Below are 227,969 nucleotides of genomic sequence, written 5' to 3' on the forward strand. Positions count from 1 at the left end.
TCCTTGCGGATCGCCATCAGGCCCGGCATCTCGTGCTCGGCGAGCGTGATCTCCTTGCGGCCGAACTCGGCCAGGGAGAGGTCGGCGACCTTGAAGTCCTGTCGGTTCTCGACAGTCGTCATGCGAGCTGCTCCTCGGGGTTTGGGACGAGGTCTGGATACGGCTGACTGCGCGGCGGCGGACAGGGGTGCTCGAAGGGGACCCGTGCGTGCCCGCGTACGCGCAGCGCAGTCCGTCGGAGGCCCTCTCTCCCTCGGTCGGTCCGTCGGTGGACCGCCCGACCGCCATCAGCAGCGACGTCTGGCTCCGCTCCAAGCTACACCGCTGGCGCGGGGCGGCCCCAGTCCGGCTCAGAACGGATCAGGACCATCACTTTGGGTGAGGCTTTGGGGAAGGGAGAGTCAGTGGTCGGCCGGGGGGTGGGCGGGACCGCCGGGGGTGGCTTCGCGGTCGGGGCCCTTGGCGGCTTCGGCCTCGCTGTAGATGTCCGGCTCGAGGTAGATGACGCGGGCGATGGGGACGGCCTGGCGGATGCGGGCCTCGGCGGCGTTGATGGCGTTCGCGATCTCGGTGGCGGTGTCGTCGTGCCGCACGGCGATCTTGGCGGCGACGAGGAGTTCCTCGGGGCCGAGGTGGAGGGTGCGCATGTGGATGACGCGGGTGACGGTGTCGCCGTCGACGAGGGCGGCCTCGATCTTGCGGGTCTCCTCCGGGCCGGCGGCCTCGCCGAGGAGGAGGGACTTGGTCTCGGCGGCCAGGACGAGGGCGATCAGGACGAGCAGGACGCCGATGCAGATGGTGCCGATGCCGTCCCAGACGCCGTCGCCGGTGACGATGGCGAGGCCGACGCCGGCGAGGGCGAGGACGAGGCCGACGAGAGCGCCGAAGTCCTCCAGGAGGACGACGGGGAGCTCGGGGGCCTTGGCGCGGCGCACGAACTCCTTCCAGGAGTGCTCGCCCCGCAGGGGGTCGGACTCCTTGATGGCCGTCCGGAAGGAGAACGACTCGGCGATGATCGCGAAGACCAGGACGCCGACGGGCCAGTACCAGTGCTCGATCTCGTGCGGGTGCTGGAGCTTCTCGTAGCCCTCGTAGATGGCGAACATGCCGCCGACGGAGAAGAGGACGATGGAGACGAGGAAGGCGTAGATGTAGCGTTCGCGACCGTAGCCGAAGGGGTGCTCCGGGGTGGCCTGGCGCTGGGCCTTCTTGCCGCCGACCAGGAGGAGTGCCTGGTTGCCGGAGTCGGCGAGCGAGTGGACGCCCTCCGCGAGCATCGACGAGGAGCCGCTGAAGGCGAACGCGACGAACTTCGATGCCGCGATCGCGAGGTTGGCGCCCAGTGCCGCCACGATCGCCCTGGTGCCGCCTGACGCGCTCATGTGTTCGCGTGGTCCCTTCGTCCTCGGGTCGTCCTCGGGGCGCTCGTGCCGTCGTCGGCTTTGCCCACCCTTTACGGTGGGCCATTGTTGCAGCACGGGCCGAGGTGCGTGTGCCCGGCGGGCGGTGGGCGATGCGTCAGACGACGACGGTGGCGCGGAAGAGTGTGCCCACTCCGGACACTTCGACCTTTTCGTCCGCGGGGACGAAGACGGAGTGACCGGGTGTCAGCCGGTGCTCGCCGACGTCGACGGCGCCGGCGGTGCAGAGCAGGATCTGCGGGGTGGGGAGGGTGAGGGCGCGGGCGGCGGCGCCCTCCGGCAGGACGTGGCGGGAGAGGCGGAACTCGTCGACGGGGGTGTCGTAGAACTCTTCGCCGTCGGGGGCGGCCTCGGGGCGCAGGACGCCGGGGTCGCCGGGCTCGAAGCGGACGATGCGCAGGAGTTCGGGTACGTCGACGTGCTTGGGGGTGAGGCCGCAGCGCAGGACGTTGTCGGAGTTGGCCATGATCTCGACGCCGAGGCCGCTGAGGTAGGCGTGCGGGACGCCGGCGCCGAGGAAGAGGGCCTCGCCGGGCTGGAGCCGGACGTGGTTGAGGAGCATGGCGGCGATGACGCCTGGGTCGCCGGGGTGGTGGTGGGCGATGCCGGCGTAGGGGGCCCAGTCGCCGCCGAGGCGGTCGCAGGCGGCCGCCGCCTCGGCGACGGTGTGGGCCATGTCGTCGCGGTCGGCGGTGAGGAGCGCGGTGAGGACCTCGCGCAGGGCGGCGTCCTCGGGCCGGGCGTGCAGGAGGTCGACGTAGGGCGTGAGCGTGTCGACGCCCAGGCCGTCGAGGAGGGCGGCGGCGCGGGCCGGTTCGCGGAAGCCGCACAGGCCTTCGAACTCGGTGAGGGCACAGATGAGTTCGGGCTTGTGGTTGGCGTCCTTGTAGTTGCGGTGGGGTGCGTCGACGGGGATGCCGCGGCGCTCCTCGTCCTCGTGGCCTGCCCGTGCTTGCCGCAGGTCGGGGTGGACCTGGAGGGAGAGGGGGGCGCCGGCGGCGAGGAGTTTGAGGAGGAAGGGCAGGCGGGGGCCGAACTTGGCTGTCGTCGCGGCGCCCAGTTCGCGTTCCGGGTCGGCTTCGATGACCTCGTCGAGGGCGCCCCGGGCGGTGCGGGAGGGGGCGCCGGGGTGGGCGCCCATCCACATCTCCGCCTGCGGTTCGCCGGTGGGTTCGACGCCGAGGAGGGCGGGGATGGCGGTGGTCGAACCCCAGGCGTAGGGGCGGACGGTGTTGTCGAGGCGGTCCATGAGGTGTCTCTGCCTGTCTGTCTGACGGTCCGTGTGTCTGTGCGGCTGTTCGTGGGTCAACCGTGGAGGGCCCGGTCGGCTGTCGCCAGTGCCGGGGCACCAGGTCAGGCTCCCGAGGCGAGCGCCAGGTAGACGGCGGCGAAGTCGGTGACGGCGATCAGTTCGGCGAGGGTGACGAGTTCGTCGCCGGGCTCCGGTTCGAGTTCGCTGATCGGGGTGTCGTGGCTGAGGGCGAGGTCGCGGGCGGCGGGGGCGGCCGTGAGTCCGCCGATGGGGCGGTCACGCAGCAGCACCACGCGCGCGTGGAGGGCGGGGGGCTCCTCGACGCGGTCGCGGAAGAAGTCGTCCGGGTCGGCACTGGCGGCGAGCGGGCCGGCGAGCAGCGCGCTGTGGGAGGCGAGGGCCTCGGGGAGTTCGGCGACGAGGGCGGGGCGGCCGGAGAGTTCGGCGAGCGCGGCGGCGAAGCGGCGGCCGGCCGGCCCGGCGGAGACGCCTTCGGTCCAGACGACGGGGAGGGCGTCGGCGAGTTCGGCGGCCAGGGTCTTGGCGGGGTTGCTGTACGTCGCGATGGCGGGACCGCAGCGTTCGGCGATGTGGTCGAGGCGGTCGGCGACCTGTTCGAGCGCCTCCGGCGGGGCGGAGATCAGGGCGATGCGGTCCAGGAGCGCGAGGAGCGGGGTGAGCAGGGCCCACAGCACTCCGGGGGCGGACGCGGCGACGGGCGGCTGTTCGTCGTGCTCGTAGGGGGCGGTGGCGAGCGGGATGAACACGCCGTGCGCGGCGCTGACGGCCTCGGTGAGCGGGGAGCCGGCGGGGGCTACGGCGGCGACGGTGCAGCCGCGGCGGTACGCCTGCTCGGCGAGGAGGGAGAGGCCGGGTTCGGAGCCGTCGGGGGTGGTGATGAGGAGGAGGTCGATGGAGCCGACCCAGCCGGGGAGTTCCCAGCGCAGGGCGCCCGCGGCGGGGGCGACGCCGGCGGGGGCGAGGCGGGTGACGGGGCAGGCGGCGCCGGCGAGGGTGCCGAGGAGGTCGGCGACGCAGATGGCGGCCGCGCCGGGGCCGGCGATGAGGATGGCGCGGGGGCGGCCGTCCGGTTGGAGTCGGTGGACGCCGGCCTCGGTGGCGTGCCGGGCGGCGGTGCGGACGCGGGCGCCTGCCTCGGCCGCTCCGCGCAGGAGGGCGCGGTGGTCTGCCTCGGCCAGGGCCTCCGGCGTGTCGAGCAGCGATTCGTCGAGCATGGCGTCAGGTCTCCGATCGCCGGGTCGTCGCGGGTCGTCGGGGCGCCGTCACCCGCGCCGATGGCGCCTGGGGCGGCGGGCGGGGGTGTTCGCGTGGGGGTGCGGCCGGTCGGGCGTCACGCGGGACGGCGGGCCTCGTCGACGAGGAGGACGGGGATGCCGTCGCGTACGGGGTAGGCGAGGGCGCAGTCCTGGCCGGTGCAGATCAGCTCGGTGTCCTGCTCCTGGAGGGAGGCGTGGCAGGCGGGGCAGGCGAGGATCTCCAGGAGGCCGGCTTCGAGCGGCATGGGGTGTCCCTTCGGGTGGGCGTCGGGTCGCGCGGCCGGGTGGTGCGGGGCGCGTGGATGTGCCTGGTCAGGGTACCGCCGGTGCGGCGGGGGCGTGGGGTGTCCGACGCACCGGGGGCGCCCGCCGTCCGTGGTGCGGTCCGCCCGGGTCAGGCGCGGATCAGTGCCAGGACCTCGTCGCGGAGTTTGCGCATGGTCGGCTCGTCCCTGGCTTCGGCGTTGAGGCGGAGGAGGGGTTCGGTGTTGGAGGGGCGGACGTTGAACCACCAGTCGGCGGCGGAGACGGTGAGGCCGTCGAGGTCGTCGAGGGTGGTGTCGGGGCGGTCGGCGTAGGCGGCGCGGACGGCCGCGATGCGGGCTGCCTGGTCGTCGACGGTGGAGTTGATCTCTCCGGAGCCGCTGTAGCGGTCGTACCGGTCGACGAGGGAGGAGAGCGGGGCCGGTTGTCCGCCGAGGGCGGCCAGGACGTGGAGAGCGGCCAGCATTCCGGTGTCGGCGTTCCAGAAGTCCTTGAAGTAGTAGTGGGCGGAGTGTTCGCCGCCGAAGATGGCGCCGGTGCGGGCCATTTCGGCCTTGATGAAGGAGTGTCCGACGCGCGTGCGGACGGGGGTGCCGCCGTTCTCCCGGACGGCCTCGGGGACCGTCCAGGAGGTGATCAGGTTGTGGATGACGGTGCCGCGGCCGCCGTGGCGGGCGAGTTCGCGGACGGCGACGAGGGCGGTGATGGCCGACGGGGAGACCGGCTCGCCCTGTTCGTCGACGACGAAGCAGCGGTCGGCGTCGCCGTCGAAGGCGAGGCCGAGGTCGGCGCCCTCCGCGCGGACGCGCTGTTGGAGGTCGACGAGGTTGGCCGGGTCGAGGGGGTTGGCCTCGTGGTTGGGGAAGGTGCCGTCGAGTTCGAAGTACATCGGGACGACGGTGAGGGGCAGGCCGGCGAGGACGGTGGGGACGGTGTGGCCGCCCATGCCGTTGCCCGCGTCGACGACGACCTTCAGGGGGCGGATGGAGGTCAGGTCGACGAGTGAGCGCAGGTGCGCGGCGTAGTCGTCCAACGTGTCGGTGCGGCTGAGGGTTCCCCGTTCGGCGGCCGGTTCGGGGGCGGCCGACGCGGTCCATTTCTCGACGAGTTCGCGGATCTCGGTCAGGCCGCTGTCCTGGCCCACCGGCGCGGCGCCCGCGCGGCACAGTTTGATCCCGTTGTAGCGGGCCGGGTTGTGCGAGGCGGTGAACATCGCGCCGGGCAGGTTCAGGGCGCCGGAGGCGTAGTACAGCTGGTCGGTGGAGCACAGGCCGATCTGGGTGACGTGTGCGCCGCGGGCCGCCGCGCCGCGCGCGAAGGCGGCGGACAGGCCGGGCGAGGAGGGGCGCATGTCGTGGCCGACGACGACGGCCTCGGCGTCGGTCACCTGGACGAAGGCCGCGCCGATCAGTTCGGCGAGGGACTCGTCCCACTGGTCCGGGACCACCCCGCGCACGTCGTACGCCTTCACGATCTGCGACAGATCAGCAGCCACGGCCAACCCTTCCTGGAAGTTCTGCGAGTCACCACAAACTACCCGGGGCGACCGGCGGCCCTCTGCGGCGGCGTGCGCGTGCCGCACGGCTCACCTGGGCGGCAGCGGCTGGGACGACGCTGCTTTCGCGACACGCCCTAGTTGTCGGGTGAGCGCAGCACGCGCAGGTGGCCGCGGCGTGCGACCTCCATCGGGTCCGCCCCGCGGCCGGTGCCGGCACCGGCACCGGCGGAGCGTTCCTGCGGGCGGGCGGCCTCGCGGACGGCGTTGGCAAGCGCTTCCAGGTCGTCGCCGCTGGGGCGCGCGGGAGCGGAGCCGTCGAGGAGCCGGACGACCTCCCAGCCGCGGGGGGCGGTGAGGCGTTCGGAGTGCTCGGCGCACAGGTCGTAGCAGTGGGGTTCGGCGTAGGTGGCGAGCGGGCCGAGGACCGCGGTCGAGTCGGCGTAGACGTACGTCAGCGTCGCGACGGCGGGTCGGCCGCAGGCGGTGCGCGAACAGCGACGTACAGGGCTCACGACGTTGGACGGTACCGCACTCTTGAGCGGGCCGCGACGACTCTCCACCAGGTCACTCCACCGTGTCGGGTTGTGAAACGCCCCACAGACGACTCCAGTCATACCCCGCTGACCTGCGGGAACGCCAGTCCTCCGGGCAAGGTGAGGCGTCGGATGCGGTCGTCGGTGGGGACAAACACCATCAATTGCCGTGAGATCCACGGTCTCGGAGAGATACGGAATCGAGCCCAACCTTGGCTGGAATGGTCATTCGCCGACGTGCGGTGCGCGGCGGCCGGTGCGGGGCGGGGCGCCGCGTGGGGTCCGGCGGCGGGTCCCGTCGGGGAATACGCTTCAGTGGTGATGGACAACCCCGTACCGCCCCGTAGCGCAGCCCCCGGGCCCCGTCGTCGTGATCGTCACGGACGGGGCATGCGGGGGCCGATCGCGCCCCCTCAGGTGCCGTTGGCGGCGAGCCGTGCCGAGGTGTTCGCGGATCTGGTGCAGGACTCGGTGGAGCGGCTGGAGCGGCGCTGGCCGCAGCTCGCCGACATCGACTTCATGGTGCTGGAGGTGCCGCGGCTGGACGGCGCGGGCGGGCCGTGGAACGACGAGGCGGTGCCGTTGGGCGGGACGATCCCCGCGCGGGAGGGCCGGCGGGCGCGGGTGGTCGTCTACCGGCGGCCGGTGGAGATCCGCACCAAGGGGCGCGAGGAACGGGCCGCGTTGGTGCACGAGGTGGTGGTGGAGCAGGTGGCGGAGCTGCTGGGGCTCACCCCGGAGACGGTGGATCCGCGTTACGGGGAGGACTGAGCGGGGGTTGGCCCGTCCCCTGCGGGTGCCCTGTCGCGGCAGGTCACTTCTGCAGCACCGTCATGTCCTGTTCCGTCCGGGGGACCGCGACTGTTCCGCGGTCGGTCGGGAGGGTCTGGATGGTGAAGCCGGGGAGGCCGTCGATCGAGGCCGCCAGGGTGCGGGAGGCGTAGACGGGCGTGGCGGTGAGGGGTTCCACGGTGAGGGCGTAGGTGCCCTTCAGGCCTGCGGGGGCGGGGAGTTGTACGTCCTGGGTGGTGCCCGCCTTGATCGTGTACGTCTGGGACGCGGCCGTTCCGCCCTCGGTGCCGGCGGAGGCGGTGACCTTGACCTTGGCCGTGCCGGTGGGGGCGGTCATGGAGAGGGTGGTGCCCTTGGCGGTGTTGGCGACGGCGGACGCGCGGGTGCCGACCGGGCTGGTGGCGGGGAGGTACGCGGACTCCTGTTTGTCGCCCTTGCCGCGCACCACCCGGACCGCGGCGACGACCGGCACGGACTGGTCGGTGGGGGTCAGGACGAGGGAGCCGGCTTCCCCGCGGGTGACGTCGCCGAGGTCGAGGGCGGTCGTCGTGCCCGCCTTGACGTGCAGTGTCTCCTTGCCGGCCGGGGTGATCAGGCCGGACGGGGAGGCCAGTTGGACCTTCAGGTCGGCGTCGGAGTCGGCCGGGGTGAAGGCGACGAGGCGTACGGCGGTGGCGTCCTTGGGGATGCCGGGGACGACGAGGCTGCCCGCCGGGTCGGTGGACGCGGCCAGCCAGTCGCCGCCGAGTTTGTCGTCCAGGGCCTGGACGGCGGCGCCGACGCGGCCGCTGCGCACGTTGACGTGGACGGTGAGATCGTCCTGCTTCTCGCCGGTGAGCGTGGACAGCAGGATCGGCTCGCTGGACCCGGCGGGGACGGTGAAGTCGTCGCCTGCGGTGGTCGCGACGGGGCCGTCCTTGTCGTAGAGCTCGATGTCGGCGACGGCGGCGGAGTCGTCCGGGTTGGTGAGGTGGAGGTAGTCGGTGCGGTCGGCGGCGGTGCTGACGCCCGGGAACCAGAAGTCGGTGTCCGGGGCGGTGCAGTTGACGCCGAGGAGGCCGCGGCCGGTGCCGGCTGCGACCTCGGTGGTCTCCTGGAGGGTCCAGCCGGGCGCGAACTTGCCCTCGGCGGTGCCGATCAGCGCGGGCGACGCGCCGCCGGAGGTGTCGCCGGCGGCGGGCGTGCCGGGCGCCTTGGGCGTGAGGACGGGCTTGGCCGGGGTCTTCTTCTTGCCGTCGCCCGCGGCGGTCTTCCCGGCGGCGGGCAGCAGTTCGGTCGTGCCGCCGCTCTTGGTGCCCTTGGTGACGGGCGTGAAGGACGTGTACGTCGTCTCGGCGAGGTCGGAGGTGCTGGGCGCCGGGCAGAGCAGGCCGGCGCGTTCCACGGGCAGGACGGCGGCCGCCTTCGCGGCGGTGCCGGCACCGGAGTCGGTCGGCTGGGTGAGCGCGGCGAAGCCGGTGACGGCGGCGAGCGCGGTCGTGCCGGCGATCAGGGACAGGGTGGTGCGCTTCACTGCTGGCTCCCGTCGGGGCGCTCGCTGCCGGTGCCGTGGGGGTCGCGGTTCTGGTCGTAGCGGGGGTCGTGGACGGCCCTGTCGTACGCCGAGGGGTCGTAACCCTGCTGCTCGTAGGGGCCCGTCTGCGGGGTCTGTCCCTCGTAGGCGTACGGGTCGTAGGGGGCGGCCTGGTAGGGGGCGTAGGACTGCTGGTCGTAGCCGCCCGGCGGGTACTGCTGGGGGGCGGCCTGGTACTGCTCGCCGCCGTGGGCGGGGTGGGAGGCGCCCGCGTAGCCGGGCGTGTCCCAGTCGGCGTAGGAGGTCTGCTGGGGGACGGCGGCCGGGGTCTCCTGCGGTGGGGGCGGCGGGAAGTCCTCGGCTTCGGCCCGGGTGGTGGCTTCCTCGCCCTCGGCCCGGGCGGCTTCCTCCGCTTCGGCCTGGGCGCGCAGGCGGCGGGCGCGGCGGCCTTCGCCGTCGGCGGCCGCCTCGGGCCGGGGTTCCTCTTCGGGGAGGTCGTCGTCGACGTCGCGGCGGCGGCCGGGGAGGGCGAGGACGACGAGGACGAGGGCGAGGGCGCCCTGGGCCCACAGCCAGGCGGTGTGGGTGAACGGGTCGTCGTAGGTGACGTCCAGCTCGCCGCCGCCGGCGGGGAGTTCGAAGCCCTGGGCCCAGCCGTCGACGGTGGTGCGGGTGAGCGGCTTGCCGTCGAGGGTGGCGGTCCAGCCGTCGGCGGCGGCGTCGGCCAGGCGCAGGATCCGGCCGTCGTCGCCGTCGGGGATCTCGGTGTGGATGTCCACGGGGCCGGCGGCGACGGGGACCGGGGTGCCCTTGCCGGACGCGGTGACGACGGCCGCGCGGGAGACCTCCTGGTCGACGCGCCACAGGTCACCGCCGGCCTGCTGGCTGAGCCGGGACATCCCGGGCGTGGCGTCCAGGACGCGGGTGATCTCGCGGGGCGCGCCCTTGTGGACGAGGACGTAGCGCACGGCGAACTTGCCGAGCTGGTCGCTCTGGTCGGCGCCGGAGCCGGCGACGAGGTTGGCGACGACCTTGTTCAGGGCCTCGTTCTCGCCGTCGGCGGCGGCGAGTTCGGCGTCGCCGAGGCGGGTGCCGGAGCCGCGGACCAGCATGTAGCCGACGCGGGCGGTGGAGTCCCCGGCGAGGACGAGGGTGCGGGCCTGGTCGCGCGTGTTGCTGTCCTCGGCGACGAACGCCGGGACCTGGACGGGGTCGCGGCGCTCCAGCGGGCCGTCGGCGCCGCCGAGCATCCAGCCGGCGGCGACGAGCAGCGGGCCGGCGGCCGAGGCGAAGGCGATGAGGGCGGCGACCGGCTGGCGCCAGCCGAAGCTCTGTTCGGCGACGCGCCCGCGTGCGCCGTCGGCGCCGAGGAGGGCGGCGGCGAGCAGGGCGATGCCGTAGACGAGGGTGGCGGGACCGGCCCAGGCGGACTGGTTGGACAGGACGGCGAAGACGAGGCCGACCAGGGCGACGGTCCACGCCGTGCGGATGCCCGCCTGGCGCTCGGAGCGCAGAAGGGCGGCGAGGGCGGCCAGGACGACGCCGATGAGCATCAGGCCGTCGACGGTGCCGGGGCCGCCGGGGCTGGCGCCGAGCAGGTCGGCGGCGGTGGCCGTGGAGGGGCCGTAGGGAAGGCCGGCCTCGGTGAGGAAGCCGGACGGCATCAGGGTCAGCGACCAGGGCGCGAGGATCAGCAGGGGGGTGCCGAGCTGCGCCAGGAAACGCGGCCCGTAGGCGAGGAGTTCGGTGCGGCGCACCGCCAGCACGGCGAGGCCGAGGACCAGGGCGACGGGCCAGACGATCGGGGTGAACGCGGTGGTGATCGTCAGCAGCAGCGCGTATGCCCAGGTCGCCCGCCAGCTGCCGCGCGCCCCGGAGGAGTTGGCGAGGCCGGCGGCGGTGATGCCGGCGCGTGCGATGAGCGGCAGCAGGACGGCCAGGACGGCGGTGCCGATGCGGCCGCCGGCGAGCGCGCCGGTGGCGGCGGGCAGGAAGGCGTAGACGACGGCGGCCCACGCGCGCAGCAGGCGGGAGGTGACGAGGGGGCGGGAGGCGAAGTAGGCGGTGAGGCCGGCCAGTGGCACGGAGCAGACCAGCAGGACGGTGACGGCGAGACCGGTCGATCCGAACAGCAGGGAGGCCAGCAGGGCGACGATCGCGAGGTAGGGGGGTGCGGCCGGGGTGCCGCCCGCGCCCACGGGGTGCCAGGCGTCCAGATAGCGCGACCAGAGGTCGGAGGCGTCGGCCGGGGCGGGCAGCAGGGCGCCGCCGGCGAGCGCGCCGCCGCCCAGGAGGCTGCGGCAGGCGACCAAGGAGACGAGGAGCAGTACGAGGAAGAGCACCGGTCCTGGTTTGCGGGCGATGCGCTTGACGCGGGCGAACTGCTCGATCTCCAGGAAGTCGGCGTCGTCGCCGCCGGGTCCGGATTCGATGGCGCCGCCGTGCCGTCCGGCGCCGCCGGGGGTCTCGGGGTCGGAGGCGCCGAAGAGGTTGCCGGCGATCTGCTCGACGGCGGCCCGGACGGTCGCTCCTGGTGGCGGGAACAGCGCCCGCAGTTCGCCCTTGTCGATCTGCGGCTTTGCGCGGTCACGCCGCGCGGCGATGATCCGCTCGGGCCGCAGCAGGGTGCCCAGCAGGCCGCGGATCTCGTCGACGGCCTGTCCGGGGACCTTGCCGACGAGGTAGACGACGGTCCGCAGCAGGGTGCCGAGGACGAGGCGTACCAGGATCCAGGGGAGTTGGGCGGTGCGGCTGTTGACGAGGAGGGTGTAGGCGGCGCCGGCCTTGTCCACCTTGTGGGGGGAGGCCGCGGTGCGGCCCGCGCAGTCGACCGCGCGTCGCTCCCGGGAGGCGGCCTCGGCGTGCCGTACGACGGCGTCGGGGGCGACGAGGACGCGGTGGCCGGCGGCGGTGGCGCGCCAGCACAGGTCGACGTCGTCGCGCATGAGGGGCAGGCGGCGGTCGAAGCCGCCGAGTTCCTCGAAGACGTCGCGGCGGACGAGCATGCCGGCGGTGGACACCGACAGCACGGGGCGGACGTGGTCGTGCTGGCCCTGGTCCTGTTCGCGGCGGTCCAGGCCGGTCCAGCGGCGGCCGGAGCGGGCGATGGTGACGCCGACTTCGAGGAGCTGGCGGCGGTCGTACCAGCCGCGCAGTTTGGGGCCGACGACGGCCACGTCGTCGCGGCCGAGTTCGAGTTCGTTGTCGACGACGCGCAGGAGTTCGGCGAGGGCGCCGGGTTCGGGGGCGCAGTCGTCGTGCAGCAGCCACAGCCACTGGACGGGTTCTCCGTGCGGGAGCTCGGGGAGGTCGTAGGCGTCGTCGCGCCATGTGCGCGTGACGGGGTCCCAGCCGCTGGGGCGCTTGAGGTAGGGCAGTTCCTCGGGGGTGAGGACCGGGGCGGCTCGGCCGGCCTCCTCGACGGCCTGGCCGAAGCCGGTGCGCCGGGCGAGGTGCAGTACGCGGTCGGGGCCGAGCGCGTCGGTGACCAGTTGGGCTGAGTCGTCGGCGCTGCCGGTGTCGGCGGCCATGACGGCCTGGACGGGGCGCTCCTGGCCGAGCAGCCCGGCGAGCGCGTCGGGGAGCCAGCGGGCGCCGTCGTGGGAGACGAGGACCGCGGTCACCACATGGCGCGGGAACTGCGGTGTGGCAGCGTCGTGTTGGGCTGCCGTGTGGCTGTGCACGGACATCGAGGTACGGGCCCCGGTTCGATGGACTGCGGTGGACGCCCGTGCCGTGTGGGGGGCGGCGGGCGTTCGGACGAGCGACCACACTATCGGCAGAACCAAAAGGGGCGACGCGAAGCGTCTCGCTGAGGGGCGGTGGGCGGGCGTGAACGGCCCGCCGCCTGTGGACAAGCCACCGGCGACGGGCCGTTCACGATCTTCCCGCTGGGGGAGGCGGGCCGTCCGCTCAGACGGCCGCCTTCTTCAGTCTGCGGCGTTCCCGCTCGGACAGGCCGCCCCAGATGCCGAAGCGTTCGTCGTTGGCGAGGGCGTACTCGAGGCATTCGGAGCGGACCTCGCACGCGAGGCAGACCTTCTTCGCCTCCCGGGTGGATCCGCCCTTCTCAGGGAAGAAGGACTCGGGGTCGGTCTGGGCGCACAGTGCGCGCTCCTGCCAGCCGAGTTCCTCGCCCGCGTCGTCGACCAGCAGTTGCTGCACCAGCTCGGTCATGTGCGCCCCTCGCTCTGTCTTTCGCGTCCCCGTGACGTGGCCGTTACCGATGGCGGCTGAACGACACGAGTGAAATTACAAGTGTGCCGCTCCGGGAGAGTCAAGCCGAGATCTGCTATTGAGCCCCTTATTCACTCTGCGGAACCAAGGCCGTGCGGTAAGTGTTCAAATCGCCATAAACCTTGACACGCAGTCGAGAGCCCGGCGGACACCTCGCCCGCACAACGCCTGCACGAAGGAGGACGCCCATTCGATCGGTCCCGTTCCGACACGCGCGCGAAGGCGAACCTGATCACACTCGGATCACGAGGTCACCGCGAGGCTTGCGTGCCCGGCATGTGCGCCATGTGTCCCGGCAGCGGCATGCACAAACCTTTCACCTCGCAGATGGACCTGATGAGGTGAAAGGGCCCCGCGCGGGGGTGGTCGAGTTGACAGCGGGAGTGTGAACCGGTGTCCTAGTGGGCATGCTCGCGAACTCGGCACTCACCAAGACCCGCACCGCCGGGTCCCACGGTGCTGCCCGCGCTCGCTGTAGCTGTTGTCGTTCCTGCGGCTGTTGAGCCTCACGCGCTCCGGCTCCCCTCCCGGTCCACCGCGACCGAACCGCTCGGTTTCACGCCCGCACCCGGGCTTCCCTGCCGCCCGTGACCCGGGCGCACGGCACGTGCACCCAGCCCCCACTTCTTCCGCCGAGGAACCCCCGCATCCCATGAACAGCGACAGCGACCTGCAGATCGCCGGCGACATCCTCGAAGTCCCGCACCTCCTCCAGGCTCCCCGCGAACACCCTTCCACCGTCGCGGAGTTCGTCGGCCTGGCCCGCTCCATCGCCGCCGACCGCTCCCAGTGGGAGCACCTCGTCCGCTACGACGCCACGACCCGCTGGTACCACCGGCTGCGCACCGGGCCCGGCTACGAGGTGTGGCTGCTGTCCTGGGTGCCCGGACAGGGCAGCGGGGCGCACGACCACGGCCGCTCCTCGGGTGTGCTGACCGTCCTGGACGGCGCGCTGACCGAGCACACGGCGCGCGGCACGCGCGTGCTGGACTCGGGAGCGCAGCGCGTCTTCGCGCCCGGGTACGCGCACGAGGTCGTCAACGACGCGCTGGAACCGGCGGTCAGCCTGCACGTCTACTTCCCCGGCCTGACCGAGATGCCCATGCACACGGCACCTCACTGCGAGGGGCGCGGCGGGGACCGCAGCGAGGCCGACGCCCTGTCCGCCTGAGACAGGCCGGCCGCGCCGGACCGGCCGCGCACCGCGTTGTCGTACCCGCCTGCGAGACTTGCGCCATGCGCATTGTGGTTCTGGCAGGCGGCATCGGCGGTGCCCGGTTCCTGCGCGGTCTGAAGCGGGCCGTGCCGGACGCGGACATCACGGTCATCGGCAACACCGGGGACGACATCCACCTCTTCGGGCTGAAGGTCTGCCCGGACCTGGACACGGTGATGTACACGCTCGGCGGCGGCATCAACGAGGAGCAGGGCTGGGGGCGAGCCGAGGAGACCTTCCATCTGAAGGAGGAGCTCGCGGCGTACGGCGTGGGCCCCGAGTGGTTCGGGCTGGGCGACCGGGACTTCGCCACGCACATCGTGCGGACGCAGATGCTCGGCGCCGGCTACCCGCTGAGCGCGGTGACCGAGGCACTGTGCGACCGGTGGAAGCCGGGCGTGCGGCTGATCCCGATGACCGACGACCGGGTCGAGACCCATGTCGCCGTCGAGGTCGACGGGGAGCGCAAGGCGGTCCACTTCCAGGAGTACTGGGTGCGGCTGCGGGCGTCCGTGCCGGCCGAGGCGATCGTGCCGGTGGGCGCCGAGCAGGCGAAGCCCGCCCCGGGGGTCCTTGAGGCGATCGCGGAGGCGGACGTCGTCCTCTTCCCGCCGTCGAACCCGGTCGTCTCCGTCGGCACGATCCTCGCCGTGCCCGGCGTGCGCGAGGCGATCGCGGATGCGGGGGTCCCGGTGGTCGGCCTCTCCCCCATCGTCGGGGACGTGCCCGTGCGCGGCATGGCCGACAAGGTGCTCGCGGCGGTCGGCGTGGAGTCGACGGCCGCGGCGGTCGCCGAGCACTACGGCTCGGGCCTCCTCGACGGCTGGCTCGTGGACACCGTCGACGCGGGCGTCGTCGACCGGGTCGAGGCCGCCGGGATCCGCTGCCGGGCCGTGCCGCTGATGATGACCGACGTCGAGGCGACCGCGACGATGGCCCGCGAGGCGCTGGCCCTGGCGGAGGAGGTGCGGGGAGCGTGACCGTCGAGAGCACGAGAGCGGACACGGAGAGCGGCTACCGGGTCTGGGCGGTGCCCGGGCTGCCCGAGGTGCGCCCCGGGGACGACCTCGCCAAGCTGATCGCCGCCGCCGAGCCCGCGCTCGTCGACGGGGACGTGCTGCTGGTGACGTCGAAGATCGTGTCCAAGGCGGAGGGGCGGATCGTCCGGGCCGAGGACCGCGAGGCCGCCGTCGACGCCGAGACCGTCCGGGTCGTGGCCCGGCGCGGTCCGCTGCGGATCGTGGAGAACCGGCAGGGCCTGGTGATGGCCGCGGCCGGCGTCGACGCCTCCAACACCCCCGCCGGCACGGTGCTGCTGCTGCCCGAGGACCCGGACGCCTCCGCGCGCGCGATCCGCGACGGGCTGCGCGACGCCCTCGGCGTGAACGTCGGCGTCGTCGTCACCGACACCTTCGGGCGGCCCTGGCGCGCGGGTCTCACCGATGTCGCCATCGGCGCCGCCGGTGTGCGCGTGCTCGACGACCTGCGCGGGGGCACGGACGCGCACGGCAACCCGCTGAGCGCGACCGTCGTCGCGACGGCCGACGAACTGGCCTCCGCGGGCGACTTGGTGAAGGGCAAGGCCGCCGGACTGCCGGTGGCGGTCGTGCGCGGTCTGGGTCATGTGGTCGCCGACGGCGACGCGGAGGGCGCGCGGGCCATGGTGCGCGACGCGCGCGACGACATGTTCCGGCTCGGCACCTCAGAGGCGGTGCGGCTGGCGGTCACCCAGCGGCGGACCGTGCGCGCCTTCACCGACGAGCCCGTCGACCCCGGGGCGGTACGGCGGGCCGTGGCGGCGGCGGTCACGGCGCCCGCGCCGCACCACACGACGCCGTGGCGGTTCGTGCTGCTGGAGTCGCCGGCGTCCCGCCTGCGGCTGCTGGACGCGATGCGGGACGCGTGGATCGCGGACCTGCGGCGGGACGGCAAGTCCGAGGAGTCGATCGCCAAGCGGGTGCGACGGGGGGACGTGCTGCGCAACGCGCCCTACCTGGTCGTTCCGTGTCTGGTCATGGACGGGTCGCACACGTACGGCGATCCGCGGCGGGACGGGGCCGAGCGGGAGATGTTCGTCGTGGCGACCGGGGCGGGCGTGCAGAACCTCCTGGTCGCGCTGGCCGGGGAGCGACTGGGGTCCGCGTGGGTGTCGTCGACGATGTTCTGCCGGGACGTCGTGCGGGAGGCGCTGGAGCTGCCGCCGGAGTGGGACCCTATGGGCGCGGTGGCGGTCGGGCATCCGGCCGAGGAGCCGAAAGCGCGGGCGGAGCGGGACGCGGGGTCCTTCATCGAGGTCCGGTGAGTTCCGCAGGGGTGCCTGTGCCGTCGGCGCTGCCTTTACCCTCGTAGAACCCCTTCCCCGCAGGACCCCTCCCCAGAACCTCTTCCGTCTTCCCCCGGGAACCTCTCCGTGTCCGGACGATTCGATCCCCGGCCCACGCGCACGACGGTGCGCGGCGGGCATGTCGGTGTGCCCGGCGGGGTGCCCCGGCAGGCCGGGGGCGAGGCTGACGGCGGGGCCGGGGCGACGCGGGTGCGGACGTGGGTGCCGGAGGGAACGCTGGACCTGGGGCTGGTGCTGGGGCCGCTGCGCCGCGGGCCCGGCGATCCGACGTTCCGGGCCATGCCTGACGGGTCGGTGTGGCGGACCGCTCTGACGCCCGCCGGGCCGGGGACCCTACGGGTCTGCGCGGCGCCCGGCGGCGGCGCGGTGCGCGGGCAGGCGTGGGGGCCCGGGGCGCGGTGGCTGCTGGAGCGGATGCCGGACCTGCTCGGCGCGTCGGACGACCCGGACGCGTTCACGCCCCGGCACCGGGTGGTGGCGACGGCGCGGCACCGGCGGCCGGGGCTGCGGCTGACGCGGACCGGGCTGGTGCTGGAGTCGCTGATCCCGTCGGTCCTGGAGCAGAAGGTCACGGCCGACGAGGCGTACCGGGCGTGGCGCAGGCTGGTGTGCAAGTTCGGGGAGCCCGCGCCGGGGCCGGGACCGGCGGGCGGTCCGATGTTCGTGATGCCGTCGCCGCGGACGTGGGCGCTGATCCCGTCGTGGGAGTGGCACCGGGCCGGGGTGGACGACAAGAGGGCGTCGACGATCCTGCGGGCGGTGCGGGTCGCCGCCCGGCTGGAGGAGGCGGTGCGGATGGAGCCTTCGGCCGCGCGGGAGCGGCTGGAGGTCGTGCCGGGGATCGGGCCGTGGACGTCGACGGAGACGGTGCAGCGCAGTCACGGGGCGGCGGACGAGGTGACCGTGGGGGATCTGCATCTGCCGGGGATCGTCGGCTTCGCGCTGGCGGGGGACCGTGAGGCGGACGACGCGATGATGCTGGAGCTGCTGGAGCCGTACGCGGGGCAGCGGCATCGGGCGGCGCGGCTGATTCTGCTGAGCGGGCGGGTGCCGGCGCGGCGGGCGCCGAAGATGCGGAAGACGGACATCGGGTCGTGGTGAAGCCGGCGGGGTGTTCTCCGCCCCCGCCGCCCCTGCCCTTCCCGTGCCTGAGGGCCGCCGCCCCCGGAGCTCATTGATCCGAGGAGAAGCGGACCGCTCCTGCCGGGATCTCGGCGTTGCACCAGATCCTCGCGCCGTCGCGGAGTTCGTTGTCCGCGCCGACGACCGCGTCGTCGCCGATGACCGTGCCGGTCAGGACGGAGCGTTCGCCGACGCGGGCCCGGGTGCCGATCAGGGAGTCGGTGATGACCGCGCCGGGCTCGATGACGGCGCCGGGAAGGATCGTCGAGCCGAAGACGCGCGCGCCCTCCGCGACGAAGGCTCCCTCGCCGACCACCGTGCCGCCGGTCAGCTTGGCGTCGGGGGCGACCGTCGCCGTCGGCAGGATGAGACGGTCGCCGCAGCGGCCGGGCAGCGCCGGGGACGGGGCCCGGCCGAGGACGAGGTCGGCGGAGCCGCGGACGAAGGCCGCGGGCGTGCCGAGGTCCAGCCAGTACGTCGAGTCGACCATGCCCTGGAGGTGGGCGCCGGCTTCGAGGAGGTCGGGGAACGTCTCGCGCTCCACCGACACCGGCCGGCCGTGCGGGATGGTGTCGATGACCGAGCGGCGGAAGACGTAGGCGCCCGCGTTGATCTGGTCGGTGACGATCTCCTCGGGCGTCTGGGGCTTCTCCAGGAAGGCCAGCACCCTGCCCGAGTCGTCGGTGGGCACCAGTCCGTAGGCGCGCGGGTCGCTCACCTTGGTGAGGTGCAGGGAGACGTCCGCCCCGGTCGTCTCGTGGGTGGAGACGAGCCTGCGGATGTCGAGGCCGGTGAGGATGTCGCCGTTGAAGACGAGCACCGGGTCGTCGGGGCCCGAGTGCAGCCGGGAGGCGACGTTGCGGATCGCGCCGCCCGTGCCGAGCGGCTCCTCCTCGGTGACGTACTCGATGTGCAGGCCCATCGACGCGCCGTCGCCGAAGTACGGCTCGAAGACCTCCGCCAGGTAGCTCGTCGCGAGGACGATGTGCTCCACGCCCGCCGCTCTCGCCCGCGCCAGTTGGTGCGTCAGGAACGGCACCCCCGCTGCCCTGACCATCGGTTTGGGCGTGTGCACCGTGAGCGGGCGCAGCCGGGTGCCCTTGCCGCCGACCAGGAGGATCGCTTCTGTCACCTTCGTCTCTGCTTCCTGCCGGGACCGGCCGAACTTTCTTTCGGCCGGCCAGTGTATGCAGACCTCGTGCGGCAACTTCGACGGATGCGGGTCCGCATGGGTCCGCCCGGGCCGGGGCCCGGTGGAGGGCCCCGGCCCGGGCGTGCCGGGCCGACCTCAGCGCCCCTGGTAGCGCGCCGCCGTCGTGCGGGCCGAGGCGAGCTTGCCGTAGAGCTGCCGTCCTGGGCATTCCGTGGCGAAGCCGTCCCGGTGACCGGAGATCACGTTCAGTCGTACGTTCTTACCTTTTGCGTAGAGATTGCCACCGCCTGACTTCAGGTATGTCTTTCCGTTCGGATTGCCCCCGAACAGACCCAGCTTCCACGCCGTCAGACTGGCGATGGCTTTCACGGTCGCGGCGGACGGTTTGGTACTGGTGTAGGTGCCGATGGCGGCGATGCCCATGCTGTTGCTGTTGAAGCCGAGGGTGTGGGCGCCCATGACCGCCTTCGTCACTCCCCCGGCGCGGCCCTCGTACAGGGTTCCGCACTTGTCGACGAGGAAGTTGTAGCCGATGTCCCGCCAGCCCAGGCTCTTGACGTGGTAGCGGTAGATGCCGCGGATGACGGACGGGGCCTGCGCGCACGTGTAGTTGTTGCCGGAGGCGGTGTGGTGCACGAAGGCCGCCTTGACCGTCGTCGTGTAGCGGAAGCCGCTCTCCCGCAGCGACTCGTCGGCGCCCCAGCCGCGGCGGGTGACGATGTTCGGGCGCGGGCCGATGTACGGCTTCGCCGCCCGCTGACCCGGCGACAGCGGGGCGCCGGGCTGGGCGAGGAGCTCGCGCTCGGTGGCCTCGCGGTTCAGGGCGGGGATCTCGGTGGCTGCGGACGTCCCGAAGGCGGCGGCCCGGGTCGTCAGCATCCGGGTGACGGGGGCGGGTGCCGGGGCGGCGGCGCCCGGGTCGACGAGTTCGAGGCTCAGGCCCGCCGGGAGCGGGGCGGTCGACGCCGCGGTGCGGACGCCGCGCGCGGTGTCCTCCGTACGGTGGCCCGTGGCGGGCCTGACACGGAGTTCGACGCCGTCGGAGTCGCCCACCCACAGGGGGGCGGTGGCGCCGCGGACACGGCCCGAGGTGCGTTCGGCGGCGTCGGGGTCGGCGCCGTGGTCGGCGTTGTGGGTCTCCACGTCCTGCCAGCCGGACCAGGCACGGGTCTTGGCGTCCCGGGTGCGGACCTGGACGCGGCCGTCGAGTTCGGCGTCCGGGTCGTCCCAGACGATGCCGAGGAGGGAGAAGGGGCGTACGTCCCGGCGGGTGACGCCCTGTTCGGCGCCGGTGCCGGCGCGGGTGCGGTCGCGGGTGAGGGGGGTCAGGGGCAGCGACTGGGTGCTGCCCGGGAGCGGGGCGGCGGGGCTCGTGGCCTGGGCCGCGGCGGTCGCCGTCTCCGCGGTCGGCGCCGGTCGCGCCGTCACCGCGGTGGCGGACGGCGTCAACGGGAGGGCGAGGGACGCCGCACAGGTGACACCGATCGAGGTAGCAAGCAATCCACGCATGGCACTGATGCTGTGCACAGCGGTACCCGTCCGCCACTTCGGGCGGGTTGACGGAGTGTCGGCGGCGTTCGGCCGAACCGGTGGTGTCCGGGCCGGTGTTCGGCGTGTGCGGCGCGTACGCTTGCGCGGGTGAACGCCACCGATCGAACCCCTGCCGACCTGCTGCGTTCCGCGCTCGCCGCGGATCCCGCGCGCCCGCTGGTGACCTTCTACGACGATGCCACCGGCGAACGGGTCGAATTGTCCGTGGCCACCTTCGCCAATTGGGTGGCCAAGACCTCGAACCTCCTCCAGGACGGCCTGTCCGTCGAACCCGGCGACCGGGTCGCGCTGCTGCTGCCCGCGCACTGGCAGACGGCGGTGTGGCTGCTGGCGTGTTCGTCGGTCGGCGTGATCGCGGACGTGGCGGGGGATGCGGCGCGGGCGGACGTCGTGGTGGCCGGGCCCGGGCGCTTCGAGGAGGGGCTCGCGTGCCGGGGGGAGCGGTATGCGCTGTCGCTGGCGCCGCTGGGGCGGCGGTTCGTGCCGGGGCCTCCGCAGGGGTACGCCGACTACGCCGTGGACGTGCCCGGTCACGGTGATCGGTTCACCCCGTACGCGCCGGTCGACCCGGAGGAGCCGGCGCTGATCGTCGCCGGGGCTGAGTACACGGGCGCGGAGCTGGTGGAGCACGCGCGGGGGGACGCGGGCGGGCTCGGTCTGACGGGGCCGGGGTCCCGGTTGCTGTCGGGGCTGCCGTACGACACCTGGGAGGGGCTGAGCGCGGGGCTGTACGCGCCGCTGGCCAGCGGGGGGTCGGTGGTGCTGTGCCCGAACCTGTCGCGGGCGGGGGAGGAAGCCGTGGCAGCGCGGATCGAGAGTGAGCGGGTGACGGTGGTGCGCGCGGGGTCCTGAGCCGGGATTCCCACGGGGGCCGCCGTGTGTCCCTGGTGAGGGGCCCTGGAACCCCGCTTGCCCCGGCCTGTGCCCACCCCAGGTGACCGCCCCACCCTCACCCGTTCGGCCCAGTCCCGCCCCCCACCCAGCGGCGGCGGGGGCCATCGTCGAGGGGTCGGGGTGTTCGGGCGTCGGCCGGGAGGAGGGGTGGGTCGTGGTGGGTGAGACGGCTGGGGCCTCCGCGTCCGGGGCGGGGCTTCGGCGGCGGCGTCGGCGGTGGTGGGGGCGGGTCGGGGCGGGGGCCGTGGGGGTGGTGGTCGTGGGGGCGGGAGTGACCGGGTGGGTGGTGTACGCGCTGCTCGACGGGAACATCACGCCCGACGAGGCGGCCGCGGCGGAGCTCGCCCGGTACGAGAGCGAACGGCCGACCGCACTGGTGAAGGACGCCCGGAACATCCTGCTGATCGGGTCGGACTCGCGCTCGGGCGACGGCAACGCCGCCTACGGGCGGGACTCGGGCACGGAGCGCTCGGACACGACGATCCTGCTGCACCTGGCCGCCGGGCGGCGCAGCGCGACGGCGGTGTCGATCCCCCGGGACCTGATGGTGGACGTGCCCGGCTGCCTGCGACCGGACGGATCCCGGACCCGGCCGGTGTTCGCGATGTTCAACTACGCGTTCCAGACGGGCGGCTCCGCCTGCACCATCCGGACGGTGGAGAAACTGACGAGGATCCGCGTCGACCACCACGTCGTCGTCGACTTCAGCGGGTTCAAGGAGATGGTGGAGGCGCTGGACGGGGTGCAGGTGTGCCTGAAGGAGCCGATCCACGACAAGGCGGCCAAGCTGTGGCTGCCGGCGGGGCGGGTGACGCTCGACGGGGAGCAGGCCCTCGGGTTCGTGCGCGCCCGCAAGTCCCTCGGCAACGGCAGCGACACCGACCGGATAATGCGGCAGCAGCTTTTCCTCGGCGCGCTCGTCAACAAGGTGCGCGGCAACGACGTGCTGCTGAACCCGGCGAAGCTGTATCCGGTGCTCGACGCGGCCACGTCCGCCCTGACGACCGACCCCGGGCTGGCGAGTCTGCGCGGACTCTACGAACTCGTGCGCGGTCTGCGGGAGATCCCCACGGAACGGGTGCAGTTCCTGACCGTTCCCCGGGAGTCGTACGCGGGCAACGCCAATCGCGACCAACTCGTGGAGCCCGAGGCGGAAGAGTTGTTCGAGCGGCTGCGCAGGGACGCTCCTGTGTCCGTCGCACGGAAAGTCGGACGCGAGGTGACCCAGGGGCCGCGGGGAAGCGGCCGGAATCACACCCCTGCGCAGTTGCCCGGACACGGTGCGTACCGAACGCCGTCCCCGCCCGCGCCCACGTTCAGCGGCAACACCGCCGCCCAGGATCTCTGCGCGTGAGCGCCCCTCGGCGGTCGCGCGGTAAAGCGCTTGCCAAGTGAAGGGGCTCCGCGAACAACAGTTCACGGAAATAGAACGAATTGCCCGGTTGTGTGGACGTGGAATTTGTCACCGCCGTCGCCCGACGCTGAACTGGGCGGATAGTGTGAGCGATCCGGTGCACCGGGCCAGAGGACCGTCCTGGGGTCGTGCACTGTGTGACCGAGACCCGAGCGCCTCTGAGGGGGGAAGGCGCCGCGTGGCCCCGACGGAGGATTCGGACAACCGTGGACGCGCAAGGCCGTGGGCGGGCGGACAACATCGATCCCGCAGACCAGTGGGTGCTCAATCCGGACACCGGTGAATACGAACTGCGACTGGGTCATTCCGCACCGCAGTCGGCGGTGCCCGGACCTCGTGGATCCGCCTCCCGCGCGGCGGGAGCCGCGGGCGCGGTCCGCGCCCGTACGCAGGCGCCGGAGCGGAAGGCCCCGCAGAGCTCGGAGCAGCTCGCGGAGCAGCTTCCCGGGCCGCGCCGGCGCCGCGGTGCGCCGGAGGAGCCGCCGAACCGGCGCGGGCGCCGGCCGGTGCGGAAGTCGAAGGCGAAGAAGGTCCTGCTGTGGACCGGCGGGACGATGGCGTTCGTCCTGGTGGGCACCGCGGGCGCGGCCTATCTGTATCTGGAGCACCTCAACGGCAACATCACGTCCCTCTCCGACGACGGCGCGAGCACCGGCGGCTTCAGCAAGGACAAGGCGATCAACCTCCTGCTGATCGGCACCGACAAGCGCACCGGCTCGGGCAACGAGGGCTACGGCGACTCGGGCAGCGTCGGCCACGCCGACACCACGATCCTGCTGCACGTCTCCAAGGACCGCACGAACGCGACGGCGTTGAGCATCCCGCGCGACCTGGTGGTGGACATCCCGGACTGCCAGACCGAGCAGGAGGACGGCTCCACCAAGGTCATCCCGGGCACGCGGAACGCCCGTTTCAACACCAGCCTCGGCCAGGACGGCCGTACGCCCAGCTGCACCATGCGCACCGTGACCGAGCTGACCGGGGTCACCCCGGACAACTTCATGGTGGCCGACTTCAACGCGGTCAAGACGCTGACCACGGCCGTCGGCGGGGTCGAGGTGTGCCTGGCCAAGGACATCGACGACCCGGACTCGCATCTGAAGCTGCCCAAGGGCACGCACGTCATCGAGGGCGAGCAGGCGCTGGCGTACGTGCGCACCCGGCACTCGGTGGGCTTCGGCGGCGACCTGAGCCGGATCGACATCCAGCAGCAGTTCCTCAGCTCGCTGATGCGCAAGCTGAAGTCGAACGACACCCTCACCAGCCCCAGCAAGATGATCGGGCTGGCGGAGGCGGGCACCAAGGCGCTCACCGTCGACAGGCAGCTCAAGAGCATCGACAAGCTGAAGGACCTGGGGCTGGAGCTGGGCAAGCTCAACACCGAGAACCTGACCTTCGCCACGGTCCCGGTGGTCGACAACCCGGCGGAGAAGGTGAAGGCGACCGTCGTGCTCAACGAGTCGACCGCCCCCACCGTCTTCCAGATGATCCGCGACGACGTGTCGTTCACCGAGGTGAAACAGCAGGCGCAGGCCTCCAAGGACGCGGCGGCGGCGGCCGCGGCGGCCCGGCTCAAGGGCACCCAGTCCGCGGCCTCCGAGGTGCGGGTGCAGGTCATGAACGGCGGGGCCCCCGCCGGCAGCGCGCAGGAGACGCTGACCTGGCTGCAGAACACCAAGGGCATCACGAAGTCGGAGAACGCGGGCAACGCCCCCGCGCCGCTCGGCACGACGACGCTCGAGTACGCGCCCGACCAGGCCCCCCAGGCGCGCAAGCTCGCCGCCGTGATGGGGCTGTCGGGGGCCGCGCTCAAGCCGGGCAGGAGCGTCCAGAACGCCCAGGGTCTGCCGACGATGACGCTGACGCTCGGCAAGGACTTCAAGGGGGCGGGCGTCTCGCTCACGACGCCGACCAAGGTGCCGGACTCGGTCCAGAAGTCCACCGCGGACAAGGTCAAGTGCGCCAAGTAGGTAACCCTGCGGCCCCGTCGTGCGTCTGACTTGACGCGGGAGGGGCCCGTGTCAGGCGCAGGGCGGGGAGGGCAGGGGAAGTGGCGCGGAGCAGTGTGCGGCCGGACACGGCCGAGGCCGAGCAGGCGACGGCCGAGGCGGGGGTGACGGACCACGTCGCGGCGGGGGACGGCCGGGGGCAGGCGACGGGCGGCCGCGAGACGGCGGCCGGGGACGCTCCCGCCGAAGCGGACGGGGACGACGACGGCGGCGGCCGGGGGGACGACGGCGACGGTGACGGCGGCGGACCCAGAGCCGCCGGCGGCCCCGACCGCAGACGGCGCAGACGCCGCGTGCTGCGCTGGTCGGCGACGCTCCTCGCGGTCGTCATACTCGGCGGCGCGGGGGCCGGATACCTCTACTACGAGCATCTCAACGCCAACATCAAGAGCGACGACCTCAACCTGGGCGACGCCAAGGACCGCGCGGCCGAGCCGACAGCCAACGCCGCCGGGCAGAAACCGCTGAACATCCTGCTCATAGGCTCCGACGCCCGCAACACCGCCGAGAACCGGAAGCTCGGCGGCGCCAAGGACACCTTCGACGGCCCCCCGCTCGCCGACGTGCAGATGCTGCTGCACGTCTCCGCGGACCGCAGCAACATGTCGGTGATCAGCATGCCGCGCGACACGCTGCTCGACATCCCCAAGTGCACGGACCCCGACGACGGGCGCGAGTACGCGGCGCTGAACAACGAGATGACCAACGTCTCGCTGGGGCGCGGCGGGCCGGGCTGCACCGTGGCCACCTGGGAGAAGCTCACCGACATCCACATCGACCACTTCATGATGATCGACTTCTCCGGGGTGGTGTCGATGGCCGACGCCATCGGCGGCGTCCCGGTGTGCGTCGACGCCAGCGTCTACTCGCACACCCGCGACGGCAAGGGCTCCGGCCTGCGGCTGCCGGAGGGCACGCACTCCGTCAAGGGCCGCCAGGCCCTGCAGTGGCTGCGCACCCGCTACGGCTTCGAGGACGACACCGACCTCGCCCGCGCCAAGGCGCAGCACATGTACATGAACTCGATGGTCCGTCAGCTGCGCTCCGAGGCGAAGCTGACCAATCCGAACGCGCTGCGCAAGCTCGCCGAGGCCGCCACCGAGGCGATCACCGTGGACGACGGCCTGGACACCATCACCAGGATGTACGACCTGGCCACCGAGCTGCAGAAGGTCCCCACCGAGCGCATCACCATGACGACGATGCCCAACCGCTATTCAGGCGCCCGGGTCGTGCCCACCGAGGACGCAGCGAAGCTGTTCCGGCTGGTGCGCGAGGACATCGCCCTCGACGGCAAGGACGTCAAGAAGCCCCCCGCCGCCACCACCGCGAGCCCCTCGCCCACGGTCGCCGACACGGCCGCCCCGGACGGCGACATCGCGGTGCAGGTCCACAACAGCACCCGAGGCGACGGCCGGGCAGCGGCCCGCGGACGGGCGGCCACGGTCACCCAGCTGCTGGCCGGCAAGGGCTTCACCGGCGCGGTCGCGGACACCTCCACGGCCACCTCCGAGAAGCAGACCGTGATCCGCTACCCGAGCGCCGACCTCCAGGGCGACGCCGAACGGGTCGCCAAGGCGCTCGGCATCCCCACGAGCCAGGTGAAGAGGTCCACCGACGTCACCGGCGTCACCCTCTTCGTCGGGGCGGACTGGCGCTCCGGCTCCGCCTACACCCCGCCCGCGGCGGAGGAGAAGGCCGAGGAGGACGACGACACGCCGACGTCGGCGGAAGCGATGAACGCCGCCGACACCAGCCAGTGCATGCACGTGGACCCGGCCTACAGCTGGTAGCCCGGGCCCGTCACGGCACCTGGGTGGTGCTGAGGACCGCCGGGCGGCGGGAGGCGATGACCTTCCTCGCCAGCGCCCTCGGGCTGGTCAGGAAGCCGTACCCCCACGACATGTGCATGGTGGCGAGGGCCACGGGGATCCGCAACCGCGCCTTCAGCGGCAGGCCCTTCCCGGCCGGCGCCGATCCCGCGACGATCGCCGCGAGGTAGCCGGCCGGGATCACGAAACCGGCCGGCGTCACCAGAGCGCCGACGAGCACACCGGCGGCGATCGCGCACACCGCCGTCGGCGGGGCGAGGTAGCGCAGGTTGATGGAGCCCGCGTGGTAGCGGGCGACGACGTGCCGCCAGCGCCCGTAGTCCTTGTACTGCTTGGCAAGAGCCCGCACGGTGGGCCGCGGCCGGTAGGACACCCTCAGCTCGGGCGAGAACCAGATCAGCCCGCCGGCCTCCCGGATACGGAAGTTCAGCTCCCAGTCCTGGGCGCGGATGAACTCCTCGTTGTAGCCGCCCTGCCGCTCCAGCGCCTCACGCCGGAACACCCCGAGGTACACCGTCTCGGCGGGACCCGCCTGGCCGCCGGTGTGGAACGCGGCGTTCCCGACGCCGATCTTCGAGGTCATCGCGGCGGCGACGGCCCGCTCCCAGTCGGTCTCGCCCTCGGCGTGCATGATCCCGCCCACGTTCTGCGCGCCGGTCTCCTCCAGCAGGCGCACCGCGGTGGCGATGTAGTCCGGGGAGAGCATCCCGTGCCCGTCGACCCGGACGACGACCGGATGCCGGGAGGCCTTGATCGCGGCGTTGAGCGCGGCGGGCGTACGGCCCGTCGGGTTGGGCACGGTGTGCACCCGCTTGCTGCTCAGGGACGCGGTCTCGGCCACGAGCTCGGCGGCGATCTCGTCCGTGCGGTCCGTGGACGGACCGAGGGCGATCACGACCTCCATCTCGCCGGCGTACTCCTGCGCGAGGATCGCTTGGACGGCTCCGCGCAGATGCCGCTCCTCGTTGAGGACGGGCATGATGACGGACACGGCGGGGAGCTGCACGTCGGACTTGGCGTTCATAGGGCCCTCACGTTACCGCGAACGGGGGACACCGGTGCGCCCCGCCGGTGGCGGTGCACCGGGCTACAGATCGTATGGGCCTACGGTGCTCACGGTTCCCCCTCGTACGGCCGCAGCCCGGAGGTGTCCCGCATGCCCCCCACCCCGCCCCGGTCCCCCGCCTCCCGGCCCGCACGCCGCCCGCAGCCCCCGCGGCGCGCGGCCCGTTCGCCCGTCCGGCGCAGACGCCCGCGCTGGGCCATGCGGGCGGCGACGACCCTCTCGGTCGTGATCCTCGCCTCGGCCGGCATCGGCCACTCGGTGGTCAGCAGCCTCGACGCGAACATCGTCCGCGTCGACGCCTTCAAGGACATGAAGAACCGCCCGCAGGCCGGTCACGGCATGAACGTGCTGCTCGTCGGCACCGACGGCCGCGACCGCGTCTCGGAGGCGCAGCGCCGGCGCTACCGGCTGGGCGGAACGCCCTGCCACTGCACCGACACGATCATGATCCTGCACATCTCGGAGGACCGGGAGCGGGCGAGCGTGGTCAGCCTGCCGCGCGACTCGTACGCCGAGACGCCCGCCCACGTCGACCAGCTCAGCGGCCGCCCGCACCACGGGCACCCTCTCAAGATCAACGCGGCGTACGCGGAGGGCGGCCCACAGCTCACCGTGCGGACGGTCGAGCACATGACCCGGGTGAAGATCGATCACTACCTGGAGATCGACTTCACCAGCTTCATGCGGACGGTCGACGCCCTCGGCGGGGTCAAGGTGTGCACCACCCGCCCCCTGAAGGACACCTACACCGGCCTGGACCTCCCGCCCGGCACGCACACCCTGACGGGCGGCGCCGCCCTGCAGTACGTGCGCTCCCGGCACCTCGACGCCGCCTCCGACCTCGGGCGGATGAAACGCCAGCAGCGCTTCCTGGCCGCCCTCGTCGACCGCGCCACCTCCTCCGGCCTGCTGCTCAACCCGCTGAAGTTCCGGGACGTGGCCCGCGCCGCCCTCGGCTCCGTGCGGGCCGACCGCGACTTCGGCGCGGACGAGCTGCTCGGCCTCGGGCGGGCGATGCGCACGTTCTCCCCGGCCTCCTCGGAGTTCACGACCGTCCCGGTCGGTGAGATGGGACACGTCGTGAAGGGCATCGGCTCGACCCTGAAGTGGGACACCGCCAAAGCGGAGCGCCTCTTCCGGCTGCTGCGCGAGGACAAGCCGCTCGCCACGGCCGCGCCGGCGCCCCCCTCCCCGGTCGCCTCCGTCGAGGTACCCCCGCAGGAGATCAGCGTCCAGGTGGAGAACGGCACGCCCACGCCGGGCCTGGCCAAACGGGTCGACCGGGAGCTCGCGGCCACCGGCTTCCGCGCCACCGGCCGTCCGACCCCCGCCCCCGACCGGGCCGTCACACGGACGGTCATCAGCTACGACCCCCGCTGGGACCGCTCCGCCCGCTCCCTGTCCGCCGCCCTCCCGGGCAGCGCCCTGCGGCCCGTCCCCGGACTGGGCCCCACCCTGAAGGTGACGGTGGGCACGGACTTCCGCGAGGTCCGCAAGGTGCGCGGCACGACCCCCGGGCCGGGCGAGTCGAGAGTGATGCGGGGCGACGAGGTGGACTGCTCCTGAGCGGGCCCGCCCCTGGGGGCCTGCTCACCGGCCGTCCACCGGTGTGTCAGTCCTCGAAGCCCTCTGCGGCCCGGCGGGCGCGCAGATCCAGGATCGCGCGGCGGCGGGCCAGCCGGTGGGTGCGGCGGATCTGGGCCTCCTGGCAGCGCCGCCGGTCGCGGTCGGTCTCCGGGAGGACCGGCGGCACCCGGCGCGGCTTGCCGTCGGCGTCCACGGCGGCGAAGACGAGGTAGGCCGAGCCGACCTGGGTGGCCGGGGCGGACTCGTTCCACCGTTCGGCCATCACCCGCACGCCCACCTCCATGGAGGTCCGGCCGGTCCAGTTCACCTGCGCCTTCACATGGACGAGGTCGCCGACACGGACCGGCTCCAGGAACGCCATCTCGTCCATGGACGCCGTGACGGCGGGCCCGCCCGAGTGCCGGCCGGCCACGGCCCCCGCGGCGTCGTCGACGAGCTTCATGATCACCCCGCCGTGCACCGTCCCCAGCAGGTTGGTGTCGTTGTGCGTCATGATGTGGCTGAGCGTGGTGCGGGACGCGGACGTGGGCTTACCCGGGATGTCCGAGCTGCCCGAGTCCACTGCGGTGACCTGGTCTGTCATGTCCTCCACCCTATGCCGAGGCGGACGAGCCGGGATTTTGTGTCAGCTTGGCAACAGCGGGGCCCTGATTCTCCGACGCCCCTTGTAAGGCACACCGCTGTGCCCTGCACACTGGTCCGCATGAACGAGTGGCCCGAGGGATGGTCGGACGACGACCGCGGCAACCGGTACGGAAGCGGCAGCGCGAACGCACAGCCGGAGAGCGCGCGCGTCATGCGGCAGGTCCGCCGGGGCCCCGCGGCCCCGCCGAACAGCCCCGGCGTCCCGCAGCAGCCGTCGTACGTCGACGGACAGGGATACGGCGACTACACCAACGCGAGGAACACCGGGTACGACAGCGGCTACAACACGGGCCAGGTCTACGGAGGCGGCGGCTCCGACGGCGGCGCCCCCGGGAGATACAGCGACCCGCGTCCCGCGCCGAACTGGCGGCGCCGCATCAAGCTGACGGCGATCAGCCTCGTCACCGTGCTGGTGGTGACGACCGTCGGCACGTACTTCTGGGCCGACTCCAAGCTGCAGCGCGAGGTCGACCTGTCGAAGGTCATCGACCGGCCCGAGGCGGGCGAGGGCACCAACTACCTGATCGTCGGCTCCGACAGCCGCGCGGGCATGAGCGCCGAGGACAAGAAGAAGCTGCACACCGGTTCCGCCGAGGGCAAGCGGACCGACTCGATGATGATCCTGCACACCGGTTCCAACGGCGACACCCTGGTCTCGCTGCCCCGCGACTCCGACGTGGAGATACCGTCCTTCGTCGGCTCCGACTCCGGCAAGACCTACAAGGGCACCGGCCGGCACGTGAAGCTGAACGCGGCGTACGCGGAGGACGGCCCCGAGCTGCTGGTGCGCACCGTGGAGTTCAACACCGGCCTGCGCATCGACCACTACGTCGAGATCGGCTTCGCCGGCTTCGCGAACATCGTGGACGCGGTCGGCGGCGTGGAGATGGACATCCCGCAGGACATCAAGGACACCAAGTCCGGCGCCGACTTCAAGAAGGGCAAGCAGACCCTGGACGGGCAGCAGGCCCTCGCCTTCGTCCGCACCCGCTACGCGCTCGCCGGCTCCGACCTGGACCGCACGAAGAACCAGCAGAAGTTCCTCTCCGCCCTCGCCAACCAGGTCGCCACCCCGGGCACGGTCCTCAACCCGTTCAAGCTCTACCCGACCATGGGCGCGGGCCTGGACTCCCTGATCGTCGACAAGGACATGGGGCTGTACGACCTGGGGTCGATGTTCTGGGCGATGAAGGGCGTCAGCGGCGGCGACGGCAAGTCGATGAACATGCCGATCTCCGGCTCCGCCGGCGGCAACCTCGTCTGGGACAAGGCGAAGGTGCAGCAGCTGGTCAAGGAGCTGAAGAACGACGAGAAGGTGACCGTCTCCGGCAACTGAGCCTCCACGTCATCGAGGGCGCCCCGGATTCCCCGGGGCGCCCTCGGTCGCGTACGGGCGGCTCACATCGTCGCGCCCGCCATCGCACGGCACATGTCGGCGCAGCGGCGACAGGCCTCGGCGCAGCGCATCATCTGCTGATCGCCGGGCACGGACATACACGCCTCGGCGCACAGGTCGCACGCCCTGGCGCACAGCCCGCACATCTCGGCCGCCATGGGGTGACCCACACGCGCGGACCCCGCGCCTGCCCTTCCGTCGTACGCCTTGTCAGCCCACCCCGCCATCGGGCCCTCGCGCTTCCCCGGTCCGAGCGCGCCCGGTGCTGCCCTCTTTCTTGCGCTCAGGGCTCGTTGTGGGGCGGCCCGCTCTCGCGGAAAGATCGCCAGCGTTGCCGATCCAGGGCCCGCGGCCAGGCGCAACGCCCGTGAGAAGCGCTGCTTCACGCGCCTGCCGGTGTCCGCCCTCAAGGAATTCGAAGGGAGCGCCGACGTGCGCACTTCAGGAGTGTTACGGAAGAGACGCGGGGCGCGACGCTCCGTGAGTGACGGATTACTGGTTCTGCTGGTCTCACTGGCGCTGATGTTCACCACGTCCGCCGAACCCGCCGCAGCCCAGGGCCCCGAGGCCGCGCCGGCCGAGGCGTGTGCCACACATGCCACTTCCTTCACCGCCGATTCAGGCGACGGCGGGCCCGTGACCCTGCGCATGGGCTGCGCGCAGGACGCCGGGACCCTTCGCCCGCTCGCGAAGAGCGACGACGACCTCGTCATGGCCTTCGATTTCCACGTGCCGGAACGCCGCCAGCAGACCCGCGACCTGATCAGGACGCTGGTCGAGGAGACGCGGGCCGACCAGCGCGCGGGAATGAGCCTGGCGGAGTCGTTCACCAAGCGCGCCCAGCGCGACAGCGTCGGGGTTTACCCGCCCCAGGGAGGAGGCCTCGACTTCGACGGGCAGGTGCACGCCGTCGACGACAGCATCGTGCTGATCGCCCCGGCGGGCGACATCGGCACCGCGGCGAACTGGTGGCAGAAGTGGATCGCCGCCGGCGTCTCTCTGGGCATCACCATCGCGTCCTCGGCGGTGTGCCTGCTCGCCTTCAACGTGGGGGCGCCCGCGGCCGCCCCGGTGTGCGGAGCCGTGGGCGGCGCGCTCGGCGCGCTCGTCGGCGAGCTGATGAACGCCTACTTCGACGGAAGGTCGCTCGGCGACGCCGAGGTCTGGAAGGAGGCGTTGGCCGTCGCGATGTGGGGCGCGGTCGGCGGGGCCTTCGCCGGACAGCTGATGAACTGGGCCGCTGCCGGCACCACCTCCCTGATCACGCGGATCCAGGTCTCCCTGCGGAACTTCGCCACCAGGATCAAGGCCTTCGGCAACGTGCTCACGTTCATGGCCGGCAGCATGGAGGGGATGGGGCCGAAGCTTCTGGAGGCCCTCGAACGGCTACGGGGGATCGGCGGCACCGCCACGCCCCTGCGGGTGATGGTCGTGGGCGACTCCATGTCCCAGGGCGACGAGGGCGACTGGACCTGGCGCTACCGGTTGTGGCAGTGGTTCAAAAGCCAGCACGTCGAGGTCGACTTCGTCGGCCCGTACAAGGGGACCAAGAACCACCCCGACCCCGTCGGTCCCCCCGTGCCGCCGCTCCAGGGCGAGCCCGCCCACCCCTCCGACGAGAACCCGCCCGTCTCGGGCCGGTACGCCGCCGGGGTGGACCAGGACTTCGACAGCGACCACTTCGCGGTCTGGGGGCGCCAGGCGGCCCAGGACAAGAAGCTGATCGGCTCGATGGTCACGCAGTACAAGCCCGATCTGCTGCTCGTCGGCCTCGGGTTCAACGACATGGGGTGGTTCGTCAGCGGCGCCCAGGGCACGCTCGACAGCGTGAAGACCCTGGTCGACAACGCGCGGGCCGCCAAACCCGACCTGCGGTTCGCCGTGGCCGACGTCCCCCAGCGGTCCGCCATCGGGGGCCGTGAGGACCTGCCCGTCACGACCGCCGCGTACAACGACATGCTCGCCAGGGCGATCCCGTCCTGGAGCACCCCCGCCTCCCGGGTGGAGCCGGTCGACTGGGCGGGCTCGTACGACTGCGCCCCCGATGCGTGTCCGGCGGCGTACGACGGTCTGCACCCCAACGCCCTGGGCGAGTTCCAGATCGCGCGAGCCTTCGAGCAGACCCTGCACCGGCGCTTCGGGATCGGAAGGTTCGTGCCCGACGTTCCCCGCACGGTCCCGGCCCGGCCGACGCCCGCCGTGTCCGGTCTCGTCGCCGAGGCCGTCCCGAGCGGGATCAGGGTGACCTGGCAGCCGGTCTTCGGCGCCCACGGCTACACCGTCCGCAGCCGGATCGCGGGCAGCGCCGTGTGGAGCGAGCTGCCGGTCGCGACGAACCGGTTCGACACGACCTGGACCATGGACGGCTGGAAGTGGGAGTACCAGGTCCGCACCGACAACGGTGACGACGGCACGTCCGCGTGGTCCCCGACGGTCAGCGCGGTCGCGGACCCCAGGACCGCGGCCCCGCCCGAGAAGATCGTCACCCGTGCCACCGCCACGGGCGTCGACGTGTCCTGGGACGCCCCGAAGGGCCCGTACACGGACACGATCGACCGCTACGAGATCGTCCTCTGGGACAAGGACACCCCCGGCGCGTTCTTCCGGAGCACGGCGGTCAAGGGGAGGTCCGCGCACGTCGACGGTCTGGAACCCGGCCACCACTACCTCGTCGCGGTGGCCACCTGGAACCGGGCGGGCGGCGGCATGCCCGGCGTGGCCCGCTCGGTCACCGTCGGTGCGGGCACGCCGCCCAGGCCGACGGACCTGAAGGTCAGGGCCGTCGATCCGACGACCGTCCAACTGGACTGGAAGGGTTCGAAGGAGGCCGCCGGATACCGGGTCTGGGTACGGAACGTCACCGAGGGCGGCGCCTTCACGTCCGACGAGTACGTCACCGAGGACACCGGCCGGGGCATCGCCTTCCTGTTCCCGGGCTACTGGAACTTCGAGTTCTGCGTGACCGCGATCAACGGCGCGGCCGAGTCCGGCAGGTCGAACTGCGTCTCCCTTCCGGGCCCGCCCCCGTCGGATCCGAACACGGGTGGCGGCCCGCCCCCGTCGGATCCGAACACGGGCGGCGGCCCGCCCCCGTCGGATCCGAACACGGGCGGCGGCCCGCCCCCGTCGGATCCGAACACGGGCGGCGGCCCGCCCCCGTCGGGTACGGGCACAGTCGGCAGCGAACCGCCTTCGTCGGGCGGAGGCGTGTCGCCGTCGACCACGCTGCCGGCGTCGACCGCGTCGATCCTGGAGAAGGGCGCGGCGGAGCTGGGCGCTGCCCTGCGGGACGGCCGGCGCGCCCGCTCGACGGCGGGTGACCTCGCCGCCGTACCGGCGGGCTGACCACGACGACAGCCCCCGGCAGCGCGCCGGGGGCTGTGTTGTCTGCGCAGGTCAGTGGCCGCTCTCAGGCCGGCGTTCTGCCCAGGATCGGGCTAGGGCAGGTTCCTCGCCATGACGATCCGCTGGACCTGGTTCGTGCCCTCGTAGATCTGCGTGATCTTCGCGTCGCGCATCATGCGCTCGACCGGGTAGTCGCGGGTGTAGCCGTAGCCGCCGAGGAGCTGGACGGCGTCGGTGGTGACCTCCATCGCGACGTCCGAGGCGAAGCACTTGGCGGCCGCGCCCTGGAAGGTGAGGTCGCTGTCGCCCCGCTCGGACTTGGCGGCGGCCGCGTAGGTCAGCTGGCGGGCGGCCTCGATCTTCATGGCCATGTCGGCCAGCATGAACTGGATGCCCTGGAAGTCGGCGATGGGCTTGCCGAACTGCTTGCGCTCCTGGACGTAGCCCTTGGCGTAGTCGAACGCGCCCTGGGCGACGCCGAGGGCCTGGGCGGCGATGGTGATGCGGGTGTGGTCCAGGGTCGCCATGGCGGTGGCGAAGCCGGTGCCCTCCTCGCCGATCATGCGGTCCGCGGGGATGCGAACGTTGTCGAAGTAGACCTCGCGGGTCGGGGAGCCCTTGATGCCGAGCTTCTTCTCCGGGGCGCCGAAGGAGACGCCCGGGTCGGACTTCTCGACGACGAAGGCGGAGATGCCCTTGGAGCGCTTGGTCGGGTCGGTGACCGCCATGACCGTGTAGTACTCGGAGACGCCCGCGTTGGTGATCCAGCGCTTCACGCCGTTGAGGATCCAGTGGTCGCCGTCACGGACCGCCTTGGTCTTCATGCCGGCCGCGTCCGAGCCCGCCTCCGGCTCGGAGAGGCAGTACGAGAACATCGCGTCGCCCTTGGCCAGCGGCGAGAGGTACTTCTTCTTCAGGTCCTCGGAGCCGGAGAGGATCACCGGCAGGGAGCCCAGCTTGTTCACCGCCGGGATGAGGGAGGAGGACACGCACGCGCGGGCCACCTCCTCGATGACGATGACCGTGGCGAGGGCGTCGGCGCCCGCGCCCCCGTACTCCTCGGGCACGTGCACCGCGTGCAGGTCGTTCGCGACCAGCGCGTCGAGGGCCTCCTGCGGGAAGCGGGCCTCCTCGTCCACCGCGGCGGCGAACGGGGCGATCTTCGCCTCGGCCAGTGAGCGGACGACGTCGCGGAGCATGGCGTGCTCCTCCGACGGGCGGTACAGGTCGAAGTCAGCCGATCCGGCCAAGGTCTCTCACGCTCCACGAAGCTGGGGTGATCTCGCTAATTACCGTTAAGTAACTCGAATTTTAGTGGCCCGCCCGTGCTGCTGGACACGTGAGCTTGGCGACAAGGCGGCCCCGGCTGCGTTCTGCCCGGTCCGAGGGCCTGGTACGCCCCGACTATGCTCGTTGCGCGTCCGGTCCCCCTCGCTTCAGGAGCACGTACATGGCCCTCAAGATCACCGTGATCGGCACCGGTTATCTCGGCGCCACGCACGCCGCGGCCATGGCGGAACTGGGCTTCGAGGTGCTCGCCCTCGACATCGTGCGCGAGAAGATCGAGATGCTGGAGCGGGGCGAGACCCCGATGTACGAGCCGGGGCTCCAGGAGCTGCTGCGCCGGCACGTCGCCGGGTTCGAGGGGTCCACCGGGCGGCTGCGCTTCACCCAGGACTTCGCCGAGGCCGGCGCCTTCGGCGATGTGCACTTCGTCTGCGTGAACACCCCGCAGAAGCACGGCGAGTACGCCTGTGACATGTCCTACGTCGAGTCGGCGATCGCCTCCCTCGCGCCGCACCTGCACGGGCCCGCCCTGGTCGTCGGCAAGTCGACCGTGCCGGTGGGCTCCGCCGACCGGCTGGCCGCGACCGTCGCCCGGCTGGCGCCCGCCGGCGAGGACGCCGAACTGGCGTGGAACCCGGAGTTCCTGCGGGAGGGCTTCGCCGTCCAGGACACGCTGCACCCGGACCGGATCGTCGTCGGGGTGCGCAGCGAGCGGGCCGAGAAGCTGCTGCGCGAGGTGTACGCGGGGCCGGTCGCGGAAGGCACGCCGTTCCTGGTGACCGACTTCCCGACCGCCGAGCTGGTGAAGACGTCGGCGAACTCCTTCCTCGCCACCAAGATCTCCTTCATCAACGCGATGGCGGAGGTGTGCGAGGCGGCGGGCGGCGACGTGGCCAAGCTGGCGGAGGCGATCGGTCACGACGACCGGATCGGGAAGAAGTTCCTGCGGGCCGGCATCGGCTTCGGCGGGGGCTGTCTGCCCAAGGACATCCGCGCGTTCATGGCCCGCGCCGGTGAGCTGGGGGCCGACCAGGCGCTGACCTTCCTGCGCGAGATCGACTCGATCAACATGCGCCAGCGCGGTCAGATGGTCGAGCTGGCGCGGGAGGCGCTCGGCGGGGGGCCCTTCCTCGGCCGGCGGGTCGCCGTGCTGGGCGCGACGTTCAAGCCCGACTCGGACGACGTGCGGGACTCGCCGGCGCTGAACGTCGCCGGGCAGATCCACCTCCAGGGCGGCCAGGTGACGGTGTACGACCCGAAGGGCATGGAGAACGCCCGCCGGGTCTTCCCGACGCTGGGCTACGCCGAGACGGCGCTGGCGGCGGTGCGGGGGGCCGACATCGTGCTGCATCTCACCGAGTGGCGGGAGTTCCGCGAGCTGGACCCGGCGGCGCTGGGCGAGGCGGTGGCGGCCCGGCTGATCCTCGACGGGCGTAACGCGCTCGACCCGGAGCTGTGGCGCAAGGCCGGCTGGACGTACCGGGCGATGGGCCGCCCGACCGCCTGACGGCACACCGCCTGACGGCACACCGCCTGACGGCCGACACGGCCCGGGCGGGCGGGCCAGCGTACTGCGCGGGCGACGCCGGTTCGGCCGAGGCTCAGTCGGCCGAACCGGCGTCTGGCTGCATTCTGCCGTATGCGGGCGGCGCGTGCGGGGTGAAGCCCGGTGCGGGGGGCCGGAAAAGAAAGGGCTTCCCGGCCCGTCTCAGCCGTCCAGTCGGTCGATGGTGGCGTGGGAGGGCGCCCGTGTGGCGCGCAGATCGCGGGCCACGTCCTCCGCCGCGCCGAGGACTCGGACGGCGTTCTGCCAGGTCAGCTTGGCCAGGTCGGGCTTGGACCAGCCGCGCTCCAGCAGCTCCGCGATCAGGTTCGGGTAGCCGGAGACGTCGCCGAGGCCCTCGGGGGTGAAGGCGGTGCCGTCGTAGTCGCCGCCGATGCCGAGGTGGTCGATGCCGGCGACCTCGCGCATGTGGTCCAGGTGGTCGGCGACCGTGGCGACCGTGGCGACGGGGCGCGGGGTGCGCTCCTCGAAGGCGCGGTGCACCTTCATCGCCTCGGCGGTGGTGTCGAGGTGGTGGAAGCCGTGGGCGCGCATGTTGTCGTCGGCGGCGGCCGTCCAGTCGACGGCGGCCTGCAGGACGAACTTCGGCACGAACGTCACCATCGCCACGCCGCCGTTGGCGGGGAGGCGTTCGAGGACGTCGTCGGGGATGTTGCGGGGGTGGTCGCAGACCGCGCGCGAGGAGGAGTGGGAGAAGATCACCGGCGCGGACGAGGCGTCCAGCGCGTCGCGCATGGTCGTCGCCGCCACGTGGGAGAGGTCGACGAGCATGCCGAGCCGGTTCATCTCCCGTACGACCTCGCGGCCGAACGCGGTCAGGCCGCCGGCCTTGGGCACGTCGGTCGCGGAGTCGGCCCAGTCCACGTTGTCGTTGTGGGTGAGGGTCATGTAGCGCACGCCGAGGGCGTACAGACCGCGCAGGGTGCCCAGGGAGTTGGCGATGGAGTGACCGCCCTCCGCGCCCATGAGGGAGGCGATCCGTCCCTCGGCGCGGGCCGCCTCCATGTCGGCGGCGGTCAGCGCGGCCCGGAGGTGCTCGGGGTGGCGGTCGACGAGCCGCCGTACGCAGTCGATCTGCTCCAGCGTGGCCGGGACCGCGTCGGGCAGGTCGGAGCGTACGTACACCGACCAGTACTGCGCGCCGACGCCGCCCTCGCGCAGCCGGGGCAGGTCGGTGTGCAGGTGGGCGCGCTGGTCGCCGGCGATGTCCCGGGCGTCGAGGTCGTAGGCCACCTGCTCGCGCAGGGCCCACGGCAGGTCGTTGTGCCCGTCGACGACCGGGAACTCGCGCAGCAGCTCCCGGGCGATCTCCGCGGTGCTCACGGGCGTCACTTCCCGAACCCGAAGCCGTTGCCGGGGCCCTCGACCTTGTTGCGCAGGCGTTTGCCCTTCTCGGTGGCCTGGTCGTTCAGGTCCTGCTGGAAGTCGCGCATACGGGCGAGGAGGTCCTCGTCGTGCGTGGCGAGGATGCGGGCGGCGAGCAGGCCGGCGTTGCGGGCGCCGGCGACGGAGACGGTGGCGACGGGGACGCCGGCCGGCATCTGCACGATGGACAATAGGGAGTCCATGCCGTCGAGGTACTTCAGCGGCACGGGCACGCCGATGACGGGCAGCGGGGTGACGGAGGCGAGCATGCCGGGCAGGTGTGCGGCGCCGCCGGCGCCCGCGATGATCGCCTTGAGTCCGCGGTCGGCGGCCTGCTCGCCGTACGTGATCATCTCGCGGGGCATGCGGTGCGCGGAGACGACGTCGACCTCGTACGCGATCTCGAACTCGTCGAGGGCCTTCGCGGCGGCTTCCATGACGGGCCAGTCGGAGTCGGACCCCATGACGATGCCTACAACCGGGCTCATTCGGTGATCGTGCCTCTCAGGTAACCGGCAGCGTGACGGGCGCGTTCCAGCACGTCGTCGAGGTCGTCGCCGTAAGTGTTGACGTGGCCGACCTTGCGTCCGGGCTTCACGTCCTTGCCGTACATGTGGATCTTGAGCTGGGGGTCGCGGGCCATGCAGTGCAGGTACGCGGAGTACATGTCGGGGAAGTCGCCGCCGAGGACGTTGACCATGACGGTCCACTCGGCGCGCGGGCGCGGGTCGCCGAGCGGGAGGTCGAGGACGGCGCGGACGTGGTTGGCGAACTGGCTGGTGATCGCGCCGTCCATGGACCAGTGGCCGGAGTTGTGGGGGCGCATGGCGAGTTCGTTGACGAGGACGCGGCCGTCGCGGGTCTGGAACAGCTCCACGGCGAGGTGGCCGACGACGCCGAGTTCCTTGGCGATGGTCAGGGCCATCTCCTCGGCCTTGAGGGCGAGGTCCTCGTCGAGGCCGGGTGCGGGGGCGATGACGGTGTCGCAGACGCCGCCCACCTGCTGGGACTCGACGACGGGGTAGGCGACGGCCTGGCCGTGCGGGGAGCGGACGACGTTGGCGGCGAGTTCGCGGACGTAGTCGACCTTCTCCTCGGCGAGGACGGGGACGCCGGCGCGGAAGGGGTCCTCGGCCTCCTCTGCGGAGTCGACCACCCACACGCCCTTGCCGTCGTAGCCGCCGCGGACGGTCTTGAGGACGACGGGGAAGCCGTCCCCTTCGGCCGCGAAGGCCGCCACGTCCGCCGGGTCGGCGACGATGCGGTGCCGGGGGCAGGGCACGCCGATGGCGCTGAGTCTCGCGCGCATCACCCCCTTGTCCTGGGCGTGCACGAGCGCGTCGGGGCCGGGGCGCACGGGGATGCCGTCCGCCTCCAGTGCCCGCAGATGCTCGGTGGGGACATGTTCGTGATCGAAGGTGATCACATCGCAGCCCCGCGCGAACTCGCGCAGCGTGTCCAGGTCGCGGTAGTCGCCGATGACGACCTCGCTCACCACCTGGGCCGCGGAATCCTGGGGGGTGTCACTGAGAAGCTTGAACCTGATGCCCAACGGGATGCCCGCCTCGTGTGTCATACGAGCGAGCTGGCCTCCGCCGACCATGCCGACTACCGGAAACGTCACGCCCCTAGGGTATCGGCCACGTCCGACGGCCGGATTCCGCGCCTCCCGAACGCGGTCCGACCGCCACTTTCCGGCCTCTTTCCGGCCTCTTACCCGTCGCTTCCCGGCGTCTTTCCGGCTTCTTGCCGCGGTGAGAGGGGCCGGTGAGCGGCACCACAGGAAACCTGGAGGTGGGGTGGTTAGCATGGCGGGGTTGACGACACCGACACCCGGACGGGGGCCTGTACGACCATGGGACATGGTTCCTCGGGGGGAGGACGGCTGCGACGACTCGTCCGCGAGTTCGCCAAGTTCGGCGCGGTGGGCGGAGCGGGACTTCTCGTCGATCTCGGTGTGTTCAACCTCGTCCGGCACGTCACCGATCTCCAGGTGGTGCGGGCCAGCGTCATATCGACCGTGGTCGCCATCGCCTTCAACTACGTCGGCTTCCGCTATTTCACCTACCGCGACCGGGATCTGGACAAGAGCGGGCGTACGCGGGAGATGACCCTGTTCCTGCTGTTCAGCGTGGTGGGGATGGTCATCCAGAACGGTCTGCTGTACGTCGCGACGTACGGTTTCGGGTGGAACAGCCCGCTGCAGAACAACGTGTTCAAGTTCGTCGGGATCGGCATCGCCACGCTGTTCCGGTTCTGGTCGTACCGGACGTGGGTGTTCCGGGCGATGCCCGATCAGGAGGCCGTCGAGGAGGCCCCGTCGCTGCTCGCGGAGGAGCCGGACGACCGGTCGCTGCTCGCGGAGGGCTCGCGCGAGCAGCAGGCGAGGCAGCGGGTCGGCTGAGCGGTCGCCGGTCGCGGCCGCCGGGTCGGTTCGCCGCTGCGCCGTCGGGGCAGGGGCGCGCAGTTCCCCGCGCCGCTGCCCCGCGCTGCCGGGCCCGGCACCCGTCCAGCACCCGTAGCCGCACCCGGTCAGCGCACCGTGGGTTCGTCGTCCGTTGCGGGCCTCTTCGACGGGGCCGTGCGGGACAGGAACAGGCCGAAGACCGGGGGCTGGGCCTGGAGCATCTCCAGCCGGCCACCGTCGGCCTCCGCCAGGTCACGGGCGACGGCGAGGCCGATGCCCGTGGAGTTGCGGCCGCTGATGGCGCGCTCGAAGATCCGCGCCCCCAGGTCGGCGGGGACGCCCGCGCCTTCGTCGGTGACCTCGATGACGGCCTGGTTGCCGGTGACGCGGGTGCGCAGCGCGACCGTGCCGCCGCCGTGCATCAGGGAGTTCTCGATCAGGGCCGCGAGCACCTGGGCGACCGCGCCGGGTGTGCCGACCGCCTGCAGATGGCGTTTGCCGGAGCTGACGATGGCGCGGCCCGCGCTGCGGTAGGCGGGGCGCCACTCGGCGAGCTGCTGCTGGATGACCTCGTCGAGGTCGAAGGTGACGGCGGAGCCGGTGCGGGGGTCGCGTGAGTTGGTCAGCAGGCGCTCGACGACGTCCGTGAGGCGTTCCACCTGGGTGAGCGCGATCGTCGCCTCGTCCTTCACCGTGTCCGGGTCGTCGGTGAGGGTGATCTCCTCCAGGCGCATGGACAGGGCGGTGAGCGGGGTGCGCAGCTGGTGGGAGGCGTCGGCGGCGAGCCGGCGTTCGGCGGTGAGCATCCGGGCGATGCGTTCGGCGGAGGCGTCCAGCACGTCGGCGACGCGGTCCAGCTCGGGGACGCCGTAGCGCTTGTGGCGGGGCCGGGGGTCGCCGGAGCCGAGGCGTTCGGCGGTCTCGGCGAGGTCGGTGAGGGGGGAGGCGAGCCGGTTGGCCTGGCGGATGGCGAGGAGCACGGCGGCGATCACGGCGAGCAGCGCCACCAGCGCGATGATCAGGAAGGTGCGGCCGACCTCGCGCGTCACGGAGGAACGCGGCTCCTCCACGACGACGGTCTCGCCCTCCTCGCCCCGCGCGTCGCCGCGGATGACCTCGCCGTCGGGCCGGGAGCCGACCTCGATGGCGGGTTTGCCGGGGACGCGGATCACCGCGTACCGCTCCTGGGTGAGCTGGCCGCTCAGGACCTCCGCGTCGACGCTCCCTGCCCCCAGGAGCCGGCTGTCGACGATGCTGGCGAGCCGCGCCGCCTCCAGGTCCACGCGTTCCTGCGCGCTGTTGCTGATCGTGCGGGTCTCGACGATGACGAGGGAGACCCCGAACACGGCGATCACGACGAGCACGACGGCGAGGGTGGACTGGATCAGACGGCGACGCACGGGGCCCTCCGGGCGGTGACTTCACGGGACGGGGTGCGGGTGCCCCGCCCCGGCGGGGCGTTCAGCTCTTCTCGAACCGGAAGCCCACGCCCCGCACTGTGGCGATGTACCGGGGGTTCGCCGCGTCGTCGCCGAGCTTCTTGCGCAGCCAGGAGATGTGCATGTCGAGGGTCTTGGTGGACGACCACCAGGTGGTGTCCCACACCTCGCGCATCAGCTGGTCCCGGGTGACCACGCGTCCGGCGTCCCGCACCAGCACCCGCAGCAGGTCGAACTCCTTGGCGGTGAGCTGGAGCTCCTCGTCGCCCATCCAGGCGCGGTGCGACTCGACGTCGATGCGCACACCGTGGGTGGCGGGCGGCTGCTGGGGTTCGGTGGAGCCGCGCCGCAGCAGGGCCCGGACCCGGGCGAGCAGCTCGGCGAGGCGGAAGGGCTTGGTGACGTAGTCGTCGGCGCCCGCGTCCAGGCCCACGACGGTGTCCACCTCGTCGGCGCGGGCGGTGAGAATGAGGATGGGGATGGCGTGCCCCTCGGCCCGCAGCCTGCGCGCCACCTCAAGGCCGTCCATGCCGGGCAGACCGAGGTCCAGCACGACCAGGTCGACGCCGCCCTGTATGCCGGCGTCCAGCGCGGACGGTCCGTCCTCACGCACCTCGACCTCGTACCCTTCCCGGCGCAGGGCGCGGGCCAGCGGCTCCGAGATGGACGCGTCGTCCTCGGCGAGCAGTACTCGGGTCATGTGCAGATGGTAGTCCGCGGACGGCAGGGCCAGAGGTGTGACGGTGGCCCCGGATTCTTACTCAGGGACATCTCAGGGACGACCCCTACAAGCCGGACAGCCGCCGCCGGTCTCCCCTCCCCCGGTCGGCCGCAGTTGGTACGGACCTGGGGTCGAGGGATGCCATCCTGGAATGGACCTTGGAATACCGCTCACGGTTCCTTTCTCACCTGTGATCCGTGTCTCAAGTCCTTCCATATCCGGCAGTGTGCTGCCGTATGGTGAAAGAACGCCTGTAGCACCGCGGGGACCTTTGGCACACATCAGACGCTGAAGGTCTCTTTTGTGTGCGGGCCGGCCGATGCCGGCTCTCCAAGGAATGACCTGTGGCGGACCGACACCGGCGCCGGCCGCCCCAACCGGGCGCGTGACGCACCACGCATGCGTCCCGACCAGCAAGGAACGACCATGGCGTCCAGCCTGACGAAGGACTCGGCCCGCCCGGGCACCCCCGGCTCCGAGAAGACCTTCTTCGGCCACCCCCGCGGACTGGCCACTCTCTTCATGACCGAGATGTGGGAGCGTTTCTCCTACTACGGCATGAAGGCCCTGCTCCCGCTGTACCTGGTGGCCCCGGGCGGCCTTCATCTGAGCGCGGCGACAGCCACCGCCATCTACTCGGTGTACCTGTCGCTCGTGTACCTGCTCGCCCTTCCCGGCGGCTGGTTCGCGGACCGCGTCCTCGGCCCCCGCAAGACCGTCGCCGTCGCCGGCGTCGTCATCATGCTGGGCCACCTCACCCTGGCCCTGCCCAGCGCCGGCACCTTCTACGCCGGCCTCGGCCTGGTCGCGATCGGCTCCGGTCTGCTGAAGGCCAACATCTCCACGATGGTCGGCCACCTCTACGACGGTCCGGACGACCCGCGTCGCGACGGCGGCTTCACGGTCTTCTACATCGGCATCAACCTCGGCGCGTTCGCCGCGCCGCTGGTCATCGGCACCGTCGGTGAGAACGTCAACTGGCACCTGGGCTTCGCGCTCGCCGCGCTCGGCATGGCGCTGGGCCTCGTCCAGTTCCTCCTCGGCAGCCGTCACCTGGACGCCCGCTCCGACGTCGTCCCGACGCCGATGTCCGCCGAGGAGAAGGCGGCCACGCTGCGCAAGTCCGCGCTGTGGGCGGCCGTCGCGCTCGTGTTCTACGCGGTCGTCGGCTTCTCCGGCCACTACACGCTGAACTGGCTGCTGGTCCCGATCACGCTGGCCGGTCTGATCATCCCGGTGGCGGTCATCGCCCGTATCAAGCGGGACAAGGAACTCGACCGCGCCGAGCAGTCGAAGATGTCGGCGTACATCTGGTTCTTCGTGGCCGCGGCCGTCTTCTGGATGATCTACGACCAGGGCGGTTCCACGGTCTCGCTGTTCGCCGACTCCTCGGCCGACAACAGCGTCCTCGGCTGGGAGTTCCCGGTCTCCTGGTACCAGTCGGTCAACCCCGTCATGATCATGGCTCTGGCCCCGGTGTTCGCCTGGGCGTGGCTGGCCCTCGCCCGGCGCGGCAAGGAGCCGAGCACCGCGGTGAAGTTCTCCATGGGCCTGGTCCTGATCGGCGCGTCGTTCTTCCTCTTCCTCGTCCCGCTGGGGATCGCCGACGGCGGTCACAAGGCGGCCGCGATGTGGCTGGTCGGCATCTACTTCCTGCAGACCGTCGGCGAGCTGACGCTCTCCCCGGTCGGCCTGTCGGTCACCACGAAGATGGCGCCCGCCAAGTACGCCTCCCAGATGATGGGCGTCTGGTTCCTGGCCGTCACCGCCGGCGACGCCACGACCGGTCTGCTGTCCATCGCCGGCGTCGACCTCAACAAGACGGGCATCGTGGCCCTGGAGGCCTTGCTCGCCGTCGTGGCCGGCGTGGCGGTGTGGATGTACCGCAAGCGCGTGAAGGAGCTCATGGGCGACGTCAACTGACGTCCCGTCGCTCCGTAAGGGCCGCTCCCGCACTCGGCGGGGGCGGCCCTTGCCGCGTCTCAGCGAGTGCGCCGGCGGCCCGGCAGGTACGTGAAGACCGCGGCGCCCAGCAGAACCGCCGTCCCCGCGACGAGGCCGAGGGCCTTCAGGGTCGCGTGGTCGCCGGCGCCCGTCTCGGCGAGGCCACCGCTGGTGGAGGCGCCGCCCGCCGTGGACGACGAGGAGCCGCTGCCGCCGGTCGCCCCGCTCGCGCCGCCCGCCTGCTCCGTGGTGTCGAGGGTGAGCGAGACGGTCGAGCTGTCCGGCGTGCACGTGGTCCTGGTGCCGAGGGCGTCGATGGTCAGGACGCCCGGCGAGAGGGTGGCCTCACCGGTGGCGCCGGGTTTGTAGACGCCGGTCAGGTCGGGGATCTCGATCGGGGCGCCCTGTTTGATCGGCGCGGCGTTCTTCGGCCCCTCCACGGCGACCGAGCCCTTGTCGGCCCCGCCGAGCACCACCTGCATGGCGGGCTTCACCGAGTTCGCCGGGATGTCGATCGGGCTGTCCATCACCGACTTCTTGAACTGCACGGTGAGGTCGTAACTCCCGCCGTTCTTCCTCGCGTTGATCTGCACGGGCGAGGTCGCCCTCTTCTGCCCGATGGGTGACTGGCAGGTGTAGGGGACGTTCACCACCTTGCCGGTGAAGTCGGTCTGCCCGCCGCTTCCCCCGGAGGGCGACGGCGAGGTCGACGTGGACGCGGGCGGGGACGGCGAGGTCGTCTTGGTCGGGGTGTGGCTCGGCGTCCCGGTGTGCGACGGCTCGCCCGTGCCGCCGGACGAACTCCCGCTCCCGGCGGTCACGGTGATGGTCGCCGCGGGCTGCACCTGCTGGGTGGGCGCGCAACTGGTGTCCGTCGAAAGGGCGTTGACGACGTACGCATCCGGCGTGAGCATGACCTGTCCCGCCGTCGTCAGTTTGAGGGAGCCCTTCATGGCGGACAGGACCATGGCGCCGCCCTTGGGGACGGGCGGGTTCTGGCGCGGCCCCCGCATCGCGATGTCCGCGCTCTGCGCGCCGGCCGCCTTGAGGGTGCCGGACGGCTGGACCGAGTCGGCCGGCAGGTCGATGATGTCGGGATTCCTGGACGCGGCCTGCGTGAACGTCCAGACGACGTCGACGGTGTCGCCGACCTTCGCCGCGGCGGGCGCGGTGATCTCGACCTTGGTGGTGCCGTCGACCGGGGGCAGGCCGATGCCCGAGGGCGGGATGCAGCGGGTGGCGTAGGAGACCTCGGCGGCCTGCGCCTGCGGGACGGCCACGCCCAGCAGCACGGCGACCCCGCCGGTCAGGACGGCGGCCGCCGCGACGACGGCCCGGCGCCGCACGGACGGCCCGGCTCCCGGCCCTGAGGGTCCCGCCGGTCCCGGTACGGCTCTCTCACGCTCTCTCACGGGGGTCCCTTCCTGCCGGGCGTCGTCGGACTCGTCGGGTGGTCGTCGTCGTGCGCTGCGCGGAGCCCGCCCGCCCCGCCCGGACCGCCGTCCGGGCCGAACCACGGCAGGGCCGGGGCCCGCACGGGCGGCTGTTCGGCGGTGGCGGCCCGGTCACGCCACAGCGGGCGGGGGAAGCCTGCGCCGAGCCTTCCCGGAGGCCGCGCGGGCGGGGCCGCAAGGGAGCGCGGCCCGCCGTCGCCCGTCCCGGCCGTCCCACGGCGGCGCCGGGGGGCCGTGGACGCGCTGCGGCGCACGCTCCCCGGGCGGGGCCGCACCCGGTTCACCACCGCCATGCCCGCGCGGAACACGGCGGCCGGCACGACGAGGCAGAGCAGGACCCAGAACACGGTCACACCCCAGGGCCGGCCCACGCTCCAGGACTGCTCGTCGAGGACCTTTCCGCCGTATCTCAGTGAGACGGTGTAGTCGCCGTGGGCGCCGGCGGCGAGTTCGACGGGGATCTCGACGCGGGCCTTGCCGCCGGGGGCGACGGTGCCGCGCCACTGGCGTTCGTCCCACTGCGGCGCGAACACCCCGTGGGCGGTGCCGATCTCGAAGACGGGGTCCTTCACGGTCCCGACGCCGGCGTTGCCGACGGTGAACGTCAGGGTGCGTTCGGGGGGCGCGCCGAACCAGGTGAGCAGCCCGTCGGAGCCCTTCAGCAGGGGGTCGGTGAGGACCGTCAGGCGTCCCTTGCCCGTTTCGGCGGGCAGCGGCCGCACGGGGTGCCCGGCCACCTGGAGGGCGGCGTCGGCCTGGGCCTTCGCCCCGGTGGTCGTGGCCACGTGCACCACGCAGGGGCACGGCGCGGGCGGCGCGGACACCGGCAGCGCGCGGCTGAACCGGCCGTCGGCGTCGGTGGTGACGGCCCGGCCGTCGGCGTTGGCGCAGGAGTTCGTGCCGCCGAGGACGCCCCTGGCCGGGGTGGCCTGTCCGCAGATCAGCAGCGTCAGCAGTGCGTGCGGCCGCCAGCCGCCGCCGGTCACGATGAGGGAGCCGCCCGCGCCCGCCTGGGGCACGGACAGCCGTACGGTGGGCTGTCCGGCCGCTGTGGCCGCTTCGGCCCAGGCGGGCGGAAGCAAGGAGGTCAGCAGCAGGGCCAGCGCCAGGGCGGCCAGCGCCGACACCATGCGCTGCGGCGTCCGGCGCGATGTCCGGCGCGGTGTGCGCGGCTCGCCGTTCACGCCGGCTCGCCCTCCGTCTTCGTACGGCATCGGCGGCTCCAACGGTCGTACGGGGCACGTGCGCGTGGGAATCAGGGGGTGCGGGTCCGCCGGGTCAGCCAGAGGGCGCCCGCCGCGCCCGTGAGGAGGACGGTGCCGCCGAGGGTGGCGAGGGCGATCGCGGAGTCCTCGGGGCCGGTCTGCGGGAGGGAGCCGCCGCCCGTCGATCCGCCGCCGGTGCTGCCTCCCCCCGTGCTTCCGCCGCCTGTGCTTCCGCCGCCTGTGCTGCCTCCGCCTGTGCTGCCTCCGCCTGTCGATCCGCCGCCGTCCTCACCCGTCACGTCGAGGGTGAGCGCCGGCGGGGGGCTGTTGGTGGGGGTGCAGGTGGTGGTCGTGCCGAGGGCCTTGATGGTGAGCACCCCGGGGGTGAAGGTGACCTTGCCGGTCTTCTTCGGGGTGTACGTGCCGCTCAGGTCGTTGATCTTGATGGGGGTCTCGGCGGGGATCGCCGCCTGGTTGGCGGGCCCGGTGACGGTCATCGTGCCGCTGTCCGCGCCGCCCAGTCTGATCGTGGCGCTCGGGTTCATCGCGCCCTTGCCGAGCTCGACGGGGCTGGAGGAGACGCCCTTCTGCCAGGACATGGTGATCTTGTAGGCGCCGCCGCTCGCCACGCCCTTGATGTCGATGGGTGAGAGGGCGCTCTTGTCGCCGATGGGCGTCTTGCAGGCGTAGTTGACGTCCACGACCTGGGCACTGGCCGCGGGGGCGGCCGCCCACACCGCCGGGCCGGCCAGAGCCGCGACAGTCGCGAGCGCGGCGGTTCGCTTCCGGTACGACACGGTCCCCTCATTCCCGACAGGCGCTCGTCGTTCGTCTCCCGCCATTTACTGACGGTGCATCAGACAGGGCCGTCAAGGTACGCCGGGCACCGTGAGGAAGGAAGGGGAGGAACACACCGGAGTCACGCCCGCCCGGCGCGAGGGCACGAGGGGCGTGACGTGACGGAACCACGGGCGGGGGCGGCCCTCGTGACGGCCCGGGACCGCAGACCGGGGCGGCTTCACATAACGGCCCGGGACCGCAGGCCGGGGCGACTTCCCGCAACGCCCCGGGCCGCGGCGGGGGTCGCCTCCCGCGCCGCCCCGAGACCACGGGGGGGGCGGCTTCCCGCAACGCCCCGGGACCGCGGGCGGGGGCCTCCCCCACCGACCCGGGGCTCGTGCCGGCGCTCGTCCGGAGGGCCGGGCGCCGGGCGGGGTGAGTCAGGCCGGGGCGCCCAGTTCCGCCCAGACCGTCTTGCCGGCGACGCCGGGCGCGCGTACGACTCCCCAGTCCAGGCACAGGCGCTGGACGATGAACATGCCGTGGCCGCCGGGACGGCCCGCGCGGTGCGGGGTGCGGGGGGCCGGCTGGCCCGTGCCGCGGTCGGAGACCTCGACGCGGATCACCTTGTTGTCGCAGCCGATCAGCAGCTCCTCGGGTCCTTCGGCATGAAGGCAGGCGTTGGTGACCAGTTCGGAGACGACGAGCAGCACATCCTCGGCGGCCGCCCGCTGGTCGGCGGTGGCGGCGGGCAGCCAGCCCCACGCGTACAGCGCCTGGCGGGCGAAGTCCCGCGCCATCGGGACGACCCCGCTCGCGCCGTCGAAGCTCAGCCTGCGGACCTCGCGGCCCGTCGACGCCCCGGAAGCGCCGCTGGGCTCAGGGCCGCGGTCGCCCGGCGAGCAAGGCCGGGTGGTGCTCATCAGCGCTTCACCTCACCGATTCACCAATTACATGGTTCACACGATTCACTTCACTCACGTGGTTCACACGACTCACAATGCCCCCATGAATCACACGGCCGGCAGGGCCCGTATGACTCACGCGGTCTCCGACTTCGAGCGTGCAGGAACCAGTACACACGCTCAGCGGCCGCCGCACGGTCGGTCTGCGCATCCCGCCCCCGTCCCCTTCTCGTACCGTTGCCGCCTACATGCACGTTCAGGATGTCTCCTGCCCGACGGAACCGGCGGAACACCCCCTGTTCACCCGGAGGTGACCCGACCCGTCCCTCACAAGGCGCCGAGACACACGCAACGGCGCCCGATCGGCCGGTCGTGCGAACCCCCGGGAGGCGGCCGGAACCGGGCCCGAGCCGCCGTCGACGACCTCGGAGCGTCCCGCCGCGGGCGGGTCAGCCGTCCCCGTCGGCGAGGGCCGCCTCGACCGTGTCGTGCACGATGAAGACGGCGTCCGCGCCGGTGATCTCGAAGACTCTGGCCACCACGGGAAGCATTCCCGCGAGGTGCACCCCGCCGCCGGCGGCCTCCGCCTTCAGGCGGGCGCCGAGCAGGACGTTGAGCCCCGTGGAGTCGCAGAACTCCAGCCTCGAGCAGTCCACCACCAGCCGGCTGACACCCTTGGCGAGGCAGTCGTCGAGTGGCTCACGCAACAATTCGGCCGTGTGGTGATCCAACTCACCGGCCGGGGTCACGACGGCGCTGGAGCCCTCTTCCCGCACCTCCACCAGAAGTCGGCCAGACTGTGCGCTGCCGACCGTCCCGTGGTCCATGCCGTGTCTCTCCCGAGGTCGTGACTGCTACCTGACGCCCTCGAACACTACGCCTTCGATACGCACTCCAACAGCCGAACAATCACCCACAAACGGACATAACCGACCAGATCGCACTTGCGATCGGTCGAGTAAAGCCGATAGGGCTAGAGGAGCACGTATCCGACACGGCCGGCTTTGGAGGCGCCGCACACCGCAGTGCACGCACAGGCTTCGGCAGCCGTATGCCGAGAACGATGGAGGACATCATGTCACCCCGGCTCGACGCACCGCATACCCCCAACGCGACGTCGACACTCTCTCTGGATGGCCCGAATTCGCTCGCGCCGGGTCTGGAGCCCGCCGACGCGCTCGCCGGACTCCCGGAGATCCCCCCGTACGACGAGGTGGGCGCCGTCGACGCACGCGCCCTGTCCAAGACTCTCTTCGAGCGCCTCGAGTCGCTGGAGGAAGGGACGCACGAGTACGCGTACGTCCGCAACACCCTCGTCGAACTGAACCTCGCGCTGGTCAAATTCGCCGCCTCCCGCTTCCGCTCCCGCAGCGAGCCCATGGAGGACATCATCCAGGTCGGCACGATCGGCCTGATCAAGGCGATCGACCGCTTCGAGCTCAGCCGGGGTGTGGAGTTCCCCACCTTCGCGATGCCAACCATCGTCGGCGAGATCAAGCGCTTCTTCCGCGACACCTCGTGGTCCGTGCGCGTGCCGCGCCGGCTTCAGGAGCTGCGGCTCGACCTGGCCAAGGCCGGCGACGAACTGTCCCAGAAGCTCGACCGCGCCCCCACAGTGGCCGAGCTGGCGGAGCGCCTCGGCATCTCCAACGACCAGGTCGTCGAGGGCATGGCCGCCTCCAACGCCTACACCGCCGCCTCGCTGGACGCCCAGCCCGAGGAGGACGACACCGAGGGCGCCCTCGCGGACCGCATCGGCTACGAGGACCACGGCATCGAGGGCATCGAGTACGTCGAGTCCCTGAAGCCGCTGATCGCCGAGCTGGCGCCCCGAGACCGCCAGATTCTCTCCCTGCGCTTCGTGGCCGGCCTGACCCAGTCGGAGATCGGCGAGGAGCTCGGCATCTCGCAGATGCACGTCTCCCGGCTGCTCTCGCGCACCCTGGTCAAGCTCCGCAAGGGCCTGACCGTGGAGGAGTGAGCTCCCTCCCCAGCGCTGGAAAACCTCCCCGCACGCACTCGTGCCCGGGGCGCCCGTCGACGGGGCGCCCCGGGCACGGTCGCGTCCGCACCGGCGCGCACCCGCGCCCGCGCGAAAGCGCCCCGGAAAGACCCGCCGAAGCCTGCCCATCGGGCCCCTTCCGCCACTAGGGTCACCCTCACCACAGACTGACCAGTACGTCAGCAACCGGGGCGCCGACCACGACGCGTCCGGCGAGGAGGCGACCACCATGGTCCGTGCCGAGGGGAACGGCCGGGGGACGGACGACGACACCGGGACCGGGGCCGACGAGCGGCTGGTCGGGCTGTTGCGCGCGGATCCCGCAACCGCCTACCCGGCGCTGCGCGCGCTCCGCGCCCGTCACCAGCCCGCCGTCCTCGCCTACGCCCGACTGTGCACCACCGGCGAGCCCGGCGCCCGCCAGCTCGCGGCCCAGGCCTTCACGCTCGCCGCCCGCGAGACCGCCCGCGGCAACGACCCCGGCGGCCCCTGGCGCCACCAGCTCCTCCTGCTGACCGCGCGGGTCGCGGGCGGCTGGGCCGCGGACGACCGGGCCGGCGGCCTGGACGCGGGACTGCTCCTCGTCCTGAACACGGCCGGGCCCCACGGCCCCGTACCGCCGCTGCTCAGCGCCTTCCGCTCGCTGCCCTCCAGCGCGCAGGGCCTGCTCTGGTACGGCGTCGTCGAGCGGGAGCCCGCCGACCGGACGGCCGTGCTGCTCGGCCTGACCCCGGAGGACGTCGCCCACGGCACCGCACCGGCCCTCCAGTCCCTGGCCCGAGCCTCCCTGCGGCTGCGCCTCGCCGCCTCCGAGGACCCGCGCTGCGGCGACTTCCACCGGCTGATCGAGGAGTCCGTACGGCCGGACGCCCCGCGTCACAGCGCCGACCTGGAGACGCACCGGGCGCGCTGTCCGCACTGCGCGACCGCCTACGAGGAGCAGTGCGCCCTGCGGGACGACCCCCGCGGCACCCTCGCGGAAGGCCTGCTCCCCTGGGCGGGAACGGCGTACGCACGGCACACCCACGCACTCCGGCCCTCCGCACGGAACGCACAGCGCGCACGGAACGCCCGGAACAGGTCCTGGCCGCCGTCCCGCCGCTTCATACTGGCCTCGGCGGCGCTGGGAGCGGCACTGGCGCCGCTGCTGACACTGCTCCTGTCCCCCGGAGACCCGCCCGCCCCGTCCAGCCAGGACGCGGCGGTCATCGGCCCGCCGGCCGTCCCACAGGTCACCGTGACGACCACAGCGACCGCGACGACGACCGCGACGGCGACCGCCCCGGCCCCCACCCCGAGCGCCGGCTCCCCCACGCCCAGCCCGTCCCCGCCCCGCACCACCACACCCCCGCTGCCCCGCCCCACGCCCTCCCCCGCACGGCCGCCCGGCGCGGCCTACGCCCAGATCGTGAACGTCGCCACGGGCCGTTGCCTGGAGGTGGCCGGCGACTTCGGCAAAGGCACGGAGGTGGTCACCGTCCCCTGCTCCGCCTCCCCCAGTCAGCGCTGGCGCGTCGACTCCGCCCGCGGGGTGGTCCAGTCGTACGCGGCCCCCGACTTCTGCCTGGACAGCCGCGGAGCGACCGACAAGGGCGTCGGCGTCTGGCCGTGCTCCTCCGTCGACGGACGCAACGGCCGCAACCTGATGTTCACCGTCGACGACGCCGGCGCCATCCACCCGGCGATCGCCGTCGAGACGGCCCTGACAGCGACGGCCGACGGCGCCCTCTCCCTGGACGCACAGAGCGGGGCCACGACCCAACGCTGGCGCGCCGGCTCGGCCTGACCGCGCCGGTCGCCCGGAGGACGAGGCGGGCGGCCGGCGAGTCGGGTCAGGACACGCGGGCGCCTCGGCGCCAGACCTGGGAGGCCAGCGGCACCCCCGGGCGGTAGGCCAGGTGGACGTGGCTGGGGGCGTCGAGGAGGACGAGGTCGGCGTAGGCGCCGGGCGTGAGGCGGCCCACGTCCGTGCGGCGCAGCGCCGCCGCACCGCCGGCCGTGGCCGACCAGAGGGCCTCGTCCGGGGTCATCCGCATGTCCCGCACGGCGAGCGCGATGCAGAAGGGTACGGACGACGTGAACGACGAGCCCGGGTTGCAGTCCGTGGAGAGGGCCACGGTGACGCCGGCGTCCAGGAGGCGGCGGGCGTCCGGCCAGGCGGCGCGGGTGGAGAACTCGGCGCCGGGCAGGAGTGTGGCGACGGTGTCGCCGGCGGCGAGCGCGTCCACGTCGGCGTCGGTCAGATGGGTGCAGTGGTCGGCGCTGGCCGCGTCGACCTCCACGGCGAGCTGCACGCCGGGGCCGTGGGTGAGCTGGTTGGCGTGGACGCGGGGGTGCAGTCCCCTGGCCTTGCCGGCGGTGAGGATCGCGCGGGCCTGGTCGCCGTCGAAGGCCCCCTTCTCGCAGAACACGTCGATCCAGCGGGCGTGCGGGGCGCACGCGTCGAGCATCTCGCCGGTGACGAGGGCGACGTAGGCGGCCGGGTCGTCGGCGTGCTCCGGGGAGACGACGTGGGCGCCGAGGTAGGTGACCTCGTCGGTGTGGCGGGCGGCGAGGCGCAGGGCGCGGGCCTCGTCCTCGACGGTCAGGCCGTAGCCCGACTTCGTCTCGAAGGTCGTCGTGCCCTGGCGGAGCGCCTCGGCGAGATGGCGGGTGAGGTTCGCCTCCAGTTCCGCGTCGGTCGCGGCGCGGGTGGCGGCGACGGTGGTGCGGATGCCGCCGGCCGTGTAGGGACGGCCGGACATGCGGGCGTTGAACTCCTCGGTGCGGTCGCCCGCGAAGACGAGGTGGGAGTGGGAGTCCACGAAGCCGGGGATCACCGCCCGCCCGCCGGCGTCGACCCGATTGTCAGTGGCGGGTGCTTTGCTTGATTCACCGGTCCACACGACACGGTCGCCTTCGATGACGACGGCCGCGTCCTGGATCAGTCCGAGGGGAGAACTGTCACTCAGGGAGGGGTCGTTGGTGACCAGGGCGGCGATGTTGGTGATGAGCGTGCTCGCGGTGCTCGCGGAGTGGGCGGGGCTGACGGTCGTCGCGTTGCTCATGGCGTCCTTGCTGGCCTGGTCGGCGGTGGGATGGGGGTCGGGGGCGGAAGCGGAGCGCGGGAGCGGTCGGCGGGGCGTCATCCGCGCAGGGCTGCGACGGCGTCCGCGAGGGCCCGCGGCACATCCGGCACAAGACGGTGCACCCCGTCGCGCACGATGTGCCGCCCCGCCACGACCGTGTGCGTCACATCCGCTGCCGACGCGGCGAATACGGCCGTCTCGGCCCCGAGTCGCGGAAGCGGCCCTGCCGTCCTGACCGAGTCGAGGGCGATCGTCGTGAAGTCGGCCGCCGCGCCCGCCTCCAGCGTGCCCGCGTCGTCGCGGCCCAGGGCCGCGTGACCGTCGGCTGAGGCGGCGCGCAGCAGGGCGGCGGCGGTCCAGTGGCCCCGGGTGCGGGTGCGGAGGCGCTCGTTCAGCTCCATCGCGCGGGCCTCTTCGAGCAGGTCGATCACGGCGTGGCTGTCGGAGCCGAGGGAGAGCGGCGAGCCCGCCTTCTGCAGGGCGGCGGCCGGGCCGATGCCGTCGGCGAGGTCCCGTTCGGTGGTCGGGCACATGCAGGTGCCGGTGCCGGTGCGGCCGAGGAGGGCGATGTCCTCGTCGGTGAGGTGGGTGTTGTGGACACCGGTGGTGCGCGGGCCGAGGACGCCGTGCTCGGCGAGGAGCTGGGTCGGTGTGCACCCGTGGGCCTCACGGCAGGCGTCGTTCTCGGCGGTCTGCTCGGACAGGTGCACGTGCAGCGGAGCCTCTCGCTCCTCGGCCCACCGGGCCACGGTCGCCAGCTGGTCGGCGGGCACGGCCCGTACGGAGTGGACGGCCGCACCGATCCGTGCGTGATCCCGTTCCTTGAGAAGTGAACAGCGTTCGGCCCAGGCGTCCGCGCTGCCGTCGCGGAAGCGGAGCTGGTGGGCGTTGGGAGGCTGTCCGAAGCCGGAGGAGAGGTAGACGGTGTCGAGGAGGGTGATGCGGATGCCGGCGTCGGCGGCGGCCTCGATGAGGGCCTCGCCCATCGCGTTCGGGTCGGCGTAGGGGGTGCCGCCGGGGGCGTGGTGGACGTAGTGGAACTCGCCGACGGCGGTGATGCCGGCGAGGGCCATCTCGGCGTACACCGCGCGGGCCAGGCGGTGATAGGTCTCCGGGGTGAGCCGGTCGGCCACGGTGTACATGACCTCGCGCCAGGTCCAGAAGGTGCCGGAGCCGACCTGGACGGTGCCGCGCAGGGCGCGGTGGAAGGCGTGGCTGTGGGCGTTGGCCAGGCCGGGCAGGGTGAGGCCGCGCAGGATCTCCGCGCCGGGCGGCGGGGCGGGGGTGTCGGTGCGGACGGCGGTGATCCGTCCGTCCCGCGTCTGGAGGGCGACGCCTGGCTCGACGCGCGCGTCGAGCCAGGCGTGCTCGAGCCAGTACGTCTTTGCCGGCTGTCCGGGGGTCGGCTGTGCGGGGGTCACGTGTGGGCCAGCCCTTCCAGTACGTCGGCGAGTGCGCGCACCCCGGCCACGCAGTCGTCCTCGGCGGCGAACTCGGCCGGGGAATGCGAGACGCCCGTGGGGTTGCGCACGAACAGCATGGCGGTCGGGACGCTCCCCGAGAGGATCCCGGCGTCGTGTCCCGCGCCGGTGCCGAGGACGGGCACCTTGAGGTCGGGCTCCGCCTTCTCGCCGAGGATGCGGGCGAGTTCGTCGCGCAGGGCGTGGTCGAACTCGACGACGGGCGTGAACGACTCCCGGACGACGTCGAGGTCGACGCCGTGGGCGGCGGCGTGCTCCCGGGCCGCCTTCTCGACGCCGGCGAGCACCTGGTCCAGGCTCGTCCGGTCGGCGGCGCGGGAGTCGAGCCAGCCGCGCACCAGAGAGGGGATGGCGTTGACGCCGTTGGGCTCCACGGCGATCTTGCCGAAGGTGGCGACGGCTCCGGCGAGCCGCGCCTCGCGCCGGGCGGCGAGCACGGTCTCGGCGTACGGAAGCATCGGGTCGCGCCGGTCCGTCAGCCGGGTGGTGCCGGCGTGGTTGGCCTCGCCGCGGAAGTCGAAGCGCCAGCGTCCGTGCGGCCAGATGGCGCCGGCGATGCCGACCGGGTCGCCGCTGAGGTCGAGGGCGCGGCCCTGCTCGACGTGGAGTTCGACGAACGCGCCGATGCGGGCGAGCCGCTCCGGGTCCGGTCCGATGGCGTCGGGGTCGTAACCGGCCGCCTCCATGGCGCGCGGGAGCGTGACGCCGTCGCCGTCGGTCAGCCGGTGGGCCTGCTCGACGCTGAGGTGCCCCGCGGCGAGCCGGGAGCCGACGCAGGCCAGGCCGAAGCGGGCGCCCTCCTCGTCGACGAAGTTGACGATGGCGAGGGGCTTGTCCAACCGGGCGTTCCGGCCGCGCAGTTCGTCGAGCGCGGCGAAGGAGGACACGACGCCCAGGGGGCCGTCGAAGGCGCCGCCGTCGGGCACGGAGTCGAGGTGCGACCCGGTGACGACGGCGTCGCCGGCGGCGGGGTCACCGAGCCAGGCCCACTGGTTGCCGTTGCGGTCGAGCTCGTACGTCAGCCCGCGCGCCTCGGCCTGCGCCCGGAACCAGGCCCGGCATTCCGCGTCGGCACCGGTCCAGGCGTAACGCCGGTAGCCGCCGGACGCGGGGTGTCGCCCGACGGCGGCCAGCTCCCGCCACATGTCCTGGAAGGAGGCGCCGGTGCCCGCGTCCGGAGACGGGAGCCGTGCTTCTGACGGGGAGTCGCCGCGCTCCGTCACGAGGGATCACCTTCACGCATCGGAACCCGCACGCCCCGCTCGTCGGCGACCGACTCCGCGATGTCGTACCCGGCGTCGACATGCCGGATGACGCCCACCCCGGGGTCGTTGGTCAGCACGCGCCGGATCTTCTCGCCGGCGAGCTTCGTGCCGTCGGCCACGGAGACCTGCCCCGCGTGGACGGACCGGCCCATGCCGACGCCGCCGCCGTGGTGGAGGGAGACCCAGGAGGCGCCGGAGGCGACGTTCACCATGGCGTTCAGCAGCGGCCAGTCGGCGATCGCGTCGGAGCCGTCGAGCATGGCCTCGGTCTCGCGGTAGGGGGAGGCGACGGACCCGCAGTCGAGGTGGTCGCGGCCGATCGCCAGCGGCGCCGCCAGCTCACCGCTCGCGACCATGTCGTTGAACCGCTCGCCGGCCTTGTCGCGCTCGCCGTAGCCGAGCCAGCAGATACGGGCGGGCAGCCCCTGGAAGTGCACGCGCTCACCGGCGAGCTTGATCCAGCGGGCCAGGGACTCGTTCTCCGGGAAGAGGTCGAGGATCGCCTTGTCGGTCTTGGCGATGTCGGAGGCCTCGCCGGACAGGGCCGCCCAGCGGAAGGGGCCCTTGCCCTCGCAGAACAGGGGGCGGATGTAGGCGGGGACGAAACCGGGGAAGGCGAACGCCCGCTCGTACCCGGCGAGTTGTGCCTCGCCGCGGATGGAGTTGCCGTAGTCGAAGACCTCGGCGCCGGCGTCCTGGAAGCCGACCATCGCCTCGACGTGCCGTGCCATCGACTCCCGCGCGCGGGCGGTGAAGCCGGCCGCGTCCTTGGCGGCGGCGTCGGCCATGTCCTCGAAGGCGATCCCGGTGGGCAGGTAGGCCAGCGGGTCGTGGGCGGAGGTCTGGTCGGTGACGATGTCGATCGGGGCGCCCATGGCGAGGAGCTGCGGGACCAGTTCGGCGGCGTTGCCGAGGACGCCGATGGACAGCGGGCGGCGGGCGTCGCGCGCCTCGGTCGCCAGCTTGAGAGCGTGGTCGAGGGAGTCGGCCTTCACGTCGAGGTAGCGGTGCTCGATGCGGCGCTCGATGGCGCGCGGGTCGCAATCGATGCAGATCGCCACACCGTCGTTCATCGTGACGGCGAGCGGCTGGGCGCCGCCCATGCCGCCGAGACCGGCGGTCAGGGTGATGGTGCCGGCCAGGGTCCCGCCGAACTTCTTGGCGGCGACGGCGGCGAAGGTCTCGTAGGTGCCCTGGAGGATGCCCTGGGTGCCGATGTAGATCCAGGAACCGGCGGTCATCTGGCCGTACATGGTCAGCCCGAGCTGCTCCAGGCGGCGGAACTCCTCCCAGTTGGCCCAGTCGCCGACGAGGTTGGAGTTGGCGATGAGGACGCGCGGGGCCCACTCGTGGGTCTGCATGACGCCGACGGGGCGGCCGGACTGGACGAGCATGGTCTCGTCCTGCTTGAGCGTCCTGAGCGTGCGGACCATCGCGTCGAAGGAGCGCCAGTCGCGGGCCGCCTTGCCGGTGCCGCCGTAGACGACGAGCTTGTCGGGGTGCTCGGCGACCTCGGGGTCGAGGTTGTTCTGGAGCATCCGCAGGGCGGCTTCCTGCTGCCATCCCAGGGCGCTCAGTTCCGTACCGCGGGGCGCTCGTACGGGGCGGGGTCCTGACATGGTCTGCCTCCTTGCTGATGGGATGGTCCCGGCGGAGTGTTGCTGTGTCTATTCACATCCTGGACGTCTGAATAGGGCTAGTCAACACACCGGTGGCATGACGGAGTCCCCGGACCGGGCAGGAAGGAGCCGGGGAGCACGGAGCCGGGAGACGGGAAACGGGTAGCGCCGAGACCGGGGCGCACGGAAACAGGGGGCACGCGGCGCCACCACTCACCACCCACCGCACCCCCGCACCCCCCTTGGCGCACGCCCCGGGCGCGGTGTTGAACGGGCGGGGAGAAATCGGGGCCAGTCGACCCACACTAGTCACCGGGGCGCATGTTCCGCTGGAAAATGCCAGAACACTCCCCTCACGCGGACACGTTGCGTAGCTTCTTCCTCACTCAGCCGAACCGCAGGCGGGAGGGGAGCCAACGGTGCCCGGAATCGACGAGTGTCTCCTGGAGGCCATGCGCCTGCCCGGAGCCCGGGGGGCCGCACTGGTCGACTGGACCAGCGGGCTGGCCCTGGGCGCGGTCGGGGAGTTCCCGGGCGGCGACCACGAGGCGGCGGCCGCCGAGGCCGCGGAGGTCGCACGGCTCACGGCCGAACAACGGGCGTTCAGCCCGGAGACGGACGCGGACGCCGACCCCCCGGTGGAGGACCTGATCATCAGCAACCGGGACAGCTATCACGTCCTGCGGTTCGTGCCGACGTCCTTCGACAGCAGTGTGTTCCTGCACGTGTGGCTGGCCCGGCCGGACGGCAATCTCGCCCTGGCCCGGATCCGGCTGGGCGAGATGGCCGGACGGCTGGTGCTGGGATGACGGTCGTGGACACCACCCCGCCGCCCCGGCTGCCGGTGCGGGACAGAGCGGCGGCCCGCGACCACACCGGCGGTGTCTCCCCGATGCTCAGCCGGCTCGCGGCCGAGCGCGCCACCGGCGTCCTGGAGCGCGAGCGCGGTGCGATCTACCTCGCCGACGGCTGGGTGGTGCACGCCGAGAGCTCCCACTCCCCCGGTCTGGAGGTGCTGCTGCTGACCCACGGCACGCTCGATCCCGGCGTCTGGCGGGATGCGGTGGAACACGCCGACGAGGAGCGGGGCGCCGCCGGGCTGCTGCTGGAGGCCGGCCTGATCGGCCGGGGCGCGCTGGAACTGTGCCATCTGGGAGCGCTGTTCGACGCGGCGTACTTCGCCCTCGCCCCGAGCAGCACACCGGGCCGCTTCCGCTACGGCCCCGGGAACTGGTTCGGCGTCCTGCGGCCGGTGCCGGTGGCCGCGGTGGAGCGGGAGACGCTGCGCCGCCGCGAGCTGCTGGACCGGCTGTGGCCCGACCCGCTGCCGGACAGCGCGCCGCTGCTGCCGGCCGAGCCCGTCGCCGCACCGGGGCTCACCGCCCGGCAGCGCGCGGTGCTGGCACTGGTGGACGGGGCGCGCACCGCGTCGGACATCGCCCGCGAGTTGGGCCGGCAGGCCTTCGCGACGCTGGTGGACGTCCGCCGGCTGGCGGCGGCGGGGCTGCTCACCGCCCAGTTCCCGCCGCCCGTCCCGCTCCCCGCGCCGGGCCTGGCCCTGCCGCGCGTCAACGACCCCGACATCACGTTGCTGAAGAGGCTCAGGGATGCGCTGGAGGCCCTTTGAACGGCAGCGACCGCGCGCCGAGAGGAGCGAGCTGATGGCGGCGGAGCCCGACATCCGCGCCGAGCTGCGGCGGCTGCGGGCCCGGGTGCCCCAGCTGACCGGGGCGCTCGCGGCGGGCGTGGACGGGCTCGTCCTGGCCCAGGACACACCGGGCGTGGAGGCCGAGAGCGTGGCCGCACTCACCGCCACGGCCCTCGGGGTGGCGGTGCGGATGGCCGACGCGACCGGGCAGGGCGACTTCCGCGAGCTGCTCGTACGCGGGGTGTACGGCTACGTCGCCACCTACGCGGCGGGCAAGAGCGCCGTGCTGACGGTGCTCGCGCAGGACCGCGTCAACGTCGGCCGGCTGCACCTGGAGGCCCGCCGGGCCGGCGTCCGCATCGGGGAGCTGGTCGACGCCGGACCCCCCGCTCCGACGGGGACGGCGGCGCCCCCTCGGAGCCGTAACCCGCGCCGCCAGACCACCGGCCGGCCGGGCCGACCGCCCGGTGACCCCGGCCCGCACAGCCAGCACAGGCAGAACCCACAGATCACGGACAACGAGGAGATCCAGCCATGGCCAACACCGAAACCGCGCTGAAGGAAGCCCTGGCCACCATCGAGGGCGCCAACGGCGTCGCACTCGTCGACTACACCAGCGGCATGGCGCTGGGCACCATGGGCGGCGGGAAGACCTTCGACCTCAATGTGGCCGCCGCGGGCAACACCGACGTGGTGCGCGCCAAGATGCGCACCATGGAGCACCTCGGTCTGAAGGCGCAGATCGAGGACATCCTGATCACGCTGTCCGACCAGTACCACCTGATCCGGCTGATCAGCGGTCGCGGCGGCAACGGTCTCTTCCTCTACCTGGTGCTGGACGCCAAGCGGGCCAACCTGGCGATGGCCCGCCACCAACTCCGCAAGATCGAGGAGGAGCTGGAGGTCTGAGCAGCGCACAGCGCCTACACGAGTGCCGTGGTGCGGCGGCGGGCTCCACCGGGGGCCGCGTCGCCCGCCGCGATGCCCGTGCTGCGGTAGACCTCGACCGCCTTGCCGGCGGGACGGCCGCCGTTCGCGGAGAGCCGGTCGACCCGCACCCACAGCAGCACGTCCCCGGCCCGCTCCCGTCGCCCGAGCCAGGCGGCCTTCAGCCGGAGCCCCGCACCGCACCCGGCGAGCAGCAGACCGCCGGCGGCGGGCACGGCGAACGCGCTGCCCAGCGCGGCGGCGAAGGCGAGCAGCAGCCACCAGCGGTGCCCGCGGCGCCACACCCGTGCGGTCACCGCGCGGTCCTGGAGGACGTCGTGCCGGCCCGCGCGGACCGCGCCGCGCGCGAGTTCCGCGTACCGCCCGCGCCGCGTCAGCGCCGCCACCGCCGCGGCGACGAAGAACAGCGCCGCCCCGGCCAGCATCCCGATCCGCCGGCCTGTGACGCCGGGCGGCAGGACGCCGACCCCGGCCGCGATCACACCGGCCCACCACAGCGGGCCGGCCCCCGCCCGTACGACGACGGCCACCCGAGCCAGACCCTGAGCTCTGTGATCCCCGCGTGTCACGTCCCGCCTCCTCGTCGCCTCGACAACTCCCGTACGCATGACGCTGGTCGAGCACGGTAGCGAGGGAACGTGAGACGGGGATGAGAACGGCGGCACCGGTTCGTCATTCCAGGACGGCCCGGCGATGCCGTCAGTCCACGAACAGCCCTCGCGCCGCCGCCCTGGCGTCGAACTCCTCCAGCCGGGCCTGGGCCTCCGGCAGGCCGTCGCACATCGCCTCCAGCAGCACCCGCCCGAGCAGCATCGGCGCGCACGCCGTGTCGAAGGCGAGGCCGGTGCCGACGGCGGCCGGCAGCAGCAGGTCGGAGACCTTGGCGACGGGCGCGAAGGCGGAGTCGGCGACCGTCACCACGGTCAGCCCCGCCTCCTTGGCGTAGGCGAGGGCGTCGACGACCTCGCGGGGGTGGCGTGGCAGCGCGAAGCAGAGCAGAGCGGTGGCGCCCGCGTGTACGGCCGCGTCGACCCGGTCGTGCAGCATGGTGCCGCCCTCGTGCAGCAGCCGTACGTCCGGATGGACCTTGGCGGCGAAATAGGCGAAGCCGTGGGCCTGGGCGGCGGCGGCGCGCAGGCCGAGCACCGGCAGCGGCCGTGAGGCGGCGAGGAGCCGCCCTGCCCGCTCCACCGGCCTCGGGTCGGCGAGCACCTGCGCGAGGTGCCGCAGGTTCTCGATCTCGGCCTCGACCGCCTGCTGGTACTCGTTGTACGGGACGCCGCCCGCGGGCTGTTCGGCGGGCGCGACCTCGCGCAGGTGCCTGCGCAGGGCGGGGTAGCCGTCGAAGCCGAGGGCGACCGCGAAGCGGGTGACGGAGGGCTGGCTGACCCCGGCCAGCTCGGCCAGCTCGACGCTGGACAGGAACGGCACGTCGGCGGCGCGCCGCACCATGCTGTGCGCGATGCGCCGCTGCGTCGGGGTCAGCCGGTGCCCCTCGAACAGCGCCTGGAGCCGCCCGGCGGGACTCTCCACCGCACCGCCTCCCGTCCCCCGGTCCGCGCCGCCGCCCTCGCCCATCCCGCTCCCCCTCCGCACCCGGTCGTCTATTCACTCACCCAGAACTCTGCATGACGCTATACAGCCAGGCAAGGCGACGGGACGCCGGTGCTCCCGCCCGCTTCGGGCGAAGACGGGGGACAGCCCCAGTGCCACCGGCCCGGCCCGTTCCTAGCGTTGAAGCATGACGGGACGGGAGACCAGCATGGACGCACAGGACACCGAGCTGAAGAAGGAGCTCGACGCCGCCCTCAAGGCGCGCAGGGAGCTGGGCGAGGAGTACGAGTCGGCGCTGGACTCGTTCCTGGAGAAGGTGGACCTGCGGATCGACGGCGCGGTCGAGCGCCGGGTGCGCCGTCAGTTCGCGGAGCAGCAGGTGGCGACGGCCCGGGGCGGTCGGGCGGCCGAGGAGCGGGACTCCTGGGGTGAGCGTTTCGGCTTCGGCATCGTCTCGCTGGTGCTGGCGATCCCGCTGTCGGCGATCGGCACGGCCCACGCCGACCTGCCGGGCCTGATCGTCACCTGGGCGGGCATCGTGGGCGTCAACGTGGTCCAGGCCGCCCGCGCCGATCCGAACCTGTTCGGGGGGCGCCTGCGCGGCAGGTCGCGCGAGGGCGGCTGGGAGGACTGAGCGAGCCGCAGGCTCGTGAGAGGTGTGCGCGGGGACCGCCGCACCCCCGTACCGGGGGGCGGGACGACGGCGGTCCCCGCGAGGGACGCGGGCCGGGTCGGGCCGGGCCCCCGCGTCCGCGGCGTCCATGGAGGTCCGGGAGCCGCTCCGGAGGTCCTTGACGCCGTTCGGGTGCCGGCCGGGGCCGGGAGCCTTCCCGGGGCTCTACGCCTGGGAAGTACCTCCGCCGCCCTGCCGACACCCACCAATGTGCCGGACGCGTGTTAAGCGGGTGCTGCGCGGACGTGACACGCTCGTACCACTTCCGCGAAGTCCGCCGGTTCGGCGAATGAACGCGAACGTCCGCCGCGGCAGCGGCGGTTCACCGGACGATCGCCGTCACTTGCCGCCCTTGGCCAGGAAGGCCAGCAGGTCCTGACGGCTGACGACGCCGGTGGGCTTGCCCTCCACGAGGACGATCGCCGCGTCCGCCGAGCCCAGCACGGACATCAGGTCGCCGACCGGCTCACCGGAGCCGACCTGCGGCAGCGGGGCCGACATGTGCTTCTCCAGCGGGTCCTCGAGCGAGGCCTTCTTGCTGAACAGGGCGTCCAACAGCTCGCGTTCGACGACCGAGCCGACGACCTCGGCGGCCATGACGTCCGGGTGGCCGGCGCCGGGCTTGACGACGGGCATCTGCGAGACGCCGTACTCGCGCAGCACCTCGATGGCCTGGCCGACCGTCTCGTCGGGGTGCATGTGCACGAGGGAGGGCATGGCGCCGTGCACCTTGTCGTTGAGGACGTCGGCGACGCGGGCGCTGGGGCCCTCGTCCTCGAGGAAGCCGTAGTCCGCCATCCACTCGTCGTTGAAGATCTTGCTCAGGTAGCCGCGGCCGCTGTCGGGCAGCAGGACGACGACCACGTCGTCGGGACCGAGCCGTTCGGCGACCCGGAGCGCGGCGACGACGGCCATGCCGCAGGAACCGCCGACGAGCAGCCCCTCCTCCTTGGCCAGACGGCGCGTCATCTGGAAGGAGTCCTTGTCGGACACGGGCACGATCTCGTCGGCGACGGTCCGGTCGTAGGCGGTCGGCCAGAAGTCCTCGCCGACGCCCTCGACGAGGTACGGCCGCCCGGAGCCGCCCGAGTAGACGGAGCCCTCGGGGTCAGCGCCGACGACCTTGACCTTGCCGTCGCTGGCTTCCTTCAGGTAGCGGCCGGTACCGGAGATGGTGCCGCCCGTGCCGACGCCGGCCACGAAGTGGGTGATCCGCCCCTCGGTCTGCTCCCACAGCTCCGGGCCGGTGGAGTGGTAGTGGGAGAGCGGGTTGTTGGCGTTGGAGTACTGGTCGGGCTTCCACGCGCCCGGCGTCTCGCGCACCAGCCGGTCGGAGACGTTGTAGTACGAGTCCGGGTGCTCGGGGTCGACGGCGGTGGGGCAGACGACGACGTCGGCGCCGTACGCGCGCAGTACGTTGATCTTGTCGGTGCTCACCTTGTCGGGGCACACGAAGATGCACTTGTACCCCTTCTGCTGGGCCACGATGGCCAGCCCCACGCCGGTGTTGCCGCTGGTCGGCTCGACGATGGTCCCCCCGGGCTTGAGCTCTCCGCTCTGCTCGGCCGCCTCGATCATGCGCAGCGCGATGCGGTCCTTCACGGAGCCGCCGGGGTTGAAGTACTCCACCTTGGCCAGGACGGTGGCCTGGATGCCCTTGGTGACGTTGTTGAGCCTGACCAGCGGGGTGTTGCCGACGAGGCTGATCATCGAGTCGTGGAAATGCACCGTTGTCTCCGGTTGCTTGCAAAGACTGTGTCGAAGTGGTCCCGCCAGCCTAAGGCGTGCCCCGCACGTTCACTCACCGTCGAGATTGGCCGACGGTCCGTACGGGGCAAGGAGTGGGTGTACGGACACGAGGAGGTGGCGTCGAGGCATGACGAGCATGTCCAGGGCAAGGGTGGCCCGGCGCATCGCGGCCGGCGCGGCCTACGGCGGAGGCGGGATCGGTCTGGCCGGCGCGGCGGTGGTCGGGCTGCTGCTGGCGGAGGCGCAGTTGGCGCGACGCCACGTGAACGGAAACGGGGCGCATCCGCGTGTTCCGCACGCGGACGGTCTGTACGGCAGGGCGTACGCGGTCCCCGGCGAGGAGGCGCTGCGGCTGACGCTGCTCGGCGACTCCACGGCGGCGGGCCAGGGCGTCCACCGGGCGGGGCAGACTCCGGGGGCGCTGCTGGCGTCGGGGCTGGCGGCGGTGGCGGAGCGGCCGGTGAAGCTGCGGAACGTGGCGCTGCCCGGCGCCCAGTCCGACGATCTCGACCGGCAGGTCGCGGCGGTCCTCGGCAACGCGGGCCGGGTGCCCGACGTGTGCGTGATCATGATCGGCGCGAACGACGTCACCCAGCGCATGCCGCCCACCCGTTCGGTACGGCACCTGTCCGCGGCGGTACGGCGGCTGCGCACCGCCGGTGCGGAGGTGGTCGTCGGCACCTGTCCTGACCTGGGCACGATCGAGCCGGTCGGGCAGCCCCTGCGCTGGCTGGCCCGGCGCGCCTCCCGTCAGCTGGCGGCGGCCCAGACGATCGGCGTGATCGAGCAGGGCGGGCGCACGGTGTCGCTGGGCGACCTGCTGGGGCCGGAGTTCGAGGCGAACCCGCGGGAGTTGTTCGGGCCGGACCACTACCACCCCTCGGCGGAGGGGTACGCCACGGCGGCGATGGCGGTGCTGCCGACGGTCTGTGCGGCGCTGGGGCTGTGGCCGGCGGAGGAGGAGCGGCCGGACGCCTTCCGCCGCGAGGGTTTCCTGCCGGTGGCCCGGGCCGCGGCGGAGGCTGCGGCGGAGGCCGGCACCGAGGTGACGGCGGCGATGCCGACGGGTCCGCGGGGGCCGTGGGCCCTGTTGAAGCGACGCCGTCGCCGCAGGGTCCCCGAACCGGAACCCACCCCAGCCACCCCGTCCCCGTGACGGCACCCCTGAGGGCCCGGCCCTGCCACCCCCTGGGGGCTCCGCCCCCAGCCCCCCGGCCTATGCCCACCCACCACCCGACTCGCTCGGGAGAAAGGCGGGGCCGACCCGGCCGGCGGGCCCGCGCCTCCAGCCCGTCCGGCGTTTGAGGACGAGGCCCGTTCAGGGCTGATGCGGGGGCCGGGGCACAGCCCCCGGGGACGATGGGGGTCCCCCCGCTCGAGCGAAGCCGAGAGTGGGGGAGGGCAGAGGCGGCAGGGGCGTGAAAAGCAAGCGCTTAGTAAATTGCGGTCAGGGTCACACCGGCATCCCCGTGACCCAGGCCATACGTACCGGTAACTTCCCAACCAGCCAACCGGTACGAAGAATCCCCGCATGCCAATGGAGCCGTGATGCCCGAAGCCGTCATCGTCTCGACCGCCCGCTCCCCCATCGGCCGCGCCGTCAAGGGCTCCCTCAAGGACCTGCGCCCGGACGACCTCACCGCCACGATCATCCAGGCGGCGCTCGCCAAGATCCCGGAGCTGGACCCGAGGGACATCGACGACCTGATGCTCGGCTGCGGCCTCCCCGGCGGCCAGCAGGGCCACAACCTGGGCCGGATCGTCGCCGTGCAGATGGGCATGGACCACCTGCCCGGCTGCACGATCACCCGCTACTGTTCCTCCTCGCTGCAGACCAGCCGCATGGCCCTGCACGCCATCAAGGCCGGCGAGGGCGACGTCTTCATCTCGGCCGGCGTCGAGATGGTCTCCAGCTACGCCAACGGCACCTCCGACATGCCGGGCACCCACAACCCCCTCTTCGCCGAGGCCGAGGCCCGCACGGAGGCGACCGCGCAGCAGGAGGGCACCTCCTGGCACGACCCGCGCGAGGACGGCCTGCTGCCCGACCCGTACATCGCGATGGGCCAGACCGCGGAGAACCTCGCCCGAGTCAAGGGCGTCACCCGCCAGGACATGGACGAGTTCGGCGTCCGCTCCCAGAACCTCGCCGAGCAAGGCATCAAGAACGGCTTCTGGGCGCGCGAGATCACCCCGGTGACGCTGCCCGACGGCACGGTCGTCAGCCAGGACGACGGTCCGCGCGCCGGCGTCACCCTCGAAGGCGTCCAGGGCCTGAAGCCGGTGTTCCGCCCCGACGGCCTGGTCACCGCCGGCAACTGCTGCCCCCTCAACGACGGCGCCGCCGCGGTCGTCGTCATGAGCGACACCAAGGCCCGCGAGCTGGGCCTCACCCCGCTCGCCCGCATCGTGTCGACCGGTGTCTCCGGCCTCTCCCCCGAGATCATGGGCCTCGGCCCGGTCGAGGCGTCCCAGCAGGCCCTGCGCCGCGCCGGTCTCACCATCGACGACATCGACCTGGTCGAGATCAACGAGGCGTTCGCCGCCCAGGTGATCCCCTCCTACCGGGAGCTCGGCATCGACCTGGACAAGCTGAACGTCAACGGCGGCGCCATCGCCGTCGGCCACCCCTTCGGCATGACGGGCGCCCGCATCACCGGCACGCTCATCAACTCCCTGCAGTTCCACGACAAGCAGTTCGGCCTGGAGACGATGTGCGTCGGCGGCGGCCAGGGCATGGCGATGGTCATCGAGCGCCTCAGCTGAGGACCGTGACGACCTCTGGGTAGCCGCAAAAGCACCCACCGTGAGCCGATGGCCCGGAGTCCGGGAAACCCCTGGATTCCGGGCCGTTCTGTGATCCAATCTCCCCCAGGATGTGACCTATCTCCCTCGCCGTAGGGATTTACGCAGCTCAGAGCAGATTCACCCACGAGCGCCGGGCCAAAGTCCTGTCCGTTTCGTGACGTTACGCACTGACAGCTGGATAGTCCGCCCTTCAAGCTGATGTAGGAAGTCGGGGGTCGACTTGAAACCGGGAGTACGTCAGTGAGCGCCTTGCCGATCGCCTTGCTGGTCACCACGGCCGCCACGGGCGCCGTGGGTGTCGCCGTCCTGCGCACCCTCTTGCAACTGCGCCGGGAGGTCGCGGCCCTGCACGTCCAGCTCGCCGGGAACGGCCGGAGCACCGCCGGGACGCAGGGTCTCGTACCGGCCGCCCGGACCACGGCGGACACGGACGGGATACGTGCCGCGGTCGCCGAGGCGCTCGCGGAGGAGCGGGAGCGGGAGCTGGCCGAGGCGCGCGCGTTCTGGGCCGCGCAGGAGGCCCGTGACGCCTCCGACGCGCCCTCCCTGCTGGGCCTGCCCGACAGCGAGCTGTTCCTGCCCCGGCAGGCGGACCTGGTGGGTCTGGAGCACCTGGAGCCGGTGAGCGAGCCGAACGGGGAGAACGACGAGTTCGCCGGGGAGTCGGCCGAGCTGGCCGCGGCCCGCCGCCGTCACCCCTCCCACCCGGATTTCGTCCCGGTGCAGTCGCCGGTCGTCGACGACCACGAGCGCACGGTCGCGGCACTGGAGGACCTGGCCGCCTCCCGCACCGAGCTGACCGACGTCCGCCCGGGCCCGCTGGGCACCCTCGACGTGTACGTCTTCGCCGACGGCACCACGCTGTGCATGACCCCGGGCCACCGTGAGACGGCGGACCGACTCTCCACGGCCCTCGCGGCCGGCGAGACCCCGTACCTCCTGGGCGGCTCCGGCATCTCCGGCGCGTACACGCTGACCTTCGCCTGCGGCGGGGAGAGCATCTACATCCTGGCGGACCGGGTCATAGCGAGCCTCTGACCGACCCCTCCTCAGACGCCGGCCCGCTTCTGGGCCTCCTCCACCAGCCGGACCGCCTCCGCGATGTCGTCGGCGTCCGTCAGCGCGACGGCCAGGTCGTGGCCCGCGACGGTGATCTGGTCGGCAGCGGCGAACATGCCGGCGTCGGGCATCTCACGGGGCGGTGTGCCGGGTTCCTCCACGCGTTGCGTCCAGCGGGCCAACTCCCTGGCCAGCGCCAGCGCCTCCGCGGCGGCGCCCCGCTGGAGCCGGGACTGCGGCGCCGCCCGCAAACGATCGGCAAAGTGATCCACCGCACGGATCAAAGGCGTCGTATCAACCACGCGGTGAGCGTACAGCGCTGTGCCCGGACTGTTGCCAACCGGCGAACGCTCAGGCACGGTGACCTGTAGGACCGGCTTACACCCATGCGTACCGGAGGCGCCGATGTCCCAAGTCTTCTCCGAGGAGACCCATCGCAACCTGCTAGCCCGCATCCCCCACTGCACCGGTCGTGAAGTCGCCGACTGGTTGCGCACCGTCGACGAAGGCCCCGCTCTCCGCTTCGAGGAGAAGGTCAGCTGGCTGCGCTACGAGCACAACCTCTCGTACGGCCACGCCAAGGCGATCATCCATGAGTACGACCTGAGGAGGGCGGCGCGCAAGCTGCTCTGAGAGCGGCCTCTCACCTGACGCGAGGCGCCCGGCCGGAGAATCTCCGGCCGGGCGCCTCATGCGTTCTCGGGGTGAGTGCGTCAGTCGCTGTTCAGGATGGACAGCAGCCGCAGGAACTCCATGTAGATCCACACCAGCGTCAGCGTGAGACCGAAGGCCGCGAGCCAGGCCTCCTCGCGCGGGGCGCCGTAGGCGACGCCGTCCTCGACCTGCTTGAAGTCGAGGGCGAGGAAGCAGGCGCCGAGGATGATGCCGATGACGCCGAAGACGATGCCGAGGGCGCCGCTGCGGAAGCCGAGACCGTCACCGCCGCCGAAGACGGCGAACAGCATGTTCACGGCCATCAGCAGCACGAAGCCGAGCGCGGCCGCCATCACGAAGCCGTAGAAGCGGCGGTTGACGCGGATCCAGCCCGCCTTGTAGGCCACCAGCACGCCGGCGAAGACCGCCATGGTGCCGAGGACCGCCTGGGCGACGACGCCGTCCGCGATGTACGTGGACACCGCGCTGGAGATCACGCCGAGGAAGACGCCCTCGAAGGCGGCGTACGACAGGATCAGCGCGGGCGTGGGACGGCGCTTGAAGGACTGGACCAGCGCCAGCACCATCGCCACCAGGCCGGCGCCGACGCCGATGGCGTACGACTTGCCGAGGTTGGCCTCGTCGACCGGCAGCAGCAGCCACGACAGGACGGCGGTGACGACCACCGTGCCGAGGGTCATGGCGGTGCGCGCGACCACGTCGTCCATGGTCATCACGCCGCGGGCGGTGACCGGGGTCTGCGGGGCGCCGTACTGCGCGTCCTGCTGGGCGTAAGGGTTCTGCGCGTACGGGTTGCCGGCCGGCTGGGCGTAAGGATTGCCCTGCTGCGTACCGCCAGCGGGACCCCCGGCCTGCGGCGCGGCGTTGAAGCCCGCGTAGCCGTTGTCGCGGCTGAACCCCCGTCGCGAGAAGACCGGGTTGTTGCTCCTCATTTCACTCCTCCATGGCCACACAGCGTGGCCTTGGCTCAAGAGTAATAGGTAGGCAAAGGATTGACCCTACTGCTTGGGGAGGATCTTTCCCTCGTCGTGCTGCGCAACACGCTATGTCCCCGCCTGATTCCCGGCATCGCCCGGCGTCATTCATGACCGTTCCGGTACACGTCCGGAACCGGTCGGAGATCACGCACGCACACGCGTGGCCCGCGTCCGGCTGCCGGCGTCACTCGAACGGGAAGCCGGTGTACGCCTCGGCGAGGTCGGTCTCGGCGGCGCGCGAGGAGGCGAGGCGTTCCAGGCGGGCGAGCTGGAGGCGGTCGTCGAAGGGGTCGCCGCCGGGGGCGCGGTGGAGGAGGGTCGTCATGTCGTGGGAGAAACGCTCGGCCTGCCAGACGCGGCGCAGACAGGTGGCGGAGTACGCGTCGAGCAGTTCCGCCGAACCGGTGAGCCGGCGGTGGGCCAGGGCGCGCGCGAAGGTGACGACGTCGCCGACGGCCAGGTTCAGGCCCTTGGCGCCGGTCGGCGGCACGATGTGGGCGGCGTCGCCGGCGAGGAAGAGACGGCCGTGCCGCATGGGCTCGTGGACGAAGGAGCGCATGGGGGTGACCGACTTCTGGGTGATGGGCCCGCGCTCCAGCCGCCAGTCGTCGTCGGTGGCGAAGCGGCGCTCCAGCTCCGCCCAGATCGCGTCGTCGCTCCAGGGCCGGGCGTCGGTGTCCCGCGGCACCTGGAGGTAGAGGCGTGAGACGACGGGGGAGCGCATGGACAGCAGGGCGAAGCCGCGGTCGTGGCGGGCGTACACCAGCTCGTCATGGAAGGGCGGCACGTCGGCGAGGACGCCGAGCCAGCCGAAGGGGTACGTGCGTTCGAAGACGCGGCCCGTTCCGGCGGGGACGGCCCGGCGGGAGACGCCCCGGAAGCCGTCGCAGCCGACGACGTAGTCGCAGACGAGGACGTCCTCGCGACCCTCGTGCCGGAAGGGGACGCGGGGGCGGTCGGTGCCGGCGTCCTCGACGGCGAGCGCCTCCGCCTCGAAGAGCAGCGGGCCGCCCTCCTTCGACTGGAGGGCGATGAGGTCCTTGCACACCTCGGTCTGCGCGTAGACGGTCACCGACCGGCCGCCGGTGAGGGCGGGGAACTCCACCCGGTGGCGCCGCCGGGCGAACCGCAGCTCGATGCCGTCGTGGCGCAGCCCCTCCCGGTCCATGCGCTCGCCGGCGCCGGCCGCGCGCAGCACCTCCGTCGTGCCCTGCTCCAGGATCCCGGCGCGCTGGCGCTGCTCGACGTAGGCGCGGTCGCGGCTCTCCAGGACGACGGAGTCGATGCCGGCGACGTGCAGGAGGCGGGCGAGAAGCAGACCGGCGGGGCCGGCGCCGATGATGCCGACGGTGGTGCGCATCGGGCGTTCCCTTCGACGGGGCGTCGCCGCCACGGCGGTCGGTGTTCACGCGCTTCATGGTTCACGCGCGGTTCGCACAGTGAAGTTTTCTTCACTTATGCTGAACGCGAGTCTGGGCGCGTGGTCAGCCGGTGTCAACGGTTGTGCGCGCGGACGGCCCGTCGGCGGGTGAGGCGGTCAAGGCCTCCATGGAGGATGCAACGACACGGACGTGTCGGCAGGCGTCGGAGATGCCCGGAACCGGACTTGAACCGGTACGCCCGCGAGGGGCAGCGAGGTTTAAGCTCGCCGTGTCTGCATTCCACCATCCGGGCAGGCCATGGGCTCCGCGCTGAAGCTCCGACCCTATCGGGACGCGCCCCTCGAACACCGGCCCAGCGAACCGATGTTGTCTTATTTTATTGACGTCTGAGGGTGCATCAGTCCCGTGAACTGTCCATCCGCACTTGCCAGTAGCGTCCCCTGCAAGCATCGGCCCTGCATGCGGAATGACGGAATTTCACCGTACGAACGAGGGTGCTCCACCGGTTCTTGACGTTTGCCCCTGTCGGGGTCGCGTGTCATCCCCAGGTATGACGTGGCGTGCTCCGGTCCGACCGGAGTCGGCCTTCGGAACCGGAACAACGGGTGACTACACGGCGGCAAGCGGCCGGGACGATGGTTCACGTAACCCGGCACCACCCTCGTCCCGACAGGAGCCCCACCCGTGACCACTGCCCCCCTCGCCGACCGGACCACCGACGTGGCCGCACGCGCCACGGACCTGTCGAAGACGTACGGGGAGGGCGAGACCCGGGTGGTCGCCCTGGACCGGGTCTCCGTCGACTTCCGGCGTGCCGAGTTCACCGCGATCATGGGGCCCTCCGGCTCGGGCAAGTCGACGCTCATGCACTGCGTCGCCGGCCTCGACACCTTCTCCTCCGGCTCCGTGCGCATCGGCGACACCGAGCTGGGCTCCCTGAAGGACAAGCACCTCACCAAGCTGCGCCGGGACAAGATCGGCTTCATCTTCCAGGCGTTCAACCTGCTGCCCACGCTCACCGCCCTGGAGAACATCACCCTCCCGATGGACATCGCGGGCCGCAAGCCGGACAAGCAGTGGCTCGACACGGTGATCGAGATGGTGGGCCTGTCCGGCCGGCTCGGCCACCGGCCCTCGCAACTCTCCGGCGGCCAGCAGCAGCGCGTCGCCGTGGCCCGCGCCCTGGCCTCCCGGCCGGAGATCATCTTCGGTGACGAGCCGACCGGAAACCTCGACTCGCGCTCCGGCGCCGAGGTGCTGGGCTTCCTGCGCAACTCGGTGCGCGAACTGAAGCAGACGGTGGTCATGGTGACCCACGACCCGGTGGCCGCCGCCTACGCGGACCGGGTGGTCTTCCTCGCGGACGGCCGGATCGTCGACGAGGTCCACGGGCCGACCGCGGAGTCGGTGCTGGACCGCATGAAGCGGTTCGACACCAAGGGCCGCACGAGCTGACGAAACGTCAGCTCCCCTTGCTCCAGGGCGACTTGATCGCCTCCCGACCTCCGGACCACCTGGACTGAAGAAACCCATGTTCCGTACCGCCTTGCGCAATGTCTCCGCGCACAAGGCCCGGCTCCTGATGACCGTGCTCGCCGTGATGCTCGGCGTGGCCTTCGTGTCGGGGACCCTGGTCTTCACCAACACCATCTCCGAGGCGCTCCAGAAGAGCTCCGCCAAGGGCTTCGACCACGTCGACGTCGCCGTCACGCCCAGGGTCCCGGAGGACGAGGGCAACCGGATCAGCAAACTCCCCGACCTCACCGACGCGGTGCTCGACCGCAGCGCGCACGTGCCGGGCGCCGCCTCCGCCGTCGGCGTCGTACGCGGCTTCACCGCGCTCGCCGGCAAGGACGGCAAGCTCGCCGGCGGCGGCTTCCAGTCGGAAGGCGGGAACTACTGGGGCGCGAAGGACGCGCGCTACCCGCTCGCGGAGGGGCGCGCACCGAAGGGCGAGGACGAAGTCCTCATCGACTCCGCGACCGCGAAGCGCACCGGGTACGAGGTCGGCGACACCGTACGGATCTCGGTGAACGGCCCCGTCCTCACCCCGAGGATCACCGGCGTGTTCACCACCGACGACGGCAACGTCGCGGCCGGCGGCAGCCTCGCCCTCTTCGACACCGCCACCGCGCAGAAGCTGTTCGGCAAGCCCGGCGCCTACCACGAGATCGACGTGACGGCGAAGCCCGGAGTCAGCCAGGCCGCGCTGCGGGCCGAGCTGGACAAGGCGCTGCCGAAGGGTCTTTCGGAGACCGCCACCGGCGAGCGACTCGCCGCCGAACAGGCGGAGATGATCTCCCGGCAGATGTCCGGCCTCAAGCAGACCCTGCTGGTCTTCGCCGGCATCGCGCTCTTCGTCGGCACCTTCATCATCGCCAACACCTTCACCATGCTGGTCGCCCAGCGCACCAAGGAGCTCGCGCTGATGCGCGCGGTCGGCGCCTCCCGGCGGCAGATCACCCGCTCGGTGCTGATCGAGGCGTTCGTGGTGGGAACGGCCGCCGCCGTGACCGGACTGGTCGCGGGCATCGGCATCGGGGCGGGGCTGCGCTCGCTCATCAGCTCGCTCGGCGCCGTCGTCCCGGCCGGACCTCTGGTGGTCTCCCCCTCCACCGTCGGCACGGCCTTCGCAGTGGGCGTCCTCGTCACCATGCTCGCCGCCTGGCTGCCGGGCCGCCGGGCCGCGAAGATCCCGCCGGTCGCGGCGATGAGCAGCGTGCACACCCCGGCCACCGCAAGGTCGCTGGTGCTGCGCAACACGCTGGGCGCGCTGTTCTCCGCCGCGGGCGCCGCCGCCGTCCTGGCCGCGACCACGATGAAGGGCACCGACGGGCAGGCGCCCATGAGCATCGGCGCGATGCTCCTGGTCATCGGCGTCTTCATCCTGACTCCGCTGCTGTCGCGCCCGCTCGTCGCGGCCGCGGCCCCGGTCCTGCGCGTGTTCGGCGTCTCGGGCAAGCTGGCCCGGCAGAACGCGGTGCGCAACCCGCGCCGCACGGCGGCCACCGCCTCCGCGCTGATGATCGGCCTCACCCTCATCACCGGTATGACGGTCATGGCGGGCAGCCTCCAGAAGTCGATCGACAAGATGGCGTCGGCGGCGATCCGCGCCGACTACGTGGTGTCCATGGCGAACGGCAACGAGCTCTCGCCGGACGTCGAGAAGAAGCTGAAGGACGTCGACGGCGTCACCGCCACCAGCCCGATGCGCAACGGCTACGCCCGGATCGACGAGGGAACCGAGTACCTGACCGGCGTCGACGGGCGCACGTTCGGCGAGCTGACCGACCTGAAGGTCGAGGGCGGCGCCTTCACGGTCCGCGGCGCGCAGGTCGTCGTCGACAGCGTCACCGCCAAGGCGCACGGCTGGAAGGCGGGCTCGGGGTTCACCGCCCACTACGAGGACGGCAAGTCGCAGCGGCTGACCGTCGCCGGCGTCTACGAGGGCAACGAGATGATCCAGGGCATCATCCTCGACAGCTCCGTGCTCTCCCCGCACCTGAGCGACCCGGCCGACATGCAGGTCTTCGTGAAGACCTCGGGCGGCGCGACGGACGCGGCGAAGGACCGGCTGGAGAAGGCCCTCGGCTCCAACCCGGCCGTGAAGGTCCGGGACAAGAAGGACCTCTCCGACGAGATCGCGAAGATGTTCACGCTGATGCTGAACATGGTCTACGGCCTGTTGGCCATGGCCGTGATCGTCGCGGTCATCGGCGTCGTCAACACCCTGGCCATGTCGGTGTTCGAGCGTTCCCAGGAGATCGGCATGCTGCGGGCGATCGGCCTGGACCGCACCGGCATCAAGCGGATGGTCCGGCTGGAGTCCCTGGTGATCTCCCTGTTCGGCGCGGTGCTCGGCATCGGGCTCGGCGTGTTCTTCGGCTGGGCGGCCGGTGAGCTGCTCGGGACGAGGATGGCGACGTACGAACTCGTCCTGCCGTGGGGCCGGATCGCCCTGTTCCTGGTGCTGGCCGCCGCGGTGGGCGTGCTGGCGGCGCTGTGGCCGGCGCGGCGGGCGGCGCGGCTGAACATGCTGGCGGCGATCAAGTCGGAGTGAGCGGCCCCTGAGGGACCCCGTCGCGGTGTGCGGCGGGGTCCCTCGTCGTTTCCCCGCGCGTCAGTTCCAGGTGCGGGCGCGCAGGGGCATGCCGGAGGCGCCGGAGTCCGGGGTGCGGACGGCCAGGACCTGGTTGACGGAGATGCGGTTGCGTTCGAACGCGAGGGCGGACGCCGCCATGTAGAGGAGCCAGACGCGGGCCCGGCCTGGGCTGGTCAGGGCGGTGGCCCGCGACCATCCCGCCTCCAGGTTGGCGACCCAGCGGCGCAGGGTGAGGGCGTAGTGCTCGCGGATCGACTCCACGTCACGGACCTCGAAGCCGGCGCGTTCCAGGTGGGTGACCGTGGTACCGACGGGGGAGAGCTCGCCGTCGGGGAAGACGTAGGCGTCGATGAACGCGTCGAGGCGGTATTCGCTCTCGTCCTGCTGGGGGCGGCGGGCGATCTGGTGGTTGAGCAGCCGCCCGCCGGGGCGCAGGAGCGTGTGCAGGGCGGCCGCGTACTCCAGGTACTTCTCCGCTCCGACGTGCTCGGCCATGCCGATGGACGAGATCGCGTCGTACGGGCCGTCGGTGACGTCGCGGTAGTCCTGGACGCGGATCTCGACCACGTCGGTGAGGCCGGCGTCCGCGACGCGCTTGCGGGCGTAGGTCGCCTGCTCCCGGGAGAGCGTGACGCCGACGACGCGCACGCCGTGCTCGCGCGCCGCGTGGATCGCCATCGAGCCCCAGCCGCAGCCGACGTCCAGCAGGCGCTGACCGGGTGTCAGGGCGAGCTTGCGGCAGACGAGTTCCAGCTTGTCGTGCTGGGCCCGCTCGAGCGTGGCCTCGGGGGATCGTTCGGGGGACTCCCAGTAGGCGCAGGAGTACACCATGGACGGGCCGAGGACGAGTTCGTAGAAGTCGTTGCCCACGTCGTAGTGGTGGCTGATGGCGCGGCGGTCGGAGCGGCGGGTGTGGAGGTGGCCGGGGCGGCGGACCTCCTCCGGCGGCGGGGCGGGCGGCAGCGGCGGGCCGGCGAGTGCGAACAGGCCGCGGACGGCCTCGCGGAAGCGGGGGTCGCGCAGGGCCTCGGTGAGGGGTCTCGCGTCCTCGTCCCGCTGCCAGACGGGGCCGGAGATGCGTTCGAGGGCGGTGTAGAGGTCGCCCTCGATCTCCAGGTCGCCGGCCACCCAGGCGCGGGCCAGGCCCAGTTCGCCCGGCTTGAACAGGAAACGGCGCAGGGCTCTGCGGTTGTGTACGACGAGGGTCGGCGCGTCGGGCGGGCCGGCCTGCGAACCGTCCCAGGCGCGGATGCGGAGCCGGAAGGGGGCGGCCAGCAACTGTTCGACGAGGGCGTGGAGCCGCGGAGCGGCGTCAGCCATGATGCACACCTCCGTGAGGGGTGATCCCGGAATGTCCTGACACCACGAAAGCACTTGGGGGGCTGTGTGCCAGCGGTTGGCTCCGCCGGTTGCGAAGATTTTTGCCCACCCGCCCACCCGACTCGCTCGGACGTGGACCGTACCCCTCCGTGGGGCTACGCCCCACACCCCGGCGGGCGCTCCGCCGGTGGCGCAGAATCCACCCGCCCGACTCGCCCGGACGCAGAACGTGCCCCCTCCATGGGGGCTGCACCCTCACAGCCCGGCGGGGGGCCTAACCCCCCAGGGCTGCCGGGCTCGGTGGGGGCTGCGGCACCCGGGGCACGTCCGCGGAGGGGGTATGCGGAAGGGCCGCCCGCACCACGGATGGCGGGCGGCCCTTTCGGGGTTCTGCTGGGCGAGGTCAGGAAGCCTTGACCTCGGTCTTCTCCTGCTTGGGGGCCGCTGCGACCGGAGCCGGCTTCGCGGCCTCGTAGAACTCCTCGCGCGGGGACTCCAGCGCGCCGAGGGCGACGACCTCACGCTTGAGGAACATGCCGAGGGTCCAGTCCGCGAAGACACGGATCTTCCGGTTCCACGTCGGCATCGCCAGGCCGTGGTAGCCGCGGTGCATGTACCACGCCAGCCGGCCCTTGAGCTTGATCTTCATCTTGCCCATGACGATCATCGCGACGCCCTTGTGCAGGCCGAGACCCGCAACCGCGCCCTTGTTGGAGTGCGAGTACTCCTTCTGCGGGAAGCCCCGCATGCCGGAGACCACGTTGTCGCCGAGCACCTTGGCCTGGCGCAGCGCGTGCTGCGCGTTCGGCGGGCACCAGGCGTTCTCCACGCCGGCCTTGCGGGCGGCGACGTCCGGGACCTGGGCGTTGTCGCCGGCGGCCCAGATGTAGTCGGTGCCCTGCACCTGGAGCGTCGGCGCGCAGTCGACGTGACCGCGCGGGCCGAGCGGCAGGCCGTAACGGCCGAGGACCGGGTTGGGCTTGACGCCCGCCGTCCACACGATCGTGCTGGAGTCGACCTCCAGTCCGTTCTTCAGGACGACGTGGCCGTCGACGCAGGAGTCCATCGAGGTGGAGAGGTAGACCTCCACGCCGCGGCCCTCCAGGTGCTCCTTGCCGTACTGGCCGAGCTTGGGGCCGACCTCGGGGAGGATCTTGTCAGCGGCGTCCACGAGGATGAAGCGCATGTCCTCACGGGACACGTTCTTGTAGTACTTGGCCGCGTCGCGGGCCATGTCCTCGACCTCGCCGATCGTCTCCGCGCCGGCGAAGCCGCCGCCGATGAAGACGAAGGTGAGCGCCTTGCGGCGGATCTCCTCGTCGTTGGTCGAGTCGGCCTTGTCGAGCTGCTCCAGGACGTGGTTGCGCAGGCCGATGGCCTCCTCGATGCCCTTCATGCCGATGCCCTGCTCGGCGAGGCCGGGGATCGGGAAGGTGCGGGAGACCGCGCCGAGCGCGACGACCAGGTAGTCGAAGGGCAGCTCGTACGCCTCGCCGACGAGGGGGGCGATCGTGGCGACCTTGCGGTCCTGGTCGATGGTGGTGACGCGGCCGGTGAGGACCTCCGCCTTGGGCAGCACGCGTCGCAGCGGGACGACGACGTGCCGCGGGGAGATGTTGCCGGCGGCGGTTTCGGGGAGGAAGGGCTGGTAGGTCATGTACGACCGGGGGTCGACGACCGTGACGGTCGCCTCGCCGTAGCGCATCTTCTTGAGGATGCGCCGAGCTGCGTACAGGCCTACGTACCCACCGCCTACTACGAGGATCCTGGGACGCTCCGTGGTGCTCATGCCATCGAGTATCCACCCGCCTCAGGGGGGTAGCTCGTGCGCCCCTTCACAAGCTCGCTCAGGGTGTGTGCTATCCTCCGCGGCCCACGTGATCCAGATCATGACGGCGAAGGGGAACCAGCAGGCACCCCGCACCGTTGTCAATGCCGCGTGAGCTGCCTCTCCGGTGATGAACGGCCTGCGTGAGCCCTCCGGAACACCTCTCCTCCAGCCCTTCGCAAAACGTCCCCCCGCGCGCCTTTTGAACATGTTCACAGGTCCGTTGGGCCCCCGGAAGGGCCAACCGGGGTCGATCCGCGCTCCCACCGGACCCATTTCCTTGTGAAGAACTTCACGAAGTTTTTCGGGGCGGCTTCCCGGGGTGCGGAAAAGGGGCCCCGAAGAGCCCCCCTGACCCGCTCAAACGTTGTCCGCACTGCTCAGCAGAGTGCCACGACGCGACGCCGAGACCCCCTCGCGAGCACCGGTTCAGCTCAGGCCTTCGACCACGCGATGCCGTCGAGGATGTCGTGCTCGCTCACCACGACCTCCTCCGCTCCGATCCGGTCCATGATCGAGATCAGTACCAGGGCGCCAGCGGCGATGACGTCCACCCGGCCCGGGTGCATCGACGGGACGGCCGCGCGCTCGGCGTGGGTGGAGCGCAGCAGCCACTCGGCGATCTCGCGGACCCGCTCACGCGGGACACGGGAGTGGTGGATGGCCGCCGAGTCGTACTCCGGCAGCTCCTGCGCGATCGCCGACACCGTGGTCACCGAGCCCGCCAGACCCACCAGCGTGCGCGCCTCGCGCAGCGGAACCGTCTCCTCGGCGAGGTCGAGCGCGGCCTCGATGTCGGCGCGTATCGCCGCGATCTGCTCCGCAGTGGGCGGGTCGCTGACCGCGCCGTCCACCACGAGGTGCCGCTCGGTCATCCGCACACAGCCGACGTCCACGGAACGCGCCGCCCGCACCCGGTCGTCGCCGACCACGAACTCCGTCGAGCCGCCGCCGATGTCCACCACCAGGTACGGCCTGGCCAGGTCGTCAAGGCCCGTCAGTTCCCGCGTGGCCCCGGTGAAGGAGAACTCCGCCTCCTGGTCGCCGGAGATGACCTCCGGCTCCACGCCGAGGATGTCCAGCACCCCGCGCACGAACTCGTCCCGGTTCTCGGCGTCACGGGAGGCGGAGGTGGCGACGAAGCGCAGCCGCTCGGCGCCGTGCTCCTTTATCACCGCCGCGTACTCCCGGCACGCGGCGAAGGTCCGCTCCAGCGCCTCGGGCGCCAGCCGGCCGGTGCGGTCGACGCCCTGCCCGAGGCGGACGATCGTCATACGCCGGTCCAGCTCGACGAGTTCACCGGTCGCGGGGTCCACGTCGGCGACGAGCAGCCGGATCGAGTTCGTACCGCAGTCGACGGCGGCGACGCGGGTCACTGGGTCTCTCCCTCGCCGGACGGCGGCTCCGGCAGCGTCACGCAGGCGCCCTTGGCCCACCACTGGGGCAGCATCGCCAGCGCCTCGTCCCCGAGCGGGTTCACGCCGGGGCCCGCGGCCAGCGAGTGCGCCACGAGGACGTGCAGGCACTTCACCCGGTCCGGCATGCCGCCCGCGCTCGGGAAGCCCTTCAGCTCCTCGATCTCGTCGCGCCGCCGGACGTAGTCCTCGTGCGCGGCCCGGTAGGCGGCGGCGAGCTCCGGGTCCGTCCCCAGCCGCTCCGTCATCTCCTTCATCACGCCGTTCGCCTCCAGCGTGCCGATCGCGGAGTTCGCCTTGGGGCACGTCAGGTAGTACAGCGTCGGGAAGGGCGTGCCGTCGGGCAGACGGGGGGCCGTCTCGACGACGTCCGGCTGCCCGCAGGGGCAGCGGTGGGCGATGGCGCGCAGACCGCGCGGCGGGCGTCCGAGCTGCTGCCGGAAGGCCTCGACGTCCGCGTCGGTGGGCTCGGTGCGCTCGGTGGTCGGCGGGGGCGTTTCCATGACTGTCTTTCTATCGGTCATTCACTGGTCGGCGGCGTCGGACTTGTCGACCCCGTCCCAGACGTTCGAGTACCAGGGGCGGTCGGCGGCGCCGAGGTCGGTACGGGACTTCCTGGCGGCGCCCGGGTCGATGACGACGAAGCCCGTCTCCCCCGGCATCACGTAGTGCAGCCGCTCCCGGATCCGCTGCTCGGCATAGGCGTCGTCCTGCCACCGCGCCTTGAGGTCGCGCAGTTCCTCCACCCGCTGCCGGGCCTGCTCCCGCTCGCGCTGGAGGTCGGCGATCTCGGCGCGCTGGGAGACGTACTGGCGCATCGGGTAGGCGAGGGCCACCACGAGCGAGCACAGGACGAGCGCGAGCAGGGCGGCGCGGCCGGTGAGGCGGGAGCGGCGGGCCTGCCGTTTGGTCTGCGAGCGGTAGACGCGGGCCGCCGTCTGCTCGCCGAGCAGCCTGATCCTGGTCGTGGTGGAGAACCGGTCCCGGTCCCTCACGGACATGTCCCCGCCTCCCGTCTCGTCCCGCGTCGCACGCGTTCCGTCCCGCGTCACACACGCGTACGTCCCCGCACACGGTACGGGACCGGGTACGGGGACGTACGTACGACGCTGCCTGAGGGCGTCAGGCCGTGGCCGCGTCTCAGTTCGTGAAGCGGAACCGGGGGAAGGCGCTGCGGCCGGCGTACACCGCGGCGTCGTCGAGAATCTCCTCGATGCGCAGCAGCTGGTTGTACTTGGCGACGCGGTCCGAGCGGGCCGGGGCGCCGGTCTTGATCTGACCGCAGTTCACGGCGACGGCGAGGTCGGCGATGGTGACGTCCTCGGTCTCGCCGGAGCGGTGGGACATCATGCACTTGAAGCCGTTGCGCTGGGCGAGCTCGACGGCGTCGAGAGTCTCGGTCAGCGAGCCGATCTGGTTCACCTTGACCAGCAGTGCGTTGGCGGCGCCCTCCTCGATGCCGCGGGCGAGGCGCTCGGGGTTGGTGACGAACAGGTCGTCGCCGACGAGCTGGACCTTGTCGCCGAGGCGCTCGGTGATGGTCTTCCAGCCGTCCCAGTCGTCCTCGAACAGCGGGTCCTCGATGGAGACCAGCGGGTACGCCTCGACGAGCTCGGCGTAGTAGTCGGTCATCTCGGCGGCGGAGCGCTCCTTGCCCTCGAAGACGTAGACGCCGTCCTTGTAGAACTCGGAGGCGGCGACGTCGAGCGCCAGGGCGATCTGCTCGCCGGGGGTGTAGCCGGCCTCCTTGACGGCCTCGAGGATCAGGTCGAGGGCGGCACGGTTGGAGTCCAGGTTCGGGGCGAAGCCGCCCTCGTCGCCGAGACCGGTGCTCAGGCCCTTGCGCTTCAGCACCTTCTTGAGGGTGTGGTAGACCTCGGCCCCCCAGCGCAGGGCCTCGGAGAAGGACTCCGCGCCGATCGGGGCGATCATGAACTCCTGGATGTCCACGTTGGTGTCGGCGTGCGAGCCGCCGTTCAGGATGTTCATCATCGGCACCGGCAGCAGGTGCGCGTTGGGGCCGCCCAGGTAGCGGAACAGCGGCAGGTCGCTGGCCTCGGAGGCGGCGTGGGCGACGGCGAGGGAGACGCCGAGGATGGCGTTGGCGCCGAGGGAGCCCTTGTTGTCGGTGGCGTCCAGGTCGAACATGGCCTGGTCGATCAGGCGCTGCTCGGTGGCGTCGTAGCCGACGAGCTCGGGGCCGATCTGCTCGATGACAGCGAGGACGGCCTTCTCGACACCCTTGCCGAGGTAGCGGTCGGGGTCACCGTCGCGGAGTTCGACGGCCTCGAAGGCGCCGGTGGAAGCGCCGGAGGGGACGGCGGCACGACCCGTGCTGCCGTCGTCGAGGCCGACCTCGACCTCGACCGTGGGGTTGCCTCGGGAGTCCAGGATTTCCCGGGCTACGACGACGTCGATGGACGGCACGAGCATCTCCTTCATGGGATGTGACGCTGGTTCGACTAGAGCCTAACCGCCCCGGGGCCGTCGGCAGCCGACCGACCGTCCCGTGGACAGACAGACGGTACACATTGTTCCCGGTCGGAACAAAGAGGGGTGGCGAGGAGAGCGGGCGAACGCCCGGCCGCGGAAGAACGAACCCCGCCCCGGTGCGTACGGGGGAGAACGCACCGGGGCGGGGAGCCCGTGGGGACGGGGGCGGCCCTCACGAGGCCCCGAGCGTGCGGGCCTCGCTCGTGAGGACGCTGTGGCTTCGGCCGGAGCCGGGCGTCACTTCAGGTGAAGCTGCTGACCCGGGTAGATGAGGTTGGCGTCCTCGACGATGTCCTTGTTCAGCTCGAAGAGCTTGGCCCAGCCGCCGGCGACCTTCTGCTCGGTGGCGATGGAGCTCAGGGTGTCGCCCTCGACGACCTTGTACTCGCCGTCGCCCTTCTTGACCTTCTCGCCGGTCGGCGTGGTGACCGTCTTCTGGCTCTTGACGGCCGGACGCTCGGTCGAGCGGGAGGCGCTCTGCTTCTCGGTGGACCGGCTGCCCGAGTCCGAGGAGCCGGAACCGCTGCCGGAGGAGCCGGAACCGGAGCCGCTGTCGGAGGAGCCGCCGGTGTACGCGGCGCCGGACAGGCCCTTGCCGCAGACCGGCCAGGCGCCCTTGCCCTGGCTCGACAGGACCTTCTCGGCGACCTGGATCTGCTGCGACTTGCTCGCCTTGTCGGCGGTGGAGGCGTACTGCGTGCCGCCGTACGCGGACCAGGTGGAGGCGGAGAACTGCAGCCCGCCGTAGTACCCGTTGCCGGTGTTGATGGACCAGTTGCCGCCCGACTCGCACTGGGCGACGGCGTCCCACTCGGAGGAGGTGGCGGCGGAGGCGTTGCCCGCGGCCATCAGCGGGGCGGCGATGGCGACGCCGGTGACACCGGCCAGCGCGGCGGCACGGGTGGCCTTGGCCGGACGACGGTGCTTGCCCTTGGCGGAAAACAGCATGGTGGATCCCCTCACCGACGCCTACGAGGTGAGCTGTCGGGTTCGGGCCGGTTGGGTTGCCCGGCCACTCCTCCGTCGGAGGCGTGGCTTCACCCCTAGCCGGATCCAGCTGAACCGCTGGGCCCGGCGCTTACCTTGGGTCCCCCGCTCCTGCCCGCGGCGCATGACGCGACGACTGTTCCCGGGCGGCCGTCGGCAGGATTCGGCGTAGCGGCAGCCGGGGCTCGGGTTGCCGAGCGGTCACGACCGTAGGCACGGAACCGACGGAATATCAAAGACGGGAGGGGCCCATGAGACTCATCCCACACTTTCACCGAACCGGACATTCAGGAACGAAATGGGACGTGAACTCCCCCCGTTTCGGGGGCTTTTCAGCCCTCTTGATCCTTTCCCTCGCCCGGTCAGCCGACCACGGTGACCAGGGTCTGACCCGGTGCGATGTCGGCCGGGTCGGCACCGATGGCGTCCCGGTTGGCGTCGTAGAGGGCACGCCATCCGCCGTCGACACCCAGGGAGTCGGCGATGGAGGCGAGAGAGTCGCCGTCGCGGACGGTGTAGGTGTCCGCGACGCCGAGGGCGTTGGCGGCGTGGCGGCCGGAGGAGGGGGCGGCGTTGCCGGCGCTCTCGTCCGCGGTGGGGCCGCGGTGGCGTCCGGAGCCGAGGGCGTCGGCGTCGAGCGTCTCCGCGCCGACGGAGCCCGCGGTGAGGGAGCCGGTGTCGACGAGGCTCCACGAACCGGCGTCCTGACCGGACTTGTCCGACTCGTCCAGTTTCGGGGACTCGGTGGGCGAGCTGTCGCCTGCCTGCGCCTCATCGGAGCCTGCCGCGCCGTCCGACTTCGCCGAGCCGTCACCCGCAGGGGATGACGATTCGGATGAACCGGATGAAGGGGAGGAAGGAGACGAAGGTGACGCGGAGGGCGAAGACTGCGAATCGCCCGCATCCTTCTCCGATCCGACGGAGCCGCCGCCGGACTCCTGGGAGGAGCCCGAGGAACCGGCGCCTCTGGAGAGGTCGGCCAGGCCGGAGGTGATCGAGGAGTCGGACGAGTCGTCCGCGAGGCCGGTGTCCACGTCACCCGTGGCCGCGTCGGCGGTGAGCCCGGAGGTCAGGCCGCAGGTGCCCCACGCGCCCACGCCCTCGCCGGCGAGGACCTTCTGGGCGACGGCGATCTGCTGGTTGCGACTGGCAAGGTCGGGACGCGAGGCGTAGTCGCTCCCGCCGTACTTGTCCCAGTCCTCCTGACTGAGCGACAGACCGCCGTACTCGCCGCCGCCCTGGTTCGCGCTCCAGGAGCCGCCGCTCTCGCACTCCGCCACCCGGTCCCACACGGTGCCGTCGGCCGCGCTCGCCGCCGAGGCGCCGAGCAGGGGGATGGCGATGGCGGAGCCGGTCACACCGGCCGCGACGATGAGGGCCGGGGCCTGGCGGGGGCGACGGTGACGACCGTTCCCGGTGAGCATGCGAACGCCTTTCTCGAGACAGCAGTGCCCTCGCGACGAGCGGAAGAGGGTCGCCGCGTTGACGAGTGAACGTATCGGCAGACGATCGCTTGTCACAAGTTAATGCCGCGTAGATCACGTGAAGATCACAGAGTTGAGAATCGGTCACCTTCGTTTCGCAATCCGGTCACACGGCATCAGGTTTGGGAGCCGGCGCGAGGTGTTGACCGGGTCACCGTTCGACCGGGGTGAACTCCACGGGGAGGGTGCGCAGTCCGCGCATGATGAGGCCGCCGCGCCACCTCAACTCCTCGGCTTCCACGGCGAGTCGGAGGTCGGGCAGACGGGTGAGGAGGGTCGCCAGCGCGGTCTGGCCCTCCAGCCTGGCGAGGGGCGCGCCGAGGCAGTAGTGGATGCCGTGGCCGTAGCCGAGGTGCTGGTTGTCACGGCGGCTCAGGTCGAGGGTGTCGGGTTCGGTGAAGCGTTCCGGATCGCGGTCGGCCGCGGCAAGAACGACGAGGACGGGATCGCCGGCGGCGATGTCCTGGCCGCCGATGCTGAGCGGGCGGGTGGCGAACCGCCAGGTGGCGAGCTCCACCGGGCCGTCGTAGCGCAGGAGTTCCTCCACGCCGGTCTCCAGCAGGGCGCGGTCGCCCGCGGCGAGGGAGTCCTGCAGGCGATGGCGCTGACCGGGGTGGGTGAGCAGGGCGTAGGTGCCGTTCCCGATCAGGTTCACGGTGGTCTCGAACCCGGCGAACAGGAGGATGAACGCCATGGCGGCGGCCTCGTTCTCGGTGAGGTGCTCGCCGTGGTCGGAGGCGCGGATGAGACCGGAGATGAGGTCCTCGCCGGGAACGGGTGCCGGTGTGAGGGCCTCGCGTTTGCGGTGGATGAGCTCGGCGAGATAGCCGCGCATCTTCTTCACCGACCGTGCGACTCCGCCGCGCGGGCCCCCGCCGTGCCGGATCATCATCCCCGCCCAGTCCCGGAAGTCGTCCTGGTCCTCGCGGGGGACGCCCAGCAGGTCGCAGATGGCGTAGATGGGGAGCGGGAAGGCGAAGTCGTGGATGAGGTCGGCGCTTCCCCGCGCCGCGAACCGGTCGATGAGGTCGTCGGTGAGCTCCTGCACGCGGGGCGCGAACTCGGCGACCCGGCGGGGGGTGAACGCCTTGCTGACGAGACGCCGCAGACGGGTGTGGTCCGGCGGGTCGATGTTCAGCAGGTGCGTCATCAACTCGGCCTTGCGCTCACCGGGGATGCCGGTCTTGCCCTTGGCGTGGGCGGGCTCTCCCGACGTGCGTGTCATGTGATGGTCCGGATTCTTCGACAGCCGGCTGTCCGCCAACGCCTGGCGTGCGAGGTCGTAGCGCGTCACAAGCCATGCGTCCACGCCGCTGGGGAGCCTCGTCCATCGCACAGGCTCTGTTTCCCGCATCTGTGCATACGTGAGGTACGGGTTCGATGCGAACTCCCATGAGAAGAGTTCAGGGACGCGAGGCTCGTCGTGGCGCATGCCTCGACCCTACGCACCGACCTACGCAGCACCTCGGTGATGGTCTTGCTGCAATGGCGGCGGTCCAGCGACGCTGGGCCGATGCCAGGGCAGCGCATCCGGCTCCGCCAGGGCTCCGCGTGGGGGCCACCCGCCCGGCTTCGACAAGCGGGCACACGGGCCGAACCGTCGTCGAGCGTTGCTTCAACCGGCTCGAACAGTTCCGCGCTGTCGCCACCCGATTCGACAAGCTCGCCACCCGCCACCGGGCGGGACTGCACCTCACCTTCGGAGGCCTTCGCCATGATCAAGCCCAGCGAGCGTTGACAACGCTTGTGATCAATACACCAGCCGGTAGCACCGTTCCTAGGCGGGTAGGGTCGCTGGCGAACTGGGCCCAGTCAACGGCCCCCGCCCCACCACCGCGCCAGCGGGGCGGGGCTGGACGCGAACGCGGCATCCCCGCCAGTGGTGCCCGTTGCGCAAGCCCGGTGCTATAGCGCCCGGTAGCCCGCCGCTCCGCGACCGTGCACCCAGGAGCGATACCGCGGCGCTTCGCGCCGCAACCACAAGATCCCGCCCCCCTGCGGTCAGTCCCGCAAGCCCTCTGTCGTGCGGATGGCCTCCCGGTACGTGCGGGCGGCCGCTCGTAGGGATGCTTCCGGGTCGGCGCCCTCTGCCTCGGCCCGGGCGGCCAGGGCCAGGAGTTCGTAGCCGATGCCCCCCGTGGCGGGCAGGGGGACGTCCAGGCCGGCCGAGCGCACCCTGGACGCCAGTTTGGCCGCGAGGGCCAGGGCCGGCTGGTGGAGGGGAACGCCGTCCGTCACCGACTCGCGCCGCTTCTCGACGGCCTTCGTGCGCATCCAGTGCGCCTTGACCTCCTCCGGGGTCGCCGCCGTGGCGTCGCCGAAGACATGGGGGTGGCGGTGGATGAGCTTGGCGACGATCGTGGCCGCCACGTCGTCCACGGAGAAGGGCTCCTCCTCGTCCTCCTCGGCTATCCGCGCGTGGAAGACGACCTGGAGGAGGACGTCGCCCAGTTCCTCGCGCAGCTCGTCCCGGTCGCCGTCCTCGATGGCCTCGACGAGTTCGTACGCCTCCTCGATGCCGTACTTGGCCAGGCCCTTGTGCGTCTGGCGGGAGGACCACGGGCACTCGGCGCGGATGCGGTCCATGACCTGGACGAGGTCCAGGAGGCGCGCGCCGGGCAGGTCGTAGGAGGCGGGCAGCAGCTCCAGCTCCGGCATCGCGAGGCGGCCGGAGCCCGCCAGCCGGGCCAGTCCGTCGGTGAGCGCGGGCTCGCCCTCGCCGGTGGCGACGACCACGACCGTGTGCCCGCCGGCGCAGGCGGCGACGAGCTCCTCCGCGGTGGGGGACGCCTCCTCGACCACCACGCCCGCCTCACGCAGGTACGGCAGCTGGGGGTGGGCGCCGTCCACGCACAGCACGCGGTCGGCCGTGCGCAGGGCCTCCCAGGCCGGCCAGGACAGCAGGCCGGGGGCCACGCGGTGGCTGGTGGTGAGCAGGACGACCCGGCCCGGGGACGAGTCGGGACCGCCCTGGGAGGCCGCTGCGGAGCTGCTGATCGCGTTCACACCCCCGAACGTAACCCACGCCGTCGACATCTCCCCGAGTCGTCCACAGGCGGCCGTACGACGATCCGACAAACCGCCCGCTGAGCGACGGGCGCGCTCATGCCCTCGGCCCTGCCCCGTCCGGGGGTCAGGTCGTCTGCCGTGCCCCGGCCGCCGTGACGTCCCGCACCCACGGCGTCTTGGCGTCGACGCGGCTCACCTTCTGCACGTCCCAGTCGCCGTACCGCGGGTTGAGGTCGACGCCGAGGTCCTGGGAGGCCTTCGACAGCGTCTTCCAGAAGGCGGGCTGACTGGTGTCCGCGCCGAGCCGGGCGGCGAGCTTCTGCGCCTCCAGCTGCAGCCGCAGGTTGTCGTCGAGGCGCTGCGGGGGGATGCCGTACTGCTGGAGCCACGTCGTCTCCAGCCCCTTCGCGCCGCCGGCCTGCTGCTCAAGACCGGCCCGCATCGCCTGGACCTCCTTGCGGGAGACGGTGACGCCCGCGTCCGCGGCGGCGCGGTGCAGCACCTGGTCGAGGATCATGCCGTGCAGGGTGTCCCGGGCCAGGGTGCCGGTCCGGGCGACGACCTGGGCGTACCGGGCGTCGTCGGGGACGGCGGCGCGCTGGGCGGCGCGGACCTCGTCGACCCGTTCCTCCAGCTGGGAGACGGTGATCCGCTGCCCGCCGACGACGGCCGCCGCACCAGGGTGCGCCTCGTTGCCGCAGGCGGTGAGGAGGGGGCCCGCCGCGACGATCGCGGCGGACAGCAGGAGCGCGGTGCGACGACGGCGGCTGTGCAAGGGAGCCTCCCGAGGAGATTGTGCGACGGTGCACAAAGTCTTGCGGTGATCGATGGTAGGCAGTGGCGGGCCTGTGGCCAACCCATTCGACCAACGATTCACCGGGACTTACGGCACCGCCGCGCGGCACGGTCCCTCAGGGGTGCTCAGCCGACGATCGCCACCGGGGCGTCCCAGGAGTTGCGGTCCACGGTGATCGTGTAACCGGCGCGGGTCTCCTTGCTGTTGACCATGTACTGGTGGGCGCGGCTGTGGTTGGTGAACTGGGTGGCGGCCCAGGGCCAGTCGGCGGTGGTCGTCTCCTTGTTGTCCCACAGCGCGTACCAGAGGTTGCCCGGCAGGTCCGTCTTGTCGGCGGCCGTGGCGACCGCCTTGGCGCTGGAGCTGGTGAAGCCGTAGTAGCCGGCGCGGTAGGTCTTCGCGCGCAGCGTCTTGCTGAAGGAGCGGACGTACGTCAGCACGGCGTCGTTGCACGCCTTGTTGGTGATGTCGTACGGCTCCATGTCGAGGTAGATCGCGCTGCCCGCCTTCATGCCGAGCGCGCCGGCCTTGGCCACGGCGTCCGTGGCGTCCTGGGCGCCGAGGGAGGCGGCGGTGGCGGCGGTGAGCTTCTCGGGGCTGGAGCCGGTCTGGCAGTACGGCTGGGCGCCGACGTAGATCGGGATGAGCTTCCAGCCGGCGGCGTTGACCGACTTCACCCAGGACGCGGTGAGGTTGGGCTGGGCGCAGCCGCGGTTCTTGCCGCCGACGTAGACGGCGGCGGCGCCGTAGTAGTTCGTGGTCTTCCAGGCCTTCATCGCGGCGAGGGAGGGGGCCGTGCAGGTGTCGAAGGCGCGGCCGGTGTAGGTCTTCTGGGCGGGCCAGACGGTGGCCGCCATGGAGGTCTGGGCGGCGATGCCCGCCCCGGCGACGACGGCGGCGCCGGCGACTCCCCACGTGATGTATCTGCGCTTCCTGGACTGCCGGTGCTCTGCCATCCCCACCCCAAAGTCGATCTGCTTCTGTCTCAGGTCACAGTAGAGAACAGGAGACCCGATCATGCCCCGGGTGTGCTCTAACCTTGCCCTCTGGCTACCTGGGGGGCGATGTGAGCACGGCGACGACGAGACCGGAGAAGCGGCTGGAGGGCGGCTGGTTCCAGCGGCTGGCCTGGAGTGCCCTGGTGTGGCTCTCGATGGGCCTGCTGGCGTGGGTGCCGTTCCTGTACGTGGCGATCCGCCGGGGCCGCCCCTCGGACTGGGGCGCCCTCGCCGCCTTCGTGCTGTACGAGGCGGTGACGATTCCGTGGCTCTCGAGCACGAACGACCGGCCCACCGGTGATCCGTTCCTGGGGATCGCGCTCTTCGTGACCTGGGTGACGGCCACGTGCATGCTGCTGTTCGCGGTGTTCGACCCGAAGGCGCCGGCCCATGCCGCCGCCGGCCCCGGCTACCCGTACCAGCCGGGCACTCCGTACGGACGGTAGTGCCCGGCGGGCGCTCACAGCGGGTGCCGCATCCACACGTTGGGCTCGACGTACACCGCGTGGTCGCGTGCCGGCTCGCAGCGTACGGGCACCAGCGCGCCGGGCACCTCGACGTCTCCCTCGGCGTCGAAGGGCAGGCCGGTCCAGCGGCGCCACTCCGCCAGCGAGGCGGCCACCGTCATCGACGCCGGCGCGATCCGCTCGATGCGCGCGCCGGCCCGGGCGTGCACGCGCAGCCACGGGTCGTACGGCAGTCCGTCCTCCCGCACACGGTGCGCGTACTCCTCGATGGGGGTGTGCGGTTCGCGGTGCTTGGCGTTGGGGCGGACCGGGGCGACCACCTCGGTGAAGCCCTTGGCGCGGGCGCTCTCCCGCATCGCCTTGAGCATGATCCGGGAGAGGCCCTTTCCCTGGGCGTGCGGGGCGATCACGATGGAGATCGCGCTGACCGTGTCCGGCGTCACCCCGCGCCGCCGGTCGGAGAAGGCCCACAGCAGCACCTGGTCCCAGCCCCGGGCGGGCAGCTCGCCGCGTCCCTCGGCGCCGAGGGCGAACGGCACGCTGAAGGCGTGCGCGACGACCTCGCCCCGCTCGTCCTGCGCGAACAGCACGTACTCCGGGAACGCCTCGGGGATCCGCCCGTAGTGGGCGTTGCCGACGAGGTCCTGGGTGGTGAACTCCGGCCAGGTGTCGGGCATGTCGAACACCGAGTCCAGCATCTCGGGGTGCTCGGCGATAGAGGAGATCTTCAGTTCCACGGCGCAACCGTAGGGGCGGCCCCGCCTCCGGGAAAGGGGATTTCCGCCAGGTCGGGAACGCCGCCCGGTTCCGCCGGTTCACCCTCGGCTCAGGCTCCGCACTGGGCGAGCATCGCGCTCTTGTCCGCAGTGGTCACCGGCAGTCGGTACTTCAGCGCCACCTGCGCGAACCGCACCGCGTACGCGCAGCGGATCGCCTTGCTCGGCGGCAGCCAGGTGGCCGGCCCCGCGTCCCGCTTGGCGGAGTTCGTGGGGCCGGACACCGGCAGCAGGTTGAGCACGTCGTTGGCCAGCCGCTGCCGCTTCTTCTCGTCCCAGCGGGCGGCGCCCATCTGCCAGGCGTAGGACAGCGGCACGACATGGTCGATCTGCACCTCGGCGGCCTTCGCCTTCTTCCAGGCGATGTCCTTGCCGGTGTACGGGTCGTACAGGTTCATCGAGACGACGACGCAGTCGGAGCCCTTGCGGAACGCGACGTCCTGACCGTCGCGCTTGAGCAGGTCGTTCCGCGTGTCACACCCGTTCCTCGCCAGCGGCACACCGTCGGCCGTGTCCATCCAGGCGTGGCCGAACTCGTCCCGGTCGTAGCCGGTCTTCGGGCCGCGTCCCTTGGTGGGCACCTTGGCTATCAGGGCGCGCGCCGTCGCCTTGTCCCGGGCGGAGGTGAGCGCCCCCAGACCCGGTTTCGTGCCGTCGGGGTCGGTGAGAGGGCTGGTCCCGTGGGCCGCGGAGCCACCGCCCACGCCGCCGGCGGTGTCCGACGCGGTCGCGCCCGGCGCACCGCTGCTGTCAGCGAGTTGCGAGCAGCCCGTCAGCAGTGCCGCGAGCGCCAGCGCCGCCCCGCCCGCCGCCCGTCCGCGGACGCCTCCGGTCACAGCCTGATTCGCCGTCCCGCCCCTCAGACGCCTCACGCGCGCCCCTCCCCATCGCACTGGCCCGTCACCGCCCCGCACAGGGGCGGATTCCCCCGACGCTCGCGCGTACACCGTAGGCGAGCGCCTGACAGCGCCGCCGGGACAGGTTCAGACCATGCGTCTCACAAGTGGGCATTCCGGGTCGGGGGTGCCTATCGTCGAGGGTGAGTCACCTCCGGAAGGAGTTCCTCCATGGGCATCTTCGACAGGTTCAAGGGCCATGGGCGGGACAAGGCGAAGCAGATGTCCGACACCGCCGAACAGAAGGCCAACGAGAGGACGGGCAGCAAGTACGAGTCGCAGGTCGACTCGGCGCAGCAGCAGGCGCACCGGCGGCTCGGCATGGACGAGGAGCGCCCGCCCGAGCAGCAGCCCTAGCGTCACGCCCCGCACCACGGGCCGGAGAGCCGACGGCTCCCCGGCCCGACGCCGCCGGCTACGACCCGAGGACGGTGGCCAGGAACTCCCCGACCCAGCCCAGCAGTTCGCGTCCGACCAGCGGCTTGCCGCCGACCTTCGCCGTCTTCGGGCGGGGCACGAGGAGCTGGTGGGCGGCCGGCTTGATGACCGAGCCCGGGTACAGCCGCTTGAGTCGCAGCTCCTGCGACTCCCTCAACTCCACCGGCGCGAAGCGGATGTTGGCGCCCTGGAGCACGATCTCGCCGACGCCGCACGCCCGGGCCAGCATCCGCAGCCCCGCCACCAGCAACAGGTTCTCCACCGGCTCCGGCAACTTGCCGTAGCGGTCGACGAGTTCCTCGCGGACAGCCTTGATGTCGTCCTCGGAGTTCGCGGAGGCGATCGCCCGGTACGCCTGCAGGCGCAGCCGCTCGCCGGGCGCGTAGTCGTGCGGGACGTGCGCGTCGACGGGCAGCTCGACCTTGACCTCCAGCGGCGGCTCCTCCTCGATTCCGCCGGTCTCCAGCTGACGCCGGTAGTCGGCGACCGCCTCGCCGACCATGCGGACGTACAGGTCGAAGCCGACGCCCGCGATGTGGCCGGACTGCTCGCCGCCCAGGAGGTTGCCCGCGCCGCGGATCTCGAGGTCCTTCATCGCCACGTACATGCCCGCGCCCATCTCGGTGTGCTGGGCGATGGTGGCGAGCCGTTCGTGGGCGGTCTCCGTCAGCGGCTTCTCCGGCGGATAGAGGAAGTAGGCGTAACCGCGCTCCCGGCCGCGGCCGACCCGGCCGCGCAGCTGGTGCAGCTGGGACAGGCCGAAGGTGTCGCCGCGCTCCACGATCAGCGTGTTGGCGTTGGAGATGTCGATGCCGGACTCGACGATCGTCGTCGAGACGAGCACGTCGAACCGCTTCTCCCAGAAGTCGACGACGACCTGCTCCAGCGCCGCCTCCGACATCTGTCCGTGCGCGGTGGCGATCCGCGCCTCGGGGACGAACTCCCGCAGCCGGGCGGCCGCGCGGTCGATCGACTCGACCCGGTTGTGGATGTAGAAGACCTGGCCCTCGCGCAGCAGTTCACGCCGGATGGCCGCGCCGATCTGCTTCTCCTCGTAGGGGCCGACGAAGGTGAGCACCGGGTGGCGCTCCTCCGGGGGCGTGGTGATCGTCGACATCTCGCGGATGCCGGTGACCGCCATCTCCAGGGTGCGTGGGATGGGCGTGGCGGACATGGTCAGGACGTCGACGTTGGCGCGGAGCTTCTTCAGCTGCTCCTTGTGCTCGACGCCGAAGCGCTGCTCCTCGTCGACGATGACCAGGCCCAGGTCCTTGAACTTCGTCTCGGACGAGAACAGGCGGTGGGTGCCGATGACGACGTCCACAGAGCCCTCGCGCAGGCCCTCGAGGACGGCCTTCGCCTCGGTGTCGGTCTGGAACCGGGACAGCGCCCGCACGTTCACCGGGAACTGGGAGTAGCGCTCGCTGAAGGTGCCGAAGTGCTGCTGGACGAGGAGTGTGGTCGGGACGAGGACGGCGACCTGTTTGCCGTCCTGGACGGCCTTGAACGCGGCGCGGACCGCGATCTCCGTCTTGCCGTAGCCGACGTCGCCGCAGATCAGGCGGTCCATGGGGACCGTCTTCTCCATGTCGTCCTTGACCTCGGCGATGGTGGTGAGCTGGTCGGGCGTCTCCGCGTAGGGGAAGGCGTCCTCCAGTTCGCGCTGCCAGGGGGTGTCCGCGCCGAAGGCGTGGCCGGGGGCGGCCATCCGGGCGCTGTAGAGCTTGATGAGGTCGGCGGCGATCTCCTTGACGGCCTTCTTCGCGCGCGCCTTCGTCTTCGTCCAGTCCGCGCCGCCCAAGCGGTGCAGGGTGGGGGCCTCGCCGCCGACGTACTTGGTGATCTGCTCCAGCTGGTCGGTGGGGATGTACAGGCGGTCGCCGGGCTGGCCGCGCTTGGCGGGGGCGTACTCCACGACGAGGTACTCGCGGGTGGCGCCCTGCACCGTGCGCTGCACCATCTCGATGTAGCGGCCCACGCCGTGCTGCTCGTGGACGATGTAGTCGCCCGTCTCCAGGGTGAGCGGGTCGATGGTCTTCCTGCGGCGGGCGGGCATGCGCGCGCCGTCCTTGCCGGCCGCCTTCTGGCCCGACAGGTCGGTCTCGGTGAGGACGGCGAGCCGCAGTGCCGCGTCGACGAAGCCGTGGTCGAGCGAGCCGCAGGAGACGTGGACGACAGAGGGGGTCAGCTCGGCCAGGTCGCCGTCGAGGCGGGCGGCGACCCCCTCGCCGCCGAGCACCTCCACCGTGCGGGACGCCGTGCCGTGGCCCTCTGTGACGAAGACGACCCGCCAGCCGTCGGCGAGCCAGCCCTTGGTGTCGGCGAGCGCCTTCGCGGTGTCGCCGCGGTAGGTCTCGGGGGCGTGCATGCCGAACTGGAGGGTGTCGTCCTCCAGTTCCAGGTCGGCGGCGAACGGCGACACCGACCACCACATCATGTCCAGCTCGCGCGCGCGGTCGCGGACGTCGGCGATCGACCACAGGGAGGCCGCGCCGACGTCGATCGGCGCCTCGCCTCCCGCCCGTCGCCCACCACCGCCCTTGCCGGAGCGGACGTCGTCCGCGCTCGACATCGCGGTGGCCGCCCAGGACGCCTGGAGGAACTCCTGCGAGGTCGCCACCAGGTCGGCGGCGCGTGTGCGGACCCGCTCCGGGTCGCAGACGACGGCCATCGCGCCCTTGGGCAGGACGTCGAGGAGCAGCTCCATGTCGTCGACGAGGACCGGGGCGAGGGACTCCATGCCCTCGACGGCGATGCCCTCGGCGATCTTGCCGAGCAGTTCGCCGAGTTCGGGGTGCTGTTCGGCGAGGGCACGCGCGCGTGCGCGGACGTCGTCGGTGAGGAGGAGCTCACGGCAGGGCGGGGCCCACAGTCCGTGTTCGGCGACCTCGAGGGAGCGCTGGTCGGCGACCTTGAAGTAGCGGATCTCCTCGACGTCGTCGCCCCAGAACTCGACGCGCAGGGGGTGTTCCTCGGTGGGCGGGAACACGTCGAGGATGCCGCCGCGCACGGCGAACTCGCCGCGCTTCTCGACGAGCTCCACGCGCGTGTACGCGGCTGCGGCGAGGGCTTCGACCGTCTCGTTCAGGTCGGCGGTCCGCCCCGACCTCAGGGCGACCGGTTCCAGGTCGCCGAGGCCCTTGACCTGTGGTTGCAGCACCGAGCGGACGGGGGCGACGACGACGGACACCGGGCCGGTCTCGGGGTCGTCGGGGCTGGGGTGGGCCAGCCGGCGCAGGACGGCGAGGCGGCGGCCGACGGTGTCGCTGCGGGGGCTGAGGCGTTCGTGCGGGAGCGTCTCCCAGGAGGGGTACTCCACGACGCCGTCCGGGGGCAGCAGGGAGCGCAGGGCGGCGGCCAGGTCCTCGGCCTCGCGGCCGGTCGCGGTGACGGCGAGGACCGTGCGGGTCGTCTCGCGCGCGAGGGCGGCGATGGCGAAGGGGCGGGCCGCCGGGGGGCCGACCAGGTCGACGTGCATGCGGTTGCCGTCTGCGGCCGCGGGGATCGCTTCCGCGAGGGCGGGGTCCTTGAGTACGGCGTCGAGCAGACCGTGCAGGCTCATGGAGGGGATTTTCCGTCCGGGGGTCCGAGGCGAGTTGATGATCAACGCGAAGGGCCCGACTCGTGTCACGGGCCGGGGGTGTTCCAGGGTACGTCGGGGCGGGGTGGTGTGCGGGGGCTGTGGACGACGGGTGGGGTGCGGGGAGGGGGATCCGCCCCGTGCGGGCACCGGAAACCCCGGCGCCGAGGAGCCCCCCGTGGCTCCTCGGTGCCGGGGTCGGGAGTGGTTCGTCGGTCAGTCGGTCGCGATGGCGTTCAGGACGTTCATGCGGCCTGCCCTGAAGGCCGGGATCAGGGCCGCGAACAGACCCACGAAGGCCGAGGCGAGGAAGACCCCGATGATCGTCGGCCAGGGGATGTCCAGGACCTTCAGCCCCTCCAGGGCGAGGAGCTGCTGGGCGGTGGCGCCCCAGCCCATGCCCAGGCCGAGGCCGAGCAGCGCGCCGAAGAGAGCGATGACGACCGACTCCAGGCGGATCATGCGGCGCAGCTGGCGGCGGGAGAGGCCGATGGCCCGCATGAGGCCGATCTCCCGGGTGCGCTCCACCACCGACAGGGCCAGGGTGTTCACAACGCCCAGGACCGCGACGATGATCGCGAGCGCCAGCAGGCCGTAGATCAGGTTGAGCAGCTGGCCGATCTGGTCCTTCAGAGCCTGCTTGTAGTCGGTCTGGTCGCGCACCTTGTACTGCGGGTACGCGTGCAGGGACGACTTCAGCGCCTTGTAGGCGGCGTCCTGCTGCCCCTCCTTGGCGGTGGCGAAGACCAGCGTGTCCAGCGGCATCCGGTCGGCGGGCACGTGCTTGGCGACCGTCGCGATCGACACGTACATCGCGCCCTTGTCGACCACCATCTCGTCGCTGGTGATCGCGCGGACCGTGAGCGCCGCCCTGCCGCCGTCCTTGAAGGCCACGTCGACCTTCGAGCCGAGCTTGAGCCCGTGGTCCTCGGCGAATCCCTCGAACACGGACATCGAGTCGGGCCGGTAGGCGTCGGCGAGGTCGCCGGCGACGGTCTCGACGCTCAGGTCCTTCGCGTAGGACGGGTCGGCGGCGTTGAGCGTCTCCTTCTTGGACGTCCTGCCGTCGGGGGTCTTGAGGTCGACGTCGAGGATCTTGTACTCGGTGACGCGCTCCAGTCCCGGCGCCGCCTTGACGGCCTGGACCGCCTGCGGGGTGATGAGCTGGCCCCGGTCGTTCTGGATGATGAAGTCCGTGCCGACGGTCTTGTCGAGCTGGTCGGTCGCGGAGGCGACCATGGAGGAGCCGACCACCGACAGACAGGCGACCAGGGCGAGGCCGATCATCAGGGCGGCGCCGGTGGCGCCGGTGCGGCGCGGGTTGCGCAGGGCGTTGCGCTCGGCCATCCGGCCGACCGGGCCGAAGACCCGCAGAAGCAGCGCGCCGAGGACCCGCACCACGCCGCCGGCGAGCAGCGGGCCGATGACGACGAAGCCGATCAGGGTGAGGACCACGCCGAGGCCGAGCCACAGCGAGCCCTCGCCGGCCTTGGCGGCGGCGGTGGCCAGGTAGAGGCAGAGACCTCCGCCGGCGGTGAGGACGGCGCCGACGACGGCGCGGATCCGGCCGGACTTGGCGTCGGCGGGTGCGCCCACGTCCCGCAGGGCGGCCATCGGGGAGACCTTGCCGGCGCGGCGGGCGGGCAGATAGGCGGCGAGGACGGTGACGATCACGCCGAGGGCCATGCCGACGACCGGGGTCGTCCAGGCCACCGTCAGATCGTCCGTGGACAGGTTCATGCCGGTCATGCCCATGAGCTTCATCAGACCGACGGCGATGCCGACGCCCGCGCCCACGCCGAGGATCGAGCCGACGACGCCGAGCAGCAGCGCCTCGGCGAGGACCGAGCGGTTGACCTGCTTGCGGGAGGAGCCGATGGCGCGCATCAGACCGATCTCGCGGGTGCGCTGGGCGACCAGCATGGAGAACGTGTTGATGATCAGGAAGATGCCGACGAGGAAGGCGATCCCGGCGAAGCCGAGCATCGCGTACTTCATGACGTTGAGGAACTCCCCGACGTCCTTGCGGTTGGCGTCGGCGGTCTCCTTGGCGGTCTGCACCTTGTACCGGCCGCCGATCGCGGCCGCGACGTTCTTCTTCAGCTGGTCGTCGCTCACGCCGGCCGCGGCCGTGACGCTGACGTTGGTGAAGACGCCCGGCTTGCCGACCAGCGTCTGCTGGGCGGTCCTGGTGTCGTAGTAGAACACCGCGGCACCGGGGTTGGTGACCTCGAAGGCGGCGATGCCGGAGATCTTCGAGGTGTGCGTGCCGACCGCGGTGATCACGCCGAGCTCGTCGCCGAGCTTCAGGCCGTGCTGGTCGGCGGTGTCCGCGTCGACCATGATCTGGCCGGGTCCCTGCGGCGCAGCACCCTCGGTGATCTCCATGGTGCGGGCCTCGTTGGCGCTCCAGCTGCCGACGATGGTGGGGGCGCCGCTGGAGGGCGACAGGTCGTCCTTGTCGGCGTCGACGACGGTGACGGAGGTCGAGAAGACCGAGCCCTCCGCCGACTTCACGCCGGCCGCCGCGCGGACCTTGGTGAGGACGCTGTCCGGCATGACCGGCGGTCTGCCGTTGGCGGAGGTGGTCTCACCGGTGTCGGAGGCGTTCTGCGCGCTCACCGTCACATCGGAGGAGGTGGCCGCGAACAGCTTGTCGAAGGTGGTGTTCATCGTGTCGGTGAACACCAGCGTCCCGCAGACGAAGGCCACCGACAGCAGGACCGCCACGGCCGACAGGGCCATGCGTCCCTTGTGCGCGAAGAAGTTGCGCATCGAGGTCTTCAGGACGGTCATGACGTGCGCCCCCGGGCGTCGAAGTCCTTCATCCGGTCCAGGACCTGGTCGGCGGTCGGCTGGTGCATCTCGTCGACGATCCTGCCGTCGGCGAGGTAGAGGACGCGGTCGGCGTAGGAGGCGGCCACCGGGTCGTGGGTGACCATCACGATGGTCTGGCCGAGCTCGTCCACGGAGCGGCGCAGGAAACCGAGGACTTCGGCGCCGGCGCGCGAGTCGAGGTTTCCGGTCGGCTCGTCACCGAAGATGATCTCCGGTCGAGCCGCCAACGCCCTGGCCACGGCGACGCGTTGCTGCTGGCCGCCGGAGAGCTGGGTGGGGCGGTGCTTGAGCCGGCCGGCGAGGCCGACGGTCTCGACGACGCGGTCCAGCCACTCCTTGTCGGGCTTGCGCCCGGCGATGTCCATGGGCAGCGTTATGTTCTCCAGCGCGTTGAGCGTCGGCAGCAGGTTGAACGCCTGGAAGATGAACCCGATGCGGTCCCGGCGCAGCTTGGTGAGCTTCTTGTCCTTCAGGCCGGTGATCTCGGTCTCGTCCAGGTAGATCTGCCCGGACGTGACGGTGTCGAGACCGGCGAGGCAGTGCATCAGGGTGGACTTGCCGGACCCCGAGGGGCCCATGATCGCGGTGTAGTGGCCGCGGGCGATGTCCACGTCGACGTGGTCGAGAGCGACGACACGGGTCTCCCCCGACCCGTACGCCTTCACGACCTGCCGCGCCCGCGCGGCTACGGCCGTACGCCCTCCAGTGCCCCCGTCCCTGGGAATGGTCACAGCCGAAGTCACGGTATGTCTCCTATGTCGATCAATGAACGGAACGCTTGGGCGCCCCGGGTGCGGGGTGCGTCCCGCGGTTCACGGTCGTGCTGGTGAGCTGGTGAGCTGTGGCTCGTGGGCCTGCGCCGCCAAGTCTGTCGGCGTGGACCGGTCCGGCGCGCTGGTGCCCGGACCCGTCCTGGCGGGGGGTTAACCCCACCTTCCCCCCGTGGGGTTGGCCCTCCCCCGTGGCGTGAAGCCAGGTTAAGGAGCAGAGAGGGTCCGTCTCGTCCTCCGTCGGTACGACCCCTCCCCGACCCGTAAGGGGGAGACACCCCTAGGGGGAGTCACCCGCCAGACGGAGCGACTCTCGGGGTCACCTCCTCCTCCCGGCCACACACAGGGTCCACCCTGCCGCCACGTCAGGGTCAACCGGCAAGGGGGGCCGCAGCCTGACCGACCGACACAGCAGGCCCTGCGCCCAGGGCAACTCGACTTTGCTGCTGACGAGTTGACGACTTACGCCGCTCAGCGCCGGGCCCCAGCGCCGGCGGATGCGCACACGACGGGTTTCCCACTGCGGGGAGCGCGGCCGAGCCGAAAGCAATCTCGGACTGACGTACGACTCTGGGCCGAGGAAGGGGCGGTGGCCCCTCGCGCCATGCACGCATGCGGCGGAGCCGCCATGGCAGCGGGCCATGCACGCATGCGGCGGAGCCGCCATGGCAGCGGGCCATCCGCCGTCGCGTGCGCGGCGGAAGCCAGGGCGGACCCCGGAGCAGCGGGCGTGCCGGCATAGGGGGCGTGCGGCGGCGCCTGAGGGAGCAGGGCCACGCCGACGTGCGCCAAGCTGCACAGACGCCGAGGGGCCACCCGCCGTGGGACGGGTGGCGGTAGCCGAAGGGCCGTCGAGCGCGGAGCGGAAGCCAGGGCAGAGGCCGGGGGTGCGGGCGTCCCGCCCCGTGGGGCGGGAGCCGGGGCCAAGTGCGGGCCTCCCGCACCGTCTGGCGCGGGGCGGGAGCCGAGGGTGTGGGCCTCCCACCGTCTGGCGCGGGGCGGGAGCCGGGGGTGCGGGCCTCCCACCGTCTGGCGCGGGGCGGGAGCCGGGGGTGCGGGCCTCCCACCGTCTGGCGCGGGGCGGGAGCCGGGGGCCGGCGTGTGCGGGCCTCCCGCCGTCAGGTGCGGGGCGGGAGCCGGGGGCCGGCGTGTGCGGGCCTCCCGCCGTCAGGCGCGGGGCGGGAGCCGGGGGCCGGCGTGTGCGGGCCTCCCGCCGTCAGGCGCGGGGCGGGAGCCGGGGGCCGGCGTGTGCGGGCCTCCCACCGTCAGGTGCGGGCCCCCGTCGTTGGGCGTGGGTTACTCGACTGGTTGGCCTGTGAGGACCTTCAGGGTGTCTCGCATTTGGTCCATGTGGGTCTGGATCTCGTCGCGGCGTTCACCGTGCTGGCGGAGGACTCGTTCCGTCTCCCGGGCGATGCGGTCCTCTCGGAGGTGGGCCTCGGCCACGATCTGGGCGGCACGCGCGCGTGCCTCGTCCTGGCGACGCCGGGAGGACTCCTCGGCCTCGGCCAGCTCCCGCTGCGCCTCGGCGAGGGCTTCCTCCGCGCGGGCCATCGCCCGGGCGTGGTTGGCGTCGAAGGCGGTGACCCGCTCGGCGTCCTCCCGCTCCGCCGCCGCCAGCCGCTCCGCGTACTCCCGCTTCGGCTCGACGAGCAGCCCCGCGGTGCGCTGACGCACGTCCCGCAGCGCCGTCACCGCCTCGCCGCGGAACTCCTTCACCTTGCGCCGCGCGCCGGCCCGGATCCCGTGCGCCTCCGCGCGGGCGGCCAGCAGCCGACGGCGGACATACTCCTGGGCCTCCGCGCGGACCGCCTCCGCCTGCTCCTGCGCACTCCGGCGCACGGCGAGGGCGCGGGCCTCGGCCTCCTCGACCTCCTCCTGCGCCTCCTGCCGCGCCTGCTCGCGCACCTGAGCCGCCTCCTCCTGCACGAGCTGGAAGACGCGCCGCGCACGCTCCCCGAGCGCGTCGTACGCCTGCGGCGCGAGCCCCTTCACGGCCTCACGCAACCGCTCGGACTCCGCCAGCATCTCCTGCGCGAGTCCGGTGAGCCGCGTCACCCGCTCCCAGGCGGCGTCGCGTTCGGCGGAGAGCGCGGCGGTGAACGCGTCGACCTCTTTGGGCCGGTAGCCGCGCCCGCGAACGGTCACGAACCCCGGCGGCGACACCTGTGCGCTGTGCGCGCTGCTCATTTGTAGCCCCTCTCCACCAGACGGACTTCGAAAAAATGATTTCGCGCATATCTTGATGTATCGGACTTAAGTGTTCATAACGCGACACTCCGGGCACAGGTGGCGGTCGGCACCGAACGATCCAGGACACGAACACAGAAGGGCCGGACCGGTCATACGACCGGTCCGGCCCCCGACACCCACCGCGTCAGCGGCGCGCACGCCTCACAGCAGCCCGTCCCACATCTGCTCCAGCAGCACCGACCACCAGCTGTCCGCAGACCCGAGCGCCGCCGGGTCCAGCGAGGCCAGCTGGGCCTGGAAGTCGACGGTCCAGCGGCCCGCCTGCTCCTGGTTCAGCCCGAACCGCAGCCGCCACATCCGCCCGAGCAGCGCGAGACAGCGCACGAACTCCGGCAGCCCGGTGTTCACGAACTGCGGCGGCACAGGCCCACCGCCCGGCCCCGCCTCCACCGGCACGGCGACGATGTTCGCCGTCCCGTACTGCACACAGACCGCCTTGCCGAAGTCGCTGCCCATCACGAGGTACGACCCCGCGTCCGACGACGACTGCACCCCCCGTTCGGCCGCCAGCTCCGCCAGCGTCGGCACCGGCCGCCCCGGCTGGGGCTGCGCCCAGAAGAACGGACCCATGTCCACCGGCAGACCCGCCGTCACCAGCGTGTGCGCCACGACCGGCGGCACCCCCTGACGTGCCACCGCCGCCTGCTCGAACCGGAACACCCCCGGACCGAACGCCGCCGCCAGCTCCTGAGCGACCGCCTCCGGCGGGACCGGCGACGCCGGCTGCACCGGCGGCAACGGCGCACGCACCGGCGCGGGACGCGCGGGACCGTCGGCGACCTGATGCAACTCACCCTGGTGAGCCAGCAGTTGCCGCATCCCCTGCTGACGGCTCGCATGATCCGTGCCGTACGGCGCGATGCTCGTGATCCGCGCCTGCGGCCACTGCTCCCGGATCATCCGCGCACAGTACGCACCCGGCAGCTCACACGACTCCAGCTCCGTGTGCAGCTCCAGCACCTGGTCCGGCGGCACGTTCATCGCGCGCAGCTCGTGGAAGATCTGCCACTCCGGGTGCGGGGTGCCCGGCGCGGAACGCCGGATCAGCTGCTGCTCCGAACCGTCCTGCGCGCGATAGCGCAGCACGGCCTGGTAGCCGGGGCCGACCGTCGGCTGCCCCTGCGGATACCCGTACGCCGACGGCTGCCCCGGCACGGGCGCGCCCGGCGGCGGCATCGCGCCGGGAGGCATCCCGCCCGGCGGCATCGGCTGCGGGCCGCCCGGGGCGAACGGCGGCGTGCCGGGAGGACCGGGCGGGGGGCCCGCCGGAGGGCCGGGGGGAGGACCCGCCGGGGGACCCGAAAGCACCGTCGCCGCATGGTGGACGGCACCCTGCGCACCGCCCGCCGAGCCGTGCGCACCGGGCGGGTTCGCCGGGGGCAGCGGGGCTCCCGGAGCACCGGGAGCACCCGGGGGCTGCGGAGGCTGCGGCACACCGCCGCCCGGACCCTGCCGACCGGGGTCGGCGAGCATCGTGGCCGCGTGATGGACCCCGCCCGGAGGCGTACCGCCGGGCGCGTTCCCCCCGCCAGGCCCACCGGGGCCACCAGGGTTACCGGACCCGCCAGGCGTGCCGGGAGCAGCGGGAGCGCCGGGCGGCTGCGGCGCGCCCGGCCCCTCGGGCCCCAGCGCGGACACGAGCTGCGTGGGCACATACCCGCCCGCCGGCCCACCGGGCGCACCAGGACCGGGCGGAGGCGGCGGAGCAGCGCCCGGCCGCGCACCGGGAACGCCCGGGGCCCCCGGCGGGGGCGGCGGCGTCGACCCGCCGCGCGGACGACGCGGAGGCGGAGCCGCCTTGCTGGTCGCGGCGTCGGCGATGTCCCCGGCGTGCGGCGCGAGCGGCCGCCCGGGAGCCACCGGCCCACCCGGAACACCCGGCGGCTGCGGCACGCCCGAGCCCTGCGACGCGGCAGGCGGCTGCGGCGCACCCGGCCCCTGCGGATCGCCGAGCGCCGGCGAGACCGCCGTCGGCGGCAGCTGACTGCCCCCGGCGATCAGCGCCGTCTTGGCGTCCGGCCGGGAGGAAGGCGGCGTCGGCGCCTCGTCGTCCGAACCGCTCAGCGGCGGCGCGAACACCGTCGCCGGCAGCGGGACGGAACGGTCGTCGCCGGCGTCGGCGTTGGTGTCCGTGCCCGCCCAGGGCGTCGCCCCCACCGGAGCGGACGGCGCACCCGGCCCCGCACTCCCGCCCGCGGGCACCCCGGCCTGCGTCTGCGGAAGCGAGGCATCGGGCGTCACGGCCCCGCCACCGGCGGAACCCGCACCGGCAGACCCGGAAGCACCCGAACCCGTGCTCGATCCCGAGCTCGTCCCGGACCCAGAACCGGAACCGGAATCGGCCCCCGCCTCACCCCCCTCTCCCCGCCGCCCCGGAATCCCCATCCGGTCCGCCGCCTCCTGCAACCACTCCGGCGGCGACAACAAGAACGACGTCTGGTTCAGGTCCACCCGCGCCGCGACCGCCGGCTCCGGCTCCGGCTCGCCCTGCGGACGCCCGTACTCCTCCTCGTACCGCCGGATCACCTCGCCCACCGGCAGCGACGGCCACAACGTGACCTCCCCACCGTCCCGCGCCAGCACCAACCGCTGGCCGCCACCGTCCGAACGCGGCCCCTCCGCACGGTCCTCCGCCCACACCACGAACCCGAGGCCAAACTCCCGCACCCGCACCTCACGATGCTGGTACGCAGGGACGTCCCCGTTGATCCACTCCTCGCCGCGCTCCTGCGCCTGAGCGAACGTCACCATCACCGGATCACTCCCCCACACCGACGGACGACACGGACGAACCCGCGGCCGCCGGAACAGCCCGCGCGAAACCGCCGTCCACCATCAGATTCGCCACCGTCTCCAACTCCGGCGGCCTGCCCGCCAGTCGGGACAGGAACACATCGAAGTCCTCACCGCACGGCAGCAACAACTGCTCCACCCGCTCCGCCGGCGACCACGCCGGATCCACGTCCCGCGCGTCGTCGTACGCGCAGAACCACACCGAACCGATCCGCGCGCCCTTCACCTTCACCGCCAGCAGACCGCCCTGCACGAACCCGACGCCCAGGAAGTCCTTCGTCAGATGGTCCCGCAGACACTTGTTGACGTACACGAGATCGTTGACCGCCGCCTCGTCCCGCACCGTGAAGAACGGCTGGTCCACCAGCAGCCCCAACTCCGCGTCCAGCGCAGCCCCCACCGGCGCGCAACCGCCCGCCGCCTTCAAGAACGACCGGTACGCGCCCGGCAACCGGTAGCCGAGATCCTCCTCGACCCCCTGCACCTGCGACTCCGTCACCGCCACACCCGACTTCGGCAGACCGAAGTGCGCCGGACGCGTCTCCTGCAACGGCCGCGTCCCCCGCTTCGCATGGTCCACCGCCGCCGTCGCGACCCCGCCGTGATGCCGCAGCAACGCCTTCACCTCGACCGGCACCAACTCCAGCCGCCGCGAGCCCGCCACGTGATGCCACGTCCAGCCGTGCGGCGTCGCCACACTCTCGACCGTGTCCCACAACTCATGACCCGACGCCGCCAACGCGGCGTTCGCCGACACGTAGTCCGTCAGCCGCAGCTCGTCGACCCCGAAACCCTCCGGCGGATCCGCGATCTCCGCCGCCGCACGCGCATAGGGCGAAAAGTCCGGGTAACCGCGCTCGTCCACCCGCACCCCCCTCGGATGGCGCGCCGCCCGGACCGGATCCGGGAAGTGCACGACCTGCCCGGCGTAGGCCGCGTTCGGCGGCGCGGCTTGCTGCCCGAGCCGACCTGTCGTCATGGCGGTTGCCCCCTGCGGCACTCTGTACGAACCGCAGCGACCGGCCCGCTCACGGCACCGACCACCACGCTCCGTATCCGACTGTCTCCAACGGTCTCCGACGCGCGTCAACCGCACGCCAAGCGGTGCCGACAGCCTATGCGGTACGACGACACCGGTCACCGGGCCTCCGCTTCCGTGACCAGCCGTCACCCCACCGTGACGACGCGCCCCCAACCGGGCGTGTCGCAACGCCCCAGCTTCCCCAGCAGCCTCGCCATTTGGCACCCTGTCACCTCCGGGGGGACGCACGGGAGGGGAAGACCACCATGAACGGCACGCAAACGGGACCGCACGCCGGCCACTCCGGCGACCCCCGCATCGGCTGGAGCCACGCCGACACCCCCCACGTCCCCACCCTCCTGCACCGCCGCGACGGCATACTCCCCACCATCGCCGCCGCCCTCTCCGTCCGCGGCGAAACCTTCACCTGCACCGCCGCCCGCGGCGACCAGCCGCCCACGCTCCACCCCCTCGTGCAGGACTTCCTCGACACCCTCCCCACCGCCCAGCGCAACCGCTTCACCGGCCGCTGCGCCGAAGCCCTCCTCATCTCCCGCCACATCGCCGCCGTCGACGCCACCCGCAGCAGACGCGCCGCCCGCAAACCGATGACCAACGGCGAAGCCCGCAAAGCCCTCAAACAGGCCAAACTCACCGCCCGACGCATCCGCGAGGACGGCGACCCCCTCCACGGCAGCTTCGCCACCCCCTGCCGCGCCTGCACCGCCCTCAGCGACCACTTCGGCGTCTACATCGTCGACCCGGCACGCACCGACGGCTGACCCCCTCCACACCCACCGCGACACCCACGACAGAGCGCGAAGCACCACCGCACAACCGCACGATCTCGACGGACGAAGGGCAGATGCACCCCGATCACCGCACCACCAGCACCCGCTTCCCCGCCCCCGTCGACGCCGCCCTGCGCGCCGCCGGATGGCGCCCCGGACGCTGGGACATCAAACAGGCCGAACTCTGGGCCGACCGCCTGCGCGACCACACCTCACCCGCCGGCCACCGCCACGCGGTCTTCCCCGCCGCCGTCGAAGCCTGGGCCGAGTTCGGCGGCCTGCGCGTCGCCCCCACCGGCCCCGGCCGACAGGTCGCCCCCGCCACCGTCGACCTCAACCCCCTGCACGGCCTCCACATGGCCCGCACCCTCGCCGACCTCAGCCGCGCCCTCGACACCGACGTCAGCCCCCTCGGCGCCGAAACCGACCACAACGGGCTCATCGCCATCGACGCCGAAGGCCGCGTCTACGCCCTCGACCACACCGGCGACTGGTACGTCGGCCCCGACATCGACCAAGCCCTCAACGCCCTCGTCTCCGGCATAGAACCCACCCGCCTCACCACAGGCTGACCAACCCGCCCCACCGCGAACCGGCCGGCGCAGGACAGGTCACCCCGCCGGGATCACCGCCGACACCCGGAAGCCGCCCGCCTCCGTCGGCCCCGACACGAACACCCCGCCCAGCGCCACCACCCGCTCCCGCATCCCCACCAGACCGTTGCCCCCCGACGGCAACCGAGCCGACGCCGCCGAACCCGCCTCCGGCGGCGGCTCGTTCTCCACCTGCATCGCGATCTCCGCCACCCGGTGCGCCAACCGCACCCGCGCCTTGGCGCCCGCCGCATGCTTGTGCACGTTCGTCAACGCCTCCTGCACCACCCGGTACGCCGTCTGCTCGATCTCCGGCGCATACCCCCGCACCTCACCCTCCACCGACAACTCCACCACCATCCCCGCCGCCGCGGACTGCCCCACCAACTCCTCCAGCTCCTCAAGACACGGCCCCTCGCCCTCCTCCACGACCCGCGCCACCGCCACCGCCGCGACCGCCTCCACCGCCGGACGCCGCTCCCCCTCACCACCGCTGCGCAGCACCCCGAGCATCTCCCGCAGCTCCATCAACGCCTGCCGCCCCATGTCCCCCACCAGCGCGGCGTTCTTCACCGCCTTCTCCGGATCCTTGCGCGCCACCGCCTGCAACGCCGCCGCGTGCACCACCATCAGACTCACCCGGTGCGCGACCACGTCATGCATCTCCCGCGCGATCCGCGTCCGCTCCTCGTTGCGGGCCCACTCCGCCCGCTCCTCCGCCCGCTCCGCGAGCAACTGCAGCTCCCGCTCCAGGTCGTCCGCCCGCTCCCGCAGGCTCTCCATCAACCGCCGCCGCGCCCCCACGTACAGGCCGAGCAGCAACGGCGGCGCGGTCAGGCCGAGCGAGATCGCGATGGAGGCGAACGGCACGAACCAGTCGCCCAACGTCAGAGCGCCCCGCGCGATGTCCTGCCGCACCCGGACGAACGTCACGATCAACGTCCCCACCAACTGCATCCCGGCGAGCGAACCGATGATCCGCCGCGGCAGCTCCGACGCCGCCAGCGTGTAGAGACCGACGGTCCCCATCAGGAAGCCCATCTCGGCCGGCGTGATCGCGATCGCCACCAGCACCACGGCGATCGGGTACCTGCGGCGCACCAGGAGCACCGAACCGGCGAGAAAACCGAACACCACCCCCACGCCCACCGGGATCCCCGCCTCCCGCGCGAACGGAACCCCCTCCGCCGCGCACTCCAGCGCGGACGCCACCGCGAGACACCAGTCGAACACCGCACTGCGGCGCCTGCCCCACCACCAAGGCCCTCCCCGAGCCGTGGCGGTCTCTTCCCCCGTCGTGGTCATGCTTCCACCCTACGGGCGCAACCCCCGCTTTTCCCGCCCCATTTCCGCGCCCGCCCTACAGCACGGCGGGTAACCGAACACCTACGAAACCCGCCGACATCCCTCGAACCGCTGAACCATGCCCGCTCGACTCCGGAACCTGACATTCCGGCCGGACGGTATGCGCATGGCACATTCCCACGGCAAGTACGCGGACTCCTCAACCGGCTCCTCGAAGGCGAGGCCCCTCCCGACCGGACGAAGCGGCGGAACGCGGAGGACGACCTGAGGGACAGGGCGAGGGAGCTGCGGCTGCAGGGCTGGACGTACGACCAGATCCAGGTGGAACTCGGGTGCTCCAAGAGCTCGATCTCACTGTGGGTACGGGACCTGCCCAGGCCGGAGCGCCCCCGCCCCGACACTCAGGCAGCACGGCTCGGCGTGCAGCGTGGGGGCAAGAATCGCGCTGTTGCGCGAGCCGACCTGCAGGCGACGGCATGCACCGAGATCGGGCCGATCACCAGCCGTGAGCTGTTCCTGGTCGGCGTCGGGCTCTACTGGCCGAGGGAGCGAAAGCCAAGCCGGGCTCAAACCGGCGCGTCATCTTCGTGAACAGCGACGCAAACATGATCAGACTCTTCCTGGCATGGCTGGACCTGTTGGGCGTCGAGCCCGAGCGCCGACGGTTCTCGGTGAACATCCACGGATCGGCCGACGTGCCAGCGGCCGAGGCCTACTGGGCCGGCCAGGTCGGCATCGACATCGATGACCTTCTGAAGGCGAGCCTCAAGAAGCACAACCCCAAGACCAACCGGACCAACACCGGGGAGAACCACCACGGTTGCCTCAGGGTCGCCGTGCTTCAGAGCGCCGACCTACACCGTCGCATCGAGGGACGGTGGTCTGGCATGGTGGTGGAGGCGAGGCGCGGAACCGCGTAGGCTGCACCTGGTAATCCCCCGTGGTGTAATCGGCAAGCACTGTGGCTTTTGGTGCCATCTGTCCGGGTTCGAGTCCTGGCGGGGGAGCCATATCGTTCGGGTCCTGACCTAAACAAGGTCAGGACCCGTTCTCATGCCCCCCGGAAACCGCCCCGGTATCCTTCGGATGTCCCACCTCTCCACAGCCGAAGGGCAATTCCGTGAGCGCCATTCGCCCGGCAGCCGTCGTCGTTCTCGCAGCGGGTGAGGGCACCCGTATGAAGTCGGCCACCCCCAAGGTCCTGCACGAGATCTGCGGTCGCAGCCTCGTCGGGCATGTGCTGGCCGCCTCGCGGGAGCTGGACCCCGAGAACCTGGTCGTCGTCGTCGGGCACGCGCGCGAGAAGGTCACGGCCCACCTGGGCGAGATCGACCCGGACGTGCGCACCGCGATCCAGGCGGAGCAGAACGGCACCGGGCACGCCGTGCGGATGGGCCTGGAGCAGCTCGGCGGGACGGTGGACGGCACGGTGGTCGTGGTGTGCGGGGACACCCCGTTGCTGACGGGTGAGACGCTCGCGCGGCTCGCGGCCACGCACGACACGGACGGCAACGCGGTGACCGTGCTGACGGCGGAGGTGCCGGACGCGACGGGGTACGGCCGGATCGTGCGGGACGCATCCACGGGCGCGGTGACGGCGATCGTGGAGCACAAGGACGCGACGGAGGAGCAGCGGGCGGTCCGGGAGATCAACTCGGGGGTGTTCGCGTTCGACGGGGCGCTGCTGGCCCAGGCGTTGAAGCAGGTGCGTACGGACAACAGTCAGGGTGAGGAGTACCTGACGGATGTGCTGGGGATCCTGCGGGAGGCGGGGCACCGGGTGGGTGCGTCGGTGGCGGGGGATCATCGTGAGATCGCGGGGATCAACAACCGGGTGCAGTTGTCGCAGGCGCGTCGGATCCTGAACGACCGGTTGCTGACGGCGGCGATGCTGGCGGGTGTGACGGTGGTGGATCCGGCGACGACGTGGGTGGACGTGTCGGTGACGTTCGGGCAGGACGCGGTGGTGCAGCCGGGGACGCAGTTGCTGGGGTCGACGCATGTGGGTGAGGGCGCCGAGGTGGGGCCGAACTGCCGGCTGAGGAACACGTCGGTGGGGGCCGGGGCGCGGGTGGACAACACGGTGGCGGACGGGGCGCAGATCGGTGCGGGTGCGTCGGTGGGTCCGTTCGCGTATCTGCGGCCGGGTACGCGTCTGGGTGCGAAGGGCAAGATCGGTACGTACGTGGAGACGAAGAACGCGTCGATCGGCGAGGGTACGAAGGTGCCGCATCTGTCGTACGTGGGTGATGCGACGATCGGCGAGTATTCGAACATCGGTGCCGCGAGCGTGTTCGTGAACTACGACGGGCAGGACAAGCATCACACCACCGTCGGGTCGCACTGTCGTACGGGTTCGGACAACATGTTTGTGGCTCCTGTCACTGTCGGGGACGGCGCGTACACCGCCGCCGGTTCGGTGATCACGAAGGATGTGCCGCCCGGTTCGCTGGCCGTGGCCCGTGGTCAGCAGCGCAATATCGAGGGCTGGGTGGCTCGCAAGCGTCCGGGCAGCGCGGCGGCGAAGGCGGCGGAGGCGGCCTCGCGGCAGGGCGAGGGCCAGGACTGACCGGAAACGAGTGCGTCGAACACGGCGTACCGTGATAGGTGCACACCCGCACCCCCACCAGCTGAGACGGCCGCGTCGCGCCCAGCGGCGAGGTCTGTCGGCATCCAGTTGAGACACCTCTTAGGAGACAGTGCTGTGACCGGGATCAAGACGACCGGCGAGAAGAAGTTGATGTTCTTCTCCGGCCGCGCCCACCCCGAGCTTGCCGAGGAGGTCGCCCACCAGCTGGGTGTCGGGGTCGTCCCGACGAAGGCCTTCGACTTCGCCAACGGTGAGATCTATGTCCGTTACCAGGAGTCGGCGCGTGGTGCGGACTGCTTCCTGATCCAGAGCCACACGGCTCCGATCAACAAGTGGATCATGGAGCAGCTGATCATGATCGACGCGTTGAAGCGCGCGTCGGCGCGTTCGATCACCGTGATCGTGCCGTTCTACGGTTATGCGCGGCAGGACAAGAAGCACCGTGGTCGTGAGCCGATCTCGGCGCGTCTGATCGCGGATCTGATGAAGACGGCGGGTGCGGACCGGATCCTCACGGTGGATCTGCACACGGACCAGATCCAGGGTTTCTTCGACGGTCCGGTGGACCACCTGTTCGCGCTGCCGCTGCTGGCGGACTACGTGGGCAGCAAGGTGGACCGCACGAAGCTGACGGTGGTCTCGCCGGACGCGGGCCGGGTGCGGGTCGCGGACCGCTGGTGCGACCGGCTGGGGGCGCCGCTGGCGATCGTGCACAAGCGGCGTGACAAGGACGTGGCGAACCAGGTCACGGTCCACGAGGTCGTGGGTGAGGTCAAGGGCCGGGTGTGCGTCCTGGTCGACGACATGATCGACACGGGTGGCACGATCTGCGCGGCGGCGGACGCGCTGTTCGCGCACGGTGCGGAGGACGTCATAGTGACGGCCACGCACGGTGTGCTGTCGGGTCCGGCGGCGGACCGGCTGAAGAACTCGAAGGTGAGCGAGTTCGTGTTCACGAACACGCTGCCGACGCCGGGTGAGCTGGAGCTGGACAAGATCACGGTGCTGTCGATCGCTCCGACGATCGCGAGCGCGGTGCGTGAGGTGTTCGAGGACGGTTCGGTGACGAGCCTGTTCGACGAGCAGTAGGCGTCGTCGGCCGCGTTCCGCGGTGATCGATTTCTGTGCGGCCTCTTTCGCCGAGTAGACTTCTGAAGTTGCTCGGCGAGGGAGGCCGCACTGCTGTGCGGTTGTCCGTTATCGACGCGCTCTTCGTAGCAGGCCGTTCGTGGCCGGGTGACCCCGTCCGTTCCGCTTACTGCGAGGAGTGATCGTTATGTCCGAGGTGAAGATCTCCGCCGAGTCGCGCACCGAGTTCGGCAAGGGTGCCGCCCGTCGTATCCGTCGTGCCGACAAGGTTCCCGGTGTGCTGTACGGCCACGGCGCCGACCCGCTGCACCTGACGCTGCCGGGCCACGACCTGCTGCTGGCGCTGCGTACGCCGAACGTCCTGATCTCGCTGGACATCGACGGCAAGACCAACGAGCTGGCGATCCCGAAGGCCGTGCAGCGCGACCCGCTGAAGGGCTTCCTGGAGCACGTCGACCTGCTGCTGGTCAAGCGTGGCGAGAAGGTCACGGTCGAGATCCCGGTGCACACCGAGGGTGAGCTGGCGCCGGGCGGCAACCTGCTGGAGCACGTCCTGAACGCGCTTCCGGTCGAGGCCGAGGCCACGCACATCCCCGAGTCCGTCACGGTGTCCGTCGAGGGCCTGGAGGCCGGCGCCTCCGTCCACGCCAAGGACATCAAGCTGCCGAGCGGTACGACGCTGGCCGTCGACGAGGACGCTGTCGTCCTCCAGGTCCTGGCCGCTCAGGCCGAGGAGGCCGCTGAGGGCGAGGAGTCCGAGGTCGGCGAAGAGGCCGCCGAGGTCTGATCAGCCGTCCGGCCGCCGTCGGCGGCTTTGGCTCCAGCCGCCGCTCTCCTCCGAGAGCGGCGGCTGTCGCGTAGGGAGAGAGTGACGTGACGAGCGATCCGAGCGCCCCGTGGCTGATCGTGGGGTTGGGCAATCCGGGCCCGGAGTACGCGATGAACCGGCACAACGTGGGGTTCATGGTGGCCGATCTGCTGGCCGAGCGGATCGGGGGGAGGTTCAAGCGGGCGGGCAAGGCGCAGGCGCAGGTCGTGGAGGGCCGGATCGGGCCGCCGGGGCCGGGGAGCCGGCGGGTGGTGCTGGCGAAGCCGATGTCGTACATGAACCTGTCGGGCGGTCCGGTGAACGCGCTGCGGGACTTCTACAAGGTGCCGTTGGCGAACGTCGTGGCGGTCCATGACGAGCTGGACATCGACTTCGGGGCGCTGCGTTCGAAGCTGGGCGGCGGGGACAACGGGCACAACGGTCTGAAGTCGATGACGAAGGCGATGGGCGCGGACTACCACCGGGTGCGGTTCGGGATCGGGCGGCCGCCGGGGCGGATGCAGGTGGCGGACTTCGTGCTGAAGGACTTCGCCTCGGCGGAGCGCAAGGAGCTGGACTACTTCGTGGACCGTGCGGCGGACGCGGTGGAGTGTCTGGTGATCGACGGTCTTGAGCGGGCGCAGAGTACGTACAACTCGTGACTTGTCGGTCGGTGAAACGCCCGAGGAGTTGACTGTTCGTGGCGGCATGGCCAAGGATCCCGGCCATGCCTGCCACCGCCGTCTCCTCCCGTGGGCGTCCCACCCGCCGAGGCCACCGGGCCTCCTCCCGCCGGGCCGCCGCCTCCCGCAAGGCCTCTGCCGCCGCGCTGCGGTTCGGCGGAGCGGCGGCGATGGCGGTGGTGTCGGCGCTGATCCTCGTGGCGGGGGTGTGGGGTTCCTGGGGCACCGCGCAGCACGTGATGCTGACGAAGGGGCGGGAGCAGGGCACGGTCGAGGTGACGCGGTGCGGTGAGGAGTCGTGCACGGGCCCGTACACGCCGTTGTCGCCGGGGTCGACGCCGCGTCCGCGTGTGGTGATCGAGAAGACGGTGGCGGTGCGGTCGGGGCAGACGTACACGGTGGTGGTCAAGCCGGCCAGCGACGAGGTGGTGCGCTCGGGTCCGGCGGGGGTGCTGTACTCGTGGGTGCCGATGGGCGGCGCGCTGCTGCTGGCGTCGGTGGTGGTCGCGGGCGGTCTGCGGCGGGTCCGGGCCGGCTGGGTGCTGGCGGGCGCGGGGGTGACGCTGCTGACGGCGGCGTTCCTGGCCGTGTAGGACGAGCCGCCGTACGGAACGAAGGGCGCCTCCGGGGCCGTACGACCCCGGAGGCGCCCTTCGTCGTGTGCGTGCGGGTCAGCCGGTGTTGCGCAGGCCGGCTGCCACGCCGTTGACGGTGAGGAGGAGGGCGCGGGCGAGGAGGGGGTCGGGTTCCTCGCCGGCGGCCGCGGCGTCGCGCTGGCGCTTGAGGAGCGTGACCTGGAGGTAGGAGATCGGGTCCAGGTAGGCGTCGCGGATGCCGAAGGTCTGCTTGAGGACGGGGGTGGCGTCCAGCAGCTCACGCTCGCCGGTGATCTTGAGGACTTCGGCGACGGTGAGGGCGTGTTCGGCCTTGATGCGGTCGAAGACGTGCTTGAGCTCGTCGGGGACGAGCGTGTCGACGTAGTGCTGGGCGATCCGCAGGTCGGTCTTGGCGAGGGTCATCTCGACGTTGGAGATGAAGTTGCGGAAGAAGTGCCACTGCTCGTGCATCTCGTCGAGGACGGTGTCGAGGCCGGCCTCGCGCAGGGCCTTCAGGCCGGAGCCGACGCCGAACCAGCCGGGGACGATCTGGCGGGACTGGGTCCAGCCGAAGACCCACGGGATGGCGCGCAGTCCGTCGAGCGAGACGCCCGAGCCGGGGCGGCGGGAGGGCCGCGAGCCCAGGTGCAGGTCGGCGAGCTGGTCGACCGGCGTGGAGGCGAGGAAGTACGTCGGCAGGTCGGGGTCCTCGACGAGTGCCCGGTAGGCGGCGTGGGCCGCGTCGGAGACGACGTCCATGGCGGCGTCCCAGCGGGCGAGGGCCTCGTCGGACTGGCGGGGCGCGGTGTGCAGGGCGGAGGCCTGGAGGGTGGCCGCCATGGTCAGTTCCAGGTTCTCCCTGGCCAGGGAGGGGATGAGGTACTTGTCGGAGATGACCTCGCCCTGTTCGGTGACCTTGATCTCGCCCTCCAGGGTGCCCCAGGGCTGGGCGAGGATGGCGTCGTGGGAGGGGCCGCCGCCGCGGCCGACGGTGCCGCCGCGGCCGTGGAAGAGGCGCAGCCGGACGCCGTAGCGGTGGGCGACGTCGCGCAGCCGGCGCTGGGCGCGGTGGATCTCCCACTGGCTGGTGGTGATGCCGCCGAACTTGGAGGAGTCGGAGTAGCCGAGCATGACCTCCTGGACGTCTCCGCGCAGGGCGACGAGCCTGCGGTAGGAGGGGTCGGAGAGCATGTCCTCCAGGATGGTGTCGGCGGCCTTGAGTTCGTCGGTGGTCTCCAGCAGGGGCACGATGCCGATCTTGGCCCAGCCGGCGTGCAGGTCGATCAGGCCGGCCTCGCGGGCGAGGACGGCGGCGGCGAAGACGTCGTCGGCGCCCTGGCACATGGAGATGATGTACGACTCGACGACCTCGGGGCCGAAGACCTCCAGGGCGCGCTTGACGGTGAGGAAGACGCCGATGGTCTTTTCGCCGGCCGCGTCGACGGGGGCCGGGGTGGGGGCGAGCGGCCGCCTGGACCTGAGTTCCTTGGCGAGGAGCTTGGTGCGGTACTCGCGGGGCATGTCGGCGTAGCGCCAGGACTCCTCGCCGAGGCGGTCGAAGAGCTGGCCGAGGGCGTGGTGGTGGGCGTCGGCGTGTTCGCGGACGTCCATGGTGGCGAGCTGGAGGCCGAAGGCGGCGAGGGTGCGGATGGTGCGGTTCATGCGGCCGTCGGCGAAGAGGGCGCCGCGGTGCTCGCGCAGGGAGGTTTGGATGAGGACGAGGTCCTTCAGGAGCTCGCTGGTGCCGAGGTAGTCGCGGCCGGGCTCGTGCGGGATGTTCCGGGCGAGGCGCTGCTTGGTGTTCTCCAGCTTCTGCCGGATGCAGGTGGCCTTGAGCCGGTAGGGCTCCTCGGCGTTGAGGCGCTTGTAGCGGGGGCTGATCTCGGGGAGGCGTTCGAGGTCGGCGCGCAGGGATTCCAGGAGTTCCTCGGTGGCCCCGGTGTACCTGATCGAGTTCGACAGGAAGCCGCGCAGCTCGTCGATCATCTCCAGGGCGTCGTTGATGCCGTGTTCGTGCTGGAGGATGAGGACGTCCCAGGTGACCTGGGGGGTGACGTTGGGGTTGCCGTCGCGGTCGCCGCCGATCCAGGTGCCGAAGGTCAGCGGGCGGGTGTCGTCCGGGAGGGTGACGCCCACGCGTTCGAGTTCGGCGGTGAGGTCCTCGAGGACGTCCCCGACGGCGTTCGCGTGGAGCTCGTCGAGGTAGTAGATGGCGTTGCGGGCCTCGTCGGCGGGCTCGGGGCGTACGACGCGCAGTTCGTCCGTCTGCCAGACCAGGTCGATGTTCTCGGCGAGACGGGTGTCGTAGCGGCGGCGGTCCGACTCGATGACCGGGGTCTCCAGCAGTGCGGCGATCCGCCGCAGCTTGTTGAGGACGGACCGGCGCGCGGCCTCGGTGGGGTGGGCGGTGAAGACGGGCCGGACGTTGAGGTTGCGGACGGTCTCACGGACGTGGTCGGGGTCGGCGTCCTTGAGGCGGTCGGCGGTGCGGGCGAGGAGGCCGCCCTCGGCGGCGCGCCGGGCGCGCAGTTCGCGGCCGCGGTGCACCTGCTCGGTGACGTTGGCGAGGTGGAAGTACGTGGAGAAGGCGCGGACCAGCTTGGCCGCGGTCTGCAGTTCGGTGCCGCGCAGCAGTTCGGCCGCTGCCTCGCCGTCCTCTCTGGTGAGGCGGCGGACCTTCTCGACGAGGTCGAGGAGCTCGGGGCCCTCCTGCCGCACGAGGGTCTCGCCGAGGAGGTCGCCCAGTCGGCGGATGTCGGCGCGCAGCTCGGTGCTGGTGGTCGTCTGGTCGTCGGCACTGCTCACAGGTGCGGCTCCTTGCAGTGTTGAAGCTCATCCGGGAGGGGGAACCCCGTCATGCCCCGGTCCCACGGCGGCTGGCGCCGCTCACGGGCCGGGCATCGGGGTGGAAAACAGAGCGGACCGCGCTGTCCGACCGCTTCCAAGGATAGGTGTCGGTGCGGACGCGCAGTCTGGCGGGCTCTTGCCGTCGGGCGAGGCACTGCCATACTTACGATGCCGTAGGTTACGGAATCGTAGGGAACACCCCGTGGTTCGCGGCCTGCCGGCTCTGTCGTCAGGCCACCACCCCACAGGGGACGCGCATGAGCACACCATCCGACGTGATCGAAGACCCTTCGAAGGCGCCCGTCGACCCCTCCGCGCTCTCGGCCACCCTGGGTGGCGAACAGAAGCGCTCGATCGAGCAGGTCACCCTGCTGCTCTTCATCACCGTGCCGTTCCTGGCGCTGCTCGCGGCGGTGCCGCTGGCGTGGGGCTGGGGAGTGAGCTGGCTGGACCTGGGCCTGATGGTCTTCTTCTACTTCCTCGGGTGCCATGGCATCACGATCGGCTTCCACCGCTACTTCACGCACGGTTCCTTCAAGGCGAAGCGGCCGCTGCGGATCGCGCTGGCGATCATGGGTTCGATGGCGGTGGAGGGTCCGCTGGTGCGCTGGGTGGCCGACCACCGCAAGCACCACAGGTTTTCCGACGCCGAGGGCGACCCGCATTCGCCGTGGCGGTTCGGGGAGACGGTCCCGGCGCTGATGAAGGGCCTGTGGTGGGCGCACATCGCCTGGATGTTCGACGAGGAGCAGACGCCGCAGGAGAAGTACGCGCCGGATCTGGTGAAGGACCCGGCGATCCGGGCGATCTCACGGCAGTTCGTGCTGTGGGCGGCGCTGTCGCTGGCGCTGCCGGCGCTGATCGGCGGGCTGGTGACGATGTCCTGGTGGGGCGCGTTCACCGGGTTCTTCTGGGGTTCGCTGGTCCGGGTGGCGCTGCTGCACCATGTGACGTGGTCGATCAACTCGATCTGCCACGCGGTGGGCAAGCGGCCGTTCAAGTCGCGGGACCGTTCGGGCAACGTGTGGTGGCTGGCCGTGCTGTCGTGCGGCGAGTCCTGGCACAACCTGCACCACGCCGACCCGACGTCGGCGCGGCACGGGGTGGAGCGCCTGCAGGTGGACTCCTCCGCCCGTTTCATCCGATTCTTCGAGAAACTCGGGTGGGCGTACGACGTGCGCTGGCCGTCACGCTCGCGTATCGATTCACGCCGGAACGCGGGGGAGGACGGCTCCCGACGCCGGAAGGCCACCGCCGAAGCGGCATGATGGACGCCGTGTCGACCGACTCCAGCAGCACCCCGAGCAACGAGGCCAAGCCGAGGCGCACGCGCCGCACGCGGATGACCGGCGCCGAGCGACGCCAGCAGTTGCTGGAGATCGGCCGGACGCTGTTCGCGGCGCGGGGCTTCGAGGGCACGTCGGTGGAGGAGATCGCGGCGAAGGCCGGGGTGTCCAAGCCGGTGGTGTACGAGCACTTCGGCGGCAAGGAGGGGCTGTACGCGGTGGTCGTCGACCGCGAGATGCGCCGGCTCCTCGACATGGTGACGAGTTCCCTGACCGCCGGTCATCCGCGGGAACTGCTCGAGCAGGCGGCGTTCGCGCTCCTCGACTACATCGAGGAGTGCACGGACGGTTTCCGCATCCTGGTCCGGGACTCCCCCATCCCGCAGTCCACGGGTTCCTTCGCCTCCCTCATCTCGGACATCGCCACCCAGGTGGAGGACATCCTCGGCCGCGAGTTCAAGAGCCGCGGCTTCGATCCCAAGCTGGCGCCGCTGTACGCGCAGGCACTGGTGGGGATGGTGGCGCTGACGGGGCAGTGGTGGCTGGACGTGCGCCGGCCGAAGAAGGCGGAGGTGGCGGCGCATCTGGTGAACCTGGCGTGGCACGGCCTGGACGGTCTGGAGGCCAAGCCGCACCTGATAGGGCGCCGCAAGAGCTGACACGGGGAGGGCCCCCGCCTCGTGAGGCGGGGGCCCTCCCTGAAACCTTGCGCTCTCAGCGCTCTCAGCGCTTGAAGACGTCCTTCGCCTTCTCCTTGGACTGCCGGGCGTCACCCTTGGCCTGCTCGGCGCGGCCCTCGGCCTCCATCTGCTCGTTGCCCACGGCACGGCCGACCGTCTCCTTGGCCTTCCCCTTGGCCTGCTCCATCTTCGCCTTGGACTTCTGCTCGCCTGCCACTACTGATCACTCCCAGTCAGGTCTGCGGTCTGTCTTGTGACAACGGGTGACCCGAACGTCCCGCTTCAAACCCCGGCCCGTCGGATCGGTCCTGTGGCAGAGCGCCGCGCATGGCAGAGATCCCGGTCGGCGAGGCCGGCCTCCGGCTCGATGAACTCGTTCGCCGCGTGGCCGACCACCAGCGGCGCAAGGCGGAGGGCGAACTCGCGGCGGGCATTCCCCGTGAGGAGGTCCGACGCGTGCTGGGCCTGGATCACTGACGTCAGATGTCAGCCCGTCCGGCCACCGGGCCGGCCGCCGTCGTCCGCGGTTGCAGGAACTCCAGCCGGTTGCCGACAGGGTCGTGGGTGTGAAAGCGGCGGTGGCCCGGCAGGTCGTCGGACCAGGTGACCTGCGCGCCATGGGCCTCAAGGCGGGCGGCGAGGGCTTCGACGTCCGTGACGCGCAGCCCGGGGTGCGCCTTGGCCGACGGGCGGAAGCCCTGCTCCGTGCCCAGGTGCAACTGCGCGCCGCCCGCCTGGAACCAGCAGCCTCCGCGGCCGACGAGGGCGGGCGGCTCGGGGATCTCGGTCATGCCGAGAGCATCGACGTAGAAGGGGCGCAGGAGGTCCTCGGAGCCGGGCGGGGCGGACAGTTGGACGTGGTCGACGGCGACGATCACCTCACGCCCCCTTTCTCGCCACCGCGAACAGGCGGCGGAAGGGGAGGACCGTGCCGTAGGGGTGGGGCGGGTAGGCCTCGCGGAGCAGGGTTCGGTATTCGGTGAGGAAGGCGTCTCGGGCCTCGGGGTCGTCGGCCAGGGCGGTGAGGACGGGGCGCAGACCGGTGCCCTTGACCCAGTCGAGGACGGGGTCGGAGCCCTTGAGGACGTGGTGGTACGTGGTCGTCCAGACGTCGGTGTCGCAGCCGAGACGGGCTAGGCGGTCGAGGTAGACGCCGGGGGCGTGGACGGAGTCCTCGTGGCGCAGGACGTGGGCGAGGCGGTCCTTCCAGCGGGGCGTGTTCCCGAGTTCGCGCATGAGGGCGTGCAGCGGGGCGTCGATGTTGTGGGGGACCTGGAAGGCGAGGACGCCGCCGGGGGCGAGGCCGTCGAGCCAGGCGGGGAAGGCGTCGAGGTGGCCGGGGACCCAGTGCAGGGCGGCGTTGGAGACGAGCACGTCGTAGGTCTCGGCGGGCGTCCAGATGGCCAGATCGGCGTACGCGAAGTCGAGGTTCGCGCCGGCGTGCGCCCGGGCTTCGGCGAGCATCTGCTCGGAGTTGTCATAGCCGGTGACGTGGGCGTCGGGCCAGCGCTCGGTGAGGAGGGCGGTGACGTTGCCGGGGCCGCAGCCGAGGTCGGCGACGCGCAGCGACCGTGCCGGATCCCCGGGCGGGTCGGGGACCCGGGCCAGGAGGTCGCCGAAGGGGCGGGCGCGGTGGTCGGCGTGGCGCAGGTACTGGGCCGGGTCCCAGGTGGTGTCGGTCATGACGTCCACTCTCCACCCGGCATTATCTTGACGTCAAGAGACTCGACATCAAGAGACTTCATGTCGACACAACCACTACACTGATCGCCATGGAGGACGAGGTCGATCGACTGGTCTCAGCGTGGCGCCGGGAGCGCCCGGACCTCGACGTGGAGCCGCTCGAGGTGCTCAGCCGGGTGAGCAGGCTGGCCCGGCACCTGGACCGGGCGCGCCGTCTGGCGTTCTCCGAGCACCAGCTGGAGCCCTGGGAGTTCGACGTGCTGACCGCGCTCAGGCGCGCGGGCGCCCCGTACCAGCTCTCGCCCGGCCAGCTGCTGACGCAGACGCTGGTCACCTCGGGCACGATGACGAACCGGATCGACCGGCTCGCCAAGAAGGGCCTGGTGGAGCGGCTGCCCGACCCGAGCGACCGGCGCGGTGTCCTGGTCCGGCTCACGGACGACGGCAAGGACCGCGCCGACCAGGCGCTGGCCGGCCTGCTCGCCCAGGAGCGGGCGATCCTCGCCGAGCTGTCCCACGCCCAGCGCGGTGAACTCGCCGGTCTCCTACGCCAGTTGACCGCCCCGTTCGACAACATCCCCGGCTAGGGGCCGGCCGGCGGACCCCAGGTCGGCGGGTCCCACTCCCGCCCGGCGGGCCAGGGCGACGGCGGCCAGGGTGGAGTGGACGCCCAACTTGCCGAGGACGTTCTGCATATGGGTGCGGACCGTGTGCGGGGAGAGGAACAGCCGCTCGGCGACGGCCTTGCGGCCCAGGCCCGCCACCATGCAGCGCAGCACCTCCCGCTCCCTCGGCGTGAGGGACTCCACCAGCCGCTCGCTCTCCGTGCGGTGCCTGCGCGCCGCGGTCAGCTCCCGCAGCACGCCCGTCAGCAGCGCCGGCGGCAGATGCGTCTCCTCGCGCAGCACCCCGCGGATCACGCTGAGCAGCCGCGACAGCGAGCAGTCCTTGGCCACCCACCCCGACGCCCCGGCCTGCAGGGCGAGAGCCGCGCGCCGCGGGTCGTCCTTCTCGGCGAGGACGACGATCCGTACGGCCGGCTGTGCGGAGCGGACACCGGCGACGAGGGAGATCCCGTCGACGAGCCCGTCCTCGTCGCCGTCCTGCACCGGTACCGCCGGCCGCATGCCCGGCAGGTGGCCGCCCAGGTCGGCGTCGACGAGCAGCACGTCGTACCGGCGGCCCTCGGCGGCCGCGCGCTCCATGCAGCGCAGCGCCGCCGGGCCGCTGCCGGCTGCCGAGACGTCGACGTCGGGCTCGGCGGCCAGTGCCGCGGCGAGCGACTCGGCGAAGATACGGTGGTCGTCGACGACCAGGACTCGGATACGAACCACGAAACCCCCTTCCCCACACTCCTCACGGAGCAGGGGATACCCCAGGTCCGGAGAACGACGACCGGCGCGGGCACGGCGCCCGCGAGGTGGTGCGCGTCGGCACGGCCGCCGCCGTGCCGACATCGATACCCCCACCGCGAGCGTCGTACCCGACTGTCTCGCCCCCTGATCGGCACCGGCCCCCACCGGCGCTGTCTCACAGAGTAGGGCCGCGGGCGAACAGTGGAAGACAAATGACAGAACTGATTGGCCCCCGCGTTTATGGTGTGCCGCATGTTCCGCCTTGAGACAGAAGTCGACAGGACGCGCCGTGATCTGCTCCGTTCCCGGCTCCGCGAGACGGACACGGCGGCCTCCCCCGTCCTGCGGGCGCTGCGCGGCACCCCGGGCGAGCGGGAGGCGCCGCTGCACGTCTGGGCGGTGGGCGGCGACGGCGCGCTGGCGGGCGGCGCCGTCGGCCACACCTGGACGACCTGGCTGCACGTCGCGCACCTCTGGGTCGACGCCCGGCACCGCGGCTTCGGGCTCGGCAGCGCCCTGCTGAAGGAGGCGGAGCGCGTCGCCCGCGAGGAGCGCGGCTGCCGCCGGGCTCGGCTGGAGACCTGGGACTTCCAGGCGCCGGGGTTCTACCGGCGGCGCGGGTACGAGGTGGTGTGCGTGATCGAGGACTATCCGCCGGGCGTCACGGAGTACACGCTGACCAAACGGCTGGCCTGAGACCGGGACACGGCGAAGGGCCGGGAGCCCTTGCGGGGTCCTGGCCCTTCGCCGGCACGCGGGGTGGCTCAGGCGAGCCGCGTGGCCCCCGCCGCCGGCACCGCCTCGAACACGCGCGGCGCGGTGAAGTCCGCCGCGGCGAACGCCTCGCCGACCGCCTTGGTGATGGTCTCCACGTCGGCCGCCTCGGCCAGCACGATCGCCGAGCCGCCGAAGCCGCCGCCGGTCATCCGCGCGCCGAGCGCGCCCGAGGCGAGCGCGGTGTCGACGACCAGGTCCAGCTCGGGGCAGGAGATGCGGAAGTCGTCCCGCAGCGAGGCGTGCCCCTCGGTCAGCACCGGGCCGATCGCCCGCGTGTCGCCCGACCGGAGCAGCGAGACGACCCGCTCCACCCGCTGGTCCTCGGTGACGACGTGCCGCACCAGGCGGCGGACCTCCTCCTCGTCGCCCAGCCGGTCCAGCGCCGCGTCGAGCTCGCCGTAGGGGACGTCCCGCAGGGCGTCGACGCCCAGCAGGGCCGCACCCTTCTCGCACCCGGCCCGGCGCTTGCCGTACTCGCCGTCGCTGTGGGCGTGCTTGACCTGCGTGTCCACGACGAGCAGGCGCATGCCCTCGGCGGCGAGGTCGAAGGGGATCTGCCGCTGGGAGAGGTCCCGCGTGTCGAGGAACAGGGCGTGGCCGTCCTCGCAGCAGGCGGACGCGGTCTGGTCCATGATCCCGGTGGGGGCGCCGACGTAGACGTTCTCGGCGCGCTGGCACAGCCGGGCGAGCTGCCAGCGCTGGAGCCCGAGGTCGTACAGGTCGTTCAGCGCGAGGGCGACGACGACCTCCAGGGCCGCCGAGGACGACAGGCCCGCGCCCGAGGGGACGGTCGAGGTCAGGTGGACGTCGGCGCCGGTGACGGCGTGGCCGGCCTCGCGCAGGGCCCACACCACACCGGCCGGGTAGGCCGTCCACCGGGTGTCCGACTGCGGGGCCAGCTCGTCCAGGCTCAGCTCCACGACGCCGCCCTCGACGTCCGCGGAGTGCAGTCTGAGCCGGCCGTCGTCGCGGCGGGAGACCGCGGCGAGCGCGGTGTGCGGCAGCGCGAAGGGCATCACGAAGCCGTCGTTGTAGTCGGTGTGCTCACCGATCAGGTTGACGCGGCCGGGCGCCGCCCAGACGCCGTCGGGCTCGGCGCCGTACAGCTCGGCGAAACCGTCCCGGACCTGCTGTGCCCCCACTACTGCTCCTTCGCGCCGGCCGGCGTGCCGCCGGCCGCGATGTGCTGGGCGAACGTCCACGCGTCCGCGACGATCCCCGCGAGGTCCGCGCGGGACGGGGTCCAGCCGAGCCGCTCGCGGGCGGCGTCCGCGGAGGCGACCAGGACGGCGGGGTCGCCGCCGCGGCGGGGGGTCACGATCTCGGGGATCGGGTGGCCGGTGACCTTGCGGACGGTCTCGACGACCTCGCGCACGGAGAAGCCGTTGCCGTTGCCGAGGTTGCAGACGAGGTGCTCGCCGGGTTCGGCGGCCTTCAGCGCGAGGAGGTGGGCCTCGGCGAGGTCGGCGACGTGGATGTAGTCGCGGACGCAGGTGCCGTCGGGGGTCGGGTAGTCGTCGCCGTAGACGGAGATCGCGTCCCGCTTGCCCTGGGCGACCTGGAGGACCAGGGGGATGAGGTGCGACTCGGGCTGGTGCCGCTCGCCCTGGGCGCCGTACGCGCCGGCCACGTTGAAATAGCGCAGGGACACCGCGCCGAGTCCGTGGGCGGCCGCCTCGCCGCTGATCATGTGGTCGACGGCGAGCTTGGACGCGCCGTAGGGGTTGGTGGGCCTGGTGGGCGCGGTCTCGACGATCGGGACCTGCTCGGGCTCGCCGTAGGTCGCGGCCGTGGAGGAGAAGACCAGCTTGCGCACGCCGGCCTCGCGCATCGCGCCGAGCAGGGCCATGGTCCCGCCGACGTTGTTGTCCCAGTACTTCTCGGGCTTGGCGACCGACTCGCCGACCTGGGAGAACGCGGCGAAGTGCAGGACCGCGTCGAAGGAGGCGTCGAGCCACTTGGCGGCGTCGCGGATGTCGCCCTCGACGAAGTCGGCGCCGGCCGGGACACCCTCGCGGAAACCGGTGGAGAGGTTGTCGAGGACGACGACCTCGTGCCCCGCCTCCAGCAGGTGCTGGGCGACGACGCTGCCCACGTATCCCGCGCCGCCCGTGACCAGATACTTGCCGCTCATGAACTCGCTACCTCTCGCAGTCGCTCGGCCGCGCGCTCCGGGGGCACGTCGTTGATGAACACGCCCATGCCGGACTCGGAGCCCGCGAGGAACTTCAGTTTGCCGGACGTACGGCGGATGGTGAAAAGCTCCAGGTGCAGCGCGAAGTCGTCGCGGCTGACCCCGTCGAACTCCTCCAGCTGGCCGAACGGCGCCTGGTGCCAGGCGGCGATGTACGGCGTCGGAGGCTCACCCGGGCCGAAGATCCGGTCGAAGCGCCTCAAGAGTTCCAGATAGACCTTGGGGAACTCCGTGCGCGCCGCCTCGTCGAGGCCGAGCAGGTCGGGGACGCGTCGGCGGGGGTAGAGGTGCACCTCGTACGGCCAGTGCGCCGCGTAGGGCACGAAGGCGACCCAGTGGTCGGTGGCCAGGACCACCCGCTCTTCGGCGAGTTCCCGCTCCAGGACGGCGTCGAAGAGGTTCTCCCCGCCGGTGGCGTCCTTGTGGGCGGCGGCCTGGCGCAGCATCAGGGCGGTGCGGGGGGTGGTGAAGGGGTAGGCGTAGATCTGCCCGTGCGGGTGGCCGAGGGTGACGCCGATCTCGGCGCCCCGGTTCTCGAAGCAGAACACCTGCTCCACCGACGGCAGGTGCGACAGTTCCGACGTCCGGTCCGTCCAGGCGTCGAGCACCAACCGGGCCTGCTCCTCGGTGAGGTCGGCGAAGGAGGCCTCGTGGTCGGAGGTGAAGCAGACCACCTCGCAGCGCCCGGAGTCACCGGCCAGCGAGGGGAAGCGGTTCTCGAACACGACGACGTCGTATGACGCGTCGGGGATCTCGCTCAGCCGTTCGCCCTGGGACGGGCACAGGGGGCATTCGTCGGCCGGCGGATGGTAGGTGCGCCCCTGCCGGTGGGAGGCGACGGCGACCGCGTCGCCGAGGAGCGGGTCCCGGCGTACCTCCGAAGTGGTGACGGTGCGCTCCAGGGGGCGGCGGTCCACCGCGTCGCGCACCGCATCGTCCCGCAGGTCGTAGTAGATGAGCTCACGACCGTCGGCCAAGCGGGTCGAGGTCTTCTTCACCGCGACTCTCCATCCCTACCGAACAAAGCTTCAAACAGAACCGAACACATCAAACCACAATCCCCCATGCGCGTCACCACCACGACCGCGCAGAGCACCCCGACCGAAGCGAGCAGTGCATGCGTATCCCCATGTATCCGGTGCATCCGGCGGCCGCGCCGCTGGCGGCGGAGCTGCGGCTCCCCACCAACTGGCTCGACTACACGATCCTCGGCATCTACTTCGTCGTCGTCCTGGGCATCGGCTTCGCGGCCCGCCGCTCCGTGAAGACCACCCTCGACTTCTTCCTCTCCGGCCGCTCCCTGCCCGCCTGGATCACGGGTCTCGCCTTCATCTCGGCCAACCTGGCGGCCACGGAGATCCTCGGCATGGCGGCCAACAGCGCGCAGTACGGCGCGTACACCGTCCACTGGTACTGGATCGGCGCCATCCCGGCCATGGTGTTCCTCGGCCTGGTGATGATGCCGTTCTACTACGGCTCCAAGGTCCGCTCGGTCCCCGAGTTCCTGCTGATGCGCTTCGACAAGGGCGCGCACCTGCTGAGCTCGGCGCTGTTCGCCTTCGCCGCGATCCTGATCTCCGGCGTGAACCTGTACGCGCTCGCGATCGTCGTCGAGGCGCTGCTCGGCTGGCCCCAGTGGGTGGCCATCGTGGTCGCGGGCTTCTTCGTGCTGGCGTACATCACGCTCGGCGGCCTGTCCTCGGCGATCTACAACGAGGTGCTCCAATTCTTCGTGATCCTGGCGGCGCTGATCCCGCTGACGCTGCTGGGCCTGAAGAAGGTGGGCGGCTGGGGCGGCCTCACGGACAAGCTGACGGCGACCCACGGCGACAACTTCGTGACCGCCTGGGGCGGCACGGGCATCGGCAGCGACAACCCGCTGGGGGCGAACTGGCTGACGATCGTGCTGGGCCTCGGCTTCGTGCTGTCGTTCGGCTACTGGACGACGAACTTCGCGGAGGTGCAGCGCGCCCTGTCCGCGCGCAACCTCTCCGCCGCGCAGCGCACACCGCTGATCGCCGCGTACCCGAAGATCTTCATCGTCTTCCTGGTGATGATCCCGGGCCTGGTGGCGGCGGTCCTGGTGCCGCGGATCGGCACCGCCGAATCCGACCTCCAGTACAACGACGCCATCCCCTACCTGATGGAGCAGCTGCTGCCCAACGGCGTGCTGGGCATCGCGGTGACGGGTCTGCTGGCCGCGTTCATGGCGGGCATGGCGGCGAACGTCTCGTCCTTCAACACGGTGTTCACCAACGACATCTGGGCGAGGTACGTGGTGCTGGGCAGGGAGGACGCCTACTACGTCCGCTTCGGCCGGCTGATCACCGCGATCGGCGTGGTGGCGTCCATCGGCACGGCGTTCCTGGCCTCCTCCTTCTCGAACATCATGAGCTACCTCCAGACGCTGTTCTCCTTCTTCAACGTCCCGATGTTCGTCGTCTTCATCGTCGGCATGTTCTGGAAGCGGGCGTCGATGAAATCGGGCTTCTGGGGCCTGCTGGCGGGCACCACGGCCGCGATGGTCAACTACTTCGTCTTCTACAAGCAGGGCGTCATCGGCATCCCCACCGACCAGGGCGCCAACTTCGTCTCCGCGATCGCGGGCTTCGCGGCGGGCGCGGTGGTCATGTTCGCCGTGTCGCTGTTCACCGCCCCCAAGCCGGCCGAGGAGCTCCAGGGCCTGGTCTACGGCACTGTCTCCCCCGGCATGGCCGAGCCGGCGGCCGAGGGCGACGACGCCTGGTACCGCAAGCCGGCGCTGCTGGGCTGGGGCGCGATCATCCTGGCCGCCGCCTGCTACATCCCGTTCTCGTTCTGAGCCCGCCGACCCCGATCGCGGGAGGATGGAAAGACCATGTCCGAGCGACCCGAGCACTTTGAACCCGAAGAGCACGCCGCGGCGGCCGAGCGGCTGCGCCGGGCCGGCTACTCCGAAGCCGACCTCCAGCGGGAGGTCATCGAGCTGGAGGAGAAGTCCGCGACCGCGGCGCGCATCTTCGACCTGCGCCGCATCATCGGCGGGCTGTTCGTCCTCTACGGCGTGATCCTCATGATCACGGGCCTGACCGACACGGACGCGGAGATCGCCAAGGCCCAGGGAATCAACATCAACCTCTGGACCGGCCTGGGCATGCTGCTCCTCGGCCTCTTCTTCCTGGCCTGGCTCCGGCTGCGGCCGGCGTCCCATCCGACGCCGACACTGCCGCCGGAGGCACTGGAGGACGAGGGGGGAGGTGCTCCGCGGGGCGAGTAGGCGGGGAGGGGCGTCGGGCACAGCGCAGCGCCGGGTCCGCGGGGCGGATCCCGGCGCTGCGGGGATTTCAGGCGTCAGCCCCCGAGAGTGGGCAGGAGGCCGAGGTAGCCGTTGCCCGCCTGGATCGAGTCCTCCCTCGAGCCGGTGAAGGCCAGGCCGTCGTCGACGCAGGTCTGCTGGAGCGTGTTCTGCTTCGACAGCGCGCCCAGGAGGGGCACCTGGTTGAGGTTGATGAGCCCGATCTGGAAGTTGGGGTCACCCTGCTCGGCGCCCTGGACGCACTGCTTGGCGTCGTCGCCGTGACGTCCGTCGCCGGCGGAGGCGGTGCCCGCACCGACGAAGCCGAGGGTGCCGATCATGGTAGCCACCAGGGCGGCCTTCCGAAGGTTGCGCATTACATCCCTTTTCGTCTGAGAGTGGCGTGCTGGGGGGGGTGACGCAGCGTCACGATTTATGACCGTATGCTACGATCACACCTTTTGCACCCCAACACGCGGAACCCTCACCGGCAACCGAGGCCGCGCCACCCGGGGGATCCAATGCCTCGACCGGACGAACTCACCGCACCTGAAGCCCTCTACGCTCCCGGGGTCGTCTCGGCGCCGGCGCGGGTGTGCGGCAGGGGGCCCGCCCGGTCCAGGAGACCGGTGCGGGCGGCGAGCGCCGCCGCCTCCAGCCGGGAGCCGACGCCCAGCTTCATCAGGACCCGCTGGACGTGGGTGCGGGCCGTGGAGGGCGCTATGCCCATGCCGGCCGCGATGACCCGGGTGTCCTCGCCCTCGGCGACCCGGACCAGGACCTCCACCTCGCGGGGCGTCAGCATCTGCAGCAGGCGCTGCCCCTCGTCGTCGGGCTGGGCCGCCGGGTTGAGGAGTTCACCGAAGGCGCCCTGGAGGAGCTGGGGGGCCACCGCCGCCTCGCCCGCCCGGGCCTTCATGATGGCCCGCTCCACGCCCTCGATGCGCTCGTCGTGCCGTACGTACCCCGAGGCGCCGGCCGCGAAGGCCGCCGCGATGCCGCGCGGGCTCGGCACCGGGCCGAGGACCAGGACGGCCACCTGCGGCCGCTCCCGCTTGATCCGCACCACCGGGTCGAAGACGCCCGGCTCGGCCGGCGCCGCCGTGCCCAGCAGGCACACCTCCGGCGCCCGCGTGATCACCAGTTCCGCCGCGCCCGCGGCCGGCGCCGCCGCGGCGAGCACCCGGTGCCCACGCAGTTTCAACGCCGAGGCCAACGCCTCCGCGAGCAGTCGGTGGTCGTCGACCACCATCAGCCGCACTCCCATTGGGCAACCCCCCAAAGAAGGTGCCCCCCGGCACCTCGTCCCCTCATAACTCCCGGAAGCTACACGCTTGTTCGACGTCGCGCTCCCTCTACTGTGAGAACTGCCCCGGATCGCTGGTTTTCCCCTCCCGCGCCGGTGATCAGCGGTACGCGAACGGCCCCGTCCCCCTTTCGAGTGAAAGAAGGCGGGGCCGTTGACGAACGGGCCGCGGGGTCAGCCGGCGGCGGTCATCCGTCGGCGCCGAACGCCAGCACCAGGTACTCCTCGTCACCGGAGCCGCCGTCGTCGGCGTACACCGCGGACATGTACAGGCGGCCCTGGGAGTAGATGAGTTCGGAGTACTCCGGGGACATGCTGGACTCCGCGTCCCGCACGCTCTCCGTCGCCGGGTTGCGCAGCAGCGTCGTCTGCTTGAACGAGCCGCCGTCGATGCTGACGACCTGCCCGCCCTCGTCGTACGGCGCGCTCTTGTACGCGATCACGTTGCCGCCGTCCGTGCGCAGCGGGGTGAGCTCGTAGCCGTCGCCGGCGTCGGCGCGCTGGCCGGTCTGCTTGCCGGTGTTCAGGTCGAAGGCGACGATCTCGTTGGTGCGGCTGTACTCGCCGGTGCCGTCGTGCTCCTCGGTCGGGAGGTAGAGGCGGTCGGCGCCGACGGCCAGGCCCGAGCAGTGCTCGACCCTGGTGATGCCGTCGCAGCGGGCCGCGAACTGCTCGCCGGGCGCCGAGATCCGCGTCTTCAGCTTGCCCGTCTTGTTGTCGATGGAGAAGAAGTCCGAGATGCCGCTGCCGTCCTGGGCGCTGTCGCCGACGTCGGCGGCGACGACCAGCGGTTCCGTCGACACGATGCTGGCGTACTCGATGCCCTTCGCGAGCTTGTACTCCGAGATCACCTTCCCGGAGGCCGGGTCGATGGTCTGGATCCGGAGCTCACGGGCGTCGTAGGTGCCGCACTTGCGCACGGCGACCAGCTTCGCGCCGCCGCCGTAGCCCGCGTCGTAGCAGGTGTCGGACGTCTTCGGGGCCCACAGGGCCTTTCCGCTGTCGATGTCGAAGGCCGAGCCGCCCTCGGTGGCGCCCAGGGCGACCGTGCGTCCGCTGACGGTCACGTTGTCGAAGGTGACCGGGTAGTCACCGGAGGAGACCGTCTTCGTCCACAGCTGCTTGCCCGCGACGAGGTCGATCGCCGCGACCTGGCTGCAGCCGGCGGAGGAGTCCTTGGGGGGCATCTTCGGCTGGAAGACGACGGCCGTCTTCCCGTCGTCCGTGGCGTGCTCGCTCGCCGTGCACACCGGGCCGGGGAGCTTGATGGTCCACAGCTTGGAGCCCTTGACCGGGTCGTAGCCGACGATCTCGGCGACGCCGGACTTCACGTACGCCTTCTCCGTCAGCCACGAGCCCGAGACGATGACGCTGTCGTCCTTGGCGACCTTGGGCGCGGGGATCTGGAAGAGCAGCTTCGACGCCGGGTCGGAGGGCACCTTCTCGGACCCGCCGGAGGACGTGCCGCCGGTGCCGCCGCCCTTCTCGCCTCCCTTGCCGCCGGTCCCGCCGGTGCTCGCGGTCTCGTTCTTCTTGCCGCCGTCGGCGGAGTTCGCGTACCAGACGCCCCCGCCGACGATCAGCGCGATCGCGACGACGGCGGCGACGATGATCCACAACTGCGCGTTGGACTTACGGCCCCCTCCCGCCGGCTGGGGGTACATGGGCACGGTGGGCTGCCCCGGGTATCCCTGGGCGGGGAAACCGGGCTGCCCGGCCGGCTGCCCCGGATAGCCGTACCCCGGCTGCTGCCCGTACGCGGTCTGCTGGCCGTAGGGGCTCGGCTGCCCCGGTTGCCCGGGATAGCCGTACCCCGGCCCGGTAGGGGGCTGAGGCTGCTGCCCCGGATAGCCGTACCCGGGCCCCGAGGGAGCCTGCGGGTAGCCGTAACCGGGCGGGGGCTGCCGCGGCTGAGGCGCGGGCGCGGCGGCCGCCGCCGGCGGGGAGACGGGCGCGGGGGGCGCCGGGGGCGTCCGGGGGGCGGCCTGGGGCGGCTGAGCGGGGGCCGCTGCCGGGGGGCTCTGGGGCGGCTGACCCGGGGCCGCTGCCGGGGGGCTCTGGGGCGGCTGACCCGGGGCCGCTGCCGACGGGCTCTGGGGCGGCTCACCGGCGGGAGGCGCGGGGTGGTTGTGCCCCGGCTGCGGGCCCTTGCTGAGCTGCGGGCCCCCGGGCTGGGCAGCGGGGGGCGCGGCCGGCGGCGCGGGCGGCTGGGGCGCGCCGAAGGCGCCCTGCGGGGGCGCGGCCGGCGGCGTCCGCGGTGCCTGCGGGGGCTGCGGAGCGCCGAAAGCGCCCTGGAGCGGGGCATCCTGCTGCGGGCTCGGCGACTGCCCGGGTGCGGGCTGCGCAGCCTGGGGCGGCTCGGGCGCACCGAAGACACCCTGCGGCACGGCGTCCTGCGGCGGCTCGGGCGCACCGAACGCACCCTTCGGGGGTGCGTCCTGGGGGGCCGCCGGGTCCTGGGGGGTGTCGCGGGCGTCGCCCTCGGGGCGTGCGTCCTGGGGTTCCGGGGTCGCGCCGGAGGCGTCCTGCGGCGCGACCCCGGAACCGTCCTGCTGTGGCGGCCGGTCCTCGGGGGCGTCGGAAGCTCCCCCATGCGGTGGCTGGTTCGGCGGCTGGGTCATGGCGTGGGCACCTCGGAAAGCACTCGTGAAGACGGGGACAGGGAGGGGAGAGGAGGCCGGGGACACGGCCGGGTCGACGGGCGACGGGCTGGTGGGACCACGGAATCGGCGTGGCCCGGACGGTGGCGGCGGCCGCAGACGGGGCAGCCGCCGCGAGCGGATCGCCCTACCGGCACGGTGGCCGCCCACGGGCGTCGGCTCCTGCGGGCCCGCTCGGGAGCGGGCGTCCTAGCTGGGCGAGGACACCTCCGACGGCCACGGAGCCTGCGTCGCCGACGCGCCGCACGCCCGCGCCGCGCGACGCGGCCTTACGGCTCACTTGCCGTACGCGAGCATCAGCTTCTCCTTCGCGTCGTCCTTGCCCGACAGCCGCGTGGAGGAGATGTAGAAGCGGCCGTCGGTCCAGGCGACGTCCCGGGAGAAGAAGCTGTCCTCCAGGTCGACGGTGCTCTCGGGCAGTTGGAGCAGCGTGGTCGGCGTGTGGGCGGCGCCGGCCGTCGGGATCGACACGACCTTGCCCGCCGCGTCGTAGGACGGCTCGACGTAGGCGACGAGGTTGCCGCCCTCCACCTTCAGCGGCAGCATCGACTCGTCCGTGGGTGACTTGACGCGCCACTTCTCCTTGCCGGTGGCGAGGTCGATGGCGACGATCTCGTTCGGGCCGGTGGTCGCCTCGGTCGGCAGGTAGAGCGTGCCGGCGTCGGCGGCCGTGCCCTCGCAGCCGCTGAGGTTGCGCTGAAGGAGGGCCCAGCCGCACTCGGGCGCGAAGTCCTCGTCGAAGGCGACCTGGGAACGGAAGCCGCCCGCCGGCTTGAACGACGCGATGTTCCAGGCGTTCTTGTCCTTGTTGGTGCTGTAGACGACCAGCGGGTCCACGGAGTACGTCCGCCCGACCGTCCAGCCCTTGTCGAACTTCTGCGTCCACTTGACCCTGCCGGTGGCCGGGTCGAGTTCCTGGAGTTCGTCGTGCTCGTTCGCTCCGGTCGCGTCGCAGGACGCCACGGAGATCAGCTTGCCGCCGCCCGCGAAGGCGGTCGGGAAGCAGGCGTCGCCGTACTTCGTCTTGTCCCACATCTTCTTGCCGGTGCGCACGTCGTACGCCGTGCCCGACTGCGAGCGGCCCACCATCAGCGTGTTGCCCGTGACCGACAGCTCGATGGTGATCGCGCTGTCGAACAGCGCGCCGTCCGCGACCACGCCGGCCCAGCCCTTGGCACCGGTCTTCAGGTCGAGCTGCTGGAGCTGGTTGCACTTGGCGCGGTCGCTGGTGCCGCTCATGTACGCGACGACGATCTTGTCGTCCGCCGTCTTCTGCGGGGCGACGGCGCAGATCTTCTGCGGGAACGCGACAGTCGGCCAGGTCGGCTTGCCGTCGGTGACGTTGTATCCGACGACCTCCTTGTAGGCCGCCTTCACCGCCGTCGAGGACGTGATCCACATGCCGGGGGCCTCGGCGCCGGACGCGGGGGCGTCGGGCGCCTCCTTGTACCAGAGCACCTTCGCCTCGCCGGACTTGCGGTCCGCGTTGAAGTCGGCTTCCTCGCCGCCGTCGCCGCTGCCGTCACCGGGGTTGACGGGTTTGTCGCTCGCGGCCGGCCCGGCGCTCTTGCTCTGCCCTGCGACCGGCGGCTTGTCCTGCTTGCCGTCGTCTCCGTTCGCGACCACGAGCACCGTGCCGCCGATCACCGCGAGCGCCGCCACCGCCGCGCCGACGACCACGGCGGGCTTGCGGAAGGGGCCGCGCGAACCGTTCGGCGGGGTGCCGGGCGCGCCCGGAGCGCCGGGGAACTGCGGCGGGGGCGGGTAGCCGCCGTAGCCGGGCTGCTGACCGTAGGGGCCGGGACCCGGCTGCCCGTAAGGGGCGGCGCCCGGCTGCCCGTACGGCCCGGGCGGGGTCCCGTAGGGGCCGCTGGGCTGACCGTAGGGGCCCGGCTGCGCCGGCTGTTGCTGCTGCGGGTAGCCGTAACCGGGCTGCGGCTGCGGAGGACCGGGCGGGGCCTGCGGCGGCTGGGCCGGCATCTGCGGCGCCCCCGGTCCACCACCCTGCGGGGCCCCGAACCCGCCGCCCTGCGGAGCGCCGAACCCGCCGCCCTGGGCGGGTGGTTGCGCCTCCCCCGCCGGAGCGGGCGGCCCTGCCTGCGGCGGGTGCGGCGGCTCCGGCTGATCCTGCGGTGCTCCGAAAGCGCCCTGCGGCGGCGGTTGGTTGGGCGGCTGAGTCATCAGCGTGCTCCCCCTCGTCACTGATTTTTAGCCACGCCCTGAGGCTCGTGACGGACCCAGAGTCGTACTCAGAAAGTTCTCGAACGGCTCTTTCTATCACCCGCCGCCGACAGTGAACGGGCCCGTATCCACCCCTGTTCCCAAGGGAGGACCGGGCCGTGATGCCGTCGTTACGCGCCTTCACGCCCCCTTCACGCGACGCACGCGCCGTCCTCGCCCGCCGGGCGTGACGGACCCGGCGGGCGAATGTTTCACGCCGGGGCGCGAGCCGCCCGAAGCGAAGCGGCCCCACCCCCGGAGCCCTCTACGCGTCCTCGGCCAACTCAAGCCACTTGAGCTCCAGTTCCTCCCGCTCGCCGCCCAGCTCCCGCAGTTGCGCGTCGAGTTCGGCGACCTTCCCGAAGTCGGTGGCGTTGTCGGCGATCTGGGCGTGCAGCTTGGCCTCCTTCTCGGAGATCTTGTCCAACTGCCGCTCGATCTTCTGGAGTTCCTTCTTCGCGGCGCGCTGGTCGGCGGCGCTCCGCTCGGGGGCGGCCTTCGCGGCGACGGGCGCCGCCGTGGCGGCCACGGCCTCCTCCATGCGCTGCCGGCGCTCCAGGTACTCGTCGATGCCGCGCGGGAGCATCCGCAGGGTGGCGTCGCCGAGGAGGGCGTACACCCGGTCCGTCGTGCGCTCCAGGAAGAAGCGGTCGTGGGAGATGACGATCATCGAGCCGGGCCAGCCGTCGAGGACGTCCTCGAGCTGGGTCAGCGTCTCGATGTCGAGGTCGTTGGTGGGCTCGTCGAGGAAGAGGACGTTGGGCTCGTCCATCAGCAGCCGCAGCAGCTGCAACCGCCGCCGCTCACCTCCGGAGAGGTCGCCCACCGGCGTCCACTGCTTCTCCTTGTTGAAGCCGAACGTCTCGCACAGCTGCCCTGCGGTCATCTCGCGCCCCTTGCCGAGGTCGACGCGCTCACGGACGCGCTGGACGGCCTCCAGCACCCGCAGGTTCGGGTCGAGTTCGCCGACCTCCTGGGAGAGGTAGGCGAGCCTGACGGTCTTGCCGACGGCGACCCGCCCGCCGGCGGGCTGCGTCTCCCCCTCGGTGCGGGCGGCCTCGGCCATGGCCCGCAGCAGGGACGTCTTCCCGGCGCCGTTGACGCCGACCAGGCCGATGCGGTCACCGGGGCCGAGCTGCCAGGTGACGTGCTTGAGCAGCACCTTGGGTCCGGCCTGGACGGTCACGTCCTCCAGGTCGAACACCGTCTTGCCGAGCCGCGAGGAGGCGAACTTCATCAGCTCGCCACTGTCGCGCGGCGGCGGCACGTCCTTGATCAGCTCGTTGGCCGCCTCGACCCGGAAGCGAGGCTTGGAGGTGCGGGCGGGGGCGCCGCGGCGCAGCCAGGCGAGTTCCTTGCGGACCAGGTTCTGCCGCTTGGTCTCCTCCGTCGCCGCGATCCGCTCGCGCTCGGCGCGCGCGAAGACGTAGTCGGAGTAGCCGCCCTCGTACTCGTGGACGTCGCCGCGCTGGACGTCCCACATGCGGGTGCAGACCTGGTCGAGGAACCAGCGGTCGTGGGTGACGCAGACGAGCGCTGAGCGGCGCTCGCGCAGGTGGCGGGCGAGCCAGGCGATGCCCTCGACGTCGAGGTGGTTGGTGGGCTCGTCGAGGACGATCAGGTCCTGCTCCTCGATGAGGAGCTTGGCGAGCGCGATACGGCGGCGCTCGCCGCCGGAGAGCGGGCCGATGACGGTGTCGAGGCCCTGCGGGAAGCCGGGGAGGTCGAGTCCGCCGAAGAGGCCGGTGAGGACGTCCCTGATCTTGGCGTTGCCCGCCCACTCGTGGTCGGCCAGGTCCCGGATGACCTCGTGCCGGACGGTAGCCGCGGGGTCGAGGGAGTCGTGCTGCGTCAGCACCCCGAGCCGCAGGCCGCCCGAGTGGGTGACGCGCCCGGTGTCGGCCTCCTCCAGCTTGGCCAGCATCCGGATCAGGGTGGTCTTGCCGTCGCCGTTGCGGCCCACCACGCCGATGCGGTCCCCTTCGGAGACGCCGAGGGAGACGCCGTCGAGCAGGGCACGGGTGCCGTACACCTTGCTGACGTTCTCGACATTGACGAGATTGACGGCCATTTCACTCCTGCGCGTGTGGGTCGGTCAGCCTTCTAGCCTAGGGCCTGCGAGGTGGGCGACGGAGCGCGAGGCGTTGGTCACTCTTCGTGATGACGTGATCGGGATTCGGCCGCTACCGTGGAGGCGGGGCAGCAGGATCCCGTCCATGGGAGGAACCATGACCGCCGAATCCGTGAAGCACCGCGTCCAGTGGCCGGTGCCGCCACAGGACGGCTACACCGTGGACGACCTGTTCACGCTGCCCGATCTCCCGCCGCACACCGAGCTGCTCGACGGGAGCCTGGTTTTCGTGAGTCCGCAGCGAGCTTTCCACGCTGATGCGATCGACCTGCTGGTGACGGGCTTGCGCCTGGGGCTGCCGGCCGAGTTCAAGGTGAAACGTGAGATGACCATCATCCTTGACGAACGCAACGGTCCCGAACCCGACGTCAGCGTGGTCCGCGCCGACGCGATCAAGGGGCCGGACCAGACGAGCTACAGGGCGGAGGACGTGCTCCTCGCCGTGGAAGTCGTCTCGCCGGACTCGGAGTCCCGGGACCGCACGACCAAGCCGCAGAAGTACGCAGCCGCCGGTATCCCCAGCTTCTGGCGCGTCGAGCGAGACGGGAACGGCAGGCCACTCGTCCATGTGTACGAGCTCGACCCGATGACCCACGCCTACGTTCACATGGGCATGCATCGGGATCAGGTCAAGGTCGACAAGCCCTACGACATCGCCATCGACCTGACCGCCATCGACGAGCTCTGACCCGTCCCGCCGCCGCTCAGCGGTCGTCCTCTTCACCAGGAGTGGACGGACCGGACCCGGCAACCACGACCACGCGGCACTTCGGCGACAGGGCCTCTTGCTGCTCGCTGGACTCGGCAACCGCGAGCTGCCAAGAGGCCCTTCCTTCATGTCCTGAGACCGGTCAACTCACCCGATCCAGGAGAACGGCCGGTCACACCGTGCCGCAGTCCGGCAGGTCGTCGGTGTTCTCACGGATGTCGAGGTCCCAGATGTAGCCGACCGTGTCGGCCCACTGAACCCCGTCGCGTCCCGGCCGGTCGATGCCGAGAACCATGCGGTTGCCACGGTTTTCGTTGATCTTGCAGATGCCTGCCACGTCGTCGCCCGTCCACGCGGTTCCGACGGGCGGTGTGCTCAGGCCGGGGGCGGAATACAGCCTGGTTTCGATCCCCGGGTGGACGCCTCGGCCATAGCCGTCGGCTCGGTGGACGGGATTCGAATCGGGCCGACCGTGCGGCCGGAGAGAGAACAGCCAGTCAGGGATCCTCTGCAAAGACCCTCAGAGCACCGTCGCCCCCGCCGCCGGTGACGTCGCCACGCGCACCGTGCGGCAGGCGCCGGAGGTCCGCAGGGCCTCGGCCACCGCTGCCGCGGACCCAGGGTCACGTGCCAGGAAGGCAGTCGTCGGGCCCGAGCCGGAGACCAGGGCCGCCAGCGCGCCCGCCGCCCGGCCCGCGGCGAGGGTGTCGGCCAGTTCGGGGAAGAGGGAGAGGGCGGCGGGCTGGAGGTCGTTGGTGACGGCGGCCGCGAGCGCGTCGGGGTCGCCCTTGGCGAGGGCGGCCAGGACGTCCGGGGAGGCCTCCGGCTCGGGGATGTCGCGCCCCTCCGCCAGCCGGTCGAACTCGCGGAACACCGCCGGCGTCGACAGCCCCCGCTCGGCCATCGCGAACACCCAGTGGAACGTGCCGCCCACCTCCAGCGGCGTCAGCTTCTCGCCGCGCCCGGTGCCCAGGGCCGCCCCGCCGATCAGACTGAAGGGCACGTCGCTGCCCAACTCGGCGCAGATGTCGAGGAGTTCGTCACGGCTCACGCCGGTGCCCCACAGCGCGTCGCAGGCGAGCAGCGCGCCCGCGCCGTCCGCGCTGCCGCCCGCCATGCCGCCGGCGACGGGGATGTCCTTGGCGATGTGGACGTGCACGTCGGCGACGCGGCCGTACCGCTCGGCGAGGGCGAGGGCCGCGCGCGCGGCCAGGTTGGTGCGGTCCAGGGGGACCTGGGCGGCGTCCGGGCCCGCGCAGGTGACGCGGAGCCCGTCGGCCGGGGTGACGGTGACCTCGTCGTAGAGGCCGACCGCGAGGAAGACGTTCGCCAGTTCGTGGAAGCCGTCCGCGCGGGCGGCGCCCACCGCGAGCTGCACGTTGACCTTGGCGGGCACGCGCACGGTGACGCTCACGCGGCGTCCTCCCGCTTGTTCTCCGCGATCCGGGCGAACTCCTCCACGGTGAGCGACTCGCCGCGGGCCTGCGGCGACACCCCGGCGGCGACCAGCGCCGCCTCCGCGGCCGCGGCCGAACCGGCCCAGCCGGCGAGCGCCGCCCTCAGCGTCTTGCGACGCTGCGCGAAGGCCGCGTCGACGACGGCGAAGACCTCGCGCCTGGACGCCGTGGTCTTCACCGGCTCGGTCCGGCGGACCAGGGAGACCAGCCCGCTGTCGACGTTCGGCGCGGGCCAGAACACGTTGCGGCCGATGGCGCCGGCCCGCTTGACCTCGGCGTACCAGGCGGCCTTCACGGACGGCACCCCGTACACCTTGGAGCCGGGGGCGGCGGCGAGGCGGTCGGCGACCTCCGACTGGACCATGACGAGGGTGCGCTCGATGCTCGGGAAGGTGTCGAGCATGTGCAGCAGAACCGGCACGGCCACGTTGTACGGCAGGTTGGCGACCAGCGCGGTCGGGGCGGGGCCGGGAAGCTCGGCGACGTGCATGGCGTCGGAGTGGACGAGCGCGAAGCGGCCCGCGCGCTCGGGCATGCGCGCGGTGATCGTCGCGGGCAGCGCGCTCGCCAGCACGTCGTCGATCTCGACGGCGGTGACGTGGTCGGCGGCCTCGAGCAGCGCGAGGGTGAGCGAGCCCAGGCCCGGCCCCACCTCCACGACCACGTCGTCCGGGCGGACGCCCGCGGTGCGCACGATACGGCGGACCGTGTTCGCGTCGATGACGAAGTTCTGGCCGCGCTGCTTGGTGGGGCGGACGCCGAGGGCTGCCGCCAGTTCGCGGATGTCGGCGGGGCCCAGGAGGGCGTCGGGGGTGGGGCTGGTCACGGGACAAGGGTACGGGGGCCGCCGGGCGCGGCCGTCCGGGAGCCGCCCCGCGCCCCGACGGCTCACGCCGGTTCAGCCCTCCAGCCTGGTCCCGCAGTGGGGCCAGGGGGCCGCGCCCCGTCTGACGTACAGCTTCTTCGCGCGGAAGGTCTGCTCCGCCGCGGGGGCGTCCTGGGGGCGGCCGGCGCCGCCGAGGCTGTGCCAGGTGCGGGTGTCGAACTGGTAGAGGCCGCCGTACGTGCCGGACGAGTCCACGGCGTCGGCGCGGCCGCCGGACTCGCAGGCCGCGAGGCCCCGCCAGTTCAGGCCGTCGGCGCCGCGCACGGACGCCGGCAGCGGTTTCGTGCCCACCTTCACCAGCCGCGCCCGAGGCTCGCGCACGATCTCGCTCCTGATCCGCCTCGGCTTCTGCCGTACGCCGTTGACGGTCCGCAGGGCGTAGGTGATCCGCCGCAGCCCCGGCTGACCGGGCTGCTCCACGACCTGTGTGCCCCGGAACAGGGAGGGGTCCTCGGCGCGGCGCACGGCGAACGGGATCGCCTCCTCGCGCACCTCCTCCGCGCCGGTGATCCGCAGCACGGTGACGGTCTGCCCGTCCCGGGGGAAGCTGCCGGAGGGCACGGAGGTGGCGTCCTGGCCGCGCAGGGTGATCCCGGCCTGTTCGACCGCCTCGCCGACGGTCGCCGCGTTGGTGCGGACGGTGCGGGCTCGACCGTCCGCGAGGATCGTCACCGCGCGTTCGGTGCGGACGTCCAGCGCGAGCCCTCCGTGCCCGATGCGCCGGGTGCGCTCGACGGAGAGGTACGCGCCCTCCGCGCGCACCCCGATCTCCCGGAGCGCGCCCTCCACCGTGTCCGCCGTCGTCCACACCTCGCGCGGCTCACCGTCCAGGGTGAGCCGCAGGGGGCGCCCGTAGCGCACCTCGATCTCGTCGCCGCTGGTGAGGGGCGTGCCGGGGGCGGGCGTGACGACGTCGTGCACGCCCAGCGGCACGCCCTGGTCGGCCAGCAGCTCGGTGACGTCGTCGGCGAAGGTGTGCAGGGTGCGCGGCTTGCCGTCGACGGTCAGCTCGACCGCCTTGTCCTTGGCGACGAACGCGGCGGTCCCGCCGGCCAGGAACGCGACGACGAGCGCTTGAGGAAGCAGCCGGCGCACCGCCGACTCGGGTCGCTCGGAGCGCTCGCCCCGGTCGGGCCGCTCACGTCGTTCAGGGGTCCGCGTCCTGCGCCGCCGCCCCGCCCGTCGTCCCGCGTCCGGCTCGGTGCGGGGTCGGGTGAGCGTCACGGTGGGCGCCTCGGCCGTGGCGGCCGCCGCCCAGTCGACGAGCGTGGGCGACTCGCCCGCCGTCGCGTAGCCGGGCCGGTAGGTGTCGGTGTACGGGACGTCGAAGGGGACGTCGTACGCCTCGGGCGTCCCGTAGAGGCCGGGCGTCCCGTAGAGGCCGGGCGTGCCCTGCTGGCCGGGGGGCACGTACACGCCGTACGCCAGCGTCTGCGCGCTGTGCAGATCGGCGCCGGGGTGCTCGGGGTACGCGGGGTGCGGTGCGTACCACGGATGGTGCGAGATGCTCACGCCGACACGCTCCAGGGGGCCTGGGGGTCCGAAAGGGGCCCGGATCGGGCCCCCAGAACCTAGCGGAGCGGCCGTCACTCTCCAAAGCGGCTCGGCTGCACAGCGTCATGTTCGAGTGGTTCAGTAGTCGAACGCGCGAGCGGTGTTGGCGGCGAGAGCCGTAGCCATGACGTCCTCGTCGACGCCGCGCACGGCGGCCATCGCACGGACCGTCACCGGGACGAGGTACGGGGCGTTCGGCCTCCCCCGGTACGGGGCCGGGGTGAGGAAGGGCGCGTCGGTCTCCACCAGGACCAGCTCCAGCGGGGCGACGGCGAGGGCGTCGCGCAGGTTCTGGGCGTTCTTGAAGGTGACGTTGCCGGCGAACGACATGAAGTACCCGGCGCGGGCGCAGATCTCCGCCATCTCGGCGTCGCCGGAGTAGCAGTGGAAAACGGTCCGCTCGGGGGCGCCCTCCTCCTTCAGGATCCGCAGGACGTCGGCGTGGGCGTCGCGGTCGTGGATGACGAGGGCCTTGCCGTGCCGCTTGGCCATCTCGATGTGGGCGCGGAAGGAGCGCTCCTGCGCCTCCTTGCCCTCGGGGCCGGTGCGGAAGTGGTCGAGCCCGGTCTCGCCGACGCCCTTGACGTGGGCGAGCCCGGCCAGGCGGTCGATCTCGGCGAGCGCCTCGTCGAGCGCCGCCGCGCCGCCCGGCTGCCGTGCGCCCTGACGCGACCAGCCGTCCGGGTCGCCGTGGACGATGCGCGGCGCCTCGTTGGGGTGGAGGGCGACGGCCGCGTGGACGCACTCGTGCGCGGCCGCCGTCTCGGCCGCCCACCGGGAGCCGCGCACGTCGCAGCCGACCTGGACGACCGTCGTCACCCCGACCGACGCGGCTTTCGCGAGGCCCTCCTCCACCGTGCCGGACTGCATGTCGAGGTGGGTGTGGGAGTCGGCGACGGGCACCGCGAGGGGTGCCGGGAGCGGCGGCGCGGCGTTCTTGTCGGCCTTGTCGGCGTTCGAAGGCATGCCCCGATCCTACGAAAGGGCCGGGGCCGCGCCGTCCGGGTCAGCCGGCCCGGCGGTGGAAGGGGTGGAGGAGGTCGGACAGCTGCCAGTGGTGGCGCTGCTCGCGGGCCACGCCCGCCACCTCGGCCACCGGCTCGGCGCCCTCGTCCGGCGGCTGCCGCCGTGCCGCGCTGAGCACCGAGGAGACCTGCCCCGCCCGCATGATGCGCACGATGTGCGCGTCGCAGTTCTGGCACACGGGGCGGCTCAACGGCGACGGCACGACGCGTCCGTCGGCGACGTATCGGACGAACTCGTGGCCGTCGGCGTCCGTGTGGTGCTCGATCTCGTACGACTGTTCCCAGCCGTGCCCGCAGCGCATGCAGGCGAAGGAATAGGACTCGTGCACGACGGGAACCCCCGCGGTGCTCAGGCCGGACCGCCCTGTGATCTCACCCATCCCGGCTCCTTTGATCCACTGGTCGAGGACGAAGTGCCCTCAGCCCAGTGGACTGCTCGCCCCTTGCGAACGCAGCACACCTGCCGAGTAATTGGCCCCGATTTGGCCATGCCTTGAAACGGACGCAGGCGCAGCCGACCCAGGGGCGCGGGGAACTGCGCGACCAGCCACACACCACCCGCACCCCGGACACGACAGCCCTCGATCGGCGCTACCGCATCCCTCTCATCCAGCGGTGCGCTTCGCTGCCACGAGCGCGTCGAACACCACCCGCTTGGCCAGCCCCGCCTCCACCGCCACCGCGGCGATCGCCTCCTTGCGCCGCTCGCCGGCCTCCTCCCGCACCCGCACCCGCCGCACCAGCTCCTCCGCGTCGAGTTCCTCGGGCCCGGGCTCGGGCGCCCCGGTGACGACGACGGTGATCTCGCCGCGCACGCCCTGTGCCGCCCACTCGGCCAGCTCGGCCAGCGGCCCGCGCTTGATCTCCTCGTACGTCTTGGTCAGCTCGCGGCAGACGGCCGCCCGCCGCTGACCGCCGAACACCTCGCTCATCGCGGCGAGGGTGTCGTCGAGCCGGTGCGGGGCCTCGAAGTAGACGAGCGTGCGCCGCTCCTCGGCGACCTCCCGCAGCCGGGACAGCCGCTCGCCCGCCTTGCGCGGCAGGAACCCCTCGAAGCAGAAGCGGTCGACGGGCAGGCCGGACAGCGCGAGGGCGGTCAGGACGGCGGACGGTCCGGGCACGGCGGTGACCCGCACGTCGTGTTCGACGGCGGCGGCGACGAGCCGATAGCCGGGGTCGGACACCGACGGCATCCCGGCGTCGGTCACCAGCAGCACGCGCGCGCCGCCGAGGAGCGCCTCGACGAGTTCGGGCGTACGGGCGGACTCGTTGCCCTCGAAGTAGGAGACGATCCGGCCCGTGGTCGTCACCCCCAGCGCCTGCGTGAGCCGGCGCAGCCTGCGGGTGTCCTCGGCGGCGACGACGTCGGCGCCGGCCAGTTCCTCGGCGAGTCGGGGCGGTGCGTCGGCGACGTCCCCGATGGGCGTGCCGGCGAGGACCAGGGTTCCGGGTGCGTCTGTCACCTTTCCAGTCTCCCAAGACCGCGAGAACCCCGGTGCACGGGACTCCCACAGACGGGTTCCCTACGATGGCGCGGTGACCAGTACCGCGTCCTCCATGGACTCCACGGACTACCGGCAGGACCAGGCGCCGCAGGATCAGCGGCCGGCGTGGCGGCAGCGGCTGCGCCGTTTCGGATACTCGGCGGAGCCGCAAGGCGACGTCCGTGAGCGGTTGTCGCCGCCGTTCGCCGAGCCCGGTCCGCGGCTGTGGGCGGTGCTGGGGATCGGGCCGGTGTGGGCGGGGCGGATCACGCGCTGGTCGGGCTGGGGCGGGCCGCTCCTGGTGACGCTGATGGCGGGCGTGCTGCGGTTCTGGAACCTGGGCAGCCCGAAGGCGGTGATATTCGACGAGACGTACTACGCGAAGGACGCCTGGGCGCTCGTCCACCGGGGTTTCGAGGTCAACTGGGAGAAGAACGCCAACGATCTGATCCTGTCCTCCGGCGGCCATGTCACGGTCCCGTCGGACGCGGCGTACGTGGTGCATCCGCCGGTCGGCAAGTTCGTCATCGGGCTGGGCGAGCTGCTGTTCGGGTTCGATCCGTTCGGCTGGCGGTTCATGACGGCGCTGCTGGGGACGCTGTCCGTCCTGATGCTGTGCCGGATCGGCCGCCGGCTGCTGCGCTCGACGCTCCTGGGCTGTCTGGCGGGCGCGCTGATGGCACTCGACGGGCTGCACTTCGTGATGAGCCGGGCCGCGCTGCTCGACGGGGTGCTGATGTTCTTCGTGCTGGCGACCTTCGGCTGTCTGCTGATCGACCGGGACAAGGCGCGCGAGCGGCTCGCGGCGGCGCTGCCGGCGTTCGACGACCGGGAGGGCGGCCCGCGCCGTCCGGACGCGCACGTCGCCGAGACGACGCGGCTCGGCCTTCGGCCGTGGCGCTGGGCGGCCGGTCTGATGCTGGGTCTGGCGATCGGCACCAAGTGGAACGCGCTGTACGTGATGGTGGCGTTCTGCCTGATGGCGGTCCTGTGGGATGTCGCCGCGCGCCGGGTGGCCGGTGCGCGCCGCCCGTACCTCGCGGTGCTGCGGCGGGACACGGGGCTTGCGTTCCTGGCGACGGTGCCGGTCGCACTGGTGACGTACGTGGCGTCGTGGGCGGGCTGGATCCTGTCCGCCCGCGACGGCTCGGGCGGCTACTACCGCGACTGGGCCGAGGGCGACGGCAAGGGCGGCAGCTGGACGTGGCTGTTCCCCGACTGGTGGCGCAGCCTGTGGCACTACGAGACGCAGGTGTACGAGTTCCACACCCACCTGACCTCGCCGCACCCGTACCAGTCGAACCCGTGGAGCTGGATCGTCCTGGGCCGCCCGGTGTCGTACTTCTACGAGTCCCCGGCGCCCGGCAAGGACGGCTGCCCGGCGGACGCGGGCGAGAAGTGCGCGCGGGAGGTGCTGGCGCTCGGCACGCCGTTGCTGTGGTGGGCGGCCTGCTTCGCGATCCTGTTCGTGCTGTGGCGCTGGTTCTTCCGCCGTGACTGGCGGGCGGGCGCGATCGCCTGTGGCATCGCCGCCGGGTACCTGCCGTGGTTCCTGTACCAGGAGCGCACGATCTTCCTGTTCTACGCCGTGGTCTTCCTGCCGTTCCTGTGCCTGGCGGTGGCGATGATGGTCGGTGCGCTCGTCGGCCGGCCGGAAGGCGGCAACACCCGGCGGGTGGCGGGCGCGACGGCGGCGGGCGTGTTGGTGCTGCTGATCGCGTGGAACTTCATCTACTTCTATCCGCTGTACACGGGGCAGGCGATCCCCATCGACTCCTGGCGTTCACGTATGTGGCTGGACACCTGGGTGTGAGGCGGTCGTCCGGGGTCGCGTTCAGATGCTTGGCCGGCGTTTCGGTTGCCCGTTTTTTCACCATGCGTCGATCTCCCTTCGGACAACTTCCGTCAACTCCTTTCCCCGTGGCCCCCGGTTGCGCTTACAGTGCGACCGAGACCCGCCTTTCTGAACGCGTTCAATCGCGTACGGAGAGGCTCACGGGACCAACGGGGAAAGAACGGGGAGGGGTGCGGCCATGCACAAGGGGGCCAAGACGGCGATCGTCGGTTCCGTGTTCGCCGTGATGGTGGGAGGGGCCGGATACGGCACCTTCAACATCCTGAACGCGCTGAACTCGGACGGCGGCGGCACCACGGGGGCGAACGGGCCGGTGTCCGTGAAGAAGAGCGGGCCGCCGGACGCGTCGGAGGTCGCGGACACCACGGCCGCGTTCTTCGCCGCCTGGGAGAAGGGGCAGGCCGCGGCCGCCGCGGCGCTCACCAACAACGACCAGAAGGCGGAGCCCCTGCTCACCGCCTACGGCGGGGCCGCGCACATCACCGACGTGCGGATCACACCCGGCAAGGCGAGCGGCGCCAGCGTGCCGTTCAGCGTCGCGGCGACGGTGTCGTACGAGGGGAAGTCCAAGCCGCTCGCCTACAAGAGCTCCCTCAAGGTGGTGCGCGGACTGACCACCGGCAAGGCGCTCGTGGACTGGCAGCCCTCGCTCGTGCACCCCGGCCTCAAGGAGATGGACGACACCCTCGTCACCGGCGAGTCGGCGACGCCGCCCGTCGAGGCCGTCGACCGCGACGGCAAGGTGCTCACCAAGGAGAAGTACCCCTCGCTCGGGCCGATCCTCGACCAACTGCGCGCCACCTACGGCGAGAAGGCGGGCGGCACCGCCGGCGTCGAGCTGACGATCCGGCACGCCACGCCCGACACCGCCGACACCCCGCTGCTCACCCTCTCCGAGGGCAAGGCGGGCCGGCTGCCCACGACGATCAGCGCGACGGCGCAGGCGGCGGCCGAGAAGGCGGTGGGAAAGTTCGACAACGCCTCGGTGGTGGCCGTGCGGCCGAGCACCGGCGAGGTCCTCGCGGTCGCCAACCACCGCGCCGACGGCTTCAACGCGGCCTTCCTCGGCCAGCGGGCGCCCGGCTCCACCATGAAGATCGTCAGCGCGGCCACCCTCATCGACGCCGGGCTGACCGAAGCGAACGGCCCGGCCCCCTGCCCCGCCGAGGCCGTCTGGGAGAGCCAGACCTTCCACAACCTCGCCGACCTGCCCGCGGACGAGAACGCCACCCTGGCGCAGAGCTTCGCCCGCTCCTGCAACACCGCGTTCGTGAAGTTCGCCGACGAGCTCGGGGTCGACTCCCTCACCAGGGAGGCGCAGCAGCGCTTCGGCGTCGGGCGCGACGACTGGAAGACCGGCATCCCGTCCTTCGACGGCTCCGTCCCCGCCGTCGGCGGCCCCGACACCGCGGCCAACCTGATCGGCCAGGGCAAGGTCCAGATGAACCCGCTGACCATGGCCTCCGTGACGGCCACCGCGATGACGGGCGACTTCCGCCAGCCGGTCATCGTCCCCAGGAGCCTCGACGGGCGGACGCTCGCCCAGGCCGAGGGGCTGCCCGGCACGACCGCGACCCAACTGCGCTCGATGATGAACCGCACCGCCACCAGCGGCACCGCGGCCGGCGTGATGTCCGGCCTGCACGGCCGGATCGGCGCGAAGACCGGCTCTGCCGAGACCGACGGCAACGCGACCTCCGACAGCTGGTTCACCGGCTACCGCGACGACCTCGCCGCCGCAGCGATGGTCGAGGACGGCGGCCACGGCGTCGACGCGGCCGGCCCGATCGTCGCCACGGTGCTGCGCACGGGCGGCTGAACTCGCGCGGTGCGGCCGAGCCGTACGCCGGCCGAGCCGTACGCCGGCTGAGCCGTACGCCGGCTGAGCTCTACGACGGCTGGGCTGCACGGCGGCCGGGCTGTACGCCGGCTGACAAGAAGCAGCCGAACGGGGGCGTGGTTGACGTCACACGTGATGTCACCCCCGCCACCGGGGACCCTAGGCTGGTTCCCCTCGTTGGGATGGGTGAGGGCAGTGGGGCGAGGGCGGCCTCGGACAAGCTTGGAGGATCTCGGGCTGTGGGCAACAGAAGGCGCGTCGCCGAGCGACGGAACAAGCGGCCCGTCGTGGTCGGCGGTGTGATCGCCGCGGTCGTCGGCGGCGCCGGCATCGCCGGGTACGCGCTGTACGGCGGCGGTGCGGCGGCCGAGGACGGCTCGTCCCGGGCGGCCGAGCGCAAGCCCGCGGTGAAGACGGGCCCGCTGTCGGCCGCCGAGGTGACCTCCGCGGCGCAGGCGTTCCTGACCGCCTGGCAGCAGGGCAAGGTCGCCCAGGCCGCCGCCGTCACCGACGACCCGAAGGCCGCCGCCGCGCTGCTCACCGGCTACACCAAGGACGCCCACGTCACCGGCGTCGCCCTCACCGCCGGCGCGCGCAAGGGCGACAGGCTGGCCTTCTCCGTCAAGGGCACGGTGACGTACAAGAAGACGGCGAAGCCGCTCGCCTACGACAGCGCGCTGACCGTCGTACGGCGGGCGTCGGACGGCAAGCCGCTGGTCGACTGGCACGCCTCCGTCGTCCACCCCGACCTCGCCGACGGGGACACCCTGGTGACCGGGGAGGCCGGCGACCCGCCGGTCAAGGCGTTCGACCGGGACGGCGGCGAGCTGACCGCGAAGAGGTTCCCGTCGCTGGGCACGGTCCTGGACGGGCTGCGCGAGAAGTACGGGAAGAAGGCCGGCGGCACGGCGGGCGTCGAGCTGCGGGTGATGCGCGGCAAGGACTCCAAGGCGAAGAAGGCCTCCGACAAGACGCTCCTGGAGCTGAGCGAGGGCACGCCGGGCTCCGTGAAGACGACGCTGAGCCCCACCCTGCAGGCCACGGCGGAGAAGCAGGTGGCGAGCAGGGCGCGGTCCTCGGTCGTCGTCGTCCGCCCGTCGACCGGCGAGATCCTGGCCGTCGCCAACAGCAACCCGAACTTCAACACGGCCTTCCAGGGCTCTCTCGCGCCCGGCTCCACCATGAAGGTCGTCACCGCCTCGCTGCTGATCGAGAAGGGACTGGCGTCGGCGGACAAGCCCCACCCGTGCCCGAAGTACTTCACGTACGGGGGGTGGAAGTTCCAGAACGACGACGAGTTCGAGATCAAGAGCGGCACGTTCAAGGCGAGCTTCGCCCGCTCCTGCAACACGGCCTTCATCAGCCAGGCCGGCAAGCTCGACGAGAACAGCCTGACCCAGCAGGCCCAGCAGGTTTTCGGCCTGTCCCGGGACGACTGGTCGGTCGGCGTGCCCAGCTTCGACGGCGCGGTCCCGGTGCAGTCGGCGGCCCAGATGGCGGCCGAGCTGATCGGCCAGGGCGGGGTGCGGATGAACCCGCTGAACATGGCGTCCGTCTCGGCCACCATCAAGTCGGGGACGTTCCACCAGCCCTACCTGGTGGACCCGTCGGTGGACGACCGCACGCTGGCCACCGCCGCGCGCAAGATGTCGCCGTCCACGCTGTCCCAGCTGCGCGAGCTGATGAACTACACGGCCGCCTACGGCACTGCGGCCAAGGCGATGACCGGCCTCGGTCCCGACTACGGCGCGAAGACCGGCTCGGCGGAGGTCGACGGCCAGAAGGAGCCCAACGGCTGGTTCACCGCCTACCGCGGCGACCTCGCGGCCGCCGGCGTCGTCCAGGCGGGCGGCCACGGCGGCGACACGGCCGGCCCGATCGTGGCGACCCTGCTGAAGGCGGGCCGTTGAGGACAGGCGAGCCGCAAGGTCGTGGCGCCGGCGGCCGGCCTCAGCGGCTGACCGGCCGGCCCGTGGCCGTGTAGGTGCGGCGCAGGAAGCGGAGCAGGGTCTTGGACTCGAACTGGACCACCGAGACGCCCTGCACGGAGTGGAACTCCACCACCGCCTGGACCCGGCCGCACGGCCACACGCGTACCTCGCCGCTGCCCGCCGGGGTGCGCAAGCCCTTTTCGAGGAGCGTGCGGGCGATGGTGCGCTCGTGGGCGCCGGGCAGTCCGACGCGGACCGAGCGCGGGTCGTCCTCGGGGTCGTAGCGCAGCACGACCGGGACGGCCGCCCATCCCTCCTCGACCAGGTCGGCGTCGGTGACGATGTGGGCTCGCGCGTACTGTTCGACTACAGACATCGGCCGCCCCTTCACGCTGCGTGACCTGTGCGGAATCTGTACGTCCGACACCCCTCCAATGTCGCATATTTTCCGGACGCCGCCCCCTGAGACCGGTCGATCTCACATGTGCGATAGGTGACCGCAAAAGACGAGACACTCGCTCTTGCGAACGGTTCGCATATGCCCCCTACAATCGGACAGTGCACGTACCTGACGGATTCATCAACGCCCCGACCTCCGCCGTCGCCGGAGTCGTAGCCGCCGGCGCGGTCGCCGTGAGCCTTCGCGGGGCGCGGCGCGAACTCGACGAGCGCACGGCCCCGCTGGCCGGCCTGGTGGCGGCGTTCATCTTCGCCGTGCAGATGCTCAACTTCCCCGTGGCCGCGGGCACCAGCGGCCATCTGCTGGGCGGCGCCCTGGCCGCGATACTCGTGGGCCCCTACACGGGGGTCCTGTGCGTGTCCGTGGTCCTGCTGATGCAGGGCGTCCTCTTCGCCGACGGCGGTCTGACCGCGCTCGGCGTGAACATCACCGTCATGGCCGTGGTGACGACGGTCGTCGCGTACACCGTCTTCCGCGCCCTGGTGAAGGTGCTGCCCAGCAGCCGCCGCTCGGTCACCGTCGCCTCCTTCGTCGCCGCGCTGCTGTCGGTGCCGGCCGCGGCCCTCGCCTTCACCCTCGTTTACTGGATCGGCGGCACCACCGAAGTCCCGATCGGCAAGGTCGCCACCGCGATGGTCGGCGTGCACGTGCTGATCGGCATCGGCGAGGCCGTGATCACCTCGCTGACCGTCGGCGCGGTCCTCGCCGTGCGCCCGGACCTCGTCCACGGGGCGCGCGGACTGCGCCAGAAGCTGCGGCTGAGGGTGAACGGCGAACTCGTCGACGCGCCGGACGCCGAGGAGGAGCGCACGGCCCCCGTCCCGGCGGGCGCCTCCCGCCGCACGCTGTGGGTGAGCGGTCTCGTCACCTCGCTCGTCCTCGCCGGGTTCGTCAGCTTCTACGCCTCGGCCAGCCCCGACGGCCTGGAGAAGGTCGCCGCCGACAAGGGCATCGACGCCAAGGCGCGCGAGCACGCCGCCGCCGACTCCCCGCTCGCCGACTACGGCGTCAAGGACGTCGCCGACGCCCGTCTGTCCGGCGGCCTCGCCGGGGTCATCGGCGTCGGGGTGACCGTCGTCGCGGGCAGCGCCGTGTTCTGGGCGGTGCGCAGGCGTCGTACGGACGACGCCTCCCCGGCGAACACTGGGGTCTAGGCGTGGGCGCCGGACACGCCCACCGGCTCTACCGGGCCGGCCACTCCCCCGTGCACGCCCTGCCCCCGCACACCAAGCTGGCGGCGGCGTTCGCCTTCGTGGCGGTCGTGGTGTCGACCCCGCGCGAGGCGATGTGGGCGTTCGGCCTGTACGCGGTCCTGCTCGGCGTGGTCGCGTTCCGCGCGCGCGTACCGGCCGGCTTCCTGCTGAAGCGGCTGCTGATCGAGGTGCCGTTCGTCGCGTTCGCGGTGCTGATGCCGTTCGTGGCGGAGGGTGAGCGGGTGGACGTGTGGGGCCTGTCGCTCAGCGTCGAAGGGCTGTGGGGCGCCTGGAACGTGCTCGCCAAGGGCACGCTCGGCGTCGCCGCGTCCGTCCTCCTCGCCTCCACCACCGAACTGCGGGAGATCCTCCTCGGCCTGCAACGGCTCAAACTCCCGCCGCTGCTGGTGCAGATCGCCTCCTTCATGATCCGCTACGGCGACGTCATCACGGACGAGCTGCGGCGCATGCGGATCGCGCGGGAGTCTCGCGGCTTCGAGGCGCGCGGGGTGCGGCACTGGGGGGTGCTCGCGAAGACGGCGGGCGCGCTGTTCATCCGCTCCTACGAACGCGGGGAACGCGTGCACCTGGCCATGGTCAGCCGCGGGTACGCCGGTTCGATGCCGGTGATCGACGAGGTGAGCGCCTCCCGGGCGCAGTGGTCGTACGCCTTCGCCCTGCCGTTGGCCGCGCTGGCGGTGTGCGTGCTGGGATGGACCCTATGACCGCCGTGACGCCCGAGCCCGACCCCGTGTCCGCCCCGCCCTCGCTCCAGGTGGCCGGGCTCGCCTTCGCCTACCCCGACGGGCATCAGGCGCTGTTCGGCGTGGACTTCTCGATCGCGCGCGGTGAGCGGGTGGCGCTGCTCGGCCCGAACGGCGCCGGCAAGACCACCCTCGTCCTCCACCTCAACGGCATCCTCACCGGCGGCGCGGGCGCGGTGAGCGTCGCGGGACTGCCCGTCGGCAAGCGGCACATGGCCGAGATCCGGCGCAAGGTCGGCATCGTCTTCCAGGACCCCGACGACCAGCTGTTCATGCCGACGGTGCGCGAGGACGTGGCGTTCGGGCCCGCGGCGGCCGGGGTGAAGGGGGCCGAGCTGGAGGAGCGCGTGGACCGCGCGCTCGCCCGGGTCGGCATGTCGGACTTCAAGGACCGTCCGCCGCACCATCTGTCCTTCGGGCAGCGCCGCCGGGTGGCCGTGGCGACGGTCCTCGCGATGGAGCCGGAGATCCTCGTCCTGGACGAGCCGTCCTCCAACCTCGACCCGGCCTCCCGCCGCGAACTCGCCGACATCCTGCGCTCGTTGGACGTCACCGTCCTGATGGTCACGCACGATCTGCCGTACGCGCTCGAACTGTGCCCGCGCTCGCTGATCCTCAGCGAGGGCGTGATCGCGGCGGACGGACCGACCGGCGAACTGCTGTCCGACGCGGAGCTGATGCGCGCCCACCGCCTGGAGCTGCCGTTCGGGTTCGATCCGCGCTCCGTGACAATGGGCGCGTGACGAACGAGCGATCCGACGTGACCGGGGCGGCCGGAGAGCCCGCACGGGCCGGTGCCCGGCCGGCGTCCGGTGCGACCGCGCAGGCCGGTGCGCCTTCGGGGGCTGGTGCGCCTTCGAAGGCCGAGGCGTCGCTGCAGCTGGACCAGCAGCTGTGCTTCGCGCTGTACGCCGCCCAGCGCGCGGTGACGGCCGCCTACCGGCCGCTCCTGGACGAGCTGGGGCTGACCTATCCGCAGTACCTCGTCCTGCTGGTGCTGTGGGAGCGCGGCGAGATCACCGTGAAGGAGCTGGCCGAGGCCCTGCGGCTGGACTACGGCACGGTGTCGCCGCTGCTGAAGCGGCTGGAGTCGGCGGGGCTGGTGCGCCGGGAGCGCTCGGCGCGCGACGAGCGCTCGGTGCTCGTGGCGTGCACCGGGCGCGGTGAGGAACTGCGGGGGCGCGCGGAGCGCGTGCCCGGCGCGTTGCTCGCGGCGACGGGGGTCGACGAGGCGGAGGTCGCGCGATTGCGCGAGGAGCTGTGGCAGCTCGCGGGGCGGGCACAGGAAGCGGCGGAACGCGCCCGCTGACCCCTGAGACGCACGCGCCCCACCTGCTGTTACCCGCGGTTGCGACCCCCTGATGAACAAGCGGTTTCATACCGGCCGGTACCTTGTGCACGATGTAATTGCACACTGTCCGGGGGAGGGACCGCCGTGACCGAGGACACCGAAGTCGACACCCGTCCGACGAAGATCATGTACGTCGCCGAGGCCACCGCACACGGGGGCCGGGACGGGTATGTGACCAGCCAGGACGGCCATATCCAGCTGAAGGTGGCGATGCCGCAGGCGATGGGCGGTGACGGGGCCGGCACCAACCCCGAGCAGCTCTTCGCGGCCGGGTACAGCTCCTGCTTCCACAACGCGCTGATCCTCGTCGGCAACCGCGCGGGCTACGACCTCACCGGCTCCACGGTCGCGGCGAAGGTCGGCATCGGCCCCAACAGGACCCGCGGCTACGGCCTCGCGGTCGCCCTGAGCGTCTCGCTGCCCATCCTCGACGCGGACCTCGCCGCGAAGCTGGTCGACGCGGCGCACCAGGTGTGCCCGTATTCCAACGCCACGCGCGGCAACATCGACGTGACGATCCTGCTGGGCTGACACCCCCCAGGAATCGCAGGCGGGGGGCCGGTGTTCCATGGAAGTCGAAGGTCGGCCGACAGGCAGTCGAGAGGATGTGCGGGCGTGGACGTGAGCGGTGCGGTGGCCGAGGGCTTCGAGCCGGTCCGGGAGGCGTTCGCACGGAACTTCACGGCGCGCGGCGACCGAGGCGCGGCGGTGGCCGTCTACCGGGACGGGCGCAAGGTCGTCGACCTGTGGGGCGGCGTCCGGGACGTGGACGGCGAGGCGCCGTGGGAGCGGGGCACCGCGCAGATCGTGCGCTCGGCGACCAAGGGCGTGGCCGCCGCCGTCCTCCTGCTGCTGCACCAGCGCGGGGAGCTGGACCTGGAGGCGCCCGTCGGCGCGTACTGGCCCGAGTACAAGGCGGCCGGCAAGGAGCGGACCCTCGTACGGGACCTGCTCGCGCACCGCGCGGGCGTGCCCGTGCTGGACCGGCCGCTGACGCCCGCCGAGGCCGCCGACCCCGACCTCGGCGCGGCGGCCGTCGCCGCCCAGGCGCCGGCGTGGGAGCCGGGCGCCGACCACGGCTACCACGCGCAGACCTACAGCTGGCTGACCGGCGAGCTGGTGCGCCGGGTCACCGGGCGCACGATCGGCGCGTGGATCGCCGAGGAGATCGCCGGGCCGCTCGGCGCCGACCTGTGGCTCGGACTGCCGGCCGGCGAGAGCGCGCGCGTGGGGCGCGTCGGGCCGGTCGAGGCGCCCGTCCCCGCGGGCGCCCTGAGGACCCGGCCCAAGCGGGCCGTCTCCGACGCGTACGCCGACCCCGCCTCCCTCACCCGCCGCGCCTTCGCCGCGATCACCCCGCTGCCCGACGAGAACGACCCGGCCTACCGCGCCGCCGCCCTCCCCGCCTCCAACGGCATCGCCACCGCGGAGGGGCTCGCCCGCTTCTACGCCTCGCTGATCGGCGAAGTGGAGGGCGGGAGGCGGCTGTTCCTCCCGGAGACGGCGCGGGCGGCGCGCGGTGAGCGTGCGGCGGGGCCGGACCGGGTGCTGGTGGTGAACACCCGGTTCGGCCTCGGCTACATGCTGCACGGCACCGCGTCCCCGCTGCTGTCCCCCACCTCCTTCGGTCACCCCGGCCGTGGCGGCGCCCTCGGCTTCGCCGACCCGGAGTCCGGCCTCGCCTTCGGCTACGTCACCAACGGCTTCCGCAAGAGCGTGACGGCGGACCCGCGGGCGCAGGCGCTGGTCAGGGCGCTGCGGGAGAGCGCACAGCGGGTCTCGTGACCCCGCCGCTCAGACGTTGATCGGGTGCGACGTGCGCCCCGACGCGTCGTCGATCTCCATGTGGGCCTTGGTGAGGAGCTGCATGGCGAGCTCGTTCAGCGCGCGGGCGCCCGCGATCTCCTCGCCGACCCGGGGCTGGTTGGCGTCGACGCGGTGACGGCTCGCGTGCCCCTGGGCCCGGACCTCGGTCCCGTCGGGCAAGCGGACCATGGCCACCGCCCGCGTGTGCTGCTCGTCCTCCTGGAACTCCAGCTCGACATGCCATCCCACAGCGGTACGCATCATGACGATCACCTCCGGAACTTCTGCTTCCAGGGTGCGCCTCCCGGCCGGGGATTGCACCGGGCCGCAAGAGCGCGCTAGCGTCACCCGGGTGACTGCCGGGTCGGCCATGGGCCATACACGAGTGAGGCGCCCGGCCTCGGCGTGAGCCCGGGGCGGGGGAGAGACCCGCCCGGCCTCCGTGTCCTTCGACAGCCCTTCACGCCGTCAACGACCCGGAGAAACCACCTCACATGTCCGCCAGCACAGCGCTGCCCCAGCTGAACCACACCGCCGTCTACGCCTCCGACCGCCGGCTCTCGGCCGAGTTCCTCGCCGCGATCCTGGGCGTCCCGGTCGGCGCGCCCTTCGGCCCGTTCCTGCCGGTCGACCTCGGCAACGGCGTCACCCTCGACTACTACGAGCTGCGCGACGAGCCGATCCAGTCCCAGCACTACGCGTTCCTCGTGCCGGACGAGCAGTTCGACGCGATGATCGCCCGCCTGGAGGCCGTCGGGGTCACGTACTACGCCGACCCCCGCCACACCGAACCGGGCCGTGTGAACGGCCTGTTCGGCGGCCGCGGCGCGTACTTCGCCGACCCGGACGGCCACAACATGGAGATCATCACCCGTCCGTACGCCAGGCCCTGAGCCGCGCCCGCCCTCAACCGGCGTGCAGCATCAGCCCGATGCCGAGGACGAGCAGTCCCGCGGCGGCGATGCGGGGCGCGCCGAACCGCTCCTTGAAGAACACGGCCCCGATCGCCGCGCCGACGATGATCGACGACTCGCGCAGCGCGGCGATCGGGGCCAGGGCGGCGCGGGTCTGGGCCCACAGGACGAGGGCGTAGGCGGCGACGGACAGTGCCGCGCCCAGCAGGCCGAGGACGGCGTGGGGGCGCAGCACCTGAAGGGTCCGGCCGCGCCAGCGGGTGATCGCGTACAGCGGCAGGACCGTGCCCTGGACCGCCATCAGCCAGGCGATGTAGCCGAGCGGGGAGCCGGCGACGCGGACGCCGAGGCCGTCGATGACCGTGTACGCGGCGATGGTCAGCCCCGTCGCCAGGGCCGCGCCGATCGCCGCCCAGTCGGGCCGCCGCCCGCGCAGGCCCCACAGGGCGACCCCGGTCAGGCCGGCGCAGGACACCGCGACGCCGGCGGCCGCCCAGCCGTCGGGCACCTCGTGCGCGAACACGGCGGCCAGGACGGTGACCACGAGCGGGGCGGAGCCGCGCGCGATGGGGTAGGCCTGGCCGAAGTCGCCGAGCCGGAAGGAGCGCATCAGCAGGGCGTAGTAGGCGATGTGCACGGCGGCCGAGGCGAGCAGGTACGGCCAGGCCCCCGCCGCCGGGAACGCCGCGAACGGTGTCAGCGCGAGCCCGATGAGCAGGCCGCCGCCGGAGATGAGGGCGAAGCCGGTGAGTTTGTCGGTGATGCGGTGGGCGATCGCGTTCCAGGACGCGTGCGTGACCGCGGCGAGCAGGACGGCGGCGGTGACCAGCGGGGTCACGCGACGCGCTCGCTCGAGCAGCCGGCGGGGCGAGGTCGGGCGGGCGCTCCGGTCGTCGTCATGCGAGGCACGCTAGCGGCAGACACGAACGAGCGGCGCGTCCGCCCCCGGTGGTCGGGGCGGACGCGCCGCTGTCCGTGCGTGACTGGGCGTCAGCCGCGGTCACCGCCGTGGTGACGGTCACCGTGGTGGCGCTCGCCGTGGTGGCGGTAACCGCCGTGGTGGCGGCGCTCGTTCCACGACTCGCGGTCGATGACGCGACCCTGGGCGTCGCGCAGGGTGGCCGTGTCGGAGCGGTTGTCCCAGATGTGGCGGCTGCGGTCCTGGAACACGTCGCCGAGGGTGTCGCGGCCCTCGCCCGTGTGGACGCGGACGGTGGCGCGGGGGGCGAGGCGGTAGTTGCGGAAGGTGTACCGGTCGCCGTCCTGGTCGGTCAGCGTCCAGCCCCGGAGGTTGATCGCGTGCCGGGTGTTGTTCTTGAGCTCCACCCACTCCTTGTTCAGCGAGTGGTTGGCGCGCCGGTCGTGGCCGGGCGCGTCGTACTGCACGTCACTGATCTCCACCGGCGGCCGGTTCGGGAAGCGGTCGGCTGCGGTCGCCGGCAGCGCTGCCGCGCCGAGCAGGGCGGCGGCCGCGAGGGAGGCGGCGGCCAGACGGCGGGCGGAAACGGTCGAAACGGTCACGAGGTCTCCTTGCGTGGTGCGGGCCGCGGCCCGTTCGGCTGCGGCACACACAGCTGACCATCGATTTCGGAGCGTGTGGGACCGACCGCGCACTGTGTTACCGATCGTCCATATTCCGGTGACAGACGGATGCAATGTCCATCCATGCACTGAATGAACGCGGTGCCCGTGGTTGAGCCTTTGACGGCCCTTGCGGCCGGAGGCCCTCACCCGAAAGTGGGTCACAGCATTCCGCTCTGTTGACGCCGCGTGCGGCGCCCGCTGCGCACGATCCACTGCCGATCACGTCGGCACGCCGCGCCCCGTGCTTGAGGCCGCCGGCGTGCCGCGTTCGTTCCGCCGTCAGGCGCGGGCCAGTTCGCGGTCCTCGTCCCGCGGGTCGTCCTCGGCGCGCAGGGCCTCGCCCTCGATGTCCACGTCGGGCAGGGCACGGTCCAGCCACCTGGGCAGCCACCAGGCCTTCTTGCCGAGCAGGGCCAGCACCGCGGGGACGATGGCCATGCGGACGACGAACGCGTCGAAGAAGACGGCGATCGCCAGGCCGAAGCCGATCATCTTGACCATCGCCTCGGACGAGCCGATGAAGCCGGCGAACACCGCCATCATGATCACCGCGGCGGCGGTGACCACGCGGGCGCCGTGCCGGAAGCCGGTGACGACGGCCTGGGCGGGGCTCTCGCCGTGGACGTACGCCTCGCGCATACGGGTCACGAGGAAGACCTCGTAGTCCATCGCGAGACCGAAGACCACGCCGACCATGAAGATCGGCATCATCGACATGACCGGTCCGGTCTCCTCGACGCCCATCAGGCCGGACAGCCAGCCCCACTGGAACACCGCGACGACGGCGCCGAGCGCGGCCAGGACGCTGAGCAGGAAGCCGAGGGCCGCCTTCAGCGGGACGAGGATCGAGCGGAAGACCACGATCAGCAGGAGGAACGCCAGGCCCACGACCAGGATGAGGTACGGGATCAGCGCGTCGTTCATCTTCTGCGAGATGTCGATGTTCATGGCCGTGGAGCCGGTGACCAGGACCTCGGCGCCCTTGTCGACCTTGATCCGCTCGCCCGTGTCCCGGATGGCGTGGACCAGGTTCTCCGTCGTGACCGAGGAGGGCTTGGAGTCGGGGATGACGGTGATGGTCGCGGTGTCGCCGGCCTTGTTGGGCGCGGCCGGGGTGACCGTGGCGACTCCGTCGAGCTTCTCGACCTGGTCGCCGACGTCGGTGAACACCTTCTTGGGGTCGTCGATGTCCTTGGCGTCGACGACCATCAGCAGCGGGCCGTTGAAGCCGGGGCCGAAGCCCTCGGAGAGCAGGTCGTAGGCGCGGCGCTGGGTGGTGGAGGTGGGCTGGGAGCCGTCGTCGGGCAGGCCCAGTTCGAGCGAGGCGGCCGGTACGGCGGCGGCGCCGAGGCCGATCACGCCGAGGAGGAGGACGGCGACGGGGCGGCGGACCACGAAACTCGCCCAGCGGGTGCCCATGTTGGGCTTCGCGGCCGTCTCGGCGGACGGGGCGCGGCCCCCGCCGAGCAGGCGGCTCTTCTCGCCCGCCGGGCGCACCCTGCGGCCGGCGTAGCCGAGGAGCGCCGGGATCATCGTGAGGGCGATGAGGACGGCGACGGCGACCGTGCCCGCCGCCGCGACGCCCATCTTCGTCAGCATCGGGATGTTGACGACGGAGAGGCCGACGAGGGCGATGACGACGGTCAGTCCGGCGAAGACGACCGCGGAGCCCGCGGTGCCGACGGCGCGGCCGGCCGCGTCCTCGCGGGAGCGGCCCTCGGCGAGCTCGCCCCGGTAGCGGGAGACGATGAAGAGCGCGTAGTCGATGCCGACGGCGAGGCCGATCATCGAGGCCAGGGTGGAGGTCGTGGAGCCGAGGTCCAGCGTCGAGGCCAGCGCGGTGATCGTGGAGACGCCGATGCCGACGCCGATGACCGCCGTCAGCAGGGGCATGCCCGCCGCGATCAGGGAGCCGAAGGTGATGACGAGGACGACGGCGGCGACGGCGAGGCCGATGACCTCGGTGGCGCCGGTCTCGGGGGCGGCCTGGAGGGCGTCGCCGCCGATCTCGACGGTCAGGCCGGCTTCCTGGGCCTTCTTCGCGGCGTCCTTCAACTGCTCGCGCGAGGACTCCTCCAGCTCCATGCCGGAGACGTCGTACTTGACGGAGGCGTACGCGATGGTGCCGTTCTTGCTGACGGCGTGCGTCTTGTAGGGGTCGGCGACGGAGGCGACCTCGGAGCCGTCGGACAGCTCCCGGACGGTCTTCTCGACGACGGCCTTTTGGGCGGGGTCGGTCATCTTCCGGCCGTCGGGTGCCTTGAAGACGACGCGGGCGGTGGCGCCGTCGGCGCTCATCCCGGGGAAGCGCTGCTCCAGCAGGTCGAAAGCTTTCTGCGCTTCCGTTCCCGGGATGGAGAAGGAGGTGTTGCCCGCGGCGGGCGCGGAGGCGGCGCCGACGCCCGCGAGCGTCAGCAGGGCCACCCATATCAGGGCGACGAAGTGGCGCCGCCTGAAGGCGAGCCGTCCGAGTTTGCTGAGGAACATGGCCACGGAGGCGTTCTCCCGGTCAGGTCGTGTGCGGTGGGCGCGTCCGGAGTTCCGGCGCGGGCCCGAGGGCAGGGGTGATCAACCCGGCGGGCGTGCAGGGGTGATCGTCCCGACGACGTGAGCGGTGGCGTCAGGGTGGTGCGGCGGACCGTGGGGACGGTCGCCGAAGGGGATCAGAGAGGGGGCGCGCCGAGGGCGGGGAGGACCACGGCGTCCATGTACGACTTGAGGTAGGTCTGGGTCGGCGGCTGGTCGTCGAGGAGTGCGCGGGTGGCGAACGCCCCGACCAGCATGGGAATGAGGAAGTCCAGCGCGGGACAGTCCGCGCGGATCTCGCCCCGGTCGACGGCCCGTTGCAGGACGCGCCCGAAGGCGGCCGTCTCGGGTTCGACCAGTTGCTCGCGGAACACCTGGCGCAGCTCGGCGTCGTTGTGGATCGCCATGGCGATGCCCCGCATCAGCGCGGTGTTGCGCTCCATGGCGCAGTCGTCCTCGCGGGTCACCAGCGTGTGCAGGTCGCCCCGCAGGGAACCGGTGTCGATCTCGTCGGCCGGCCCCGGCTTGTCGTGCCGCAGCGCCATGACGACCAGCTCGGCCTTGCCGCCCCACTGGCGGTAGAGCGTGGCCTTGCTGGACCGGGTGCGGGCGGCGACGGCGTCCATGGTGAGGGCGTCGTAGCCGACCTCGCGGAGCAGGTCGAGCACGGCCTCGTAGAGCTCGGCCGCACGCTCGGGGGTGATCCGACTGCGTCGCACGCTCGTGGTCTGCGTCATCTCGCCCTCCGCCTCCTTCCGCTCCGGGCGCCCGGAGCAAGCTCCGAAACGACACCGTTTCGTACAGGAGGAGCGTAGCGCAGCCTCTCTACGAAACGAAACGGTTTCGTTCGTGTCGTGGGTCACGTCCGGGGCATCCTCCTCCACCTGCCCCCTTCGGTACGAGTTGCCCTGGTCCATCCGGAGGAAAAGCATGGGGAGGTGACCTATCTGCGCCTGCCGCACCTCAGCGGCGACCTCCTGTGCTTCGTGGCCGAGGACGACCTCTGGCTGGCCCCCCTCGACGGACCGGGCCGCGCGTGGCGGCTCACCGTGGACCGTGCCAAAGCCGGTCACCCCCGCTTCTCGCCCGACGGGCGCCACATCGCGTACACGAGCTGGCGCAGCCTGGCGCCCGAGATCCACCTCGCCGCGGTGGACGGCGGCCCGGGACGGCGGCTGACGTACTGGGGAAGCCCCGACACCCGGGTCTGCGGCTGGACGCCCCCGAACCGGGACGACGCCGCCGACATCCTCGCCGTCGCCTCCCACGGCCAGCCCTTCTCGCACTTCACCTGGGCCTACAAGGTCTCCCCCGACGGCGACCCCGGCCGCAAACTGCCCTGGGGACCCGTCACCGACCTCCAGTCCGCCGGCGCCGACGGCGAACGCGACACCCTGCTGCTCACCGGCACCCCGCCGCACGAGCCGGCCGCCTGGAAGCGCTACCGGGGCGGGGCCACGGGCCGGCTCTGGCTGAACGGGCGACGACTGCTGCCCGATCTCGGCGGACACCTGCACTCCCCGATGCTCGTCGGCGGCCGCGTCGCCTTCCTCTCCGACCACGAGGGCATCGGCAACCTCTACTCCTGCGCCCACGACGGCGCCGACCTGCGCCGGCACACCGACCACGACGCCTTCTACGCCCGACACGCCGCGAGCGACGGCACGCGGGTCGTCTACCAGTGCGCCGGGGACCTGTGGATGGTCGACGACCTGTCCGCCGACTCCGAGCCCCACCGGCTCGACGTACGGCTCTGCGGCCCGCGCGCGGGCCGGCGGCCGTACCAGATCCCGGCGGCCCAGCACGTGGACGGCATCTCCGTGGACGAGACCGGGCGGGCCAGCGCCGTGGTGGTGCGCGGCAGCCTGTACTGGCTCACCCACCGGGACGGACCCGCGCGCACCATCACCGACACGCCCGGCATACGGGTCCGCCTCCCGGAGATGCTCGGTTCGAGCGGGCGGGTCGCCTATGTGACCGATGCCGAGGGCGAGGACGCCGTCGAGATCGCCCACCTCCCGCGCGCGAGCGGGGACCGCGCACCGAGGCGGCTCGCCTCCGGGCAGCTGGGGCGGGTGCTGGAGATGGTCGCCGACCCGGACGGCGAACGCCTCGCCCTCGCCTCCCACGACGGACGGCTGCTGCTCCTCGACACGGGCGAGGGCTCTGCCGACGACTCCGCCGGGGATTCCGACGAGGACCCGGCAGACGGCGCCGTCACCGAACTCGTCCGCTCGGTCAACGGGCCCGTGCGCGACCTCGCGTTCTCCCCGGACGGGGCCTGGCTGACCTGGTCGCACCCGGGGATCGGGCGGTCCCTGCGGCAGATCAGGATGACGCGCGTCACCGGGCCCGCGAAGGGCGAGCGGCTGATCGTCGACGTGACCGACGGACGGTTCGAGGACGAGAACCCCGTCTTCACCCGGGACGGCCGCTACCTCGCGTTCCTGTCCTGGCGCGGCTTCGACCCCGTCTACGACGTGCACACCGGCGACCTGTCCTTCCCGCTGGGCTGCCGCCCCTACCTGGTGCCCCTGTCCTCGGCCACCCCCTCCCCCTTCGCGCTGAACCCGGAGGGCCGGCCGGCCGCGGGAGGGCTGGACCCGCTGGATGACGACGAGGGCGGCGACGGGACGGTCACCGTCGAGGTGGAGGGCCTGGCGAACCGCGTGACGCCGTTCCCCGTGCCCGCGTCCAAGTACTCGGCGCTGCACCCGGTTTCAGGCGGCGGGCTGGTGTGGCTGCGCTGGCCGATCTCGGGCGCGCTGGGCGAGACCTTCGCCAACCCCGACGACACCAGCGGGCGGCCCACGCTGGAGCACTTCACCATCAGCAAGGCCAAGAAGTCCGAACTCGTGGGCCACCTCGACTGGTTCGCGGTGAGCGGCGACAGCTCCCGGCTGGTCGTGGTCGACGAGGGCGAGCTGCGGGCGACGCCGTCCACCGAGTCCGGCGACCCCGACACCACGGTCTGGATCGACCTGCGCCGCATCCTGCACGAGGTCGACCCCGGCGCGGAGTGGCGGCAGGCCTACGAGGAGGCCGGCCGACTGATCCGCGCCTACTTCTGGGACCCGGGCATGTGCGGGATCGACTGGGACGCGGTGCTGGACCAGTACCGGCCGCTGGTCGAACGGGTGGCCTCCCCCGACGAGTTCGCCGATCTGCTCCGCGAGGTGCTCGGCGAACTGGGCACCTCCCACGCCTACGTCACCGCCGCCCGCCGCAACGAGGGCCCGCCGCACTACCAGCGCCGACAGGGCCTGCTGGGGACCAATCTCGTGCGGAGCGAGGCCGGTTGGGCGGTCGCCCGGATCCTCCCCGGTGACTCCTCCGACTCCAAGGCCCGCTCCCCCCTGGCCGGCACCGGCATCCGGGAGGGCGCCCTGCTCACCCATGTGGACGGCCGCCCGGTGGACCCGGTGAGCGGCCCGTACCCCCTGCTCGCGGGAGCGGGCGGCTCCACGGTGGAGCTGACGTTCACACCGGCCGGGGGCCGTGAACAGCAGCCCCGGCGGGTGGCCGTCGTGCCCCTCGTCGACGAACGGCCGCTGCGCTACCAGGACTGGGTGGCCAAGCGACGCGAAGTCGTACGGGAGTTGAGCGGCGGCCGGTGCGGGTACCTGCACATCCCCGACATGGGCGGCTCCGGCTGGGCCCAGTTCAACCGCGACCTGCGCATGGAGATGTCCCGCCCCGCCCTGCTGGTGGACGTGCGCGGCAACGCGGGCGGGCACATCAGCGAACTGGTGGTGGAGAAACTCACCCGCACGATCATCGGCTGGGACCTGACCCGCGACGCGCAGCCGGTGTCGTACGCGTCCGACGCGCCCCGGGGGCCGCTGGTCGCGCTCGCCGACGAGGCCACCTCCTCCGACGGCGACATGATCACCGCCGCGTTCAAACTGCTCGGCCTCGGGCCCGTGGTGGGCCAGCGCACCTGGGGCGGTGTCGTCGGCATGACCGGCCGGCACCGGCTCGGCGACGGCACGGTCATCACCGTGCCCATGAACGCGGCCTGGTTCTACGCGTACGGCTGGTCCGTCGAGAACCACGGCGTCGCCCCCGACCTGGAGGCCCTGCGCACGCCCCTGGACTGGGCGGAGGGCCGCTACGGCCAACTCGACGACGCCGTACGCCTCGCCCTGGACCTCCTGGAGACCAACCCGCCGGCCTCGCCCCCCGACCGCCGCGACGTCCCCGACCGCTCCCGCCCGAAGCTGCCGCCACGCCCATGAGAACGGGGAAAGGGGCGCCCCCGCGAGGGCGCCCCTTCCGTTCGGCGGCGGGCCGTCGAACGGCCCGGAACCGCCGAGGAGTCCGGTCCGTGACGCTCGGTCAGACCTCGAAGTCGTCCCGGTCGAACCGGTCCCGCTCCTCACGCTCGCGCTGCGTGCGCTGCGGGTCCTCCTCGCGGTCACGCTGACGGCCGCGCTGCTGGCCCTGCTCCTTGCCCTGGTCCATCTTCTCCTTGGCCTGGTTCTGCCACTGCTCGGCCTGGTCCTTCATCTTGTCCTTCATACCCATGTGGGTTCACTCCCGTGGAGGGTGAGGGGGAACGGCCCTTGGTCGGGCCTCGACCAGATTCACACGGGAGGACAACGCTCGCATTTCGATCAACTACGGTGCGTGATATGCCCAGCCCGGGCCTGCTCGTCGGCCGCCCCGCCCGCTCCCACCAGGCCCGTCCGCACGCTCTGGAGCCGCCCCGCGAACCGCTTCATCTCCCGCTGGCCCACCGTCCCGATGATCCCGGGCAGGCAGCCGCGCACCCCCTGCATCGCGCGCAGCCACCCCTGCCCGTACACATGGGCCGAGCGACGCTCGATGCCGGCGACGAGCCGGTCGACGGCCGGGCCCAGCGGGTACGTCTTGTTGGCCGGCCACGGCAGCCGCTGCCTCAACTCCCTCATCACCTCGTCCCGGTCGGCCCCGCGCACCATGTCGGTGTCGGTCCAGGACAGGTAACCCACCCCGACCCGCACGCCCTTGGGGCCCACCTCGGCCCGCAGACAGTGCGCGTACGCCTCCACACCCGACTTCGACGCGCAGTACGCCGACATCATCGGCGCCGGGGTGATCGCGGCGAGCGAGGCGATCTGCAGCAGATAGCCGCGGCTCTCCGTCAGCAGCGGCAGGAAGGCGCGGGCGGTGACCGCCGAGCCGACGAGGTTCACCTCGATGACCCGGCGCCAGGAATCCGGATCGGAGTCGGCGAAGGGACCGCCGGTGGCGACGCCCGCGTTGGCGACCACCACGTCCACCTTCCCGAACCGCTCCTTCACCTCCGCGGCGACCCGGACCATCGCCTCGTGGTCGGTGACGTCGGCGTACCAGTGGGCGCTGTCCCCGTGCAGCCGCTCCGCGACCTGCTTGAGCGCGTCCGGCTCCAGCCCCACCAGCGCGACGCTCGCCCCGCGCGCGGACAGCTTGCGGGCGAGCAGCTCACCCACCCCGCGGGCGGCCCCGGTGACCACCACGACCTGCCCTTCGAGACCCACCCTGGTCATGCGCCCTCCTTGAGGTCCTGCTGCTCTTGAGCTTCCTGCGTGGGGTGCGTGACGTACGCCGCGACCAGTTCGCGGATCCTGGCGGTCACCACGTCCGGGGACTCGACCGGCGTCATGTGGCCGACACCGGGCAGTTCGGTCAGGCCGGCGCAGTCCGGCAGCGCCTCGGCGAGCCGGCGTGCGTGCACCGGCGGCGTCAGCCGGTCCGCGGTGCCCGCCACCACGGCCGTCGGCACCCGCAACTCCCGTACGGCATGGTCGAGATCGAGCAGGTCCAGGACGTTCGACCAGGAGTACCGCACCCGCCGCGGGCAGGCGTGCACGATCCTGGCGCACGCCTCCACCATGTGCGGGGCCGAACCGGCTCCCATCGTCGCGTACTTGAGGATGCGCCTCGCGACCGGCGTGACCGGGCCGAGCGGCGCCCGCGAGCCGAGGATGTGCCCGGTCAGCCACGTCCGCAGCCGCCCGGGCCGCAGCGGCAGCACGGTCGACTCGGCGACCAGCCGCGAACTGCCCGTGCTGCACAGCAGGACGGCCGCCGCGTGGGCCCGGAACGCGGGGCGGGCGGAGGCCGCCATGACCGTCATGCCACCCATGGAGTGGCCGGCGACCACCGCCCGCTCACCGGGCGCGAGGGTGGCCTCCAGGACGGCTTCGAGGTCGTCGGCGAGGGCGTCCGTGCTGCACGCGGGGCTCGCCGGGGTGCGGCCGTGGCCGCGCTGGTCGTAGGCGATCACCTTGTGGTCGGCCCGGAGGGCGCGGATCTGGGCCGCCCAGAACGCGGTGGAACACGTCCAGCCGTGGGCGAGGACCACGGCGGGAGCGTCTGCCGCGCCGTCGTCGGGGCCGTGCACCTCCACATGGAGGGTGGCGCCGTCGGCGGAGCGGGCGGTCAGGACACGGGAGGGGGCGGGCGGATCGTAGAGTTCGGCGAGAACGGCGTCCGTCACGCTCACGCGGTCACCTCCGCGGCGCCGACGTCCGCGCCCTTGCCCTGGCCCGGCACCGACGCCGACCGCAGCACCTCGTACTCCGCGAGGTCCACCCGACGCGTCGCCCGGCGGAACTCGCTCGTCGTGCCCGGCCAGATCGTGGTGTTGCGGCCCTCGGAGTCCAGGTACCAGCTGGTGCAGCCGCCCGTGTTCCACACCGTGCGCCGCATCCGGTCCTGCACCCGCCGGTTCCAGGCGTGCACGGCGCTCGGCCGGGCGTCGAGCGCGGCGCGCACGCCCGGACCGCCGAGGACGTCCAACTGACGCAGGAAGTCCGCCATGTAGTTCAACTGGGACTCGATCATGAGGATCATGGAGGAGTTCCCGAGGCCGGTGTTGGGCCCGATGATCGTCATCCAGTTGGGGAAGCCGGCCGCGCTCGCGCCCCGCAGGGCCTCCATGCCGCCCTTCCAGCTCTCGGCGAGCGTCCGCCCGTCCGCACCGACGACCCGGTCGGCGATCGGCATGTCGGTGACGTGGAAGCCGGTGCCGAAGACGATCGCGTCGGCCTCCGCCTCGCTGCCGTCGGCGGCGACCAGCGTCGACCCGCGGACCTCGCGCAGCCCTGCGGCCACGAGGTCGACGTTCGGGCGGGTGAGCGCCGGATAGTACTCGCTGGAGAGCAGGATCCGTTTGCAGCCGATGCGGTAGTCGGGGGTGAGCTTGGCGCGCAGCACCGGGTCCTTCACGGCGCGCGCCATGTTGCCGCGGGCCAGCCGCTCGACGAAGCCGAGCTCGTTCGGGTGCTTGGTGAAGGCCTGCACCTGCAGCTCCCGGATGCCCCACAGCAGCCCGCGCCGGGCCTGCGCGGTGAAGGGCAGCCGCCTGTGCAGCCAGCGCTCGGCGCCGGTGATCCCCCGGTCCATACGGGGCATCACCCACGGCGGGGTCCGCTGGAAGAGGGTGAGGCGGTCCACCACCGGCTGGATCGCGGGCACGATCTGGATGGCGGACGCCCCGGTGCCGACCATGGCGACGCGCTTGCCGGCCAGGTCGTAGTCGTGGTCCCAGCGGGCGGAGTGGAAGACCTTGCCGGGGAAGGAGTCGAGGCCGGGGATGTCGGGGATCTTCGGATCGGACAGCGGGCCGGTCGCGGAGACCACCACGTCGGCCGAGAGCGCGCCGCTCGCCGTCTCGATGTCCCACCGCAGCCGCTCCGCGTCCCACGTCATCCGCTTGACCTCGGAGTCGAAGCGCAGATGGCGGCGGAGGCCGTAGGTGTCGGTGACGTGCTCCAGGTAGGCGCGGATGTGCTCCTGCCCGGAGAAGGTGCGCGGCCACTCGGGGTTGGGCGCGAAGGAGAACGAGTAGAGGTGGGAGGGAACGTCGCAGGCGCACCCGGGGTAGCTGTTGTCCCGCCAGGTGCCGCCGACGCCGCCGGCCCGCTCCAGCACGACGAAGTCGGTGATCCCCTCCTGACGCAGCCGCACGGCCGCTCCGAGTCCGCCGAACCCCGATCCGATCACCGCCACCCGCACATGGACGTGCTCGGTCATCCCGACGCCTCCCGCCTCAACGCGACCTTGCCAGTGAACACTGGCGCAGTGGGAGCGTAGAGCAGCGGCGTACCGATGGGTAGGGGCCGCGCGGGGGACGTTTCACATCAACGGCCGCCGCCGCGGGCACCGGCGCTACGACATAGGCTTCCGGCGTGGCGGACAAGAGGGAGTACCGGACGCAGGAGCTGGCCAGAGAGGCCGGCATCACCGTGCGCACCCTGCGCTTCTACCGCGAGCGCAAACTGCTCGCGCCGCCCCGCCGCGAGGGCCGCATCGCCTGGTACGACGACCGCCATCTGGCCCGGCTGCGCACCATCGCGGCGCTGCTGGACCGCGGCCACACCCTCAACGGCATCGCCGAACTCGCCGACGCCCTCGACCACGGCCGCGACGTGGCCGACCTGCTCGGCGTCAGCGGCCCCACCGAGGAGGAACCGGTCCGCCTCACCCCGGAGGAGCTCGCCGCCCGCTTCGAGGGCCAGGTCACCCCGGAGAACCTCGCCGCCGCCCTCGACCTCGGCTACCTCGGCACCGACGGCGACGAGATCGTCCACATCAGCCGGCGCCTGCTGGAGGTCTCCACCGCCCTGGTCCGCGAGGGCATCCCGCTCGCCGCGGTCATCGCCGCGGGCGCCCGCGTCCGCGAACACGCCGACGCCCTGGCCGACCTCTTCACCGACCTCGTCCTGAACCACGCCACCGAGGACGACCTGCCCAGGCTGCGCCCCATGGCCCGAAGCGTGGTGGAGGCGGAGCTGTCCCTCGCCTTCGACCGCCGGCTGCAGAAGCTTGACCGGTCCGCCGCGGGCGAGGCGTGAGGGCCGTCGACCGTCAGAGGTCGTAGACGACCGTCACCGGCGCGTGGTCCGACCAGCGCTCTTCGTGGGTGGCCGCGCGCTCGACGAAGCCCTTGAGAGCCCTGTCGGCGAGACGCGGCGTGGCCACATGGAGATCGATCCTCCATCCTGAGTCGTTGTCGAAAGCGCGTCCCCGGTACGACCACCACGAGTACGGGCCGGTGACGTCCGGGTGCAGTGACCGTACGACGTCGACGTAGCCGCCCGCTTCCGGGGTGAGGACCTGCGTGAGCCACTCCCGTTCCTCCGGCAGGAAGCCGGAGTTCTTCTGGTTGGCGCGCCAGTTCTTCAGGTCGGCCTGCTGGTGGGCGATGTTCCAGTCGCCGCAGACCAGGACCTCGCGGCCGTCGGCGGCGGCGCGTTCGCGCAGGTCCTTGAGGTGGGCGAGGAACTCGTCCATGAAGCGGACCTTCTCGTCCTGGCGGTCGGTGCCGACCTCGCCGGACGGGAGGTAGAGGGAGGCGACCGTGACGCCGGGCAGGTCGGCCTCGACGTAGCGGCCGGCGGTGTCGAACTCGGCCGAGCCGAAGCCGACGCGGACGGCGTCGGGCTCACGCCGGGTGTAGAGGGAGACGCCGGCGCGGCCCTTGGCGGCGGCGGGGGCGTGGGTGACGTGCCAGCCCTCGGGGGCGCGGACCTCGTCGGGCAGCTGCTTCGCCTCGGCGCGCACCTCCTGGAGGCACAGCACGTCGGCGGAGGTGTCGGCGAGCCACTCCACGAAGCCCTTCTTCGCGGCGGCCCGCAGCCCATTCACGTTCACGGAGGTCACGGTCAGCACCCGGGCACGATACCGGCACACTGGACGCAGTCCGGATTCCACCTCCCGCAGAGAATGCACAGACGACCTTGACTAGCATGGACATACGCCGCGTCCCCTTCGACCATCCCGACGCCGTCAAGCTGAACGACGAGGTCCAGGCCGAGTACCACGAGCGCTACGGCGACGGCGGCGACGCCACCTTGTTGGAGCCGGCCGACTTCCAGCCGCCGCGCGGGGTCTACCTCATCGTCTACGACGCGCTGGGGCGTCCCGTGGCCACGGGCGGCTGGCGCAGCCAGGACCACAACGGCGAGGGCAACGAGGACGGCGACGCCGAGCTCAAGCGGATGTTCGTGATCCGGGAGATGCGCGGGCTGGGTCTGGCGCGCCGCGTCCTGAGCGCGCTGGAGGATGACGCGCGTGCGGCCGGCCGGCGCCGCATGGTGCTGGAGACCGGCACGCAGCAGCCCGAGGCGATCGGTCTGTACACGTCCAGCGGGTACGAACCGTGCGCCAAGTTCGGTTACTACCGGTTCCACGAGGCCAGCCGCTGCTACGCCAAGCCGCTGGGCCGCGACGCTTCCTGACGGCGTATCAGCTTCTGAGGTAGGTGAGGACCGCCAGCACCCGGCGGTGGGTGTCGTCCGCCGGGGGCAGGTCCAGCTTGGTGAGGATGCCGCCGATGTGCTTGCCGACGGCGGCCTCGGAGACGACCAGGGTGCGCGCGATCGCCCCGTTGGACTTGCCCTCCGCCACCAGCGCCAGCACCTCCCGCTCGCGCGGGGTGAGGCGGGCCAGCGGATCCCGGCGGCGGCGCAGCAGTTGGCGGACGACCTCGGGGTCGACGACGGTGCCGCCGGCGGCGACCTCCCGCAGGGCGTCCACGAACTCCTCGACCTGGCCGACGCGGTCCTTGAGGAGGTAGCCGACGCCGGCGCCGTCGCCGGAGTCGAGGAGTTCGGCGGCGTAGGCGCGCTGGACGTACTGGCTGAGGACGAGCACCGGCAGCGCGGGGCGCTCGGCGCGCAGGCGGACGGCGGCGTGCAGGCCCTCGTCCTGGAAGGCGGGCGGCATCCGCACGTCGGTGACGACGATGTCGGGGGTGTCGGCGGCGACCGCCGCGAGCAGGGCCGGGGCGTCGCCGACGGCCGCGACGACTTCGTGGCCGAAGCGGGTGAGGAGCGTCGTCAGTCCGTCGCGCAGCAGGACGCTGTCCTCGGCGAGGACTACGCGCAGGCCGGTTCCGTCGGCTCGCAAGGGATCTCCACACGCAGCAGGGTGGGCCCGCCGGGCGGGCTGGTCAGCGTCAGTGTTCCATCGAGGACCGAGACCCGGTCGGCGAGACCGGTGAGTCCGGTGCCGTGAGCCGCGTCCGCGCCGCCGTGGCCGTCGTCCTCCACCTCCAGCGAGAGCCGGCCGTCGTGGTGCCCGCCGGTCACCCGCGCACGGCCCGCCCCGCTGTGCCGGGCGACGTTGGCCAGCGCCTCGCGGACCACGAAGTACGCGGCGCTCTCGACAGGCCGCGGCAGCCGCTGGGGCAGCGTGAGGTCCACGTCGACGGGGACGGGCGAGCGGTCGGCTGCGTCGGCGACGGCGGCCTCCAGCCCGTAGTCGGCGAGGACCTTGGGGTGGATGCCGTGGATGAGTTCGCGCAGTTCGGCGAGGGCGGCGCCCGCCTCCTCGTGGGCGCGGGCGAGCTGTTCGGCGAGGGGCCCGTCGGGCGGGGCGTCGAGGCGCGCCAGGCCGAGGCTCATGGTGAGGGCGACGAGGCGCTGTTGGGCGCCGTCGTGCAGGTCGCGTTCGACGCGGCGGCGTTCCGTCTCGAAGGCGTCCACCAACCGGGCCCGGGAGCAGGTCAGTTCGACGACCCTGGCGCGCTGGTCGTCGTCCGGGGTGATGAGCAGCCGGGTCAGGGCGGCCCGGGCGCCGGCGGCGACGCCGAGTGCGTAGCCGCCGGCGGCCAGCAGCAGGACGCCGAGCGCGGCGGCGGCCCAGGCGGTCGGCCAGTCGGTGACCGTCCACGCCTTCAGCACCTTGGCCTCCCGGCCCTCGCCGGCCGTCGCCATCAGCAGCGGGGTGGCGATCACCGCGAGGGGCGCGGCCAGGGCCGTCGTGAGCAGCAGCGCCTCGGCCGGCCAGAGCAGGCCCGCGGTGAGGAGCGCGTGGCCGAGCTCACGCCAGGTGGCGTTCTCGCGCACCCTGGTGGTGAGCCAGCTGCGCAGGCCGGGGGCGGGCGGTTCGGCGTGCGGATCGTCCTCGGCCGGGTCGTCGCCGGGGTCGATCAGCCGCAGTCTTCGCCGCTCCAGGGCGGCCACGGGCAGCCCGGCGAGAGGCAGGGCGGCGAGGAGGGGCAGTCCGACGAGGCCGATGGCGAGGACTCCGCCGGCGGCCGCCCAGGCCACCAGGCCCAGGAGGAGCACCGCCCCGGTCAGCGTCCCCGTCAACAGATAGGCGGCGGCGCGCCAGGGCCACGGCGACAGCAGGTAGCGCGGGCGGGCGAGGGCCCGCCACACGGACGCCGGCGCGGCGGGCGCGGTTCGGGGGGCGTGGGGGGCTCGGGGGGTCATGCGGATCACCGTAGGAGGGGGTGGGGGCGTCGGGCCATGGGGCCGGCGGGGGGTCCGGGGGTATGCCTGGCCCTACCCCGACTCTCGCGCCTGGCCCAGCGACCGGGAGTACCGTCGCACGGTTGTCTGGACCCGACAGCCGGTCCCGCGAAGCTTCGTGGCGCCGCCGACATGCCGACCAAGGGGAGTACGGGCCGAGATGACCGAGCACGCCGTCCAACTGACCGCTTTACGGCGGAGGTACGGGTCCACGACCGCAGGGGTGACCGCCCTCGACGGCGTCAGCCTGGCTCTGCCCCGGGGTTCCTTCACCGCCGTGATGGGGCCGTCCGGGTCGGGCAAGTCGACGTTGCTGCAGTGCGCGGCCGGGCTGGACCGGCCCGACTCGGGGTCGGTGCGGATCGGCGGGACGGAGCTGACCGGGCTGAGCGAGCGGCGGCTGACGCTGTTGCGGCGCGAGCGGATCGGGTTCGTGTTCCAGGCGTTCAACCTGCTCCCGGCGCTGACCGCCGAGCAGAACGTGGCGTTGCCGCTGCGGCTGGCGGGCCGCCGTCCGTCGAGGGCACGGGTGCGCGAGGCGCTGCGGCAGGTCGGGCTGGGCGAGCGCGGCGGGCACCGGCCCGGTGAGCTGTCCGGCGGCCAGCAGCAGCGGGTGGCGCTGGCGCGGGCGCTGATCACCCGGCCCGAGGTGCTGTTCGGGGACGAGCCGACGGGGGCGCTGGACTCGACGACGGGCCGCGAGGTGCTGACGCTGTTGCGCGGCATGGTCGACGGCGAGGGCCAGACGGTGGTGATGGTGACCCACGATCCGGTGGCCGCCTCGTACGCGGACCGGGTGGTCTTCCTGGTCGACGGGCAGGTGCACGGCGAACTGGCGGGCGCGGACGCGGAGTCGATCGCGGCTCGGATGACGGGACTGGAGGGCGGCGGCGGACGGGGCGCACAAGTCCGCTCCGACGACGCCTCGTTGGAGGACGCCTCGTGCTGAGTGTCGCATGGTGCACACTGCGTGCCCGCTGGGCGTCCTTCGTGGGCAGTTTCGTCGCCCTGGCGGTGGGGGTCGGGCTGCTGGCCGTGATGGGGCAGGCGCTGGCCGCGTCGACGAAGGCGCCGGTTCGGTCGCCGGAGCGGTTCGCGGCGGCTCCGGTGGTGGTGCGGGGGCAGGACACCCTGCGGGTGGACACGCCGATCGGGGCGCGGACGGCGCAGTTGGCGAGTCCGCGAGCGGTGCCGGACGCCGTCGTGGCCGCGCTGCGGGCGCTGGGGCCGGTCACCGAGGACCGCTCCTTCCCGGTGCGGGCGGCGGGCGGGCCGGCCGACCTGGTCGGGCACCCCTGGTCCGTCGCGCGGTTCGCCTCCTACGAGTTGAGCGCGGGCCGCGCTCCGCGCACGGACGGCGAGGTCGTGGTCTCGGGCGAGTGGGCCGCTGTGGGCGCGCGGTTGAGCGGGGGTGAACGGGTGGTGGGGACCGTGCGCGGGCTCGGCTTCGAGGACGCCGTGTTCTACACGGACGCACGGGCCGCACAACTCTCGCCGCTGTCGCAGCAGTTGGTGGTCGAGGCGGATGCGGCAGCCGTGCGGGCGGCGGTCGCGGGCAGCGGCGCCCGGGTGCTCACAGGCGACGAGCGGCGGCTGGCCGACGCCGGTCCCGGCCGCGACGCAGAGGCGCTCACCGCGCTGAACGCGCTGTTCGGCACGGCGGGCGGGGTGACGGCCTTCGTGTCGGTGTTCGTCGTGGCCTCCACGTTCGCCTTCGCGGTGGAGCGGCGGCGCCGGGAGTTCGGCCTGCTGCGCACCGCCGGCGCCACCCCGGCGCAGGTGCGGGGGACGGTGCTCGCGGAGGCGCTGGCGGTGGGCGTGCTCGCCTCGGCGACGGGGTGCGCCCTGGGGGCGTACGGGGCGCCGTGGCTGGGCGAGGCGGTCGTCGACGGTGGCCTCGCACCGCGCTGGTACACGATCGGCGGGGCTGTATGGCCGTACCATCTCGCCTTCTGGACGGGCCTCGTGGTCGCCGTCGCGGGCGCGGTCGCCGCGTCGTTGCGGGCCGGGCGGACCGCTCCCGCCCAGGCGCTGCGCGAGGCGTCGGCGGACGAGCGGGCGCTGACCTGGGGGCGGCGGCTGTGCGGTACGGCGCTGCTGCTGGCGGCCGGGGCGGCCGCGGCGTACACGCTGCTGCGCGAGCCGGGCGAACTGCTGCACCGCAAGACGTACATCAGCCGTCCGATGCTGCTGATCACGGCGGTGGCGCTGCTGGCGCCCGCCGTCGTACGGCCGCTGACGCCCCGGCTGCCGGGGACGACGGGCATGCTGGTGCGGGCGCACGCGGTCGCCGGGGTCCGGCGCACCGCCGCCGTCGCCGCGCCGGTCCTGGTCACGGTGGCCCTCGCCGGCTCGCTGCTGGGCGCGACGGCCACGCTGAACGGGGCGCGGGCGGCGGAGGTGCGGGAGCGCACGACGGCCGACTTCGTGGTGACCTCGGACACCGGAAAACCCTTGGAAACGGCGGCACTTGGGCGGGTGCCCGGTGCGGTGGCGTCCCCCACCGCCGGGACCTCCGTGTACACGCTGGAGGACGGGGTGGCGCTGGTCGCGTCCGAGGCGCGGGCCGTCGATCCGGCGCTGCTCGCCACGACGGTACGGCTGCCGGTGACGGCCGGGCGGCTCGCGGACCTGGACGACGCCTCGATCGTCGTCAACGAGGAGTGGGCCGAGCACCGGGTGGGAGAGACGGTGCGGGTGTGGCTCGGGGACGGCACGCCGAGGTCGCTGCGGATCGCCGCCGTGCTGGCCACCGGCACCGGTGACAACGGCGTGTACGTGACGGCGGCCAACGCGGGCGGGGCGGGCGTGGACCGGGTCGACGTGCGGGTGCGGCCGGGGGCCGACGCGGGTGCGGTCGCGGCCGGGCTGCGGGCGGTCGACGGGGTCCGGGTGTCGAGCGGGGCGCAGTGGGTGGCCGACGCGGAACCCCGTACCGACTCCAGGACGAGGCTCGGGACGTTCCTCGTCCTCGGCATCGCGCTCCTGTACACCGGGCTGTTCCTCGCCAACACCCTGGCCATGGCCGCCGGGGAGCGGGGCCGGGCGACGGCCGCGCTGCGGCTGGCCGGGGCGACGGGCGGCCAGGTGCTGCGACTGGCCGCAGCGGAGGCGCTGACGGTGGTCGGCCTGGGCGCGGTGCTGGGCCTGGCGGTGACGGCGGTCAACCTCGCCGGAACGGCGGCGGCCCTGCACCTGCTGGCGGCGCCGGTGACCGTGGTCGTCCCGTGGCCGGCCCTGGCCTGGACGACAGCCGCCTGCGCCCTGCTCGCACTGACGGCGACACTGATCCCGACGGCATGGACCTTGCGACGCCGACCGGCGGCGTGAGGACGGGCGGAGCAATTGCCCACGTGAGGACGGGCAGATGTGACCGGCCGCACGAGGACGGGCGGATGACACCGGCCGCACGAGGACGGGCGGATGACACCGGCCGCACGAGGACGGGCGGATGACACCGGCCGCGTGACGGCGGGCACATGGCGTCGCACATATGGCAAGGAGCCCGTTCCTGGTATCAGGAACGGGCTCCCATGCTGCGTGGACCTGAGGGGATTTGAACCCCTGGCCCCCTCGATGCGAACGAGGTGCGCTACCGGACTGCGCCACAGGCCCTTGCAACGAGTGAAACTCTAGCACCCCCATCGGGCTGCTTGGAAATCCGTTCCCCGGCGTCTGCCGGGGTGGACGGACGGCCGCTCACTCGTTGGCGGCGCGGGGGCGCTCCCCGTCCTCGTACTGGTCGAACAGCGGGGTGCGGCCCCGCTCGCGGGAGCGGCGGGCGGACGCGGCGCGCCGCGCGTCGCTGCGTTCGCCGTCCTCCGCGCGGGCCGGCTCGTCACTCCCGGTGTCCGCCGCGTCCGCCGCGGACGGCATGTCCGCGGCGGCGTCGGCCGTCTCCTGCTCCGGCGGGGCCGAGGAGCTGGAGCGGGCCGAGCTCCAGGCGTCCGGCGCGCCGAGGTCCACGTCGGAGGTGGCGCGCGGGGCGACGGGGGCGGTCACGTACGTCGGCAGCGGGACCGGCACCGGGTCCCAGCTCTCGCCGTGCCCGGGCCGGCGCTGCCGCTCGCGCTGCTGGTCGACCCATTCGGCGTGGTCGGTCTGCTCGACGAGCGCCCTGCGGTCCGCGGCGAGCGCCAGCAGGCCCGGGTCGGTCTCCGGCTCGGCGACGGCGTGCGGTTCCTCGGCGCCGGCTTCGGCGTCGGCGTCCAGGGACGGCGGCTGCGCAGCCCCTGCCGTGGAGCCGCGTCGGCGGGGCTGACGCTCGCGCAGCCGCTGCGCGGCGGCCTCGGCGCGTCTGCGGTCCATCTGGTAGGCGAAGCGCCGGCGCTCCTGGGTGCGCAGGTAGGCGATGTAGCCGCTGAGCAGGACGGCGGGCACACCGGGCGCCCACAGGAACGCCAGTCCGCCGACGGCCGCGACGATCGCGCCCAGCGTGAAGGCGAGGAAGAGCAGGACGGTGGTGCGCCGACGGCGGGCGAGCGCCTTCGAGCGCTTGGCCCGGGCGGCCGCCGCCTGCGTGGAGGCGGCGGACGCGGGAGGCGTGGGGGCGTGGGCCTGCGGGGCCGCCTGATCGCGGACCGGCTCGCGCCCCGGCTCACGCGTCGCGTCCCGCGAGGGATCGCGCGCTCCCTCCGGGCGCGGCTGCTCGCGCTCGTGCACCGTCACCTTGGTCTGCGGACGGGTCGGGGGCATGGCGAAGGCCCGGACGTCCACCGATTCGGTGACCGCGTCCGGGACGTCGGCGTCGGGCTCGCCCTCCCCGGAGGAGCGCGCCCGCAGGTCCTTGGCGTACCGGCGCTCCATCCCCGCCCGTCCGGACAGCAGCCGGATGGCGGTGCTGAAGCGTTCCGTCGGACGGGCCTCGTTCAGCTCGTCCTGCCTACGGAGCCACATCGGCACCAAGTAGGCGGCCCAGGCCCCGACGATGACTGCGTAGATGAGGCCGCTGCTGCTCACGTCTCACACGGTAGAGGGGTTTGCGCGAGGCCATCCGCCAATTGGGCCGGTGTGTCGCACGATCTGGCTGATATTTCGAACTTTTTTTGTGACGGATGCGATCACCGCGCCGCCCGGCAGTGAATTGAAAGCCTCAAGACGGTCATCGCTCGATCAATTTCGAACACTTATTCAATTACCGGGGCTGGTCCGGTTCCCCGGAGCGTTCTGCGGGTCGCGGGGCTCGGCCGGCTCGTCGGGAAGGTTCCGCGGCCGGGCGCGTCGCCAGCGGCTCAGCAGCCCCTCCGGGACCTCCTCCGCCGTGAGCGCGAAGACGAGGTGGTCGCGCCAGGCCCCGTCGATGTGGAGATAGCGGGGCCGCAGCCCCTCCGCGCGGAATCCGAGTTTCTCCACCACCCGGAGGCTGGGCCGGTTCTCGGGCCGGATGCAGACCTCGACGCGGTGCAGACCGACCGTGCGGAAGCAGTGGTCCACGACGAGCGCCACCGCCGTGGGCATCACCCCGCGCCCCGCCACGGACTGGTCCACCCAGTAGCCGACGTGGCCCGAGCACATGGACCCCCAGGTGATCCCGGCCACCGTCAACTGCCCGACGAGACGGCCCTGGTACTCGATGACGAACGGCAGCATCCGCCCGGCGTTCGCCTCCGCCCGGAGATGACGCACCATCTGACGGTAGGTCGGCCGGTGCGCGATCGGCCCGCTCGGCGCGGGCGGCGGGATGGTCGCCTCCCAGGGGCGCAGCCAGTCCCGGTTGCGCCGGTTGACCTCGCGCCAGGCCCGCTGGTCGCGCAGCTTTATCGGCCGCAGGACGACATCGCCCTCCGCCAGTTCGACGGGCCAGGACAGGCTGTTCAGCGCGCACCCCCACTGCTGTCGCCGGGTCTGGGGTGGTCACCGCCGCGCAACTGGTCGACGGCGTGGGTCAGCAGGGGCTCCAGGACCGCCAGCCCGTCCTTCACCCCGCCGGTGGAACCGGGCAGGTTGACGACCAGCGTGCCGCGGGCGACACCCGCCAGCCCCCGGGAGAGCGCCGAGGTCGGCACCTTCTCCCGGCCGAAGGCCCGGATCGCCTCCGCGATCCCCGGCACCTCGTGGTCGATCACCGCGCGGGTCGCCTCCGGCGTGCGGTCGGTGGGCGAGAGCCCGGTACCGCCGGTGGTGACGATCACGTCGTACCCGGCGTCCACTCCGGCGCGCAGGGCGGCCTCGACGGGGTCGCCGTCCGGGACGACCTGGGGGCCGTCGACGGCGAAGCCGAAGCGCCTCAGGCCCTCGGCGATCAGCGGTCCGCCCCGGTCCTCGTAGACACCGGCCGCGGCCCGGTTGGACGCCGTCACGACCAGCGCGCTGTAGGGGGAGCGCGGCGCGCCGCCGCTCGACGCATCAAGTGTCATGCCCGGCTCCAGTCGCCCGACTTGCCGCCCGTCTTCTCCTCCACGCGCACGTCCGTGATGACCGCTGTCTTGTCGACCGCCTTCACCATGTCGATCACGGTGAGCGCGGCGACCGAGACCGCGGTGAGGGCCTCCATCTCGACGCCCGTGCGGTCCGTCGTCCTCACCGTGGCGGTGATCTCCACGGCGTCGTCCGCGACCGACAGGTCCAGTTTCACACCGGAGAGGGCCAAGGGGTGGCACAGCGGGATCAGATCGGGCGTGCGCTTGGTGCCCATGATGCCCGCGATCCGCGCGGTGGCCAGCGCGTCGCCCTTGGGGACGCCTTCGCCGCGCAGCAGCTCGACCACGCGGGGCGAGACGAGGACGCGTCCGCTCGCGCGCGCGGTGCGCGCGGTGACGTCCTTGGCCGACACGTCGACCATGCGGGCGGCGCCCGCGTCGTCGATGTGCGTCAGCCGGTCCTGCCCGTCGTGCCCGCCCTGCCCGTTCTGGCGGTCCTGCCTGCTCATGCTGTGTCGCACTCCCGGTCCGGGCCCGGCACGCTGCGCCGCGCGGTCCTCCTCGTGCGCGACACGCTACCCGCAACGAGGCCTGCTCAGCCGAGCAGGATCACCTCCACCTCGGCTCCCGGCTCGACCGACTCCACGCCCTCGGGGACGACGATCAGCGCGTCGGCGTGGGCGAGGGCGGCGACCAGGTGCGAACCGGTGCCGCCGACCGGGCGCACGGTCCCCTCGGCGTGGGTGGCCCGCAGGAACTGACGGCGCCCCCGGGGCGAGGTGAGCGCCTCGTCGGCGACGAGCCTCGCGCGCGTGGTGGGCCGGTGGACGTCCTTGAGGCCCATCATGGTGCGGATCGCGGGCCGTACGAACAGTTCGAACGAGACGTACGACGACACCGGGTTGCCGGGCAGGGCCAGCAGCGGGATGTGGTCGGGGCCGATGACGCCGAACCCCTGGGGCTTGCCGGGCTGCATGGCGAGTCTGCGGAACTCGACCCCGCCGCCCCCCTGGTCCTCGTCCCCGACGTACGACAGGGCCTCCTTGACGACGTCGTACGCCCCGACGCTCACGCCGCCCGTGGTGACGACGAGGTCGGCGCGCACCAGCTGGTCCTCGACGGTCGAGCGGAGGGTCTCGGCGTCGTCGGCGACCGCGCCCACGCGGTAGGCGATCGCCCCGGCGTCCCGGGCGGCCGCGGTGAGGGCGAAGCTGTTGGAGTCGTAGATCTGGCCCTTGCCCAACTCCTCGCCGGGCTGGACGAGTTCGCTGCCGGTGGACATGACCACCACGCGCGGGCGTGGGCGCACCCGGACCGTGCCGCGGCCGATCGCGGCGAGGAGGGCGATCTGCGGCGGGCCGAGGACGGTGCCGGCGTCCAGGGCGCGGTCGCCGGCCTTCGCGTCGCTGCCCTTGGCGCGCACGTGCGCGCGTGCTCCCGCGGGCCGGTACACGCGTACGTGCCCCTCGGCCTGTTCGGGGGCGAGAGCGCGGGCCCGCATCGAGTCGACGGGTCCCTCGCCGAGCCCGCCGTCGGTCCATTCGACGGGGACGACGGTCTCCGCGCCGTGCGGCAGCGGCGCGCCGGTCATGATCCGGGCGGCCTGCCCGGGGCCGACGTGCAGCAGGCCGGGCTGCCCCGCCGCGATGTCCCCGACGACCTCCAGGACGGCGGGGAACTCATCGCTCGCGCCCTCGACGTCCGCGACCCGCACCGCGTAGCCGTCCATCGAACTGTTGTCGAACGGCGGCAGCGCCACCGGGACCGTGACGTCGTCGATCAGGACGCAGCCCTGGGCGTCGGGCAGTTGCAGCTCGATCGGTTCCAGGGGGCGGACCGTGGCGAGGACGTCGTCCAGGTGCTCGTCCACCGACCAGAGGCGGTCCTGACCGGTGGCGCGGGGCGCGGCGGTGCTCAAGTGGCTACATCTCCTCCGTGACGTAACTGCGCAGCCAGGTCCGGAAGTCCGGGCCCAGGTCTTCACGTTCGCACGCGAGTCGGACAATCGCCCGGAGGTAGTCGCTGCGGTCGCCGGTGTCATAGCGGCGGCCCTTGAAGACGACGCCGTGCACGGGGCCGCCGATCTTCTCGTCCTGGGCGAGCTGCTGGAGGGCGTCGGTGAGCTGGATCTCGCCGCCGCGGCCCGGCTCGGTCTCGCGCAGCACGCCGAACACGGCGGGGTCGAGGACGTAACGGCCGATGATCGCGTAGTTGGAGGGGGCGTCGGCCGGGTCCGGCTTCTCCACGAGGCCGCTCACCTTGACGACGTCGCCGTCGGCGGTGTGCTCGACGGCGGCGCAGCCGTAGAGGTGGATCTGCTCGGGCTCGACCTCCATGAGCGCGATGACGCTGCCGCCGTGCCGCTCCTGGACCTCGATCATCCGCTGGAGCAGCGGGTCGCGCGGGTCGATCAGGTCGTCGCCCAGGAGGACGGCGAACGGCTCCTGGCCGACGTGCGGCGCGGCGCACAGCACCGCGTGGCCGAGGCCCTTGGGGTCGCCCTGACGCACGTAGTGCATGGTCGCCAGGTCGCTGGACTCCTGGACCTTGGCGAGCCGGTGGGCGTCGCCCTTCTTCGACAGCGCAGACTCGAGTTCGTAGTTGCGGTCGAAGTGGTCCTCAAGGGGGCGCTTGTTGCGGCCTGTGACCATGAGGACGTCGTCGAGGCCGGCGGTGACGGCCTCCTCGACCACGTACTGGATCGCGGGCTTGTCGACGACCGGCAGCATCTCCTTGGGAGTGGCCTTGGTCGCCGGCAGGAACCGTGTGCCGAGGCCGGCTGCGGGGATGACAGCCTTGCTGATCCTGGGGTGCGACTGAGTCATGCCGGCCACCATATCCGGTGCCCTGGACGGGAAACCGCACCCCCGGCTGGTTCATGCTCATTTGAGCGCATTCGTAGAGTTGAGGCGGGAGTGACACATGGGGCATGCCACCGGCGGGCCGGAGTCGGACAAGCGTAGGTTGCGGCGGGAGCTCCTCGCGACGAGGAGCACGCTGACGGCGGACGGCCTGCGGGAGGCGGCCGGGGCGCTGGCCCGGCGCGCCCTGGACCTGCCGGAGCTGGCCCGGGCCGGGACGGTCGCCGCGTACGTCTCGGTGGGCTCCGAGCCCGGGACGCTCGACCTGCTGGACGCCCTGCGCGCGCGGGGCGTGCGCGTGCTTCTGCCGGTGCTGCTGCCCGACCACGACCTCGACTGGGGCGCGTACGACGGTGAGGGCTCCCTCACACGTGTGCGGCACGGCGGCAGGATGGCCCTGTTCGAGCCCTCGGGCGAGCGGCTGGGCCGTGACGCCGTCACGGATGCCGACGTGGTGCTGCTGCCGGGCCTGGCGGTCGACGGGCGCGGGATGCGGCTCGGGCGCGGCGGGGGCTCCTACGACCGTGTCCTGGCCCGTCTGGAGCGGGCCGGGGCCAGTCCCTCGCTGGTGGTGCTGCTGTACGACGGCGAGGTCGTCGCGCGGGTGCCCGAGGAACCGCACGACGCGCCGGTGCACGCCGTGGTGACGCCGTCCGGGGTGCGCCGCTTCACCTGAGCGGCGGACCGCCGGCGTGGGTGGGAACGCGAGAGGGGCGCTCCCCGCGTGCGTGCGGGGAGCGCCCCTCTCAGACGTCCTCGGGCCGGGACGGCGTCAGGGCTTGAGGACGAGGGTGTCGCTCGTGCTGCCGTCGACCGCCTTCGCCGAGTAGGCCCAGTCGAGCAGTTCGCCCTTGGCCCACTTGCCCGTCTGGTCGGTGTAGTGGGCGCTGAAGGCGTGTCCGGAGGCGCCGGTGAGGTTGATCCACTTCGACTTGTCGAGGTCGGCGAGGTTGACCACCATCCGCATCGACGGCACCCATACGACGTCGTAGCCGCCGGCGGCGTTCCAGCCCGCCGCGTTGACCGCGGCCTCGCCGCCGCTGAGCTCCCACGGGCCGCGGTTGAGCACGTACTGCAGGAAGCCGGGGCCGCTGGTGCCGAGGGTCTGGTTCTCCAGGAACAGGCGGTGCAGCCGGCCCCAGCTCCAGGTGTCGACGTCCTTGCCGAGCTTGGCGGTCAGCTCCCAGCGCGCGTCGATCATGGCGCGCTCGAACAGCTTGTCGCGGTTGTGGTCGGCGCCGGGGCGCCTGCCGTTCTCGGGGGTGGTCCACCAGTCGCTGCCGGGCTTGTCCATCAGGTGGCGCACGACCTCGAACCAGCGGTCGCCACCGTCCGGCTGGGCCTGGTCGGCGTCGCGCTGGCCGCACTCGCGGACCTTGCCGGTGGCGTCGACGGGCCCGGTGTTGTTGACCGGGTCGACCCACAGGCACTGTCCCTCGACGCGCAGTTCCTTGGGCAGCTTGTTGCCGAAGGCCAGCTTCAGGATGTTGCGCCAGACCGCGTTGAAGTAGGCCGCGGCGGCCGAGTCGGCGTCCTGGGTGTAGTCCCAGCCCTGGAGCAGGTCCTGGGCCTGGCGGACGTCCGCGTCCTTGAGGTTCAGCTTGAGCAGGGTGGGCACGAGCAGCCGCGCGATCTGGCTGTCGCTGTCCGTCTGCATCTGGCGCATGTCGTCGGTGGAGACCTTGCCGCCGCCCTCGATCTTCTGCTTGATCAGATCGCTGATGCGCTGGCTGCGGGTGCCGTAGCCCCAGTCCGTGGTGAGCGTGTAGGGGTACTTGTCCTGGTCGACGACGGCCTGGTTGGCGGTGACGATGTAGCCGCGCTCGGGGTCGAACTCGTAGGGCAGCTTGTCGAAGTCGATGTAGTCCGTCCACCGGTACTTCGGGTCCCAGCCCGGAGCGGGGACCGAACCCTTGTGGTTCTTCGCGCGCGTGGGGATCTTCCCGGGCAGCTGGTAGCCGATGTGGTTGTCGGTGTCCGCGTAGACCAGGTTCTGCGAGGGGACGTCGAAGAGCTTGGCCGCGGCGCGGAAGTCGTCCCAGCCAGCCGCCTTGTTCATGGCGAACACGGCGTCCATGGAGGTGCCCGGTTCCAGCGCGGTCCACTTCAGGGCGACGGCGTAGCCGTCCCCGCGGTCGGGTGCCTGGGTGTCGACGCCGGCCTTCTGGCCGACCTTCACCAGTTCGTTGCTGCGGTCGGACAGCAGGGGCATGCCGTCCGCGGTCTGCCGGACGACGATCTTCTTGCCGGCGCCGCCGGCGACCTGGATGGTCTCCTCGCGCGTGGTGAACGGCTTCACCTTGCCGTCGTAGAGGTAGCCGTCGCCGGTGAGCTTCTCCAGGTAGAGGTCGGTGACGTCGACCCCGGAGTTGGTCATGCCCCAGCTGATCTTCTGGTTGTGCCCGATGATCACACCGGGCATTCCGGCGAAGGTGTAGCCCGAGACGTCGTACTGGCAGGTGCTGGAGACGGCGCGGCAGTGCAGGCCCATCTGGTACCAGACGGAGGGCAGCGAGGCCGACAGGTGCGGGTCGTTGGCGAGCAGGGGCTTGCCGGTGATGGTGTGCGACCCGGCGACGACCCAGGAGTTGGAGCCGATGCCGTTGCCGTTCACGCCGACGGCGGTGGGCAGGTCGTCGAGCACGCCGTACAGGCCGCCGAGCTGGCTCTGCAGCGCGGAGCTCTCGGTGCCGGCGCCCGAGCCGGTGCCGGTGCCTGAACCGCTGCCTGAGCCGCTGCCGCCCGATCCGGTGCCGCTGGAGCCGCTCGACGAGGTGCCGGAGCCGCTGGAGTCGCTGGACGATCCGCCGTCCTTCTCGAACGCCCCGGTCGACTCGTCGTACCCGCCCTCCTGGACGATCGCCTGGTTGCGGTCGTAGGGGTAGCCCGGGTACAGGTCGGCGATCTGCTGGGGGCCGAGGCGGCTGGTCATCAGCGCGCGGTCGATCTCGTCCTGCATGTTGCCGCGCAGGTCCCAGGCCATCGCCTTCAGCCAGGCGAGGGAGTCGACGGGCGTCCACTCCGCGGGCTTGTAGTCGTTGGTGAACCCGAGGGCGGCGTACTCCAGCGAGATGTCCTCGCCGTCCTTGCCCTTCAGGTACGCGTTGACGCCCTTGGCATACGCCTGGAGGTTCTTCTTGGTGGCCGCCGACAGCTTGGTGTCGTACTCCTTCTTGGCGACGCGGTCCCAGCCCAGGGTGCGCAGGAACTCGTCGTTGTCCACCTGGCTCTTGCCGAACATCTCCGACAGGCGCCCGGAGGTCATGTGCCGGCGGACGTCCATCTCGTAGAAGCGGTCCTGCGCCTGGACGTAGCCCTGCGCCATGAACAGGTCCTGGTCGGAGGAGGCGTAGATCTGCGGGATGCCGTAGCCGTCGCGCTTCACGTCGACCGGGCCGGACAGGCCCTCCAGCGTGGCCGACCCCTCGGTCTGCGGGAAGGAGGCCCGCACGGTGCTGATCGACCAGTAGGCGCCGTAGGCGATGCCGCCGATGATGGCCAGCACCAGTACAAGCACGATAAGACGGGCTTTGCGCCCCTTCTTCCTGCCGGACTTGCCGGGCTTGTCACCCGTTGTGGCGGTGGTGTTGGGGGGCATCGCTGTCCTTGCTGTCCTAACGCGAGCGGCAGGGCTGGCTGTCCTTTTGAATGAGCGCTGGAGCAACCATAGGCGCAGGGGTCCGCGGCACTTGACGCGGAGTCGGCAACCAGCCCGGAAGGACGTTCGATCCTGCCCGAGCGAACGTCAAGAAATCGTCAAGAGTTAGGTAAGGTAATGAAGTAGTTGGACGCGTGGCACGTCGCCCTCGTGTCCCATGTACGTGTGCACCCGCGCGCGCGTCGCGTGCGCCAGGAAAGGGAACCGCCGCTGACTGTCCACCACCTCAACCAGCTCCTGCTCGTCTGCTCGCTCGTCCTGCTCGTCGCCGTCGCAGCGGTCCGGATCTCCTCGCGCAGCGGGCTCCCCAGCCTGCTCGTGTACCTGGGCATCGGCGTCCTCATGGGCCAGGACGGCATCGGCGACATCCAGTTCGACAACGCCGAGCTCACCCAGGTCATCGGCTACGCGGCCCTGGTCGTGATCCTGGCCGAGGGCGGCCTCGGCACGAAGTGGAACGAGATCAGACCGGTCCTTCCGGCCGCCACCGCGCTGGCCCTGGGCGGCGTCGCGGTGAGCGTCGGCGTGACGGCGGCGGGCGCGCACTACCTGGTCGGGCTGGAATGGCGGCAGGCGCTCATCATCGGGGCGGTGGTGTCCTCGACCGACGCGGCGGCGGTGTTCTCAGTGCTGCGCAAGATCCCCCTGCCCGCGCGCGTGGCGGGCACGATGGAGGCCGAGTCCGGCTTCAACGACGCACCCGTGGTCATCCTGGTCGTCGCCTTCTCCACCGCGGGGCCCATCGAGCACTGGTACGTGCTGATCGGCGAGATACTCCTGGAGCTGGCCATCGGCGCCGCCATCGGCATCGCGGTGGGCTTCCTGGGCTCCTGGGGACTGCGGCACGTCGCCCTGCCCGCCTCCGGCCTCTACCCGATCGCCGTCATGGCCATCGCCGTCATGGCCTACGCGGCGGGCGCCATCGCGCACGGCAGCGGCTTCCTCGCCGTCTACCTCGCCGCGATGGTCATGGGCAACGCCAAGCTGCCGCACTGGCCGGCCACGCGCGGGTTCGCCGACGGGCTCGGCTGGATCGCCCAGATCGGCATGTTCGTCCTGCTCGGCCTGCTGGTCACCCCGCACGAGCTGGGCGACGACGTGGTGCCCGCGCTCGTCATCGGCCTGGTGCTGACCATGGTGGCCCGCCCGCTCGGCGTCGTGGTCTGTCTGACGCCGTTCCGGGTGCCCTGGCAGGAGCAGGTGCTGATGTCCTGGGCGGGACTGCGCGGCGCGGTGCCCATCATCCTGGCGACGATCCCGATGGTGCAGGGCGTGGAGGCCAGCCGGCGCATCTTCAACATCGTCTTCGTGCTGGTCGTCGTCTACACCCTGGTGCAGGGGCCGACGCTGCCGTGGCTGGCCCGCACGCTGCGCCTCGGCCAGGGCGCCGAGGCCGCCGACCTCGGCGTCGAGTCGGCGCCCCTGGAGCGGCTGCGCGGCCATCTGCTGTCCGTCGCCATCCCCGAGGGCTCCAAGATGCACGGCGTCGAGGTGCACGAGCTGCGGCTGCCCTCGGGGGCCGCCGTCACCCTCGTCGTGCGCGACGGGACGTCCTTCGTGCCGCTGCCGACGACGGTCCTGCGACGTGGCGACGAACTCCTCGTCGTCGCCACCGACCCGGTCCGGGACGCCGCCGAGCGCCGGCTGCGCGCCGTGGGCCGCGGCGGCAAGCTGGCCGGCTGGCTGGGCACCGACGGCGGCGCGGAAGGCGACGGACGGGACGCGCGGCGCAGGCGTTAACGGCCGGTTTCAGTACGTTCACACCGCTCCGGATCGAAAGGCGGAGGCGGTCAAGGTGCTCACTTTCACAGGCCGTACGACAGGTGATCCCTGTATCATGAAGGCGCACCTTGATCGAACCAACTCTGCCTGACGCAGAGCTGGCGCGACCGTATGGCGGCCGGGACGCCCTCCGCAGTGAGCGCCGGTATCTACCGCGTACGCGCAAGAGGACAGCTCTCGGCGCCCCGCAGCTCCACCGGGTCGCGCTACCAGGCGGCAGAAAGGCACGGGCCGTGGCATCCACGGTCACCTCAGAGCCGTCGAAGGACTCGTCGGCCGCCCCCCGCCCCGGATACGGGTCACTGCTGCGCACCCGCGGCGCATGGACGTTCCTGCTGCCGGGCTTCGCGGCGCGCCAGCCCTTCGCGATGCTCACCCTGTCCATCGTGCTGCTCGTGCAGCACACCACCGGCTCCTACGGCGCCGCCGGCGCCGCCGCGGCCGTCACCGGCGTCTCCATGGCCCTCTTCGCGCCCTACAGCGGACGCCTCGCCGACCGCCACGGCCAGCGCGCGGTCCTCGTCCCCGGAGTGATCCTGCACGCCGTGGCCGCCCTGACGCTCACGGCGCTCGCCCTGGCCGACGCGCCCCTGTGGGCGCTGTTCGCGGCGGCCGTGCCCACCGGCGCGTCGGTCCCGCAGGTCGGGCCCATGGTGCGGGCCCGCTGGGGCGTGAAGCTGAAGGGCTCGCCCCTGATGAGCACCGCGGCGGCCTTCGAGTCCGTCACGGACGAGCTGACCTTCGTCGTCGGCCCGCTGCTGGCCACCGCGCTGTGCACCGCCGTGAACCCGGCCGCCGGCCTCGTCACCGAGGCCTCGCTGACCCTGGTGGGCGGACTGCTGTTCGCCGCGCAGAAGAGCACCCAGCCGTCCGTCGCCGACGGCGGCCACGCGCGCGTGAAGCACGCCTCCGCCCTGAGCGTCCCCGGCGTGCGCGTGCTGATCGCGACCTTCCTGGGGATCGGGTCCGTCTTCGGCGGCATGCAGGTGTCGCTGGCCGCGTACTCCGAGTCGATCGGCGAGCCCGGCCTGAACGGCGTCCTGTACGGCACGTTCGCCGCCGGCAACATGCTCTCCGGCCTGGTCTGCGGCGCCATCGCCTGGAAGGCCGCCCCGCAGCACCGCCTCGTCGTCGCGTACACGGCGCTGGCGCTGACGGCCTCCGGCCTGTGGGCCGCGCACTCGGTGCTCGTGCTGGCCGGACTCGGCCTCCTGGTCGGCATGTGCATCGCGCCCGCACTGATCACCGGCTACACGCTGGTCGACGGCCTGGTGCCGGCCGGGGCCCGCACCGAGGCGTTCACCTGGTTGACGGGTGCGGTGGCGCTGGGCCAGGCGGCGGCGGTCACGGTCGCCGGCCAGCTGGAGGACCGGCTCCGCACGGGCGCCGGGTTCCTGGTGCCACTGGGCGGCACGCTGCTGGCCCTCGCGGTCCTGCTGGCGCTGCGGTCACGGCTGGTGGGGAGTCTGCGCGAGCGGACGGTCGCACGTGGCGTGGGTCACCGCGTGCCGGTGACAGTGGACTGATCCCCGGGAATGCGTCACTATGGACAGTCGTTAGCACTCATCGAGTGAGAGTGCCAGGAGGAAGACAGTGCCGACCTACCAGTACCAGTGCACCGAGTGCGGCGAGGGCCTCGAGGCGGTGCAGAAGTTCACCGATGACGCCTTGACCGAGTGCCCCAGCTGCGGTGGCCGCCTCAAGAAGGTGTTCTCCGCCGTCGGCATCGTCTTCAAGGGCTCCGGCTTCTACCGCAACGACAGCCGCGGCTCCTCGTCGAGCAGCTCCCCGGCGGCGTCCAAGTCGTCGGCGTCTTCGGACTCGTCGTCGTCATCGGTGACGTCATCGGACTCGAAGTCGTCCGGCGCGAGCACGTCCGCCGGATCCTCCGCCGCCTGAGGACCCTCACGGCCCGCTTCCAGGACCCTGTCGTCGCACGACGACGACAGGGTCTTCGGCGTCCGCTGAGACGGTGGGGCCGGGGCGGGGACGTCGGCTGACAGCGGGCACCGGAGCGGGGTACGTCAGCTGACAGGTCGGGGCCCCGGAGCGGGGACGGCCGGTGTTCGATTCCGGCTAGTGTGCTGGTCATGGCGAACGCAGAGATCGGCGTGATCGGCGGTTCGGGTTTCTACTCGTTCCTCGACGACGTGACCGAGATTCAGGTGGACACCCCCTACGGGCCGCCCAGCGACTCCCTCTTCCTCGGCGAGATCGCCGGCCGGCGGGTCGCCTTCCTGCCCCGGCACGGACGCGGCCACCATCTGCCGCCCCACCGGATCAACTACCGGGCGAACCTGTGGGCACTGCGCTCGGTCGGCGCGCGCCAGATCCTCGGGCCGTGCGCCGTGGGCGGTCTGCGTCCCGAGTACGGGCCCGGCACGCTGCTGGTGCCGGACCAGCTGGTCGACCGTACGAAGTCCCGGGCGGGAACCTACTTCGACGGGCTGCCGCTGCCGGGCGGCGCGGTCCCCAACGTGGTGCACGTGTCGCTGGCCGACCCCTACTGCCCCGCCGGGCGCGCGGAGGCGCTGAAGGCCGCGCGCGGCCGGGAGTGGGAGCCGGTGGACGGCGGGACGCTCGTCGTGATCGAGGGACCGCGCTTCTCGACCCGCGCCGAATCGCTCTGGCACCAGGCCCAGGGCTGGTCGGTGGTCGGCATGACGGGCCACCCCGAAGCGGCGCTCGCCCGTGAACTGGAGCTCTGCTACACGTCGTTGAACTTGGTCACCGACCTGGACGCGGGCGCGGAGAGCGGCGAGGGGGTCTCGCACGAGGAGGTTCTCCAGGTGTTCGCGGCGAACGTGGACCGGCTGCGGGGCGTGCTGTTCGACGCGGTGGCGGCGCTGCCGGCCGACAGCGAGCGGGACTGTCTGTGCACGACTGCGCTGGGCGGGATGGATCCGGGGTTCGAGCTGCCGTAGGTCCGTGCGGGAGTTCTCGCGCGGGGTGCGGGGGTTTGCGCACGGGGTGCGGGGGTTTCCGCACGGGGTGCGGGGGTTTCCGCACGGGGTGCGGGGGTTTGCGCACGGGGTGCGGGGGTTTGCGCACGGGGTGCGGGGGTTTGCGCACAGGGTGAGGAAGCGGAAGTCACCGTTCGGGTGAGGGAGTTATCCACAACCTCTCGGTCGTCCACGGGCTTCGGCGGGTGGCGGTGCGATGGCCGATCGTGGTCTCGCAGGCCGATTCCTCGTCGCTGGTGGTGATCCCGTGTTCTTCGCTCCTTCTCTCCCCGTGTCCGGAACTCCGTGCGCGTCTCCGTCCGCCCCAGGCGCGCTTCCGCCGGGTCCGGAGGCTCCCGCGCCGTGCGGGGTGCCGCCGTTCCCTCCCGTTCGGGTACGCGGCGGGCGGTATCAGGCGCGCCGGCTGGCGCGCGGCCGCAGGCGGGCACTGGCGCTGGGGCTGGCGGTCACCGCGGCCGCGCTGGTGGCGGCGGGGCCGGGTGACGCCGAGGGCGCCCGCGGGCATCCCCACGACAGCCCGAGCGTCGGCGCCCTCACGCCGACCGGCGAACCGGTACGCCGTCCACCTCCCGCCAAGACGGTCGCGGCGCCGGTGCGGATCGCCGACGCGGCGACGGTACGGCTGCTGCGACCCGGCGACCGGGTCGACGTCATCGCCGCCGAGGAGACGGCGGGAGGCGGCCGGGCTTGGGTGGTGGCCCGCCGGGCGCGGGTGACGAAGGTGCCGGAACTCCTGGAGGGGCCGGCCGACGACGGTGCGCTCGTCGTGCTGGCGGTGCCGCGGACCACGGCGGTTCGCCTGGCGGGCGCGAGCACGACGGCGCGGCTGGCGGTGACTCTGTGGTGAGGCTTGTGGTGCGTTTTGTGCGCGGTTCGGTGTCGGAGGCCTCGCCGGCCACCCCGGGCTGGACACGCCCGCCTCGCCCTGACGTAGGTTGCGGAGCTGTTCGTTCCACGACCTGTGCAGACGAGGAGTGTCCCCGAGGTGAGCGAGAACAAAAAGGAGCCGAGCGTCCTGCAAGGCTTCAAGGCCTTCCTGATGCGCGGGAACGTCGTCGATCTGGCTGTCGCGGTGGTGATCGGCGCGGCCTTCACGAACATCGTCAACTCGGTGGTGAAGGGCATAATCAACCCGCTGGTCGGAGCGATCGGCACCCAGAACCTCGACCACTACAGCTCGTGCCTGAGCGCGAGCTGCGAGGGCGAGGAGGGCATCCAGATCCTCTGGGGCTCGGTCCTCGGAGCGACGCTCAGCTTCGTGATCACCGCGGCGGTGGTCTACTTCCTGATGGTGCTGCCCATGGCCAAGTACCTGGCGCGGATGGAAGCCCGCAGGAAGGCGAAGGAGAGCACCCGCGAGGTCATCGAGGTGACCGAGCTGGAGGTCCTCAAGGAGATCCGCGACGCGCTGGTCGCCCAGCAGCAGCAAGGCGGGCAGCAGGGCCACGGTTACGGCGGGCGCTGATCCGGCGGGGCGGCGGCCCCGGGATCGCGGCGGCGGGCCTGGACGGCGTCGCCTCGCGTCCGGCGCCGGTGCTTGTTCAGAGGTGGTGGGGCGGCTTCTCGTCGAGGAAGCGCCTGAGGTCGGCCGCGCTGTCGCCGCCGGCGCCCGGGCGCTCGCCCCACCCGCGGTCCGTGTCGTCCGAGGACTGCTGGTCCAGCGGGTCGTCGAAGATCAGCGCGGGCTTGGGCTGCTCGCACGGCTCAGGGGCCGAGGGGGTGGTCATAGGTCCAGGGTACGGCCCGGTACCGGGCCGGCCGTGCCGTCATCGACCGGCCGAAGCGGGAGCCGAGGTCGCAGCCGAGGCAGGATCCGGAGCCCCGTCCGGAGCCACCGGGGGAGCCGGAGCCGCTCCCGCAGCCGCAGCCGCAGCCGCAGCCGGAGCCGGAGTGGCAACGGCAACCGCGTCCCCAACCCCAGCCCCAGCCGCCCGCCACGATCCCGGCGACGGTGTGCGTACACCCGCCCGCGGAGGCGGACGCGCGAGACTGGCCGGCATGACAGTTGACGCTCTGACGGATGTCGCCGGTGTGCGGGTGGGCCATGCCACGCGGGCCGGTGGGGGTTGGCTCACCGGTGTGACGGTCGTCCTCGCGCCGGAGGGCGGGGCCGTGGCCGCCGTGGACGTGCGCGGCGGTGGTCCGGGCACGAAGGAGACCGACGCCCTGGATCCGCGCAACCTGGTGCAGCGGGTGGAGGCAGTCGTCCTGACCGGCGGCAGCGCCTACGGGCTCGACGCGGCGTCCGGGGTGATGGCCTGGCTGGAGGAGCACGGGCGCGGGGTGTCCGTCGGTCCGGAGCCCACCCACGTGGTGCCGGTGGTGCCCGCCGCCTGCGTCTTCGATCTGGGGCGCGGCGGTGACTTCCGGGCCCGTCCGGACGCGGCCGCCGGCCGGGCGGCGGTCGAAGCGGCCGCGGCGACCGGGCCGGGCGCGGCGGTGCCGCAGGGCTGCGTGGGCGCGGGGACCGGTGCGGTGGTCGGACCGTTGAAGGGTGGGGTCGGCTGCGCGAGCGTGGTTCTCGGCTCGGGGATCACGGTGGCCGCGCTGGTGGTGGTCAACGCGGTGGGCTCAGTGCTGGATCCGGAGACGGGGGTGTTGTACGGGGAGTTCTTCCAGGGGCGGGTGGAGTATCCGCGGGACGGTGTGCGGGAGGCGGCGCGCCGGCGCCTGGCCGAGTCGGCGGCGCGCAACGCTCCGCCGCCGCTGAACACGACGCTGGCCGTGGTCGCCACCGACGCGGACCTGACGAAGGCGCAGGCGCAGAAGCTGGCAGGTACGGCGCACGACGGCATCGCGCGGGCGGTGCGGCCGGTGCATCTGCTCAACGACGGGGACACCGTGTTCACGCTGGCGACGGGGGCGCGTCCGCTCACCGCGGGGGGCCCGTCCGCCGCCGGGGATCCGCTCGCGCTGAACGAGCTGCTCGCGGCGGGCGCGGACATGGTGACGCGCGCGATCGTGCGGGCGGTGCGGGCAGCCGAGCCGGTGGAGGGAGCGGGCGGGGCGTGGCCGTCGTACACGGAGCTGTACGGCGGCGACGACGGTCACGACGGCTGAAGGATCCGTCCAACACGCCCTGTACGAAAGGCGATTGTCCCGGTTCTGTCACGCGACGGCGTCAACGGCGTCCGGCGGGGAACCCCGTCGGCCGCCGGGGTCCTCTACTCCCCCGTAAGGGAGCGGATCTCGCACATCGCATGAAGCTGGAGCAGCCCGTGACAACGCCGGACATAGCAGCGCGGCGCGTACTGGGGGCGTGTGCCGCCCTCGTGGTCGGCGCCCTGACCCTCACCGCTTGCGGTGGCAGCGCCAAGGCCGACAACGACGGCGCGGGGGGCAGGGGCGGCAAGGACTCCGCCAGGACGGCGACCGCGAAGATAGCAATCTCGGCCGCGGACGGCTCGACGGGCGCGTCGATCAACTCGACGGGGGTGACGGTGAGCGGCGGGGAACTCACCACCGTGAAGATGACGGTGGCGGGGTCGGGGAAGGCGGTCGAGGGTTCGCTGGCGGCCGACGGCAGGAGCTGGAAGCCGAAGGAGCAGTTGGAGCGCGGGACGAAGTACGAGATAGCGGCGACCGCGAAGGACGCGAACGGCCGGACGGTGACCGCCGGTTCGTCCTTCACCACGGTCACCCCGGCCGGCAGCTTCATCGGGACGTACACGCCGGACGGCGGGTCGACGGTCGGCGTGGGAATGCCGGTGTCGTTCACGTTCGACAAGACGATCACCGACAAGAAGGCCGTGCAGTCCCACATCACGGTGACCTCCAGCAGCGGGCAGAAGGTGGTCGGGCACTGGTTCGGGTCGCGGCGGCTCGACTTCCGGCCGCAGGAGTACTGGAAGGCCGGCTCCAAGGTCACCATGAAGATCGATCTGGACGGGGTGCAGGGCGCGAACGGCGTCCGCGGGGTGCAGAAGAAGACGGTCAGCTTCACCGTCGGGCGTTCCCAGGTGTCCACGGTGGACGTGAACACGCAGACGATGACGGTCGTGCGGGACGGGAAGACGCTGAAGTCGGTGCCGGTGTCGACGGGCAGCGCGGAGTTCACCACGTACAACGGGCAGATGGTGATCTCGGAGAAGTTCACTCAGCTCCACATGGACAGCAGGACGGTCGACCTCGCCAACGCCTACGACATCCCGGACGTGCCGCACGCGATGCGGCTGACCACGTCGGGCACGTTCGTCCACGGGAACTACTGGTACAAGGGTGAGCCGCCGTTCGGCCGGGTGGGCACCAGCCACGGCTGCGTGGGACTGAGGGACGTGCGGGGCGCGCAGGGCGACACACCTGCCAAGTGGTTCTACGACAACTCGATCGTCGGGGACGTGCTGATCGTCGAGAACTCCCCCGACAAGCCGGTGGCCCCGGACAACGGGCTGAACGGCTGGAACATGGAGTGGAGCGAGTGGACGGCCGGCAGCGCGGTCTGACACGGCGAGGCGCGGGCCGCGCGCCCGGGCCGCGCGCGCATGAGGCCGTACGCATGGGGCCGCGCGCATGGTGTTGCGCGCCGGGCCGCGCGCCCGGGCCACCGGGCGGCGCGGGCGGTCGTTCCGGTAGAAGGGGGCGCTGACCGGCGGTTTCTGACGCATCGTCGGGCCGGGCGGGAACATCTCGCGCGGCCCCGACGTTTTCCCGACGGACGTTTTCTCGGTTCCTGGACATGATGTCCGGCCGAGGGGCTACGGTATGCACCCACAAGGTGACATGCAGCGACGCCGGGAGAGACCTTGAGCGTTCCGTACGAGACGGAAGCGCACGGACCAGCAGAGTCGCCCGAGACTCCGGAGGAGCATCTCGCGCGGCTCCTCGGCCGTGCCCTGAACTCGTTCGAGCTGCCCGACGACACGATCAGGCGGCTCGACTGCGCACTGGCGCATGACAGCTCGCTGCACTCCGCGCACCACAGCGCGGGGCTGCACCGCGAGACGTACCGGCACACCTGGCTGCTGGCCGACGGCTGTGCGCTCACGCTGTGGGAGCTCGTGCACAACCCCCAGCCGGGCAGCGAGCCGCAGCACGAGGTGTATGTGGACGAGGAGGAGCTGCGCGCCGCCACCGCCCGGCTGCCGCTGCCGCCGGACACGCCGGACTTCGAGCTGCCGGTGCTGGTGCAGCTGGCTCCGATTCCCGCGCCGCGGCACGTGTACGTGCCGGACGACTCGGCGGACCACGCGCGCCGGCTGCTGCGCCGCGCGGAGAACGCCGACCGGCCCGGCCCGGACACGGCGACGCTGCTGACGACCGCGTTCGCGCACCAGATCACGCAGGCGTTCGGCCGCCCGTGCCGCGCCGGGCGCATCGGCCTGGGCTTCGCGCTGTACGAGCACGCGTTCCTGCTGCGCGACGGCCAGGAGATCTCTCTGTGGGAGGTCGAGCACACGGCGACGCCCGACGGGCGGCACATGTGCGAGGTGTATCCGTCGGAGGCGGCGGCCCGTGAGGCGATGGAGCGGCGGGCGGCGCGGGTGTCCTGAGCGCCGCCCCCGTGAGCCGGCCGCCCGGCGGCCGGCTCAGCCGTCGGCGTCGGTGAGCCGTCGTACCAGGTCTGCGAAGGCGGCCTGTTCGGCCCGGGTCAGTTCGGCGGGCTCCAGGTGGGGGCGTTCCTGGCGCTGGCGCGGCAGGCCCGGGAGCGAGGGAAGGTCCTGCGGCGTGGCGGGGTCCACCGGGCGTGCGGCCGCGCCGCGGCGCCACCCTTCGGAGTTGAGGCGCAGACTGTCCGCCCTGGAGTTGCGCACGCGTCGGGTGCGCCCGTCGGGGCGGCCGGGTCGCGCGCGCTCCCCTGAGCGCCGCACCCGCCGTCCTCCCGTCCCGCCGCCGCTCCAGCCCGTCGGATCGCTTCCCGTCGCGTGTTCGCCCGTACTCGCGCGGTCGCTCGCGCCCGTGCGGCCGACGCCGTCCCTGCGGTCGCCTCTGCTCGTCCCGTTCGTCGCGGCGGAGCCTCGTGCGGCCGGGCCGGGGCGGCCTCGGCGCAGGAGGCGGAAGAGGACGCACAGCCAGGCGGCGAGGGCGAGGGCCAGGGCGGCCGCGCTCGCCGTCTGGTGGATCGAGAGGGCCTCAGGCATGCGCACAGTACACAGCAAGATCCGGGATTCGGTATCGAATCGTGATGCATCTCGCAGGCGGTGCGGGGGACGCCGTGCGCGCCGGTGGTCGCACGGAAGCGGCCGGTCGCGGCCCTCCCTCGTGGGGCGGGCCGCGACCGGCCGTTCGTGTCAGCCGAGTGGCCGCTGCCGCTCGCCGTGGCTCACGCCGCGACCGGCTGCTTCTCCTGCGTGGCCGAGGTGGCCGCGCCGACACCCTGACCTGCGACGGAGGCGTCGGGGGCCGTCTTGCGCAGGCCCTTGAGGACGATGACCAGTGCGGTCGTGACGCACACGCCGGCGGCGATGGCGACCAGGTAGAGGACCGCGTTGCCGATCAGCGGGACCACGAAGATGCCGCCGTGCGGGGCGCGCAGCGTCGCACCGAAGGCCATCGACAGGGCGCCGGTCACCGCGCCGCCCGCCATCGAGGCCGGGATGACGCGCAGCGGGTCGGCCGCGGCGAACGGGATCGCGCCCTCGGAGATGAAGGAGGCGCCGAGGACCCAGGCGGCCTTGCCGTTCTCGCGCTCGGTCGGGGTGAAGAGCTTGCCGCGCACGGTGGTGGCCAGGGCCATCGCCAGCGGCGGGACCATGCCGGCCGCCATGACCGCAGCCATGATCTTCATCGCCGAGCCGCTGGGGTCCTGGACGGCGATGCCGGCCGTGGCGAAGGCGTACGCGACCTTGTTGACGGGGCCGCCGAGGTCGAAGCACATCATCAGGCCGAGCAGGATGCCGAGCAGGATGGCGTTGGAGCCGGACAGTCCGGCGAGCCAGTCCGTCATGGCCTTCTGAGCCCCGGCGATGGGCTTGCCGACCACGACGAACATCAGGAATCCGACGATCATCGAGGAGATCAGCGGGATCACCACCACCGGCATGATGCCGCGCAGCACCGGCGGGATCTTGATCCGCTGGATGCCGAGGACCACGCCACCGGCCAGCAGACCGGCGACCAGGCCGCCGAGGAAGCCCGCGGCGATGGTGGAGGAGATCATTCCGCCGACGAAGCCGGGCACGAGACCGGGCCGGTCCGCCATGCCGTACGCGATGTATCCGGCGAGGACGGGGATGAGGAAGCCGAAAGCGACGCCGCCGATCTGGAACATCAGGGCGGCCCAGCTGTCGACCTGGGTCCAGGAGAAGTGTTCCGTGACCGCGGGCGCCTTGCTGATCTCCCAGCCGCCGATCGCGAACCCGAGGGCGATCAGCAGACCGCCCGCGGCGACGAACGGGACCATGTAACTGACGCCCGTCATCAGCCACTTGCGGAGCTTGGTGCCGTAGCCGTCGCCGGCCTCCCCGGCCCGCTCGACCGGCGTGCCGCCGCCGGCGGAGGCGCTGACCTCGCCGCGCTCGGCCTTGCCGCGGACCTCGGAGATCAGTTCGGCCGGGCGGTTGATGCCCGCCTTCACACCGACGTCCACGGTGGGCTTGCCGGCGAAACGATCCTTCTCGCGTACGGGCACGTCGTGGGCGAAGATCACGCCGTCCGCGGCGGCGATGACGGCCGGGTCGAGCCGGGTGAAGCCGGCCGAGCCCTGCGTCTCGACGACCAGCTCGACGCCCGCCTCACGGCCGGCGTTCTCCAGCGACTCGGCCGCCATGTAGGTGTGCGCGATGCCGGTGGGACAGGAGGTGACGGCGACGACGCGGAAGGGGCGTTCGGCGGGGGTCTCGCCGGGGGTGCCGCTCGGAGCCGGCGTGGGCGTGGTGCTGCCCGCCGTGGCGTCGGCGGAGGCCGCCGCCGACGCCACGGCGGCGTCCTGGGTGTGCTCACCGGCGCTGCCGGTGGCGTCGGTCGCGGTGTCCGTGTCCGCCGCGGTGTCCGTGCCGGCCGCCGGCTCTTCGCCGCGGATCAGCGCGGCGGCGGCGCCCGCGTCCCGCACCGACCGCAGTGCGGAGGTGAAGTCGGCGTTCATCAGCTGACGGGCCAGGGAGGACAGGATCGTCAGATGGGCGTCGTCGGCGCCGGCCGGGGCGGCGATCAGGAAGATCAGGTCGGCGGGGCCGTCGGGCGCGCCGAAGTCGATGCCGTCGGCGGCGCGCCCGAAGGCGAGCGTCGGCTCGGTGACGTGGACGCTGCGGCAGTGCGGGATGCCGATGCCGCCGTCGAGGCCGGTCGGCATCTGCGCCTCGCGGGCGGCGACGTCGGCGAGGAAGCCGTCGAGGTCGGTCACCCGGCCCTTGGCCACCATGCGCTCGGCGAGGGATCGCGCCGCCGCTTCCTTGGTATCGGCGGACAGGTCGAGGTCGACCAGGTCCGCGGTGATCATGTCACTCATCGCGGGCTCCTTCGCACGCGTATCGCCCGGAGCGTGGGGTGGGCGGGGGTGGGGACGGGGACGGAGATGGGGGAGGGGGAGGAGCAGGGGGCGGTGGAGGCGGGGCGGGGAACCCCTCGCCCCGGCGGTGTCACACGGCGGCTCAGGTCGCCTCGCGACCCGTTGCCCTGCTGCCCGCCAGGAGCGGCGAGTAACACATCCGCTCGCCACCCCTGCCCGGGGCGTGCGACGAGGGGCGCGGCCGTGCTCTGCGGTGCGGTCATGACACCGGCTCCTTCAGTTCGCGGTCCGTCGGGAGTTCCGCCGTGACCGTCACCGCCGCCGGGTCCAGATCGGCCGGGGTCGGCATCACGCTGCCGGGAAGCTGGACCGCGGCCGCGCCGTGCGCGACGGCGGAGGCGAGGGCCTGCGGGCCACTGCCGCCGGCGATGAGGAAGCCGGCGAGCGAGGAGTCGCCGGCGCCCACGTTGCTGCGTACGACGTCCACTCGCGCGGAGGCGAACCAGGCGCCCCCGTCCTCGACCAGCAGCTGCCCGTCGGCGCCCAGGCTGGCGAGCACCGCGCGCGCCCCCATCTGCCGCAGTTCCTCCGCCGCCTTCACGGCGTCGCCCACCGTCGCCAGCGGCCGCCCGACGGCCTCCGCGAGCTCCTCGGCGTTCGGCTTCACCACGTCGGGCCGCTCGCGCAGCGCCTCCAGGAGGGCGCGCCCTGAGGTGTCCAGCGCGATCCGCGCTCCCCCGGCGTGCGCCCGCGCGACGACATCGGCGTACCACGACGGCGCGAGGCCCCGGGGAAGGCTGCCGCAGCAGGCGATCCAGTCGGCGTCGCGCGACTGCTCGCGCACGGTCTCCAGGAGCAGTTCCTGCTCGGCGGCGCTCAGCTCGGGGCCGGGCGCGTTGATCTTCGTGAGCACCCCGTCGGACTCGGCGAGCGCGATGTTGGAGCGGGTGGCCCCGGCGACCGGCACCGGTGCGACCTCGATGCCCTGCGCGTCGAGCAGGTCGGCGACAAGTGCGCCCGGCGCGCCGCCCAGGGGGAGGACGGCGACCGTGCGCCGTCCGGCGGCGGTCACGGCGCGCGAGACGTTGACGCCCTTGCCGCCGGGGTCCATGCGTTCGCCGGTGGCGCGGATGACCTCGCCGCGCTCCAGCGACGGGACCTCGTACGTACGGTCGAGGGACGGGTTGGGGGTGACGGTGAGGATCATGCGCGCACTACTTCCGTGCCGCCGCGCTCGATGGCGGCGGCGTCGTCGGGGCTCAGCCCGCTGTCGGTGATCAGCAGGTCCACATCGCTCAGGTCACCGAAGCGCGCGAAGTGCTCCTGGCCGTGCTTGGCGGAGTCGGCCAGCAGCACCACCCGGCGGGCCGCCGCCATCGCCGCGCTCTTGACGGCGGCCTCGGCGAGGTCGGGCGTGGTCAGACCGTGCTCGGCGGAGAAGCCGTTGGCGGCCACGAACAGGACGTCGGCGCGGATCTCGCCGTACGCGCGCAGCGCCCAGGCGTCCACGGCTGCGCGCGTACGGTGCCGTACGCGCCCCCCGACCAGGTGGAGCTGCATGCCCGGGTGGTCCGCGAGGCGGGCGGCGATGGGCAGGGAGTGCGTGACGGCGACGAGCGAGGCCTCCAGGGGGAGGGCGGCGGCCAGGCGGGCGATCGTCGTACCGGCGTCGAGGATCACCGTGCCCTCGGACGGCAGCTCGGACAGGGCCGCCTTGGCGATGCGGTCCTTCTCGTCGGCGGAGGTGCTCTCGCGCTCCGCGAGGTCCGGCTCGAAGTCGAGGCGTCCGACGGGTATGGCGCCGCCGTGGACGCGGCGGACGAGGCCGGCGCGGTCGAGGGCCTTCAGATCGCGGCGGATGGTCTCCGCGGTGACCTGGAACTCCTCGGCGAGCGACACGACGTCCACACGGCCGCCGTCACGGGCGAGCCGCAGGATCGCCTGCTGACGCTCCGGTGCGTACATGTCCGCTTCGCCTCCGAGTCGTGCCCGAACGTGTGGTTTCTACAGGGAGGCTACGCCCGGTTTTCCGGAAAGTAAACAGGTTCGGACCTGAATCGGGCATGAACGGACTTCGCGCGGTCGCCGTCGCAAGGTTGGGCACACGCCGAAGGGCCCGGCGTCCATCGCCGGGCCCTTCCTCGGAGACCTCGTTCTCGGGACCTCGCTCTCGGGACCTCGTCCCCGCGGCCTCGTTCAGCCGACGAGTTCGGACGCCGTCTTCTGCCCGGGCAGTTTCCTCGCGTCGGCAGGCTCCCCGGCCGCCTCCTCCTCGGCGCCCTCTCCCCCGGCCGCCGCGTCCGCGCCTTCCACGTGCTGCGCGGGCCGCTTCGGCAGGGCGAACATCAGCAGGAAGATCGCGCCCATCACCGCGGCCACCCAGCCCAGCGCGTACCGGAAGGCGTCCGCGAACTCCGGGCCCACCTGGGCCGGCGTCAGCCGCTCGCCGATCCGGCCGAAGAAGACCACCGCCACCAGGCCCAGACCGAGCGCGTTGCCCATCTGCTGCACGGTGTTGATCAGCCCGGAAGCCGACCCGGCGTGCTCACGCGGCACCCCGGACAGCACCGCGTCCGTCAGCGGCGCGACGATCAGGCCCATGCCGACGCCCATCACCACCAGCGGCGGCGCCATCTGCCAGGACGTGATGCCGAGGCCGTACCGCGCGGACTCCCAGATGTAGAGCAGGACGCCGAGGGCCAGGGTCAGCGCGCCCGCCTGGAGCACCTTGCGGCCGAAGCGCGGGACCAGCTTCTGCACGGACAGACCGGCGGCCATCGACACGGCGAGGGAGAACGGGACGCCGGTCAGACCGGCGTGCAGCGGGGTCCAGCCCAGCCCCTCCTGCATGTACAGCGTCCACACCAGGAAGAAGATGCCGAGGGCGATGCCGAAGACGAGTTGGACCGCGATGCCGGCGGCGAAGCTCTTCACCCGGAACAGGGAGAGCTCGATCAGCGGGGAGCCGTCCCGCGCGCCCTTGCGCCGCTCGTACGCGACCAGCGCCCCGAAGACGACGAGCGAACCGGCCATCGAGACGTGCCCCCACAGCGGCCAGCCCAACTCGCGCCCGCGGGTGAGCGGGTAGAGCAGCATCAGCAGACCCAGCGTCACCAGCGCGACGCCGACGAGGTCGAGCTTGAGCGCCCTGGGCGCGCGGGACTCGGTGATGAAGCGGCTGCCGAGGATCAGACCCGCGATGCCCACGGGGAGGTTGATGAGGAAGATGGGCCGCCAGCCCAGCCCGAAGAGGTTCCACTCCGTCAGGAGCGCGCCCAGCAGCGGCCCGGAGACCGCGCCGAGCCCCACGATCGCGCCGAACAGCCCGAAGACCTTGCCCCGCTCGTGCGCCGGGAAGGTCGCGTGCACGATCGACAGCACCTGCGGGACCATCAGCGCCGCCATGGCTCCCTGGAGGATGCGGGAGGCGACGAGCATCTCCGGGTTCACGGCGAATCCGCACAGCGCGGAGGCGAGGGTGAAACCGCCGATGCCGACGAGGAAGAGCCGCTTGCGGCCGTGGATGTCACCGAGACGACCGCCGGTGACGAGACCGGCGGCGAACGCGAGCGCGTAACCGGCGGTGATCCACTGGATCTGGCTCCAGGAGGCGCCGGCCTCCTCCCGGATGGACGGGATGGCGATGTTGACGATCGTGACGTCGACGAGGTCCATGAAGGCCGCGGTCATCACGATCGCGAGGGCGAACCAGCGGCGGCGGTCCCCGGCGCGCGGAGGTGTGGACGTCGGCGGTGTCTCGGTGGAAGTCATGTCCCGGAGACTAGGAGCCCAGTAGGTCGGATCATGTCCTAGTGGTGCGGCATCCTCGAAGGCATGACGACGGACACTCCGGCACGGCTGCTGCAGCTCCTCTCCCTCCTCCAGACGCCCCGCGAATGGCCCGGCGGCGAGCTCGCCGACCGGCTCGGAGTGTCCCGGCGCACGGTCCGGCGCGACATCGACCGGCTGCGGGAACTGGGCTACCCGGTCCAGGCCACGATGGGGTCGGACGGCGGGTACCGGCTGGTCGCCGGCAAGGCCATGCCGCCGCTCGTCCTCGACGACGAGGAGGCGGTGGCGATAGCGGTCGGCCTGCGGGCCGGCGCCGGGCACGCGCTGGAGGGCGTGGACGAGGCCTCGGTGCGTGCGCTGGCCAAGCTGGAGCAGGTGCTGCCGGCCCGGCTGCGCCACCGCGTCTCCACCCTGCAGGCCGCGACCACCCCGCTGACCAGCGGCGACGGCGCGAGCATCGCCCCTGAGACGCTGACCGTGATGGCGTCCACGGTGGCCGGCCACGAGCGGCTGCGGTTCGCCTACCGGGCCAAGGACGGCACGCAGTCCCGCCGTCTGACCGAGCCGTACCGGCTGGTGTCGACCGGTCGGCGGTGGTACCTGGTGGCCTACGACCTCGAACGGGAGGACTGGCGGACCTTCCGCGTCGACCGGGTGCGCGACCCCTTCGCCACCGGCGCCCGCTTCACCCCCCGGGAACTGCCGACGGGGGACGCGGCGGAGTACCTGCGCCGGTCGATCCACCGCCGCCCGGACACCCGTGAGTACGCGTACGACGTCACGTTCGCGGAGCCGGCCGGGTTCGTCACGGCCCGGCTGCCCGCCTGGCTCACCTCGGCCGCCGAAATCGGCGAAGGTTCCGGCGACGGGACCACGGGCGGCTGCCGGCTGCGTGGGGTGACCAGTGACCCGGTGGAATGGGTGGCGATGCGTCTGGCCCAGGTCGGCTGCGAGTTCACCGTTCACGGACCGGCTGAACTGGTCGAATGCGTGAGGGAGTTGGGCGGGAGACTGAGCAGGGCGGGGGCGGGTTCGCAGAGGTAGGGCTACTCCCAGCCGGCCCCGCGGAGCTTCTCCAGGTTGCGCAGGGCCAGTTCGGCCGGTCCCTGCGGGCCGGTCGGCGGCTGGTCGCCCCTGGACCAGCTCTCGACGGCCACCCTCACCGCGGCGTCGGCGACCGCCGCGGTGAACCGTTCGTCGGCGGTCAGCCCGGTGACGTCGTCGTGCTCCTGCGTGCCCGCGCGCCGCTCCCGCAGGATCCGCGCGAGCGTCTCCTCCGAGGTGTGGCAGACCTCGGCCCAGACCTTGCCCAGGGCAGGACTGCTCGCGGCGAGGCGGATCAGGGTGCGGGCCCATTCCCAGGACGCGGCCGACACCCTCTCGCCGGGGGTGAGGGTGTGCCGCACCGCGTGTTCCAGCGCCTGCGGCAGGGGCAGTTCGCGCGGGGCGTCGCGCACCGCGTCGGCCCAGCGCCGGGCGCCCTCCGCGTAGAGGGGCGCGACGGCTTCCTCCTTGGTGGCGAAGTACCGGTAGAAGGTGCGGGGAGCGATGCCCGCGGCGCCGGCGATGTCCTCGGCCCTGGTGGCTTTGAGGCCGCGGCTCACGAAGAGGCGGGCGGCCGCCCGCGCGATCTCCATGCGTGTCGCCGCTTTGCGCCGCTCGGTCAGCGAGGCCGAGGACGGGACCGGAGCGGGGGTGGAACTGGTCACAGTTGCAGGCTATGCCCCTGTGGCACAATCTGCCATTCAGGCGGGCCACCCCGGGGTTCAGGTACGGGGTGACCCGCCCTTCGGCAGGTCCGGGCGCGGGCGGGCGAGCCTGGCGGCGTGACCGGGGCGAGAAGAAGGCCGGGCCCGGCGCCTTGGGGGGGAAGGCGCCGAGGCCCGGCCTGGGGCAGTCCCGCCGCCGGGGGGGTGCGTCGGGACGTGGTCCGGGGGTTCCTGCGCATGGCATGCGAAGCGGAGGCTCGGCACGGAACCGAGGTGCGACGCAGGCCACGTGGTCGTACGGCTTCGGGGTCCGGTGGGTCCGAACTCCCGTGCCTGGAATTCTTGTTCCCCCGGTGTCACCGGTTAAGCGGCGTTGTATCGCCATGTTGGCGCGGACTTCGGCCACCGTCCACGCGAGGCGGCTCACTCAGTTCGTCCACGCAGCGGCGCGGCGCCGCCCGCGAGGGGCGGCACACAGCGGTCTCCACGGCGCCTTGAGGACGGCACCGGTGCGTTCAGCTACGCCGCCGCCTCGAACCCGGTGGACCGGGCCAGCTTCTTCAGCTCCAGCAGGGCGTGCTTCTCGATCTGACGGATGCGCTCACGGGTCAGGCCGTGCTGCTTGCCGACCTCCGTCAGGGTGCGCTCCCGGCCGTCCTCGATGCCGTAGCGCATCTTGATGATGGAGGCCGTGCGCGGGTCGAGGCGGTCGATCAGTCCGTCGAGCTCCTCGCTGCGCAGCAGCGTCAGAACGGACTGCTCCGGCGAGACCGCGGAGGTGTCCTCCAGCAGGTCGCCGAACTGCGTCTCGCCCTCGTCGTCCACCGACATGTTCAGCGAGACCGGGTCACGGGCCCAGTCGAGAACGTCGATGACGCGCTCCGGCGTGGAGCCCAGCTCCTCGGCGATCTCCACGGGCTCAGGGTCACGGCCGTTCTCCCGGTTGAACTCGCGCTGGACGCGGCGGATGCGGCCCAGTTCCTCCACCAGGTGGACGGGCAGCCGGATCGTGCGGGACTGGTCCGCTATCGAGCGCGTGATCGCCTGGCGGATCCACCAGGTCGCGTACGTGGAGAACTTGAAGCCCTTGCGGTAGTCGAACTTCTCGACCGCGCGCACCAGCCCGGCGTTGCCCTCCTGGATCAGGTCGAGCAGGGGCAGGCCGCTGCGCGGGTAGCGGCGGGCGACCGCGACGACCAGGCGCAGGTTGGAACGGATGAAGACGTCCTTGGCGCGCTCCCCGTCGGCGACGAGGGCCTCGAGCTCCTCACGGGAGGCGTCCGCCTTGGACTCCTCGTACCCGTCGAGGACCTGTCGCGCGAACACACCCGCCTCGATGATCTGCGACAGCTCGACTTCCTTGGCGGCGTCAAGCAGTGGTGTGCGCGCGATCTCGTCGAGGTACATGCCGACCAGATCGCGGTCGGCGAGTTCCCCGCCGTGGACGCGAACACTGCTTGCCGCGCCGGTCTCGCCGGTGGCGGACTGACGACGGGCGACGGCACGGGTTGCCATGCGTGCTCCCTTGCGATGGTGGGTCAGCGGGTGGTCCGTAGACGCTCGGCACTCTTCTCGTGTGCCCGGCATCCGATGGAAACAACGACTGGAATCAGGACAGAATTCCCAACCCACCCCACGAATTTTCTGATCATGCAGTACCCTGTCCGGCCACCCAGGGAGGCGAGAGGATGTCGGACCGTACAGAGGTGCAGGTCAGGCCGGGAGTCGAGGCGGACCTCGAAGCCCTCACGGAGCTCTACAACCACTACGTACGTGAGACGCCCATCACGTTCGACACGGTGGCCTTCACGGTGGAAGAGCGCCGCCCTTGGCTGCTCTCCCACCCTGAAGACGGGCCGTACCGCCTGATGGTTGCCGTGGACGCCGGTTCACAGGAGATTCTGGGATACGCCACCTCCAGCCCCCACCGCCCGAAGCCCGCCTACTCGACGTCGGTGGAGGTGACGGTCTACGTCGCCGCGGGCGCCGGCCGCCGCGGTGTCGGCACCCTGCTCTACGAGGCGCTCTTCGAGGCGCTGGCCGGCGAGGACCTGCACCGCGCGTACGCGGGCATCGCGCTGCCCAACGAGGCGTCCACCCGTCTGCACGAACGCTTCGGGTTCCGCTACATCGGCACCTACCGGGAGATCGGCCGCAAGTTCGGCAGGTACTGGGACGTCGCCTGGTACGAGAAGGAGCTGTGACGGCACGGGGCGGCCAGACGAGGCGGCACGGGCAGGCGCGATCCCCTTGCGCGCGCTCAGCCGAACTGCACCGACCGCTTGGCCAGGCCCAGCCAGAAGCCGTCGATCACCGACCGCTGCTCCCCCAGCTCGCCGAACGCGTCCGCGGCGCCCATCGTCACGAACAGCGGTGCGAAGTGCTCGGTGCGCGGGTGGGCGAGCAGGCCCGCCGGTGACTTGCGGGTGAAGTCGAGGAGCGCGTCGACGTCGCCGGCGTCGAGCGCCCGCCGCCCCCAGTCGTCGAACTCGGTCGACCAGCCGGGTACGCCACCGGCGTGGCGCAGCGCGGCGAGGTTGTGGGTGAAGAAGCCGGAGCCGACGATCAGCACGCCCTCCTCCCGCAGGGGCGCGAGCCGGCGCCCGATCTCCATGAGCCGCACCGGGTCGAGGGTCGGCATGGAGATCTGCAGCACGGGGATGTCCGCGTCCGGGAACATCTCGACGAGTGGGACGTACGCACCGTGGTCGAGACCGCGGTCGGGGATGTCCTGGACGGGCATACCGGGGGCGCGCAGCAGCTTGCGCACGCTCTCGGCGAGCTCCGGTGCGCCGGGGGCGCCGTAGGTCACCTGGTAGTAGTGCTCGGGGAAGCCCCAGAAGTCGTAGACCAGGGGGACGGTCTCCACGGCGCCGAGGGCGAGGGGGGCCTCCTCCCAGTGGGCGGAGACCATGAGGATCGCCTTGGGACGCGGCAGACCGGCGGACCAGGCGGCGAGCTGGCCGGGCCACACCGGGTCGTCCGCGAGGGGCGGGGCGCCGTGGCTGAGGTACAGGGCGGGCATGCGCTCCCGCTCCTGCGGGACGGCGCGTTCCTGGGCGGCGGGGGCGGACATGGCGGTGACTCCCTCCGAGGGCGGGACCCTCGACAGTTTTGCTTGAAAACTAAACTTCATCTCCATCTCACTGTACGCACCCTTTGTTTAAGTTTCAAGGACGAAACCCGTACAGTGGAGTACATGAAGACGGCTGCCGCACCCGCTGAAGAGCCCCAGTGGCTCACCGCAGAGGAGCAGCGCATCTGGCGCTCCTACCTGCACGCCACGTACCTCCTCGAAGACCACATGGACCGCCAGCTCCAACGCGACGCGGGGATGCCGCACGTCTACTACGGGCTCCTCGTCAAACTCGCCGAGGCCCCGCGCCGACGGCTGCGCATGACCGAGCTGGCCATGCAGGCGAAGATCACCCGGTCCCGTCTCTCCCACGCCGTCGCCCGCCTGGAGAAGAACGGCTGGGTGCGCCGCGAGGACTGCCCCTCGGACAAGCGCGGCCAGTTCGCGGTGCTGACCGAACAGGGACTGGAGATGCTGAAGAGCGCCGCGCCGGGCCATGTGAACGCCGTCCGCAACGCGCTCTTCGACCGGCTCACCCCGGAACAGCAGAAGTCCCTCGGCGAGATCATGGAGATCATCGCCGAGGGACTGCAGCCCAACGAGGCGGGGGCGGACCTGCCCTGGCTGAGGTGAGGCCCCGCCGGGGCGCGGGTGCCGGCCGGCGGGCGCCGATCCGCACACGCCGGTCGGCGGGAAGCCGCGCCTAACTAGTAGTGCTGTGACCGGAAAGGTTTGCCGGGAAGCTCGCGGCGTCCGGTGCCGGGGGTACCTCCCACGCCTTTCGGGCAGTGGGGGAGCACCGCGAGGCGGAGCATCGCCCGCGCACCGGACGTACGCGGGTGATGCGACAACGCGGCGGTGGGGGCCCCTCCCGCGCGAGCGAAGCCGAGCGGGAGGGGAGCCGTGCGGGAGGGGAGCCGTGCCGGGCGTCGCGAGCCGGTGAACCTTTCCGGTCGCAGCACCAGCGGCCGGGGGTCAGTGGGCGACCACCGGGACCGGCACCGCGTCGTCGGCGTCCTGCGCGTCGGAGCCGGTCACCGCGCTCATGTCCGGCTTGCCGGCGTTGACGAGGGTCAGGGCGATCACCGCGGCGGTGACCAGGATGCCGACGGCGAACCAGATCGCGTTGGTGTAGCCGTGCACCATGCCCTCCAGCTGGACCAGCTGCCGCTGCGGAGCGGAGGTCGCCGAGGCCATGTGGTCCGTGATGTACGACGTGGTCGCGGACGCGGCGACGGTGTTCAGCAGGGCGGTTCCGATCGCGCCGCCCACCTGCTGCGAGGTGTTGACCATCGCGGAGGCGACACCGGCGTCCCGGGGCTGGACGCCCTGCGTGGACAGGGACATGGCCGGCATGAACGCCGAGCCCATGCCCAGACCGAGCAGCAGCATCGCCGGCAGCAGCAGGGTCGCGTAGGAGGAGCCGATCTCCATGCGGGTCAGCAGCAGCATGCCGAGCGCGGCGACCAGGAAGCCGGGGCCCATCAGCAGCCGCGGCGGGACCCGGGTCATCAGCCGGGCGCCGATCTGGGTGGACCCGGTGATCATGCCCACGATCATCGGCAGGAAGGCGAAGCCGGTCTTCACCGGCGTGTAGCCCTTCACGACCTGCAGGTAGTAGGTCAGGAAGAGGAACAGGCCGAACATGGCGATGATCGCCAGGCCGAGCGAGAGGTAGACGCCGCCGCGGTTGCGCTCGGTCACCACGCGCAGGGGCAGCAGCGGGGCCTTGACCTTCGCCTCGACCAGCACGAACGCCAGCAGCAGCACACCGGACGCGACGAACATGCCGATGGTCAGGGAGTCGCTCCAGCCCTCGGACTCGGCGCGCGTGAAGCCGTACACCAGAGCGACCAGGCCCAGGGTGGACAGGATGACGCCGGGGATGTCGAGCGGCGAGCGGTTGCGGCCGCCCTCCGGCTCACGGATGACGAAGTACGCGCCGGCCGCGGCGACGACGGCGAAGGGGATGTTCACGAAGAACGTCCAGCGCCAGTCCAGGTACTCGGTGAGGAAACCGCCGAGGATCAGGCCGACGGCGCCGCCGCCGCCCGCGATCGCGCCGTAGATGCCGAACGCCTTGGCCCGCTCCTTGGCGTCGGTGAACATCACGGCGAGCAGGGAGAGCGCGGCGGGCGCGAGCAGCGCGCCGAACACGCCCTGGAGTGCGCGGGCGCCGAACATCATCGCCTCGTTGGTGGCCGCGCCGCCCAGCGCGGAGGCGGCGGCGAAACCGGCCAGTCCGACGACGAAGGCCCGCTTGCGGCCCCACAGGTCGGCGATCCGGCCGCCGAAGAGGAGCAGACCGCCGAAGGCGAGGGCGTAGGCCGTGACGACCCACTGCCGGTTGCCGTCGGAGATGCCCAGGTCCTGCTGGGCGGAAGGCAGGGCGATGTTCACGATGGTGGCGTCGAGGACGACCATCAGCTGGGCCAGCGCGATGAAGACGAGTGCTTTCCAGCGGCTCGGGTCCGCCTGGACGGCGCCGGGAGCCTTGCTGGCTGTTTCAGACATGGAGGTACCCACTTCGGGACTGCGTGACGGAAAAAGACGAGAAAAGGCGCGGCGCGTCGGACACGGCAACGGCGACGGCGACGGCCGGAATGTCTGCGGGCTGACGCGGGTCAGCTCGGGTCTGGCTGGGTGACGTAGGTCGGATGGGTGAGGTGACTCACGGTGGGTCAGGCCTGGCGGAGGTCCTCCATGGTCACGGCCGCGCCCGGCAGCACGGATCGGGCCGGGGCCCGCAATCCGTCCAGGAACAGCTGAAGATGGCGGTGGACGAAACGGTCGGCGCTCAGGCAGGCGGTGCCGGCCGGCGGGCGGCTGAGCTGGGCCACGGCGACCATCAGGTCCCCGATGCCCACGTCGGCGCGGAGCTGCCCCGCCTGCCGGGCGCGCTCCATGACCTCGTCGATCAGCTGCTCGGCGCGGAGCCGGGCGGCCATGAGGTCGGGGTGGTTCTCGTCGAAGGTGCTGGCGACCATCGGGCACAGCGCGCCGATGCGCTCGTCGGCGGCGCCGTGCACGAAGCGCTCCAGCGCGCCGAAGGCGTCGCCGGTCTCCGCGAGCGCCTGCCGGGCCGCCTCGGCCGTCCGGTCCATGACGGAGCAGACGACCTCGCGGATCAGCGCGCCGCGGTCGGGGAAGTTGCGGTACACCGTGGCGTTGCCGACGCCGGCCCGGCGGGCGATGTCGTCGAGCGGCACGTCGGGGCCGAGTTCGACGAACATCTCGCGGGCGGCGGTGACGATCCGCTCCCGGTTGCGCAGGGCGTCGGCGCGCGGCCGGGTCGCCTTGCGCGTCGCGGGGTGGACGGTCTGCACGGTGCACTCCTTCGAATCGGTTGATCCGCGAAACCGAACCGGGGAAGCGTTCCCCGTTTCGCTCGGACACTGACTAAACGGGGGAACAGTCCCCGTTAATTCCGAGAGCCGAACCCTTTTCGTGTGACCTGAGTCACTTACGACCTACCTTCCGGTAACCCACGATCGGCCGCCTCAGCGCGCGCGCCACCACTTGGCGACGCAGGGTGATGCCGAGGGTGCAGCCGGTGACCGGCGGCTGCCGGAGCGAAGGGTCCCCGCATGCAGCCGCAGCCCGAGCGCCCCGAGACGAGCGCCGGGCCGGGGCAGCTGCGGGGGGACGGGGCGCGTGCCGCTGGGGTTTCAGGGGACGGCGCTCGCCCTGGCGCTCCCGATGGGGAAGCGGGGGAAGGCGCGCGCCCCGGCGCTCCTGCTGCGGAGATGCCGTCGGCCTCCTCAGGGGACGGGATCCCTGCCGCCCTGCCCCGCGCGCCCCGCCGTCGGATACGCACCCGCCGGGCGGCCGCATTCGCGTCCGTGACGGCTCTGACCCTGGCGGTGAGCACCTCCGCGGGCTCCGGGCGGCTCCCCCCGAACCCGGCGACGGGCGGGGCCGGCCCCGTTTCCCCCGCCCGCACCGCCGCCCACGCCCCGTGCATGATCTACGGCAGCCCCACCGTGCAGATGTCGGAGGGCGTGCCGACGCCCGGCGGCTACGCACGTTCCACGGGCACCGTCCGCGCCCTCACGCTGATGATCGACTTCTCCGACGCGCCGGGCGCGGGCAACGCGCTGGACCGCTACCGCGAGTTCTTCCCGCAGACCCAGGAATGGTTCCGCACCGCGTCCTACGGCCGCCTCGACTACCGCCCCGACACCCCGATCCCCGGCTGGCTGCGCATGCCCAAGTCCTTCGAGGAGTACGGCATGGAGCGCGGCGCGCCCTTCGACCCCGGCTACCGGCGGCTGATCCAGGACATCGTGGCCGCCGCCGACCCCACGGTGGACTTCCGCTCGTACGATCTGATGAACGTGCTGGTCACCCCCAACGCCGGCCCCTCCGCGCTGGACACGGTCCTGTCGGTGACGTTCGCCGGCAACACCGAGGCCCCGGTGGCCGACGGCGTCCCCGTCGCCAACGCGTCCTTCGTCTACTCCCGCCAGGACGACGGCTCCGGCACCTACGACCGCACCGGCTACCGGGTCCTCCCCCATGAGAACGGCCATGTCTTCGGCCTGCCCGACCTGTACACCCAGGAGGGCGGGGGCGCGGTCGGCCACTGGGACATCATGAGCGAGGACTGGGGGTCCAACAACGACCTGCTCGGCTGGCACAAGTGGAAGCTCGGCTGGCTGGACACCGACCAGGTGCGCTGCGCGAGCGCGACCGGCACCGCCGAGTACACCCTCACGCCGCTCTACCGTCCCGGCGGCCCCAAGCTGATCGTCGTACCGATCGACAGTCGTACCGGCTACGCGTTCGAACTGCGCGCGCATGGCGGCAACGACGAGACGGTGTGCCGTCCCGGCGTGCTCGTCTACAAGATCGACGCGCAGGTGGACACCGGCATGGGCCCGGTGCGCGTCCATGACGCCCACCGCGACAGCGGCGGCTGCACCCGCAGCCCCAACGTGCACGCCGAACTGTCGGACGCGCCGTTCGCGCCGGGTGAGACGTTCGAGGACCCTGGGCAGGGCCTGCGCGTCGCGGTGACGGCGGCCGACCTGGAGGGGAACTACCGGGTGCGGGTGACACGGTCGTAGGCGAGGGCCGGACGGCCGCGCATTACGGTGGGGTCTGCCGCCATCGCCGTACCGCCGCACAGTTGTATCGCCGCACCGCCGTATCGCAGCACCGCCGCACCGCCGTATCGCAGCACCGCCGTATCGCCGTATCGGAGAACCGAAGCTCATGCCCGCGAACACGCCCACGCCCGCCGGGGATCCGCCGAGGCCGAACGGACCGCTGCGGTCCCCCGCGGGAGGGCGCGGGACGCCGGGGGCGGCTGGGCGGGAGGTGGCCGTGCCGGAAGTCGTCGTCCCGCAGGATGCGATCGCCCCGGATGATGCGGTGGCGCCGGATGATGCCGTGACCACGGGTGATGCGGTGGCCCCGCAGGAGGCTGTCGCGCCGTTGATGCGGGGGGTCACCGTGCTCCGGGAACTGACGGCGGCGGGCGGCACGATGAGCCTGAGCGGTCTGGAGCGTGCCACGGGGCTGGCCCGCTCCACGGTCGACCGCATCGCGGCGACCCTGGCCCGCATGGGCCACGTCCGCCTGGACAACAGGGACGTCGTACTCGCGCCGCCCGTGCTGGAGTTGGGCAACGCCTACCTGGCGGCCCTCCGCCTCCCCGCCCTGCTCGGCGGCCGGGCGGACCAACTCGCGGACGAACTCGACGAGTCGGTCTCCCTCGCGGTCGCCGACCGGGACGGCATCCGCTTCATCCACCAGGCGACCCGCCGCCGCGCGATGTCCCTGAGCTTCCGCATCGGCGACCTGCTCCCCGCCGAACGCACCGCGCCAGGACCGTTGTTCGCCACGGAATGGACCGACGCCGACTGGACCCGCTGGCGCTCCCGCCGCACGACGGACCCGGACGGCAGGGACTTCCCGGCGCTCCCGCCACGCGCCCCGGACGCGACGCTCGAACAGGACTTCGCCCGCCGGACGGACCAGGCGGCGCGCGACGGCTGGGCGCTGGACGACCAGCTGATCGAACCGGGCCTGGTGGCGGTGTCGGTCCCGGTACGGCACCCCGGCACGTCCCGGATCGCCTGCGTGGCGAGCGTGGTGAGCCACACGAGCCGTCATACGGCCGAGGACCTGCGTGCGACGCTCCTGTCCCCCCTGCGGAGGGCGGCGGACGCGATGCAGCGAGCCCTGCACGAGAGCGCTCCCCCAAAGCCCACGTCACCTCCCTCGCCCCTGGCTCTGTGGACGGGCGCTTCCAAGCAGGAACTGGGCCGCGAGTTCATCGAGTCCCTGGCCAGGGGCCTGACGGTGCTGACGGCGTTCGACGAGGGAAGACCCGAGCTGTCCCTGGCGGAGGCGGCGAGGGCGACGGGCCTGACGAGGGCGACGACGCGCCGGGCCCTGATCACGTACGAGCACCAGGGTCTGGTGACCCGGTCTCCGACCGGCGCTTTCTCCCTGACCCCCCGAGTGCTGGCCCTGGGCTTCCCGCCCCTCTCCCGCACCACGCTCCCCCGCATCGCGGCTCCCCACCTGAAGAACCTGACGGACCTGATCCAGGAGTCGACGTCGCTGGCGGTCCTCACACCCTTCGGCGACGAGATCCGCTGCACGGCCGGCGCGCAGGCCCGTCACGTCATGAGCGTGTCCATAGAACCCGGCACACACCTGCCGGCCCCCGAGACGGCGGCGGGTCGCCTGCTCCTGGAGGACACCCCGCACACCCTGGTCGACGAGCAGTGGGAGGAGGGCCTGCGCGCCCTGGCCGTCCCCGTCCACGACCGCACCGGCCGCACGGTCGCGGCCCTGACCATGACCGCTCACGCGGCCCGCCGCACCCCGGAGGAATGCGAACGCGACCTCCTCCCCCACCTGCGGACAACAGCGGCCCGAATCGAATCGGACCTCCACATGACATCCCGCTTCACCCGAGTCCCGTTGGCCTGACCCGCCTTCGAAGAAGGGCGAGATCAGGCGGGCCGCGCCCGAGCGAAGGTCCCCACAGATGGAACAGCCTGCGGCCAGGGCCTAAGGCCGACGCACGGCGGGTTGTTCGATGCTCCGGACTCCCCCAGCCGGTGGATCACCACCCCGGGTAGCGGCCCTGCCAGTGGGGATCCCAACCACTGGTGTACTCACCGCCACTGGGGGAGTCGGTGAGCTGGGCGATGAGATCGCGGGCCAAGGTGTCGAGAACCCAAGCCAGTTCGTGGCGGCTGACCAGGTCGACGGGCAACGCCTCGGCGCCGTGCGCGGCACCGAGGAACGCCCCGGCCACACAGGCCACCGAGTCGCCGTCGGGCGCCCGGGCGGCGAAGCGCAGAGCCGCGTCCACCTGGTCCCGGTCGGGGAACGAAGCCGCGACGTACAGACCGCCGAGCAGTGCCGAGGGCGCGGTGGCGTCCGGGGCGAGGTGTGCGAGCCGCGCCGCCTCGCCGGGATGTTCGTCGGCCTGCACGAGCGCCGCGTGCAGTCGATCGCGTTCATCGGCGGTGAGGCCGGGATGGTCAACGTCGTCAAGGGCATGAAGGCCCTCCAGCAGCGCCTGCCGTACCTGCGACCGCCCGCCGTTCAGGCTCTCCTGCATGTGTGGCCCGCTGGTCAGGCAGTGCCCCGCCAGTACGACCGCATGCGCCGCCGCGGACTGCGCGGCGGAGTCGCCATGGGTGAGGGCGGCGATCTCGCGTGCCCAATCGGCTGACGCCTTCGAGCCGTGAGGAGCGGCGCCCACCACAGCGGCAGGAAGGCTCCGGGTGAGGGCGTGGCAGCCGCGGCTGGTCGTCGGATTTCCCATGCCGCCGGGCCCGACCTTCGACAGGGCGGTGACGGTCGCCGGTGCGGAACCGCGTCGTTGGGCCAGCACGGGCACCTGGGCGAGCCAGCCGTCCGGCCACACGCTGTCGTCGCTCGCCCCGGCCCAGCGGCTCCGCATCCGCTCGGACTCGATGCCCTGCAGGGCGGCCCACCGGCAGTAGGCGTGGAACACCACACCCGAGCTCGGCCCGAGGCCCCTGTGGGCACTGCGCACGAGAGCACGGATCGTGCCCTCGGCGGTGAAGCACGCCAGCTGAGTCGAGACCCCGGCCCGCAACGGGACGCCGGACGGCAGCTTCCCCCCGGCGGCACCGAGGGTGTCCCCCACGGCGAGCCCGAGCAGCAGGCCGCGCACCCGGGAAAGGGCCGTCTTCTCCTTCAGGAAGCTCCCGGGCCGCTCCGGCTCCGCGGTTCGGTCCCGATCCGGCTTCCTGCTCTCGTCGAATCCCTTACGGGCCTGATCCCGCTCGACGGACTCCGCCGCCTTGTGAGGCGCCGAGGGCCAGCCCTGGGCGTCGTCCTTCCCGCCGCGGGCGGTGAGCACCGCCAGCCGGACGAGGTCTCCCCCGGTGTGGCCGGGCCAGCCGTGGACGACCCGCTGCCACTCCAGAGGGACGCCCGAGCAGCCCCAGCGCGCGCCGAGCAGTGCGCCGGCGATCGCGGCGACGGTGTCCGTGTCCGTGCCGGCCCGCACTGCCGCCTCCAGGGCGAGGCGAAGGTGCTGGGCCGGGAACTCCCCCTGCGCCGGAGACAGTTCGGGGACGGCTGTGCGGGTGATCGCCGACCAGGCGGCCTGCAGCGCGTGGACGACCCAGCCGTTGTTGGTGAAGTGGTGCGGCGGGTGGGCCTCCGCCTCGTCCAGCCGCCGCGCCCACACGCCTCGGCGCTCCGCGGGAATCAGGTCCAGGCCGGCGCGTACACCGTCGAACGTGCCGTCGAGCACCGCGGTGCGGATGCCCGAGCACCACAGCACGCAGGCGTCGGCGCAGTCCGGGTCCGGATGGGTGAGCGCGCTGACGGCGACGGCGGCCTCGGCCATCGCCTGGAGGTCGCCCAGGTGACTCAGGGCGACGATCCCGGTACGCATGAGCGAACCGTTGCCGGCGGCGCGTTCGTTTCCGGCGCTGAAGCGGCGGGCGGCGTCGAGCAGCGCCGCGCCCGGCGCTCCGCCGACACGGGCGGCGGCCCCCAGGACGGTGCGGGTCTGCGCGCCGACGTCACTCGCGCCGCCGCTCAGCCACTTCTGGAAGTTGACGGCGATCGCGTCGAGAGCCTCTGGGGTGCGCAGGTCCGCGCCGGTGGCCGCGACCTCGGCGATGCAGACCTGCATCTGGGTGTCGTCGGAGTACTCACCGGGTTCGTACGGCCCCAGCCCGCCGCCGATCATCCGCGGCTGCTGGTCGTCGCGCAGCCGCGCCTCGAACTCGTAGGGCACGCCCAGCGCGTCGCCCACGGCCGCACCGAGAAGTACGCCGGCGGCCCGGTCGACGCTGTGCGCGTCCAGTCGGGGGTGCGGAACGCGGGCATGGGCCATCGGGGGCTCCGTAAGGTGCGGCGGCGCGCGGGAGAGGCGGACCGGACGGACGGTGACGGGACGTGGCAGGCGGCAGTGCGAGACGGGAGCGGCCCGGGCGGCGCAGGCGTGAAGAAGTTCCGAAAACGATGTGTGTGTCCGCACATTGACGCCCCGCCAGCTTGGCACAGGAGGACACTTATCGTCAATGAGACGATTGGAGCCTTGGCGGTTGCGGGGTGCCTGCCCCTCGGCAATCACCCTGCTCGAGATCTCGACGGGTCGAGCCCTCCGCCAGGGAGGTGCGCGCACGCCGACGCACACGGCCTGACCACCACAGCACCCGGCTTCCCGACGCCAGCGCCCAACCGAGCCCTGATCCGGTAACCTGTGGACCGAGCGCCCCGGCAGGCGCTGTGGCATGCGTCGTGGGCTCTCAGCCCACCTCCTCGACCACGGCAGCCCGCCCCAGGTCGCTCAGGGCTTGACCAAGGTTTCACCCAAGCCCCGCCTTCGTAGCTCAGGGGATAGAGCACCGCTCTCCTAAAGCGGGTGTCGCAGGTTCGAATCCTGCCGGGGGCACCAGCCAAAAGGCCCCGGACCGATCATGGTCCGGGGCCTTTGACATCCACTTTTGACATCAACGAGGGCGATCACTCACGACCGGGCCGCCTCTTGAGCAGCCGATCCATGTGGCTGATGGCCTCGCGCTGGGTGTCCTGCACGACGTGTGTGTACACATCCATGGTGATGCTGATCTGGCTGTGCCCCAGGATCTCCATCACCACGCGAGGAGCCACCCCGGCAGCGGTGAGGAGCGTGGCACACCCGTGCCGGGCGTCGTGCAGCCGGATCACGCGGAGGCCGGCGGACTCGGCGACTCGGGTGAAGGAGCGGTACATGTTGCGCGGCTCGACCGGACGGCCGTTCCGGGTGGCGAAGACGTAACCGCCGTCATCCCACGACTCCCCTGCGCGCTGCCTGGCAGCCACCTGCCGCATCCGGTGCCAGCGCAGCGGAGCGATGCACATGGCCGGGAGCGGAAGGGCACGGTTGCGGCGGTTCTTGGTGTCGTCGTCATAGAGAACCCCGCGCCGCCGCTGCGTCTGCTGGCGGACGTACAGGACGCGCTTGTCCAGGTCCACATCGGTCCAGCGCAGACCGACGAGTTCACCCCGGCGCAGCCCCATGGCGATAGCGAGCACGAACGCCGCGTACAGCGGGTCCTTCCGGGAGGCGGCGAGAAAGTCCAACGTCTCATCGAGCGTCCAGGGACTCAGCTCACGCGACGAGGCCCGAGGCGGCTCGACAAGGCCCGCAACGTTCCGTGCGATGAGCTCTTCCCGGCAGGCCGCGGACAGCGCCGTACGCAGCACCCGGTGCGACTCCTTGGCCGTGGCCGCTGTCGTCCTGTTCTCCAGCTGGGTCAGGAAGCGCCGGACGTCGGCGACGCTGAGGGATTCGAGCCGCTTGGAGCCGAGCATGGGCACGAGGTAGAGCCTGACGTGCGCCTCGTACTTGTCGTACGTGCTGAGCTTCCGGCGAGGCTTGACGATGTTGTCCAGCCAATAGGGCAGCCAGTCGGAGAGCTTGGCCGACTTCGTGGGCACGGGCACGCCCTGGTCGACCTTGGCGAGCAGCTCACGGCGCTTGGCGTCGCACTCGGCCCAGGTCTTGCCATAGGCGAACTTGCGGGCGCGTGTGCCGTCCGGTTGGAGCACGTAGACCGCACAGTGAAAGCGGCCGTCCTTGCGCTTGGTGATGGTGCCCGCGCCATTCGGGTTGCGCTTGCGCTGCTGGGCCATCAGGCCGCCGCCTCCAGTTCGGTGGTGATGTAGTCGCGGACCGCACGCGCCGGGATACGACGGCACCGGCCGATCGTGATCGAGGGCAAGCGCCGGGAGCGGATCAGGTCATAGACCGTGGAGCGGCCGAGCTTGAGCCGTGCCATGACGTCCGGGACCGTCAGCAGCTCTTCGTCAGGCATGGGTGGACTCTCCTTCCGTTCCGGGGGCGGGTTCGAGCGATGCGGCGAGCCAGGCTTCGGCATCGGAGAGGCCAGTGCCGGCGAAGACCCAGTGCGCGAGGACGTACGTCGTCTCGGGCCCGGTGTCGGGGGTGGCGGCTTGGGCGCGTCGCCATTCGGCGCGAGCGTCGCGGAGTGCGCCGAGGGTGGTGGAGTAGCGGCGGGACTTGGTGGAGAAGTGGCCGCGGAAGCCGAGCATGTGGGCCCAGGCACGCAGGCGGAGGTGTTCGAGGTCCTTGCGTGCGCCGAGAGCCCAGGCGGTTCGGATCAGGCGGCGGGCATGCTCGCTGATGTCGAGCTGGGCAAGTTCGGCGACGAACTTCAGCGGGCGGTCGAGAGCTCCCGTAGCTGTCTCCGCGCCCTTGGTGGCGTACTTGGCGATGTAGGCGGCGACGGCTCGTTCGGTGAGCTCCTGGCCGTCGTTGAAGTCGGCGGATCGGATGGTGCGGACGTCGAGTTGGCGGCCGAAGACGAACTCATGGGCGCGGCCGTCGATGGTCGGGCCGTCGACTTGAACCTTGGACGCGGCAGCGCCGATGGCGTCGGTCAGCAGCTCGGCGGTTGCCCAGGCCGGGGGCGGGGTGTCCCCGCCGGTCGCGCCGTCGATGCGGATGACGGCGTGAAAGTGGACCGCACCGCGCTTCTGGTATTCGGCGACCTTGGCGAAGGACACGCGGGCGTGGTCGCGGAGCTCCCGCTGTGACAGGCCCGCACGCTTGGCGACCTCTCGGCGCAGGTAGATCGAGAAGCGTCGCCAGAGGGGCCCGGCATGCGCGTTCCAGAGGACGGCGGCTTCGTAGTCGTAGGTGTCCGGGTTGAGCGGAGTGCCGAGTGCTTCGTCCTCCTGGTCGTGGTGGGTGCCGCAGCGGCAGGGGCGTCCGTCGGTGCGGCGGTTGTGGACCAAGCCGAAGCCGGGGGCGGTGAAGGTGGCGAAGACGCGGGGGTGGGTGGCGACGTGTTCGGGGGTGCCCTTGCCGCCGCGCAGTCCGGCGGTGATCAGTTGGAAGGTGTCGCGGCGGTAGACCTCGGAGCAGGCCGGGCAGCGGGTCGTGCGGCGGTTGTTGCAGCGGACGAGGAGTTGGCCGGCCGGGAGGTCGCCCGAGTCGAGGTGGTGGAGGACGCGGCCGATTTCGCCGGTGGTGGTGTCGACGTCGTATTCGGTGCGGTGGCCGTCGAGGCGGATCGGGTGGGTGCAGCCGCCGAGGCCGGAGAGCTGGCGGAGGATACCGGGCAGGGTGCCGCCTGCGGCGAGGTTGCTGAGTTCCGGGAGAGGGGGCGGGGTGGCGCGGGCGAAGATGACGGTTCTCCTTCTGACGGGCACTTCGGGAGGGGTGGGCCGCCGGGGCGGCGGGTACGTGGCTGTGTCACGCCGCCCCGGAGGTCTGGCCGCAGGTCAGCGGCGGTGGTGGTCGCGGAGCAGGGAGCGCAGGACCACGGCGGCGACGGCGACCGACATGGCCGTGACGGCGACGGCGGCTAGGAGCGCGGTGAGGACGACTCCGCCGACGAGGACGGCCGCGACGGTCTTCTGATCGATGGAGACCGACGGAAGTGAGCGCCGGACCGGTGCGGGGGCCGGGTCGGTCGGGGCGTGGGTGTGCGCGGGCGGCGGGGTGGGGTTGTCCGGGTACTTGGGCAGGAACACGGTTGCGATCTCCTGTCTACTCGTCTAGATGTGTTGGCCGTTTATGACGGTCACGCCGGAACGCGTGCCGGACTCGATGGCGGGGGCGAGGAAGGTGCGCGAGAGCCAGAAGCCGAAGAGGGTGATCAGGACGACGATCCACACTCGGACGCCGAGGTACTTGATGGCCGCCCAGGCGAAGAAGCCGAGGACGACGACGAGCGGCAGGCTGACGGTCACGGGGTACGGGGTCCTTTCAGCGGACGGGGCAGCGGTGGGTGCGGGCGGCCAGCTCGGCGGCGGCTCGGCTGTCGTAGTCGGCGGAGAAGTTGCAGCGCGGGGCGGTGCAGGCGGCGGTGTGCTTCTCGCGGCCGCGGTGGTCGTAGGTGGTGCCGACCTGCACGGGGCCGATGCGGGTGACGTTGCGGAAGCGGCGGTTGGCGGTCATCAGAGCTCCCTCAGAGGTGGGTGGCGATGGCTTCGGCCATGGGCGCCGGGACGCCGAGGCGGGCGCGCAGGGTGGTGACGTCCATGGGGGTGCCTGTCCGGGTGTGGTGTTCGGCGGCGACCTTGCGGGCGTGGTCGATGAGAGCGGCCGGGACTGGGACGGCGGGGCGTTCCGGCGGGGCCTCGATGGCGGGTGGTGCCGGGGTGGGCGGCTCGGGGGCCGTTTCGGGTTCGACCTCCTGGTCCTCGATCAGCTCGACGTCGTCAGCCGTCTTGGGTGCGGAGTGGGCGAGGAGGGTTCCGCCGAGGAAGGCGACGGCGGGCCAGCCCGCGACGAGGATGCGCAGCCAGGCCGGGACGTCGTCGAGGTCGAGCAGGCCGGCCGTGGCGACGTTCGCGCCCAGGGATGCAGCGAGCGCGATGACGAACCAGCACCAGGCCACGCCCTTGGCCGAGCCGGAGCGCAGTCGACGCCAGGCGGCGACGAGCAGCAGGTCGACGGAGACGGGATAGGCCCAGGCCTTCCAGCCGTCCTGTCCGGCCGCCACGGCGACGTCGTGAATGTGGGCGAAGGACAGCGCGGCGGCGATGAGCGCCTGTACGAGCACCGCGTCGACGCGGGCCAGTTGGGCGCGCATGGTGGCTCCTTCCGGGATCAGGCATGGGAGGGGTAGGGACGTGGCGCGAGGGGGTCACGCTGACCGTTGAGGTGAGGGGTGTCAGTCCGTGACGGGGTGCGGCTGGACTGCGGGGGCCGGGGTCTCGACGGGCCGTACGGGGACGTAGGGCCGGAAGGGCTTCAGCGCGGGCAGCTCGGGCACCAGGTGAGCCGTCTCTCGGCAGACATCGGCGGCGTCGCCGAGGGAGAGGTACGGGGTGCGGATGCGGGACCAGCCGCCGGAGGTGTCGCCCGCGACGGCGAGGCCGGGGCGTTCAGGGGCGATGGCGCAGGCGGCGAGAACGGCTTCCGGCGCGATGTCGCCGAGGGCCATCTTCGCGGAGGCTTCGTCATTGACGCGGTGGCAGACGCGGCCGGTCAACTGGGCCCGGAGCATGGTCGCGCCCTTGCCCAGCTCAGCGCCGAAGCGCTGCCCACACACCTCGAGGTAGATGCCGGCCGCGCGGCCGAGCTGGGCGAGCCGGATGAGCTGGGTGACCATCTCGTCGCGCCGTTCCTCGTCCTTGCGGGTGGCGGTCAGGAAGAGCTCGGCCACCTCGTCGACGAACAGGACGATGGGCACGGGCCGTTCGCTCTCGGGCAGCCCCCAGATGTCGGAGGTGATTTCTTCGTCGGGGAGATCGGGGGCGATGCCTTGCCTGGCCTTGATCAGGTCGTATCGGTCCTCCATTTCCTTGATCAGGACGGGCAGCAGTTCGGCGGCTTCGTCCGGATCGGTGGCGAGCGCCGAGAGGCGCGGGGCGAACGGGGCCAGCTCGACCCCGCGCTTGCAGTCGACGCCGACGAGAGCGACGTCCTGACGGGCGAGTCCGGCGACCAGGTGCCGGAGGTACATGGACTTGCCCGACAAGGTCGCGCCGAGGGTGAGTTGGTGCGGTACGGCCCGGTAATCGCGCACGAAGGGCATGGCGTCCTCCCGCAGCGCGACCGGCACTTTGAGGAAGCCGCCGTCGACCTTGCGGGGCATCCGTACCTTGCGCAGGACGTCGAAGCCGACGAGCCGTAGTTCGACGACACCGGGCTTGACGGTGGAGACGTAGACGGCGTGGACGCCCCAGGCGTGCCGCAGCCGTTCGGCCGAGGCGGCGACGTCGGCGGGTTCCTGCCCCGGAGCGAGGCGGAGCCGGAGCCGTAAGCCGGTCGACGTGGGTCGGATGATGCCCCGGCGGGGTGGAACGGGCCGCACCTCGCGTCGAGTGGTGGCCTTGACGGCGAGGATGCGCAGCCGGGACGGCGCGACGGTCAGGCCGCAGGCTTCCATGACCGAGGCGTACGAGCTGAGCAGTCGGACGGTGGATATCGGTCCGCCGACGGCGGACCAGTAGAGGCCGGGGTGGTTGGCCCGTGCGTAGGCGGCCCCGCCGCCGAGCGCGGCGACAGGACCACCCACCTCCAGAAGCGTCGCGAGATCGCTCATCAGGCCGAGGCCCCCATGACGGCCGGGAAGGCGGCCGGGGTGACGGCGGCGGCCCGGAAGGCGATGCCGTGACGCTGCTGGCCGTTGAACACGGACTCCCACGGCCGGGCGACCAGCCCCGGCAGCGAGACCGGCGCACCGAGGTTCAGCCCCTCGGAGACGCCGCCTTCCGGGACGGTGACCTTGATCAGCGAGGACTCCCCGTCCTCGATGTAGACGACGCCGATGGTCATCAGCGCCTCGCCACTGACGGCGTCCTTGGCGATCTCGCCGGTCTGCCGGTCGCGGACCTTCGGCTCGGGAGCCTCGGTGAGGAGGATCGTCGCGGCGGAGGCCTCAACACGGATGGTGCGCACAGGCACGTTCCTATCTACTCGTCTATACAAGCTGCGATCTGCGAACCCGATTTCCTCGGGCTCACGACGATCACCTTGCCACACAACTTGCCCACTCGTCTATACGAGTAAGCGTGTTGGGGTGTACGAGTTCGAGAAGCGTGCCGGCCGCTGTCAGACCCATCCGTCAGAATCCGGCCATGCTGATAGCGACGAACGCCAACGGCCTCGTGGTCAAGCGCCCCTCGAAGCCGGCCATCGGGACGATGCTCGCCAACTTGCAACGCGGTATCGAGCACATGGTGCTTGAGCGGCAAGAGGAGGACCTCGAAGGGGACTGGTACATCCAGGTCCTGTTCCGCGCCAACAACACCTACCAGCTGGAGTACCGGGACGGCGTCCCTGCCGAGCACTACCAGACGCAGACCGTGTCGCAGGAGAAGGTGCGGGAGGCGCTCATCGGCTGGGCGACCGGCAAGCCGGACTGGCGCGAAGGCTTCATGTGGAACAACATCGGCGACATGTTCACACCGGAGGCCTAGCACCCCACCGACACCGGTCATGCGGTCACGTCGCCGGGAGCTGGTAGGCCAGGACGTAAGCATCCGCCGCCATGACCGTGTCGCAGACCTCGACGGGTCGCTTTTCGGTGTCGAAGGCGGTCCGGATCAGGTGGATCACGGGCACGCCGGCCGCCAGCCTCAGCGTGCGCACCTCGTCCGGCGAGGGCATCCGGGCGCGGATCTCTTCCTCGAAGTGGTCGAGGCGGTGGCCCAGCTCTTCGAGTCGGGCGTAGATGCCGCCGGGGCCGGGGTTGGGTTCGGCGATCAGCGTGCCGCGGGCGATGTCGAGCGGCAGGTAGGAGGTGGCGAACTCGACCGGTCGCCCGTCGAGGAGGTAGCGGCGCCGACGCGCGAGGACCCGCCGCACGGACCCGAGCCGCGTGGAGATGTCCTGACTCGCCTTCTCTTCCTTCACCTCAAGACTGTCGACCTGCGGGTGGCTGCCCGCCGCGTCGGCTTCGACGATGAACGCGGACTTCCCCTGCTCGCGATGGCGACGGGCGAACCGGTCCGAGGCGAGACGCCGCACAGGCGGACGCGGCCGGACGAAGACGCCCTTGCCGTGCTCGGCGTGGACCAGGCCCTCCCCCTGGAGGATCGAGAAGGAGTTGCGGACCGTCATGCGAGAGACCCCGTAGTGGTCGACGAGCTCCGCTTCCGAAGGCAGCTTCTCGCCCTCCCGGAACCGCCCACGGTCGATGGCCTCACGCAGCTGGTCGGCAATCTGCCGGAAGACCGCACGATCACTCGTGGGATCGAGATCACCGAGCAGGCCCGAAGAAAGAGGGCTCACGTGTGTACTCCTTTAGGTATCTAGACGAGTGGGCGAGTGCTTGTTGCTACGGTGGAGAGCCTAGCCATCCGAGAGGGCCGAGGAACGTGAGCACAGAACGCCCGCACTCCGTGAGCGTGGCCGGGGTCGTCGTCGACGCCCAGGGCCGGGCCCTCCTGATCCAGCGCCGGGACAACGGCCACTGGGAACCGCCGGGCGGCATCCTCGAACGCGAGGAGACCATCCCCGAAGCCCTTCAGCGCGAAGTCCTCGAAGAGACCGGCATCAAGATCGCACTTCCCGCGACCCTCACCGGCGTCTACAAGAACATGACGGGCCTGATCGTCTCGATGGTCTTCCGCTGCGAGGCGGCCGACGGCACTCCGACCACCGGCGACGAGACCCGCGCACTGCGCTGGGTGACCCGTGAAGAAGTCTCCGAACTTGCCGACGAGGCGTACGCGATCCGCGTCATAGACGCACTCGACGCGGCGTCGCCGCCGGCCATCCGCGCCCACGACGGCGTGAAACTCGTCTAGTCCGAACCCGCTGCACATGGCGGCCTACCAGCATGAAGGAACTTGTATGCACGAGTATACGAGTACTGCCCGGGTCTGGGGACTGTCTTGCCCAGGTTTCCCGGAAGAGGTCAGCCGGGCCCGCCGATGGACGCGCGACGTCCTGCGAGGCTCCCCTTTCGCCGACGACGCCGAGCTGATCGTGAGCGAGCTCAGCGCGAACGCGATCCTCCACACGGCGAGCGGACGCGAGTCCGGCAGCTTCCACCTGGCCGTCGCCGTCTCGGCGCAGGTGGTCGCCGTATCGGTGACGGACGCCGGAGGCACGGGCACGGCCCCGAAGATCGAGCACCAGGAGCAGGACGCCGAGCACGGCCGCGGACTCGGCATGGTCAGCGCGATCGCTCACCGGGTCGTCGTCCACGGCAGCGAGACCGGCCACACCATCACGGCGGAGCTCTTCACCTACGCACGCCGAGGAGGGCACCCGTGCTGAAGACGACGACCAGGCCGGGCTTCTGGTGCGAGTGCTGGACCCAACGGCTCGACGGACGACGCCCGCCGGCCCTCTTCGGATCCTTCGACGCGCACTCGGCGGTCGAGGCGAACAACTGGGTGGCGACGATCCTGCGCACCATCTCACCGGCCCTGGACACGGCCGCTTCCCAGGAGGCGTGGACGCGGCTCCATGACGACCGCATCGACACGAGACGAGCCCTGTTGCGCCGGGAGCCGTGGACGGTGTCCATCACGCACGCCAGCACACGCATCACGTGGACCGTACGACCAGCGCTCTTCCTGCCCCTTGCACACCGTCAGGGCGTCGAACTCCCAGCCTGCGTGGACGACTTCAAGCCCCGCACGGCCGACTGAGTTACAACTTTCTCTACTGGTTCAAGGCCCGCGCACGGCGCGGGCGCGCGCCGCCTCTGCGGCGCGGCCTGCCTCCTGTCTCCGCCCCGGCTGGCCGCGCCCGGCGGCGCGCTGGCGAGCTGCGGGCATGAAGTGGGAGACACCCTCTGTGGCTAGGGCGGTCGGCTCCACGGCTTTAGGCAGCCAATTTGGCGCGAGCCTCGAAGATCATGGCCCAAGATCGGGCACTAACGGGCAGGCTCACAAACCTGCCCGATCCGCTGGCTAGCGTAATGGGCCATGATCACTCGCGCCAAATCAGCTCCAGCCCAAAGCCGCTCCGCCGACCTCGCGTGTCTCAAAGCCGCAGCGATCCGCTTAGAGCTCCATCTCATCAATACGATTCTCGAGCTGCAAGCAGAGTGCATCAATACTGCTTGCACGCCTAGGGTGCAAAGCGGAGCCAGGATTCGCAACCACGAGCCTCGACACGAGCATTTTCACCTGCGTTCCCACGCTTGTGTCATACACCTTACCCTGCGACCGAAAAGCAGCGTCCATTCGGTCACCCCACTTACTCTTTTCCCTCTTGAATTCCGGCACATCCAAAGAAACGCCAAATGTTTTCGACACCTCATCCTTATATAGCTCGACGTTCAGAGTATCTTCGAATTCCGACTCCTTCATGGAAGGGACTATGGTATAGGTCTCCTCTTTGGGGGAAAGTAGACCTGCATCACGCGCTTTACTTCCGGCCATCAACCCAGCTCCGTCATGATCCAAGAGAACATGATACTGGCAGAGCTGCTGTCGCAATCCGTCCAGCTTGGGCAGTAGATTGGAGGCCCCCTTCAAATAATCCAGGGAAAGTCCACCACTAGCGATAAACGTTCTGAGTTTTGCGCTATTGTTCGCGATCAGAGCCTCAAGTGAATGGCGATCCGTAAGTCCCTCAACAATGAGCACAAGGGCAGCTTGTGCGAGGTTGTCTGAAGTTCTTACTCCCAGAACATCGCGCAGTTCATTCAGCGTTTTCGCTGGTGCAGCCTTACTGCCCCGTACGATGACGTTATTGGATAGCTTGAACCTGTCCACCAATAGTGGACTATGGGTCGTGTAAATCACCTGCTGCTTCGATGCGATTTCGTTCACTACCTGGCGCACCCTGTGCACGGCGCTCGGATGCAGATGCGCCTCGGGCTCCTCAATAGCCAGGATCAACGAACGTCTCCCGCTGTCGGCCACCTTCCGCGCCATGGCCAAAGCCGCCAGGCTCTGTACACCATCACCCTTGTTCCTTAGGTCGGTCTCAGCGCCATCATCGATAAGCACCTTGATCTCGTCGATTAGTCCGTCAAGAATACCCCCTTCCGTCACTTGAATGCGAACGTCAGCTATGTCCGGGATGAAATCTTTGAGAGTCTCGCGCAATTCGATTGCCAGCGGCTTCATGGCATCAGTAACGGCTACTGAAAGTTGACTCACCAGACTCTCGTATTGTTCGGCATCGAGAGCTTCAGTGATGCGGTCACGCAACATTTCACGGATGACCTCTGTAGCATCAGCGGCAGTTCTAACCGAGCCGACGTATTCGATACGAAGGCGGCGACCAACAAAGCTCGCCACTTGCCCAGATTTCCGGTTTAGCGTCTCCTTGCCTGGCCCCTGCTTACGGACAGTAAAATCTACATACTTGTTGACCGTTAGGCGAATCGGAAGTTCCGTTTTGAGGCTGACTCCAATCTGACTCTTGAAGAGAGCCTTTTCTGCATCATCCAACTCAAACCA

At 72.0% G+C, this 227,969-nt stretch carries 198 protein-coding genes, 4 tRNA genes, 2 pseudogenes and 1 riboswitch (1 of these 205 running past the window's edge); of the genes and pseudogenes, 82 read left to right on the top strand and 122 right to left on the bottom strand.

The genetic code is table 11. The annotated features are described in order from the left end of the window. From ACIOC0_RS12970 to ACIOC0_RS13000, 7 genes are all read right to left on the bottom strand, one after another. On the bottom strand, nucleotides 1–185 hold a 185-nt coding region (locus ACIOC0_RS12970), incomplete at its 3' end, for an adenosylhomocysteinase (protein WP_402155498.1). A gap of 216 nt (nucleotides 186–401) precedes the next feature. After that, nucleotides 402–1,382, bottom strand: a complete 981-nt coding sequence (locus ACIOC0_RS12975) for a cation diffusion facilitator family transporter (protein ID WP_402155089.1) — start codon at nucleotides 1,380–1,382, stop codon at nucleotides 402–404. A gap of 136 nt (nucleotides 1,383–1,518) precedes the next feature. Next, nucleotides 1,519–2,670, bottom strand: a complete 1,152-nt coding sequence (gene manA / locus ACIOC0_RS12980) for a mannose-6-phosphate isomerase, class I (RefSeq protein ID WP_402155090.1) — start codon at nucleotides 2,668–2,670, stop codon at nucleotides 1,519–1,521. A 104-nt stretch (nucleotides 2,671–2,774) separates the two neighbouring features. Beyond that, entirely contained in the window at nucleotides 2,775–3,908 is a 1,134-nt protein-coding gene (locus ACIOC0_RS12985; RefSeq protein WP_402155091.1) for an SIS domain-containing protein, read from the bottom strand. 116 nt (nucleotides 3,909–4,024) lie between these two features. Further along, complete coding sequence (locus tag ACIOC0_RS12990) at nucleotides 4,025–4,195, bottom strand: Trm112 family protein (protein ID WP_402155092.1); 171 nt, start codon at nucleotides 4,193–4,195, stop codon at nucleotides 4,025–4,027. Nucleotides 4,196–4,344: 149 nt separating this feature from the next. Next, nucleotides 4,345–5,709 carry a phosphomannomutase/phosphoglucomutase gene (locus tag ACIOC0_RS12995; RefSeq protein ID WP_402155093.1) on the bottom strand — a complete coding sequence of 455 codons (1,365 nt, stop codon included), beginning with the start codon at nucleotides 5,707–5,709 and terminating at the stop codon, nucleotides 4,345–4,347. A 137-nt stretch (nucleotides 5,710–5,846) separates the two neighbouring features. Continuing rightward, the gene (locus ACIOC0_RS13000; RefSeq protein WP_402155094.1) at nucleotides 5,847–6,272 is read right to left on the bottom strand and encodes a DUF3499 domain-containing protein; all 426 of its coding nucleotides are present in this window, start codon (nucleotides 6,270–6,272) and stop codon (nucleotides 5,847–5,849) included. Nucleotides 6,273–6,635: 363 nt separating this feature from the next. On the opposite strand from ACIOC0_RS13000, the gene ACIOC0_RS13005 reads away from it, so the two are divergent. Continuing rightward, a complete protein-coding gene (locus ACIOC0_RS13005; protein WP_352247713.1) occupies nucleotides 6,636–7,016 on the top strand; it encodes a metallopeptidase family protein in 381 nt (126 codons plus the stop codon). 43 nt (nucleotides 7,017–7,059) lie between these two features. On the opposite strand, the gene ACIOC0_RS13010 is transcribed toward ACIOC0_RS13005, so the two are convergent. From ACIOC0_RS13010 to ACIOC0_RS13020, 3 genes are all read right to left on the bottom strand, one after another. Further along, entirely contained in the window at nucleotides 7,060–8,550 is a 1,491-nt protein-coding gene (locus tag ACIOC0_RS13010; RefSeq protein ID WP_402155095.1) for a DUF5719 family protein, read from the bottom strand. Continuing rightward, nucleotides 8,547–12,239: a glycosyltransferase gene (locus ACIOC0_RS13015; RefSeq protein ID WP_402155096.1), complete on the bottom strand. Its 3,693-nt coding sequence runs from the start codon at nucleotides 12,237–12,239 to the stop codon at nucleotides 8,547–8,549. The genes ACIOC0_RS13010 and ACIOC0_RS13015 overlap by 4 nt, the downstream gene beginning before the upstream one ends. Nucleotides 12,240–12,462: 223 nt before the next feature. Beyond that, nucleotides 12,463–12,726 (bottom strand): WhiB family transcriptional regulator, encoded by a 264-nt coding sequence (locus tag ACIOC0_RS13020; protein ID WP_030792866.1) that lies wholly within the window; start codon nucleotides 12,724–12,726, stop codon nucleotides 12,463–12,465. A gap of 712 nt (nucleotides 12,727–13,438) precedes the next feature. Here ACIOC0_RS13020 and ACIOC0_RS13025 point away from each other — a divergent pair. The 4 genes from ACIOC0_RS13025 to ACIOC0_RS13040 all read left to right on the top strand — a co-directional run bounded on the left by ACIOC0_RS13025 (nucleotide 13,439) and on the right by ACIOC0_RS13040 (nucleotide 17,447). Further along, complete coding sequence (locus ACIOC0_RS13025) at nucleotides 13,439–13,957, top strand: cysteine dioxygenase (protein WP_402155098.1); 519 nt, start codon at nucleotides 13,439–13,441, stop codon at nucleotides 13,955–13,957. A gap of 65 nt (nucleotides 13,958–14,022) precedes the next feature. Continuing rightward, the gene (gene cofD, locus ACIOC0_RS13030) at nucleotides 14,023–14,982 is read left to right on the top strand and encodes a 2-phospho-L-lactate transferase (protein WP_402155099.1); all 960 of its coding nucleotides are present in this window, start codon (nucleotides 14,023–14,025) and stop codon (nucleotides 14,980–14,982) included. Beyond that, the gene (locus ACIOC0_RS13035; RefSeq protein WP_402155100.1) at nucleotides 14,979–16,304 is read left to right on the top strand and encodes a coenzyme F420-0:L-glutamate ligase; all 1,326 of its coding nucleotides are present in this window, start codon (nucleotides 14,979–14,981) and stop codon (nucleotides 16,302–16,304) included. The genes cofD and ACIOC0_RS13035 overlap by 4 nt, the downstream gene beginning before the upstream one ends. Nucleotides 16,305–16,412: 108 nt before the next feature. Then, nucleotides 16,413–17,447, top strand: a complete 1,035-nt coding sequence (locus ACIOC0_RS13040) for a DNA-3-methyladenine glycosylase family protein (protein WP_402155101.1) — start codon at nucleotides 16,413–16,415, stop codon at nucleotides 17,445–17,447. A 70-nt stretch (nucleotides 17,448–17,517) separates the two neighbouring features. Here the strand turns inward: ACIOC0_RS13040 and ACIOC0_RS13045 are convergent, their stop codons facing one another. Both ACIOC0_RS13045 and ACIOC0_RS13050 read right to left on the bottom strand, forming a co-directional pair. After that, nucleotides 17,518–18,600 carry a sugar phosphate nucleotidyltransferase gene (locus ACIOC0_RS13045; protein WP_402155102.1) on the bottom strand — a complete coding sequence of 361 codons (1,083 nt, stop codon included), beginning with the start codon at nucleotides 18,598–18,600 and terminating at the stop codon, nucleotides 17,518–17,520. Between the two features lie 156 nt (nucleotides 18,601–18,756). Then, nucleotides 18,757–20,130 (bottom strand): peptidoglycan recognition protein, encoded by a 1,374-nt coding sequence (locus ACIOC0_RS13050; RefSeq protein WP_402155103.1) that lies wholly within the window; start codon nucleotides 20,128–20,130, stop codon nucleotides 18,757–18,759. Nucleotides 20,131–20,259: 129 nt separating this feature from the next. Here ACIOC0_RS13050 and ACIOC0_RS13055 point away from each other — a divergent pair, with 129 nt between their 5' ends. From ACIOC0_RS13055 to ACIOC0_RS13070, 4 genes are all read left to right on the top strand, one after another. Continuing rightward, on the top strand, nucleotides 20,260–21,024 hold the full coding sequence (locus tag ACIOC0_RS13055) for a TIGR03089 family protein (protein WP_352247721.1): 765 nt from the start codon (nucleotides 20,260–20,262) through the stop codon (nucleotides 21,022–21,024). 196 nt (nucleotides 21,025–21,220) lie between these two features. Then, a complete protein-coding gene (locus ACIOC0_RS13060) occupies nucleotides 21,221–22,420 on the top strand; it encodes an LCP family protein (protein ID WP_402155105.1) in 1,200 nt (399 codons plus the stop codon). Between the two features lie 266 nt (nucleotides 22,421–22,686). Next, nucleotides 22,687–24,450, top strand: a complete 1,764-nt coding sequence (locus ACIOC0_RS13065) for an LCP family protein (protein WP_402155106.1) — start codon at nucleotides 22,687–22,689, stop codon at nucleotides 24,448–24,450. Between the two features lie 80 nt (nucleotides 24,451–24,530). Continuing rightward, nucleotides 24,531–26,282: an LCP family protein gene (locus ACIOC0_RS13070; protein WP_402155107.1), complete on the top strand. Its 1,752-nt coding sequence runs from the start codon at nucleotides 24,531–24,533 to the stop codon at nucleotides 26,280–26,282. A 10-nt stretch (nucleotides 26,283–26,292) separates the two neighbouring features. Here the strand turns inward: ACIOC0_RS13070 and ACIOC0_RS13075 are convergent, their stop codons facing one another. After that, nucleotides 26,293–27,345, bottom strand: coding sequence for a glycosyltransferase family 2 protein (locus tag ACIOC0_RS13075; RefSeq protein ID WP_402155108.1), 1,053 nt, complete (start codon nucleotides 27,343–27,345; stop codon nucleotides 26,293–26,295). Between the two features lie 132 nt (nucleotides 27,346–27,477). Here ACIOC0_RS13075 and ACIOC0_RS13080 point away from each other — a divergent pair, with 132 nt between their 5' ends. Then, nucleotides 27,478–28,953 (top strand): LCP family protein, encoded by a 1,476-nt coding sequence (locus ACIOC0_RS13080; RefSeq protein ID WP_402155109.1) that lies wholly within the window; start codon nucleotides 27,478–27,480, stop codon nucleotides 28,951–28,953. Nucleotides 28,954–28,999: 46 nt separating this feature from the next. Here the strand turns inward: ACIOC0_RS13080 and ACIOC0_RS13085 are convergent, their stop codons facing one another. Continuing rightward, the gene (locus ACIOC0_RS13085; RefSeq protein WP_351098378.1) at nucleotides 29,000–29,557 is read right to left on the bottom strand and encodes an acyl-CoA thioesterase; all 558 of its coding nucleotides are present in this window, start codon (nucleotides 29,555–29,557) and stop codon (nucleotides 29,000–29,002) included. A gap of 120 nt (nucleotides 29,558–29,677) precedes the next feature. On the opposite strand from ACIOC0_RS13085, the gene ACIOC0_RS13090 reads away from it, so the two are divergent. Continuing rightward, nucleotides 29,678–30,955 carry an LCP family protein gene (locus tag ACIOC0_RS13090; protein WP_402155110.1) on the top strand — a complete coding sequence of 426 codons (1,278 nt, stop codon included), beginning with the start codon at nucleotides 29,678–29,680 and terminating at the stop codon, nucleotides 30,953–30,955. A 62-nt stretch (nucleotides 30,956–31,017) separates the two neighbouring features. Here the strand turns inward: ACIOC0_RS13090 and ACIOC0_RS13095 are convergent. Then, nucleotides 31,018–31,176: pseudogene (locus ACIOC0_RS13095) on the bottom strand (four-helix bundle copper-binding protein); the annotation flags it as partial. Nucleotides 31,177–31,495: 319 nt separating this feature from the next. On the opposite strand from ACIOC0_RS13095, the gene ACIOC0_RS13100 reads away from it, so the two are divergent. Beyond that, nucleotides 31,496–34,360 (top strand): fibronectin type III domain-containing protein, encoded by a 2,865-nt coding sequence (locus ACIOC0_RS13100; RefSeq protein WP_402155111.1) that lies wholly within the window; start codon nucleotides 31,496–31,498, stop codon nucleotides 34,358–34,360. Between the two features lie 92 nt (nucleotides 34,361–34,452). Here the strand turns inward: ACIOC0_RS13100 and ACIOC0_RS13105 are convergent, their stop codons facing one another. Continuing rightward, on the bottom strand, nucleotides 34,453–35,610 hold the full coding sequence (locus tag ACIOC0_RS13105) for an acyl-CoA dehydrogenase (protein ID WP_402155112.1): 1,158 nt from the start codon (nucleotides 35,608–35,610) through the stop codon (nucleotides 34,453–34,455). 200 nt (nucleotides 35,611–35,810) lie between these two features. Here ACIOC0_RS13105 and ACIOC0_RS13110 point away from each other — a divergent pair, with 200 nt between their 5' ends. Then, nucleotides 35,811–37,154, top strand: coding sequence for a UDP-glucose dehydrogenase family protein (locus ACIOC0_RS13110; RefSeq protein WP_402155113.1), 1,344 nt, complete (start codon nucleotides 35,811–35,813; stop codon nucleotides 37,152–37,154). 201 nt (nucleotides 37,155–37,355) lie between these two features. Here the strand turns inward: ACIOC0_RS13110 and ACIOC0_RS13115 are convergent, their stop codons facing one another. The 3 genes from ACIOC0_RS13115 to ACIOC0_RS13125 are packed head-to-tail and all read right to left on the bottom strand — an operon-like array spanning nucleotide 37,356 to nucleotide 40,200. Then, on the bottom strand, nucleotides 37,356–38,534 hold the full coding sequence (locus ACIOC0_RS13115; protein ID WP_402155114.1) for a dipeptidase: 1,179 nt from the start codon (nucleotides 38,532–38,534) through the stop codon (nucleotides 37,356–37,358). Between the two features lie 5 nt (nucleotides 38,535–38,539). Continuing rightward, nucleotides 38,540–39,064, bottom strand: a complete 525-nt coding sequence (gene purE / locus ACIOC0_RS13120) for a 5-(carboxyamino)imidazole ribonucleotide mutase (RefSeq protein WP_402155115.1) — start codon at nucleotides 39,062–39,064, stop codon at nucleotides 38,540–38,542. Next, a complete protein-coding gene (locus tag ACIOC0_RS13125) occupies nucleotides 39,061–40,200 on the bottom strand; it encodes a 5-(carboxyamino)imidazole ribonucleotide synthase (protein WP_402155116.1) in 1,140 nt (379 codons plus the stop codon). The genes purE and ACIOC0_RS13125 overlap by 4 nt, the downstream gene beginning before the upstream one ends. A 231-nt stretch (nucleotides 40,201–40,431) precedes the next feature. Between ACIOC0_RS13125 and ACIOC0_RS13130 the strand changes: the two genes are divergently transcribed. Continuing rightward, a complete protein-coding gene (locus ACIOC0_RS13130; protein WP_402155117.1) occupies nucleotides 40,432–40,980 on the top strand; it encodes a GtrA family protein in 549 nt (182 codons plus the stop codon). A gap of 128 nt (nucleotides 40,981–41,108) precedes the next feature. On the opposite strand, the gene ACIOC0_RS13135 is transcribed toward ACIOC0_RS13130, so the two are convergent. Further along, nucleotides 41,109–42,383 (bottom strand): ATP-binding protein, encoded by a 1,275-nt coding sequence (locus ACIOC0_RS13135; protein WP_402155118.1) that lies wholly within the window; start codon nucleotides 42,381–42,383, stop codon nucleotides 41,109–41,111. 61 nt (nucleotides 42,384–42,444) lie between these two features. After that, nucleotides 42,445–43,122 (bottom strand): response regulator transcription factor, encoded by a 678-nt coding sequence (locus tag ACIOC0_RS13140; RefSeq protein WP_130442502.1) that lies wholly within the window; start codon nucleotides 43,120–43,122, stop codon nucleotides 42,445–42,447. Nucleotides 43,123–43,569: 447 nt separating this feature from the next. Between ACIOC0_RS13140 and ACIOC0_RS13145 the strand changes: the two genes are divergently transcribed. After that, entirely contained in the window at nucleotides 43,570–45,066 is a 1,497-nt protein-coding gene (locus ACIOC0_RS13145; RefSeq protein WP_402155119.1) for an oligopeptide:H+ symporter, read from the top strand. Between the two features lie 59 nt (nucleotides 45,067–45,125). Here ACIOC0_RS13145 and ACIOC0_RS13150 read toward each other — a convergent pair whose 3' ends face one another. From ACIOC0_RS13150 to ACIOC0_RS13170, 5 genes are all read right to left on the bottom strand, one after another. Continuing rightward, nucleotides 45,126–46,433: a hypothetical protein gene (locus tag ACIOC0_RS13150; RefSeq protein WP_402155120.1), complete on the bottom strand. Its 1,308-nt coding sequence runs from the start codon at nucleotides 46,431–46,433 to the stop codon at nucleotides 45,126–45,128. 62 nt (nucleotides 46,434–46,495) lie between these two features. After that, nucleotides 46,496–47,671 (bottom strand): hypothetical protein, encoded by a 1,176-nt coding sequence (locus tag ACIOC0_RS13155; RefSeq protein WP_402155499.1) that lies wholly within the window; start codon nucleotides 47,669–47,671, stop codon nucleotides 46,496–46,498. 125 nt (nucleotides 47,672–47,796) lie between these two features. Further along, on the bottom strand, nucleotides 47,797–48,543 hold the full coding sequence (locus tag ACIOC0_RS13160) for a peptidase (protein ID WP_402155121.1): 747 nt from the start codon (nucleotides 48,541–48,543) through the stop codon (nucleotides 47,797–47,799). A gap of 423 nt (nucleotides 48,544–48,966) precedes the next feature. Then, nucleotides 48,967–49,449, bottom strand: coding sequence for an ATP-binding protein (locus ACIOC0_RS13165; protein WP_130442496.1), 483 nt, complete (start codon nucleotides 49,447–49,449; stop codon nucleotides 48,967–48,969). A 431-nt stretch (nucleotides 49,450–49,880) separates the two neighbouring features. Next, complete coding sequence (locus tag ACIOC0_RS13170; RefSeq protein WP_402155123.1) at nucleotides 49,881–50,258, bottom strand: STAS domain-containing protein; 378 nt, start codon at nucleotides 50,256–50,258, stop codon at nucleotides 49,881–49,883. A gap of 248 nt (nucleotides 50,259–50,506) precedes the next feature. Here ACIOC0_RS13170 and ACIOC0_RS13175 point away from each other — a divergent pair, with 248 nt between their 5' ends. Beyond that, complete coding sequence (locus ACIOC0_RS13175) at nucleotides 50,507–51,412, top strand: RNA polymerase sigma factor SigF (protein WP_402155124.1); 906 nt, start codon at nucleotides 50,507–50,509, stop codon at nucleotides 51,410–51,412. A 250-nt stretch (nucleotides 51,413–51,662) separates the two neighbouring features. Further along, nucleotides 51,663–53,219 carry an RICIN domain-containing protein gene (locus ACIOC0_RS13180; protein WP_402155125.1) on the top strand — a complete coding sequence of 519 codons (1,557 nt, stop codon included), beginning with the start codon at nucleotides 51,663–51,665 and terminating at the stop codon, nucleotides 53,217–53,219. A gap of 46 nt (nucleotides 53,220–53,265) precedes the next feature. Here the strand turns inward: ACIOC0_RS13180 and hutI are convergent, their stop codons facing one another. The 4 genes from hutI to hutU form a co-directional block, all read right to left on the bottom strand. Continuing rightward, entirely contained in the window at nucleotides 53,266–54,561 is a 1,296-nt protein-coding gene (gene hutI / locus ACIOC0_RS13185; protein ID WP_402155126.1) for an imidazolonepropionase, read from the bottom strand. Further along, nucleotides 54,558–55,922: a formimidoylglutamate deiminase gene (locus ACIOC0_RS13190; protein WP_402155127.1), complete on the bottom strand. Its 1,365-nt coding sequence runs from the start codon at nucleotides 55,920–55,922 to the stop codon at nucleotides 54,558–54,560. The genes hutI and ACIOC0_RS13190 overlap by 4 nt, the downstream gene beginning before the upstream one ends. Further along, complete coding sequence (locus ACIOC0_RS13195; RefSeq protein WP_402155500.1) at nucleotides 55,919–57,127, bottom strand: allantoate amidohydrolase; 1,209 nt, start codon at nucleotides 57,125–57,127, stop codon at nucleotides 55,919–55,921. The genes ACIOC0_RS13190 and ACIOC0_RS13195 overlap by 4 nt, the downstream gene beginning before the upstream one ends. A gap of 74 nt (nucleotides 57,128–57,201) precedes the next feature. After that, entirely contained in the window at nucleotides 57,202–58,866 is a 1,665-nt protein-coding gene (hutU, locus tag ACIOC0_RS13200) for a urocanate hydratase (RefSeq protein WP_402155128.1), read from the bottom strand. A 419-nt stretch (nucleotides 58,867–59,285) separates the two neighbouring features. Between hutU and ACIOC0_RS13205 the strand changes: the two genes are divergently transcribed. From ACIOC0_RS13205 to ACIOC0_RS13220, 4 genes are read left to right on the top strand one after another with little or no spacing between them, the layout of a single operon-like run. Further along, the gene (locus ACIOC0_RS13205) at nucleotides 59,286–59,675 is read left to right on the top strand and encodes a hypothetical protein (protein ID WP_402155129.1); all 390 of its coding nucleotides are present in this window, start codon (nucleotides 59,286–59,288) and stop codon (nucleotides 59,673–59,675) included. Further along, nucleotides 59,672–60,493: a transcriptional regulator gene (locus tag ACIOC0_RS13210; protein ID WP_402155131.1), complete on the top strand. Its 822-nt coding sequence runs from the start codon at nucleotides 59,672–59,674 to the stop codon at nucleotides 60,491–60,493. Before ACIOC0_RS13205 ends, ACIOC0_RS13210 begins: the two co-directional genes overlap by 4 nt. Nucleotides 60,494–60,527: 34 nt before the next feature. Then, nucleotides 60,528–61,073 carry a roadblock/LC7 domain-containing protein gene (locus ACIOC0_RS13215; protein WP_402155132.1) on the top strand — a complete coding sequence of 182 codons (546 nt, stop codon included), beginning with the start codon at nucleotides 60,528–60,530 and terminating at the stop codon, nucleotides 61,071–61,073. After that, complete coding sequence (locus tag ACIOC0_RS13220; protein ID WP_130442478.1) at nucleotides 61,049–61,423, top strand: hypothetical protein; 375 nt, start codon at nucleotides 61,049–61,051, stop codon at nucleotides 61,421–61,423. Before ACIOC0_RS13215 ends, ACIOC0_RS13220 begins: the two co-directional genes overlap by 25 nt. A gap of 14 nt (nucleotides 61,424–61,437) precedes the next feature. Here ACIOC0_RS13220 and ACIOC0_RS13225 read toward each other — a convergent pair whose 3' ends face one another. Both ACIOC0_RS13225 and ACIOC0_RS13230 read right to left on the bottom strand, forming a co-directional pair. Beyond that, complete coding sequence (locus ACIOC0_RS13225; RefSeq protein ID WP_402155133.1) at nucleotides 61,438–62,031, bottom strand: hypothetical protein; 594 nt, start codon at nucleotides 62,029–62,031, stop codon at nucleotides 61,438–61,440. A gap of 130 nt (nucleotides 62,032–62,161) precedes the next feature. After that, nucleotides 62,162–63,040, bottom strand: coding sequence for a MurR/RpiR family transcriptional regulator (locus tag ACIOC0_RS13230; protein WP_402155134.1), 879 nt, complete (start codon nucleotides 63,038–63,040; stop codon nucleotides 62,162–62,164). 184 nt (nucleotides 63,041–63,224) lie between these two features. Between ACIOC0_RS13230 and ACIOC0_RS13235 the strand changes: the two genes are divergently transcribed. Beyond that, nucleotides 63,225–63,650: a hypothetical protein gene (locus ACIOC0_RS13235; protein ID WP_402155501.1), complete on the top strand. Its 426-nt coding sequence runs from the start codon at nucleotides 63,225–63,227 to the stop codon at nucleotides 63,648–63,650. Between the two features lie 378 nt (nucleotides 63,651–64,028). Here ACIOC0_RS13235 and ACIOC0_RS13240 read toward each other — a convergent pair whose 3' ends face one another. Beyond that, complete coding sequence (locus ACIOC0_RS13240) at nucleotides 64,029–65,417, bottom strand: cystathionine beta-synthase (RefSeq protein WP_402155135.1); 1,389 nt, start codon at nucleotides 65,415–65,417, stop codon at nucleotides 64,029–64,031. 148 nt (nucleotides 65,418–65,565) lie between these two features. Between ACIOC0_RS13240 and ACIOC0_RS13245 the strand changes: the two genes are divergently transcribed. From ACIOC0_RS13245 to ACIOC0_RS13255, 3 genes are all read left to right on the top strand, one after another. Beyond that, on the top strand, nucleotides 65,566–66,594 hold the full coding sequence (locus ACIOC0_RS13245) for an SGNH/GDSL hydrolase family protein (protein ID WP_130442472.1): 1,029 nt from the start codon (nucleotides 65,566–65,568) through the stop codon (nucleotides 66,592–66,594). A 392-nt stretch (nucleotides 66,595–66,986) separates the two neighbouring features. Then, nucleotides 66,987–68,204, top strand: a complete 1,218-nt coding sequence (locus ACIOC0_RS13250) for an acetyl-CoA C-acetyltransferase (protein WP_402155137.1) — start codon at nucleotides 66,987–66,989, stop codon at nucleotides 68,202–68,204. A gap of 291 nt (nucleotides 68,205–68,495) precedes the next feature. Then, the gene (locus tag ACIOC0_RS13255; RefSeq protein WP_402155502.1) at nucleotides 68,496–69,284 is read left to right on the top strand and encodes a hypothetical protein; all 789 of its coding nucleotides are present in this window, start codon (nucleotides 68,496–68,498) and stop codon (nucleotides 69,282–69,284) included. An 11-nt stretch (nucleotides 69,285–69,295) separates the two neighbouring features. Here ACIOC0_RS13255 and ACIOC0_RS13260 read toward each other — a convergent pair whose 3' ends face one another. Beyond that, nucleotides 69,296–69,577: a hypothetical protein gene (locus tag ACIOC0_RS13260; RefSeq protein WP_402155138.1), complete on the bottom strand. Its 282-nt coding sequence runs from the start codon at nucleotides 69,575–69,577 to the stop codon at nucleotides 69,296–69,298. Between the two features lie 133 nt (nucleotides 69,578–69,710). On the opposite strand from ACIOC0_RS13260, the gene ACIOC0_RS13265 reads away from it, so the two are divergent. Then, a complete protein-coding gene (locus tag ACIOC0_RS13265) occupies nucleotides 69,711–69,938 on the top strand; it encodes a DUF4287 domain-containing protein (protein WP_130442465.1) in 228 nt (75 codons plus the stop codon). 80 nt (nucleotides 69,939–70,018) lie between these two features. Here the strand turns inward: ACIOC0_RS13265 and ACIOC0_RS13270 are convergent, their stop codons facing one another. The 3 genes from ACIOC0_RS13270 to ACIOC0_RS13280 form a co-directional block, all read right to left on the bottom strand. Beyond that, the gene (locus ACIOC0_RS13270) at nucleotides 70,019–70,912 is read right to left on the bottom strand and encodes a Bax inhibitor-1/YccA family protein (protein WP_351098351.1); all 894 of its coding nucleotides are present in this window, start codon (nucleotides 70,910–70,912) and stop codon (nucleotides 70,019–70,021) included. Between the two features lie 229 nt (nucleotides 70,913–71,141). Beyond that, entirely contained in the window at nucleotides 71,142–72,317 is a 1,176-nt protein-coding gene (locus tag ACIOC0_RS13275) for a 4-hydroxybenzoate 3-monooxygenase (RefSeq protein WP_402155139.1), read from the bottom strand. A 231-nt stretch (nucleotides 72,318–72,548) separates the two neighbouring features. After that, nucleotides 72,549–72,631: transfer RNA gene (locus ACIOC0_RS13280), tRNA-Leu, on the bottom strand. 392 nt (nucleotides 72,632–73,023) lie between these two features. Here ACIOC0_RS13280 and ACIOC0_RS13285 point away from each other — a divergent pair. Together ACIOC0_RS13285 and ACIOC0_RS13290 are read left to right on the top strand one after the other, a co-directional pair. Next, nucleotides 73,024–73,794 carry an ABC transporter ATP-binding protein gene (locus tag ACIOC0_RS13285; RefSeq protein ID WP_352247752.1) on the top strand — a complete coding sequence of 257 codons (771 nt, stop codon included), beginning with the start codon at nucleotides 73,024–73,026 and terminating at the stop codon, nucleotides 73,792–73,794. Between the two features lie 76 nt (nucleotides 73,795–73,870). Beyond that, on the top strand, nucleotides 73,871–76,399 hold the full coding sequence (locus tag ACIOC0_RS13290; RefSeq protein WP_402155140.1) for an ABC transporter permease: 2,529 nt from the start codon (nucleotides 73,871–73,873) through the stop codon (nucleotides 76,397–76,399). Between the two features lie 60 nt (nucleotides 76,400–76,459). Here the strand turns inward: ACIOC0_RS13290 and ACIOC0_RS13295 are convergent, their stop codons facing one another. From ACIOC0_RS13295 to ACIOC0_RS13350, 12 genes are all read right to left on the bottom strand, one after another. Further along, nucleotides 76,460–77,761 (bottom strand): class I SAM-dependent methyltransferase, encoded by a 1,302-nt coding sequence (locus tag ACIOC0_RS13295; RefSeq protein WP_402155141.1) that lies wholly within the window; start codon nucleotides 77,759–77,761, stop codon nucleotides 76,460–76,462. A 403-nt stretch (nucleotides 77,762–78,164) separates the two neighbouring features. Continuing rightward, nucleotides 78,165–79,550, bottom strand: a complete 1,386-nt coding sequence (locus ACIOC0_RS13300; protein WP_130442453.1) for an NAD(P)/FAD-dependent oxidoreductase — start codon at nucleotides 79,548–79,550, stop codon at nucleotides 78,165–78,167. Between the two features lie 473 nt (nucleotides 79,551–80,023). Then, the gene (locus tag ACIOC0_RS13305; RefSeq protein ID WP_402155142.1) at nucleotides 80,024–80,965 is read right to left on the bottom strand and encodes an exopolyphosphatase; all 942 of its coding nucleotides are present in this window, start codon (nucleotides 80,963–80,965) and stop codon (nucleotides 80,024–80,026) included. Next, nucleotides 80,962–81,507: a DUF501 domain-containing protein gene (locus ACIOC0_RS13310; protein WP_402155143.1), complete on the bottom strand. Its 546-nt coding sequence runs from the start codon at nucleotides 81,505–81,507 to the stop codon at nucleotides 80,962–80,964. The genes ACIOC0_RS13305 and ACIOC0_RS13310 overlap by 4 nt, the downstream gene beginning before the upstream one ends. 21 nt (nucleotides 81,508–81,528) lie before the next feature. Beyond that, nucleotides 81,529–82,005, bottom strand: a complete 477-nt coding sequence (locus ACIOC0_RS13315; RefSeq protein WP_130442447.1) for a septum formation initiator family protein — start codon at nucleotides 82,003–82,005, stop codon at nucleotides 81,529–81,531. A gap of 139 nt (nucleotides 82,006–82,144) precedes the next feature. Next, a complete protein-coding gene (eno, locus tag ACIOC0_RS13320; RefSeq protein WP_402155144.1) occupies nucleotides 82,145–83,431 on the bottom strand; it encodes a phosphopyruvate hydratase in 1,287 nt (428 codons plus the stop codon). A gap of 303 nt (nucleotides 83,432–83,734) precedes the next feature. Beyond that, a complete protein-coding gene (locus tag ACIOC0_RS13325) occupies nucleotides 83,735–84,445 on the bottom strand; it encodes a transglycosylase family protein (protein ID WP_402155145.1) in 711 nt (236 codons plus the stop codon). Nucleotides 84,446–84,448: 3 nt separating this feature from the next. Next, nucleotides 84,449–84,617, bottom strand: a riboswitch (cyclic di-AMP (ydaO/yuaA leader). Between the two features lie 229 nt (nucleotides 84,618–84,846). After that, nucleotides 84,847–85,908: a transglycosylase family protein gene (locus ACIOC0_RS13330; RefSeq protein ID WP_402155146.1), complete on the bottom strand. Its 1,062-nt coding sequence runs from the start codon at nucleotides 85,906–85,908 to the stop codon at nucleotides 84,847–84,849. Nucleotides 85,909–86,119: 211 nt separating this feature from the next. After that, nucleotides 86,120–87,400 (bottom strand): cytochrome P450, encoded by a 1,281-nt coding sequence (locus ACIOC0_RS13335; RefSeq protein WP_402155147.1) that lies wholly within the window; start codon nucleotides 87,398–87,400, stop codon nucleotides 86,120–86,122. A gap of 569 nt (nucleotides 87,401–87,969) precedes the next feature. Continuing rightward, nucleotides 87,970–88,974 (bottom strand): nucleoside triphosphate pyrophosphohydrolase, encoded by a 1,005-nt coding sequence (locus tag ACIOC0_RS13340; protein ID WP_402155148.1) that lies wholly within the window; start codon nucleotides 88,972–88,974, stop codon nucleotides 87,970–87,972. A gap of 127 nt (nucleotides 88,975–89,101) precedes the next feature. After that, on the bottom strand, nucleotides 89,102–89,752 hold the full coding sequence (locus ACIOC0_RS13345; protein WP_402155150.1) for a SurA N-terminal domain-containing protein: 651 nt from the start codon (nucleotides 89,750–89,752) through the stop codon (nucleotides 89,102–89,104). Nucleotides 89,753–89,898: 146 nt separating this feature from the next. Continuing rightward, nucleotides 89,899–90,729, bottom strand: a complete 831-nt coding sequence (locus ACIOC0_RS13350; RefSeq protein WP_402155152.1) for a glycoside hydrolase domain-containing protein — start codon at nucleotides 90,727–90,729, stop codon at nucleotides 89,899–89,901. A gap of 110 nt (nucleotides 90,730–90,839) precedes the next feature. Between ACIOC0_RS13350 and ACIOC0_RS13355 the strand changes: the two genes are divergently transcribed. Beyond that, nucleotides 90,840–91,217, top strand: a complete 378-nt coding sequence (locus ACIOC0_RS13355) for a hypothetical protein (protein ID WP_402155153.1) — start codon at nucleotides 90,840–90,842, stop codon at nucleotides 91,215–91,217. A 14-nt stretch (nucleotides 91,218–91,231) separates the two neighbouring features. Here ACIOC0_RS13355 and ACIOC0_RS13360 read toward each other — a convergent pair whose 3' ends face one another. Next, nucleotides 91,232–91,975, bottom strand: coding sequence for a GNAT family N-acetyltransferase (locus tag ACIOC0_RS13360; protein WP_402155154.1), 744 nt, complete (start codon nucleotides 91,973–91,975; stop codon nucleotides 91,232–91,234). A gap of 89 nt (nucleotides 91,976–92,064) precedes the next feature. Further along, nucleotides 92,065–92,850 carry an HNH endonuclease family protein gene (locus tag ACIOC0_RS13365; RefSeq protein WP_402155156.1) on the bottom strand — a complete coding sequence of 262 codons (786 nt, stop codon included), beginning with the start codon at nucleotides 92,848–92,850 and terminating at the stop codon, nucleotides 92,065–92,067. Between the two features lie 231 nt (nucleotides 92,851–93,081). Between ACIOC0_RS13365 and ACIOC0_RS13370 the strand changes: the two genes are divergently transcribed. Continuing rightward, nucleotides 93,082–93,267, top strand: a complete 186-nt coding sequence (locus tag ACIOC0_RS13370; RefSeq protein WP_402155157.1) for an antitoxin — start codon at nucleotides 93,082–93,084, stop codon at nucleotides 93,265–93,267. Between the two features lie 58 nt (nucleotides 93,268–93,325). Here ACIOC0_RS13370 and mfd read toward each other — a convergent pair whose 3' ends face one another. From mfd to ACIOC0_RS13400, 6 genes are all read right to left on the bottom strand, one after another. Next, on the bottom strand, nucleotides 93,326–96,910 hold the full coding sequence (gene mfd / locus ACIOC0_RS13375; protein WP_402155158.1) for a transcription-repair coupling factor: 3,585 nt from the start codon (nucleotides 96,908–96,910) through the stop codon (nucleotides 93,326–93,328). A 234-nt stretch (nucleotides 96,911–97,144) separates the two neighbouring features. Continuing rightward, nucleotides 97,145–99,724 (bottom strand): ABC transporter permease, encoded by a 2,580-nt coding sequence (locus tag ACIOC0_RS13380; RefSeq protein WP_402155159.1) that lies wholly within the window; start codon nucleotides 99,722–99,724, stop codon nucleotides 97,145–97,147. Further along, a complete protein-coding gene (locus ACIOC0_RS13385) occupies nucleotides 99,721–100,509 on the bottom strand; it encodes an ABC transporter ATP-binding protein (protein WP_351098331.1) in 789 nt (262 codons plus the stop codon). The genes ACIOC0_RS13380 and ACIOC0_RS13385 overlap by 4 nt, the downstream gene beginning before the upstream one ends. 1,323 nt (nucleotides 100,510–101,832) lie before the next feature. Next, the gene (locus tag ACIOC0_RS13390) at nucleotides 101,833–102,726 is read right to left on the bottom strand and encodes a cellulose-binding protein (protein ID WP_402155160.1); all 894 of its coding nucleotides are present in this window, start codon (nucleotides 102,724–102,726) and stop codon (nucleotides 101,833–101,835) included. A 204-nt stretch (nucleotides 102,727–102,930) separates the two neighbouring features. Next, nucleotides 102,931–105,540, bottom strand: coding sequence for an SUKH-4 family immunity protein (locus tag ACIOC0_RS13395; RefSeq protein ID WP_402155161.1), 2,610 nt, complete (start codon nucleotides 105,538–105,540; stop codon nucleotides 102,931–102,933). 7 nt (nucleotides 105,541–105,547) lie between these two features. Then, entirely contained in the window at nucleotides 105,548–106,561 is a 1,014-nt protein-coding gene (locus ACIOC0_RS13400) for an SMI1/KNR4 family protein (protein ID WP_402155162.1), read from the bottom strand. Between the two features lie 308 nt (nucleotides 106,562–106,869). Between ACIOC0_RS13400 and ACIOC0_RS13405 the strand changes: the two genes are divergently transcribed. Both ACIOC0_RS13405 and ACIOC0_RS13410 read left to right on the top strand, forming a co-directional pair. Then, a complete protein-coding gene (locus ACIOC0_RS13405) occupies nucleotides 106,870–107,385 on the top strand; it encodes a YwqJ-related putative deaminase (protein WP_402155163.1) in 516 nt (171 codons plus the stop codon). Nucleotides 107,386–107,468: 83 nt separating this feature from the next. Further along, the gene (locus ACIOC0_RS13410) at nucleotides 107,469–107,966 is read left to right on the top strand and encodes an SUKH-3 domain-containing protein (RefSeq protein ID WP_402155165.1); all 498 of its coding nucleotides are present in this window, start codon (nucleotides 107,469–107,471) and stop codon (nucleotides 107,964–107,966) included. Nucleotides 107,967–108,005: 39 nt separating this feature from the next. Here the strand turns inward: ACIOC0_RS13410 and ACIOC0_RS13415 are convergent, their stop codons facing one another. Next, nucleotides 108,006–109,292: a sensor histidine kinase gene (locus ACIOC0_RS13415; protein ID WP_402155166.1), complete on the bottom strand. Its 1,287-nt coding sequence runs from the start codon at nucleotides 109,290–109,292 to the stop codon at nucleotides 108,006–108,008. Nucleotides 109,293–109,436: 144 nt separating this feature from the next. Here ACIOC0_RS13415 and ACIOC0_RS13420 point away from each other — a divergent pair. From ACIOC0_RS13420 to ACIOC0_RS13450, 7 genes and pseudogenes are all read left to right on the top strand, one after another. Then, a pseudogene (locus ACIOC0_RS13420) lies at nucleotides 109,437–110,212 on the top strand (hypothetical protein). Between the two features lie 14 nt (nucleotides 110,213–110,226). Continuing rightward, nucleotides 110,227–110,302 (top strand) — tRNA-Gln (locus tag ACIOC0_RS13425). A gap of 110 nt (nucleotides 110,303–110,412) precedes the next feature. Next, nucleotides 110,413–111,861: a bifunctional UDP-N-acetylglucosamine diphosphorylase/glucosamine-1-phosphate N-acetyltransferase GlmU gene (gene glmU / locus ACIOC0_RS13430; RefSeq protein WP_402155167.1), complete on the top strand. Its 1,449-nt coding sequence runs from the start codon at nucleotides 110,413–110,415 to the stop codon at nucleotides 111,859–111,861. 135 nt (nucleotides 111,862–111,996) lie between these two features. Further along, entirely contained in the window at nucleotides 111,997–112,971 is a 975-nt protein-coding gene (locus ACIOC0_RS13435; RefSeq protein WP_130442412.1) for a ribose-phosphate diphosphokinase, read from the top strand. A gap of 187 nt (nucleotides 112,972–113,158) precedes the next feature. Further along, a complete protein-coding gene (locus ACIOC0_RS13440) occupies nucleotides 113,159–113,758 on the top strand; it encodes a 50S ribosomal protein L25/general stress protein Ctc (RefSeq protein ID WP_402155168.1) in 600 nt (199 codons plus the stop codon). Nucleotides 113,759–113,844: 86 nt separating this feature from the next. Next, on the top strand, nucleotides 113,845–114,441 hold the full coding sequence (pth, locus tag ACIOC0_RS13445) for an aminoacyl-tRNA hydrolase (protein WP_351099977.1): 597 nt from the start codon (nucleotides 113,845–113,847) through the stop codon (nucleotides 114,439–114,441). A 65-nt stretch (nucleotides 114,442–114,506) separates the two neighbouring features. After that, nucleotides 114,507–115,055 carry a hypothetical protein gene (locus tag ACIOC0_RS13450; RefSeq protein ID WP_402155169.1) on the top strand — a complete coding sequence of 183 codons (549 nt, stop codon included), beginning with the start codon at nucleotides 114,507–114,509 and terminating at the stop codon, nucleotides 115,053–115,055. Between the two features lie 78 nt (nucleotides 115,056–115,133). Here ACIOC0_RS13450 and ppc read toward each other — a convergent pair whose 3' ends face one another. Beyond that, nucleotides 115,134–117,863 carry a phosphoenolpyruvate carboxylase gene (ppc, locus tag ACIOC0_RS13455; protein ID WP_402155170.1) on the bottom strand — a complete coding sequence of 910 codons (2,730 nt, stop codon included), beginning with the start codon at nucleotides 117,861–117,863 and terminating at the stop codon, nucleotides 115,134–115,136. A 299-nt stretch (nucleotides 117,864–118,162) separates the two neighbouring features. On the opposite strand from ppc, the gene ACIOC0_RS13460 reads away from it, so the two are divergent. Continuing rightward, the gene (locus ACIOC0_RS13460; RefSeq protein ID WP_402155171.1) at nucleotides 118,163–119,173 is read left to right on the top strand and encodes an acyl-CoA desaturase; all 1,011 of its coding nucleotides are present in this window, start codon (nucleotides 118,163–118,165) and stop codon (nucleotides 119,171–119,173) included. Then, a complete protein-coding gene (locus ACIOC0_RS13465; protein ID WP_130442400.1) occupies nucleotides 119,170–119,850 on the top strand; it encodes a TetR/AcrR family transcriptional regulator in 681 nt (226 codons plus the stop codon). The genes ACIOC0_RS13460 and ACIOC0_RS13465 overlap by 4 nt, the downstream gene beginning before the upstream one ends. A gap of 64 nt (nucleotides 119,851–119,914) precedes the next feature. Here the strand turns inward: ACIOC0_RS13465 and ACIOC0_RS13470 are convergent, their stop codons facing one another. Beyond that, nucleotides 119,915–120,088, bottom strand: a complete 174-nt coding sequence (locus ACIOC0_RS13470; protein ID WP_402155172.1) for a CsbD family protein — start codon at nucleotides 120,086–120,088, stop codon at nucleotides 119,915–119,917. Between the two features lie 110 nt (nucleotides 120,089–120,198). On the opposite strand from ACIOC0_RS13470, the gene ACIOC0_RS13475 reads away from it, so the two are divergent. Beyond that, entirely contained in the window at nucleotides 120,199–120,348 is a 150-nt protein-coding gene (locus ACIOC0_RS13475) for a hypothetical protein (RefSeq protein WP_402155173.1), read from the top strand. 2 nt (nucleotides 120,349–120,350) lie between these two features. Here ACIOC0_RS13475 and ACIOC0_RS13480 read toward each other — a convergent pair whose 3' ends face one another. Beyond that, complete coding sequence (locus ACIOC0_RS13480) at nucleotides 120,351–120,749, bottom strand: VOC family protein (RefSeq protein WP_402155174.1); 399 nt, start codon at nucleotides 120,747–120,749, stop codon at nucleotides 120,351–120,353. Nucleotide 120,750: 1 nt separating this feature from the next. After that, the gene (locus tag ACIOC0_RS13485; protein WP_402155175.1) at nucleotides 120,751–121,554 is read right to left on the bottom strand and encodes a trans-aconitate 2-methyltransferase; all 804 of its coding nucleotides are present in this window, start codon (nucleotides 121,552–121,554) and stop codon (nucleotides 120,751–120,753) included. Nucleotides 121,555–121,643: 89 nt separating this feature from the next. Here ACIOC0_RS13485 and ACIOC0_RS13490 point away from each other — a divergent pair, with 89 nt between their 5' ends. Next, complete coding sequence (locus tag ACIOC0_RS13490) at nucleotides 121,644–122,141, top strand: MarR family winged helix-turn-helix transcriptional regulator (protein WP_130442390.1); 498 nt, start codon at nucleotides 121,644–121,646, stop codon at nucleotides 122,139–122,141. Here the strand turns inward: ACIOC0_RS13490 and ACIOC0_RS13495 are convergent. Further along, nucleotides 122,100–122,888, bottom strand: a complete 789-nt coding sequence (locus tag ACIOC0_RS13495; protein ID WP_402155176.1) for a LuxR C-terminal-related transcriptional regulator — start codon at nucleotides 122,886–122,888, stop codon at nucleotides 122,100–122,102. The genes ACIOC0_RS13490 and ACIOC0_RS13495 overlap by 42 nt on opposite strands. Nucleotides 122,889–123,149: 261 nt before the next feature. On the opposite strand from ACIOC0_RS13495, the gene ACIOC0_RS13500 reads away from it, so the two are divergent. After that, nucleotides 123,150–123,605 (top strand): GNAT family N-acetyltransferase, encoded by a 456-nt coding sequence (locus ACIOC0_RS13500; RefSeq protein WP_402155503.1) that lies wholly within the window; start codon nucleotides 123,150–123,152, stop codon nucleotides 123,603–123,605. A gap of 68 nt (nucleotides 123,606–123,673) precedes the next feature. On the opposite strand, the gene galK is transcribed toward ACIOC0_RS13500, so the two are convergent. The 3 genes from galK to galT are packed head-to-tail and all read right to left on the bottom strand — an operon-like array spanning nucleotide 123,674 to nucleotide 126,878. Continuing rightward, a complete protein-coding gene (galK, locus tag ACIOC0_RS13505) occupies nucleotides 123,674–124,828 on the bottom strand; it encodes a galactokinase (RefSeq protein WP_402155177.1) in 1,155 nt (384 codons plus the stop codon). Beyond that, on the bottom strand, nucleotides 124,828–125,820 hold the full coding sequence (gene galE, locus ACIOC0_RS13510; RefSeq protein ID WP_402155178.1) for a UDP-glucose 4-epimerase GalE: 993 nt from the start codon (nucleotides 125,818–125,820) through the stop codon (nucleotides 124,828–124,830). The genes galK and galE overlap by 1 nt, the downstream gene beginning before the upstream one ends. Then, the gene (gene galT, locus ACIOC0_RS13515) at nucleotides 125,817–126,878 is read right to left on the bottom strand and encodes a galactose-1-phosphate uridylyltransferase (protein WP_402155179.1); all 1,062 of its coding nucleotides are present in this window, start codon (nucleotides 126,876–126,878) and stop codon (nucleotides 125,817–125,819) included. The genes galE and galT overlap by 4 nt, the downstream gene beginning before the upstream one ends. Before the next feature lie 119 nt (nucleotides 126,879–126,997). Between galT and ACIOC0_RS13520 the strand changes: the two genes are divergently transcribed. Together ACIOC0_RS13520 and ACIOC0_RS13525 are read left to right on the top strand one after the other, a co-directional pair. Then, a complete protein-coding gene (locus ACIOC0_RS13520) occupies nucleotides 126,998–128,701 on the top strand; it encodes a sodium:solute symporter family protein (protein WP_402155180.1) in 1,704 nt (567 codons plus the stop codon). 36 nt (nucleotides 128,702–128,737) lie between these two features. After that, the gene (locus ACIOC0_RS13525) at nucleotides 128,738–129,136 is read left to right on the top strand and encodes a hypothetical protein (protein ID WP_402155181.1); all 399 of its coding nucleotides are present in this window, start codon (nucleotides 128,738–128,740) and stop codon (nucleotides 129,134–129,136) included. Nucleotides 129,137–129,210: 74 nt separating this feature from the next. Here ACIOC0_RS13525 and ACIOC0_RS13530 read toward each other — a convergent pair whose 3' ends face one another. The 5 genes from ACIOC0_RS13530 to ACIOC0_RS13550 all read right to left on the bottom strand — a co-directional run bounded on the left by ACIOC0_RS13530 (nucleotide 129,211) and on the right by ACIOC0_RS13550 (nucleotide 137,411). Further along, the gene (locus tag ACIOC0_RS13530) at nucleotides 129,211–129,531 is read right to left on the bottom strand and encodes a hypothetical protein (protein ID WP_402155182.1); all 321 of its coding nucleotides are present in this window, start codon (nucleotides 129,529–129,531) and stop codon (nucleotides 129,211–129,213) included. A gap of 182 nt (nucleotides 129,532–129,713) precedes the next feature. After that, nucleotides 129,714–130,421: a LuxR C-terminal-related transcriptional regulator gene (locus tag ACIOC0_RS13535; RefSeq protein WP_402155183.1), complete on the bottom strand. Its 708-nt coding sequence runs from the start codon at nucleotides 130,419–130,421 to the stop codon at nucleotides 129,714–129,716. A 227-nt stretch (nucleotides 130,422–130,648) separates the two neighbouring features. Further along, the gene (locus tag ACIOC0_RS13540; RefSeq protein WP_402155184.1) at nucleotides 130,649–133,081 is read right to left on the bottom strand and encodes a PQQ-binding-like beta-propeller repeat protein; all 2,433 of its coding nucleotides are present in this window, start codon (nucleotides 133,079–133,081) and stop codon (nucleotides 130,649–130,651) included. A 315-nt stretch (nucleotides 133,082–133,396) separates the two neighbouring features. Further along, complete coding sequence (locus tag ACIOC0_RS13545) at nucleotides 133,397–135,301, bottom strand: PQQ-binding-like beta-propeller repeat protein (RefSeq protein WP_402155185.1); 1,905 nt, start codon at nucleotides 135,299–135,301, stop codon at nucleotides 133,397–133,399. Between the two features lie 304 nt (nucleotides 135,302–135,605). Continuing rightward, nucleotides 135,606–137,411 (bottom strand): ABC-F family ATP-binding cassette domain-containing protein, encoded by a 1,806-nt coding sequence (locus ACIOC0_RS13550; RefSeq protein ID WP_402155186.1) that lies wholly within the window; start codon nucleotides 137,409–137,411, stop codon nucleotides 135,606–135,608. Nucleotides 137,412–137,568: 157 nt separating this feature from the next. Here ACIOC0_RS13550 and ACIOC0_RS13555 point away from each other — a divergent pair, with 157 nt between their 5' ends. Beyond that, nucleotides 137,569–138,159 (top strand): Uma2 family endonuclease, encoded by a 591-nt coding sequence (locus ACIOC0_RS13555; protein ID WP_402155187.1) that lies wholly within the window; start codon nucleotides 137,569–137,571, stop codon nucleotides 138,157–138,159. 193 nt (nucleotides 138,160–138,352) lie between these two features. On the opposite strand, the gene ACIOC0_RS13560 is transcribed toward ACIOC0_RS13555, so the two are convergent. The 7 genes from ACIOC0_RS13560 to rsmI all read right to left on the bottom strand — a co-directional run bounded on the left by ACIOC0_RS13560 (nucleotide 138,353) and on the right by rsmI (nucleotide 144,565). Continuing rightward, nucleotides 138,353–138,517 (bottom strand): hypothetical protein, encoded by a 165-nt coding sequence (locus ACIOC0_RS13560; protein WP_402155188.1) that lies wholly within the window; start codon nucleotides 138,515–138,517, stop codon nucleotides 138,353–138,355. Between the two features lie 183 nt (nucleotides 138,518–138,700). Beyond that, nucleotides 138,701–139,594, bottom strand: a complete 894-nt coding sequence (locus ACIOC0_RS13565; RefSeq protein ID WP_402155189.1) for a 4-(cytidine 5'-diphospho)-2-C-methyl-D-erythritol kinase — start codon at nucleotides 139,592–139,594, stop codon at nucleotides 138,701–138,703. Then, nucleotides 139,591–140,463 carry a 16S rRNA (adenine(1518)-N(6)/adenine(1519)-N(6))-dimethyltransferase RsmA gene (rsmA, locus tag ACIOC0_RS13570; RefSeq protein WP_402155190.1) on the bottom strand — a complete coding sequence of 291 codons (873 nt, stop codon included), beginning with the start codon at nucleotides 140,461–140,463 and terminating at the stop codon, nucleotides 139,591–139,593. The genes ACIOC0_RS13565 and rsmA overlap by 4 nt, the downstream gene beginning before the upstream one ends. A gap of 72 nt (nucleotides 140,464–140,535) precedes the next feature. Next, nucleotides 140,536–142,035 carry a ubiquitin-like domain-containing protein gene (locus ACIOC0_RS13575; RefSeq protein WP_402155191.1) on the bottom strand — a complete coding sequence of 500 codons (1,500 nt, stop codon included), beginning with the start codon at nucleotides 142,033–142,035 and terminating at the stop codon, nucleotides 140,536–140,538. 120 nt (nucleotides 142,036–142,155) lie between these two features. Then, nucleotides 142,156–143,043, bottom strand: a complete 888-nt coding sequence (locus tag ACIOC0_RS13580; protein WP_402155192.1) for a TatD family hydrolase — start codon at nucleotides 143,041–143,043, stop codon at nucleotides 142,156–142,158. A gap of 40 nt (nucleotides 143,044–143,083) precedes the next feature. Further along, nucleotides 143,084–143,482: a hypothetical protein gene (locus tag ACIOC0_RS13585; protein WP_402155193.1), complete on the bottom strand. Its 399-nt coding sequence runs from the start codon at nucleotides 143,480–143,482 to the stop codon at nucleotides 143,084–143,086. 225 nt (nucleotides 143,483–143,707) lie between these two features. Then, nucleotides 143,708–144,565, bottom strand: a complete 858-nt coding sequence (rsmI, locus tag ACIOC0_RS13590) for a 16S rRNA (cytidine(1402)-2'-O)-methyltransferase (RefSeq protein WP_402155194.1) — start codon at nucleotides 144,563–144,565, stop codon at nucleotides 143,708–143,710. A 73-nt stretch (nucleotides 144,566–144,638) separates the two neighbouring features. On the opposite strand from rsmI, the gene ACIOC0_RS13595 reads away from it, so the two are divergent. The 3 genes from ACIOC0_RS13595 (at nucleotide 144,639) to ACIOC0_RS13605 (ending at nucleotide 150,191) form a co-directional block, all read left to right on the top strand. Next, complete coding sequence (locus ACIOC0_RS13595) at nucleotides 144,639–146,399, top strand: dolichyl-phosphate-mannose--protein mannosyltransferase (RefSeq protein ID WP_402155195.1); 1,761 nt, start codon at nucleotides 144,639–144,641, stop codon at nucleotides 146,397–146,399. A 220-nt stretch (nucleotides 146,400–146,619) separates the two neighbouring features. Then, entirely contained in the window at nucleotides 146,620–148,260 is a 1,641-nt protein-coding gene (locus ACIOC0_RS13600) for a penicillin-binding transpeptidase domain-containing protein (protein WP_402155196.1), read from the top strand. Nucleotides 148,261–148,520: 260 nt separating this feature from the next. Then, nucleotides 148,521–150,191, top strand: a complete 1,671-nt coding sequence (locus tag ACIOC0_RS13605) for a penicillin-binding transpeptidase domain-containing protein (protein WP_402155197.1) — start codon at nucleotides 148,521–148,523, stop codon at nucleotides 150,189–150,191. Between the two features lie 40 nt (nucleotides 150,192–150,231). On the opposite strand, the gene ACIOC0_RS13610 is transcribed toward ACIOC0_RS13605, so the two are convergent. Continuing rightward, complete coding sequence (locus ACIOC0_RS13610) at nucleotides 150,232–150,588, bottom strand: SsgA family sporulation/cell division regulator (RefSeq protein ID WP_402155198.1); 357 nt, start codon at nucleotides 150,586–150,588, stop codon at nucleotides 150,232–150,234. Between the two features lie 182 nt (nucleotides 150,589–150,770). Between ACIOC0_RS13610 and ACIOC0_RS13615 the strand changes: the two genes are divergently transcribed. The 6 genes from ACIOC0_RS13615 to ACIOC0_RS13640 all read left to right on the top strand — a co-directional run bounded on the left by ACIOC0_RS13615 (nucleotide 150,771) and on the right by ACIOC0_RS13640 (nucleotide 155,765). Next, the gene (locus ACIOC0_RS13615; protein ID WP_402155199.1) at nucleotides 150,771–151,826 is read left to right on the top strand and encodes an energy-coupling factor ABC transporter permease; all 1,056 of its coding nucleotides are present in this window, start codon (nucleotides 150,771–150,773) and stop codon (nucleotides 151,824–151,826) included. Between the two features lie 2 nt (nucleotides 151,827–151,828). Further along, nucleotides 151,829–152,590 carry a cobalt ECF transporter T component CbiQ gene (gene cbiQ, locus ACIOC0_RS13620; protein ID WP_402155200.1) on the top strand — a complete coding sequence of 254 codons (762 nt, stop codon included), beginning with the start codon at nucleotides 151,829–151,831 and terminating at the stop codon, nucleotides 152,588–152,590. Further along, nucleotides 152,587–153,372 carry an energy-coupling factor ABC transporter ATP-binding protein gene (locus ACIOC0_RS13625; RefSeq protein WP_402155201.1) on the top strand — a complete coding sequence of 262 codons (786 nt, stop codon included), beginning with the start codon at nucleotides 152,587–152,589 and terminating at the stop codon, nucleotides 153,370–153,372. The genes cbiQ and ACIOC0_RS13625 overlap by 4 nt, the downstream gene beginning before the upstream one ends. A gap of 131 nt (nucleotides 153,373–153,503) precedes the next feature. Continuing rightward, entirely contained in the window at nucleotides 153,504–153,938 is a 435-nt protein-coding gene (locus ACIOC0_RS13630) for a MarR family winged helix-turn-helix transcriptional regulator (protein WP_402155504.1), read from the top strand. A gap of 126 nt (nucleotides 153,939–154,064) precedes the next feature. Beyond that, nucleotides 154,065–154,511 carry an organic hydroperoxide resistance protein gene (locus ACIOC0_RS13635; protein WP_402155202.1) on the top strand — a complete coding sequence of 149 codons (447 nt, stop codon included), beginning with the start codon at nucleotides 154,065–154,067 and terminating at the stop codon, nucleotides 154,509–154,511. 84 nt (nucleotides 154,512–154,595) lie between these two features. Further along, nucleotides 154,596–155,765, top strand: a complete 1,170-nt coding sequence (locus tag ACIOC0_RS13640) for a serine hydrolase domain-containing protein (protein WP_402155203.1) — start codon at nucleotides 154,596–154,598, stop codon at nucleotides 155,763–155,765. Between the two features lie 9 nt (nucleotides 155,766–155,774). Here ACIOC0_RS13640 and ACIOC0_RS13645 read toward each other — a convergent pair whose 3' ends face one another. Then, the gene (locus tag ACIOC0_RS13645; protein ID WP_402155204.1) at nucleotides 155,775–156,050 is read right to left on the bottom strand and encodes a DUF1876 domain-containing protein; all 276 of its coding nucleotides are present in this window, start codon (nucleotides 156,048–156,050) and stop codon (nucleotides 155,775–155,777) included. A gap of 230 nt (nucleotides 156,051–156,280) precedes the next feature. Here ACIOC0_RS13645 and ACIOC0_RS13650 point away from each other — a divergent pair, with 230 nt between their 5' ends. Beyond that, nucleotides 156,281–156,679: a VOC family protein gene (locus ACIOC0_RS13650; protein ID WP_130442342.1), complete on the top strand. Its 399-nt coding sequence runs from the start codon at nucleotides 156,281–156,283 to the stop codon at nucleotides 156,677–156,679. Between the two features lie 13 nt (nucleotides 156,680–156,692). Here ACIOC0_RS13650 and ACIOC0_RS13655 read toward each other — a convergent pair whose 3' ends face one another. From ACIOC0_RS13655 to ACIOC0_RS13670, 4 genes are all read right to left on the bottom strand, one after another. After that, complete coding sequence (locus tag ACIOC0_RS13655; RefSeq protein ID WP_402155205.1) at nucleotides 156,693–157,538, bottom strand: EamA family transporter; 846 nt, start codon at nucleotides 157,536–157,538, stop codon at nucleotides 156,693–156,695. Between the two features lie 152 nt (nucleotides 157,539–157,690). Further along, nucleotides 157,691–158,221, bottom strand: coding sequence for a lamin tail domain-containing protein (locus tag ACIOC0_RS13660; RefSeq protein ID WP_402155206.1), 531 nt, complete (start codon nucleotides 158,219–158,221; stop codon nucleotides 157,691–157,693). 342 nt (nucleotides 158,222–158,563) lie between these two features. Continuing rightward, nucleotides 158,564–160,777, bottom strand: coding sequence for an MMPL family transporter (locus tag ACIOC0_RS13665; protein WP_402155207.1), 2,214 nt, complete (start codon nucleotides 160,775–160,777; stop codon nucleotides 158,564–158,566). Nucleotides 160,778–160,947: 170 nt separating this feature from the next. Continuing rightward, nucleotides 160,948–161,547, bottom strand: coding sequence for a TetR/AcrR family transcriptional regulator (locus ACIOC0_RS13670; protein WP_402155208.1), 600 nt, complete (start codon nucleotides 161,545–161,547; stop codon nucleotides 160,948–160,950). Between the two features lie 201 nt (nucleotides 161,548–161,748). Here ACIOC0_RS13670 and ACIOC0_RS13675 point away from each other — a divergent pair, with 201 nt between their 5' ends. Next, a complete protein-coding gene (locus tag ACIOC0_RS13675; RefSeq protein WP_402155209.1) occupies nucleotides 161,749–165,048 on the top strand; it encodes a S41 family peptidase in 3,300 nt (1,099 codons plus the stop codon). Between the two features lie 100 nt (nucleotides 165,049–165,148). Here the strand turns inward: ACIOC0_RS13675 and ACIOC0_RS13680 are convergent, their stop codons facing one another. The 4 genes from ACIOC0_RS13680 to ACIOC0_RS13695 form a co-directional block, all read right to left on the bottom strand. After that, nucleotides 165,149–165,337, bottom strand: a complete 189-nt coding sequence (locus ACIOC0_RS13680; protein ID WP_402155210.1) for a hypothetical protein — start codon at nucleotides 165,335–165,337, stop codon at nucleotides 165,149–165,151. A gap of 89 nt (nucleotides 165,338–165,426) precedes the next feature. Further along, complete coding sequence (locus ACIOC0_RS13685; RefSeq protein WP_402155211.1) at nucleotides 165,427–166,320, bottom strand: SDR family oxidoreductase; 894 nt, start codon at nucleotides 166,318–166,320, stop codon at nucleotides 165,427–165,429. Next, a complete protein-coding gene (locus ACIOC0_RS13690; protein ID WP_402155212.1) occupies nucleotides 166,317–167,279 on the bottom strand; it encodes an alpha/beta fold hydrolase in 963 nt (320 codons plus the stop codon). The genes ACIOC0_RS13685 and ACIOC0_RS13690 overlap by 4 nt, the downstream gene beginning before the upstream one ends. Beyond that, the gene (locus tag ACIOC0_RS13695; protein WP_402155213.1) at nucleotides 167,276–168,811 is read right to left on the bottom strand and encodes a flavin-containing monooxygenase; all 1,536 of its coding nucleotides are present in this window, start codon (nucleotides 168,809–168,811) and stop codon (nucleotides 167,276–167,278) included. The genes ACIOC0_RS13690 and ACIOC0_RS13695 overlap by 4 nt, the downstream gene beginning before the upstream one ends. Before the next feature lie 155 nt (nucleotides 168,812–168,966). Here ACIOC0_RS13695 and ACIOC0_RS13700 point away from each other — a divergent pair, with 155 nt between their 5' ends. Continuing rightward, complete coding sequence (locus tag ACIOC0_RS13700) at nucleotides 168,967–169,632, top strand: MerR family transcriptional regulator (RefSeq protein WP_402155214.1); 666 nt, start codon at nucleotides 168,967–168,969, stop codon at nucleotides 169,630–169,632. 13 nt (nucleotides 169,633–169,645) lie between these two features. On the opposite strand, the gene ACIOC0_RS13705 is transcribed toward ACIOC0_RS13700, so the two are convergent. Continuing rightward, a complete protein-coding gene (locus tag ACIOC0_RS13705; RefSeq protein ID WP_402155215.1) occupies nucleotides 169,646–170,449 on the bottom strand; it encodes an exodeoxyribonuclease III in 804 nt (267 codons plus the stop codon). Nucleotides 170,450–170,526: 77 nt separating this feature from the next. Between ACIOC0_RS13705 and ACIOC0_RS13710 the strand changes: the two genes are divergently transcribed. Beyond that, a complete protein-coding gene (locus ACIOC0_RS13710) occupies nucleotides 170,527–171,018 on the top strand; it encodes a GNAT family N-acetyltransferase (RefSeq protein WP_402155216.1) in 492 nt (163 codons plus the stop codon). A gap of 7 nt (nucleotides 171,019–171,025) precedes the next feature. Here ACIOC0_RS13710 and ACIOC0_RS13715 read toward each other — a convergent pair whose 3' ends face one another. Together ACIOC0_RS13715 and ACIOC0_RS13720 are read right to left on the bottom strand one after the other, a co-directional pair. Continuing rightward, the gene (locus ACIOC0_RS13715; protein WP_402155217.1) at nucleotides 171,026–171,688 is read right to left on the bottom strand and encodes a response regulator; all 663 of its coding nucleotides are present in this window, start codon (nucleotides 171,686–171,688) and stop codon (nucleotides 171,026–171,028) included. Continuing rightward, a complete protein-coding gene (locus tag ACIOC0_RS13720; protein WP_402155218.1) occupies nucleotides 171,658–172,998 on the bottom strand; it encodes a sensor histidine kinase in 1,341 nt (446 codons plus the stop codon). Before ACIOC0_RS13720 ends, ACIOC0_RS13715 begins: the two co-directional genes overlap by 31 nt. A gap of 199 nt (nucleotides 172,999–173,197) precedes the next feature. Here ACIOC0_RS13720 and ACIOC0_RS13725 point away from each other — a divergent pair, with 199 nt between their 5' ends. Together ACIOC0_RS13725 and ACIOC0_RS13730 are read left to right on the top strand one after the other, a co-directional pair. Beyond that, nucleotides 173,198–173,986, top strand: coding sequence for an ABC transporter ATP-binding protein (locus ACIOC0_RS13725; RefSeq protein ID WP_402155219.1), 789 nt, complete (start codon nucleotides 173,198–173,200; stop codon nucleotides 173,984–173,986). After that, on the top strand, nucleotides 173,980–176,367 hold the full coding sequence (locus ACIOC0_RS13730; protein ID WP_402155220.1) for an ABC transporter permease: 2,388 nt from the start codon (nucleotides 173,980–173,982) through the stop codon (nucleotides 176,365–176,367). The genes ACIOC0_RS13725 and ACIOC0_RS13730 overlap by 7 nt, the downstream gene beginning before the upstream one ends. A gap of 211 nt (nucleotides 176,368–176,578) precedes the next feature. On the opposite strand, the gene ACIOC0_RS13735 is transcribed toward ACIOC0_RS13730, so the two are convergent. From ACIOC0_RS13735 to galU, 7 genes are all read right to left on the bottom strand, one after another. Beyond that, nucleotides 176,579–176,652: transfer RNA gene (locus ACIOC0_RS13735), tRNA-Ala, on the bottom strand. An 84-nt stretch (nucleotides 176,653–176,736) separates the two neighbouring features. Next, the gene (gene glpR, locus ACIOC0_RS13740; RefSeq protein WP_402155221.1) at nucleotides 176,737–177,996 is read right to left on the bottom strand and encodes a gephyrin-like molybdotransferase receptor GlpR; all 1,260 of its coding nucleotides are present in this window, start codon (nucleotides 177,994–177,996) and stop codon (nucleotides 176,737–176,739) included. 171 nt (nucleotides 177,997–178,167) lie between these two features. Beyond that, nucleotides 178,168–178,854 carry a GNAT family N-acetyltransferase gene (locus ACIOC0_RS13745; RefSeq protein ID WP_402155505.1) on the bottom strand — a complete coding sequence of 229 codons (687 nt, stop codon included), beginning with the start codon at nucleotides 178,852–178,854 and terminating at the stop codon, nucleotides 178,168–178,170. Beyond that, entirely contained in the window at nucleotides 178,851–179,393 is a 543-nt protein-coding gene (locus ACIOC0_RS13750; RefSeq protein WP_402155222.1) for a molybdenum cofactor biosynthesis protein B, read from the bottom strand. Before ACIOC0_RS13750 ends, ACIOC0_RS13745 begins: the two co-directional genes overlap by 4 nt. Further along, nucleotides 179,390–179,905 (bottom strand): cyclic pyranopterin monophosphate synthase MoaC, encoded by a 516-nt coding sequence (gene moaC, locus ACIOC0_RS13755; RefSeq protein WP_402155223.1) that lies wholly within the window; start codon nucleotides 179,903–179,905, stop codon nucleotides 179,390–179,392. Before moaC ends, ACIOC0_RS13750 begins: the two co-directional genes overlap by 4 nt. A gap of 86 nt (nucleotides 179,906–179,991) precedes the next feature. Next, nucleotides 179,992–181,314, bottom strand: a complete 1,323-nt coding sequence (glp, locus tag ACIOC0_RS13760) for a gephyrin-like molybdotransferase Glp (protein WP_402155224.1) — start codon at nucleotides 181,312–181,314, stop codon at nucleotides 179,992–179,994. 4 nt (nucleotides 181,315–181,318) lie between these two features. Beyond that, entirely contained in the window at nucleotides 181,319–182,221 is a 903-nt protein-coding gene (galU, locus tag ACIOC0_RS13765; RefSeq protein WP_351091366.1) for a UTP--glucose-1-phosphate uridylyltransferase GalU, read from the bottom strand. Between the two features lie 97 nt (nucleotides 182,222–182,318). On the opposite strand from galU, the gene ACIOC0_RS13770 reads away from it, so the two are divergent. Continuing rightward, nucleotides 182,319–182,933, top strand: coding sequence for a 5-formyltetrahydrofolate cyclo-ligase (locus tag ACIOC0_RS13770; RefSeq protein ID WP_402155225.1), 615 nt, complete (start codon nucleotides 182,319–182,321; stop codon nucleotides 182,931–182,933). 96 nt (nucleotides 182,934–183,029) lie between these two features. Here ACIOC0_RS13770 and ACIOC0_RS13775 read toward each other — a convergent pair whose 3' ends face one another. After that, nucleotides 183,030–185,855, bottom strand: a complete 2,826-nt coding sequence (locus ACIOC0_RS13775) for a penicillin acylase family protein (protein WP_402155226.1) — start codon at nucleotides 185,853–185,855, stop codon at nucleotides 183,030–183,032. 210 nt (nucleotides 185,856–186,065) lie between these two features. On the opposite strand from ACIOC0_RS13775, the gene ACIOC0_RS13780 reads away from it, so the two are divergent. The 6 genes from ACIOC0_RS13780 (at nucleotide 186,066) to mscL (ending at nucleotide 192,125) form a co-directional block, all read left to right on the top strand. Continuing rightward, on the top strand, nucleotides 186,066–187,655 hold the full coding sequence (locus tag ACIOC0_RS13780) for a potassium/proton antiporter (protein ID WP_402155227.1): 1,590 nt from the start codon (nucleotides 186,066–186,068) through the stop codon (nucleotides 187,653–187,655). A gap of 275 nt (nucleotides 187,656–187,930) precedes the next feature. Continuing rightward, the gene (locus ACIOC0_RS13785) at nucleotides 187,931–189,223 is read left to right on the top strand and encodes an MFS transporter (RefSeq protein ID WP_402155228.1); all 1,293 of its coding nucleotides are present in this window, start codon (nucleotides 187,931–187,933) and stop codon (nucleotides 189,221–189,223) included. 67 nt (nucleotides 189,224–189,290) lie between these two features. Beyond that, the gene (locus tag ACIOC0_RS13790) at nucleotides 189,291–189,596 is read left to right on the top strand and encodes an FmdB family zinc ribbon protein (protein ID WP_402155229.1); all 306 of its coding nucleotides are present in this window, start codon (nucleotides 189,291–189,293) and stop codon (nucleotides 189,594–189,596) included. Between the two features lie 191 nt (nucleotides 189,597–189,787). After that, a complete protein-coding gene (locus tag ACIOC0_RS13795; RefSeq protein ID WP_402155230.1) occupies nucleotides 189,788–190,621 on the top strand; it encodes an S-methyl-5'-thioadenosine phosphorylase in 834 nt (277 codons plus the stop codon). Between the two features lie 388 nt (nucleotides 190,622–191,009). After that, nucleotides 191,010–191,507 (top strand): hypothetical protein, encoded by a 498-nt coding sequence (locus ACIOC0_RS13800; protein ID WP_402155231.1) that lies wholly within the window; start codon nucleotides 191,010–191,012, stop codon nucleotides 191,505–191,507. Nucleotides 191,508–191,645: 138 nt separating this feature from the next. Next, the gene (gene mscL, locus ACIOC0_RS13805; RefSeq protein WP_402155232.1) at nucleotides 191,646–192,125 is read left to right on the top strand and encodes a large conductance mechanosensitive channel protein MscL; all 480 of its coding nucleotides are present in this window, start codon (nucleotides 191,646–191,648) and stop codon (nucleotides 192,123–192,125) included. Between the two features lie 76 nt (nucleotides 192,126–192,201). Here the strand turns inward: mscL and ACIOC0_RS13810 are convergent, their stop codons facing one another. After that, nucleotides 192,202–192,387, bottom strand: coding sequence for a hypothetical protein (locus tag ACIOC0_RS13810; protein WP_402155233.1), 186 nt, complete (start codon nucleotides 192,385–192,387; stop codon nucleotides 192,202–192,204). A 271-nt stretch (nucleotides 192,388–192,658) separates the two neighbouring features. On the opposite strand from ACIOC0_RS13810, the gene ACIOC0_RS13815 reads away from it, so the two are divergent. The 3 genes from ACIOC0_RS13815 to ACIOC0_RS13825 all read left to right on the top strand — a co-directional run bounded on the left by ACIOC0_RS13815 (nucleotide 192,659) and on the right by ACIOC0_RS13825 (nucleotide 196,149). Continuing rightward, nucleotides 192,659–193,720, top strand: coding sequence for a P1 family peptidase (locus tag ACIOC0_RS13815; protein WP_402155234.1), 1,062 nt, complete (start codon nucleotides 192,659–192,661; stop codon nucleotides 193,718–193,720). Between the two features lie 158 nt (nucleotides 193,721–193,878). Beyond that, nucleotides 193,879–195,102: an Ig-like domain-containing protein gene (locus tag ACIOC0_RS13820; RefSeq protein ID WP_402155235.1), complete on the top strand. Its 1,224-nt coding sequence runs from the start codon at nucleotides 193,879–193,881 to the stop codon at nucleotides 195,100–195,102. 300 nt (nucleotides 195,103–195,402) lie between these two features. Continuing rightward, nucleotides 195,403–196,149, top strand: coding sequence for a DUF6227 family protein (locus ACIOC0_RS13825; protein ID WP_402155236.1), 747 nt, complete (start codon nucleotides 195,403–195,405; stop codon nucleotides 196,147–196,149). A gap of 36 nt (nucleotides 196,150–196,185) precedes the next feature. On the opposite strand, the gene ACIOC0_RS13830 is transcribed toward ACIOC0_RS13825, so the two are convergent. From ACIOC0_RS13830 to ACIOC0_RS13850, 5 genes are all read right to left on the bottom strand, one after another. Then, nucleotides 196,186–196,737: a hypothetical protein gene (locus ACIOC0_RS13830; RefSeq protein WP_402155237.1), complete on the bottom strand. Its 552-nt coding sequence runs from the start codon at nucleotides 196,735–196,737 to the stop codon at nucleotides 196,186–196,188. A gap of 182 nt (nucleotides 196,738–196,919) precedes the next feature. Beyond that, nucleotides 196,920–199,043, bottom strand: coding sequence for a fructose-specific PTS transporter subunit EIIC (locus ACIOC0_RS13835; protein ID WP_402155238.1), 2,124 nt, complete (start codon nucleotides 199,041–199,043; stop codon nucleotides 196,920–196,922). 259 nt (nucleotides 199,044–199,302) lie between these two features. Further along, nucleotides 199,303–200,250: a 1-phosphofructokinase gene (pfkB, locus tag ACIOC0_RS13840; protein WP_351091393.1), complete on the bottom strand. Its 948-nt coding sequence runs from the start codon at nucleotides 200,248–200,250 to the stop codon at nucleotides 199,303–199,305. Then, the gene (locus ACIOC0_RS13845; protein ID WP_402155239.1) at nucleotides 200,247–201,008 is read right to left on the bottom strand and encodes a DeoR/GlpR family DNA-binding transcription regulator; all 762 of its coding nucleotides are present in this window, start codon (nucleotides 201,006–201,008) and stop codon (nucleotides 200,247–200,249) included. The genes pfkB and ACIOC0_RS13845 overlap by 4 nt, the downstream gene beginning before the upstream one ends. A gap of 231 nt (nucleotides 201,009–201,239) precedes the next feature. Next, complete coding sequence (locus ACIOC0_RS13850; RefSeq protein WP_402155240.1) at nucleotides 201,240–202,814, bottom strand: MFS transporter; 1,575 nt, start codon at nucleotides 202,812–202,814, stop codon at nucleotides 201,240–201,242. A gap of 63 nt (nucleotides 202,815–202,877) precedes the next feature. On the opposite strand from ACIOC0_RS13850, the gene ACIOC0_RS13855 reads away from it, so the two are divergent. Next, complete coding sequence (locus tag ACIOC0_RS13855) at nucleotides 202,878–203,879, top strand: helix-turn-helix transcriptional regulator (RefSeq protein WP_402155241.1); 1,002 nt, start codon at nucleotides 202,878–202,880, stop codon at nucleotides 203,877–203,879. Between the two features lie 2 nt (nucleotides 203,880–203,881). On the opposite strand, the gene ACIOC0_RS13860 is transcribed toward ACIOC0_RS13855, so the two are convergent. After that, nucleotides 203,882–204,544 (bottom strand): TetR/AcrR family transcriptional regulator, encoded by a 663-nt coding sequence (locus tag ACIOC0_RS13860; RefSeq protein ID WP_402155242.1) that lies wholly within the window; start codon nucleotides 204,542–204,544, stop codon nucleotides 203,882–203,884. Between the two features lie 519 nt (nucleotides 204,545–205,063). Continuing rightward, a complete protein-coding gene (locus ACIOC0_RS13865; RefSeq protein WP_356686223.1) occupies nucleotides 205,064–206,059 on the bottom strand; it encodes a sigma-70 family RNA polymerase sigma factor in 996 nt (331 codons plus the stop codon). Nucleotides 206,060–206,232: 173 nt separating this feature from the next. On the opposite strand from ACIOC0_RS13865, the gene ACIOC0_RS13870 reads away from it, so the two are divergent. Then, complete coding sequence (locus ACIOC0_RS13870) at nucleotides 206,233–206,748, top strand: GNAT family N-acetyltransferase (RefSeq protein ID WP_402155243.1); 516 nt, start codon at nucleotides 206,233–206,235, stop codon at nucleotides 206,746–206,748. A gap of 56 nt (nucleotides 206,749–206,804) precedes the next feature. On the opposite strand, the gene ACIOC0_RS13875 is transcribed toward ACIOC0_RS13870, so the two are convergent. Beyond that, the gene (locus ACIOC0_RS13875; protein ID WP_402155506.1) at nucleotides 206,805–207,569 is read right to left on the bottom strand and encodes a dioxygenase; all 765 of its coding nucleotides are present in this window, start codon (nucleotides 207,567–207,569) and stop codon (nucleotides 206,805–206,807) included. Nucleotides 207,570–207,743: 174 nt separating this feature from the next. Between ACIOC0_RS13875 and ACIOC0_RS13880 the strand changes: the two genes are divergently transcribed. Beyond that, entirely contained in the window at nucleotides 207,744–208,253 is a 510-nt protein-coding gene (locus ACIOC0_RS13880; protein WP_130442254.1) for a MarR family winged helix-turn-helix transcriptional regulator, read from the top strand. Nucleotides 208,254–208,595: 342 nt separating this feature from the next. On the opposite strand, the gene ACIOC0_RS13885 is transcribed toward ACIOC0_RS13880, so the two are convergent. Together ACIOC0_RS13885 and ACIOC0_RS13890 are read right to left on the bottom strand one after the other, a co-directional pair. Continuing rightward, entirely contained in the window at nucleotides 208,596–210,134 is a 1,539-nt protein-coding gene (locus tag ACIOC0_RS13885) for an MFS transporter (protein WP_402155244.1), read from the bottom strand. Nucleotides 210,135–210,301: 167 nt separating this feature from the next. After that, nucleotides 210,302–210,946 carry a TetR/AcrR family transcriptional regulator gene (locus ACIOC0_RS13890; RefSeq protein WP_402155245.1) on the bottom strand — a complete coding sequence of 215 codons (645 nt, stop codon included), beginning with the start codon at nucleotides 210,944–210,946 and terminating at the stop codon, nucleotides 210,302–210,304. 420 nt (nucleotides 210,947–211,366) lie between these two features. On the opposite strand from ACIOC0_RS13890, the gene ACIOC0_RS13895 reads away from it, so the two are divergent. Then, nucleotides 211,367–212,689, top strand: coding sequence for a M6 family metalloprotease domain-containing protein (locus tag ACIOC0_RS13895; RefSeq protein WP_402155246.1), 1,323 nt, complete (start codon nucleotides 211,367–211,369; stop codon nucleotides 212,687–212,689). A 373-nt stretch (nucleotides 212,690–213,062) separates the two neighbouring features. Further along, the gene (locus ACIOC0_RS13900; RefSeq protein WP_402155507.1) at nucleotides 213,063–214,568 is read left to right on the top strand and encodes an IclR family transcriptional regulator C-terminal domain-containing protein; all 1,506 of its coding nucleotides are present in this window, start codon (nucleotides 213,063–213,065) and stop codon (nucleotides 214,566–214,568) included. A 136-nt stretch (nucleotides 214,569–214,704) separates the two neighbouring features. Here ACIOC0_RS13900 and ACIOC0_RS13905 read toward each other — a convergent pair whose 3' ends face one another. Next, a complete protein-coding gene (locus tag ACIOC0_RS13905; protein ID WP_402155247.1) occupies nucleotides 214,705–216,969 on the bottom strand; it encodes an ADP-ribosylglycohydrolase family protein in 2,265 nt (754 codons plus the stop codon). Between the two features lie 488 nt (nucleotides 216,970–217,457). Here ACIOC0_RS13905 and ACIOC0_RS13910 point away from each other — a divergent pair. After that, nucleotides 217,458–217,533 (top strand) — tRNA-Arg (locus ACIOC0_RS13910). Between the two features lie 68 nt (nucleotides 217,534–217,601). On the opposite strand, the gene ACIOC0_RS13915 is transcribed toward ACIOC0_RS13910, so the two are convergent. The 9 genes from ACIOC0_RS13915 to ACIOC0_RS13955 form a co-directional block, all read right to left on the bottom strand. Further along, nucleotides 217,602–218,753: a tyrosine-type recombinase/integrase gene (locus ACIOC0_RS13915; RefSeq protein ID WP_402155248.1), complete on the bottom strand. Its 1,152-nt coding sequence runs from the start codon at nucleotides 218,751–218,753 to the stop codon at nucleotides 217,602–217,604. Next, entirely contained in the window at nucleotides 218,753–218,935 is a 183-nt protein-coding gene (locus ACIOC0_RS13920) for a helix-turn-helix domain-containing protein (protein ID WP_402155249.1), read from the bottom strand. The genes ACIOC0_RS13915 and ACIOC0_RS13920 overlap by 1 nt, the downstream gene beginning before the upstream one ends. Then, nucleotides 218,928–220,208 (bottom strand): replication initiator, encoded by a 1,281-nt coding sequence (locus ACIOC0_RS13925; RefSeq protein WP_402155508.1) that lies wholly within the window; start codon nucleotides 220,206–220,208, stop codon nucleotides 218,928–218,930. Before ACIOC0_RS13925 ends, ACIOC0_RS13920 begins: the two co-directional genes overlap by 8 nt. Nucleotides 220,209–220,367: 159 nt before the next feature. Next, a complete protein-coding gene (locus tag ACIOC0_RS13930) occupies nucleotides 220,368–220,619 on the bottom strand; it encodes a SpdD protein (protein WP_402155250.1) in 252 nt (83 codons plus the stop codon). A gap of 24 nt (nucleotides 220,620–220,643) precedes the next feature. Further along, nucleotides 220,644–220,838 (bottom strand): hypothetical protein, encoded by a 195-nt coding sequence (locus tag ACIOC0_RS13935; protein ID WP_133026736.1) that lies wholly within the window; start codon nucleotides 220,836–220,838, stop codon nucleotides 220,644–220,646. 16 nt (nucleotides 220,839–220,854) lie between these two features. Further along, nucleotides 220,855–221,046: a mobile element transfer protein gene (locus ACIOC0_RS13940; protein WP_402155251.1), complete on the bottom strand. Its 192-nt coding sequence runs from the start codon at nucleotides 221,044–221,046 to the stop codon at nucleotides 220,855–220,857. A 10-nt stretch (nucleotides 221,047–221,056) separates the two neighbouring features. Next, the gene (locus tag ACIOC0_RS13945; protein WP_402155252.1) at nucleotides 221,057–221,683 is read right to left on the bottom strand and encodes a DUF2637 domain-containing protein; all 627 of its coding nucleotides are present in this window, start codon (nucleotides 221,681–221,683) and stop codon (nucleotides 221,057–221,059) included. 81 nt (nucleotides 221,684–221,764) lie between these two features. Beyond that, nucleotides 221,765–223,141 (bottom strand): FtsK/SpoIIIE domain-containing protein, encoded by a 1,377-nt coding sequence (locus ACIOC0_RS13950; protein WP_402155253.1) that lies wholly within the window; start codon nucleotides 223,139–223,141, stop codon nucleotides 221,765–221,767. Further along, nucleotides 223,141–223,497, bottom strand: a complete 357-nt coding sequence (locus ACIOC0_RS13955) for a hypothetical protein (protein ID WP_389425169.1) — start codon at nucleotides 223,495–223,497, stop codon at nucleotides 223,141–223,143. The genes ACIOC0_RS13950 and ACIOC0_RS13955 overlap by 1 nt, the downstream gene beginning before the upstream one ends. Before the next feature lie 179 nt (nucleotides 223,498–223,676). Here ACIOC0_RS13955 and ACIOC0_RS13960 point away from each other — a divergent pair, with 179 nt between their 5' ends. After that, nucleotides 223,677–224,018 (top strand): hypothetical protein, encoded by a 342-nt coding sequence (locus tag ACIOC0_RS13960; protein ID WP_385276886.1) that lies wholly within the window; start codon nucleotides 223,677–223,679, stop codon nucleotides 224,016–224,018. A 25-nt stretch (nucleotides 224,019–224,043) separates the two neighbouring features. On the opposite strand, the gene ACIOC0_RS13965 is transcribed toward ACIOC0_RS13960, so the two are convergent. Beyond that, nucleotides 224,044–224,832, bottom strand: a complete 789-nt coding sequence (locus tag ACIOC0_RS13965; protein WP_402155254.1) for a GntR family transcriptional regulator — start codon at nucleotides 224,830–224,832, stop codon at nucleotides 224,044–224,046. A gap of 110 nt (nucleotides 224,833–224,942) precedes the next feature. On the opposite strand from ACIOC0_RS13965, the gene ACIOC0_RS13970 reads away from it, so the two are divergent. Genes ACIOC0_RS13970 through ACIOC0_RS13980 form a run of 3 tightly spaced genes read left to right on the top strand, consistent with a single transcriptional unit; the run spans nucleotide 224,943 to nucleotide 226,202 of the window. After that, nucleotides 224,943–225,350, top strand: a complete 408-nt coding sequence (locus ACIOC0_RS13970; protein ID WP_402155509.1) for an NUDIX hydrolase — start codon at nucleotides 224,943–224,945, stop codon at nucleotides 225,348–225,350. A gap of 46 nt (nucleotides 225,351–225,396) precedes the next feature. Further along, nucleotides 225,397–225,825, top strand: a complete 429-nt coding sequence (locus ACIOC0_RS13975) for an ATP-binding protein (RefSeq protein WP_402155255.1) — start codon at nucleotides 225,397–225,399, stop codon at nucleotides 225,823–225,825. Further along, entirely contained in the window at nucleotides 225,819–226,202 is a 384-nt protein-coding gene (locus ACIOC0_RS13980) for a hypothetical protein (protein ID WP_402155256.1), read from the top strand. The genes ACIOC0_RS13975 and ACIOC0_RS13980 overlap by 7 nt, the downstream gene beginning before the upstream one ends. A 357-nt stretch (nucleotides 226,203–226,559) precedes the next feature. Here ACIOC0_RS13980 and ACIOC0_RS13985 read toward each other — a convergent pair whose 3' ends face one another. Then, nucleotides 226,560–227,969, bottom strand: partial view of an ATP-dependent nuclease gene (locus ACIOC0_RS13985; RefSeq protein ID WP_402155257.1) — the 3' portion only. Its footprint extends 291 nt past the window's final position; 1,410 of the gene's 1,701 nt are visible here — the last part of the coding sequence; the start codon falls outside the window, past its right edge — the gene reads right to left on this strand; its stop codon occupies nucleotides 226,560–226,562.

The sequence above is a fragment of the Streptomyces sp. NPDC088254 genome, from assembly GCF_044740925.1.
Lineage (GTDB): Bacteria > Actinomycetota > Actinomycetes > Streptomycetales > Streptomycetaceae > Streptomyces.

Bases quoted from the DNA above. Each gene is read 5' to 3' on its own strand.
- ACIOC0_RS12975 (WP_402155089.1), bottom strand. From the start codon at position 1,382: ATGAGCGCGTCAGGCGGCACCAGGGCGATCGTGGCGGCACTGGGCGCC.
- manA (WP_402155090.1), bottom strand. From the start codon at position 2,670: ATGGACCGCCTCGACAACACCGTCCGCCCCTACGCCTGGGGTTCGACC.
- ACIOC0_RS12985 (WP_402155091.1), bottom strand. From the start codon at position 3,908: ATGCTCGACGAATCGCTGCTCGACACGCCGGAGGCCCTGGCCGAGGCA.
- ACIOC0_RS12990 (WP_402155092.1), bottom strand. From the start codon at position 4,195: ATGCCGCTCGAAGCCGGCCTCCTGGAGATCCTCGCCTGCCCCGCCTGC.
- ACIOC0_RS13005 (WP_352247713.1), top strand. From the start codon at position 6,636: ATGCGGGGGCCGATCGCGCCCCCTCAGGTGCCGTTGGCGGCGAGCCGT.
- ACIOC0_RS13015 (WP_402155096.1), bottom strand. From the start codon at position 12,239: ATGTCCGTGCACAGCCACACGGCAGCCCAACACGACGCTGCCACACCG.
- ACIOC0_RS13020 (WP_030792866.1), bottom strand. From the start codon at position 12,726: ATGACCGAGCTGGTGCAGCAACTGCTGGTCGACGACGCGGGCGAGGAA.
- ACIOC0_RS13025 (WP_402155098.1), top strand. From the start codon at position 13,439: ATGAACAGCGACAGCGACCTGCAGATCGCCGGCGACATCCTCGAAGTC.
- cofD (WP_402155099.1), top strand. From the start codon at position 14,023: ATGCGCATTGTGGTTCTGGCAGGCGGCATCGGCGGTGCCCGGTTCCTG.
- ACIOC0_RS13050 (WP_402155103.1), bottom strand. From the start codon at position 20,130: ATGCGTGGATTGCTTGCTACCTCGATCGGTGTCACCTGTGCGGCGTCC.
- ACIOC0_RS13075 (WP_402155108.1), bottom strand. From the start codon at position 27,345: ATGAACGCCAAGTCCGACGTGCAGCTCCCCGCCGTGTCCGTCATCATG.
- ACIOC0_RS13080 (WP_402155109.1), top strand. From the start codon at position 27,478: ATGCCCCCCACCCCGCCCCGGTCCCCCGCCTCCCGGCCCGCACGCCGC.
- ACIOC0_RS13085 (WP_351098378.1), bottom strand. From the start codon at position 29,557: ATGACAGACCAGGTCACCGCAGTGGACTCGGGCAGCTCGGACATCCCG.
- ACIOC0_RS13090 (WP_402155110.1), top strand. From the start codon at position 29,678: ATGAACGAGTGGCCCGAGGGATGGTCGGACGACGACCGCGGCAACCGG.
- ACIOC0_RS13110 (WP_402155113.1), top strand. From the start codon at position 35,811: ATGGCCCTCAAGATCACCGTGATCGGCACCGGTTATCTCGGCGCCACG.
- purE (WP_402155115.1), bottom strand. From the start codon at position 39,064: ATGAGCCCGGTTGTAGGCATCGTCATGGGGTCCGACTCCGACTGGCCC.
- ACIOC0_RS13130 (WP_402155117.1), top strand. From the start codon at position 40,432: ATGGGACATGGTTCCTCGGGGGGAGGACGGCTGCGACGACTCGTCCGC.
- ACIOC0_RS13140 (WP_130442502.1), bottom strand. From the start codon at position 43,122: ATGACCCGAGTACTGCTCGCCGAGGACGACGCGTCCATCTCGGAGCCG.
- ACIOC0_RS13145 (WP_402155119.1), top strand. From the start codon at position 43,570: ATGGCGTCCAGCCTGACGAAGGACTCGGCCCGCCCGGGCACCCCCGGC.
- ACIOC0_RS13155 (WP_402155499.1), bottom strand. From the start codon at position 47,671: ATGGTGTCGGCGCTGGCCGCCCTGGCGCTGGCCCTGCTGCTGACCTCC.
- ACIOC0_RS13165 (WP_130442496.1), bottom strand. From the start codon at position 49,449: ATGAGCACCACCCGGCCTTGCTCGCCGGGCGACCGCGGCCCTGAGCCC.
- ACIOC0_RS13170 (WP_402155123.1), bottom strand. From the start codon at position 50,258: ATGGACCACGGGACGGTCGGCAGCGCACAGTCTGGCCGACTTCTGGTG.
- ACIOC0_RS13175 (WP_402155124.1), top strand. From the start codon at position 50,507: ATGTCACCCCGGCTCGACGCACCGCATACCCCCAACGCGACGTCGACA.
- ACIOC0_RS13180 (WP_402155125.1), top strand. From the start codon at position 51,663: ATGGTCCGTGCCGAGGGGAACGGCCGGGGGACGGACGACGACACCGGG.
- hutI (WP_402155126.1), bottom strand. From the start codon at position 54,561: ATGACGCCCCGCCGACCGCTCCCGCGCTCCGCTTCCGCCCCCGACCCC.
- ACIOC0_RS13195 (WP_402155500.1), bottom strand. From the start codon at position 57,127: ATGTGGCGGGAGCTGGCCGCCGTCGGGCGACACCCCGCGTCCGGCGGC.
- hutU (WP_402155128.1), bottom strand. From the start codon at position 58,866: ATGTCAGGACCCCGCCCCGTACGAGCGCCCCGCGGTACGGAACTGAGC.
- ACIOC0_RS13210 (WP_402155131.1), top strand. From the start codon at position 59,672: ATGACGGTCGTGGACACCACCCCGCCGCCCCGGCTGCCGGTGCGGGAC.
- ACIOC0_RS13215 (WP_402155132.1), top strand. From the start codon at position 60,528: ATGGCGGCGGAGCCCGACATCCGCGCCGAGCTGCGGCGGCTGCGGGCC.
- ACIOC0_RS13220 (WP_130442478.1), top strand. From the start codon at position 61,049: ATGGCCAACACCGAAACCGCGCTGAAGGAAGCCCTGGCCACCATCGAG.
- ACIOC0_RS13230 (WP_402155134.1), bottom strand. From the start codon at position 63,040: ATGGGCGAGGGCGGCGGCGCGGACCGGGGGACGGGAGGCGGTGCGGTG.
- ACIOC0_RS13235 (WP_402155501.1), top strand. From the start codon at position 63,225: ATGGACGCACAGGACACCGAGCTGAAGAAGGAGCTCGACGCCGCCCTC.
- ACIOC0_RS13245 (WP_130442472.1), top strand. From the start codon at position 65,566: ATGACGAGCATGTCCAGGGCAAGGGTGGCCCGGCGCATCGCGGCCGGC.
- ACIOC0_RS13250 (WP_402155137.1), top strand. From the start codon at position 66,987: ATGCCCGAAGCCGTCATCGTCTCGACCGCCCGCTCCCCCATCGGCCGC.
- ACIOC0_RS13265 (WP_130442465.1), top strand. From the start codon at position 69,711: ATGTCCCAAGTCTTCTCCGAGGAGACCCATCGCAACCTGCTAGCCCGC.
- ACIOC0_RS13270 (WP_351098351.1), bottom strand. From the start codon at position 70,912: ATGAGGAGCAACAACCCGGTCTTCTCGCGACGGGGGTTCAGCCGCGAC.
- ACIOC0_RS13275 (WP_402155139.1), bottom strand. From the start codon at position 72,317: ATGCGCACCACCGTCGGCATCATCGGCGCCGGCCCCGCCGGTCTGCTT.
- ACIOC0_RS13290 (WP_402155140.1), top strand. From the start codon at position 73,871: ATGTTCCGTACCGCCTTGCGCAATGTCTCCGCGCACAAGGCCCGGCTC.
- ACIOC0_RS13295 (WP_402155141.1), bottom strand. From the start codon at position 77,761: ATGGCTGACGCCGCTCCGCGGCTCCACGCCCTCGTCGAACAGTTGCTG.
- ACIOC0_RS13300 (WP_130442453.1), bottom strand. From the start codon at position 79,550: ATGAGCACCACGGAGCGTCCCAGGATCCTCGTAGTAGGCGGTGGGTAC.
- ACIOC0_RS13310 (WP_402155143.1), bottom strand. From the start codon at position 81,507: ATGGAAACGCCCCCGCCGACCACCGAGCGCACCGAGCCCACCGACGCG.
- ACIOC0_RS13315 (WP_130442447.1), bottom strand. From the start codon at position 82,005: ATGTCCGTGAGGGACCGGGACCGGTTCTCCACCACGACCAGGATCAGG.
- ACIOC0_RS13325 (WP_402155145.1), bottom strand. From the start codon at position 84,445: ATGCTGTTTTCCGCCAAGGGCAAGCACCGTCGTCCGGCCAAGGCCACC.
- ACIOC0_RS13330 (WP_402155146.1), bottom strand. From the start codon at position 85,908: ATGCTCACCGGGAACGGTCGTCACCGTCGCCCCCGCCAGGCCCCGGCC.
- ACIOC0_RS13335 (WP_402155147.1), bottom strand. From the start codon at position 87,400: ATGCGCCACGACGAGCCTCGCGTCCCTGAACTCTTCTCATGGGAGTTC.
- ACIOC0_RS13350 (WP_402155152.1), bottom strand. From the start codon at position 90,729: ATGGCAGAGCACCGGCAGTCCAGGAAGCGCAGATACATCACGTGGGGA.
- ACIOC0_RS13370 (WP_402155157.1), top strand. From the start codon at position 93,082: ATGGGCATCTTCGACAGGTTCAAGGGCCATGGGCGGGACAAGGCGAAG.
- mfd (WP_402155158.1), bottom strand. From the start codon at position 96,910: ATGAGCCTGCACGGTCTGCTCGACGCCGTACTCAAGGACCCCGCCCTC.
- ACIOC0_RS13380 (WP_402155159.1), bottom strand. From the start codon at position 99,724: ATGACCGTCCTGAAGACCTCGATGCGCAACTTCTTCGCGCACAAGGGA.
- ACIOC0_RS13390 (WP_402155160.1), bottom strand. From the start codon at position 102,726: ATGAGCAGCGCGCACAGCGCACAGGTGTCGCCGCCGGGGTTCGTGACC.
- ACIOC0_RS13395 (WP_402155161.1), bottom strand. From the start codon at position 105,540: ATGGTGACGTTCGCTCAGGCGCAGGAGCGCGGCGAGGAGTGGATCAAC.
- ACIOC0_RS13400 (WP_402155162.1), bottom strand. From the start codon at position 106,561: ATGACGACAGGTCGGCTCGGGCAGCAAGCCGCGCCGCCGAACGCGGCC.
- ACIOC0_RS13405 (WP_402155163.1), top strand. From the start codon at position 106,870: ATGAACGGCACGCAAACGGGACCGCACGCCGGCCACTCCGGCGACCCC.
- ACIOC0_RS13410 (WP_402155165.1), top strand. From the start codon at position 107,469: ATGCACCCCGATCACCGCACCACCAGCACCCGCTTCCCCGCCCCCGTC.
- ACIOC0_RS13415 (WP_402155166.1), bottom strand. From the start codon at position 109,292: ATGACCACGACGGGGGAAGAGACCGCCACGGCTCGGGGAGGGCCTTGG.
- ACIOC0_RS13440 (WP_402155168.1), top strand. From the start codon at position 113,159: ATGTCCGAGGTGAAGATCTCCGCCGAGTCGCGCACCGAGTTCGGCAAG.
- ACIOC0_RS13450 (WP_402155169.1), top strand. From the start codon at position 114,507: ATGCCTGCCACCGCCGTCTCCTCCCGTGGGCGTCCCACCCGCCGAGGC.
- ACIOC0_RS13460 (WP_402155171.1), top strand. From the start codon at position 118,163: ATGAGCACACCATCCGACGTGATCGAAGACCCTTCGAAGGCGCCCGTC.
- ACIOC0_RS13465 (WP_130442400.1), top strand. From the start codon at position 119,170: ATGATGGACGCCGTGTCGACCGACTCCAGCAGCACCCCGAGCAACGAG.
- ACIOC0_RS13475 (WP_402155173.1), top strand. From the start codon at position 120,199: ATGGCAGAGATCCCGGTCGGCGAGGCCGGCCTCCGGCTCGATGAACTC.
- ACIOC0_RS13485 (WP_402155175.1), bottom strand. From the start codon at position 121,554: ATGACCGACACCACCTGGGACCCGGCCCAGTACCTGCGCCACGCCGAC.
- ACIOC0_RS13490 (WP_130442390.1), top strand. From the start codon at position 121,644: ATGGAGGACGAGGTCGATCGACTGGTCTCAGCGTGGCGCCGGGAGCGC.
- ACIOC0_RS13500 (WP_402155503.1), top strand. From the start codon at position 123,150: ATGGTGTGCCGCATGTTCCGCCTTGAGACAGAAGTCGACAGGACGCGC.
- galE (WP_402155178.1), bottom strand. From the start codon at position 125,820: ATGAGCGGCAAGTATCTGGTCACGGGCGGCGCGGGATACGTGGGCAGC.
- ACIOC0_RS13520 (WP_402155180.1), top strand. From the start codon at position 126,998: ATGCGTATCCCCATGTATCCGGTGCATCCGGCGGCCGCGCCGCTGGCG.
- ACIOC0_RS13525 (WP_402155181.1), top strand. From the start codon at position 128,738: ATGTCCGAGCGACCCGAGCACTTTGAACCCGAAGAGCACGCCGCGGCG.
- ACIOC0_RS13530 (WP_402155182.1), bottom strand. From the start codon at position 129,531: ATGCGCAACCTTCGGAAGGCCGCCCTGGTGGCTACCATGATCGGCACC.
- ACIOC0_RS13535 (WP_402155183.1), bottom strand. From the start codon at position 130,421: ATGGGAGTGCGGCTGATGGTGGTCGACGACCACCGACTGCTCGCGGAG.
- ACIOC0_RS13540 (WP_402155184.1), bottom strand. From the start codon at position 133,081: ATGACCCAGCCGCCGAACCAGCCACCGCATGGGGGAGCTTCCGACGCC.
- ACIOC0_RS13545 (WP_402155185.1), bottom strand. From the start codon at position 135,301: ATGACTCAGCCGCCCAACCAACCGCCGCCGCAGGGCGCTTTCGGAGCA.
- ACIOC0_RS13550 (WP_402155186.1), bottom strand. From the start codon at position 137,411: ATGGCCGTCAATCTCGTCAATGTCGAGAACGTCAGCAAGGTGTACGGC.
- ACIOC0_RS13555 (WP_402155187.1), top strand. From the start codon at position 137,569: ATGACCGCCGAATCCGTGAAGCACCGCGTCCAGTGGCCGGTGCCGCCA.
- ACIOC0_RS13580 (WP_402155192.1), bottom strand. From the start codon at position 143,043: ATGCCTTCGAACGCCGACAAGGCCGACAAGAACGCCGCGCCGCCGCTC.
- ACIOC0_RS13585 (WP_402155193.1), bottom strand. From the start codon at position 143,482: ATGGGTGAGATCACAGGGCGGTCCGGCCTGAGCACCGCGGGGGTTCCC.
- ACIOC0_RS13600 (WP_402155196.1), top strand. From the start codon at position 146,620: ATGCACAAGGGGGCCAAGACGGCGATCGTCGGTTCCGTGTTCGCCGTG.
- ACIOC0_RS13610 (WP_402155198.1), bottom strand. From the start codon at position 150,588: ATGTCTGTAGTCGAACAGTACGCGCGAGCCCACATCGTCACCGACGCC.
- ACIOC0_RS13625 (WP_402155201.1), top strand. From the start codon at position 152,587: ATGACCGCCGTGACGCCCGAGCCCGACCCCGTGTCCGCCCCGCCCTCG.
- ACIOC0_RS13645 (WP_402155204.1), bottom strand. From the start codon at position 156,050: ATGATGCGTACCGCTGTGGGATGGCATGTCGAGCTGGAGTTCCAGGAG.
- ACIOC0_RS13650 (WP_130442342.1), top strand. From the start codon at position 156,281: ATGTCCGCCAGCACAGCGCTGCCCCAGCTGAACCACACCGCCGTCTAC.
- ACIOC0_RS13670 (WP_402155208.1), bottom strand. From the start codon at position 161,547: ATGACGCAGACCACGAGCGTGCGACGCAGTCGGATCACCCCCGAGCGT.
- ACIOC0_RS13680 (WP_402155210.1), bottom strand. From the start codon at position 165,337: ATGGGTATGAAGGACAAGATGAAGGACCAGGCCGAGCAGTGGCAGAAC.
- ACIOC0_RS13685 (WP_402155211.1), bottom strand. From the start codon at position 166,320: ATGACCAGGGTGGGTCTCGAAGGGCAGGTCGTGGTGGTCACCGGGGCC.
- ACIOC0_RS13695 (WP_402155213.1), bottom strand. From the start codon at position 168,811: ATGACCGAGCACGTCCATGTGCGGGTGGCGGTGATCGGATCGGGGTTC.
- ACIOC0_RS13710 (WP_402155216.1), top strand. From the start codon at position 170,527: ATGGACATACGCCGCGTCCCCTTCGACCATCCCGACGCCGTCAAGCTG.
- ACIOC0_RS13720 (WP_402155218.1), bottom strand. From the start codon at position 172,998: ATGACCCCCCGAGCCCCCCACGCCCCCCGAACCGCGCCCGCCGCGCCG.
- ACIOC0_RS13725 (WP_402155219.1), top strand. From the start codon at position 173,198: ATGACCGAGCACGCCGTCCAACTGACCGCTTTACGGCGGAGGTACGGG.
- ACIOC0_RS13750 (WP_402155222.1), bottom strand. From the start codon at position 179,393: ATGACACTTGATGCGTCGAGCGGCGGCGCGCCGCGCTCCCCCTACAGC.
- moaC (WP_402155223.1), bottom strand. From the start codon at position 179,905: ATGAGCAGGCAGGACCGCCAGAACGGGCAGGGCGGGCACGACGGGCAG.
- galU (WP_351091366.1), bottom strand. From the start codon at position 182,221: ATGACTCAGTCGCACCCCAGGATCAGCAAGGCTGTCATCCCCGCAGCC.
- ACIOC0_RS13770 (WP_402155225.1), top strand. From the start codon at position 182,319: ATGGGGCATGCCACCGGCGGGCCGGAGTCGGACAAGCGTAGGTTGCGG.
- ACIOC0_RS13775 (WP_402155226.1), bottom strand. From the start codon at position 185,855: ATGCCCCCCAACACCACCGCCACAACGGGTGACAAGCCCGGCAAGTCC.
- ACIOC0_RS13795 (WP_402155230.1), top strand. From the start codon at position 189,788: ATGGCGAACGCAGAGATCGGCGTGATCGGCGGTTCGGGTTTCTACTCG.
- ACIOC0_RS13810 (WP_402155233.1), bottom strand. From the start codon at position 192,387: ATGACCACCCCCTCGGCCCCTGAGCCGTGCGAGCAGCCCAAGCCCGCG.
- ACIOC0_RS13815 (WP_402155234.1), top strand. From the start codon at position 192,659: ATGACAGTTGACGCTCTGACGGATGTCGCCGGTGTGCGGGTGGGCCAT.
- ACIOC0_RS13830 (WP_402155237.1), bottom strand. From the start codon at position 196,737: ATGCCTGAGGCCCTCTCGATCCACCAGACGGCGAGCGCGGCCGCCCTG.
- ACIOC0_RS13835 (WP_402155238.1), bottom strand. From the start codon at position 199,043: ATGAGTGACATGATCACCGCGGACCTGGTCGACCTCGACCTGTCCGCC.
- pfkB (WP_351091393.1), bottom strand. From the start codon at position 200,250: ATGATCCTCACCGTCACCCCCAACCCGTCCCTCGACCGTACGTACGAG.
- ACIOC0_RS13845 (WP_402155239.1), bottom strand. From the start codon at position 201,008: ATGTACGCACCGGAGCGTCAGCAGGCGATCCTGCGGCTCGCCCGTGAC.
- ACIOC0_RS13850 (WP_402155240.1), bottom strand. From the start codon at position 202,814: ATGACTTCCACCGAGACACCGCCGACGTCCACACCTCCGCGCGCCGGG.
- ACIOC0_RS13855 (WP_402155241.1), top strand. From the start codon at position 202,878: ATGACGACGGACACTCCGGCACGGCTGCTGCAGCTCCTCTCCCTCCTC.
- ACIOC0_RS13865 (WP_356686223.1), bottom strand. From the start codon at position 206,059: ATGGCAACCCGTGCCGTCGCCCGTCGTCAGTCCGCCACCGGCGAGACC.
- ACIOC0_RS13870 (WP_402155243.1), top strand. From the start codon at position 206,233: ATGTCGGACCGTACAGAGGTGCAGGTCAGGCCGGGAGTCGAGGCGGAC.
- ACIOC0_RS13875 (WP_402155506.1), bottom strand. From the start codon at position 207,569: ATGCCCGCCCTGTACCTCAGCCACGGCGCCCCGCCCCTCGCGGACGAC.
- ACIOC0_RS13880 (WP_130442254.1), top strand. From the start codon at position 207,744: ATGAAGACGGCTGCCGCACCCGCTGAAGAGCCCCAGTGGCTCACCGCA.
- ACIOC0_RS13885 (WP_402155244.1), bottom strand. From the start codon at position 210,134: ATGTCTGAAACAGCCAGCAAGGCTCCCGGCGCCGTCCAGGCGGACCCG.
- ACIOC0_RS13895 (WP_402155246.1), top strand. From the start codon at position 211,367: ATGCCGTCGGCCTCCTCAGGGGACGGGATCCCTGCCGCCCTGCCCCGC.
- ACIOC0_RS13900 (WP_402155507.1), top strand. From the start codon at position 213,063: ATGCGGGGGGTCACCGTGCTCCGGGAACTGACGGCGGCGGGCGGCACG.
- ACIOC0_RS13905 (WP_402155247.1), bottom strand. From the start codon at position 216,969: ATGGCCCATGCCCGCGTTCCGCACCCCCGACTGGACGCGCACAGCGTC.
- ACIOC0_RS13915 (WP_402155248.1), bottom strand. From the start codon at position 218,753: ATGGCCCAGCAGCGCAAGCGCAACCCGAATGGCGCGGGCACCATCACC.
- ACIOC0_RS13920 (WP_402155249.1), bottom strand. From the start codon at position 218,935: ATGCCTGACGAAGAGCTGCTGACGGTCCCGGACGTCATGGCACGGCTC.
- ACIOC0_RS13940 (WP_402155251.1), bottom strand. From the start codon at position 221,046: ATGACCGCCAACCGCCGCTTCCGCAACGTCACCCGCATCGGCCCCGTG.
- ACIOC0_RS13945 (WP_402155252.1), bottom strand. From the start codon at position 221,683: ATGCGCGCCCAACTGGCCCGCGTCGACGCGGTGCTCGTACAGGCGCTC.
- ACIOC0_RS13950 (WP_402155253.1), bottom strand. From the start codon at position 223,141: ATGAGCGATCTCGCGACGCTTCTGGAGGTGGGTGGTCCTGTCGCCGCG.
- ACIOC0_RS13960 (WP_385276886.1), top strand. From the start codon at position 223,677: ATGCTGATAGCGACGAACGCCAACGGCCTCGTGGTCAAGCGCCCCTCG.
- ACIOC0_RS13975 (WP_402155255.1), top strand. From the start codon at position 225,397: ATGCACGAGTATACGAGTACTGCCCGGGTCTGGGGACTGTCTTGCCCA.